Source organism: Enterobacter sp. MGH85, from assembly GCF_001037655.1.
In the GTDB taxonomy this organism is placed as follows: Bacteria; Pseudomonadota; Gammaproteobacteria; order Enterobacterales; family Enterobacteriaceae; genus Enterobacter; species Enterobacter intestinihominis.
Genome location: NZ_KQ089925.1, coordinates 1,770,625 through 2,001,310 on the forward strand (window position 1 = coordinate 1,770,625; position 230,686 = coordinate 2,001,310).

Annotated in this window: 214 protein-coding genes, 4 tRNA genes, 1 other RNA gene and 3 pseudogenes (1 of these 222 cut by a window edge); 135 read left to right on the forward strand and 87 right to left on the reverse strand. The window is 56.1% G+C overall.

Annotation, left to right across the window (positions count from 1 at the left end):
- Positions 1-216: 216 nt before the first annotated feature.
- The 3 genes from SK51_RS08380 to zapA form a co-directional block, all read right to left on the reverse strand.
- Positions 217-813 carry a 5-formyltetrahydrofolate cyclo-ligase gene (locus tag SK51_RS08380; protein ID WP_022649320.1) on the reverse strand — a complete coding sequence of 199 codons (597 nt, stop codon included), beginning with the start codon at positions 811-813 and terminating at the stop codon, positions 217-219.
- 24 nt (positions 814-837) lie between these two features.
- A non-coding RNA gene (gene ssrS / locus SK51_RS24040) (6S RNA) lies at positions 838-1,021 on the reverse strand.
- 41 nt (positions 1,022-1,062) lie between these two features.
- Complete coding sequence (gene zapA / locus SK51_RS08385) at positions 1,063-1,392, reverse strand: cell division protein ZapA (RefSeq protein WP_003860096.1); 330 nt, start codon at positions 1,390-1,392, stop codon at positions 1,063-1,065.
- 167 nt (positions 1,393-1,559) lie between these two features.
- Between zapA and SK51_RS08390 the strand changes: the two genes are divergently transcribed.
- The 8 genes from SK51_RS08390 to SK51_RS08425 all read left to right on the forward strand — a co-directional run bounded on the left by SK51_RS08390 (position 1,560) and on the right by SK51_RS08425 (position 11,593).
- Positions 1,560-2,138: a YecA/YgfB family protein gene (locus SK51_RS08390; RefSeq protein ID WP_003860099.1), complete on the forward strand. Its 579-nt coding sequence runs from the start codon at positions 1,560-1,562 to the stop codon at positions 2,136-2,138.
- A 31-nt stretch (positions 2,139-2,169) separates the two neighbouring features.
- Positions 2,170-3,483 (forward strand): Xaa-Pro aminopeptidase, encoded by a 1,314-nt coding sequence (gene pepP / locus SK51_RS08395; protein WP_100248979.1) that lies wholly within the window; start codon positions 2,170-2,172, stop codon positions 3,481-3,483.
- Complete coding sequence (ubiH, locus tag SK51_RS08400; RefSeq protein ID WP_023306892.1) at positions 3,480-4,658, forward strand: 2-octaprenyl-6-methoxyphenyl hydroxylase; 1,179 nt, start codon at positions 3,480-3,482, stop codon at positions 4,656-4,658. Before pepP ends, ubiH begins: the two co-directional genes overlap by 4 nt.
- Positions 4,659-4,670: 12 nt before the next feature.
- On the forward strand, positions 4,671-5,873 hold the full coding sequence (gene ubiI, locus SK51_RS08405) for an FAD-dependent 2-octaprenylphenol hydroxylase (RefSeq protein ID WP_023306891.1): 1,203 nt from the start codon (positions 4,671-4,673) through the stop codon (positions 5,871-5,873).
- 397 nt (positions 5,874-6,270) lie between these two features.
- Positions 6,271-7,365: a glycine cleavage system aminomethyltransferase GcvT gene (gene gcvT, locus SK51_RS08410; RefSeq protein WP_003860107.1), complete on the forward strand. Its 1,095-nt coding sequence runs from the start codon at positions 6,271-6,273 to the stop codon at positions 7,363-7,365.
- Positions 7,366-7,388: 23 nt separating this feature from the next.
- On the forward strand, positions 7,389-7,778 hold the full coding sequence (gene gcvH / locus SK51_RS08415; RefSeq protein WP_006811885.1) for a glycine cleavage system protein GcvH: 390 nt from the start codon (positions 7,389-7,391) through the stop codon (positions 7,776-7,778).
- Positions 7,779-7,905: 127 nt separating this feature from the next.
- The gene (gcvP, locus tag SK51_RS08420; RefSeq protein ID WP_023306890.1) at positions 7,906-10,779 is read left to right on the forward strand and encodes an aminomethyl-transferring glycine dehydrogenase; all 2,874 of its coding nucleotides are present in this window, start codon (positions 7,906-7,908) and stop codon (positions 10,777-10,779) included.
- Between the two features lie 70 nt (positions 10,780-10,849).
- Complete coding sequence (locus SK51_RS08425) at positions 10,850-11,593, forward strand: SDR family oxidoreductase (protein ID WP_023306889.1); 744 nt, start codon at positions 10,850-10,852, stop codon at positions 11,591-11,593.
- 2 nt (positions 11,594-11,595) lie between these two features.
- Here SK51_RS08425 and SK51_RS08430 read toward each other — a convergent pair whose 3' ends face one another.
- The 6 genes from SK51_RS08430 to SK51_RS08455 form a co-directional block, all read right to left on the reverse strand.
- Positions 11,596-12,096 (reverse strand): protein disulfide oxidoreductase, encoded by a 501-nt coding sequence (locus SK51_RS08430; RefSeq protein WP_032671457.1) that lies wholly within the window; start codon positions 12,094-12,096, stop codon positions 11,596-11,598.
- On the reverse strand, positions 12,086-12,688 hold the full coding sequence (locus SK51_RS08435) for a DsbA family protein (protein WP_022649312.1): 603 nt from the start codon (positions 12,686-12,688) through the stop codon (positions 12,086-12,088). The genes SK51_RS08430 and SK51_RS08435 overlap by 11 nt, the downstream gene beginning before the upstream one ends.
- Before the next feature lies 1 nt (position 12,689).
- Entirely contained in the window at positions 12,690-14,699 is a 2,010-nt protein-coding gene (locus SK51_RS08440; RefSeq protein WP_023306888.1) for a protein-disulfide reductase DsbD family protein, read from the reverse strand.
- A gap of 48 nt (positions 14,700-14,747) precedes the next feature.
- Positions 14,748-15,107: a hypothetical protein gene (locus tag SK51_RS08445; protein WP_022649310.1), complete on the reverse strand. Its 360-nt coding sequence runs from the start codon at positions 15,105-15,107 to the stop codon at positions 14,748-14,750.
- A gap of 124 nt (positions 15,108-15,231) precedes the next feature.
- Positions 15,232-16,665 carry a 6-phospho-beta-glucosidase BglA gene (gene bglA, locus SK51_RS08450; protein ID WP_023306887.1) on the reverse strand — a complete coding sequence of 478 codons (1,434 nt, stop codon included), beginning with the start codon at positions 16,663-16,665 and terminating at the stop codon, positions 15,232-15,234.
- A gap of 116 nt (positions 16,666-16,781) precedes the next feature.
- Positions 16,782-17,513, reverse strand: a complete 732-nt coding sequence (locus SK51_RS08455; RefSeq protein ID WP_022649308.1) for a MurR/RpiR family transcriptional regulator — start codon at positions 17,511-17,513, stop codon at positions 16,782-16,784.
- Between the two features lie 266 nt (positions 17,514-17,779).
- Here SK51_RS08455 and trhA point away from each other — a divergent pair, with 266 nt between their 5' ends.
- Entirely contained in the window at positions 17,780-18,439 is a 660-nt protein-coding gene (gene trhA, locus SK51_RS08465; protein ID WP_022649307.1) for a PAQR family membrane homeostasis protein TrhA, read from the forward strand.
- Between the two features lie 523 nt (positions 18,440-18,962).
- On the opposite strand, the gene ygfZ is transcribed toward trhA, so the two are convergent.
- Complete coding sequence (gene ygfZ / locus SK51_RS08470; protein ID WP_023298542.1) at positions 18,963-19,943, reverse strand: tRNA-modifying protein YgfZ; 981 nt, start codon at positions 19,941-19,943, stop codon at positions 18,963-18,965.
- Between the two features lie 294 nt (positions 19,944-20,237).
- Here ygfZ and sdhE point away from each other — a divergent pair, with 294 nt between their 5' ends.
- Together sdhE and SK51_RS08480 are read left to right on the forward strand one after the other, a co-directional pair.
- Positions 20,238-20,504, forward strand: a complete 267-nt coding sequence (gene sdhE / locus SK51_RS08475) for an FAD assembly factor SdhE (protein WP_003863437.1) — start codon at positions 20,238-20,240, stop codon at positions 20,502-20,504.
- Complete coding sequence (locus tag SK51_RS08480) at positions 20,485-20,895, forward strand: protein YgfX (protein WP_048206645.1); 411 nt, start codon at positions 20,485-20,487, stop codon at positions 20,893-20,895. Before sdhE ends, SK51_RS08480 begins: the two co-directional genes overlap by 20 nt.
- Before the next feature lies 1 nt (position 20,896).
- On the opposite strand, the gene fldB is transcribed toward SK51_RS08480, so the two are convergent.
- On the reverse strand, positions 20,897-21,418 hold the full coding sequence (fldB, locus tag SK51_RS08485; protein WP_023306886.1) for a flavodoxin FldB: 522 nt from the start codon (positions 21,416-21,418) through the stop codon (positions 20,897-20,899).
- Positions 21,419-21,519: 101 nt separating this feature from the next.
- Between fldB and xerD the strand changes: the two genes are divergently transcribed.
- From xerD to lysS, 5 genes are all read left to right on the forward strand, one after another.
- Positions 21,520-22,416, forward strand: a complete 897-nt coding sequence (gene xerD, locus SK51_RS08490) for a site-specific tyrosine recombinase XerD (RefSeq protein ID WP_003863442.1) — start codon at positions 21,520-21,522, stop codon at positions 22,414-22,416.
- Between the two features lie 28 nt (positions 22,417-22,444).
- Positions 22,445-23,158, forward strand: a complete 714-nt coding sequence (gene dsbC / locus SK51_RS08495) for a bifunctional protein-disulfide isomerase/oxidoreductase DsbC (protein ID WP_023306885.1) — start codon at positions 22,445-22,447, stop codon at positions 23,156-23,158.
- A gap of 5 nt (positions 23,159-23,163) precedes the next feature.
- Complete coding sequence (recJ, locus tag SK51_RS08500) at positions 23,164-24,897, forward strand: single-stranded-DNA-specific exonuclease RecJ (protein WP_022649303.1); 1,734 nt, start codon at positions 23,164-23,166, stop codon at positions 24,895-24,897.
- Positions 24,898-24,987: 90 nt separating this feature from the next.
- Positions 24,988-26,086, forward strand: a protein-coding gene (gene prfB, locus SK51_RS08510) for a peptide chain release factor 2 (RefSeq protein WP_096147815.1) whose coding sequence is annotated in 2 segments (ribosomal slippage) — positions 24,988-25,062 and positions 25,064-26,086 — 1,098 coding nt in all. Because the reading frame shifts where the segments join, the coding sequence is not laid out codon by codon here.
- A 9-nt stretch (positions 26,087-26,095) separates the two neighbouring features.
- Positions 26,096-27,613, forward strand: a complete 1,518-nt coding sequence (gene lysS, locus SK51_RS08515) for a lysine--tRNA ligase (protein WP_022649302.1) — start codon at positions 26,096-26,098, stop codon at positions 27,611-27,613.
- Between the two features lie 48 nt (positions 27,614-27,661).
- Here lysS and idi read toward each other — a convergent pair whose 3' ends face one another.
- Positions 27,662-28,204, reverse strand: a complete 543-nt coding sequence (idi, locus tag SK51_RS08520) for an isopentenyl-diphosphate Delta-isomerase (RefSeq protein WP_032676492.1) — start codon at positions 28,202-28,204, stop codon at positions 27,662-27,664.
- A gap of 163 nt (positions 28,205-28,367) precedes the next feature.
- Between idi and actS the strand changes: the two genes are divergently transcribed.
- From actS to SK51_RS08535, 3 genes are all read left to right on the forward strand, one after another.
- Positions 28,368-29,108, forward strand: coding sequence for an amidase activator ActS (gene actS, locus SK51_RS08525; protein ID WP_023306883.1), 741 nt, complete (start codon positions 28,368-28,370; stop codon positions 29,106-29,108).
- Positions 29,109-29,188: 80 nt separating this feature from the next.
- Positions 29,189-29,262, forward strand: a tRNA-Gly gene (locus tag SK51_RS08530).
- A gap of 595 nt (positions 29,263-29,857) precedes the next feature.
- Entirely contained in the window at positions 29,858-30,172 is a 315-nt protein-coding gene (locus SK51_RS08535) for a hypothetical protein (protein ID WP_015673660.1), read from the forward strand.
- On the opposite strand, the gene SK51_RS08540 is transcribed toward SK51_RS08535, so the two are convergent.
- Positions 30,169-30,975 (reverse strand): DUF4225 domain-containing protein, encoded by an 807-nt coding sequence (locus SK51_RS08540; protein ID WP_023306876.1) that lies wholly within the window; start codon positions 30,973-30,975, stop codon positions 30,169-30,171. The two genes, SK51_RS08535 and SK51_RS08540, sit on opposite strands and share 4 nt — an antisense overlap.
- Before the next feature lie 240 nt (positions 30,976-31,215).
- On the opposite strand from SK51_RS08540, the gene SK51_RS08545 reads away from it, so the two are divergent.
- Positions 31,216-31,632: a recombinase family protein gene (locus SK51_RS08545; RefSeq protein WP_223861954.1), complete on the forward strand. Its 417-nt coding sequence runs from the start codon at positions 31,216-31,218 to the stop codon at positions 31,630-31,632.
- A gap of 959 nt (positions 31,633-32,591) precedes the next feature.
- On the forward strand, positions 32,592-32,906 hold the full coding sequence (locus SK51_RS08550; RefSeq protein WP_022649281.1) for a hypothetical protein: 315 nt from the start codon (positions 32,592-32,594) through the stop codon (positions 32,904-32,906).
- Here the strand turns inward: SK51_RS08550 and SK51_RS25845 are convergent.
- Positions 32,903-33,061: pseudogene (locus tag SK51_RS25845) on the reverse strand (DUF4225 domain-containing protein); the annotation flags it as partial. The gene SK51_RS08550 and the pseudogene SK51_RS25845 overlap by 4 nt on opposite strands.
- Positions 33,062-33,078: 17 nt before the next feature.
- On the opposite strand from SK51_RS25845, the pseudogene SK51_RS25765 reads away from it, so the two are divergent.
- A pseudogene (locus SK51_RS25765) lies at positions 33,079-33,306 on the forward strand (hypothetical protein); the annotation flags it as partial.
- Positions 33,245-33,601 carry a putative T6SS immunity periplasmic lipoprotein gene (locus SK51_RS08555; RefSeq protein ID WP_032671447.1) on the forward strand — a complete coding sequence of 119 codons (357 nt, stop codon included), beginning with the start codon at positions 33,245-33,247 and terminating at the stop codon, positions 33,599-33,601. The pseudogene SK51_RS25765 and the gene SK51_RS08555, both read left to right, overlap by 62 nt.
- A 21-nt stretch (positions 33,602-33,622) precedes the next feature.
- Here SK51_RS08555 and SK51_RS08560 read toward each other — a convergent pair whose 3' ends face one another.
- Positions 33,623-34,267, reverse strand: coding sequence for a LysE family translocator (locus SK51_RS08560; protein WP_023306874.1), 645 nt, complete (start codon positions 34,265-34,267; stop codon positions 33,623-33,625).
- Positions 34,268-34,809: 542 nt separating this feature from the next.
- Here SK51_RS08560 and SK51_RS08570 point away from each other — a divergent pair.
- From SK51_RS08570 to SK51_RS08580, 3 genes are all read left to right on the forward strand, one after another.
- On the forward strand, positions 34,810-35,985 hold the full coding sequence (locus tag SK51_RS08570) for an OmpP1/FadL family transporter (RefSeq protein ID WP_023306873.1): 1,176 nt from the start codon (positions 34,810-34,812) through the stop codon (positions 35,983-35,985).
- 63 nt (positions 35,986-36,048) lie between these two features.
- Positions 36,049-36,678 carry a winged helix-turn-helix transcriptional regulator gene (locus tag SK51_RS08575; protein WP_022649277.1) on the forward strand — a complete coding sequence of 210 codons (630 nt, stop codon included), beginning with the start codon at positions 36,049-36,051 and terminating at the stop codon, positions 36,676-36,678.
- A 100-nt stretch (positions 36,679-36,778) separates the two neighbouring features.
- Positions 36,779-37,390 carry an outer membrane beta-barrel protein gene (locus tag SK51_RS08580; protein ID WP_022649276.1) on the forward strand — a complete coding sequence of 204 codons (612 nt, stop codon included), beginning with the start codon at positions 36,779-36,781 and terminating at the stop codon, positions 37,388-37,390.
- Between the two features lie 58 nt (positions 37,391-37,448).
- On the opposite strand, the gene SK51_RS08585 is transcribed toward SK51_RS08580, so the two are convergent.
- On the reverse strand, positions 37,449-37,847 hold the full coding sequence (locus tag SK51_RS08585) for a hypothetical protein (RefSeq protein WP_022649275.1): 399 nt from the start codon (positions 37,845-37,847) through the stop codon (positions 37,449-37,451).
- A 171-nt stretch (positions 37,848-38,018) separates the two neighbouring features.
- Between SK51_RS08585 and SK51_RS08590 the strand changes: the two genes are divergently transcribed.
- Positions 38,019-40,001: an alkyl/aryl-sulfatase gene (locus SK51_RS08590; protein WP_048206646.1), complete on the forward strand. Its 1,983-nt coding sequence runs from the start codon at positions 38,019-38,021 to the stop codon at positions 39,999-40,001.
- A gap of 102 nt (positions 40,002-40,103) precedes the next feature.
- Here SK51_RS08590 and SK51_RS08595 read toward each other — a convergent pair whose 3' ends face one another.
- Together SK51_RS08595 and SK51_RS08600 are read right to left on the reverse strand one after the other, a co-directional pair.
- Entirely contained in the window at positions 40,104-40,988 is an 885-nt protein-coding gene (locus tag SK51_RS08595; RefSeq protein WP_022649272.1) for an SDR family oxidoreductase, read from the reverse strand.
- 61 nt (positions 40,989-41,049) lie between these two features.
- Positions 41,050-41,439, reverse strand: a complete 390-nt coding sequence (locus SK51_RS08600; RefSeq protein ID WP_022649271.1) for a YdeI family stress tolerance OB fold protein — start codon at positions 41,437-41,439, stop codon at positions 41,050-41,052.
- Positions 41,440-41,578: 139 nt separating this feature from the next.
- Here SK51_RS08600 and SK51_RS08605 point away from each other — a divergent pair, with 139 nt between their 5' ends.
- The 4 genes from SK51_RS08605 to SK51_RS08620 are packed head-to-tail and all read left to right on the forward strand — an operon-like array spanning position 41,579 to position 44,075.
- Positions 41,579-42,082: a hypothetical protein gene (locus tag SK51_RS08605; RefSeq protein ID WP_023306871.1), complete on the forward strand. Its 504-nt coding sequence runs from the start codon at positions 41,579-41,581 to the stop codon at positions 42,080-42,082.
- Positions 42,083-42,091: 9 nt separating this feature from the next.
- On the forward strand, positions 42,092-42,538 hold the full coding sequence (locus SK51_RS08610; RefSeq protein WP_022649269.1) for a DUF421 domain-containing protein: 447 nt from the start codon (positions 42,092-42,094) through the stop codon (positions 42,536-42,538).
- Between the two features lie 15 nt (positions 42,539-42,553).
- Positions 42,554-43,072: a 2-oxo-tetronate isomerase gene (locus tag SK51_RS08615; RefSeq protein WP_022649268.1), complete on the forward strand. Its 519-nt coding sequence runs from the start codon at positions 42,554-42,556 to the stop codon at positions 43,070-43,072.
- Between the two features lie 16 nt (positions 43,073-43,088).
- Positions 43,089-44,075 (forward strand): SDR family oxidoreductase, encoded by a 987-nt coding sequence (locus SK51_RS08620; RefSeq protein WP_023306870.1) that lies wholly within the window; start codon positions 43,089-43,091, stop codon positions 44,073-44,075.
- Here the strand turns inward: SK51_RS08620 and SK51_RS08625 are convergent, their stop codons facing one another.
- From SK51_RS08625 to SK51_RS08655, 7 genes are all read right to left on the reverse strand, one after another.
- On the reverse strand, positions 44,076-45,701 hold the full coding sequence (locus tag SK51_RS08625) for an alpha-amylase family protein (RefSeq protein ID WP_023306869.1): 1,626 nt from the start codon (positions 45,699-45,701) through the stop codon (positions 44,076-44,078). It lies immediately after the preceding gene.
- A gap of 8 nt (positions 45,702-45,709) precedes the next feature.
- Positions 45,710-46,720 (reverse strand): cytochrome d ubiquinol oxidase subunit II, encoded by a 1,011-nt coding sequence (gene cydB / locus SK51_RS08630; protein ID WP_022649265.1) that lies wholly within the window; start codon positions 46,718-46,720, stop codon positions 45,710-45,712.
- On the reverse strand, positions 46,720-48,123 hold the full coding sequence (locus SK51_RS08635) for a cytochrome ubiquinol oxidase subunit I (protein ID WP_032676490.1): 1,404 nt from the start codon (positions 48,121-48,123) through the stop codon (positions 46,720-46,722). Before SK51_RS08635 ends, cydB begins: the two co-directional genes overlap by 1 nt.
- 70 nt (positions 48,124-48,193) lie before the next feature.
- Complete coding sequence (locus SK51_RS08640) at positions 48,194-49,066, reverse strand: manganese catalase family protein (RefSeq protein WP_022649263.1); 873 nt, start codon at positions 49,064-49,066, stop codon at positions 48,194-48,196.
- A 17-nt stretch (positions 49,067-49,083) separates the two neighbouring features.
- Positions 49,084-49,590, reverse strand: coding sequence for a ferritin-like domain-containing protein (locus SK51_RS08645; protein ID WP_022649262.1), 507 nt, complete (start codon positions 49,588-49,590; stop codon positions 49,084-49,086).
- A gap of 62 nt (positions 49,591-49,652) precedes the next feature.
- On the reverse strand, positions 49,653-50,150 hold the full coding sequence (locus SK51_RS08650; RefSeq protein WP_003862851.1) for a YciE/YciF ferroxidase family protein: 498 nt from the start codon (positions 50,148-50,150) through the stop codon (positions 49,653-49,655).
- Between the two features lie 90 nt (positions 50,151-50,240).
- Complete coding sequence (locus SK51_RS08655; RefSeq protein WP_022649261.1) at positions 50,241-50,429, reverse strand: con-10 family general stress protein; 189 nt, start codon at positions 50,427-50,429, stop codon at positions 50,241-50,243.
- A gap of 452 nt (positions 50,430-50,881) precedes the next feature.
- Here SK51_RS08655 and yjdI point away from each other — a divergent pair, with 452 nt between their 5' ends.
- Together yjdI and SK51_RS08665 are read left to right on the forward strand one after the other, a co-directional pair.
- Positions 50,882-51,112, forward strand: a complete 231-nt coding sequence (gene yjdI / locus SK51_RS08660) for a 4Fe-4S mono-cluster protein YjdI (protein WP_022649260.1) — start codon at positions 50,882-50,884, stop codon at positions 51,110-51,112.
- A gap of 10 nt (positions 51,113-51,122) precedes the next feature.
- A complete protein-coding gene (locus SK51_RS08665) occupies positions 51,123-51,395 on the forward strand; it encodes a GNAT family N-acetyltransferase (protein WP_023306867.1) in 273 nt (90 codons plus the stop codon).
- Positions 51,396-51,428: 33 nt separating this feature from the next.
- Here the strand turns inward: SK51_RS08665 and SK51_RS08670 are convergent, their stop codons facing one another.
- Together SK51_RS08670 and SK51_RS08675 are read right to left on the reverse strand one after the other, a co-directional pair.
- Positions 51,429-52,658, reverse strand: coding sequence for an amino acid permease (locus SK51_RS08670; RefSeq protein WP_022649259.1), 1,230 nt, complete (start codon positions 52,656-52,658; stop codon positions 51,429-51,431).
- A 116-nt stretch (positions 52,659-52,774) separates the two neighbouring features.
- Positions 52,775-53,239, reverse strand: coding sequence for a multidrug/biocide efflux PACE transporter (locus SK51_RS08675; protein WP_022651793.1), 465 nt, complete (start codon positions 53,237-53,239; stop codon positions 52,775-52,777).
- Positions 53,240-53,340: 101 nt separating this feature from the next.
- On the opposite strand from SK51_RS08675, the gene SK51_RS08680 reads away from it, so the two are divergent.
- The 3 genes from SK51_RS08680 to SK51_RS08690 all read left to right on the forward strand — a co-directional run bounded on the left by SK51_RS08680 (position 53,341) and on the right by SK51_RS08690 (position 56,479).
- The gene (locus SK51_RS08680) at positions 53,341-54,207 is read left to right on the forward strand and encodes a LysR family transcriptional regulator (RefSeq protein ID WP_023298525.1); all 867 of its coding nucleotides are present in this window, start codon (positions 53,341-53,343) and stop codon (positions 54,205-54,207) included.
- A gap of 92 nt (positions 54,208-54,299) precedes the next feature.
- Complete coding sequence (locus tag SK51_RS08685; RefSeq protein WP_022649256.1) at positions 54,300-55,478, forward strand: acetyl-CoA C-acetyltransferase; 1,179 nt, start codon at positions 54,300-54,302, stop codon at positions 55,476-55,478.
- 317 nt (positions 55,479-55,795) lie between these two features.
- Positions 55,796-56,479: an oligogalacturonate-specific porin KdgM family protein gene (locus SK51_RS08690; RefSeq protein WP_023306865.1), complete on the forward strand. Its 684-nt coding sequence runs from the start codon at positions 55,796-55,798 to the stop codon at positions 56,477-56,479.
- 243 nt (positions 56,480-56,722) lie between these two features.
- On the opposite strand, the gene SK51_RS08695 is transcribed toward SK51_RS08690, so the two are convergent.
- Positions 56,723-57,898: an oligogalacturonate lyase family protein gene (locus SK51_RS08695; RefSeq protein ID WP_023298524.1), complete on the reverse strand. Its 1,176-nt coding sequence runs from the start codon at positions 57,896-57,898 to the stop codon at positions 56,723-56,725.
- Between the two features lie 300 nt (positions 57,899-58,198).
- Here SK51_RS08695 and kduI point away from each other — a divergent pair, with 300 nt between their 5' ends.
- The 3 genes from kduI to araE all read left to right on the forward strand — a co-directional run bounded on the left by kduI (position 58,199) and on the right by araE (position 61,588).
- Positions 58,199-59,035, forward strand: coding sequence for a 5-dehydro-4-deoxy-D-glucuronate isomerase (kduI, locus tag SK51_RS08700; RefSeq protein WP_023306864.1), 837 nt, complete (start codon positions 58,199-58,201; stop codon positions 59,033-59,035).
- A gap of 63 nt (positions 59,036-59,098) precedes the next feature.
- Positions 59,099-59,860: a 2-dehydro-3-deoxy-D-gluconate 5-dehydrogenase KduD gene (gene kduD / locus SK51_RS08705; protein WP_003862835.1), complete on the forward strand. Its 762-nt coding sequence runs from the start codon at positions 59,099-59,101 to the stop codon at positions 59,858-59,860.
- A 312-nt stretch (positions 59,861-60,172) separates the two neighbouring features.
- Entirely contained in the window at positions 60,173-61,588 is a 1,416-nt protein-coding gene (gene araE, locus SK51_RS08710) for an arabinose-proton symporter AraE (protein WP_023298523.1), read from the forward strand.
- A gap of 70 nt (positions 61,589-61,658) precedes the next feature.
- On the opposite strand, the gene SK51_RS08715 is transcribed toward araE, so the two are convergent.
- The 4 genes from SK51_RS08715 to SK51_RS08730 are packed head-to-tail and all read right to left on the reverse strand — an operon-like array spanning position 61,659 to position 65,884.
- Positions 61,659-62,945 carry an ABC transporter substrate-binding protein gene (locus SK51_RS08715; RefSeq protein ID WP_023298522.1) on the reverse strand — a complete coding sequence of 429 codons (1,287 nt, stop codon included), beginning with the start codon at positions 62,943-62,945 and terminating at the stop codon, positions 61,659-61,661.
- 13 nt (positions 62,946-62,958) lie between these two features.
- A complete protein-coding gene (locus tag SK51_RS08720; protein WP_048206647.1) occupies positions 62,959-64,086 on the reverse strand; it encodes an ABC transporter ATP-binding protein in 1,128 nt (375 codons plus the stop codon).
- A gap of 12 nt (positions 64,087-64,098) precedes the next feature.
- A complete protein-coding gene (locus tag SK51_RS08725; protein ID WP_022649251.1) occupies positions 64,099-65,001 on the reverse strand; it encodes a carbohydrate ABC transporter permease in 903 nt (300 codons plus the stop codon).
- The gene (locus SK51_RS08730; protein ID WP_003862825.1) at positions 64,994-65,884 is read right to left on the reverse strand and encodes a carbohydrate ABC transporter permease; all 891 of its coding nucleotides are present in this window, start codon (positions 65,882-65,884) and stop codon (positions 64,994-64,996) included. The genes SK51_RS08725 and SK51_RS08730 overlap by 8 nt, the downstream gene beginning before the upstream one ends.
- Positions 65,885-66,427: 543 nt before the next feature.
- Between SK51_RS08730 and wzz(fepE) the strand changes: the two genes are divergently transcribed.
- Positions 66,428-67,564, forward strand: coding sequence for an LPS O-antigen length regulator Wzz(fepE) (gene wzz(fepE), locus SK51_RS08735; RefSeq protein WP_023298520.1), 1,137 nt, complete (start codon positions 66,428-66,430; stop codon positions 67,562-67,564).
- 33 nt (positions 67,565-67,597) lie between these two features.
- On the opposite strand, the gene SK51_RS08740 is transcribed toward wzz(fepE), so the two are convergent.
- Positions 67,598-67,921 carry a cupin domain-containing protein gene (locus SK51_RS08740; RefSeq protein WP_022649249.1) on the reverse strand — a complete coding sequence of 108 codons (324 nt, stop codon included), beginning with the start codon at positions 67,919-67,921 and terminating at the stop codon, positions 67,598-67,600.
- 135 nt (positions 67,922-68,056) lie between these two features.
- Here SK51_RS08740 and SK51_RS08745 point away from each other — a divergent pair, with 135 nt between their 5' ends.
- Positions 68,057-68,749 carry an aspartate/glutamate racemase gene (locus SK51_RS08745; protein WP_023306862.1) on the forward strand — a complete coding sequence of 231 codons (693 nt, stop codon included), beginning with the start codon at positions 68,057-68,059 and terminating at the stop codon, positions 68,747-68,749.
- On the opposite strand, the gene SK51_RS08750 is transcribed toward SK51_RS08745, so the two are convergent.
- On the reverse strand, positions 68,744-69,670 hold the full coding sequence (locus tag SK51_RS08750; RefSeq protein ID WP_022649247.1) for a LysR family transcriptional regulator: 927 nt from the start codon (positions 69,668-69,670) through the stop codon (positions 68,744-68,746). The two genes, SK51_RS08745 and SK51_RS08750, sit on opposite strands and share 6 nt — an antisense overlap.
- Positions 69,671-69,790: 120 nt before the next feature.
- Between SK51_RS08750 and lysA the strand changes: the two genes are divergently transcribed.
- On the forward strand, positions 69,791-71,053 hold the full coding sequence (gene lysA, locus SK51_RS08755; RefSeq protein WP_023306861.1) for a diaminopimelate decarboxylase: 1,263 nt from the start codon (positions 69,791-69,793) through the stop codon (positions 71,051-71,053).
- On the opposite strand, the gene SK51_RS08760 is transcribed toward lysA, so the two are convergent.
- Positions 71,023-72,060: a LacI family DNA-binding transcriptional regulator gene (locus tag SK51_RS08760; protein ID WP_023306860.1), complete on the reverse strand. Its 1,038-nt coding sequence runs from the start codon at positions 72,058-72,060 to the stop codon at positions 71,023-71,025. The genes lysA and SK51_RS08760 overlap by 31 nt on opposite strands.
- A 299-nt stretch (positions 72,061-72,359) precedes the next feature.
- On the opposite strand from SK51_RS08760, the gene SK51_RS08765 reads away from it, so the two are divergent.
- From SK51_RS08765 to SK51_RS08780, 4 genes are all read left to right on the forward strand, one after another.
- Entirely contained in the window at positions 72,360-73,685 is a 1,326-nt protein-coding gene (locus tag SK51_RS08765) for a PTS sugar transporter subunit IIC (RefSeq protein WP_006811828.1), read from the forward strand.
- A 7-nt stretch (positions 73,686-73,692) separates the two neighbouring features.
- Complete coding sequence (locus SK51_RS08770) at positions 73,693-75,120, forward strand: glycoside hydrolase family 1 protein (protein ID WP_023298517.1); 1,428 nt, start codon at positions 73,693-73,695, stop codon at positions 75,118-75,120.
- Between the two features lie 78 nt (positions 75,121-75,198).
- Positions 75,199-75,972 (forward strand): GntR family transcriptional regulator, encoded by a 774-nt coding sequence (locus SK51_RS08775; protein WP_022649243.1) that lies wholly within the window; start codon positions 75,199-75,201, stop codon positions 75,970-75,972.
- Complete coding sequence (locus tag SK51_RS08780) at positions 75,969-76,445, forward strand: GNAT family N-acetyltransferase (RefSeq protein ID WP_023306858.1); 477 nt, start codon at positions 75,969-75,971, stop codon at positions 76,443-76,445. Before SK51_RS08775 ends, SK51_RS08780 begins: the two co-directional genes overlap by 4 nt.
- Here the strand turns inward: SK51_RS08780 and galR are convergent.
- A complete protein-coding gene (gene galR, locus SK51_RS08785; RefSeq protein ID WP_003862806.1) occupies positions 76,400-77,422 on the reverse strand; it encodes an HTH-type transcriptional regulator GalR in 1,023 nt (340 codons plus the stop codon). The two genes, SK51_RS08780 and galR, sit on opposite strands and share 46 nt — an antisense overlap.
- Positions 77,423-78,039: 617 nt before the next feature.
- Here galR and aas point away from each other — a divergent pair.
- Positions 78,040-80,199: a bifunctional acyl-ACP--phospholipid O-acyltransferase/long-chain-fatty-acid--ACP ligase gene (gene aas, locus SK51_RS08790; RefSeq protein ID WP_023306857.1), complete on the forward strand. Its 2,160-nt coding sequence runs from the start codon at positions 78,040-78,042 to the stop codon at positions 80,197-80,199.
- Positions 80,192-81,385, forward strand: a complete 1,194-nt coding sequence (gene lplT / locus SK51_RS08795; RefSeq protein ID WP_022649240.1) for a lysophospholipid transporter LplT — start codon at positions 80,192-80,194, stop codon at positions 81,383-81,385. The genes aas and lplT overlap by 8 nt, the downstream gene beginning before the upstream one ends.
- A 105-nt stretch (positions 81,386-81,490) precedes the next feature.
- Here lplT and SK51_RS08800 read toward each other — a convergent pair whose 3' ends face one another.
- The 3 genes from SK51_RS08800 to mutH form a co-directional block, all read right to left on the reverse strand.
- A complete protein-coding gene (locus tag SK51_RS08800; RefSeq protein ID WP_023306856.1) occupies positions 81,491-82,531 on the reverse strand; it encodes an NADP(H)-dependent aldo-keto reductase in 1,041 nt (346 codons plus the stop codon).
- A 132-nt stretch (positions 82,532-82,663) separates the two neighbouring features.
- Complete coding sequence (locus tag SK51_RS08805) at positions 82,664-82,882, reverse strand: YgdI/YgdR family lipoprotein (RefSeq protein ID WP_003862794.1); 219 nt, start codon at positions 82,880-82,882, stop codon at positions 82,664-82,666.
- Between the two features lie 128 nt (positions 82,883-83,010).
- Entirely contained in the window at positions 83,011-83,703 is a 693-nt protein-coding gene (gene mutH / locus SK51_RS08810) for a DNA mismatch repair endonuclease MutH (RefSeq protein ID WP_023306855.1), read from the reverse strand.
- Positions 83,704-84,387: 684 nt separating this feature from the next.
- Here mutH and rppH point away from each other — a divergent pair.
- From rppH to recD, 12 genes are all read left to right on the forward strand, one after another.
- Positions 84,388-84,918: an RNA pyrophosphohydrolase gene (gene rppH / locus SK51_RS08815; RefSeq protein WP_032622373.1), complete on the forward strand. Its 531-nt coding sequence runs from the start codon at positions 84,388-84,390 to the stop codon at positions 84,916-84,918.
- Between the two features lie 12 nt (positions 84,919-84,930).
- Positions 84,931-87,177, forward strand: a complete 2,247-nt coding sequence (gene ptsP, locus SK51_RS08820; RefSeq protein ID WP_048206649.1) for a phosphoenolpyruvate--protein phosphotransferase — start codon at positions 84,931-84,933, stop codon at positions 87,175-87,177.
- A 227-nt stretch (positions 87,178-87,404) separates the two neighbouring features.
- Complete coding sequence (gene lgt / locus SK51_RS08825) at positions 87,405-88,280, forward strand: prolipoprotein diacylglyceryl transferase (RefSeq protein ID WP_022649236.1); 876 nt, start codon at positions 87,405-87,407, stop codon at positions 88,278-88,280.
- A gap of 6 nt (positions 88,281-88,286) precedes the next feature.
- A complete protein-coding gene (gene thyA, locus SK51_RS08830; RefSeq protein WP_006811817.1) occupies positions 88,287-89,081 on the forward strand; it encodes a thymidylate synthase in 795 nt (264 codons plus the stop codon).
- Positions 89,082-89,265: 184 nt separating this feature from the next.
- Entirely contained in the window at positions 89,266-89,730 is a 465-nt protein-coding gene (locus tag SK51_RS24065) for a prepilin peptidase-dependent protein (RefSeq protein WP_023306853.1), read from the forward strand.
- Complete coding sequence (locus SK51_RS08840) at positions 89,721-90,281, forward strand: prepilin peptidase-dependent protein (protein ID WP_032676486.1); 561 nt, start codon at positions 89,721-89,723, stop codon at positions 90,279-90,281. Before SK51_RS24065 ends, SK51_RS08840 begins: the two co-directional genes overlap by 10 nt.
- The gene (locus tag SK51_RS08845) at positions 90,278-90,676 is read left to right on the forward strand and encodes a DUF2509 family protein (RefSeq protein ID WP_032626037.1); all 399 of its coding nucleotides are present in this window, start codon (positions 90,278-90,280) and stop codon (positions 90,674-90,676) included. The genes SK51_RS08840 and SK51_RS08845 overlap by 4 nt, the downstream gene beginning before the upstream one ends.
- Positions 90,661-90,984, forward strand: coding sequence for a prepilin-type N-terminal cleavage/methylation domain-containing protein (locus tag SK51_RS08850; RefSeq protein WP_023298509.1), 324 nt, complete (start codon positions 90,661-90,663; stop codon positions 90,982-90,984). The genes SK51_RS08845 and SK51_RS08850 overlap by 16 nt, the downstream gene beginning before the upstream one ends.
- 12 nt (positions 90,985-90,996) lie before the next feature.
- Complete coding sequence (recC, locus tag SK51_RS08855) at positions 90,997-94,371, forward strand: exodeoxyribonuclease V subunit gamma (RefSeq protein WP_023306850.1); 3,375 nt, start codon at positions 90,997-90,999, stop codon at positions 94,369-94,371.
- A 139-nt stretch (positions 94,372-94,510) separates the two neighbouring features.
- Positions 94,511-97,393, forward strand: coding sequence for a pitrilysin (gene ptrA, locus SK51_RS08860; RefSeq protein WP_023306849.1), 2,883 nt, complete (start codon positions 94,511-94,513; stop codon positions 97,391-97,393).
- Positions 97,390-100,932 (forward strand): exodeoxyribonuclease V subunit beta, encoded by a 3,543-nt coding sequence (recB, locus tag SK51_RS08865; protein ID WP_032676485.1) that lies wholly within the window; start codon positions 97,390-97,392, stop codon positions 100,930-100,932. Before ptrA ends, recB begins: the two co-directional genes overlap by 4 nt.
- Positions 100,929-102,749, forward strand: a complete 1,821-nt coding sequence (gene recD, locus SK51_RS08870) for an exodeoxyribonuclease V subunit alpha (protein WP_048206650.1) — start codon at positions 100,929-100,931, stop codon at positions 102,747-102,749. The genes recB and recD overlap by 4 nt, the downstream gene beginning before the upstream one ends.
- Positions 102,750-102,782: 33 nt before the next feature.
- On the opposite strand, the gene argA is transcribed toward recD, so the two are convergent.
- On the reverse strand, positions 102,783-104,114 hold the full coding sequence (gene argA / locus SK51_RS08875) for an amino-acid N-acetyltransferase (RefSeq protein ID WP_023306846.1): 1,332 nt from the start codon (positions 104,112-104,114) through the stop codon (positions 102,783-102,785).
- A gap of 227 nt (positions 104,115-104,341) precedes the next feature.
- Here argA and amiC point away from each other — a divergent pair, with 227 nt between their 5' ends.
- Positions 104,342-105,595, forward strand: coding sequence for an N-acetylmuramoyl-L-alanine amidase AmiC (gene amiC, locus SK51_RS08880; RefSeq protein ID WP_048206651.1), 1,254 nt, complete (start codon positions 104,342-104,344; stop codon positions 105,593-105,595).
- Between the two features lie 89 nt (positions 105,596-105,684).
- On the opposite strand, the gene SK51_RS08885 is transcribed toward amiC, so the two are convergent.
- A tRNA-Met gene (locus tag SK51_RS08885) sits at positions 105,685-105,761 on the reverse strand.
- A gap of 208 nt (positions 105,762-105,969) precedes the next feature.
- Here SK51_RS08885 and mltA point away from each other — a divergent pair.
- Together mltA and tcdA are read left to right on the forward strand one after the other, a co-directional pair.
- Complete coding sequence (gene mltA, locus SK51_RS08890; protein WP_022649225.1) at positions 105,970-107,067, forward strand: murein transglycosylase A; 1,098 nt, start codon at positions 105,970-105,972, stop codon at positions 107,065-107,067.
- 75 nt (positions 107,068-107,142) lie between these two features.
- Entirely contained in the window at positions 107,143-107,949 is an 807-nt protein-coding gene (gene tcdA, locus SK51_RS08895; protein WP_006811804.1) for a tRNA cyclic N6-threonylcarbamoyladenosine(37) synthase TcdA, read from the forward strand.
- Here the strand turns inward: tcdA and csdE are convergent.
- Entirely contained in the window at positions 107,940-108,386 is a 447-nt protein-coding gene (csdE, locus tag SK51_RS08900) for a cysteine desulfurase sulfur acceptor subunit CsdE (protein WP_023306844.1), read from the reverse strand. The genes tcdA and csdE overlap by 10 nt on opposite strands.
- The gene (csdA, locus tag SK51_RS08905) at positions 108,386-109,591 is read right to left on the reverse strand and encodes a cysteine desulfurase CsdA (protein ID WP_023306843.1); all 1,206 of its coding nucleotides are present in this window, start codon (positions 109,589-109,591) and stop codon (positions 108,386-108,388) included. Before csdA ends, csdE begins: the two co-directional genes overlap by 1 nt.
- 192 nt (positions 109,592-109,783) lie before the next feature.
- Between csdA and SK51_RS08910 the strand changes: the two genes are divergently transcribed.
- The 5 genes from SK51_RS08910 to SK51_RS08930 all read left to right on the forward strand — a co-directional run bounded on the left by SK51_RS08910 (position 109,784) and on the right by SK51_RS08930 (position 114,073).
- Entirely contained in the window at positions 109,784-110,011 is a 228-nt protein-coding gene (locus tag SK51_RS08910) for a YgdI/YgdR family lipoprotein (protein ID WP_015571738.1), read from the forward strand.
- A gap of 351 nt (positions 110,012-110,362) precedes the next feature.
- On the forward strand, positions 110,363-111,280 hold the full coding sequence (gene gcvA / locus SK51_RS08915) for a glycine cleavage system transcriptional regulator GcvA (protein ID WP_022649222.1): 918 nt from the start codon (positions 110,363-110,365) through the stop codon (positions 111,278-111,280).
- A gap of 39 nt (positions 111,281-111,319) precedes the next feature.
- Complete coding sequence (locus tag SK51_RS08920) at positions 111,320-111,715, forward strand: DUF423 domain-containing protein (protein ID WP_003862756.1); 396 nt, start codon at positions 111,320-111,322, stop codon at positions 111,713-111,715.
- Positions 111,708-112,808 (forward strand): 23S rRNA (cytidine(2498)-2'-O)-methyltransferase RlmM, encoded by a 1,101-nt coding sequence (rlmM, locus tag SK51_RS08925; RefSeq protein WP_022649221.1) that lies wholly within the window; start codon positions 111,708-111,710, stop codon positions 112,806-112,808. The genes SK51_RS08920 and rlmM overlap by 8 nt, the downstream gene beginning before the upstream one ends.
- 107 nt (positions 112,809-112,915) lie before the next feature.
- Positions 112,916-114,073 carry a DDE-type integrase/transposase/recombinase gene (locus SK51_RS08930; RefSeq protein ID WP_023305267.1) on the forward strand — a complete coding sequence of 386 codons (1,158 nt, stop codon included), beginning with the start codon at positions 112,916-112,918 and terminating at the stop codon, positions 114,071-114,073.
- Between the two features lie 90 nt (positions 114,074-114,163).
- On the opposite strand, the gene xni is transcribed toward SK51_RS08930, so the two are convergent.
- The 5 genes from xni to queF form a co-directional block, all read right to left on the reverse strand.
- Positions 114,164-114,919 (reverse strand): flap endonuclease Xni, encoded by a 756-nt coding sequence (xni, locus tag SK51_RS08935; protein ID WP_023306842.1) that lies wholly within the window; start codon positions 114,917-114,919, stop codon positions 114,164-114,166.
- Between the two features lie 112 nt (positions 114,920-115,031).
- A complete protein-coding gene (locus tag SK51_RS08940; RefSeq protein WP_023306841.1) occupies positions 115,032-116,399 on the reverse strand; it encodes an L-serine ammonia-lyase in 1,368 nt (455 codons plus the stop codon).
- Positions 116,400-116,461: 62 nt separating this feature from the next.
- The gene (locus tag SK51_RS08945) at positions 116,462-117,751 is read right to left on the reverse strand and encodes an HAAAP family serine/threonine permease (RefSeq protein WP_022649218.1); all 1,290 of its coding nucleotides are present in this window, start codon (positions 117,749-117,751) and stop codon (positions 116,462-116,464) included.
- 504 nt (positions 117,752-118,255) lie between these two features.
- Positions 118,256-119,620 (reverse strand): nucleotide 5'-monophosphate nucleosidase PpnN, encoded by a 1,365-nt coding sequence (gene ppnN / locus SK51_RS08950; RefSeq protein WP_023298502.1) that lies wholly within the window; start codon positions 119,618-119,620, stop codon positions 118,256-118,258.
- A gap of 116 nt (positions 119,621-119,736) precedes the next feature.
- Positions 119,737-120,579, reverse strand: a complete 843-nt coding sequence (gene queF / locus SK51_RS08955) for an NADPH-dependent 7-cyano-7-deazaguanine reductase QueF (RefSeq protein ID WP_023298501.1) — start codon at positions 120,577-120,579, stop codon at positions 119,737-119,739.
- 69 nt (positions 120,580-120,648) lie between these two features.
- Here queF and syd point away from each other — a divergent pair, with 69 nt between their 5' ends.
- The 8 genes from syd (at position 120,649) to SK51_RS09000 (ending at position 128,983) form a co-directional block, all read left to right on the forward strand.
- Positions 120,649-121,194: a SecY-interacting protein gene (gene syd, locus SK51_RS08960; protein ID WP_022649215.1), complete on the forward strand. Its 546-nt coding sequence runs from the start codon at positions 120,649-120,651 to the stop codon at positions 121,192-121,194.
- Between the two features lie 632 nt (positions 121,195-121,826).
- Positions 121,827-122,156 carry a YqcC family protein gene (locus tag SK51_RS08965; protein ID WP_022649214.1) on the forward strand — a complete coding sequence of 110 codons (330 nt, stop codon included), beginning with the start codon at positions 121,827-121,829 and terminating at the stop codon, positions 122,154-122,156.
- Complete coding sequence (gene truC, locus SK51_RS08970) at positions 122,153-122,887, forward strand: tRNA pseudouridine(65) synthase TruC (RefSeq protein ID WP_023306840.1); 735 nt, start codon at positions 122,153-122,155, stop codon at positions 122,885-122,887. Before SK51_RS08965 ends, truC begins: the two co-directional genes overlap by 4 nt.
- Positions 122,888-122,953: 66 nt before the next feature.
- Positions 122,954-123,403 (forward strand): flavodoxin, encoded by a 450-nt coding sequence (locus SK51_RS08975; protein ID WP_022649212.1) that lies wholly within the window; start codon positions 122,954-122,956, stop codon positions 123,401-123,403.
- 308 nt (positions 123,404-123,711) lie between these two features.
- Positions 123,712-125,067 carry a galactarate/glucarate/glycerate transporter GudP gene (gene gudP, locus SK51_RS08985; protein ID WP_003862734.1) on the forward strand — a complete coding sequence of 452 codons (1,356 nt, stop codon included), beginning with the start codon at positions 123,712-123,714 and terminating at the stop codon, positions 125,065-125,067.
- Positions 125,067-126,407: an enolase C-terminal domain-like protein gene (locus SK51_RS08990; RefSeq protein ID WP_023298498.1), complete on the forward strand. Its 1,341-nt coding sequence runs from the start codon at positions 125,067-125,069 to the stop codon at positions 126,405-126,407. Before gudP ends, SK51_RS08990 begins: the two co-directional genes overlap by 1 nt.
- 15 nt (positions 126,408-126,422) lie before the next feature.
- Complete coding sequence (gudD, locus tag SK51_RS08995; protein WP_023298497.1) at positions 126,423-127,760, forward strand: glucarate dehydratase; 1,338 nt, start codon at positions 126,423-126,425, stop codon at positions 127,758-127,760.
- Positions 127,761-127,837: 77 nt separating this feature from the next.
- The gene (locus SK51_RS09000) at positions 127,838-128,983 is read left to right on the forward strand and encodes a glycerate kinase (RefSeq protein ID WP_022649207.1); all 1,146 of its coding nucleotides are present in this window, start codon (positions 127,838-127,840) and stop codon (positions 128,981-128,983) included.
- A 49-nt stretch (positions 128,984-129,032) separates the two neighbouring features.
- Here the strand turns inward: SK51_RS09000 and barA are convergent, their stop codons facing one another.
- The gene (barA, locus tag SK51_RS09005) at positions 129,033-131,792 is read right to left on the reverse strand and encodes a two-component sensor histidine kinase BarA (RefSeq protein ID WP_048206652.1); all 2,760 of its coding nucleotides are present in this window, start codon (positions 131,790-131,792) and stop codon (positions 129,033-129,035) included.
- Between the two features lie 57 nt (positions 131,793-131,849).
- Here barA and rlmD point away from each other — a divergent pair, with 57 nt between their 5' ends.
- The 5 genes from rlmD to eno all read left to right on the forward strand — a co-directional run bounded on the left by rlmD (position 131,850) and on the right by eno (position 139,531).
- Positions 131,850-133,148: a 23S rRNA (uracil(1939)-C(5))-methyltransferase RlmD gene (gene rlmD / locus SK51_RS09010; RefSeq protein WP_022649205.1), complete on the forward strand. Its 1,299-nt coding sequence runs from the start codon at positions 131,850-131,852 to the stop codon at positions 133,146-133,148.
- 51 nt (positions 133,149-133,199) lie between these two features.
- The gene (relA, locus tag SK51_RS09015; protein WP_022649204.1) at positions 133,200-135,431 is read left to right on the forward strand and encodes a GTP diphosphokinase; all 2,232 of its coding nucleotides are present in this window, start codon (positions 133,200-133,202) and stop codon (positions 135,429-135,431) included.
- Between the two features lie 66 nt (positions 135,432-135,497).
- Entirely contained in the window at positions 135,498-136,289 is a 792-nt protein-coding gene (gene mazG, locus SK51_RS09020) for a nucleoside triphosphate pyrophosphohydrolase (protein ID WP_022649203.1), read from the forward strand.
- Between the two features lie 223 nt (positions 136,290-136,512).
- Positions 136,513-138,150, forward strand: coding sequence for a glutamine hydrolyzing CTP synthase (gene pyrG / locus SK51_RS09025; RefSeq protein WP_022649202.1), 1,638 nt, complete (start codon positions 136,513-136,515; stop codon positions 138,148-138,150).
- A gap of 82 nt (positions 138,151-138,232) precedes the next feature.
- Positions 138,233-139,531, forward strand: coding sequence for a phosphopyruvate hydratase (eno, locus tag SK51_RS09030; RefSeq protein WP_022649201.1), 1,299 nt, complete (start codon positions 138,233-138,235; stop codon positions 139,529-139,531).
- Positions 139,532-139,583: 52 nt separating this feature from the next.
- Here the strand turns inward: eno and SK51_RS09035 are convergent, their stop codons facing one another.
- Positions 139,584-140,408, reverse strand: a complete 825-nt coding sequence (locus SK51_RS09035) for a MurR/RpiR family transcriptional regulator (protein ID WP_015571725.1) — start codon at positions 140,406-140,408, stop codon at positions 139,584-139,586.
- Between the two features lie 166 nt (positions 140,409-140,574).
- Here SK51_RS09035 and SK51_RS09040 point away from each other — a divergent pair, with 166 nt between their 5' ends.
- Genes SK51_RS09040 through queE form a run of 3 tightly spaced genes read left to right on the forward strand, consistent with a single transcriptional unit; the run spans position 140,575 to position 143,567 of the window.
- Positions 140,575-142,134: a maltose/glucose-specific PTS transporter subunit IIC gene (locus tag SK51_RS09040; protein WP_023306839.1), complete on the forward strand. Its 1,560-nt coding sequence runs from the start codon at positions 140,575-140,577 to the stop codon at positions 142,132-142,134.
- The gene (locus SK51_RS09045; RefSeq protein WP_023306838.1) at positions 142,134-142,841 is read left to right on the forward strand and encodes an N-acetylmannosamine-6-phosphate 2-epimerase; all 708 of its coding nucleotides are present in this window, start codon (positions 142,134-142,136) and stop codon (positions 142,839-142,841) included. The genes SK51_RS09040 and SK51_RS09045 overlap by 1 nt, the downstream gene beginning before the upstream one ends.
- Before the next feature lie 54 nt (positions 142,842-142,895).
- Complete coding sequence (gene queE / locus SK51_RS09050) at positions 142,896-143,567, forward strand: 7-carboxy-7-deazaguanine synthase QueE (RefSeq protein ID WP_006811780.1); 672 nt, start codon at positions 142,896-142,898, stop codon at positions 143,565-143,567.
- 17 nt (positions 143,568-143,584) lie between these two features.
- On the opposite strand, the gene SK51_RS09055 is transcribed toward queE, so the two are convergent.
- Together SK51_RS09055 and SK51_RS09060 are read right to left on the reverse strand one after the other, a co-directional pair.
- Positions 143,585-144,982, reverse strand: a complete 1,398-nt coding sequence (locus SK51_RS09055) for an MFS transporter (RefSeq protein WP_023306837.1) — start codon at positions 144,980-144,982, stop codon at positions 143,585-143,587.
- 27 nt (positions 144,983-145,009) lie between these two features.
- On the reverse strand, positions 145,010-146,179 hold the full coding sequence (locus SK51_RS09060; RefSeq protein WP_023306836.1) for a M20 aminoacylase family protein: 1,170 nt from the start codon (positions 146,177-146,179) through the stop codon (positions 145,010-145,012).
- 171 nt (positions 146,180-146,350) lie between these two features.
- Here SK51_RS09060 and SK51_RS09065 point away from each other — a divergent pair, with 171 nt between their 5' ends.
- A complete protein-coding gene (locus tag SK51_RS09065) occupies positions 146,351-148,705 on the forward strand; it encodes a helix-turn-helix domain-containing protein (RefSeq protein WP_048206654.1) in 2,355 nt (784 codons plus the stop codon).
- Here SK51_RS09065 and queD read toward each other — a convergent pair.
- Positions 148,690-149,055: a 6-carboxytetrahydropterin synthase QueD gene (gene queD / locus SK51_RS09070; RefSeq protein ID WP_006811776.1), complete on the reverse strand. Its 366-nt coding sequence runs from the start codon at positions 149,053-149,055 to the stop codon at positions 148,690-148,692. The genes SK51_RS09065 and queD overlap by 16 nt on opposite strands.
- A 303-nt stretch (positions 149,056-149,358) precedes the next feature.
- On the opposite strand from queD, the gene cysJ reads away from it, so the two are divergent.
- From cysJ to cysH, 3 genes are all read left to right on the forward strand, one after another.
- Entirely contained in the window at positions 149,359-151,164 is a 1,806-nt protein-coding gene (cysJ, locus tag SK51_RS09075; protein WP_023306834.1) for an NADPH-dependent assimilatory sulfite reductase flavoprotein subunit, read from the forward strand.
- The gene (cysI, locus tag SK51_RS09080) at positions 151,164-152,876 is read left to right on the forward strand and encodes an assimilatory sulfite reductase (NADPH) hemoprotein subunit (protein WP_023306833.1); all 1,713 of its coding nucleotides are present in this window, start codon (positions 151,164-151,166) and stop codon (positions 152,874-152,876) included. The genes cysJ and cysI overlap by 1 nt, the downstream gene beginning before the upstream one ends.
- Positions 152,877-152,975: 99 nt before the next feature.
- Complete coding sequence (cysH, locus tag SK51_RS09085) at positions 152,976-153,710, forward strand: phosphoadenosine phosphosulfate reductase (protein WP_023298485.1); 735 nt, start codon at positions 152,976-152,978, stop codon at positions 153,708-153,710.
- 93 nt (positions 153,711-153,803) lie between these two features.
- On the opposite strand, the gene SK51_RS09090 is transcribed toward cysH, so the two are convergent.
- A complete protein-coding gene (locus SK51_RS09090) occupies positions 153,804-154,847 on the reverse strand; it encodes an aminopeptidase (RefSeq protein ID WP_023298484.1) in 1,044 nt (347 codons plus the stop codon).
- 237 nt (positions 154,848-155,084) lie between these two features.
- Here SK51_RS09090 and cysG point away from each other — a divergent pair, with 237 nt between their 5' ends.
- The 11 genes from cysG (at position 155,085) to SK51_RS09145 (ending at position 163,793) form a co-directional block, all read left to right on the forward strand.
- Complete coding sequence (gene cysG, locus SK51_RS09095) at positions 155,085-156,443, forward strand: siroheme synthase CysG (RefSeq protein ID WP_023306832.1); 1,359 nt, start codon at positions 155,085-155,087, stop codon at positions 156,441-156,443.
- Positions 156,444-156,452: 9 nt separating this feature from the next.
- A complete protein-coding gene (gene cysD / locus SK51_RS09100; protein ID WP_006811770.1) occupies positions 156,453-157,361 on the forward strand; it encodes a sulfate adenylyltransferase subunit CysD in 909 nt (302 codons plus the stop codon).
- Positions 157,362-157,370: 9 nt separating this feature from the next.
- Positions 157,371-158,795 carry a sulfate adenylyltransferase subunit CysN gene (gene cysN, locus SK51_RS09105; protein WP_023306831.1) on the forward strand — a complete coding sequence of 475 codons (1,425 nt, stop codon included), beginning with the start codon at positions 157,371-157,373 and terminating at the stop codon, positions 158,793-158,795.
- Positions 158,795-159,400: an adenylyl-sulfate kinase gene (gene cysC / locus SK51_RS09110; protein WP_022649188.1), complete on the forward strand. Its 606-nt coding sequence runs from the start codon at positions 158,795-158,797 to the stop codon at positions 159,398-159,400. The genes cysN and cysC overlap by 1 nt, the downstream gene beginning before the upstream one ends.
- A 58-nt stretch (positions 159,401-159,458) precedes the next feature.
- Positions 159,459-159,785 carry a DUF3561 family protein gene (locus tag SK51_RS09115; protein WP_006811767.1) on the forward strand — a complete coding sequence of 109 codons (327 nt, stop codon included), beginning with the start codon at positions 159,459-159,461 and terminating at the stop codon, positions 159,783-159,785.
- Between the two features lie 79 nt (positions 159,786-159,864).
- The gene (ftsB, locus tag SK51_RS09120) at positions 159,865-160,176 is read left to right on the forward strand and encodes a cell division protein FtsB (RefSeq protein ID WP_003862095.1); all 312 of its coding nucleotides are present in this window, start codon (positions 159,865-159,867) and stop codon (positions 160,174-160,176) included.
- A 19-nt stretch (positions 160,177-160,195) separates the two neighbouring features.
- Positions 160,196-160,906, forward strand: a complete 711-nt coding sequence (gene ispD / locus SK51_RS09125) for a 2-C-methyl-D-erythritol 4-phosphate cytidylyltransferase (protein ID WP_000741569.1) — start codon at positions 160,196-160,198, stop codon at positions 160,904-160,906.
- Positions 160,906-161,385, forward strand: coding sequence for a 2-C-methyl-D-erythritol 2,4-cyclodiphosphate synthase (ispF, locus tag SK51_RS09130; protein WP_003862097.1), 480 nt, complete (start codon positions 160,906-160,908; stop codon positions 161,383-161,385). Before ispD ends, ispF begins: the two co-directional genes overlap by 1 nt.
- Positions 161,382-162,431: a tRNA pseudouridine(13) synthase TruD gene (gene truD, locus SK51_RS09135; RefSeq protein WP_023298481.1), complete on the forward strand. Its 1,050-nt coding sequence runs from the start codon at positions 161,382-161,384 to the stop codon at positions 162,429-162,431. The genes ispF and truD overlap by 4 nt, the downstream gene beginning before the upstream one ends.
- Entirely contained in the window at positions 162,412-163,173 is a 762-nt protein-coding gene (surE, locus tag SK51_RS09140) for a 5'/3'-nucleotidase SurE (protein WP_017382816.1), read from the forward strand. Before truD ends, surE begins: the two co-directional genes overlap by 20 nt.
- Entirely contained in the window at positions 163,167-163,793 is a 627-nt protein-coding gene (locus SK51_RS09145; protein WP_022649184.1) for a protein-L-isoaspartate(D-aspartate) O-methyltransferase, read from the forward strand. The genes surE and SK51_RS09145 overlap by 7 nt, the downstream gene beginning before the upstream one ends.
- A 94-nt stretch (positions 163,794-163,887) precedes the next feature.
- Here SK51_RS09145 and SK51_RS25770 read toward each other — a convergent pair whose 3' ends face one another.
- Complete coding sequence (locus SK51_RS25770) at positions 163,888-164,019, reverse strand: peptidase (protein ID WP_306173474.1); 132 nt, start codon at positions 164,017-164,019, stop codon at positions 163,888-163,890.
- On the opposite strand from SK51_RS25770, the gene nlpD reads away from it, so the two are divergent.
- Together nlpD and rpoS are read left to right on the forward strand one after the other, a co-directional pair.
- Positions 163,961-165,034, forward strand: a complete 1,074-nt coding sequence (gene nlpD, locus SK51_RS09150; RefSeq protein ID WP_306307778.1) for a murein hydrolase activator NlpD — start codon at positions 163,961-163,963, stop codon at positions 165,032-165,034. The two genes, SK51_RS25770 and nlpD, sit on opposite strands and share 59 nt — an antisense overlap.
- Before the next feature lie 60 nt (positions 165,035-165,094).
- Entirely contained in the window at positions 165,095-166,087 is a 993-nt protein-coding gene (rpoS, locus tag SK51_RS09155; RefSeq protein ID WP_022649182.1) for an RNA polymerase sigma factor RpoS, read from the forward strand.
- Between the two features lie 50 nt (positions 166,088-166,137).
- Here the strand turns inward: rpoS and SK51_RS09160 are convergent, their stop codons facing one another.
- Entirely contained in the window at positions 166,138-166,515 is a 378-nt protein-coding gene (locus tag SK51_RS09160) for a DUF4440 domain-containing protein (protein ID WP_023306830.1), read from the reverse strand.
- The gene (locus SK51_RS09165) at positions 166,512-167,714 is read right to left on the reverse strand and encodes an MFS transporter (RefSeq protein WP_023306829.1); all 1,203 of its coding nucleotides are present in this window, start codon (positions 167,712-167,714) and stop codon (positions 166,512-166,514) included. Before SK51_RS09165 ends, SK51_RS09160 begins: the two co-directional genes overlap by 4 nt.
- Positions 167,715-167,823: 109 nt before the next feature.
- Between SK51_RS09165 and SK51_RS09170 the strand changes: the two genes are divergently transcribed.
- The gene (locus tag SK51_RS09170; RefSeq protein ID WP_048206655.1) at positions 167,824-168,711 is read left to right on the forward strand and encodes a LysR family transcriptional regulator; all 888 of its coding nucleotides are present in this window, start codon (positions 167,824-167,826) and stop codon (positions 168,709-168,711) included.
- Here SK51_RS09170 and SK51_RS09175 read toward each other — a convergent pair.
- Positions 168,708-169,115, reverse strand: a complete 408-nt coding sequence (locus SK51_RS09175; protein WP_022651767.1) for a MarR family winged helix-turn-helix transcriptional regulator — start codon at positions 169,113-169,115, stop codon at positions 168,708-168,710. The two genes, SK51_RS09170 and SK51_RS09175, sit on opposite strands and share 4 nt — an antisense overlap.
- 174 nt (positions 169,116-169,289) lie before the next feature.
- Here SK51_RS09175 and SK51_RS09180 point away from each other — a divergent pair, with 174 nt between their 5' ends.
- From SK51_RS09180 to SK51_RS09190, 3 genes are read left to right on the forward strand one after another with little or no spacing between them, the layout of a single operon-like run.
- A complete protein-coding gene (locus SK51_RS09180) occupies positions 169,290-169,892 on the forward strand; it encodes a non-oxidative hydroxyarylic acid decarboxylases subunit B (RefSeq protein WP_048206656.1) in 603 nt (200 codons plus the stop codon).
- On the forward strand, positions 169,882-171,306 hold the full coding sequence (locus tag SK51_RS09185; protein ID WP_032676483.1) for a non-oxidative hydroxyarylic acid decarboxylases subunit C: 1,425 nt from the start codon (positions 169,882-169,884) through the stop codon (positions 171,304-171,306). Before SK51_RS09180 ends, SK51_RS09185 begins: the two co-directional genes overlap by 11 nt.
- A gap of 13 nt (positions 171,307-171,319) precedes the next feature.
- Positions 171,320-171,541 (forward strand): non-oxidative hydroxyarylic acid decarboxylases subunit D, encoded by a 222-nt coding sequence (locus SK51_RS09190; protein WP_003862116.1) that lies wholly within the window; start codon positions 171,320-171,322, stop codon positions 171,539-171,541.
- 141 nt (positions 171,542-171,682) lie between these two features.
- Here the strand turns inward: SK51_RS09190 and mutS are convergent, their stop codons facing one another.
- The gene (gene mutS / locus SK51_RS09195; RefSeq protein WP_022649176.1) at positions 171,683-174,244 is read right to left on the reverse strand and encodes a DNA mismatch repair protein MutS; all 2,562 of its coding nucleotides are present in this window, start codon (positions 174,242-174,244) and stop codon (positions 171,683-171,685) included.
- A 113-nt stretch (positions 174,245-174,357) separates the two neighbouring features.
- The gene (locus SK51_RS09200) at positions 174,358-174,588 is read right to left on the reverse strand and encodes a SymE family type I addiction module toxin (protein WP_022649175.1); all 231 of its coding nucleotides are present in this window, start codon (positions 174,586-174,588) and stop codon (positions 174,358-174,360) included.
- Between the two features lie 165 nt (positions 174,589-174,753).
- On the opposite strand from SK51_RS09200, the gene SK51_RS09205 reads away from it, so the two are divergent.
- Positions 174,754-175,098 carry a nitrous oxide-stimulated promoter family protein gene (locus SK51_RS09205; RefSeq protein WP_022649174.1) on the forward strand — a complete coding sequence of 115 codons (345 nt, stop codon included), beginning with the start codon at positions 174,754-174,756 and terminating at the stop codon, positions 175,096-175,098.
- 130 nt (positions 175,099-175,228) lie between these two features.
- Here the strand turns inward: SK51_RS09205 and flhA are convergent, their stop codons facing one another.
- The 6 genes from flhA to hypA all read right to left on the reverse strand — a co-directional run bounded on the left by flhA (position 175,229) and on the right by hypA (position 180,977).
- Entirely contained in the window at positions 175,229-177,301 is a 2,073-nt protein-coding gene (gene flhA / locus SK51_RS09210) for a formate hydrogenlyase transcriptional activator FlhA (RefSeq protein ID WP_023330179.1), read from the reverse strand.
- Positions 177,302-177,364: 63 nt separating this feature from the next.
- A complete protein-coding gene (gene hypE, locus SK51_RS09215) occupies positions 177,365-178,375 on the reverse strand; it encodes a hydrogenase expression/formation protein HypE (RefSeq protein ID WP_048206657.1) in 1,011 nt (336 codons plus the stop codon).
- On the reverse strand, positions 178,372-179,493 hold the full coding sequence (hypD, locus tag SK51_RS09220) for a hydrogenase formation protein HypD (RefSeq protein WP_023306823.1): 1,122 nt from the start codon (positions 179,491-179,493) through the stop codon (positions 178,372-178,374). The genes hypE and hypD overlap by 4 nt, the downstream gene beginning before the upstream one ends.
- Positions 179,494-179,496: 3 nt before the next feature.
- Entirely contained in the window at positions 179,497-179,769 is a 273-nt protein-coding gene (locus tag SK51_RS09225; protein WP_003862132.1) for a HypC/HybG/HupF family hydrogenase formation chaperone, read from the reverse strand.
- Entirely contained in the window at positions 179,760-180,623 is an 864-nt protein-coding gene (gene hypB / locus SK51_RS09230; RefSeq protein ID WP_023306822.1) for a hydrogenase nickel incorporation protein HypB, read from the reverse strand. Before hypB ends, SK51_RS09225 begins: the two co-directional genes overlap by 10 nt.
- A 3-nt stretch (positions 180,624-180,626) precedes the next feature.
- Positions 180,627-180,977 (reverse strand): hydrogenase maturation nickel metallochaperone HypA, encoded by a 351-nt coding sequence (gene hypA, locus SK51_RS09235; RefSeq protein WP_022649168.1) that lies wholly within the window; start codon positions 180,975-180,977, stop codon positions 180,627-180,629.
- A gap of 210 nt (positions 180,978-181,187) precedes the next feature.
- Between hypA and hycA the strand changes: the two genes are divergently transcribed.
- The 9 genes from hycA (at position 181,188) to hycI (ending at position 188,999) form a co-directional block, all read left to right on the forward strand.
- Positions 181,188-181,652, forward strand: a complete 465-nt coding sequence (hycA, locus tag SK51_RS09240) for a formate hydrogenlyase regulator HycA (RefSeq protein ID WP_022649167.1) — start codon at positions 181,188-181,190, stop codon at positions 181,650-181,652.
- Between the two features lie 73 nt (positions 181,653-181,725).
- Positions 181,726-182,334 carry a 4Fe-4S dicluster domain-containing protein gene (locus SK51_RS09245; protein ID WP_022649166.1) on the forward strand — a complete coding sequence of 203 codons (609 nt, stop codon included), beginning with the start codon at positions 181,726-181,728 and terminating at the stop codon, positions 182,332-182,334.
- On the forward strand, positions 182,331-184,145 hold the full coding sequence (hycC, locus tag SK51_RS09250) for a formate hydrogenlyase subunit 3 (RefSeq protein WP_023306821.1): 1,815 nt from the start codon (positions 182,331-182,333) through the stop codon (positions 184,143-184,145). Before SK51_RS09245 ends, hycC begins: the two co-directional genes overlap by 4 nt.
- 1 nt (position 184,146) lies before the next feature.
- Entirely contained in the window at positions 184,147-185,070 is a 924-nt protein-coding gene (locus tag SK51_RS09255) for a respiratory chain complex I subunit 1 family protein (protein WP_022649164.1), read from the forward strand.
- A gap of 15 nt (positions 185,071-185,085) precedes the next feature.
- Positions 185,086-186,795 carry a formate hydrogenlyase subunit HycE gene (hycE, locus tag SK51_RS09260; RefSeq protein ID WP_022649163.1) on the forward strand — a complete coding sequence of 570 codons (1,710 nt, stop codon included), beginning with the start codon at positions 185,086-185,088 and terminating at the stop codon, positions 186,793-186,795.
- Between the two features lie 9 nt (positions 186,796-186,804).
- A complete protein-coding gene (locus SK51_RS09265) occupies positions 186,805-187,347 on the forward strand; it encodes a formate hydrogenlyase complex iron-sulfur subunit (protein WP_003862138.1) in 543 nt (180 codons plus the stop codon).
- Positions 187,347-188,114, forward strand: coding sequence for an NADH-quinone oxidoreductase subunit B family protein (locus SK51_RS09270; protein WP_022649161.1), 768 nt, complete (start codon positions 187,347-187,349; stop codon positions 188,112-188,114). Before SK51_RS09265 ends, SK51_RS09270 begins: the two co-directional genes overlap by 1 nt.
- The gene (locus SK51_RS09275; protein WP_023306820.1) at positions 188,111-188,521 is read left to right on the forward strand and encodes a formate hydrogenlyase maturation HycH family protein; all 411 of its coding nucleotides are present in this window, start codon (positions 188,111-188,113) and stop codon (positions 188,519-188,521) included. Before SK51_RS09270 ends, SK51_RS09275 begins: the two co-directional genes overlap by 4 nt.
- Complete coding sequence (hycI, locus tag SK51_RS09280) at positions 188,514-188,999, forward strand: hydrogenase maturation peptidase HycI (protein WP_022649159.1); 486 nt, start codon at positions 188,514-188,516, stop codon at positions 188,997-188,999. The genes SK51_RS09275 and hycI overlap by 8 nt, the downstream gene beginning before the upstream one ends.
- A gap of 59 nt (positions 189,000-189,058) precedes the next feature.
- On the opposite strand, the gene SK51_RS09285 is transcribed toward hycI, so the two are convergent.
- Positions 189,059-190,483, reverse strand: coding sequence for a 6-phospho-beta-glucosidase (locus tag SK51_RS09285; RefSeq protein WP_023306819.1), 1,425 nt, complete (start codon positions 190,481-190,483; stop codon positions 189,059-189,061).
- Between the two features lie 18 nt (positions 190,484-190,501).
- Positions 190,502-191,953, reverse strand: a complete 1,452-nt coding sequence (gene ascF / locus SK51_RS09290; protein WP_022649157.1) for a PTS cellobiose/arbutin/salicin transporter subunit IIBC — start codon at positions 191,951-191,953, stop codon at positions 190,502-190,504.
- A 214-nt stretch (positions 191,954-192,167) separates the two neighbouring features.
- Between ascF and SK51_RS09295 the strand changes: the two genes are divergently transcribed.
- From SK51_RS09295 to SK51_RS09310, 4 genes are all read left to right on the forward strand, one after another.
- Positions 192,168-193,181: a LacI family DNA-binding transcriptional regulator gene (locus tag SK51_RS09295; protein ID WP_023306818.1), complete on the forward strand. Its 1,014-nt coding sequence runs from the start codon at positions 192,168-192,170 to the stop codon at positions 193,179-193,181.
- Positions 193,182-193,314: 133 nt separating this feature from the next.
- Positions 193,315-193,860 carry an electron transport protein HydN gene (hydN, locus tag SK51_RS09300; RefSeq protein WP_017382793.1) on the forward strand — a complete coding sequence of 182 codons (546 nt, stop codon included), beginning with the start codon at positions 193,315-193,317 and terminating at the stop codon, positions 193,858-193,860.
- A 6-nt stretch (positions 193,861-193,866) separates the two neighbouring features.
- Positions 193,867-196,083: a carbamoyltransferase HypF gene (hypF, locus tag SK51_RS09305; RefSeq protein WP_048206658.1), complete on the forward strand. Its 2,217-nt coding sequence runs from the start codon at positions 193,867-193,869 to the stop codon at positions 196,081-196,083.
- Position 196,084: 1 nt separating this feature from the next.
- Complete coding sequence (locus tag SK51_RS09310; RefSeq protein WP_023306816.1) at positions 196,085-197,107, forward strand: HoxN/HupN/NixA family nickel/cobalt transporter; 1,023 nt, start codon at positions 196,085-196,087, stop codon at positions 197,105-197,107.
- 113 nt (positions 197,108-197,220) lie between these two features.
- Here the strand turns inward: SK51_RS09310 and norW are convergent, their stop codons facing one another.
- Positions 197,221-198,354 carry an NADH:flavorubredoxin reductase NorW gene (gene norW, locus SK51_RS09315; RefSeq protein ID WP_048206659.1) on the reverse strand — a complete coding sequence of 378 codons (1,134 nt, stop codon included), beginning with the start codon at positions 198,352-198,354 and terminating at the stop codon, positions 197,221-197,223.
- On the reverse strand, positions 198,351-199,799 hold the full coding sequence (gene norV, locus SK51_RS09320; protein WP_032676480.1) for an anaerobic nitric oxide reductase flavorubredoxin: 1,449 nt from the start codon (positions 199,797-199,799) through the stop codon (positions 198,351-198,353). The genes norW and norV overlap by 4 nt, the downstream gene beginning before the upstream one ends.
- Before the next feature lie 187 nt (positions 199,800-199,986).
- Here norV and norR point away from each other — a divergent pair, with 187 nt between their 5' ends.
- The gene (norR, locus tag SK51_RS09325) at positions 199,987-201,501 is read left to right on the forward strand and encodes a nitric oxide reductase transcriptional regulator NorR (RefSeq protein WP_023306813.1); all 1,515 of its coding nucleotides are present in this window, start codon (positions 199,987-199,989) and stop codon (positions 201,499-201,501) included.
- Here norR and gutQ read toward each other — a convergent pair.
- The 7 genes from gutQ to srlA form a co-directional block, all read right to left on the reverse strand.
- Positions 201,498-202,463, reverse strand: a complete 966-nt coding sequence (gene gutQ / locus SK51_RS09330) for an arabinose-5-phosphate isomerase GutQ (RefSeq protein WP_023298458.1) — start codon at positions 202,461-202,463, stop codon at positions 201,498-201,500. The two genes, norR and gutQ, sit on opposite strands and share 4 nt — an antisense overlap.
- A complete protein-coding gene (gene srlR, locus SK51_RS09335; RefSeq protein ID WP_023306812.1) occupies positions 202,456-203,229 on the reverse strand; it encodes a glucitol operon DNA-binding transcriptional repressor SrlR in 774 nt (257 codons plus the stop codon). The genes gutQ and srlR overlap by 8 nt, the downstream gene beginning before the upstream one ends.
- A 63-nt stretch (positions 203,230-203,292) precedes the next feature.
- Positions 203,293-203,652 (reverse strand): transcriptional regulator GutM, encoded by a 360-nt coding sequence (gene gutM / locus SK51_RS09340; RefSeq protein WP_023306811.1) that lies wholly within the window; start codon positions 203,650-203,652, stop codon positions 203,293-203,295.
- Positions 203,653-203,743: 91 nt separating this feature from the next.
- Positions 203,744-204,523, reverse strand: a complete 780-nt coding sequence (gene srlD / locus SK51_RS09345; RefSeq protein ID WP_023306810.1) for a sorbitol-6-phosphate dehydrogenase — start codon at positions 204,521-204,523, stop codon at positions 203,744-203,746.
- A 14-nt stretch (positions 204,524-204,537) separates the two neighbouring features.
- Positions 204,538-204,900, reverse strand: coding sequence for a PTS glucitol/sorbitol transporter subunit IIA (gene srlB, locus SK51_RS09350; RefSeq protein ID WP_022649147.1), 363 nt, complete (start codon positions 204,898-204,900; stop codon positions 204,538-204,540).
- A gap of 12 nt (positions 204,901-204,912) precedes the next feature.
- Complete coding sequence (srlE, locus tag SK51_RS09355) at positions 204,913-205,872, reverse strand: PTS glucitol/sorbitol transporter subunit IIB (protein ID WP_023306809.1); 960 nt, start codon at positions 205,870-205,872, stop codon at positions 204,913-204,915.
- Positions 205,869-206,432: a PTS glucitol/sorbitol transporter subunit IIC gene (gene srlA / locus SK51_RS09360; protein ID WP_003862164.1), complete on the reverse strand. Its 564-nt coding sequence runs from the start codon at positions 206,430-206,432 to the stop codon at positions 205,869-205,871. Before srlA ends, srlE begins: the two co-directional genes overlap by 4 nt.
- A gap of 251 nt (positions 206,433-206,683) precedes the next feature.
- Here srlA and mltB point away from each other — a divergent pair, with 251 nt between their 5' ends.
- From mltB to luxS, 15 genes are all read left to right on the forward strand, one after another.
- Positions 206,684-207,784, forward strand: coding sequence for a lytic murein transglycosylase B (gene mltB, locus SK51_RS09365; protein ID WP_022649145.1), 1,101 nt, complete (start codon positions 206,684-206,686; stop codon positions 207,782-207,784).
- A gap of 310 nt (positions 207,785-208,094) precedes the next feature.
- Positions 208,095-208,748 carry a metal ABC transporter ATP-binding protein gene (locus tag SK51_RS09370; protein WP_022649143.1) on the forward strand — a complete coding sequence of 218 codons (654 nt, stop codon included), beginning with the start codon at positions 208,095-208,097 and terminating at the stop codon, positions 208,746-208,748.
- The gene (locus tag SK51_RS09375; RefSeq protein ID WP_022649142.1) at positions 208,745-209,605 is read left to right on the forward strand and encodes a metal ABC transporter permease; all 861 of its coding nucleotides are present in this window, start codon (positions 208,745-208,747) and stop codon (positions 209,603-209,605) included. The genes SK51_RS09370 and SK51_RS09375 overlap by 4 nt, the downstream gene beginning before the upstream one ends.
- A 14-nt stretch (positions 209,606-209,619) precedes the next feature.
- Positions 209,620-210,498: a metal ABC transporter substrate-binding protein gene (locus SK51_RS09380; protein ID WP_023306807.1), complete on the forward strand. Its 879-nt coding sequence runs from the start codon at positions 209,620-209,622 to the stop codon at positions 210,496-210,498.
- Between the two features lie 130 nt (positions 210,499-210,628).
- A complete protein-coding gene (gene pncC / locus SK51_RS09385) occupies positions 210,629-211,126 on the forward strand; it encodes a nicotinamide-nucleotide amidase (RefSeq protein WP_003862172.1) in 498 nt (165 codons plus the stop codon).
- Positions 211,127-211,215: 89 nt separating this feature from the next.
- Positions 211,216-212,274, forward strand: coding sequence for a recombinase RecA (gene recA / locus SK51_RS09390; RefSeq protein ID WP_022649140.1), 1,059 nt, complete (start codon positions 211,216-211,218; stop codon positions 212,272-212,274).
- 68 nt (positions 212,275-212,342) lie between these two features.
- Positions 212,343-212,843 (forward strand): recombination regulator RecX, encoded by a 501-nt coding sequence (gene recX, locus SK51_RS09395; RefSeq protein ID WP_017382782.1) that lies wholly within the window; start codon positions 212,343-212,345, stop codon positions 212,841-212,843.
- Between the two features lie 131 nt (positions 212,844-212,974).
- Complete coding sequence (gene alaS, locus SK51_RS09400) at positions 212,975-215,602, forward strand: alanine--tRNA ligase (protein WP_032676479.1); 2,628 nt, start codon at positions 212,975-212,977, stop codon at positions 215,600-215,602.
- 241 nt (positions 215,603-215,843) lie between these two features.
- The gene (gene csrA, locus SK51_RS09405) at positions 215,844-216,029 is read left to right on the forward strand and encodes a carbon storage regulator CsrA (protein WP_000906486.1); all 186 of its coding nucleotides are present in this window, start codon (positions 215,844-215,846) and stop codon (positions 216,027-216,029) included.
- Positions 216,030-216,371: 342 nt separating this feature from the next.
- A tRNA-Ser gene (locus tag SK51_RS09410) sits at positions 216,372-216,464 on the forward strand.
- Positions 216,465-216,468: 4 nt separating this feature from the next.
- A tRNA-Arg gene (locus tag SK51_RS09415) sits at positions 216,469-216,545 on the forward strand.
- A gap of 126 nt (positions 216,546-216,671) precedes the next feature.
- Positions 216,672-217,238, forward strand: coding sequence for a fructose-1-phosphate/6-phosphogluconate phosphatase (yqaB, locus tag SK51_RS09420; protein WP_023306805.1), 567 nt, complete (start codon positions 216,672-216,674; stop codon positions 217,236-217,238).
- Complete coding sequence (locus SK51_RS09425) at positions 217,235-217,663, forward strand: YqaA family protein (RefSeq protein ID WP_017692791.1); 429 nt, start codon at positions 217,235-217,237, stop codon at positions 217,661-217,663. Before yqaB ends, SK51_RS09425 begins: the two co-directional genes overlap by 4 nt.
- Positions 217,664-217,746: 83 nt before the next feature.
- Positions 217,747-219,291: a glutamate--cysteine ligase gene (gene gshA, locus SK51_RS09430; protein WP_023306804.1), complete on the forward strand. Its 1,545-nt coding sequence runs from the start codon at positions 217,747-217,749 to the stop codon at positions 219,289-219,291.
- Positions 219,292-219,444: 153 nt separating this feature from the next.
- Complete coding sequence (gene luxS / locus SK51_RS09435; RefSeq protein WP_003862180.1) at positions 219,445-219,960, forward strand: S-ribosylhomocysteine lyase; 516 nt, start codon at positions 219,445-219,447, stop codon at positions 219,958-219,960.
- Positions 219,961-220,021: 61 nt separating this feature from the next.
- Here luxS and SK51_RS25580 read toward each other — a convergent pair.
- The 10 genes and pseudogenes from SK51_RS25580 to nrdE all read right to left on the reverse strand — a co-directional run.
- A pseudogene (locus SK51_RS25580) lies at positions 220,022-220,165 on the reverse strand (hypothetical protein); the annotation flags it as partial.
- 229 nt (positions 220,166-220,394) lie between these two features.
- Entirely contained in the window at positions 220,395-221,942 is a 1,548-nt protein-coding gene (emrB, locus tag SK51_RS09445) for a multidrug efflux MFS transporter permease subunit EmrB (protein ID WP_022649134.1), read from the reverse strand.
- 16 nt (positions 221,943-221,958) lie between these two features.
- Positions 221,959-223,131, reverse strand: coding sequence for a multidrug efflux MFS transporter periplasmic adaptor subunit EmrA (gene emrA, locus SK51_RS09450; protein WP_022649133.1), 1,173 nt, complete (start codon positions 223,129-223,131; stop codon positions 221,959-221,961).
- Between the two features lie 128 nt (positions 223,132-223,259).
- Positions 223,260-223,790, reverse strand: coding sequence for a multidrug efflux transporter EmrAB transcriptional repressor EmrR (gene emrR, locus SK51_RS09455; RefSeq protein ID WP_017694792.1), 531 nt, complete (start codon positions 223,788-223,790; stop codon positions 223,260-223,262).
- A 314-nt stretch (positions 223,791-224,104) separates the two neighbouring features.
- On the reverse strand, positions 224,105-225,289 hold the full coding sequence (locus SK51_RS09460) for an MFS transporter (RefSeq protein ID WP_023306803.1): 1,185 nt from the start codon (positions 225,287-225,289) through the stop codon (positions 224,105-224,107).
- Between the two features lie 209 nt (positions 225,290-225,498).
- Positions 225,499-226,494, reverse strand: coding sequence for a glycine betaine/L-proline ABC transporter substrate-binding protein ProX (proX, locus tag SK51_RS25180; protein ID WP_017382774.1), 996 nt, complete (start codon positions 226,492-226,494; stop codon positions 225,499-225,501).
- Between the two features lie 9 nt (positions 226,495-226,503).
- Complete coding sequence (gene proW, locus SK51_RS25185; protein ID WP_022649132.1) at positions 226,504-227,568, reverse strand: glycine betaine/L-proline ABC transporter permease ProW; 1,065 nt, start codon at positions 227,566-227,568, stop codon at positions 226,504-226,506.
- Entirely contained in the window at positions 227,561-228,763 is a 1,203-nt protein-coding gene (gene proV / locus SK51_RS09475) for a glycine betaine/L-proline ABC transporter ATP-binding protein ProV (RefSeq protein WP_022649131.1), read from the reverse strand. The genes proW and proV overlap by 8 nt, the downstream gene beginning before the upstream one ends.
- A 334-nt stretch (positions 228,764-229,097) precedes the next feature.
- Complete coding sequence (gene nrdF / locus SK51_RS09480; RefSeq protein ID WP_022649130.1) at positions 229,098-230,057, reverse strand: class 1b ribonucleoside-diphosphate reductase subunit beta; 960 nt, start codon at positions 230,055-230,057, stop codon at positions 229,098-229,100.
- Positions 230,058-230,066: 9 nt separating this feature from the next.
- A protein-coding gene (gene nrdE, locus SK51_RS09485) for a class 1b ribonucleoside-diphosphate reductase subunit alpha (RefSeq protein ID WP_048206660.1) crosses the window boundary here: on the reverse strand, positions 230,067-230,686 show its 3' portion. Its footprint extends 1,525 nt past the window's final position; only the last 620 of its 2,145 coding nucleotides appear in the window; its start codon lies off the right edge, out of view — the gene reads right to left on this strand; its stop codon occupies positions 230,067-230,069.

Here is a 230,686-nt window from a genome sequence, read left to right on the forward strand (position 1 = left end):
CGACCTACAATGTTCGTGAGGTCTGTGTGTCGGGTGGCGCTTACGCATACCCGACCTACAATGTTCGTGCGGTCTGTGTGTCGGGTGGCGCTTACACTTACCCGACCTACAATGTTCGTGCGGTCTGTGTGTCGGGTGGCGCTCACGCTTACCCGACCTACAATGTTCGAGGATTTATGTAGGCCGGGTAAGGCGTAGCCGCCACCCGGCTTTGTTCTACCAGGTCCAGGTTTTACTGGGCGTCACCACCGCCGGCAACGGCACATCCCATTTCTCCACGGGTAATGCCTCCACGCCCTGGCAATCATGCGCATAGCCCACCGGCTGCAACCCGTACTGCTGCCAGTTTTGTAGCGTTCTGTCGTAAAAGCCACCGCCCATACCTAATCGCTGTCCCTGCTCGTCAAACGCCACCAGCGGCGTAATCAGCACATCCAGTTCAGATAGCGGCAGCACATCGCGCACGTCGAGTTTGGGTTCGGTGATTTTCAGACGATTCACCACCAGCTCGCTGTGCGGATGGTAGTGCAGAAACAGCAGATTGCCCCGGCTAAAGGGATGCAGCACCGGCAGATAAACTTTTTTCCCGGCGCGCCAGAGCTGGTCGATAAGTGGTTGGGTATCCAGCTCACCATCAAACGAAAGAAACAAGGCGACGGTGTTTGCCATCACCACAGGCGGATAGGCCATCATACGGGCGGCGGCCTGCTGGGCAAACTGTGCCTGTTGTTCGGCGCTTAAGGCACGACGACGCTGGCGAATGAGCTGACGGATATCCTGGCGTGAAGCAGAAACTTCAGGGAATTGAGTCATGGTTGTTGGTAGAAGAAGAGAGAGGGAATCTCCGAGATGCCGCCGCAGGCTGTAACCCTTGAACCCTTGGTTCAAGGTGAATGTGTCGTCATAGTTTTAAGGCTTCTCGGACGGACCGAGCATGCTCACCAACCATGGAGCGCCACATTCTTGTGGTATGAAATATCGGCTCAGGGGACTGGCCCGCTTGCAAACATCTCAGAGAAATTTTGTCTTCACAGTTACTCTACCATAGTCAACTGAGAAGTGTTATTCAAACTTTGGTCCCGGTCTTTCAGGACTGCGACCTTGATCAAGCAATGCCTGTTCAATGGTCTGCTGGAGCATTTTAATGCGCTGCTCCATGCTTGCCGCGTAATCGCGGGTCTTCGCTTTTTCCTGAGTCAGTTCATAGCTGATGTTCAACGCGGCGATGAAAACCAGCTGCTCAGTATTTGTGACTCTAGTGCGTTCTTTTAGATCTTGCAACCGCTGATTCAAATCGTCCGCAGCCTGATTCAAAGCATCCCTTTGTTCAGGCGGACAATTCACTCGCAGTGAACGGCCAAAAATCTGGAGATCGACGGGTTGTGCAGACATGCCACCTTCCTGCTGATTGACTGCGCTGCCTTCGCTTACTGCCCCGGGGGCTGCGAAGGGGCGACACTATAGCTACCCTGATGTGAAGATACAAGCCCTTTTCTGGTATCACCAGGGTCCAAAGTGGTAGCATATCATGAATATCCTCCCTTTGATGACGAATGCGTATGTCTATACAGAACGAAATGCCTGGTTACAAGGATTTAAACCAGTTACTGAACCAGCAGGGAGTCGGTCTAACCCCTGCCGAAATGCACGGTCTGATCAGCGGCATACTGTGCGGCGGAAACAGCGACAGCTCATGGCAGCCGCTGATCCACGACCTCACCAACGAAGGGCTGGCGTTTGGCCACGAACTGGCGGAAGCGCTGCGTAAAATGCACGCCGCAACCAGCGATTCCCTGGAAGACGATGGCTTTCTTTTTCAGCTTTATCTGCCTGAAGGCGACGATGTCAGCGTCTTCGATCGCGCTGATGCGCTCGCGGGGTGGGTAAACCACTATCTGCTTGGCCTGGGCGTAACCCAGCCTAAACTGGATAAAGTGACCGGCGAAGCGGGTGAAGCGATCGACGATCTGCGTAACATCGCCCAGCTCGGCTACGATGAAGACGAAGACCAGGAAGAGCTGGAGATGTCTCTCGAAGAGATCATCGAGTACGTGCGCGTGGCGTCTCTGCTGTGCCACGACAACTTTACGCGCTCGCAGCCGACCGCGCCGGAAGTTCGCAAGCCAACATTACACTAAGAAAAATAACGCACAGGAGGGTGTCATGGTTATCTCCAGTCAAGAGTATTCTCGCCGTCGTCAGGCGCTGCTGGCAAAAATGCAGCCGGGAAGCGCTGCCCTGATTTTCGCCGCGCCGGAAGTGACGCGCAGTGCCGACAGCGAATACCCCTATCGCCAGAGCAGCGATTTCTGGTACTTCACCGGGTTTAACGAGCCGGAAGCGGTACTGGTGCTGATTAAAAGCAATGACACCCACAACCACAGCGTGATTTTCAACCGCGTGCGCGATCTGACCGCGGAAATCTGGTTTGGCCGCCGCTTAGGTCAGGAGGCGGCGCCGGGAAAACTGGGCGTGGATCGCGCGCTGGCCTACAGCGAAATCAACCAGCAGCTCTATCAACTGCTCAACGGCCTGGACGTGCTGTACCACGCGCAGGGTGAATACGCGTATGCGGATGAGATTGTTTTCACTGCGCTGGATAAGCTGCGTAAAGGCTCACGTCAGAATTTGTCTGCACCCGCAACCCTGACAGACTGGCGACCGGTGGTGCATGAGATGCGCCTGTTTAAGTCTGAAGAAGAGCTGAATGTGATGCGCCGCGCGGGCGAAATCAGCGCCCTGGCGCATACCCGTGCCATGGAAAAGTGCCGTCCCGGTATGTTCGAGTACCAGCTTGAAGGCGAAATTCACCATGAATTTAACCGTCACGGCGCGCGCTTCCCGTCCTATAACACCATCGTAGGCGGCGGGGAAAACGGCTGCATTCTGCACTACACCGAAAACGAAAGTGAACTGCGCGACGGCGATCTGGTGCTGATTGACGCCGGCTGTGAATATCAGGGTTACGCGGGCGACATCACCCGTACCTTCCCGGTGAACGGTAAATTCACCCCAGCGCAGCGTGAAATCTATGACATCGTGCTTGAGTCTCTGGAGACCGCGCTGACGCTGTTCCGCCCTGGCACCTCCATTCAGGAGGTTACGGGCGAGGTGGTGCGCATCATGATTACCGGGCTGGTGAAGCTTGGTATTCTGAAAGGCGATGTGGACACCCTTATAACCGAAAACGCCCATCGCCCGTACTTTATGCACGGCCTGAGCCACTGGCTGGGGCTGGATGTGCATGACGTGGGGGCATACGGTCCGGAACGTTCGCGCGTGCTGGAGCCTGGCATGGTGCTGACCGTTGAGCCGGGGCTGTACATCGCGCCGGATGCCGACGTGCCGGAACAGTACCGCGGGATCGGCATTCGTATTGAAGATGACATCGTCATCACCGAAACCGGTAACGAAAACCTGACCGCGACCGTGGTGAAAAAAGCCGACGACATCGAGGCGCTGATGGCGGCGGCACGCGGATGAGCGTAATCATTGTTGGCGGAGGCATGACCGGCGCTACTCTGGCGTTGGCTATTTCGCAGTTAACCCAGGGCCAGCTTCCGGTGCATCTGGTTGAGGCGGTCGCGCCGCAGGCGGCCGATCATCCCGGTTTCGACGCCCGCGCTATCGCGCTGGCGCAGGGAACCTGTCAGCAGCTTGCGCGTATTGGGATCTGGCAGGCGATAGCGGATTGCGCGACGGCGATCGGCACCGTTCACGTCAGCGATCGCGGGCACGCCGGGTTTGTGACGCTGGATGCCCACGATTACCGGATCGAGGCGCTGGGGCAGGTTGTCGAGCTGCATGACGTAGGGCTGCGGCTGTTCCGTCTGTTACAGGACGCGCCTGGCGTCACGCTGCACTGTCCGGCGCGCGTCGCCAGCTTTAGCCGCCGTGACGAAGCCGTCAGCGTGACGCTGGACAACGGCACCACGCTGGAGGGGGAACTGCTGGTGGCGGCGGATGGTTCACGCTCCGCGATCGCCACGCAGTGCGGCGTCGAATTGCGCTCTGAACCCTATGGGCAGGTGGCGGTCATCGCTAACGTCTCTACGGCTGGCGCGCATAACGGCAGGGCATTTGAGCGCTTCACGGAGCACGGCCCGCTGGCCATGCTGCCGATGTCGAACGGGCGCTGCTCGCTGGTGTGGTGCCATGCGCAGGACCGGGCCGATGAGGTTCTCTCCTGGTCCGACGAACGTTTTAGTTCCGAGCTGCAAAAAGCCTTCGGCTGGCGGCTTGGGCGTATCACCCAGGCCGGAAAACGCGTGGCCTATCCGCTCGCGCTGACGACCGCATCGCAGACTGTCTCCCATCGCGTCGCCCTGGTCGGCAACGCCGCGCAGACGCTGCACCCCATCGCCGGGCAAGGCTTTAACCTTGGCCTGCGCGACGTGATGAGCCTGGCTGAACTACTGGCGCAGACGTGGAGCGAACAACAGGATTGTGGCGCATACTCAGTGCTGAGCCATTACCAGAAACGACGTCAGGCGGACAAAGCGGCGACCATTGGCGTTACCGACGGTTTAGTCCACCTGTTTGCCAATCGCTGGGCACCGCTGGTTGCGGGTCGCAACCTTGGGCTGATGGCGATGGAACTGTTCATTCCGGCACGTGACGTGCTGGCGCAGCGGACCCTGGGTTGGGTCGCGCGTTAAGGAGTAATCACCGTGCAAAATGTTGATGTCGCCATTGTCGGCGGCGGAATGGTAGGACTGGCGCTGGCCTGTGGTTTACAGGGCAGCGGCCTGCGCGTGGCGGTGCTTGAGCAAAATGCGCCGCAGCCCATGGCGCAGGATGCACCGCCGGAGCTGCGCGTCTCGGCGATCAATGCCGCCAGCGAAAAGCTACTGACGCACCTTGGCGTCTGGTCTGAAATCGTGGCGCTGCGTGCCAGCTGTTACCATGGCATGGAAGTGTGGGATAAAGACAGCTTCGGCCATATCGCGTTTGACGATGAAAGCATGGGCTACAGCCACCTTGGGCACATCGTTGAAAACGCGGTGATCCACCACGCGCTGTGGCAAAAAGCGCAGCAGTGCAGCGACGTCACGCTGATCGCACCGGCGAAACTTCAGCAGGTGGCGTGGGGCGAAAACGACGCGTTTATCACTCTTGAAAGCGGCGACATGCTGACCGCGCGGCTGGTAGTGGGTGCCGACGGCGCCAATTCCTGGCTGCGTAACAAAGCGGATATTCCGCTGACCTTCTGGGATTACCGTCATCACGCCCTGGTTGCCACAATCCGCACCGAAGAGCCGCATGGCGGCGTGGCGCGCCAGATTTTCCACAATGATGGCATTCTGGCCTTCCTGCCGCTTGCCGATCCGCATCTTTGCTCCATCGTCTGGTCTTTAGAGCCGGAGAAAGCGCAGCAGATGCAGGAGGCGACGCCGGACGCCTTTAATCAGGCGCTATGCGTGGCGTTTGATAACCGTCTGGGCCTGTGCACGCTTGAAAGCGAACGCCAGGCGTTTCCGTTAACCGGTCGCTACGCGCGTCAGTTTGCGGCGCACCGTCTGGCGTTGGTGGGGGATGCGGCGCATACGATTCATCCGCTGGCCGGGCAGGGGGTGAACCTCGGCTTTATGGACGCGGCCGAGCTGGTTGAAGAGCTGCGTCGTCTGCATCGGGAAGGTAAAGATATTGGTCAGCATCTGTATCTGCGTCGCTACGAGCGCAGCCGCAAACACAGTGCGGCGATGATGCTGGCGGGTATGCAGGGCTTCCGCGAGCTATTTGCCGGAGCGAACCCGGCGAAAAAACTGCTGCGCGATATCGGCCTCAAACTGGCCGACACCCTTCCCGGCGTCAAACCGCAGCTTCTTCGTCAGGCAATGGGTCTTAACGATCTTCCCGACTGGTTACGTTAATCTCGATCCCCGTCACACTTTATTTTCCCGGCCTTCGCGCCGGGGAAATCTCCTCGTTTGAAATAATCTAATTTCACGTCATTTTTCGCATTAGAAAATCTAATCTTACTATTTTTATGTTACGGAAATTCGGCCCGTTTTTCCGCACGAAATATCACTATCTGCTAAATCCTGTTAGCTCGATGTTAATTTTATGCGGGTTTAATCGCATTTTACCAGTGAATAACTCTGTAAGCTTTTCAGTGATTTTTGGTCATAAGCTAATGTGATGACCCGTTTTACCTTATGGTTAACCGCCGGTTTCGGTGGTAAGTTCAGGTAAAAGAGAACGTTTGCGTCGGCCCTCGATCGCGAGGTCGACACCGGGTTTCACGGTGAATTTTTCAACGAGGAAAAGATGGCTCAACAGACTCCTTTGTACGAACAGCACGTGTTATGCGGCGCCCGCATGGTGGACTTCCACGGCTGGATGATGCCGCTGCACTACGGCTCGCAGATTGATGAGCACCACGCGGTGCGCACCGATGCCGGTATGTTCGACGTGTCTCATATGACGATTGTCGACCTGCGCGGTAGCCGCACCCGGGAGTTTTTGCGTTATCTGCTGGCAAACGACGTCGCCAAACTAAAAACGCCGGGCAAAGCGCTCTATACCGGCATGCTCAATGCCTCTGGCGGCGTGATTGACGACCTCATCGTCTACTACTTCACCGAAGATTTCTTCCGCCTCGTTGTAAACTCCGCCACCCGCGAAAAAGACCTCTCCTGGATTTCCCAACACGCTGAACCTTACGCCATCGACATCACCGTTCGTGACGATCTGTCGCTGATTGCGGTGCAGGGGCCAAACGCCCAGGCGAAAGCCGCGTCTCTGTTCAGCGACGAGCAGCGCAAAGCAACCGAAGGCATGAAGCCGTTCTTCGGCGTGCAGGCGGGGGATCTGTTTATCGCCACCACCGGCTACACCGGTGAAGCGGGCTACGAAATTGCAATGCCAAACGAAAAGGCCGCCGATTTCTGGCGTGCGCTGGTGGAGGCGGGTGTGAAGCCTGCGGGCCTGGGCGCGCGCGATACGCTGCGTCTGGAAGCGGGGATGAACCTCTACGGTCAGGAGATGGACGAAGGCGTCTCACCGCTGGCGGCCAACATGGGCTGGACCATCGCGTGGGAACCGGCTGACCGTGATTTTATTGGCCGTGAAGCGCTGGAGATGCAGCGCGAGAAGGGCACTGAACAGCTGGTTGGCCTGGTGATGAAAGAAAAAGGCGTTCTGCGCGGCGAGCTGCCGGTGCGCTTCACCGATGCCGATGGCAATCATCGCGAAGGCGTGATCACCAGCGGAACGTTCTCCCCGACGCTCGGCTACAGTATTGCACTGGCACGCGTGCCAGCGGGGATTGGCGAAACGGCGGTGGTGCAGATCCGCAACCGCGAAATGCCGGTCAACGTGACCAAACCGATTTTTGTTCGCGCCGGTAAGCCGGTCGCCTAACTATTTTTATCAGGAGAACTTCAATGAGCAATGTGCCAGCAGAACTGAAATACAGCAAAGAACACGAGTGGCTGCGCAAAGAGGCGGACGGCACTTACACCGTTGGGATCACCGAGCACGCGCAGGAACTGCTGGGCGACATGGTGTTTGTTGACCTGCCGGAAGTGGGCGCAACCGTGAGCGCAGGCGACGACTGTGCGGTGGCGGAATCCGTTAAAGCGGCCTCTGACATCTACGCTCCGGTGAGCGGTGAAATTGTTGCCGTGAACGACGCGCTGAGCGACTCCCCGGAGCTGGTGAACAGCGAGCCTTATGAAGGCGGCTGGATCTTTAAGATCAAAGCCAGCGACGAAGCGCAGGTTGCCGCGCTGCTGGATGCGACCGCGTACGAAGCACTACTGGAAGACGAATAACGTTGTGCCGGATGGCGCTGCGCTTATCCGGCCTACAGATCTACGTAGGCCCGGTAAGCGTTAGCGCCACCGGGCAACAGCGTTACAGATAATTACGATTCACTGCACGTTTCAGGAACCATCGCTCATGACACAGACTTTAAGCCAGCTTGAAAACCGTGGCGCCTTCATTGAACGTCACATTGGGCCGGATGCTCAGCAACAGCAGGAGATGCTGAAGACAGTTGGCGCGGATTCATTAAACGCACTGATCGGCCAGATCGTGCCAAAAGACATCCAGCTTGCCACACCGCCGCAGGTAGGCGAGTCCACGACGGAGTTCGCCGCGCTGGCGGAGCTGAAGGCCATCGCCGGCCTTAACAAGCGCTATAAGTCTTACATCGGCATGGGCTACACCAACGTGCAGTTACCGCCGGTGATCCTGCGTAACATGCTGGAAAACCCGGGCTGGTACACCGCTTACACCCCGTATCAGCCAGAAGTCTCCCAGGGCCGTCTGGAAGCGCTGCTGAACTTCCAGCAGGTGACGCTGGATCTGACCGGTATGGATATCGCCTCTGCCTCGCTGCTGGATGAAGCCACTGCCGCCGCTGAAGCGATGGCGATGGCGAAGCGCGTGAGCAAGCTGAAAAACGCCAACCGCTTTTTCGTCGCGGCGGACGTGCATCCCCAGACGCTGGACGTGGTGCGCACCCGTGCGGAAACCTTCGGCTTTGAGGTGATTGTCGACGACGCTGACAAAGTGCTGGATCACCAGGACGTCTTCGGCGTGCTGTTACAGCAGGTGGGCACCACCGGGGAAGTGCATGATTACAGCGCGCTGATCGCCGAGCTCAAATCCCGTAAGGTTATTGTTAGCGTCGCCGCTGATTTTATGGCGCTGGTGCTGCTGACGGCGCCAGGTAAACAGGGCGCGGATATTGTCTTCGGCTCAGCGCAACGCTTCGGCGTGCCGATGGGCTACGGCGGCCCGCACGCGGCGTTCTTTGGCGCGAAAGATGAATTTAAACGTTCCATGCCAGGCCGTATTATCGGCGTATCGAAAGATGCCGCCGGTAACACCGCGCTGCGCATGGCGATGCAGACCCGCGAGCAGCATATCCGCCGCGAGAAAGCGAACTCCAACATCTGTACCTCGCAGGTGCTGCTGGCTAACATTGCCAGCTTATACGCGGTATTCCACGGTCCGGCTGGCCTGAAACGCATTGCCAGCCGCATCCACCGTCTGGCCGATATCCTGGCCTGCGGTCTGCAACAGAAAGGTCTCAGACTGCGTCATGAGCACTACTTCGACACCCTGTGCGTCGAGGTGGCAGACAAAGCGGCCGTGCTGGCGCGCGCCGAGGCAGCACAAATCAACCTGCGCAGCGACATTCACAATGCGGTCGGCATTACGCTGGACGAAAGCACCACCCGTGACGATATCCTGACCCTGTTCAACGTATTGCTGGGTGACGCACAGGGTCTGGACGTTGATACGCTCGACAAAGAGGTTGCGCTCGACAGCCGCTCCATTCAGGAAAGCATGCTGCGCGACGACGCAATCCTGACTCACCCGGTGTTCAACCGCTATCACAGCGAAACCGAGATGATGCGTTACATGCACTCTCTGGAACGTAAAGATCTGGCGCTGAACCAGGCGATGATCCCGCTGGGCTCCTGCACCATGAAGCTGAACGCCGCGGCTGAGATGATCCCAATCACCTGGCCTGAATTCTCCGAGCTGCACCCGTTCTGCCCGGCTGAGCAGGCGGAAGGTTATCACATGATGATCAACCAGCTCTCCGACTGGCTGGTGAAGCTGACCGGGTACGACGCGCTCTGCATGCAGCCGAACTCCGGTGCGCAGGGTGAATACGCCGGTCTGCTGGCGATCCGTCACTATCACGAAAGCCGCAACGAAGGCCACCGCGATATCTGTCTGATCCCAAGCTCTGCCCACGGCACCAACCCGGCCTCTGCCCAGATGGCAGGGATGGAAGTGGTGGTCGTGGCGTGCGACAAAAACGGCAACATCGATCTGGCCGACCTGCGCGCCAAAGCAGAGCAGGCAGGCGACAAACTCTCCTGCATCATGGTGACCTACCCGTCCACCCACGGCGTGTACGAAGAAACGATCCGTGAAGTGTGTGAAGTGGTGCATCAGTTCGGCGGCCAGGTTTACCTCGACGGCGCGAACATGAACGCCCAGGTGGGCATTACCTCTCCGGGCTTTATTGGCGCGGACGTGTCGCACCTCAACCTGCATAAAACGTTCTGCATTCCGCACGGCGGCGGCGGCCCGGGCATGGGCCCAATCGGCGTCAAAGCGCACCTGGCACCGTTTGTGCCAGGCCATAGCGTGGTGCAGATTGAAGGCATGCTGACCCGTCAGGGCGCGGTCTCCGCGGCACCGTTCGGCAGCGCCTCTATCCTGCCAATCAGCTGGATGTACATCCGCATGATGGGCGCGGAAGGGCTCAAGCAGGCCAGCCAGGTGGCGATCCTCAACGCCAACTACATCGCAACACGTCTGAAAGACGCCTATCCGGTGCTCTACACCGGCCGCGATGGTCGCGTGGCGCACGAATGCATCCTCGATATTCGTCCTCTGAAAGAAGAGACGGGCATCAGCGAGCTGGATATTGCCAAGCGCCTGATCGACTACGGCTTCCACGCGCCAACCATGTCCTTCCCGGTTGCAGGAACGCTGATGGTTGAGCCGACCGAGTCTGAAAGCAAGGTGGAGCTGGATCGCTTTATCGACGCGATGCTGGCGATCCGCAGCGAAATCGACCGCGTGAAAGGCGGGGAATGGACGCTGGAAGATAACCCGCTGGTCAACGCGCCGCATACCCAGAACGAACTGGTGGCAAAGTGGAACCACGGTTATACCCGCGAGCTGGCTGTCTTCCCGGCAGGTGTGGCAAACAAATATTGGCCAACCGTGAAACGTCTTGATGATGTTTACGGCGACCGTAACCTGTTCTGCTCCTGCGTACCGATGAGCGAATACCAGTAACGTTGTTCCTGTAGTAACGTAGGCCGGGTAAGGCGAAGCCGCCACCCGGCTTTTTTATTGGGAGAAAAGAATGGCAATTGCATTGGTCACCGGCGCCAGCCGGGGTATTGGTAAAGCCACCGCGCTACAGCTGGCAAGCGAAGGCTACACCGTTGCGGTGAATTTTCATCACAACATCAAAGCCGCGACAGAGGTTATTAATCAGATCGTGGACGCGGGCGGTAAGGCCTTTGCCGTGCGCGCGGATATCAGCGATGAATCGCAGGTGATGGCGATGTTCGACAGCATCGATCGCGAAGGTGAGCCGCTCGCCGCGCTGGTGAACAACGCCGGGATTTTGTTTGAACAATCCTCCATCGAAAACCTCTCCGCTGAACGTATTAACCGCGTGCTGTCCACCAACGTCACTGGCTATTTTCTCTGCTGCCGTGAGGCGGTGAAGCGCATGTCGCATAAACACGGCGGCAAGGGCGGCGCGATTGTGAATGTCTCCTCGGCGGCCTCACGACTGGGCGCTCCGGGGGAGTATGTGGATTATGCTGCCTCCAAAGGGGCCGTGGATTCCCTGACAACCGGCCTCGCGCTGGAGGTGGCGGCGCAGGGCATTCGCGTTAACTGTGTGCGGCCAGGCCTGATTTATACCGATATTCACGCCTCCGGCGGCGAGCCGGGGCGTGTGGATCGGGTGAAGTCGATGTTACCGATGCAGCGTGGCGGTCAGCCGGAGGAGGTCGCCCAGGCCATTACCTGGTTGCTGAGCGACAAAGCCTCCTATGTCACCGGTAGCTTCCTGGAGCTGGCTGGCGGGAAGTAACGCTACGACGCCAGCCACAGCCGCAGGCGCATTCCCCAGCCGCTGGTCCAGCCGGTGGTGATCGACTTCACTTCACCGTGAGAGATCACCACAAGCGTTGGCGTCACCTGAACGTCCCACTGATGCGCCAGTTCTCCGCTGGCGTCGTTGACCGTGGGCATCATCGCCTTCTTCTTTCTCATCCATGTTTCGAGCGTCGCGTTATCGCCCGAGCGCAGCGCAACCGACATCACGTTACCCCCGTCCGCGGCAATCGCCGCCACCGACGGCGTGGTGTAGCGGCAGACGCCGCACCATGTCGCCCAGACGTAGACCAGCAGCGGTCGCTCCTTACTCATGGCGATAAGATCGACGGGCTGACCGTCGAGGGTGTGCAGTGCCGTCGCGGAGAAATTCTGCGGCAGCGCGGGCTGGCGGAAATAGTCCACCGCCAGGCTCACGGCTACGCCAATCAGCAGCCACACGGCCAGCTCGCGCAGCAGGCGAGGAAGCTTACTTGCCACGGGCGTTTGCCAGCTGTTCTTTGACCAGCCCCTCCAGATCGTCATACGGGATTGCGCCCGCCACCATCTGGTCACCGATGATGGTCGCCGGGGTGCCCTGAATATTCAGCACCTGCGCCAGGATCAGGTTCATCTTTACGCTGTCCATGGTTTTATCATCGGTTTTAATGCTGTCCGTCCCGGTCTTCACCTGCGCGGCGGCGATGCTGGCGTCATCGTGATAGCCCTTTTTCATCATCAGCCGCTGGTGTAGTGCCCAGAATTGATCCGGCGCCTGCTGCCACGTTGAGAGCGCCGCTTTCGCGGCATTTACCGAGCTTTGCCCCTTGAACGGCAGCAGTTTGATGATGAGCTGCACGTCGGGATTATCGTGCACGATTTTCTCCAGCATTGGGTCGAACTGCTTGCAATACGGGCAGTTGTAGTCTGTGAAGGAGACGATGGTGAGCTTCGGCGATGTCGCGCCGGTTCGCGGGCTGTTGGGGTCGTTAAACAGCAGTTTTGCCAGCTGGTCGTTGGAAGCGTCATCTGACGGTGCGGCGAAACCGAACGTTGATAACGACAGCAGAAGTAAGGCAACAAAGGCTCTCATGTTATTTTCCTTTTGCATCGGACAGGGTGCTCAGCACCGCTTCGCGGCTTAACAACGCAGGCAGCACGTGGCCCTGCGGTAATCCCGGTCCGTAGATCTGGTTAAACGGCACGGCGGCGCTGCCGCGCGTGGTTAAAAACTGGCTGATGGTATCTGAGGGGCGGCTCCAGTCGCCGCGCAGGGCGACAACGTCCGGGGCGGAGAGCGCGACCTGCACGTCGTCGCGCAGCAGTACGTTGTATTTATTGGCTTTACAGGTCACGCACCAGTCGGCGGTCACGTCGACGAACACCCGTTTGTTCTCCGCCAGCGCGCGGACAATGGCCTGCTCGCTGAGCGGCTGCCAGTGAATACGATCGCGGCGGGAGCCCTCGCCGCCGGAGCCGGAAACAAACGCGACTACCCCGGCCACCAGTACAGCTAATACCCCGGCGCGCAGTGCCGTTTGCCAGCGGTAGCGCCAGGCGGTGACCAGCAGCAGCGCAAGGATCAGTAGCACGCCCAGCGTAATGACGGGCAGGCTGCCAATATGCACCGTCAGCAGGCTCAGCAGCCACAGCGATGAGCCGAGCATCATCATCCCCAGCACTATGCGTACAACGTTCATCCAGCGCCCCGGACGCGGCAACCGCAGGGCCAGCCCCGGCCAGGCCGCCACCAGCAGCCACGGCAGGCTCATACCGATACCCATCGCCAGGAAGATCCCCCACAGCAGGGGAAGCGGTGCCGCCAGCGCGACCGAGACCGCCGTCCCCAGGAACGGCGCGGTGCAGGGTGTCGCCAGCAGCGTGGCAAACGCGCCTTGCCAGAAATGACCCGCAAGCCCGTTGCCGCCGCGCGTGGCGAGGAAGGTGCTGGCGCCGGAAGGGAGACGGATTTCAAACAACCCCAGCAGGCTGGCGCTGAAGAGCACCATTACCAGCGCCATCGCGGCAATAAACCACGGGTTCTGGAACTGGATCCCCCAGCCGAGCGCCTGATTGCCTAAACGTAATACCGTCATCATCAGCGCCAGTGCGAGGAACGAGATCACGATCCCGGCTACCGATGCAAGAAACTGTCGGCGTACCTGACCCCGCGCCTGCCGTTCGGTTTGCATCAGCGTGCCCAGCTTCATGGCCAGCACGGGCAGTACGCAGGGCATGACGTTAAGGATCAGACCGCCAGCAAGCGCCATCAGCAGGACCCAGCCTAACGGGAGCGTCGGCGCGGCGTTCCCCGGCTGAATGCTCAGGCTGGACTCCTGCGCCTGCCCGCTATCGGCCAGAACCAGTGACAGGGTTTTGCCGCTGAGGTTGGGCGCGGCCTCGCCCCAGCTGTCCGTCACGGGCACGGTGGCGACCAGCGAATCACCGCGCACGGTGAGGGCCGGTTTGCCGAAATCAACATCATCCATACCGTCGATAAACAGCGACGGCGCCTGCCAGCCTGCGTCACGCTGCGCCGTTACGGTCAGCTTGCCGGGGGCATAGGTGGCGTTAAGCGTTGAGGTCAACCCGCCGCTGAGCGGAAGGGTGCCCATGGCCCGACTGAAATCGTAATCAAAACCGGCGCCTGCGGATGCGGTCATGTTCAGCGAAAACGGGTAGTCGGTAAGAATACAGACGTTGCTACAGGTGGAGAGCGTCAGCACGCCGCTCAGGATCGTCGGGACGTCGCCCCGCAGAGTGAGGGGAAAGCTGACATCGCCGTGATAGCCCTGCGTGGTGATGCCCGCGACGTCGAAACGCTGCGGCACAGGCCAGCGCCAGATCGCCTCGACGGGCTGATGCCATTTAATCGCGGGTGCGACGCCGCCTTCACCCGGCGAGCGCCAGTAGGTTTTCCAGCCTTTTTGCAGGGTGACGTCCAGCAGCAGGCGGGTTTCGCCAGTGCTTTCAGGTTGCGCACGCAGCCTGACGCTGGCGTGCTGATTATCGGCGGCGCGCAGCCAGCCGCTGTCGGCAGCCTGGCTGAGGGGCAGCCATAGCCAAAGCAGGCAGACCAGCAGTCGCCTGAATACAGTAAACATAAATTTTCTCCGTAAATGATGAATTAACCTGAAGTAACAGGCGAAGGCTCATTCACGGAAGACGCATAATCGCAGATGCACCCTTAACCGGGGCGGGGAGATAACGCGGGGAGGCCACTGCCGTTCGCGGCGCGGTGGACTGGCTGCCAGCAACGCAAGCAGCAGGGTGACGGCAATCAGGGCGCCTTCAAACAAAACAGGCGGGACCGACATCAGCGACTTGGCGCTTAGCTCACACGGGGTTACCGGTGCGTCGGCACTCTCCTGCCCCTGCTGAACAGACTGGCTCGTGGCGGTGACGTTCATGACAAGCGCGTGCATCCCGGCCATCCGCTGGGCGGTACATATCAGTACCACCAGGCAGGCCAGGGCTACAAGCAGGATAGCGTTGCGTTGTCGCTTAATCATGTTCGCCTCAAATATTCAGGATGCCTATATTATCGGGCGAACATATTTTGGCAACGCAAAAGCTGTAAAGAAGTGTCTGGAAGATAAGCAGTTTGCCCTCTCCGCTTGCAGAGAGGGCAAGCCATTACAGCGTTTCGCCGTTGCTGGCAATGACGGTTTTATACCACTCAAAGCTCTTCTTACGGGAGCGGGACATGTCACCGGTGCCGTCGTCGTGCTTGTTGACGTAGATAAAGCCGTAGCGCTTGCTGTACTGGCCGGTGGTGAAGGAGACGCAGTCGATGCAGCCCCACGGAGTGTAGCCCATCAGATCCACGCCGTCGTACGTCACGGCCTTCATCATCTCTTCCACGTGGGCGCGCAGGTAGTCGATGCGGTAGTCATCGTTGATGCTGCCGTCCTCTTCCACCTTGTCGTAGGCGCCGAAACCATTTTCCACGATAAACAGTGGCTTCTGGTAGCGCTCGTACAGTTCACACAGCGAATAACGCAGGCCCACAGGGTCAATCTGCCAGCCCCAGTCGGACGCCTTGACGTGTGGGTTCGGCACGCTGCCCTCGAAGCCGGAAATGGCGTCACCGGTGCCGCCTTCCGCTTTGACCGCGTTGGTCATGTAATAGCTGAAACCTAAGTAATCGCAGGTGCCTTCACGCAGGATCTGCTCGTCGCCTGCTTCCATTTTGATGGAGAAGCCACGGCGTTCCCACTCGTTCAGCACGTAAGACGGGTAGTAGCCGCGCAGCTGTACGTCGGTAAAGACGTAGCGCTCGCGCATGGATTCCTGAGCGAACATCACATCTTCTGGCTTGCAGGAGTATGGATAGAGCGCCACCATCGCCAGCATGCAGCCGACTTTCATCTCCGGGTTAATGCGGCGGGCGGCTTTCACCGCCAGCGCGCTGGCCACGAACTGGTGGTGCAGCACCTGGTACATGGTCTCTTCCGGGTTGTCATGCTCGGTATAGACCACGCCAGAGCAGCAGTAGCCGAACAGCGGCGCACGCCAGTTGCGCTGGTTGTTGATTTCGTTGAAGGTCATCCAGTATTTGACCTTATTTTTGTAGCGCTCAAATACCACTTCCGAGAAGCGTACAAAGAAATCGACTACTTTACGGTTGGTCCATCCGCCGTATTCCTGAACGAGGTGCAGCGGCATTTCAAAGTGGGAGAGGGTGATCACCGGCTCGATGTTGTACTTCAGCAGTTCATCGAACATGTCGTCGTAAAACTTCAGCCCCTCTTCGTTTGGCTGAGTTTCGTCGCCTTTCGGGAAGATGCGCGTCCAGGCGATAGAGGTACGGAAACATTTGAAGCCCATCTCGGCAAACAGCTTGATGTCTTCTTTGTAATGGCCGTAAAAGTCGACGGCTTCGTGGTTCGGGTAATATTTGCCTTCAATCACTTCCTGCGTGATTTCACGCGGAACGCCGTGTGCGCCGCCGGTGAGCACGTCGCAGATGCTTGGCCCTTTGCCGCCTTTGTTCCAGCCGCCTTCAACCTGGTGCGCCGCCACCGCGCCGCCCCATAAAAAATCTTTCGGTAAAGTGAGTTTTTTCATCTTTGCTATTCTCAATTCAGGACTTATTGATTTCGAGTCTAGCAAAGCGGAAATAAATGTCACGATATAACATTTTGCGGAAATTGTAATTTGTCACATCAAAAAAACAGGATGTTTTATTCTGTTAATTTCTTCGCCAGTTTCCGGCCTAATGATTCCAGAATATAGATAACGGGAATTTGGGTGGTTATATCGTAAACGCCGCCTATGCGCGTTTGGGGGACATGCCAGGAGAGATTAAAGTCCGCCAGTTTCGCGAGACGAGAATGTTCGTGGCTGGTGACAGAGAGCACCTTGCAGCGATGCAGGCTGAACTGGCTGGCGAAGCGCAGGATTTCCTCGGTTTCTCCGGAGACGGAAAGTACAATGGCCAGTGCATTTTTAGCCATATCGTTAGTGACCGGGAAATAAGGATCGTCGATATGGTTGCTGAATTTCCCGATATTTGAAAAGAAACGTGCGCCATATTTTGCCAGCGATCCGGACGTGCCTGCGCCAACAAAAATAATTCGTTCAGATGATAAAATAATATCGACGGCTTTATCTAATAACGCATCGAACTCTTCGTTATTTACGCTTTTAAAGAAGCTGATAATTTCACTGGCACCAAAATTCGCCTGCTGGGGCTCGTTCTGCTCCAGATAGAGTTTAAAGCGCACCCGAAATTCCGAGTAGCCTTCGCAGTTGAGCTTTCGGCAGAAGCGCAGGATAGTAGTGGTAGAGACTCCCGCCGCATCCGCCAGCTCGCGGATGGTCATGTACATCACTTTGTCACGGTTCTTAATGACATAGTTGTAGACCATCATTTCCAGATTGTTGAGGCTGGCAATGGCGGAATGGCTGAACATACTCACAATGGCTAAACTCGCTGTCGGACACTATCCCTGAAGCATACCATGATGACGAAGGGCGAGAGACGGATTTATCTCCTTGATTACTCAGGTGTTAATGAAATCATTTACACATGTGCGGTGGATTTATTTTGCATTATACTGATTTGTAAGGATAAATATTGATTACGGATTTATTTTAGCTAACAGGTGTTCACTGGAATCATTCTCAGTTAGCATAGACTGGCGATGAATAATCATCTTTTGTTTTCCCGGAGTTAAGTATGGTGAGTAGACCATTAATCGCACAGGGGTATTCGCTGGCTGAGGAAGTAGCCAACAGTATAAGCCATGGCATTGGCCTGGTGTTTGGGATTGTCGGCTTAGTATTGCTGTTGGTGCAGGCGGTAGATACCAACGCCAGCGCGATGGCCATTACCAGCTACAGCCTGTATGGCGGGAGTATGATCCTGCTTTTCCTTGCCTCAACGCTGTATCACGCTATTCCGCATCAACGGGCGAAGATATGGCTCAAGAAATTTGACCACTGCGCAATCTATCTTCTCATTGCAGGCACTTACACGCCATTTTTGCTGGTGGGGCTCAACTCACCGCTGTCGCGTGGCCTGATGATTGTGATCTGGAGCCTGGCGCTGCTGGGGATCCTGTTCAAGCTGACCATCGCGCACCGGTTCAAAGTGTTGTCGCTGGTCACCTATCTGACAATGGGCTGGCTGTCGCTAATTGTGGTGTATCAGTTAGCCATTAAGCTGGCGGTGGGGGGCGTGACGCTTCTGGCGGTGGGCGGAGTGATCTACTCGCTGGGCGTGATTTTCTACGTCTGCAAGCGTATCCCGTACAACCATGCCATCTGGCACGGCTTTGTGCTGGGCGGCAGCGTGTGCCACTTTCTGGCAATTTATCTGTATGTTGGTCAGGTGTAGTTTTTTTGTAAGGTGCGGTCTGATGCCCTCACCCCGACCCTCTCCCGGTGGGCTGAGGGTTCCCCACAAATTAATGCGAGCACTGAGCAATCCCCTCGCCCCTCCGGGGAGAGGGTTAGGGTGAGGGGAACATACGGCGGTGGTGGTCATTCCGTTCACTTTATGTTCCTTGCTACTCTGTAACGACATGACCGGTGAACGTGCCAGGGTGGCTCAGTCGCCACCACCCTGGCGACCCGGGCTCCCGGCGGTAAATCGCCGCTTCGCGGTGCCCTCGGCTTATTCCTTCCGGCTTATCGGGTACGGGCGGAGGCAACGTCCCTGTAAAGCCGCCCTCTCGGCGCATCCCTGCGCCTCGCCCCGGCCGGAAGGCAAACGCCTCAGCGATTTACAGCCGGACCAGGGCATCGCTGACAGCCCTCAGTCATTTAGAAAGCAACTTTATTGCTTCTGCATAAAAAAATTACTGGGGATCCCTCAGCCCACAGGGAGAGGGAGAATATCAACACCGGGCGATACAGCATCAATCTTCCAGTGAATACGGCAGCGGCTCAATGCTGAGCGTGTTTGCATCGTCCCGCACGCGGAACACGCTGTCGGGCTCCATATCATTATTCATGACAACCTGCACCAGCAGGCGGCCATCATCGAGCTGGACGGCGGCTAACACGGTGCCGGTACGGCGCCAGTTTTCGCCCATCTTCATCTCGAGATCTTCACCCGCTTCCGGCACACGGCTGGCGTGACCAGCCAGCGTCCACAGGGCGCGTTTGTTCGCGCCGCGGAATTTCGCACGCGCCACCATTTCCTGTCCGGTGTAGCAGCCCTTCTTAAAGCTGATACCACCCAGCGCCTGGATGTTTGTCGCCTGCGGGATAAACTGCGCGCTGTTTGCCGCGTCAATAACCGGCAGGCCCGCTTCGATGTTCAGCGCCAGCCACTGCTGGCTGTTGTTGAGCTGTGCTTCACCGCGCAGGGCGTCAGTGACGCGTTCCGCCGTTGCTTCGTCGGTTACCAGCAAGAAGCGCTCCGCAGGGTGTTCGAACCACAGAATGGAGGTTTCTCCCTCGCTGATCAGCTGTTTTCCGGCATCCGGTAGCTCGGCAAACAGGTTTTTCAGCGCTGCACGCGCCTGGAAACCCGCTACCCCCAGCAGAACGTGTTCATCGTCAGGGGCGATGGTGACTTTAGAAAAGACCGCGTATTTTTTCAGCTCTTTAAGCTGGGCGTCACGCAGGCTGCGACGCTCAATGAAGGCGAATCCGTCCTGACGGCGGAACAGACGCAGGTTGCTCCACATTTTGCCTTTTGGATCGCAATGCGCGGCCAGCAGATGCTGGTGCTCAGTCAACTGCGCCACGTCCGCCGTGACCTGGCCTTGCAGGTATTTTTCGCTGTCCGCACCAACCAGTGTCGCCAGTGCCCAGTCATCAAGAGTAATCAGCGTCAGCGGCAGACGCGCAGAGGCGGCGGGCTGGCGAGGAGAAAATGGTGTAAATGCCATAGTGATGTCCTGAATTGCTTAACGCTTTGATAATACCTAATGGTAAAAGAGACTGTATTCAATGCAAGCGCTTTCAGCAGGCCATTCGTGCCATTACGCGGTTATGCGTGGCGCTACGCAAAATAGTGTAATCCGCTGTCTTTATAAGGATTATTCAGGAAGCTTGCTCGAGGTTCGCAATATTCCAGTAAAGAAACGGTCAAAAACACGTTACACTAGCAGGTGTTCCCGAAGAGCAATAATGAATACCGAACGGGATACCGACTGTGCCAAACGTAATGCAGGAAACAGAACATGGATATTAACAACAAGGCCCGTATTCACTGGGCGTGCCGTCGCGGCATGCGTGAACTTGATATCTCCATCATGCCTTTCTTCGAGTATGAGTACGACAGCTTAAGCGATGACGATAAGCGCCTGTTTGTCCGTCTGCTTGAGTCCGACGATCCGGATTTATTCAACTGGCTGATGAATCACGGCAAGCCCGCCGACACCGAGTTGCAACGGATGGTGCAATTAATTCAAACACGGAATCAGGAACGTGGTCCTGTGGCAATCTGATCTTCGCGTCTCGTGGCGCTCACAGTGGATGTCCTTACTGCTCCACGGTCTGGTCGCGGCAATGGTGTTATTGGTGCCGTGGCCGCTAAGCTATACCCCTCTGTGGCTGCTTTTGCTGTCGTTTGTAGTGTTTGACAGCGTGCGCAGCCAGCGTCGAATCAACGCCCGTCAGGGTGAGATTAAGCTGCTGATGGATTCTCGCCTGCGCTGGCAGGGAAAAGAGTGGGAAATGATAGGGACGCCGTGGATGCTCAACACCGGGATGATGCTACGGCTGCGTCGGGTCGAGGACAATCGTCGCCAGCACCTGTGGCTGGCAGCAGACAGTATGGATCCTGCGGAGTGGCGAGATCTGCGCCGGTTGATCGTGCAACAGACGACGCAGGAGTAAATCAGCTGAACTGCTCGGCCATCTCACCCAGAATCTGCTCGCACCAGTTCTGGAGGCGCTCGTCGCTAAGATCGTACTGGTTGGTTTCATCCAGCGCGAGCCCGACAAACAGCTGACCGTCGGCAATAATCGGTTTTTGACTGGTGAACTCATAGCCTTCCGTAGGCCAGTAGCCGATAAAGGTCGCGCCCTTTGGGGCCAGTTTGTCGTGCAGCATGCCGAGTGCGTCAAGGAACCACTCCCCGTAGCCCAACTGGTCGCCCATGCCGTACATCGCAATGATTTTGCCTTCAAAATTGACTGAATCGAGCTGATCCCAGATGGCTTCCCAGTCTTCCTGAATCTCACCAAAGTCCCAGGTAGGGATACCCAGAATCAGCACATCGTACTGCTCCATCAAGGCAACCGCGTCATCTTTCAGGTTATGCAACGTCACCAGTTCCGGGCCAATAATGTCGCGAATTTTCTCCGCCGCCATTTCGGTGTAGCAGGTGCTGGAACCATAGAACAGACCAATATTCATCGCGTAACTATCTCAATTCTTGCTATGACTTTGCGCGTAGTGTACCAGAAACCGATGGCAATCAGGCATAATGGCCAGATTGCAGAACCATAGGGGTTGATGTGGAAAAGGATCTCGCACTCATCGAACAGTTTCTCGACGCGCTGTGGCTGGAGAAAAACCTCGCTGAAAATACGCTTAGCGCCTATCGTCGGGATCTCACTCTGCTGGTCGAGTGGCTGGCGCACCGGGGGCTGACGCTTGAAAGCGCACAAAGCGATGACCTGCAAGGGTTACTGGCTGAGCGGATGGAAGGGGGGTACAAAGCCACCAGCTCCGCACGTCTGCTGAGCGCCATGCGCCGCCTGTTCCAGCACCTTTACCGCGAGAAGATCCGCGCGGATGATCCCAGCGCACTGCTGGCATCGCCTAAACTGCCTCAGCGGCTGCCAAAAGATCTCAGCGAAGCGCAAGTTGAGAGATTATTACAGTCGCCCGCAGTTGACCTTCCGCTGGAGTTACGCGATAAAGCCATGCTTGAACTATTGTATGCCACGGGCTTGCGCGTTTCTGAGCTGGTGGGCCTGACGATGAGCGATATCAGCCTGCGTCAGGGCGTGGTGCGCGTTATCGGTAAAGGGAACAAAGAACGGCTGGTGCCGCTGGGTGAAGAGGCAGTCTACTGGCTGGAGACGTATCTGGAACACGGGCGTCCGTGGCTGCTGAACGGCGTCTCCATAGATGTATTATTCCCGAGCCAGCGCGCGCAGCAGATGACGCGACAAACGTTCTGGCATCGCATTAAACATTACGCCACACTGGCGGGTATTGACAGTGAGAAGCTGTCGCCGCACGTTTTGCGTCACGCCTTCGCGACGCATCTGTTAAACCACGGCGCGGATTTACGCGTGGTGCAGATGTTGCTTGGACACAGCGATCTTTCAACGACGCAAATATACACCCATGTCGCGACGGAACGCCTGCGGCAGCTACACCAACAGCACCACCCTCGCGCGTGAGTGCCGACGAATTGTTACAGGATCATATATGAAAAAGTCTTTAGCGCTGTTCACCCTGCTGGCAGCTTCGGTTTCCGGTTTTGCCCATGCGGATGATGCCGCCATTAAACAGTCTCTGACGAAACTCGGCGTCGCCAGCAGCGAGATCCAGCCAGCGCCGGTGGCTGGCATGAAAACGGTGCTGACCAACAGCGGCGTGCTGTACGTGACCGAAGACGGAAAGCACATCATTCAGGGGCCAATGTACGACGTGAGCGGTGGGCAGCCGGTGAACGTCACCAACCAGCTACTGATGAAAAACCTGAATGCGCTCGAAAAAGAGATGATTGTCTACAAAGCGGCGCAGGAAAAGCACGTCATTACCGTCTTCACCGACATCACCTGCGGCTACTGCCACAAGCTGCATGAAGAGATGAAAGACTACAACGCGCTGGGCATTACCGTGCGTTACCTGGCCTTCCCACGCGCTGGCGTGCAGAGCCAGCCTGAGCAGGATATGAAAGCGATCTGGTGTGCGAAAGACCGCAACAAGGCCTTTGATGACGCGATGAACGGCAAAGGCGTGAAGCCCGCCTCCTGCGATATCGACATCGCTAACCACTACGCGCTTGGCGTACAGTTTGGCGTGAGCGGTACGCCAGCCATTGTGCTGAGCAACGGCTATGTGGTGCCGGGCTACCAGGGTCCAAAAGAGATGAAAGCGTTCCTCGACGAACACCAGAAACAGACGGGTGGTAAATAATTCGCGTGAAAGCCCCGATAAAACTGCGCCGCCGCGATGCGGTTGAAACCGCGGATTTACCAGATACGCTTCCGCTGCTGTTAAAGCGGTTGTACGCCAGCCGTGGCGTGCGTACGGCAAGCGATCTTGAGCGCAGCGTTAAAGGCATGCTGCCCTGGCAAGCGCTGAGTGGCATCGAAAAAGCGACTGAAATGCTCTACGACGCGTTCCGTGACGGGACGCGGATTGTCGTGGTGGGCGATTTCGATGCCGACGGCGCAACCAGTACCGCGCTGAGCGTACTCAGCCTGCGTGCGCTGGGCTGCGATAACGTGGCTTACCTGGTGCCGAACCGGTTTGAAGACGGCTACGGCCTCAGCCCGGAAGTGGTCGATCAGGCCCATGCCCGTGGTGCACAGATGATCATGACCGTGGATAACGGGATCTCTTCTCATGCGGGGGTCGATCATGCCCATGCGCTGGGGATCCCGGTACTGGTCACCGATCACCACCTGCCAGGAGAAACCCTGCCAGACGCCGAAGCCATCATTAACCCGAACCTGCGCGACTGCGATTTCCCGTCGAAATCGCTGGCCGGAGTAGGGGTGGCGTTTTATCTGATGCTGGCGTTACGCACGTTGCTGCGTGATAAGGGCTGGTTCGAATCGCGCGGGATTGCCGTGCCGAACCTCGCGGAGTATCTCGATCTGGTGGCGCTGGGAACCGTGGCGGACGTGGTGCCGCTCGATACCAATAACCGTATTCTCACCTGGCAGGGCTTGAGCCGCATTCGGGCGGGCAAATGCCGTCCGGGGATCAAGGCGCTGCTGGAAATTGCCAACCGCGATCCGCTGAAGCTTGCGGCAAGCGATTTGGGTTTTGCCCTCGGCCCGCGCCTGAACGCGGCGGGGCGGCTGGACGATATGTCGGTTGGCGTTGCGCTGCTCCTGTGCGACAACATCGGCGAAGCGCGCGTGCTGGCCAGTGAGCTGGACGCACTCAACCAGACCCGTAAAGAGATTGAGCAGGGGATGCAGGCCGAAGCGCTGACCCTGTGCGAAAAGCTGGAGCGCAGCGGCGATAACCTGCCGGGTGGGCTGGCGATGTATCACCCCGAATGGCACCAGGGCGTGGTGGGCATTCTGGCGTCGCGCATTAAAGAGCGTTTCCACCGCCCGGTGATCGCGTTCGCCCCCGCCGGGGACGGCACGCTGAAAGGCTCTGGTCGTTCCATTCAGGGGCTGCATATGCGCGATGCGCTGGAGCGTCTCGACACGCTTCATCCGAACCTGATGATTAAGTTCGGCGGCCACGCGATGGCGGCAGGCCTGTCGCTGGAAGAGGCGAAGTTCGACGAGTTCCAGCGTCTGTTTGGCGAACTGGTCACCGAGTGGATCGATCCGTCTCTGTTGCAGGGTGAAGTGGTTTCTGATGGCGAGCTTTCTCCGGCTGAAATGACCATGGAGGTGGCGCAGATGCTGCGCGATGCCGGCCCGTGGGGGCAGATGTTCCCGGAGCCGCTTTTCGACGGACGTTTTCGTTTGCTGCAACAGCGCATCGTGGGCGAACGCCATCTCAAAGTGATGGTGGAACCGGTCGGCGGCGGGCCGCTGCTCGACGGCATCGCCTTTAACGTTGATACCTCCATCTGGCCGGACAACGGCGTGCGCGAGGTTGAGCTGGCCTATAAGCTGGATATTAACGAGTTCCGCGGTAACCGCACCCTTCAGATCATCATCGACAATATCTGGCCAATTTAGCGTCAGTAATCTCTATAAAAAAGGGCGTGGATTCGGTACAATCCCGCTCTTATCACCGCATTTTGACAAGCTCATAAAAGAAAACAGACCATGTTTGAAATTAATCCGGTAAAAAACCGCATTCAGGACCTCACGGAGCGCTCTGACGTTCTTAGGGGGTATCTTTGACTACGATGCCAAGAAAGAGCGTCTCGAAGAAGTAAACGCCGAGCTGGAACAGCCGGACGTCTGGAACGAACCTGAACGCGCGCAGGCGCTGGGTAAAGAACGTTCCTCCCTCGAAGCCATCGTAGATACGCTGGATCAAATGGCGCAGGGTCTGGAAGATGTTTCTGGGCTGCTGGAGCTGGCTGTCGAAGCCGACGACGAAGAAACCTTTAACGAAGCCGTGGCAGAGCTCGACGTGCTGGAAGAGAAGCTGGCGCAGCTGGAATTCCGTCGCATGTTCTCCGGCGAATACGACAGCGCTGACTGCTATCTCGATATTCAGGCAGGCTCTGGCGGTACCGAAGCGCAGGACTGGGCCAGCATGCTGATGCGTATGTATCTGCGCTGGGCAGAAGCGCGCGGTTTCAAAACCGAGATTATCGAAGAGTCCGAAGGTGAAGTGGCGGGTATCAAGTCCGTCACCATTAAGATTATTGGCGATTACGCCTACGGCTGGCTGCGTACTGAAACCGGCGTTCACCGCCTGGTGCGTAAGAGCCCGTTCGATTCCGGTGGCCGTCGCCACACCTCCTTCAGCTCCGCGTTTGTCTACCCGGAAGTGGATGAGGATATCGATATCGACATCAACCCGGCGGACCTGCGTATCGACGTTTACCGCGCATCCGGCGCGGGCGGTCAGCACGTTAACCGTACGGAATCTGCGGTGCGTATTACCCACATTCCAACCGGGCTGGTAACACAGTGCCAGAACGACCGTTCCCAGCATAAGAACAAAGACCAGGCCATGAAGCAGATGAAAGCGAAGCTTTATGAGCTGGAGATGCAGAAGAAAAATGCTGAGAAGCAGGCGATGGAAGACAACAAGTCCGACATCGGCTGGGGCAGCCAGATCCGTTCTTACGTCCTTGATGACTCCCGCATCAAAGACCTGCGTACCGGGGTTGAAACCCGTAACACGCAGGCGGTGCTGGACGGCAGCCTGGATCAATTTATCGAAGCAAGTTTGAAAGCAGGGTTATGAGGAACCAACATGTCTGAACAACAATCACAGGGCGCTGACGCGGTAGTCGATCTTAACAACGAACTGAAAACCCGCCGCGAGAAGCTGGCAGCGCTGCGCGAGCAGGGCGTGCCGTTCCCGAACGATTTTCGTCGTGACCACACCTCAGACCAACTGCACGCAGACTTCGACGGTAAAGAGAACGAAGAGCTTGAAGCGCTGAACGTTGAAGTGTCCGTGGCGGGCCGCATGATGACCCGTCGTATCATGGGTAAAGCCTCCTTCGTGACCTTACAGGACGTTGGCGGCCGCATTCAGCTGTATGTCTCTCGTGACGACCTGCCGGAAGGCATCTACAACGAGCAGTTCAAGAAGTGGGACCTGGGCGACATCCTGGGCGCAAAAGGTAAACTGTTCAAAACCAAGACCGGTGAACTGTCTATCCACTGTACCGAACTGCGTCTGCTGACCAAAGCCCTGCGCCCGCTGCCGGACAAGTTCCACGGTTTGCAGGATCAGGAAGCGCGCTATCGTCAGCGTTACCTGGATCTCATCTCTAACGATGAATCCCGTAAGACCTTCAAAATTCGCTCCCAGATCATGGCCGGTATTCGCCAGTTCATGGTTAACCGCGACTTTATGGAAGTAGAAACCCCGATGATGCAGGTGATCCCAGGCGGTGCCTCTGCCCGTCCGTTCATCACCCATCACAACGCCCTGGACCTGGACATGTACCTGCGTATCGCGCCGGAATTGTACCTGAAGCGTCTGGTGGTCGGTGGTTTCGACCGCGTGTTTGAGATCAACCGTAACTTCCGTAACGAAGGCATCTCCGTACGTCATAACCCAGAGTTCACCATGATGGAACTCTATATGGCGTATGCGGATTACAAAGATCTGATTGAGCTGACCGAATCCCTGTTCCGCACCCTGGCGCAGGATATTCTGGGCACCACGCAGGTCCCTTACGGTGAAGAAGTGTTCGACTTCGGCAAACCGTTCGAAAAACTGACCATGCGCGAAGCGATCAAGAAATACCGTCCGGAAACCAATATGGCGGATCTGGATAACTTCGACTCTGCGAAAGCGATCGCTGAAAGCATCGGTATTAAGGTTGAGAAGAGCTGGGGTCTGGGCCGTATCGTGACCGAGATCTTCGAAGAAGTGGCCGAAGCGCACCTGATTCAGCCGACCTTCATCACCGAATACCCGGCGGAAGTGTCTCCGCTGGCGCGTCGTAATGACGAGAACCCGGAAATCACTGACCGCTTCGAATTCTTCATCGGTGGCCGCGAAATCGGTAACGGCTTTAGCGAGCTGAACGATGCAGAAGATCAGGCGCAGCGTTTCCAGGATCAGGTTAACGCGAAAGCGGCAGGCGACGACGAAGCGATGTTCTTCGACGAAGACTACGTAACCGCGCTGGAGCACGGCCTGCCGCCGACGGCTGGCCTGGGTATTGGTATCGACCGTATGGTGATGCTGTTCACCAACAGCCACACCATCCGCGACGTGATCCTGTTCCCGGCGATGCGTCCGGTGAAATAAGCCGTTAAGACGTAAAAAAAGCCCCGTGCGTTTATCGCCGGGGCTTTTTTATTGCGCCGCAAAAGCGCTGAGTTTTTCGCGCGCAGTGTTCGCTTCCTGCACCATCCACGGACTAAATGCCCACGGTGTGGCGTCCAGCGCGCGGAAGAGCGCGTCCAGCTCCACCCACTGATACTCCATCACTTCGTCGCTATTGATTGCGAGGGTATTCGTTACGCGTGCGGCATAGACCGGGCAGATTTCGTTTTCAACGATCCCTGAAGGGTCGGCTTCACGGTAGCGGAACTCCGGGGCAACGGGAGTGATGTCTATGATTTCGGCGCCGACTTCAAAGCGGCAGCGGCGGATAATCGCCTGCTCTGTCGCTTCGTCGGCCTGTGGATGTCCGCAAACGGAGTTGGTCCACACGCCGGGCCAGGCTTTTTTACTTAAGGCGCGCCGGGTAATCAGACATTCTCCGTTAGCGTTAAACAGCCATGAAGAGAAGGCCAGGTGAAGCGGGGTGTGTGACGTGTGCGCGGCGTACTTCTCCTGAGTGCCAATCACCTTTCCCTGGTCATTTACCAAAATAACGTGTTCTTGAATACTCATTGATGCTCCAGTGCCATAATGCTTAATGGTTCAGCACCATCAGCGGAATTATTATACTGCATTCTTATGCGAACGGTTTGGCCCACAGAGCGGAAAAGGGCATGACCCGCATCAGTTTGGGCTGCTATCATAGTGCGCCATTCACGCTGACCGAGGAGCTGTTTTGTTTGCAGGAAGCCTGACGAGAAACCCGATCATTGCCGTTTTCTGCCTGACGCTGACGCTACTTATAGTAGGATGCTCGGGGAGTAAATCTTCGGATATGGGCAGTTATTCCGGTGCCGTCTATACCGTTAAGCGCGGGGACACGCTCTACCGCATCTCACGTGCCACGGGGACCAGCGTGAAGGAGCTGGCGCGCCTGAATAATATTTCTCCACCCTATACCATTGAGATAGGGCAAAAGCTCAAGGTTAACGGCGGTTCCTCCTCAGGGAATAAGTCCTCAACGCGTAAAACAGCCAAAGTGACGCCATCCTATCAGGTGCCTAAATCATCCTGGCCGCCGGTCGGTCAGCGCTGCTGGATCTGGCCTGCAAGCGGAAAAGTGGTTGCGCCGTACTCGCTCTCGGAAGGGGGCAATAAAGGTATTGATATCGCTGCCGCACGCGGCACGCCGGTTTACGCTTCAGGGGCCGGAAAGGTGGTCTATGTCGGTAACCAGCTTCGTGGATACGGTAACCTGATCATGATTAAGCATGGTGAGGACTACATTACGGCATATGCGCATAACGACACGATGTTGGTGAATAATGGCCAGAACGTGAAGGCGGGGCAGAAGATTGCGACCATGGGCAGTACCGGGACGGATACGGTGAAGCTGCATTTCCAGATCCGCTATAAGGCCACGGCCATCGATCCGCAGCGTTATCTTCCGGCGCAGGGCAGTAAACCGAAGTGCTAAGTGATTATTTAATCGCCACTTAGTGGGGTAAAGGCTTGTATGAAGAGGCGTAAGGTCTATAATGCCTTACGCACCTCAAAGCGGGCGTAGTTCAATGGTAGAACGAGAGCTTCCCAAGCTCTATACGAGGGTTCGATTCCCTTCGCCCGCTCCAGTCTCCTCATAAATCAAGAAGTTATATTTCATCAGTTAGTTACGTTGCTCTGCTTTAGCAGGTACAACTAAAACTACCCACTGTTCTATACCCGTACCTGTCGCGTGATAGGTCTGTGGTACAAGGGAACATATCATCCACGCTGGAGGTGGTTCCAGGTTCTTACCGCGACAGTACAACAACGAACAAAAAGCCGCATACCTGGCATAACTCCCGAACAGATTGAACACACGCATTTAAGCCCGATGTTTGGCCCTATGAGCCACGTAAACAGGTGAATAGGTAATGCCCCGGTAGCTACAGATCCGGCTCTGCCAGCGCTTTGCTCACGCTCCGAAAGGTACACGAGCACCCTGATAAGGTGTGATCCCCCTGACAATCTGATTTGGTCACTGGTGACTTTCGCAAAGCGAAACCAACTAGGTTGGCCTGTTGCAGTCGCTATGCTCCGCTTGTTGCTTCTACCACTAACGGGGCTTTATGGCTTCTATTGTCTGAAATCTGATACATTGCACAAACATCATGTGGATTACTGTAAAGTTCATCATTATGATTATGTGTGCTATTGCCAGTTAAGAAATGCGGAGAGGACAATATGGATGTTACTGATGAGGCTTTGTTGAGTTCTGGCTTTACACCATCGGATTTGAAGAAGATAAAGAACAACGTTGAAAGCTATGGTGGAACGTTGGGGAATGCAATCAGGGACCTGGCTAGGCGATTTATTCTTGCCGTGTGGGTTGTATCCGGTTGCCTTGCTGTATTCATTTTTCTTGTGATGTTCGCATCTGAGCAGAGTGTTTTCTCTGGTGCTATTGGCCTTTCTTGTGGCGCAGCGGTTGCAATTTTTATACAACCGCCTGTACTTGCTTATAAATCTTGGCGATTCTGTAGAGCGAACAAATCTTAATTAGTACTGTTATCAGTAGCCAGAAGATCAAAAATGACTTTCGCTTTGACACCATATCCAGCGATTTTCATCGTTAGCTTAGGCTTGCTCATTGTGTCAACTTTTCGGTAGTAATCACGCGGCAGCCAACGGAATAATCGCCAAGCTCCGGGTTTCCTTGCTAAGCCGAAGATACTATAGACACTCGCCCCTAGAGTCACCGTATTATAAAGAGCTAATCCACTTTTTGGGCTAAACCCCATAAATTGCGCGGTCTCCATTGCGCCATCAGCAAAAATTCCTTCCGATTTGGATTGTTCACCATAGCGAAGATGGCTTGCTTCTTTTGTTATACCGTTAATACCATCAACAAATAAAACTGCTCCTGCAAGAACTCCAACAGGGGTCATAGTGGACATCATAACCATCCCACCAAATAATGCTGCTCCAGATACCACTATATGGATTGCCGAAATCACGTATCCGACGATTTTATTGTTTTCCCTGACAAACTCGACCTTTGCATAAAGTTGGGCGGCTCTGGTTCTTAACAGGCGTTCTTGTTCTTGCAGATTATCTGTTTCGGCACGCAGATTTTTGATGCATGCAATGCATTCTTCATCGGTTTTGGCCCGTCGTGCAGTTTCAAATTCTTTCTCTACGACCTGCCTTATCTCTTCGACAAACTTGATACGTGTTATCCCATCTTGCAAATAGAATGCTGATAGCCGATTTGCAGTTTCGACGAGTTTCCGGGCTTCCAGATTTACCATGGTATCTGACCATGTTCTGTTCCAGCCCCTGTTAAGCAACGCAATATCCATTAAAGACTCCTTTCCAAAATGTGTCTGGTCATTTTACGTGCAATAAGGTCGAAGACAACAGGAAATACTTACACAACCCGCCCCCGTAGGTGTCCCGTCTCTTTATCCTCCCAGTTTACATCCTCCTGCTTAAAATATCCCCGGCTCTATTATAGATCCGCTGAGTGGATCGATTAGCCGCCTAATAATTTCACTGAATCTGCATGAAATATCCTGGTGTTATCACTGCGTTACACTACTTTGCTTGCGTTGCAATTTGCCTCGCTTTATTACAACAGGCGAAACGCTGTCTTCCTGTGCCTTTGCCGTAACACTGCTGACTTGCTGGCAATGGTTGAGCGGTTAACAGAACGGGGTGTAGTTGTTCAGTTCCACAAAGAGGATTTTAAGACCGGGAAGAACTCTCCAGCAGGTAATATGATGCTGACCGTACTGGCAGCAGTCGCACAGATGGAACGTGAAACGATGCTGGAGCGCCAGCGTGAAGGTTACGAAGCAGCAAAAGCCGCAGGCAGGATCACCGGACGGGGCAAAGGTCGCTCTATTGATCGTGAAGCCATTAAAGCAGAACTCGCAGCAGGTAAAACCATTCCTGCAATCGCAGAAAGCCACAACGTCAGCACCAGAACAGTCATGAACATTAAGGCCGAAGCCTGAACAATTCTAAAACATCCCCACTTTGACCTCGCTCCGGCGGGGTTTTTTATTGCCTGAAATCCACACCAGCGCGAGCACCACCACCAATAGCTCCGTATGCTCCACCAGAAGCTCTACAGCTCGTCATCCCCCTCACAATTGTAAACTGACAGACCCATATCACAGCGTCCCGCTGAGAGGCTCTCACAGGCCCAGAAATGGAGGGTTTTTCGTTGTTTTTGTACGAAAATTATTTATCTGTATAGAAGGGCGGATCGGTGATTGTGTTTAGCTGCGCCACAGATGGTAGTTCTGCCTAGGCCGCGCCATTACTGGCTTTGCTGCATGCACCACACCATAACGCCCATAGGTACAGACTTGTGCTTTGTACGTTCAGTGACCACTTCAGCATGATTAACTACGGATTATAGGCTATTTGAGGTGCATTTAATCTATTTTGTTCGCAGGATAGCCAGTGGCAAAGATCATCCACCTAATTTTTACAGAAAACCAGTATAGGATTGCCAATCTTCAGCCAGCGCGGAGAATGGTCGATACTTTCAGATGAAAGCGGGGGGGGGGGTAATCAATACTCGGAGCGGATCAGGTGTCTGGACCGCCTCAGGTGTTGCCGTTGATTGTGCCATTGAAGCATGACGCGGACATATCAAACCATGTCAAAAATTCCGACATAAACCACTGAAGGAAGGTAAGTGGCTTTCCTCTGTCAGAGGGTAGGGAGGTTTTAGCAAAGTTTGTACATGAATCAATACTAAATGTTAATCAACACAAAGTACTTCTGACTTTCGCAAAGCGAAACCAACCATTGTCGTAATGTCCTTGCATCACCCAAATAATAAGAAAGTGGAGATGGAATCTGCCGAAAAGTTTCGGCTGGATTGCTGTAAAGTTCATCATTATGATTGCTTGCATAATCAGCGATTGGAAAAACACTTTTGGGAGATAAGGGACGAGACGATATGAAAGTGACTGATGAGGCTTTGTTACGTTCAGGGTTTACGCAGCCCGAATTGCAGAAGATAAAAAGCAATATTGAAAAATATGGAGGAACGCCTGGAGAGGCCATAAATGACCTCGCTAGACGATTTGTTACCCTGGCGGGAGTGGTGGCTGTGTGTACCTTTACCCTACTGCTACTTTTCGTCTTCAGCTCACCTGATAGAGCAGCTGCATGGGGGCTGGCGATGATCTTTGGGGTTGCCATTATGTCCTTCGCACAGCCGCCGGTAATTTCCTATAAATCCTGGCGTTATCGAAAAAATACAAAGGATTAACGGGTTCCATTTTCTGCTGTTAACAGGTCGAAAATCACTTTTGCTTTAACGCCATAACCGATAATCTTCATTGTTATCTTAAGAGTGCTTATTGTGCTGAAATTGCGATAGTAATCGTGTGAAAACCAGCGGAATAATCTCCAGGCTCCAGTTTTCGAGCAAGTCCTACTTGGCTGCTGAATATACCTACAAGCTGGATAAAGAAAAGCTCACTGATTACTCTCTTGAACAGCAAGCCTCTATTTTAGCTGATTACTGGTTACTGCTGGTTTATGGGATTAGTAAGTGGTCTTATTATCAAAGGCCTGGGCGCATGGGGATGTACAGGGGCGTTAAACATGAAATACAAAATGTTGCTGGGTGTTGTGTTCATCTTAACGGGATACCCTGGGCCTGGTGATCGAATGGTAGATCGTGAATCTTCAACGGCATTAATCAAAGATAATCAAGTTTGTGTGTTGTCACCACTGGAGCCACAGGAACGGATCACTGCTATCCAAATCAACAGTGATAATAGCGACTCTCTTCACAAGATTTTTGATGACAAGCCCGTGTATGTTCAAAAGGGCGGGTGTCTTCCTGTGTTCGGATTTAAGTTTACACCTGGAGAGCGGTATAACTTCGCCTATGACGTCCAATCTGATAAATCAGGGTCACATTTAGTCACTGCTGTATTTTCTTATCCCAAAGAATAAGGGGCTGAACGCCCCATATTCTTAACGGCGTGTAAACGCCAATCTGAGCCCTAATCCAATGAATGTTACACCAACAATTCTATCCAGTATTTTCTGCAACCTTCTGTTTTGCGAAACGGTTCCGGCTGCACTACCTGCAAGTACGGCGAACGTTAAATCAGTCATAAAAGCGATCAATGCGTAGGTCATTCCCAGGAGTAGAAAAGAAGCTGTCTGGTGCTCGCTTCCAGGCGCAACGAATTGAGGGAAAAAGGAGATGAAGAATAACAGTACCTTCGGGTTGGTTAAGGTAGTTATGAAACCTTTAGTAAGTAGACTCGTCAAAGTCGCTTTTGCCTTAACGCGTTCAGCTTCGTTGTGATTCGTGGTTTGCTTTGTCAGCGTTCCCCAAATCATCTTACTACCGAGATACACCAGATAAGCCGCACCGAGAGACTTAATGATGGTGAACATCATCGGAGATGCTGTTATCAACGCGGTTAATCCCACAGCGCTTGCAATTGCATGTGTGCAACTACCTAATGCTACACCAGCGGCAGAGATAATTCCCGCTCGTCTTCCATTAACCACGCTTTGACCTACCACGTAGGCTATATCAGGCCCAGGTGTAACGGAAAGGAGAAATACAGATAGGACGAAAAGCCCAAAATGAGTTATGTCCAGCATAGCCATCTCCAGAAAAAAATTATGTACCTCCATGCTAACACTGAATTTTTATGCGTAAAAGGTGATTTTATATGCTTTTATTCTGCTTTTGCTAAACAACGAATCACTCATGGCATAACACGCTAAGTTGCACATTTCCTGTACCCTGGATACCCTGAGATTAATCCTAATAACTCAAGGGTGAGTATGGCTAGCGGGAAGAGAAAGAATCAAAAGGAATCGCCTGAAGAAGAGTTAGATCGCCTGCTGGATGAGCTTGAACTCACACCGGAGCAACGGGAGTTTATCGAATCCATGCGAGAGGATAAGAGCGATCCCAGTAGTGAGTAACGCTTGTCTTAAGCCGAACGAGTACAAACGGCATTGTAAGAAATTCCTCACCCGGTGCATGCAGAATCACGGTGCCTTTGTTCCGGCTGTCGCTGGAGTGTCATAAATATATTTACGCGCGCGCATAATTTAAAATTAAACCCTCTTTCTTTTTACGTAATCAATCGCCCCTGTTATATCTGTCGGCAAATTTTTTATTTCCCGGATCGCAGATGAAAACACGACTCCTCCTGTGCGCTGGCTTATTAGCTGCCTCCAGTGCCCATGCCAGCGCCCTCTATTTTTATGAAGCTGGTACCGAAGATACCGCGCTTGCCGGAGCAGGGCAGGCGGCTCGTGCGCAGGATGCCTCTACAATTATGACCAACCCGGCTGGCATGACGCGCTTACCGGATCATATTGTCACAGGTGGGTTACAGGTTATGGATGGCTCCATCGACAACCAGCTGGATAACGATGCCCATCAAAGCCCCGGCGATGTGATGAAAACCATCCCGAATGCCAGCGCCTTTTATAGCCAGAAGGTGACCGATAATCTTTATGCCGGGGTCGGGCTTTACGGTAATTACGGCCTGGGGATCGATTACGGCAGCTGGATGGGCGACAGGCTGATTAAAAAGAGTACCATGGTAGCCATGACGCTCAGCCCCTCGCTGGCCTATAAGCTTAACGACCGTCTTTCGATTGGCGCGTCCGCCAACGTTAACTACGGTTACTTCTCGCTGACTCGCAGCGTTAACGATGATGACTACCGGCGACGCGATGAAGACCTGGCCATGAGCTATCGGCTTGGGCTGCTGATGCAGCTAACTGACCAGACCCGAGCCGGTATTACCTGGAACAGCGAAACGGACTACAGCTTCAATATTGACGGCAACGCGCGTCTACAGAACGGCACCTACGACCTGCCGGTGTCAGCACAAATCAGCGCGCCGCAGCAAATTATGCTCAGCCTTGTGCATGACATTAACCCGCAGTGGTCGGTTATGGGCGATCTCGGCTGGCAGGACTGGAGCCAGTTCGGCGCGCCGCAAATCGTCGTCGGGGACCAGCAGCTTAACAACGTCAGCCGCCTGAAGGACACGTGGCACGGTGCGGTGGGCGTGCAGTATCGTCCAACGCCTCAGTGGCGACTGAATGCCGGTGTGGCGTTCGATAGCTCGCCGTATGAAAGCCAGAGCGATGTGGCCTTAACCTTACCTACCGGCGATGAGTGGCGATTTGGTACGGGAGCCCAGTATCAGATCACCCCGGCCAGCAATATTGGTATTGCCGTGTCGTATCTTCATATGCAGTCGTCGCATGTGAAATCGCCGGTGGCGTTTGCCGGAAGTTACGACCATCCTTATCTTTGGTTTGCCAGCGTCAACTACAGCTATCAGTTTTGATCGGCTAACCGCTTAAAATATATGGTCTATAATGGCAGATACTGAATGTCAGAAGGTTGTACCATGCATATTTTACCGCCTGTTCGACCCGAAAAATCCATCGAACGACTGACCGCTATCCTTGAGCCGATAGCGGAGAAAGTGCACGTTGTTCCACGTAAGCGACTCACCTGGTTACGGAAGGGGAAACAGCAGATGTACCTCTTTCTGGAAGGGGAGCTGTCCCTGCTGCGGACATCGGATGGACTGGTGGTCGTGACCGTTTACGAGCCGCATTTGTTTGGTATTGCTGAGATGATCCAGCCTACGCAAGGCCATTTTCTCCGTGCGGAAAGGGAGTCGACCATTTTACGTCTCGATGCGGACAAGGCGGCCGAGTTATTCCGTGCCGAGGGCGTCTGGGAGGATGTCGCAGCGCTGCTCTCATACCATACGGCCTATTTGATATTCCGTGATGCGCAGGTACTCCAGCAGCGTACCTATTCCGTTATTCGTAACCACCTTCAGGAAATGATTTTGCTCCCGGAGGAGACGCGTTTGCGTACCACGATACTGGAATATATTCAGGATCGTACGCTGCTTTCTCGCAGTAGTATACTCAATGTATTATCCGCCCTTAAACAGGGAGAATATATCTCCTTTAAGCGCGGTGGGTATTTGCTTGAAGTCAGACACTTACCTGAATCATTCTAGGGGAAGTTTAAAATTAAACAGAAATGGAATTAACGAGGCTGTTAATTTTCTATATCGTTTGCTTTCTAAGGTTTATCTTTATTAAGTAAACGGTATATTTATGAAAAAGACAGTTCTCGCTTTGATTATGGTTAATGCGTTTACCGCCACTTCCGCGTTCGCCGCCGCTGATGCGGGCACCTGGTATGGCGGAGCGAAATTCGGCTGGTCACACTATTTTGATACCAATATGGGTTCAAAAGCGTTTGATAACAATAATTCCGACCACTTCGATTTTGACCATGATAATGTCGGTGGGGGTGTTTATACGGGTTACCAGATTACCCCATGGCTTGCGGTAGAAGGCGGTTATGATTATTTAGGCAACATGCAGATCAAGGGTCAGCATGGCGCAGGGGCGCAAATGAAGACGCAGGGTCTGCAAATGTCACTGAAGGCCAGCTATGCCTTGACCAATGACTGGGATATCTACGGCCGTGCCGGTGCGATGGGCTATCGCGCTGAATCCGATGTAAGTGGTCACAATCGTTTTGAAACCGGTGTGCGCCCGCTTGCAGCTGTGGGTACTGAATACGCCTTCAATAAAAACTGGGCTGGCCGCCTGGAATATCAGTGGGTAAGCAATGTGGGTAATGCAAACCAGATCGGTGTGAGCAGCGACCTGAGTTCCGTCACCGCAGGGCTTAGCTATCGCTTTGGTCAGTACGACTGATGCATGTGATATGGCGATTAAGAAAAACCCGGCTGCTATGTTGCCGGGTTTTTTGTTATCAGCTGGCGAATAACGGTTCAAGCATAATATGAATATTTTGCAGGCCCGTGACATTATTGTCTTTCAGGTATTGCTGATTAACCATATCTAACTGTTCCAGTTTGGTCAGCGAGGCGTAAACGCGTTGAACAGCGCTGTCCGCAACAAAAATTTCTTTTGCGGTAGTGTCCTGAAGATACTGTGATTTTACGCTGCGCGTTAAGTTATCGATCTGCTGTTTATTTTCCTGATAAAGAGACGCGATATGAGATATCTGTGCCTGCGGCGGTTTTTCCCCCGGTAATACCAGCGGAATTTGCAGATGATTAATCTTTTCAACGTTGTCTGGTGGTGGAGAGCTACATGCTGTTAATGTGCTCAGACTTAATATAGCGAAAAAGAACGGCAGGCTCTTCATCGAATCACTCCGGGGAAATAATTGGACTCAGCATTATCCCTGAAGGCCGCAGCGACGAAAGAATAAACTTATTTATTTATAAACGTTATTTCCATAGGTAAAAGAAAAGCCCGGTGATAGCCTCCTTTCCCCCCATGTACCGCCAGCGTGAATATGACGCCTCGAGGATGTATGAAATTTAAAACTCTCGTTAGTGCGATGGCCGTTGCTGGTCTGCTATTGGCCTCGTTGATCTCATTGCCTGTCCTGGCACAAAAGGAGGTGAAGGAAGCCACTGCCCATACGAAACAAATGAATGATGCACTTTATGGTCAACTGCCCTTCTTTGATAAAACCGATTTCCGAAATGCGCATAAAGGCTTTATTGCCCCGCTGCCACCTGCGGTGATTAAAGGTGAAAAAGGCGCCGTTATCTGGAATCCCCAGAAATACGCTTTTATCAAAGAAGGGCAAAAAGCGCCGGATACCGTCAACCCGAGCCTGTGGCGTCAGGCGCAGCTGAATAATATCGGCGGTCTGTTTGAAGTCACGGAAGGCGTCTACCAGATCCGCAACCTCGATCTGTCGAATATGACAATCATAGAGGGCAAAGAGGGGATCACGGTTATCGATCCGCTGGTGTCTGCGGAAACGGCTAAAGCGGGCATGGATCTTTACGTTAAGCATCGCGGCAAACGTCCGGTTGTTGCCGTTATTTATACCCATAGCCACGTCGATCATTATGGCGGCGTGCGTGGCGTAATTGATGAAGCCGGGGTAATGTCCGGCAAAGTGAAAGTCTATGCGCCAGCCGGTTTTATGGAAGAGGCGGTATCGGAAAATATCATGGCCGGAAACGCCATGAGCCGCCGTGCCAGCTATATCCACGGAAACCTGCTGAAACCCGGTGTGAAGGGGCAGGTGGGGGCAGGTCTGGGGACTACCACCTCAGCCGGAACGGTCACGCTCATCGCGCCCACTCACTCTATTACCGAAGAGGAGCAGAAAGAGGTCATTGACGGTCTCACCTATGACTTTATGCTGACGCCGGAATCGGAAGCACCGTCTGAAATGCTCTGGTATGTGGAAGAGAAAAAGCTGATCGAAGCAGCAGAGAACGTCACTCACACCCTGCACAATACCTACTCGCTGCGCGGGGCTAAAATACACGATCCGCTGGCATGGTCAAAGTACATCAATAACGCCATTGATCGTTGGGATGATAAAGCGGAAATCATTATCGCGCAGCACCACTGGCCCACGTGGGGTAACAAAAAAGTGGTGAAGCTGATGAAAAGCCAGCGTGATATCTACCGCTATATCAACGACCAGACGCTCAGACTGGCGAATAAGGGGCTGACGAGGGATGAAATAGCCGCTAATTTCGCCCTGCCTTACGGGCTGGCTAAATCCTGGGCAGGCCGTGGCTATTACGGCTCGGTAAGCAACAACGTCAAAGCCACCTATGTCTACTATCTTGGCTGGTTCGACGGCAATCCGGCGACGCTCGATGAACTGCCTCCGGTCGAGGCGGCGAAAAAGTATGTCGATTACATGGGCGGAGCCCGCGCGATCCTTGAAAAAGCCCGTGTCGATTATGCCCGGGGGAATTATCGCTGGGTGGCTCAGGTGGTCAGTAAAGTCGTTTTTGCCGATCCGAATAATAAGGCGGCGCGCGAACTGGAAGCCGATGCGTTTGAACAGCTGGGATACCATGCGGAGTCAGGGCCGTGGCGTAACGCCTACCTCACCGGTGCGCAAGAGTTGCGTAACGGCGTGAAGATAAAGCCGACGCCCAAAACCGCCAGCCCGGATGCGGTCCGTGCCATGTCAACTGAGATGATTTTTGACTACTTCGGCGTTCACCTTAACGGCGTCAGAGCGGCGAATGCCAGAGGCATTTTTAACGTTGATTTAGGCCGCGAGGGCGGCAGGTATAAGCTGGAGCTGGAGAATGGCGTGCTAAACCACAGTGCCAATATCCAGGCAGAAGATCCGGATGCAACCATTACGCTCAGCCGCGAAACGCTGAACAAAATCATCCTTAAGGAAACCACGCTGAAAAAGGCGCAACAGGCAGGAGAGGTGACGATCGTCGGCAACGCCGTGAAGGTAGATGAAATGCTGCGCTGCATGGAGAGCTTCAGTTTCTGGTTTCCTGTCGTCACCCCTTAAAAGTAAAAAAGGCTGCTTTCGCAGCCTTTTAGCATTAGCCAACAACAATTTGCCGGGTGGCGGCTTCGCCTTACCCGGCCTACACTCTGCGCTGCTTGAGCGCTAGATGACGCCGTCGCCGCCGTCAGAACACCAGACCTGCCCGGAGGTGTATGAACACTCATCCGAGGCCAGAGTGACATACAGCGGTGCGATCTCCACGGGCTGTCCCGGGCGTCCCAGAGGGGTACTCTCGCCAAAATGTTTCACTTTTTCCTGTGGCTGCCCACCGCTGGGCTGGAGCACGGTCCAGTAAGGTCCGGGCGCTACCGCGTTCACGCGGATCCCTTTCGGACCCAGCTGTTTCGCCAGCGCTTTGGTAAACACAGCGAGACAGGCTTTGGTCTGCGCATAGTCAAGCAGTACGGCGCTCGGTTTTACCGCCTGTACAGATGAGGTATTAATGATGGAAGCGGGAGCTTTCATGTGGCGCAACGCCGCCTTTGTGATCCAGAAAGGCGCATAGACGTTGGTTTTAAAGGTCGCGTCAAAATCTTCCGTGGTCAGTTCTTCCAGCGTCTCACGGTACTGCTGGCGGCCTGCGTTATTCACCAGGATGTCCAGCCCGCCCAGTTTTCCGACGGCCTGTTCCACCAGGTTCTGACAAAAAGTTTCGTCCCGCACATCGCCCGGAAGCGCGACGGCATTCCGTCCTTCCGCTTTAATCAGGGCGATCACTTCCGCAGCGTCTTCTTCCTCTTCCGGCAAATAGTTAATGGCGACATCTGCCCCTTCGCGGGCATAGGCAATGGCTACCGCGCGTCCGATGCCAGAATCGCCACCGGTAATTAGCGCCTTCTTACCGGTAAGCCGGCCATGCCCTTTGTAGCTTGTCTCGCCGTGATCGGGAACAGGGTCCATTTCAGAGGCCAGGCCCGGTGGCGTCTGGGGCTGCTCCGGGAAAGGTGGCGTTGGGTAAGCGTTCGTACGTTGTTCATTATCACTCATAGCTAACTCCTTGTTAGGGGTGAGATTTGATGGATAGTTACAGCGTTAACGCTTCGCTGAATTATTTTTGCAAGTGGCTGACCCGCACTACGGGTGGGGATGATTTTTTATCGAGCGAGCCGCTAATACTGATCATGTTGTCAGGTTCCACGGTTCTGTCATCAAATACGGCTTTCGGGATAATAACGTCGATTTTCCCGGTTTTATCCTGGAATACGTATTTATCGCCGTTGCCATCAATAAGATTGCCACGCAGTGAAATAGAGGCGCCATCATGCATCTCTTTCGCCTGAGTAATGGTCATAATGCGCGCATCATCGGTACCACGATAACCACTGTCCAGGGCGTGCGGCGGTGGCGGCGCTTCACCCTTTTGTAACCCGCCGTTATTATCTGCCCATGCGGAAGGGATAATTAATATTAACAAAGCTGAAATCACTGATAATTTCATCTGATATCCTTCATTTTGGATGTCTTGACTTATTAAGTATTGTTGCTATTCCTTTATGTGGCAAATGTGATAAGTCTTAAAAGCATTTGCGTAGAAAAATCAAAAATTTCGGCAATTAAGCGAAACGGTGACAAAAGCCATGGAACCAAAAAATGAAAAAGTGCCTGGGATAAAAGAGAGTTATCGTTTACTGACGTTTGAGTATGCATTTCGTCAGGTGGGTTTTATTGTACTGTTAGGTATTATCGTGGCCGCATTAGCCGGCCTGTTTTCCAGCGGTGCGGTTAGCGACGTGGAGAGAACAAACGAAGCAAAATCCCTGAACCTGAGCTATGAGCGCTTCGGCCGCCGCCAGACCGAATCGCGGATGACGCTGACGTTTCCGGTGACGTCTGAGGGTAAATATATTCTCAGCCTGACCAGCGAAAGCAGCGACGTATATGAGCCGGGCAGCGTCTGGCCGCAGCCGGACAGCATGTATAGCCGGGGGAATACCCTGTTTCTCGTTTACGACAATCTGAAACAGAGCGATAAGTTCACCGTCCTGCTGTTCATCACGCCGACAAAAGCAGGGAAATGGACAAACAGCATCCGCGTAAACAACGGGCCAGATATCCGCTTCTGGCAGTTTATTTACCCCTAGGAGTCGAATATGGACATGGTTTTTCGTGCCCTGGCAATATACCTGTTTCTGGTGATCGTGTTTAAAGTCGCCGGACGGCGCGCCCTGCTGCAAATGACCAGCTTTGACCTTATTTTGCTCTTAATTATCAGTGAGGCGACACAGCAGGCGCTACTGGGCGAAGATTTTTCCGTCACCGGTGCGATGATTACAATAACAACGCTGGTGGTGGTGGATATTATTTTTGGCCTGATTAAAAAATATTCTTCTTCTGTTGAGAATGTTCTTGATGGCACCCCGGTGATATTGGTAGAGAATGGTATTCCCATTGCGGATAAACTGAAAAAAGTCGATGTATCCTGCGATGATATATTGGTTTCAGCACGGCAGAACCACGGCATAACGGAATTAAAGGATATTAAGTACGCGATCCTTGAGCGTAACGGCCATATTTCAATTATTCCTGAAGAAAATTAACTAAGGGGCACATCCATGAGCAACCTTATTCACGATAATAATACGACCATCAGCGAGCTGACGAAAAAGCTTGCCACGACGCTCACAGAAAGAGGACTGCGTCTAACCACGGCGGAGTCCTGCACCGGCGGTAATCTCGCGGTTGCGCTTTGTGCCGAAGAGAACACGGCGGAATTTTATGACGTTGGCATGGTGGTGTTCAGCGATGCGGCGAAGGAGAGGATCCTCGGCGTGCGGCACGAAACGATTGAGCGCTTCACCGCCGTCAGTGAACAAACGGTTACTGAGATGGCCGCTAAAATTCGCGATATTGCCGAGGCGGATATTGGTGTTGCCATCAGCGGCTATGCGGGACCGGAAGGCGGAGACGATGGCACGGCAGCCGGTACGGTCTGCTTCGGCTGGAATATTCGCGGACAGACGGAAACCCGCACCGTGCTGTTTTCCGGTGAATGTCAGGATGTGGTGGAAAAAGCGGTGCGTTATTCGCTGTCTGAACTGATCGAAATACTCTCCGGGTGGGATAACGTCTGAGACAAGGGGAAAGGCTATGGCTGTTATCGTTATTACCGGCGGTACGGCGGGCGTGGGGAAAGCCACGGCGCTGCACTTTGCTAAAGCGGGCTACGATGTAGGCATTATTGCCCGCGATGAGCAGAGCCTGCGCTCCACAGAAGAGGAGTTGCGCCGTTTCGGGATCAACGCGTGTGCCGTTCAGGCCGACGTGGCGGACAGCAAGGCGGTGACCGATGCTGCTAACGAAATTGAATACCGGCTTGGAGCCATCGATGTGTGGGTGAATAACGCCATGGGCGGGATGCTGGCGCCGTTTCGCACCATGTCCCCGGAGGAGTTTCGCCGCGTCACCGAGGTGACCTATCTGGGCTATGTTAACGGCACCCGCGCCGCGCTGGAGTTAATGACCCCTCGCGATCGTGGAACGATTATTCAGGTTGGCTCCGCGCTGGCCTACCGTTCCATTCCCTTGCAGTCAGCCTACTGTGGGGCGAAGGCCGCGATCCGCGGATTTACCGATGCCGTACGCACCGAGCTGATGCATGAAAACAGCCGGGTGCAGATCGCAATGGTACAGATGCCGGGCCTCAATACGCCGCAGTTCGAGTGGGCGAGGAATAAATTTGCCTGGGCGATGCGCCCGGTCCCCCCCGTTTTTCAGCCGGAAGTGGCCGCCAGCGCTATTTTTAAGGTGGCGCAGAAACCGGTGCGGGAGCTATGGGTGGGCAGCAGCACCGTCCAGTCGATTGTCGGGCAGTTTCTTTTCCCCGGTTTTCTGGACCGGCTGATGGTTAAAAAGGCCTGGGAAGGGCAGATGACCGATACGCTAAATGCGGATGACCGTCTGGACTATCTGGATCAGCCGGTTAACGATCTGCATAAAATCCACGGGCATTTCACCGACGAAGCAAAAGAGCGCGCCACCAGCGTTACCTCCGGCATGCCGGGGAAAGTGCTGCTCGGCTCCCTCGCCGTTACGGGCGCGATCGTGGCGCGTCTGCTGCTCTCGCGGAGACGATAATCAGCGCAGTGCGGTACGATCGGTCCAGAACCAGCGGTAGCCATAGCCGCTGAGGTTAAGCGCGACGGTTTTGCCGCATACCAGCGCGTCGTCGTAGCGTTTGTCCGCCAGGCATGCGGTCCAGGTCGCATGCCGGATCCCTCTGGCGGTAAAATTAACGGGCTTATCGCTGAAGTTAACGAAGGTCAGAATGCTGCGCGTGTCGGTTTCGTAATAGATCCCCAGTACCGCATCGTTGTCGATAGTAATAAGACGAAACGGCGCGACGCCGATCTCAGGAAACTCCGAGCGCGTATTGGCGATATCGATAATGCAGTGCAGGAGGGAGTTGCGGTGCAACAGCGAATCCGCCACGTTGATTTTTTGATAGCGGTACGGACCATGGTCAATCATTGGGGCGATAAAGGTTTCCGGGTCGGCATCTGAGAAACCGCCGCCCTGCGATCCGGCCCACTGCATTGGGGTGCGTACGGCGTAACGCTCCTCCAGATCTAAATCATCGCCCATTCCAATTTCATCCCCGTAGCGCATGACCGGTACGCCCGGCAGCGAAAACAAGACCGCATGGCAAAAGGCCAGCCGCTTTCGATCGCCCTTAAGCATCGGCGCCAGACGGCGGCGGATCCCTCGCTGATACACGCTCATCTCTTCATCAGGGGCGAAGGCATCAATGACGGTCTGCTTCGCTTTTTTGCCTATCCCTTCCAGATCCAGCTCATCATGATTGCGCAGCCAGTTGGCGAAGCAGCAGGAGTCCGGCGGCACAATCATCTTTTTCACCGCGTTGCGCAGCGGTCGTGCGCTCTTCTCTGCAAGGCTGACGTAAAAGTACTTATTGAGCCAGAAATTCAGCACCAGGTTGAGCCGGTCATTCTGACCAAAATAATCTTTGTAGGCGTCGACCTCCACGTCGACTTCGCCGAGCAGGATCGCGTCCGGATTGCGCTGTTCGATAAGACGGCGCAGATGCTCCAGGATCCACAGGCCGCGTTTTTCATCTCCACGCCCGGCCTGTTTTGTCAGGTGCGACGCTGCATCCAGGCGAAAGCCCGACACCCCGAGCTTTAGCCAGAAGATGATGATGTTCTCAACCTCCTTCAGCACCGCCGGGGAGGCCAGATTGAGATCCGGCTCGTGGTGATAAAACATATGCCGGTAGTATTGCCCCGCTGCGTCGTCCCATGTCCAGACGCTCTTTTCCACGCCGGGGAACATCGGTGGCGTATCGTCCTCGTCCGTGTCAGACCAGAGATAATAGTCACGGTAGGGTGACTGCGGGTTGCGGCGGGCTTGCTGAAACCAGGGATGCGCATCCGAGGTGTGCTGGATCAGCAGCTCAATAATGACCTTCATCCCCAGCTCCCGCGCCTGTTCAATAAAGGCGATGATATCGTTGAGCTTGCCGAAGCGGGGATCGACCTGCAAATGGTCGCTTACGTCATAGCCTTCATCGAGAAAAGGGGTGAGGTAAAACGGGGTGATCCAGATAACCGTCGCGCCCATCCGGCGGATGTAGCGCAACTTCGCGGCGATCCCGGCGATGTCGCCACAACCATCGCCGTTAAGATCGTAAAACAGGGCGGTATCAATCTGGTAAATAATGGCGCGTGTATGCCAGCCTGCCATAGCAATCCTTAGTGATAACCTTCGGTATCAGACACTTTGCCCCGGAAGACGTAGTAGCTCCAGGCGGTGTAAACCAGGATCACCGGGATGATTAACAGCGTGCCGATCAGCATAAACAGCTGGCTGGCAGGCGGCGCGGCGGCTTCCCACAGGGTGATGTGCGGCGGAATAATGTGTGGCCACAGGCTGATGCCCAGGCCGCTAAAGCCGAGGAAGATCAGGCCCAGCGTTAACAGGAACGGACGGGCATGGCTGTCGGGATTGCGCGTCAGCCGCCAGATCCACAGGCTGAATACCGCCACCAGAACCGGAACCGGCAGGAACCAGAAGAAGTTAGGCAGTGTAAACCAGCGCTCGGCGACAAACTGCCAGCCGAGCGGGGTCCAGATACTCACCACCGCAATAACGGCGATCAGTGCCAGCAGCACGTGCCGGGTCAGCTCACGCATCCGGTTTTGCAGCGCGCCTTCGCTTTTCATGATCAGCCATGTGGTAGCCAGCAGGGTATAGGCGACAATCAAACCCAGCCCGCAGAACAGGTTAAACGGGGTTAACCAGTCCAGCGAGGAGCCCACAAAGCGTCGCCCTTCCACGTCAAAGCCGTTGATCATCGCGCCGACCACGATCCCTTGGCTGAAGGTTGCCAGCAGGGAACCGCCAGCAAAAGAATAGTCCCAGAATTTGCGGTGGGAAGGGGTCGCCTTAAAGCGAAACTCAAATGCCACGCCGCGGAAAATAAGCCCGATCAGCATGGCCGTGAGCGGGATGGTCAGGGCATCGATAATCACCGCGTAGGCCAGCGGAAACGCGCCGAACAACCCTGCGCCGCCGAGAACCAGCCAGGTTTCATTTCCGTCCCAGACCGGTGCGACGCTGTTCACCATCACGTCGCGTTCTTTGGCATCGCCCACAAAGCTGAACAGCATGCCGATACCAAGATCGAAACCGTCCATGATGATGTACATCAGCGTGGCGAAGACAATAATGGCAAACCAGATGACCGGGATATCGACGCCCATCAGATCTTCTCCTCTTCCGGAACAGACTCGGCGGCGGACAGCGGACGGGCAGGGGTGCCCGACGTATTAGACGTTAGCGTGCCGACAGGCTGCGGCCCTTTCTTTATCAACCGGGCGAGATACACATAACCCACGCCAAATACCGAACAGTAGACCACGATAAAGGCCAGCAGGCTGATGCTCATCTGCAACGTGCTGTGCAGAGACACCGCATCTATCGTGCGCAGATAGCCGTAGACGACCCACGGCTGGCGGCCCACTTCGGTGGTGACCCACCCGGCGAGCAGCGCAAGCAGTCCGGCTGGCCCCATGCAAAGGGCAAACCAGTGGAATGGTCGCGAGTGATAGAGCCGGCGGCGATAGCGCAGCCAGACGCTCAGCACACCAAGCGTAATCATCAGCAGCCCCATGCCGACCATAATGCGGAAAGACCAGAAGACGATGAGCGAGTTCGGGCGGTCCTCTTTCGGGAAATCTTTCAGCGCCGGGACCTGTTTATCCAGGCTGTGCGTCAGGATCAGGCTGCCGAGCGCCGGAATTTCAAGCCCGTATTTGGTGCGCTCCTCCTCCATATCCGGTACGCCGAACAGCAGCAGCGGGGTAGCCTCGCCGGGCGGATTTTCCCAGTGGCCTTCAATCGCGGCGATTTTGGCAGGCTGATGCTCAAGCGTATTCAGGCCGTGCATATCCCCAACGACTGCCTGGATGGGCGCGACCAGCAGCGCCATCCACATGGCCATAGAGAACATTTTGCGAATAGCGGGCGTGTCGTTGCCGCGCAGCAGATGCCATGCCCCGGACGCGCCCACAAACAAGGCGCTGCACAGGAAGGCGGCGATGGACATATGGATCAGACGGTAAGGGAATGAGGAGTTAAAAATAATGGCCAGCCAGTCTTCGGGAATGACCTGACCGTTCTGAATACTGAAGCCCTGCGGGGTGTGCATCCAGCTGTTGGAGGCGAGGATCCAGAAGGTGGACATCAGCGTGCCCAGAGCTACCATGCAGGTGGCAAAGAAGTGCAGGCCGGGGCCGACCTTGTTCCAGCCGAACAACATCACGCCCAGAAATCCGGCTTCGAGGAAGAAGGCGGTTAAGACTTCATAAGTGAGCAGAGGGCCGGTTATGCTGCCTGCGAACTGGGAAAATCCGCTCCAGTTAGTCCCAAACTGGTAAGCCATTACCAGCCCGGAAACCACGCCCATACCAAAGTTAACGGCGAAAATTTTCAGCCAGAAATGGTAAAGCGAGCGCCAGACATCATTTTTTGTGCGAAGCCACATGCCCTCGAGAACCACCAGATAGCTCGCAAGCCCGATGGTGATTGCCGGAAAGAGAATATGGAAAGAGACGGTAAAGGCGAACTGTATCCTGGCCAGATGAAACGCATCAAGCTCGAACATGCTCCGTACCTCTGGAACTGATAGCCCACAAGGCATTGCCAGACAGCCTCAGGCTGCCTGGCAAAACCGGTTACGGTTTTTTCTTACCCGCGCCAAGCTCGGCACCGGTAAGCGGATCGGCTTTAGGATCGGATTTCGTACGTGCGCACATTGCTTTGACCAGCGTAGCCTGCTCTGTTGTGAGCGTTACGCTTGCGCCGCCGTCACCGCCATCGACCGCTGGCTGAGGAGATTCCACGTAGTCGAAATGCTTGTCGCTGTTCCAGCTTCCGCGAACTTCTCCCCCCTCAGACATATTGTAGTACTTGTTGGTGTACTCTTCGATTGGAGGCAATTTACCCGGTGGGAAGTTGTTACGGATCGACTGGAGCGCCTTCTCAAACGAAAGCTGGTGTGCTGCCTCACGCGTCATTAAAAACGCCAGCGCATCTTTAACACCTGGATCGTCCGTTACGTTAATAAGCCGTTCGTAGATAATTTTGGCGCGCGCCTCGGCCGCAATGTTAGAGCGCAGATCCGCGGTGGGTTCGCCAATGGTATCCACGTACGCCGCCGTCCACGGTACGCCTGCGGAGTTAGTGAGCGGAGTACCGCCCCCGTAGAGCAGGGAAGTGATATGACTGTCGTTGCCGTTTTCGGTCATGGACCGGTACAGCTCCGCTTCATTTTCAACGCCTTCCGCCAGTTCACCTTTCGCACCCTTATTAAGCATACCCACCAGGGTGCCGATAATTTCCAGGTGACTTAACTCCTCGGTCGCGATATCCATCAGCATATCTTTACGACCGGGATCGTCGTCGCTCAATCCTTGCGTAAAGTAACGACATGCCGCGGCAAGTTCGCCCTGTGGCCCGCCAAACTGCTCAAGCAGAAGATTAGCCAGACCCGGATTCGGTTCGGCTACGCGTACCGTGTATTGCAGCTGTTTTACGTGTCGAAACATAGTTTCTCCCTCTTCCGTTATTTTTTCGCTTCAACGCCGTCCGCGTCGGAGCGCAGCAGGAACTGTTCCGTCGTCTGTGGAATATGTTGAATCAGCCAGTCCGCCATCTGGCGCTCTTCTTCCAGAATGGATTCAATGGCTGGAATGGAGGCGGTATCGCCCGCTTGTTTGGCCGCGGCCAGCAGAGAGGTGTAGCAGGCAATTTCAAACTGCTCAAAAACGTAGCCGCTGATGGAGCCTTTAACAATTTCGTCGGAAGGGAACATGCCGCCAATGGACTGGCCGAGCGCCGCCATTTTGCTCATGGAATCTTTTATGACCGAACGGGAAATATTATTGCGGTCGAGAATTTCTTCCAGCACGGTAATTTGGTGTTTAGTTTCATTAACGTGTTGTTCAATTCGTGCACGTAAGTCGGGATAATTATCAATACGGCTGGCCATTGATTCCAGCATGGATTCGGCTTGCTTTTCCATCGCATGGGCATCGCGTAGCCAATCATGGTAGTGTTCTACATGATTCATAATTAACTCCTGTGATTTATTTTCTGGTTAATTGTTGGTGCTGATGCTCATCAAATTATTATTTATCCTTTCTGGGCTTTTTGATTAATATTGCCGACAGCCAGATCGGTTAATTTGAGATCGGTTTCTTTTTCTTCTTCCAGCGTTTCTGCAAGAAGTTTAACGGCTTTTTTATAGCCTAATTGTTCAGCCAGGGTGGCCAGGGTGCCATAGCTGGCAATTTCGTAGTGTTCGACTTTCTGTGCGGCGGCAATTAATGCAGCGTCACGCACTTCGTTTTTCTCAGTGCTCTCAATAACTTCGTTGGCTTCTTCAATTAAGCCTTCCATTGCAACGCATTTCATGCGCTTCAGCTTGAGGCCAGATTCCTGCTCAATAATCTGATCGATACGTTCGATCTGTCCCTGCGTCTCCTCAAGGTGAGCCGTGAAGGCAGCGCTCAGCTTCTCGCTTGATGCGGCACGGGCTAACTTGCTTAGCGCGCGGGTCAGCTGCTTCTCAGCGCTGTAGGTATCGGATAACAGGTGAATAAATACATCTTCAACAGTTTTCATATTCATATATTCGCTCCAGTGAAATAAAGGGAAGGTACTGCGAGCCGACAGGCCCGCAGCATGCTCTCGGTATATTTAGAAGAGCTTTAAATAAGATCAGGAGTTATCAGATTTACGGCCCCCGCCGTGACTGTTCTGTCCCCCTTTCTTACCCGCTTCAGATGCGCGTTGCGGATCGTTTTTGAAATTACCGCCGCTATGCTGGCCGCCTTTACGTCCAGCTTCTGATGCTTTTTCACGGTCTTGCGCGAAATTACCGGAACCACCACGATGTTGCTCTGCCATATATCAACCCTCATGTTGCGTTTATGTCAGGTGATACGATAAGTAATTCGTATCAGTTGTCGTTCAGAAATTAACATTAGTCGTTATGTGAGAAGAGTCAAATTTCCTGTCTGGGTTGTTTTGCGCCATTTCCAGAGATGCGGGGAAAATACCGCTTCGTTACGTTTTTTGAAAATTGGAAGTAAATCCATTGCTTAGGGATAAATAACTTGTGTCGTTAGGATTCCGCTTAGCTAATAATCTTAATATGAACGCGGCGGAAATGATTACAAGAATTGACGTAGCGCAAAAATATATCTTGCCGACCTGATTCTTTATAATCGGAATAGTCTTAAGCGAAAAGTAAAATAACGAGCCGAAACAGTGTATCCGATCGTCGTTTTTGACGTGGTCAGGCGGATCGGGTGAGGGTATGCTGCATTTGTCACCACAATAATTACAGAGGCAATGTCATGGATCAGGAGCTACTGGATGCAGGGTACCGGGCCTATACCGGTGAGAAAATCGATGTCTACTTCAACACAGGGATCTGCAAACACTCGGGCAACTGCGTACGCGGCAGCGCGGCGCTGTTCGACCTGAAGCGTAAACCCTGGATCGCACCGGATGAAGTGGATGCAGAAACTGTTGCGCGCGTAATTGATACCTGCCCGAGCGGTGCGCTGAAGTACCGCCTAAAATAAGTGAGGAACCATGAATATTCTTGAAGGCCATAACAATTTTTATGTCAACGACGCCGAAGGCAATCAGGTTGCGGAGATCGTCTTTGTCCCGACCGGCGAGCATCTGAGCATCATCGAGCACACCGATGTGGATCCGAGCCTGAAAGGGCAGGGAGTGGGTAAACAGCTGGTGGCAAAGGTGGTAGAGAAGATGCGCGGGGAGAACCGTAAAATTATCCCGCTGTGTCCGTTTGCGAAGCATGAGTTTGATAATACGCGGGAGTATGACGATATTCGGGCGTAAAACAGATGCCCGGCATTGCGCCGGGCAGCACACTCAACCGACAAACATCACCGACACACACAGCACACCCACAATCAGCGTCAGCAGGTTGCCGATGGAGCGGTACGGTTTTAACGACGGGATCAGGTACGTCGACAGCGTCGGCATGATGAACAGGATCATGGCGATAAGCGGACCGCTGATGGCGTAAATCATGGAGATCGCATTCGGGTTGATGCAGCAGACCGCAAAGGTAATCAGCGACACGCCGAGAATCGAAACCGCGCGGTTAAAGGCGCGACTTTTCTTCACCCCCACCTGATTCAGCGACGATTTCACAATTTCCGTTGCCCCTTCAATCACGCCAAAATAGGTGCCGAGGAACGATTTCGACATCGCTATAATTGCCACGATAATGCCGGAAATGCCCAGCCATGCCGGGGACGAAGGCATCATCGACAGCGCGGACAGGATCGTCACCCCTTCCTCTTTTGCCGCCACGATATAGGACGGTGGAATCGAAAGCAGGCAGCTGAACACAAAGAACAGCACGCTGAGGCAGATGATCAGGTACGCCACTTTCATGATTTTTTTGCATTTACCCATAGCCTCTTCACCGTATTTCTCGCGACGATCTACGGCGAAGGTCGAGATGATCGGGGTATGGCTAAAAGCGAAAACCATCACCGGGATCGATATCCACACCTGGTGCAGCGTATGCTGGTCGAAGGCCATCTGGCTGGTCAGCAGCGACGGCTGCCAGCTGCCCGTCAGATACAGCGAGACAAACAGGAAATAGGCGATCAGCGGAAAGACAAGGAAACCCATCACCTTAATGGTGATGTGCCGCCCCATCAGGAAGATCAGATTCAAAATCAGCACCACGCCAAAACTCACCAGCATCCGCACGCTGGTATCCACCGTCATCCGTTTCGCCAGCTGTTCAGTAAGTGAGTTGGTTATCGCCACCGCGTAAATCAGAACCACCACAAAGAAGGCCACGAAATAGAGCGTGGTAATGAGGTTGCCGATCTTTTTGCCGTAGTAATGGGAAACGGCACCGGTGATCCCTTCGTTGCCTTTCGTCTTCGACGACAGAATAAATTGCGCCAGCGCTTTATGCGGCCAGTAGGTTAAGGGATACGCCACAAGGGCGGTGATCAGCAGGACAATCGCGCCAGCAGAGCCGAGCTGAATGGGCAAGAACAGGGTTCCTGCGCCCACGGCAGTGCCGTAGAGGGCGAAACTCCAGAGAGTCTCTTCTTTTGACCAAATTTTCGACATTAGAGCAACGTATCAACTATAAAACGAACAAAAAGGAGTGCAATTTACCATAATTATGCGTTGAGGTCGCCGTTGCTTCGCTGGGGTTGGGCCGGAGAAGGTCTCCGGCCGGAAGGTCATTCGCTTGCCAGGGCGCGACGTTGCTGGCGGCGCTTGATAATTTTCTCCCGCAGGGTGTCATACGCCCAGTTGTAGAGCATGGTGTACGGCAGGAAGAACAGGAAGAAACCAATCTCCAGCGTGAAGGCCTGGAGCAGCGTCACGCCCAGCACGGCGGCAACGATGGTTACGCCAATCACAATAAAGCCGCATTCAAAACCCAGCGCATGCAGGGCGCGCACTTTTGCCGTGCGCTTCACCCGCTGAACGGGCCAGAAACGGTCGAAGCCAAAGTTATAGATAATGTTCCAGAGCATTGCCGTGGTCGCCAGAATAATAGTGAGACCCCCCATTTCAACCACCGAGCGCTGCATTAGCCACGCGGCCGTAGGGGCGAGGATCGCCGTAGCAATACCTTCAAAACAGACGGCATGGAAGATCCGCTCCGGCAATTTACGTTGGAGTGCATCCTGATGTTGCATATTTACCTCATAAAGACGCCAGTATGGGCGTTGATGCGGCCTATTCTTATCGCTTAAGGTGATATATAAAAGATGGTATCCATCGATAAAGTAGATACATCATGCGTTATTCTCCCGAAGCACTGACCGCGTTTGTTGAAACTGTCGCCGCAGGTTCGTTTTCAGCTGCGGCACGACGGCTGCGTAAAAGCCAGTCCACCATCAGCACCTCCATCGCCAACCTTGAAGCTGACCTTGGCTTTGAGCTGTTTGATCGCTCGGCGCGTCACCCGGTGTTAACCGCCCAGGGTGAACAGGTGCTGGGCTATGTCCAGTCAATCCTCGCCGCCAGCGCGCGCCTTGATGAGCTGGCCGTATCCTTAACAGCGCAAACGGAGGCGCGTTTTACCTTTGTTCTCTCCGATACGCTTAACCCGACCGTGCTGGAAGAGATGATGAGCCAGTTCGACCAGCGTTTTCCGCACACCGAATTTGAGTGCCTGATTGGGGAAGAGGAGGACGTGATCGATCTGCTGCAAAAGGAGCGGGCGCAAATTGGCCTGACGGAAGCACGCGACAGCTACCCGACCGATATTGGCGCGACCCGTCTGCCTATGCAGACGCGGATGGCTATTTACGTTTCTGCCGGACATCCTCTGGCAGGGCAACATGAGACGCAGGCGGACGAGCTGCATGGCTGGCGCGAGCTGCGGCTGAGTACCTATCTTGAACGGGAAGCGCCCCTTGCGCGCGGGCCGGTCTGGTCTGCGCCGAACTACCTGCTGCTGCTAAGCATGGCGGTACAGGGCTTTGGCTGGTGCGCGTTACCCTGCGCGCTGGTCGACGAATTTGCCGCATCGAAATCGCTGGTGCAGCTGAACGTGCCGGGTTGGCCGAGGTCGATTGCCATCGATCTGGTATGGAACAAAAGAACCCCGCCCGGCGTCGCCGGAAGCTGGCTGCGCCAGTACTTGCAGGACGCACGATAATCCTGTGACTAAACTCACTAATTTTAAACATTTGCGTCAATTGTTGATAACAATCCTCTACTATCGTCATGTCATTTTGCACAGAGGTCGTGATGAAAGATGTCGTTATAGTGGGTGCGTTACGTACGGCTATCGGCTGTTTTCAGGGAGCGCTTGCGCGTCACTCTGCGGTTGATCTCGGCAGCGTGGTGGTAAGAGCGCTGGTGGAACGCAGCGGGGTTGCCGCACATGAAATTGATGAGGTGATCCTCGGCCAGGTGCTGACCGCGGGCGCGGGACAAAACCCTGCGCGCCAGGCGGCGCTGAAGGGCGGCCTGCCTAATACCGTTTCGGCGATTACCATCAACGACGTCTGTGGTTCAGGTTTGAAAGCGCTCCACCTTGCGACGCAGGCCATCCAGTGCGGTGAAGCGGACGTGGTCATTGCCGGAGGGCAGGAAAACATGAGCCGCGCCCCGCATGTCCTGACCGACAGCCGGACCGGCGCGCAGCTCGGGAACAGTCAGCTGCTTGACAGCCTTGTTCATGACGGGCTGTGGGACGCCTTCAACGACTACCATATGGGCGTAACGGCGGAAAACCTGGCGCGGGAATACGGCATCAGCCGCGAACTTCAGGATGCGTATGCGCTTAGCTCGCAGCAAAAAGCGCGTGCAGCGATCGACTCCGGCCGTTTTCGCGATGAAATTGTCCCGGTCAGTACCCAACGCCAGAACGGCGAAGCGCTCATCGTTGATACCGACGAGCAGCCGCGCACCGATGCCAGCGCAGAAGGGCTGGCAAAACTCGATCCGGCCTTCGAAACGCTCGGTTCTGTAACGGCAGGTAACGCATCATCCATTAACGACGGTGCGGCGGCGGTGATGATGATGAGTGAAAGCAAAGCCCAGGAGCTGGCGCTGCCGGTGCTGGCGCGCATCAAAGCGTTTGCCAGCGTGGGTGTTGATCCTGCGTTAATGGGGATCGCCCCGGTCTATGCCACGCGCCGCTGTCTTGAGCGGGCGGGCTGGCAGCTGAACGATGTAGATCTGATTGAAGTCAATGAAGCCTTTGCTGCACAGGCGATCTCGGTCGGGAAAATGCTGGAATGGGATCCGCTACGGGTCAACGTCAACGGCGGTGCGATCGCGCTCGGTCATCCTATTGGCGCTTCCGGCTGCCGCATTCTGGTGTCGCTAGTCCACGAAATGAAAAAGCGTAACGCCCGAAAAGGGATCGCAACGCTCTGCATTGGCGGAGGGCAGGGGGTAGCCCTGGCTATCGAACGGTAATTTCCCCCTCTGCGCACAGAAAGCCTCCCTCGGGAGGTTTTTTTATGTCCGCAGAATCCTTTTTTAACACTTCTGCGTTCTTTCTTAAGCCCACAATAATTATTGCGCGGTGAATTATTCGCTTTGTGAAGTTCTTAGTGTGATCTCACGCCTGGAATTTATGCGTTATACGCCTTTTTTGTTGATGAGGTTCACGTCGATCTTTGCCAAAAAAAATGAAACAAATAATTTCGATCCTTGTCACTAAAATAACGGTACATAAAAAATAAACTCAAGTTTCATAAAAACGAAACGTTATTTTAATTGAGGGTTTTTTCATGTTTAAGAAATCTCTGCTCCTTGCTTCCCTTATTAGTGCCTCTTTTGCGGCTAGCGCCGTTACCGTCGATCTGCGTCACGAATATATTGACAGCGGCTCGAATGCCGACCGTGTTGCCGTCTCGCACCGCTTTGACAATGGCTTCGGTTTTTCAGTCGAGGCGAAGTGGAAATCAGGCGGGGACAAGGCAGATCAGCCATTCGCGGATGTGGTGGGGAACGGTCACGAAGATCAGATTAGCTGGCGCTGGAAAGCGACAGACAATATCGCCCTGACGCCTGCGTTTACGATTGAAAGCACAGACAGTCGTACCATTTATAAACCGAATCTGCATGTGCAATATAGTTTCGATAATGGCTTCTACGTGGCCGCGCGTTACCGTTATGAATATACCCGCTACCCGTCAAGCTCAAATAAGGACGATGATAAAGTTAACCGTGGTGATGCGTGGGTCGGTTGGGTATTTGGTGACTGGCGTACCGAGCTGAACTATGTTTACGCGAAAAGCTCTGAAGGCGTGGCCCGAAATAACAATAAAGATTATTCCAATGAATATAACGCCAAGCTCGCCTACAAATGGGATAAAAACTGGGCACCGTATGTTGAGGTGGGCAACGTGGGGGTTAAAGACACTGACGAACGCCAGACCCGTTTCCGTTTAGGCGTGGCGTACTCCTTCTGATAATCCAGTTTCTTCGCTAAAAACCGCCGGATGGCGCTGCGCTTACCCGGCCTACACTTTCCTTCCACTCCGTCGTTTCGTATGCCGGGTGGCGCTGCGCCTACCCGGCATACACTTTCTCTCCAATCAGTCGTTTCGTAGGCCGGGTAAGCGTTAGCGCCACCCGGCAAAAAGCGCCGCAATCACCCAAAAAAAAGCCCTCCGAATCGGAGGGCAAGGCCAGTTACAGAAACACTAACTCATTCAGGCATGCAACATTTCAGGTTGCTCGGGGAGTTTCGCGATATAGAGGGCTGGTTTGCCGTCTTTATCGGAACTGTACAGCACCGCTTTTTCGTCCGGCGTGAAGGACGGATGCGGGTGGGTTACCTGGCGGCTGTTCGCCACCGTAGCCCAGGAAGTGTCATGACGGGCAATGCGGTAATAGGCTTTCTTCGCCACGTCAAAGGCATACAGATAAGGATCGTTATCAATGGTGTAGCCGCCGGTGTCTTTCACATCGACAGGCGTGCCGGAACCGTCGCCAACCAGCATGGTGCCGTCAACGTTGCTCATCAGGTGCGAACAGGCGGGCATGTTCATTACCGCTTCATTCACGCCGGTGTCCGGATTGAAGCGGGAGATGGTACGACCTTGCTGACCTTTCAGGTAAGAGACGTAGATCAGCGCGGACCCGTCCGGCACCCAAAATTCATGCGTGCAGCTTTCCCCTTCCGCGTGCGTTTTCACTTTCCGCACGTTGCTGCCATCTTCGTTGACCAGCCACATGCGGGCGTCAACCAGGTCGTGTGGCCCTTCATGACAGAAGGCCACGGTATTGTCATCGAACGGGCGATAAATCGGATGTCCCAGCCAGATCTTCTCGTCATGGATGGTGGTGCTTTCACCCGTTTTTAGATCAACGCGCAGCAGGCGGCAGTGCGGCCCTTTGTGGAAGAAGTCGTGGAAAATTTTCCAGTCGTTGAGTGGCGTCCAGTCACGTCTGGCAATCTCAATACCTACCAGTTTGGTGCAGTCGCTGTTCGCGACCCAGGTGCCGTAGCCAACCCACTCTTCCGGGACGCGGTACACTTCGCGCTCTGCCAGCGTCTGTAAATCCACCTCAAGCAGGGTGCGATCGTTTTTCACATAGTAGAGGGATTGATCGTCCGGAGAGAGGAACCCGCCAAAGGTGTTATCGCCCGCGCCTTCGGTCAGCTGCACCGCTTCGGCGTTTTTCAGATCCAGCAGGTAATAGTTCCAGTGACCGTCGAACTCCCCGGCGAACAGCAGGTGGCTGCCATCGTTAAAGAAGCACTTCTGGTAAAAGTAGTTGCGATGACAGGTTACTTCCGGTGGGGTCAGGCGGGTAACTTCCACGCCTGTATCCGGATCGCGGCTGACCTCGTAGTTCAGCTTGACCCGCATACCTTTAGCCATAATGCACTCCTTTGAACGCGTAATGTAGGTTGAAAACTAGGTGTTAAATTATCAAAACATCGTTTCATTATGTGTGACTGACAGCGCAAATTCTCAGTTTCTTTAACCAGATTGAGGGGCTTAAAGATTTATCGTGATCGAAACACCATTTCTGGCATAAACATACAGAAAAAATGAAACGTTGTTTTAAATGTAATTGAAAACCCCATGTACAGGGGATAATATGTGTTCATCACGAAAACGGAACATTGTTTCGTTATTCATCTTTGCCTTCGGGCACGATTAATTCTGGAGGTTTACGTGGACGTCAGACAAAGCATCCACAGTGCGCACGCAAAAACGCTGGATACTCAGGGGCTGCGCAGTGAGTTTTTAGTTGAGCAAGTGTTCGAAGCCGACAAGTACACCATGGTCTACAGCCATATTGACCGCATTATTGTGGGCGGGATTATGCCGGTGGCGAAAACCGTCTCCGTGGGCGGTGAAGTGGGCAAACAGCTGGGCGTGAGCTACTTCCTCGAACGCCGTGAACTGGGCGTGATTAACATTGGCGGGCCGGGCACCATAACCGTCGATGGCCAGTGCTACGAAATTGGTCACCGTGACGCGCTGTACGTCGGCAAAGGCGCGAAAGAAGTGGTGTTCGCCAGCATCGATGGCTGCAAACCGGCGAAGTTCTACTACAACTGCGCCCCGGCTCATACGACTTACCCAACCAAAAAAGTCACGCCAGCGGACGTTGCCCCGGTGACCCTTGGTGACAACCTCACCAGCAACCGCCGCACCATCAATAAATACTTCGTACCGGATGTGCTGGAAACTTGCCAGCTCAGCATGGGGCTGACCGAGCTTGCGCCGGGCAACCTGTGGAACACCATGCCGTGCCATACCCACGAGCGCCGCATGGAAGTCTATTTCTACTTCAACATGGATGAAGATGCCTGCGTGTTCCACATGATGGGACAGCCGCAGGAAACTCGCCATATCGTGATGCACAACGAGCAGGCGGTCATTTCGCCAAGCTGGTCCATCCACTCTGGCGTGGGAACGAAAGCTTATACCTTTATCTGGGGTATGGTCGGTGAAAACCAGGTCTTCGATGACATGGACCACGTCGCTGTTAAGGATCTGCGCTAGTCGCAGGCAGTTAAGCACACATCTGCCTGTTGGTGACAGGCGCTGAACGATTAAGGAACAAACATGATTCTGGATGCATTTTCTCTGCAGGGTAAAGTGGCTGTGGTTTCCGGGTGTGACACCGGGCTGGGGCAGGGTATGGCGTTAGGTCTGGCGGAAGCGGGCTGTGATATCGTCGGGATTAACATCGTAGAGCCAACGGAAACCATCGAGCGCGTCACCGCGCTGGGCCGTCGTTTCCTGAGCCTGACCGCGGACCTGCGCAAAATCGATGCGATCCCTGAACTGCTGGATCGCGCGGTGGCGGAGTTCGGGCATATCGATATTCTGGTCAACAATGCGGGCCTGATTCGCCGTGAAGATGCGATTAACTTCAGCGAAACGGACTGGGACGACGTGATGAACCTGAACATCAAGAGCGTGTTCTTTATGTCCCAGGCGGCTGCGAAGCACTTCATCGCGCAGGGGAAAGGCGGCAAGATCATCAATATTGCCTCCATGCTCTCTTTCCAGGGCGGCATCCGCGTACCGTCTTACACCGCATCGAAGAGCGCCGTGATGGGCGTGACCCGTCTGCTGGCGAACGAGTGGGCGCAGCACAATATCAACGTCAACGCGATTGCGCCGGGCTACATGGCCACCAACAATACCCAGCAGCTGCGTGCTGATGAAGAGCGCAGCGCGGCAATTCTGGAACGTATTCCAGCGGGTCGCTGGGGTCTGCCGAGCGATCTGATGGGCCCGGTTGTGTTCCTGGCTTCTCCGGCTTCGGATTACATTAACGGCTATACCGTCGCCGTTGACGGCGGCTGGCTGGCACGTTAATTCAGCCTTAATAAAGAACCTCTGCCCTCGGGTGGAGGTTTTTTTTGCGCCAAAATTGGCTTTATCCATATCCTTAAAGATGAAAAATCCATACTAAAAAGGAATAAATGACGGGTATCACACATTTATTGCTTAAATATTAACTAATTAATAAAAAATAAGGTTAAACCACCCTGATTTGAAATTGTAATGTCCATCACAGAACGGTATGTCGTAGCGAAATAATCCATATCTTCACCAGTTCCGACCTGACACTTTCTTCCGGTATCTCGTAATTTCACTTAACGAATTTCGCTGTTGAGGCAGGAAACTATGACATCTATAAATGACTCTACCCTTATGCCCGCTGCGCTGCGCGATACCCGACGCATGAACCAGTTTGTTTCTGTTGCGGCCGCCGTAGCCGGTCTACTGTTTGGTCTGGATATCGGCGTTATCGCTGGCGCACTGCCCTTTATTACCGACCACTTTACGTTAAGCAACCGCCTGCAAGAGTGGGTGGTGAGCAGCATGATGCTGGGCGCGGCCATCGGCGCGTTGTTTAACGGCTGGCTGTCGTTCCGTCTCGGGCGCAAATACAGCCTGATGGTTGGGGCGATCCTGTTCGTCGCAGGCTCCATCGGCTCCGCGTTTGCGACAAACATAGAAGTGCTGCTGCTTTCACGCGTGTTGCTTGGCGTAGCGGTGGGTATCGCGTCCTACACCGCGCCGCTTTATCTCTCTGAAATGGCAAGTGAGAACGTGCGCGGGAAGATGATCAGTATGTATCAGCTGATGGTGACGCTCGGTATCGTGCTGGCGTTTCTGTCGGATACGTACTTCAGCTACAGCGGCAACTGGCGGGCAATGCTTGGCGTGCTGGCGCTGCCTGCGCTGCTGCTGATTGTGTTAGTCATTTTCCTGCCGAACAGCCCGCGCTGGCTGGCGCAAAAAGGGCGTCACGTGGAGGCGGAAGAGGTGCTGCGCATGTTGCGCGACACGTCTGAAAAAGCGCGTGAAGAGCTGAACGAAATCCGCGAAAGCCTGAAGCTGAAGCAGGGCGGCTGGTCCCTGTTTAAGGCGAACCGCAACGTGCGCCGCGCAGTGTTCCTCGGCATGCTGTTACAGGCGATGCAGCAGTTTACGGGGATGAACATCATTATGTATTACGCCCCGCGCATTTTTAAAATGGCCGGTTTTACCACCACCGAACAGCAGATGATCGCCACGCTGGTGGTGGGGCTGACCTTTATGTTCGCCACCTTTATCGCGGTGTTCACCGTTGATAAGGCCGGACGTAAACCCGCCCTGAAAATTGGCTTTAGCGTGATGGCGCTCGGCACCTTAATCCTTGGCTACTGCCTGATGCAGTTCGATAACGGCACGGCGTCAAGCGGCCTCTCCTGGCTCTCCGTGGGCATGACCATGATGTGTATCGCCGGTTACGCGATGAGCGCCGCGCCGGTGGTGTGGATCCTGTGCTCTGAAATACAGCCGCTGAAATGCCGCGACTTTGGTATCACCTGTTCCACCACCACCAACTGGGTGTCGAACATGATCATTGGCGCGACCTTCCTGACGCTGCTGGATGCGATTGGCGCGGCAGGCACCTTCTGGCTCTATACGGTGCTGAACGTGGCGTTTATCGGTGTGACCTTCTGGCTGATCCCCGAAACCAAGGGCGTGACCCTGGAGCATATTGAACGCAAGCTGATGAGAGGGGAGAAACTACGTAATATCGGCGTGTAATGTAATTGCCCGGTGGCGCTTCGCTTACCGGGCCTACGATACCGTGTAGGCCCGGTAAACGGCTTAGTGTTTACCGCATCGCACGTCTCAAAATACGCTCCGCCTGACGCTGGAAGTCAGCGGCCGTCTCTTCCACGGTTTTCTGGCCGTAGTCGATATACTGCAAAGAAGTACCGAACTGCGCCACAATCTGTGGGTCGTCAAAGTATGGCGAGACGGTGAGTTTCGCCGGCAGCGACTGCGCCAGACGCAGGCCTGCCACGGAAGGATCGTCCTCTTTAATGGTGCCGTCTTCAGTCAGATACTGCACCGCTACTTTGCTCAGCGGTACGCCACGCTCAAGGCCCAGCGTATCGACCCCTTCTTTGCTGTTGAGCAGGAAATTAATCAGCTTCGCCGCCGCTTCCGGGTTTTTGGTCGACTTACCAATCGACAGCATTTGCGCCGGTTTGAAGAACAGGCCCGCGTCGGTGGCGCCCGGCAGCATTGGGTAGCTGCCCAGCTCCAGTTTCGCCGGTGGCTTCAGGTTGTCGGAATATTTGTTGATGGTGGAGTTCCACATATAGGTGCCGCCCCATTCTCCCTGGATCCACGGCTTCATCTCATACATGTTGCTCTTACCAAATGAGGCATAATATTTGGTGTCCGGCATGACGTGGCTGTCGATCAGCTTTTTGTAGGTCTGGAAGAACTCCACCCACTGTTCCTTTGTGTAGCTGAACTTTTTGGTTTTCTCATCCACCGCAGGAATGTTGTACTTCTGGATCATGTACGAATTCAGCAGCGCCAGCGTATCCTGGTGCTCCAGGATCACCGGATAGTATTGCTTACCGAGCTTGCTCTCGAAGGTTTTACCGGCCGCCATCAGCTCGTCCCAGGTTTTCGGGTACGCAATACCCGCTTTTTTCCAGGTTTCGTCATTGAAGTAGAACACCCGCGCCGTCACCGAGATCGGAATGCCGTTCAGCTTGCCATCCACGGTGGTGGTTTGCAGCTCTTTGGGATCGAACTGCGACAGGTCGATCACCTCCTTCAACTTGTTCAGATCGTAGAAGCCGTCACCGGTTTTGGAGAAGATCGGCAGCCAGTTCCAGTTCGTCTGCATTACGTCTGGCTCGGTTCCACCCGCAATCTGGGTGGTCAGACGGGAGAGGTGACCGTCCCAGCCGGTGTATTCCGCTTTCACGTTGATGTCCGGGTTCTGCTTATGGAACTCCTCCAGCGCTTTCAGGGTGACCTGGTGACGGCCGTTGCCGCCCCACCAGGACATCCGTAAATCCACATTCTGCGCCATCGATGGCAAAGCGGTAAGGCCCAGGGTCGCGGAGATAGCTGCGCTTAAAAGCACTTTTTTCATTTTTATCACTCCATCAGAGAGAGAGGTTCTGTTCAGTTTTTGCGTCAAAAATATGACACTTATTCATATCAAACGTGAAATACACCTTACGATGAAGTCCCTTATCAATCATTGGTTTAGCTTCATCGGACGGGATTCTGGCGGTCAGTTCGTAGTCCGCGACCTTCAGGTACACAAAGAATTCGTGGCCCATGTTCTCAACGCGCACCATCTCCCCACTACAGCCGCCGTTCGGGAAGGGCTCATCAGAGAGCGACACAAATTCCGGACGCACGCCGAAGAAGATCTCCTGACCCGCGTAAGCGGCGACTTTCTCCTGCTTCTCCGCGTTCAGCGGCATGCTTTCATCACCAATGGCGATGTGCAGCTGTCCCGCTTTTTCGACCAGCACGCTTTTGCGTATATTCATCTCCGGCGCGCCGATAAAGCCCGCTACGAACATGTTCTTCGGCTTGTGGTAGAGATTGTCCGGCGTATCCACCTGCATGATATGGCCGAGCTTCATCACGCAGATGCGGTCGCCCATGGTCATCGCTTCGGTCTGGTCGTGGGTCACGTAAACGGTGGTGGCCGGTTTTCCGGATTTCTTCAGCTGCTTGTGCAGGTCGGAAATACGGATACGCATTGAGGCGCGCAGTTTGGCGTCGAGGTTTGAAAGCGGCTCATCGAACAGGAACACATCCGGCTTTTTCACAATCGCACGGCCTACCGCCACGCGCTGCGCCTGGCCGCCGGAAAGCTGGCGCGGCAGGCGGTCAAGCAGCTCTTCAAGCTCAAGAATTTTAGCGGCTTCATTCACCTGGGACTCAATCTGATCTTTCGGCAGCTTGCTCAACTTGAGGCCAAAGGCCAGATTCTCGCGCACCGTCATGTGTGGATAGAGGGCGTAGTTCTGGAACACCATCGCAATCCCGCGCTCTTTCGGCGCGAGGTTGTTCACGATGTTGTCGCCGATACGCACCTCGCCGCCGCTGATGGTTTCCAGTCCCGCCAGCATGCGCAGAGTAGTGGATTTGGCGCAGCCGGATGGGCCGACGATCACCATGAATTCCCCTTCGGCGATTTTAAGATCGATAGCGTGTACCGCTTTAAAACCGTTGGAGTAGACCTTTTCCAGCTTGTTGAAAATAACTTCAGCCATGGTATTTCCCTCTTAACCTTTAATTCCGCTGCTGGTGACGCCCTGTACGAAGTAGCGCTGTGCCAGGAAGAAGACAATGATGGATGGCAGAATGGAGATGCTCGCCATTGCCAGAATTTCGTTCCACGGCGCCCCTTCGGTGACGTCGATGGACATTTTCAGCGCCAGTGCAATCGGGTATTTATCCACGCTGTAGACATAAATCAGCGGCCCGATAAAGTCGTTCATGGACCACATGAACTGGAACAGGGCGACGGAGATAATGGCCGGTTTAAGGATCGGCACAACCACGTACCACAGCACCTGAAGGGAGTTACAGCCGTCAATCTGCGCCGCCTCTTCCATGTCACGCGGGACGCCGCGCAGGAACTGGATCAGCATGAAGACGAAGAACCCCTGGGTGGCGAAGGCCAGCGGCAGGTACAGCGGCATATAGCTGTTCAGCATGCCCATTTCACGGAACATCAGGTACTGCGGGATCAGCAGCACGGTGCTGGGTAGCAGCATGGTGGTAATGAGCGTGGCGAACCAGAACTTCTTCCACGGGATCTCGAAGCGGGCAAAGCCATACGCCACGATGGTGGAGGAGATAATGGTCAGGATCACTTTCGGGATCACATACTTAAAGGTGTTCAGCATGTAGTGGCCGAAGTTGTACTCGGTGCCGGTTTTCCAGCCGTTGATGAAGCCGTCCCAGGTGGCATGGGCAGGCCACAGGCTCAGGGTGGTGAAGATCTCGTGGTTCGGTTTGAACGACGCGGAGAACATCCACACCAGCGGGTAAAGCATCAGCAGGCCGACAAACAGCAGGATCGCATAGCGAACGGTGGCATTGATTTTCTCTCTGCGCAGCGTGCGGGCTACTTCGCGTTCGGCGATGCTTCTTGCCGTGGAGAGTTGTTGAATATCAGCCATTTTTGCCTCCTTTATCGGCGGAGTAGAACACCCAGTATTTCGACGACTTAAAGGCGATACCGGCGAAGACGGCCACCACCAGGAACAGGATCCACGCCAGCGCCGCGCCATAACCCATATCGAAATACTTAAACGCGGTGTCGTAGATGTAGAGCGAGAACAGGTAGGTCGAATAGGTCGGCCCGCCGCCGGTGATCACGTACGGCCCGGTAAATTCCTGGAACGCCTGCGTGGTCTGCATGATGAAGTTGAAGAAGATCACCGGCGTAATCAGCGGCACGGTCACCTTCATGAACATCTGCCATTTCGATGCGCCATCGATCATCGCCGCTTCATACTGGGACTGCGGTACGTTTTGCAGCGCGGCCAGGAAGATGACCATCGCGGAACCGAACTGCCAGACGCGCAGCAGGGTAACGGACATTAGTGCCAGTGACGGTTCACCCAGCCAGTTCACCGGGTCAAAACCAAATACGCCGATAAAGCTGTTCAGCAGGCCATCGATCGCAAATAAGGCGCGCCACAATACGGCAATGGCGACGGAACTGCCGAGGATCGACGGAATATAGTAGGCAGTACGGAAAAATCCGATGCCGCGTAATTTAAAGTTCAGGACAAAGGCAATCCCTAATGCGAAGGCGAGCTTTAACGGAATGGTTAAAAATACGTATGCAAAGGTCACGCCCATTGATTTCCAGAAGAGCGTGTCTTCGGTAAACATGTAGCGATAGTTTTCGATGCCGTTAAACACCGGCGGACTCATCAAATCGTAATCCGTAAAGCTGAGGAAAAATGATGAGACGAAGGGGAATGCCGTAAAGAGTATCAACCCGATGATGTAGGGTGATATCCATGCGAGCCCCAGCAGCTTGTTTTCATTCATACATACCTACCTGGCGATCAATGGTTTAAAACGGAATCTGCTTTGTTACATCTTCCCAGGCCCGCATCGCGCGGCATGAGAGCTGAGTTTTAGGGTGCAATATCTGGCGTCGGCTAAATATAAAATTGTTTTTTAACGCTTTTTTGCCTTCCTCTTTGCGCTAAATGCGTTGGGTTTCAAAAGAGCTGAACCGCCGTTCTTGGATACTAAAACATCGTTTTATTTTATATTATTGCGATTTATTTCTGCGTCATTCGCTTAATGATGGAAATGTGATCAGCGTCGAAACGCTGTTTCAATATAGTGAGGGAGGTGGCATTTTTGCCTTTTCACGGACGTTCGTCGGGGCTGCGAGGAGGCGATACGAAGCACAAGTGGAAACGGGAAAAACAATAGTCACGCAGCGTGGCTAACTACCAGATCTGATAGCAGGTCTACAGATGTACCAATTCGGCATTCAGATAATTCTTAAATTCTTGTATGATTTCTCAAACCGGAACCAGTCAGGCAGAATTTCACTGCATCCTTAAAAGAAGAACAGTTATGTCAGCAATGGATTTCAAACAACATACGGATCTCAACTTTCCTCACTATGCTCCCCCGGCGGTCAGCGCTAAAGAAATAGATCTCCTGGGTCTGCTGGACGTCCTGCTGGCAGCAAAAAAACGCATCATTACCATTGTGTTTGCATTTGCACTGGTCGGCCTGGCAATCGCCTTCCTGATACCGCAAAAATGGACCAGTAAAGCGGTCATTACGCCAGCGGAACAGACGCAGTGGAGTTCGCTGCGCCAGATGATGGTGACGCTGCAGGTGCTTGATGTGGACGTTAAAGTTACCCGTGCGGATGTATTTAATCTGTTTATCAAAAAGTTTCAGTCTCAGTCCCTGCTTGAAGAGTACATGAAGAGCTCTCCTTACGTGATGGCTCAGCTCGATGGCGCCGAGGTTGACCCGCTGGAGCTGCACCGCGCGGTGGTCAATATCGCCGAAAAGATGAAGGCTATTGATAACACCCAGGAAAAAAATGCTGATAAAGCACCGTATCTCTCCTGGACGTTAAGCTTCACTGCCCCAACGGCAGAGGACGCGCAGAAAGTGTTGAATGGTTACATTCAGTACATTTCCCGCATCGTCGAGCAGGAGACCATGCAAAACATCCGCGATCAGCTGATCCTGAGAACCAAAACGGTTCAGCAGCAGCTGGAGCTGGATCGGGTTCGACTGACCAATATCCACAATACCAACCTGCAACGCCTTAACTACTCGCTGGAAGTGGCGAACGCGGCAGGGATCAAAAAGCCGGTTTACAGTAACGGACAGGCGGTGAAAGACGATCCGGATTACTCCGTCGCGCTCGGCGCGGACGGGATTGCGCAGAAATTGCAGATTGAAAAAAATCTGAAGGATGTTTCTGAGCTGAACGCCGATTTCCAGAACCGCGAATACTATCTGGCGCAGCTGCAAAAACTCTCCTTCGAAGACGTGAGCCTGGAGCCGTTCAAATACCAGCTCTCTCCTTCTATGCCGGTGAAAAAAGATGGCCCGGGCAAAGCACTGATCGTGCTGCTGGCGGGTATTCTGGGTGGGCTGTTCGCCTGTGGCAGCGTGCTGCTGCGCGAAGCAATGCGCTCCCGCAACCCGCTGCCGGAACAACTTCCTGAGCCGGTTACGGAATAACATGAAAAAAGGCGCTCTGATGAGCGCCTTTTTTTATTTCAGGAAATCCTCGCGTACCGGCGTAAAGGTATCCAGCAAGGTGCCGGGTTTGAGGCAAACGCAGCCGTGCATCACGTGCGGCTTTTTATAGAGAGTGTCGCCCGCCGTCACCACATGCTTTTCCTCGCCAATGGTGAACTCAAATTCCCCCGAGAGAACGTAGGTGAGCTGCTCATGCGGGTGGTTATGCAGCGGGCCAATCGCACCTTGCTCGAAATTCACTTCCACCGCCATCATCCTGCCATCGTGCGCCAGAATACGACGCGTCACGCCGTTGCCCAAATCCTCAAGCGTGGTCTCTTTATGGAAAATAAACATATTTTCGCCCTGTTATGTAATGAAACATTGTTTCATTTAACTTATCTCAGCCGCAGCGAAAAGAAAACGTTTAGCCAAATAACTGGAAAGGCGATCACAAGTTTGCTTCACTGGGTGAAACGTACAGGAGGAAAGATGAAAACGATCGGTCTGTTAGGGGGCATGAGCTGGGAATCAACGATCCCGTACTACCGCCTGATTAATGAAGGCGTCAAACAGCGTCTGGGCGGTCTGCATTCGGCCAGCCTGCTGCTGCACAGCGTGGATTTCCATGAAATAGAAGCCTGCCAGTCGAGCGGGGAGTGGGACAAAGCCGGGCAAATGCTGGCAGACGCCGCACTTGGCCTGGAGCGTGCGGGCGCGCAGGGTATTCTGCTGTGTACCAACACCATGCATAAGGTGGCGTCGCATATTGAAGACCGCTGTTCGCTGCCGTTCTTACATATCGCGGATGCCACCGGGCGTGCCATACGTGCCGCCGGCATGACGCGCGTGGCGCTGCTGGGGACGCGCTACACCATGGAGCAGGATTTTTACCGCGGGCGGCTGAGTAGCCAGTTCGGGATTGAAAGCCTGATCCCGGAGGAGGCAGACCGGGCGCGCATTAACCAGATTATTTTTGATGAACTGTGCCTCGGCACCTTCAGCGAAGCTTCGCGCGCCTGGTACGTCAGCGTGATTGAGAAACTGGCGCAGCAGGGGGCGGAAGGAGTCATCTTCGGCTGTACCGAAATTGGCCTGCTGGTGCCGGCAGACCAAAGCCCGATACCGGTCTTTGATACCGCCGCCATCCATGCCGCGGATGCGGTGGAGTTTATGCTGTCATAAAGGTTTTTGCAGGTCAGGTAAGCGAAGCGCCACCTGACGCGCGTGCGCAATCAGGTGTTCACTAAAGGCATCAACCAGCGCTGAGGCGGGCCGGTGCAGCGGGCGGATCAGGCTTACGGTAAAGGGAACGGAAACGCTAAAACGGCGCAGAACCACGCCGCTGCTGGCGTAGTCCATAGCCGTGAGCGGGTTCACCACCGAAATACCCACGCCCGCGCGCACCATCGCGCAAATTGATGCCGCACTGTGCGTTTCCATCACCATCCGCCGCTTCACCTGATGTTCGGCAAACAGGCCATCCAGAAGCTGCCGGTAGCTGTCGGTCTGCGACAGGCTGATATAGTTCTCACCGTGAAAATCTGCCGGGGTCAGAACTGCTTTGAAAGCAAGCGGGTGGCTGGCAGGCAGCACGCAGACCTCATCCAGCGAGAGCAGCTCCGTGCGTTCCGTTCCCGCTGGCGTGACGAGGGTTTCGGTCAGACCCAGATCGTGGCGCTGGGCCGAAAGCCACTCCTCCAGCAGCGGCGACTCCTGCGGCACGATGGTCAGGCTGACCTCCGGATAGCGGGCCAGAAACGGCTGTAGCAGTACCGGCAGGAATGACTGAGAAAAGACCGGCAGGCAGACGATGGACAGCTCGCCCTGGCGAAACTCCCTCAGGCTCTCCGCCGCGCTCACGATCCTGTCCAGCCCGTACCAGGAGCGCTGAACCTCCTCAAAAAGACGTAAACCCTGCACCGTTGGATGCAACCTGCCGCGGGTGCGTTCAAACAGCTTCAGCCCCAGCACTTTCTCAAAACGCGCCAGCTCGCGGCTGACCGTCGGCTGCGAGGTGTGCAGCATCTGCGCGGCTTCAGTGAGATTGCCGGTGGTCATCACCGCATGAAAAATCTCGATATGGCGTAGGTTAACGGCGGGCATAGGGCACCTGATGGCTGAGCGTGTTCCATATCATTTTTGCATAGACTCACGATAAAACGATATTTTTTATTCTCTTCAGGCTATGGCGTAATGATAAAAAACAGAATACCGGAGACGACCATGCCACGCCCGCTCAACCAGACCGAAACCGATTTAAACGCCGATAACCTGCTGCGCCTGCCTGCCGAATTCGGCTGTCCGGTGTGGGTCTACGATGCGCAGATTGTTCGCGAGAAAATCGCCGCGCTGCATCAGTTTGACGTGGTGCGTTTTGCGCAGAAGGCCTGCTCCAATATTCATATTCTGCGCATGATGCGCGAGCAGGGCGTGAAGGTTGACTCCGTATCGCTGGGTGAAATCGAACGTGCGCTGGCGGCCGGGTTTGATCCAAAGGCCGATAGCGACGCGATCGTCTTCACCGCTGACCTGATAGACGACGCCACGCTGGCGCGCGTGCACGAGCTGCAAATCCCGGTGAATGCCGGTTCGGTGGATATGCTGGAACAGCTTGGGCAGGTTTCCCCGGGCCATCGCGTCTGGCTGCGCATCAACCCGGGCTTTGGTCACGGTCACAGTCAGAAAACCAACACCGGGGGCGAAAACAGCAAGCACGGGATTTGGTATGCCGATATGCCTGCGGCGCTGGAGGTTTTACAACGTTACAACCTTAAGCTGGTGGGTATTCACATGCATATCGGATCCGGCGTGGATTATGGCCATCTTGAGCAGGTCTGTGGCGCGATGGTGCGTCAGGTTATCGATTTTGGTCAGGATCTGGAGGCGATCTCCGCCGGGGGAGGGCTTTCGATCCCTTACCGCGAAGGGGAAGAGGCGATCGACACGGATCACTATTACGGCCTGTGGAGCGCCGCGCGTGACAGCATCGCCGCTCATCTGGGCCATGCGGTGAAGCTGGAGATTGAGCCGGGTCGTTTCCTGGTCGCCGAAGCTGGCGTGCTGGTGGCGCAGGTGCGGAGCGTGAAGGAGATGGGAAGCCGTCACTTTGTGCTGATTGATGCTGGCTTCAACGACCTGATGCGCCCGTCCATGTACGGCAGCTATCATCACATCACCGCGCTTGCCGCCGATGGCCGCGATCTGGTCAACGCCCCGCGCATCGAGACCGTTGTTGCCGGCCCGCTGTGTGAATCCGGTGACGTCTTTACTCAGCAGGAAGGCGGGAAAGTCGAAACCCGTTCGCTGCCAGAGGTAAAACCGGGAGATTATCTGGTGCTGCATGATACCGGTGCGTACGGGGCGTCTATGTCTTCGAACTACAATAGCCGTCCGCTGCTGCCGGAAGTGCTGTTTGATAACGGCGTGGCGCGGCTGATTCGCCGTCGCCAGACCATTCAGGAGCTGCTGGCGTTAGAGCTGGTCTGATTAAACCAGGGCCCTGTTGTCACCGAATCGCGTAACACCAGCGTGCCGGTGAACGGTGGGATCGCTTCAACCGGCTGGTTTTTTGCCAGCCGGATCGCCTGGTCGATCGCCGTCACGATCATGTTGTCGATCGGCAAATACACCGATGACAGGGCAGGCTCCAGCCACTTTGCGCTGGGGGCATCGTCAAAACCAAACAGCGAAATATCCTGCGGGATCTTCAGCCCGGCCTGGTGTAATGCTTTGGAGGCGCCCAGGGCCATGTCATCGTTACAGGCAAACAGGGCGCTGAACGATGTCTTTTCCGCAATCAGCTCCTTGCACAGCTCGTAACCCCGCATCATGCCTGCATCGCCGTATTTAATCCGCCGCTCATCGAGACGAATACCGTGCTTCTCCAGCGCCTTACGGTAGCCCATCAGCCGCGCTTTACCCGTTGGGGTGTGGATCGGGACGGTGATACAGGCGATCTCCCGATGGCCCTGGCTTATCAGGTAATCCACCGCTTTGAAGGCTGCGTCCTGCTGTTCAAAGAAGACGCAGCGATCCGCCGCCTGGCTCACTTCGCGGTTAATGATCACCAGCGGCGTCTGCACGCTGTTGATCAGCTTCAGGATCGTCTTTTCGCTCATGTATCGCGTGTAAAGCACGATGGCGTCGCACTTGCGGTCGGCGAGCATCTGCACCGCCAGTTCTTCCTGTTCAGGGGCATCGTGACCGTCGGTAACAATCAGCTGTTTACCGTGCGTTTCGGTCTGCCGTGACGCCTGCTGTAGCAAACGACCAAAGTAAAAACCGTCGAACGTCGAGACGACCAGACCGATGCTGTTGCTGGTCTGGTTAGCCAGCGAGCGCGCGAGAAAGTTCGGACGATAGCCCAGCTCCTCCATCGCGCGAAATACCTGCTGGCGCGTGCTCTCTTTAACCTGACCTGTGCCGTTCAGCACGCGCGAAACGGTGGCCTTCGACACGCCCGCACGCAGTGAGACATCCAGCATTGTTGCCATTCGAAATTCCTGTTTCCACGTAATGGTTTGCAGTTTAACACAGACCATCCGGCGCATAAGCGACGTGGGAAGGACAAAACCCCATAACGATCACGCTTTTCAGTAACGATCATCGCCCGCGGAATAAATGCCTGCCATTGGTATACCAAAATGGTGATAAATCATAATCTGGAATACCTCTAACGGCGTTGGGAGCTTAATCACAGAACAAATCGCCTGTGGACGCTATTTTTGGCATACCAATAGTATCCGGCTGTACACCTTATTCAATAAAAGCCCTTTTACTGAGGTATTACCCTATGGCATTTCAGGAAAAACTGATCGACGCTCTGGGCAGTTTTGCCACTACCTTCAACAGCTATCGCTATATCCAGGCGATCAAGTCTGCGTTTATTACCTTAATGCCAGTCATCATAGTGGGGGCGTTCTCGGTATTGATCTCCAATATGGTGCTGGATCCGAAAAACGGTCTGGCGAGCTTTCAGTCGCTGTCGTTTCTCGCGGCCTTAAAGCCGATCACCAGCGCGCTCAACTATGCCACGCTGAACTTTCTCAACATCGGCGCGGTGTTTTTAATCGGCATTGAGCTGGGGCGTATTAACGGCATTAAGTCCCTGTTCCCCGGCCTGCTGGCGGTGATCTGCTTTATCTGCGTGACGCCGACCACGGTGGAAATGCTGGTGGACGGTGAGATGCACGTGGTGAAAGATGTGCTGCTGCGCCAGTTCTCAGATACCCGCAGCCTGTTCCTCGGTATGTTTATCGCCATCCTGTCGGTGGAGATCTACTGCTGGCTGGAAAACCGCAAGGGGCTGAAAATCAGGATGCCGGACACGGTGCCGCCGAACGTTGCCGCGTCGTTCTCTGCGCTGATCCCGGCCATTATCACCACCACCGCCATCGCCACCTTTGGCTTCGTGTTTCATCAGGTTACCGGCATGTATCTCTACGACGCGGTATACCAGGTGGTGCAACAGCCGCTGGAGCGCGTGGTGCAAAGCCTGCCGGGGATCCTTCTGCTGATGTTTGTCGCCCAGCTGTTCTGGGTGATTGGTATTCACGGCAACCAGATGATCAAGCCGATCCGCGAGCCGCTGCTGCTGGGGGCAATCACCGTTAACATGAGCGCGTTCGAGCAGGGCAAAGAGGTGCCAAACATCATCACCATGCCGTTCTGGGACGTCTATATGAGCATCGGCGGCTCCGGCCTGACCATCGGCCTGCTGATAGCCGTCATGATTGCCACCAAACGTAAAGAGATGAAGGAGATAGCCAAGCTCTCCATCGGGCCGGGTATTTTTAATATCAATGAGCCGGTGATCTTCGGTATGCCAATCATGCTCAACCCGATCCTGGCTATCCCCTTCATCATCACGCCGCTGGTGACGGGCTCGATTGGCTACTTTGCCACCGTGACCGGATTTGCCGGGAAAGCCGTGGTGATGGTGCCCTGGACCACGCCGCCGCTGATCAACGCCTGGCTGTCAACGGCGGGCTCCATGGGGGCGGTGATCACCCAGTTTATCTGCATCGTGACCGCGGTGATTATCTATCTGCCGTTTGTGAAAATTGCTTCACGCCGCGCAGAGCAGGCCGCACTGCAACAAGCCACCGATAACGCATGAGGATACGATGAGCACAAAACAGATAGCCATACCGCAAGATTTTATTCTGGGCGCGGCGGCATCGGCCTGGCAGACCGAGGGCTGGAGCGGCAAAAAGCCGGGGCAGGATTCGTGGATCGATCTCTGGTACATGAACGATCGTCACGTCTGGCATAACGGCTATGGTCCGGCGGTGGCAACCGACTTTATCAATCGCTTCCGCGAAGATGTAGCGCTGATGAAGCAGGCGGGACTGACGCACTATCGCACTTCGATCAACTGGTCGCGCTTTTTAACCGACTATGAAAATGCGACGGTAGATGAAGAGTACGCCGCGTATTACGACGCGCTGTTCGATGAAATGCACCGTCAGGGCATTGAGCCGATGATCTGCCTGGAACACTACGAATTGCCGGGCGTGCTGCTGGAGACCTACGGCGGCTGGGCGTCAAAGCACGTCGTCGAGCTGTTCGTTCGCTATGCGGAAAAGGTATTTGAGCGCTTTCACGGCAAAGTCACCCGCTGGTTTACCTTCAACGAACCGATTGTGGTCCAGACGCGCGTCTACCTTGACGCGCTGCGCTGGCCCTATGAGCAGAGCACCAGCACCTGGATGCAGTGGAACCACCATAAGGTGCTGGCGACGGCGAAAGTGGTGAAGCTGTTTCGCGAGAAAGGGTATGACGGCACGGTGGGCTGTATTCTTAACCCGGAAGTGACCTATCCGCGCTCCCGCGCGCCGCATGACGTGCGAGCGGCAGAGATGTACGATCTGTTCTACAACCGCGTCTTTCTCGACCCGCTGGTGCACGGGCGCTATCCGCAGGCGCTCTTTACCCTGCTGGCGCAGCATCAGGTGCAGTGGGACTACACGGCTGACGAGCTGGCGCTGATTGCCGACAACACCGTCGATGAGCTGGGCATTAACCTCTATTACCCGCATCGCGTCAAAGCCCCGTCCCGCGCCTGGCACCCGGAGACGCCGTTCCATCCGGCGTACTACTACGAGCCGTTTGAGCTGCCCGGACGGCGAATGAACACCTCCCGCGGCTGGGAGATCTTTCCGCGCATTATTTACGACATGGCGATGCGGATTAAAAACGACTATCGCAACATTGACTGGTTTGTGGCGGAAAGCGGGATGGGCGTGGAGAACGAAGCGCAGTATCGCAATCGTGACGGCGTCATTGACGACACGTACCGCATCGCGTTTATCAGCGAACATCTCTACTACACGCTGCTGGCGCGGGAGGCGGGGGCGAACTGTCACGGTTATATGCTGTGGGCCTTCACCGACAATGTCTCCCCGATGAACGCGTTTAAAAACCGCTACGGGCTGATTGAGATCGACCTTGAAAATCAACGCGCACGGCGGGCAAAGAAATCAGCGTCCTGGTTCCGCCAGCTGCGCGATGAGCGTGTGCTGACGCTCAGGGTAGACGATGAATGGAAGTAAGCCTTCTGGTAAAATAGCGCACAAACTGGCCGGGGGGACGTCCGGCCCGCGCATTAACTGAAAAACACAGGTGAAAACGTGGATAAGGCTGTCATCCTGCCGGAAAAAAAACAGTACCAGGAAATTGGCGAGGATTTACGGGCGCAGATTATCCAGGGGCATTATCCCGTGGGATCGCGTCTGCCGCCGGAGCGCAACATCGCCGAGACGTATGGCGTCAGCCGCACTATCGTGCGCGAGGCGCTGCTGATGCTTGAGCTTCAGGGGACGGTGGATATTCGCCAGGGGTCTGGCGTGTACGTGATGCGCATTCCGGAAGAGCATGAAAACGAGGAAGAGCGTTTTCTGAACAGTGACGTTGGGCCGTTTGAAATTCTCCAGGCGCGTCAACTGCTTGAAAGCAACATCGCTGCCTTTGCCGCAAAAATGGCGACACGGGCGGACATCGACAACCTGCGCCGCATTATCGAGCAAGAGCAACGGGCGATTGCCGTCGACGATCGCAGCCAGGACAACAACAAAATGTTCCACCTGGTGCTGGCTGGGGCCACACAAAACCAGATGCTGCTGGCGACGGTTGAGAGCGTCTGGCATCACATGGACAGCAGTCCGCTGTGGCAGCAGTTCAATGGCCATATCGCCAGCCGCGCCTGGCGCCTGAAGTGGCTCGGAGACAGGCAAACCATTCTCGCTGCGCTCCGCCGCCGCGACGTGATGGGGGCGTGGCAGGCGATGTTCCAGCACCTTGAAAACGTCAAAAAGAGCCTGCTCGAGCTGTCAGACGAAGACGCGCCCGATTTTGACGGCTATCTCTTCGAATCGGTCCCTCTTTTCCAGGGGAAGCTGGTGTGAATATACTGCCGCTTCACGCTGCGCCGCAGTTTACACAGCAGGTGATCGACTGGATCTGGAACGCGTTTGGTGAAGGTATGCCGCGTGCCTTTTTCCAGAGCATTGTCGAGCACAGCCTGACGCCAGGCGAGTTACCGCTCACCTTTATTGCCGTTGAGGATGACCAGCTGCTGGGCACCGTTGGGTTGTGGCGTTGCGATTTAATTTCCCGGCAGGATCTTCATCCCTGGCTGGCTGCGCTGTATGTCGATGAAGCCGCGCGGGGAAACGGGCTGGCGGGAAAACTTCAGCAGCATGTTATCGGCTACGCGCGACGCGCCGGGTATCACGAGCTTCATCTCTGGTCTGCCTGCCGCGACTTCTACGAACGTTACGGCTGGCACTACATCGGTGATGCGCTGGAATACCCGGATAAAACCGTCCATCTCTATCGCTGTTCACTCACGGCTTCCGCGGGCGATACCACCGAGTGACGGCGCACTAAGGTTGGGCTGAACAGGTGGGTAATTTCCGGTGGCGGGCGATGCTCGGCCAGCGCTAACGCCAGTTCTGCCGCCTGCGTTGCCATGGTCACAATCGGGTAGCGCACGGTGGTCAGGCGAGGGCGCACGTAGCGCGACACCAGCACATCATCAAAGCCAATCAGCGAAATTTCTGCCGGGACGTCAATCCCGTTATCATTCAGCACGCCCATCGCGCCGGCGGCCATGGAGTCGTTATAGCTGGCTACGGCGGTGAAATTCCGCCCGCGGCCCAGCAGCTCGGTCATCGCCTGCTCGCCGCCACTCTCATCCGGTTCTCCGTACGCCACAAGACGATCGTTGCACGGCAAACCGGCTTCGCGCAGCGCGTCGTAATAGCCCTGAAGGCGATCTTCCGCATCGGAAATTGGGTGGTTGGAGCACAGATAACCAATTCGGGTATGGCCCTGCTGGATCAGGTGACGGGTTGCGAGCCATGCGCCGTAACGGTCGTCGAGCGCCACACAGCGGGTTTCAAATCCGGGAATAATACGGTTGATAATCACCATCCCCGGCATCTGTTTCATCAGATGGATCAGCTCGGCGTCGGGGATCATTTTGGCATGGACCACCAGCGCCGCACAGCGATGACGGATCAACTGCTCAATGGCCTGGCGTTCTTTCTGTTCATTGTGGTAGCCATTACCAATCAGCAGGAAATTACCGGTGTGATAAGAAACTTGTTCTACGGCTTTGACCATCGCACCGAAAAACGGATCGGATACATCCCCGACCACAAGCCCGATGGTTTCTGTCGACTGTTGGGCAAGGGCGCGTGCGTTGGCGTTAGGGTGATAATTCAGGTTTTCCATGGCGTCCTGCACGGCCTGGCGTGATGCATCACTCGCTTTAGGGGAGTTGTTGATCACGCGGGAGACGGTCGCGACGGAAACACCGGCCAGACGAGCCACATCCTTAATTGTCGCCATTCAATACCTTCTTATAGGGGTAAGCGTTTACACACTAACTAGTGTTGCGGAAAAGCGGCGCGCATTCAAGGGGAGCGGGTGAGCGTCCTCTGCAAACGTGAAGCAGAACATCCCTCGCGGTGTAATCGTTACACGGCCAGTCATGTCTGAATAATGTCAATCTGAACCTTTAGTTACACTTTGCCTCAGGCTGTTGCGATTGTCCGTTGGCAACGATGCGTTGTGAATTGCTAGAGTCGAGATCCCAGAGGTATTGATAGGTGGAATCAACTTCGGTTGATTAACACGATTTACACCAACCTGCGTTTTACGCAGGTTTTTTTTTGCCTGTAAGTTCAACCTGTAACAGCAAAAGAGATTATTCACACCTGGTTGCACTTCGGCTCATTCCCTTGCGTTTTCCTGCTGGCGAAGCCTGTCGCCGGAGGCCACAATCAAGATCCCAGAGGTATTGATTGGTGAGAATTCCTGGTACGTTTTCGTACTCTTCACTTGCACCAACCTGCGCGGATGCGCAGGTTTTTTTTCGCCTCTGTTTTTGCTATCGCTCCCTCACTACTTCTCGTGTAATCTGCCACCATTTATACCTTTCACACTGGCTGGCAAAGGGAGTTGAAATGCTTTTTGGGTTCTTCCGCACACTGTTTCGTGTCCTGTTTCGCATTCGCGTGACTGGCGATACGCAGGCACTCTATGGCGAGCGTGTTCTTATCACACCGAATCACGTCTCTTTTCTTGATGGCGTATTGCTGGCGCTTTTTTTGCCCGTGCGGCCCGTCTTTGCGGTGTACAGCTCCATCAGTGAAAAATGGTACATGCGCTGGCTCAGGCCGCTGATTGATTTTGTCCCGCTCGACCCTACCAAACCGATGATGATTAAACATCTGGTGCGTCTGATTGGGCAGGGGCGTCCGGTGGTTATCTTCCCGGAAGGGCGGATTTCAGTGACGGGCTCCCTGATGAAAATTTACGACGGCGCCGGTTTTGTCGCGGCGAAGTCTCAGGCCACCGTCGTGCCGCTACGCATCGACGGGGCTGAGCTGACCTTTTTCAGCCGTCTGAAAGGGCTGGTGAAGCAGCGTCTGTTCCCGAAAATTACGCTGCATATATTACCGCCGACGTCACTGCCGATGCCCGAGGCGCCGCGCGCGCGCGACCGCCGTAAAATCGCCGGGGAAATGCTGCACCAGATTATGATGGAAGCGCGCATGGCCGTTCGCCCGCGCGAAACGCTGTATGAATCGTTGCTGTCGGCGCAGTATCGCTACGGTGCGAAGAAAAACTGCATCGAAGACATCAACTTTACGCCGGATACCTACCGTAAGCTGTTGACCAAAACGCTGTTTGTCGGGCGTATCCTGGAAAAGTACAGCAAACAGGGCGAAAAGATCGGCCTGATGCTGCCAAACGCGGGTATCAGCGCGGCGGTGATCTTTGGTGCCGTCTCCCGGGGCCGCATTCCGGCGATGATGAACTACACGGCGGGCGTGAAAGGGCTCTCCAGCGCGATTACCGCAGCACAAATCAACACCATCTTTACCTCCCGCCAGTTCCTGGACAAAGGCAAGCTGTGGCACCTGCCGGAACAGCTGACGCAGGTGCGCTGGGTGTTCCTGGAAGATCTGAAAGCAGACGTCACGACCGCCGACAAGCTGTGGATTTTCGCGCACCTGCTGATGCCGCGTCTGGCGCAGGTTAAGCAGCAGCCGGAGGATGATGCCATTATCCTCTTTACCTCCGGCTCTGAAGGCAACCCGAAAGGTGTGGTTCATAGCCACAAAAGCATTCTGGCAAACGTCGAACAGATTAAAACCATCGCTGATTTTACCGCCAACGATCGCTTTATGTCGGCGCTGCCGCTGTTCCACTCATTTGGTTTGACCGTGGGTCTCTTTACGCCGCTGCTGACCGGTGCCGAGGTGTTCCTCTACCCAAGCCCGCTGCACTACCGCATTGTGCCGGAGCTGGTTTATGACCGTAACTGCACGGTGCTGTTCGGGACGTCCACCTTCCTCGGAAACTACGCGCGCTTCGCCAACCCGTATGATTTCTTCCGCGTGCGCTACGTGGTGGCGGGGGCGGAAAAACTCCAGGACAGTACGCGCCAGATCTGGCAGGACAAGTTTGGCCTGCGGATTCTGGAAGGCTATGGCGTGACGGAGTGCGCGCCGGTGGTCTCCATCAACGTTCCGATGGCGGCAAAACCGGGAACGGTTGGCCGTATTCTGCCGGGGCTGGACGCGCGTCTGCTGGCGGTGCCGGGTATTGAAGACGGCGGACGTCTTCAGCTGAAAGGGCCGAACGTCATGAACGGCTATCTGCGTGTGGAAAACCCGGGCGTGCTTGAGGCGCAGACGGCCGAGAACGTCAATGGCGAGGTTGAAACGGGCTGGTACGACACGGGCGATATCGTGCGCTTCGACAATCAGGGCTTCGTGCAGATCCAGGGACGTGCAAAACGCTTCGCCAAGATCGCCGGGGAAATGGTCTCTCTTGAAATGGTCGAGACGCTGGCGACCGCAGTCTCGGCGGAGAAAATGCATGCGACCGTGGTGAAAAGTGATGCCAGTAAAGGCGAGGCGCTGGTGCTCTTTACTACTGACGGTGAACTGAAGCGTGATGCGCTTCTCAGGTATGCGCGCGAACATGGTATCCCCGAGCTGGCGGTCCCCCGCGATATTCGTTACCTCAAACAGTTACCGGTGCTGGGCAGCGGTAAACCCGATTTTGTGACCCTGAAGGGCATGGTTGAAGAGGCAGAACAGCATAATGCGTGAGTCAGTACACACTAACACTTCAATCTGGTCGAAAGGCATGATGGCGGTTATCGCCGCCCAGTTTCTTTCCGCGTTCGGCGATAACGCGTTGCTGTTTGCTACGCTGGCGTTGCTGAAAGCTGAGTTTTATCCCGACTGGAGCCAGCCGATCCTACAGATGGTGTTTGTGGGTGCTTACATTGTATTTGCGCCGTTTGTCGGCCAGGTGGCAGACAGCTTCCCGAAAGGTCGGGTCATGATGTTTGCCAACAGCCTTAAGCTTCTGGGCGCGGCAAGCATCTGCTTTGGTATCAACCCGTTTGTCGGCTACACGCTGGTGGGCATTGGCGCGGCAGCTTACTCCCCGGCGAAGTACGGCATTCTGGGTGAGCTCACCACCGGCGATAAGCTGGTGAAGGCCAACGGCCTGATGGAGTCCTCCACCATTGCGGCTATTCTCCTGGGTTCGGTGGCGGGAGGTGTACTGGCAGACTGGCATGTACTCGCCGCGCTTGGCATCTGTGCCCTGATGTACGGTGGCGCGGTGATCGCCAACCTGTTTATCCCCAAACTGGCCGTGGCGCGTCCGGGACAATCCTGGCGCTTCGGGCCAATGACCGGCAGCTTCTTCAACGCCTGCCGCGTACTGTGGCGTAACGGTGAAACACGCTTCTCGCTGATGGGCACCAGCATGTTCTGGGGGGCCGGCGTTACGCTGCGTTTCCTGCTGGTGCTGTGGGTGCCGGTGGCGCTGGGTATAACAGACAACGCCACGCCGACCTACCTGAATGCCATGGTCGCCGTCGGGATTGTGGTCGGGGCCGGGGCTGCGGCCAAACTGGTAACGCTTGAAACCGTTGCGCGCTGCATGCCTGCAGGGATCCTGATCGGCGTCGGCGTTCTGTTCTTCTCCCTGCAACATGCCATATTGCCAGCCTATGCCCTGTTGTTACTGATCGGCGTATTAGGCGGTTTCTTTGTGGTGCCGCTCAACGCGCTTTTGCAGGAGCGCGGCAAGCAGACCGTCGGGGCTGGCAACGCCATTGCGGTGCAAAACCTTGGCGAAAACATGGCGATGCTGCTGATGCTGGGGATTTACTCGCTGGCGGTAAAAGCAGGTGCGCCGGTTGTGGCAATCGGGGTGGGGTTTGGCGCACTGTTTGCGCTGGCGATTACCGGGCTGTGGGTCTGGCAGCGTCGGCGGTGATATCTTTGCCGGGTGGCGGCTCCGCCTGACCCGGCCTACGTTTCGTGATGTTGGCGGATTTTGTAGGCCCGGTAAGGCAACGCCGCCACCGGGCAAATCGTCAACTTAAGGTGCCGGGTAAGTATAAACCTGATGCACCGCTTCAATCTCCGCTAAGACCTCTTCACTCAGGTTCAGGTGGAAACTCTCAATATTGGTTTTTAACTGATCCATTGTCGTTGCGCCGAGCAGGGTACTTGCCACAAACGGCTGACGACGCACGAAGGCCAGCGCCATCTGCGCCGAATCGAGTCCGTGACGCTTCGCGATATCCACATAGGCCGCCACGGCTTTTTGTGTCTGCTCGCCGCTATAGCGGGTGAAGCGGCTGAAAAGCGTGTTACGCGCGCCAGCCGGTTTCGCGCCGTTCAGGTATTTGCCCGTCAGGGTTCCGAAGCCCAGGCAAGAGTAGGCGAGCAGCTCCACCTCTTCGTACTGCGTCACTTCCGCGAGACCCACTTCATAACTGCGGTTCAGCAGGCTGTACGGATTCTGGATGGTCACGATCCGCGGCAGGTCGTGTTTATCGGCCAGATGCAGATAGCGCATTACGCCAAACGCCGTCTCGTTGGAAACGCCGATGTAGCGGATCTTACCCGCGCGCTGGCATTCCGTAAGCGCCTCCAGTGTTTCCAGCAGGGTGACGGCCGGAGCACTCTCGTTCCAGGTGTAGCCAAGCTTACCGAAGCAGTTCGTCGGACGCTGCGGCCAGTGCACCTGATAAAGATCGAGATAGTCGGTTTGCAGGCGCTTGAGGCTGGCATCCAGCGCAGCACGGATATTCTTGCGATCGAGGATCTGGTTAGGGCGGATCCCGGCATCGTTATTACGGGAAGGGCCGCTAACCTTAGAAGCGATGACCAGCTTTTCGCGATTGCCGCGTTTCGCCAGCCAGTTGCCGACATACGTTTCGGTAAGACCTTGAGTTTCCGGGCGGGGAGGAACTGGGTACATCTCCGCCACGTCAATCAGGTTAATGCCCTGGCTGACGGCGTAATCGAGTTGTGCATGGGCATCGGCTTCGCTGTTTTGTTCACCAAATGTCATGGTGCCTAACCCCAGCTGGCTGATCTCCAGAGCGCTATGGGGGATACGGTGATAATGCATAGCCGGTTTCCTTTTTTAGACATACAGACCGCGTCAGGAACCTCCCGACAAAGGAATATAAACATGGCAGAGGGAAGGCAAAAGGGGAAGGAAAAAATCAAAAAGGCCAGCAAGCTACTGACCTTTATCTGTTTAACGCTCGATGATCTGGGAGACTTCGTCGCGATTAATTTGCATTTGATTGCCTTCGCGATCGCGGTAACTCACCAGACCGGTATCGTCGTCGACTTCGGGTTTGCCATCGGTCAGGATCATACGACCATCTTTCGTTGACATGACATAGTCGCTGCTACAACCCGATACCGCAAACGCTAAACCGACTGCTGAGATAATTACTGCCCATTTTTTCATCGTTCTCATCCTCACCTGGCTCGTATCAAATCATAGTGTAGTAATAACCTGATATTACGACAGGTGAAAGGGGGGAAATCTTAAAAAGGAGGAGATTATGTTAGCCGGAGCGCAAAATTGGTAAAAAACTATGTTTTCAACAGGAAGTGTCGTGCCAGCAGTGCACCGGTGAAATTCTTTTTAAGATAGAAGCCGCGCGGCAGCGTCAGGATCGGTTCGCCCTGTGCACCTACCGCTTCAGTGAGCGCTTTGCTGTTGGCGGCTTTGGGACGGAGTTGCAGCACTTCGCCATGCCGGGCGGTGATCTGCTCAACCTGTCCCAGCACAATCATGTCCATCAGCTCTTCCCAGTCCTGGGAAAGCTGTCTCTCTTCTTCTTCATCCGGGCTCCAGAGCAGCGGGGCGCCAACGCGACGCTCTGCCAGCGGGATCTGCCTGTCACCCTCAACGGGTACCCACAACACCCGCTTCAGCTTATGCCTGACGTGGCTGGTTTCCCATGTCACTCCGCTATTACCCGTTAGCGGCGCAACGCAGACAAAGGTAGTTTCCAGTGGCCGCCCCAGGCTATCAATGGGGATCGTCTTCAGTTCCACCCCCAGCGCCGCAAAATCTTGCTCGGGTTTACTGCCCGCGCTTGCGCCCAGCCAACGTTCAAGCAACACGCCGATCCAGCCTTTATCGCGCTTCAGATCGTTGGGTATCGTCAACCCCGCCATCACGGCCAGCTCGCCCAGTGCATAGCCTGCCAGACGGTGTGCCTGCTGGAGCAACTGGGCTTCACTGACGGGAGGAGAGAGCAGTGGGGCGAGAGAATGCATGCCGACAACCTTTTGGTTAAAAAATGAACTGATATTTTATCCCTTGTGGATAGAGTTTACTTTTTTCTGAGTATATATTCCATGTGGATGATTTATATTATGTTTTTTAGGAATGTATCCCGTCGCGCCATGGCTAAAAAACAGGTTGTGCAATTCTGGTCACTGACAATAAACAGGATCTTACACCATGTTATCCACAGAAAAATGGGATAACTGCGAATAACCGCCACTACTGTTTCAATTTACAGCCTTGACGTGCGATGAAAATCGAATTTTCACACAAATTGTGCCTAACTTATTGGCACAATCTGTGGATAAAACCGACGCTGTTCGATCTTTCATCACCAGGAAGATCTTTGATGTGACGATCGTCACGTTAATCGCCTTTGATACCCTAAATTTACTTTTAACTAGATGAATTTAAATAATTTATATTAAGTTATGAAAATTTTCGATTCGCCGGGCCACAAGGTTGTTCATCGGTAATTCCATACTTCTTCACAACTATATCCACAGAAAAGGTGAATAAAAATGGTCTCAGTCGCCCTCATCTGTTTATAACTCCTCACAAAATTGTGAGTTATTCAAATGTTATTAGGTTGCAGGCCTGTAAGAGAGTGGTTTACCGCCTCCCTGTAGTGTGAAACAATCATTCATATATCAGATTTAGTTTGGGGTAGTCCGGTGATTGATGACGATGGCTACCGCCCAAACGTAGGAATAGTAATTTGTAATCGTCAGGGCCAGGTGATGTGGGCCCGGCGATATGGTCAGCACTCCTGGCAGTTCCCGCAAGGCGGGATCAATCCTGGAGAGTCCCCAGAACAAGCGATGTACCGGGAGCTGTTTGAAGAGGTTGGTTTAAGCCGAAAAGATGTTCGCATCCTGGCTTCGACCCGCAACTGGTTGCGTTACAAGTTACCGAAACGTTTGGTGCGTTGGGACACAAAGCCGGTTTGTATCGGCCAGAAACAGAAGTGGTTTCTTTTGCAGTTGGTGGGCAACGATTCAGATATCAATATGCAAACCAGCAGCACGCCAGAGTTTGATGGCTGGCGCTGGGTAAGCTACTGGTATCCGGTTCGTCAGGTCGTGTCATTCAAGCGCGATGTATACCGTAGGGTGATGAAAGAGTTCGCAAGTGTCGTGATGCAGCTTCAGGAGACGACTCCGAAGCCACAGAGCGCACCTGCCTGGCGACGTAAAAGAGGTTAAGCTACGCAAATCATGCTCACCCGCTTGCGAGAAATAGTTGAAAAGGTCGCCAGTGCGCCTCGCCTCAACGAGGCGATGAATATTCTGGTGACGGACATCTGTCTTGCGATGGAAACCGAGGTCTGTTCGGTCTACCTGGCCGACCATGACCGACGTTGCTACTACCTTATGGCAACCCGCGGTTTAAAAAAACCACGGGGACGTACCGTCACGCTCGCGTTTGATGAAGGTATTGTTGGCCTGGTCGGGCGACTGGCGGAGCCAATCAACCTTGCCGATGCGCAAAAACACCCCAGCTTCAAATATATCCCTTCCGTCAAAGAAGAGCGTTTCCGCGCGTTTCTTGGCGTACCGATTATTCAGCGCCGCCAGCTGCTTGGCGTGCTTGTTGTTCAGCAGCGCGAGCTGCGCCAGTACGATGAAAGCGAGGAGTCCTTCCTCGTCACGCTGGCAACGCAGATGGCGGCGATCCTCTCTCAGTCCCAACTGACAGCCCTTTTTGGTCAGTATCGTCATACGCGTATTCGCGCGCTTCCGGCCTCGCCGGGGGTCGCTATTGCCGAAGGCTGGATGGATGCCACGCTCCCGCTGATGGAGCAGGTCTACGAAGCCTCTACGCTGGATGAGGCGCTTGAGCGCGAACGGCTCACCGCTGCGCTGGAAGAGGCGGCGAATGAGTTTCGTCGCTACAGCAAACGCTTTGCCGCTGGCGCGCAAAAAGAGACGGCGGCCATTTTCGATCTCTACTCACACCTGCTTTCCGATGCGCGTTTGCGTCGTGAGTTATTTGCCGAGGTCGATAAGGGGTCGGTGGCAGAGTGGGCGGTTAAAAAGGTCATTGAAAAATTTGCCGAGCAGTTTGCGGTACTGACTGACGGCTATCTGAAAGAGCGCGCCGGCGATTTACGCGCGCTTGGGCAACGTCTGCTGTTCCACCTCGATGATACTATTCAGGGGGCGAATGCCTGGCCGAACCGGTTTGTGCTGGTGGCCGATGAACTCTCGGCGACGACGCTGGCGGAATTACCGCAGGACAGGCTGGCGGGCGTGGTGGTGCGCGATGGCGCAGCTAACTCTCATGCCGCCATTATGGTGCGTGCGCTCGGTATTCCGACCGTGATGGGGGCGGATATTCAGCCCTCCGTACTGCATCGCCGCACGCTGGTGGTGGACGGATATCGCGGTGAGTTGCTGGTGGATCCTGAGCCGGTTCTCCTTCAGGAGTACCAGCGTCTTATCAGCGAAGAGAATGAATTAAGCAAGCTGGCGGAAGATGACGTCAACCTGCCCGCGCAGCTCAAGAGCGGTGAGCGGGTGAAGGTGATGCTCAACGCGGGGTTAAGCCCCGAGCATGAAGAGAAGCTCGGCAGCCGCATCGATGGCATTGGTCTCTACCGCACCGAAATACCGTTCATGCTGCAAAGCGGCTTCCCGTCAGAAGAGGAGCAGGTTGCGCAGTATCAGGGCATGTTGCAGATGTTTAACGACAAACCCGTCACGTTGCGCACCCTCGACGTCGGCGCGGATAAGCAACTGCCCTATATGCCCATCAGTGAAGAGAATCCCTGCCTCGGCTGGCGTGGGATCCGCATTACCCTCGATCAGCCGGAAATTTTCCTTATCCAGGTTCGTGCGATGCTGCGTGCCAACGCGGCCACGGGGAATCTCAGCATTTTGCTGCCGATGGTCACCAGTATTGACGAGATCGACGAAGCGCGGCGGTTGATTGAACGTGCAGGGCGCGAAGTGGAAGAGATGATCGGCTACGCGATCCCTAAACCCCGTATTGGCGTGATGCTGGAAGTGCCTTCGATGGTCTTTATGTTACCGCAGCTGGCGACCCGCGTTGATTTTATCTCCGTTGGCACCAACGACTTAACGCAATACATTCTGGCGGTCGATCGCAACAATACGCGCGTGGCCAGTATCTACGACAGCCTGCATCCGGCGATGCTTCGTGCCCTGGCGATGATCGCCCGCGAAGCCGAGCAGCATAATATCGACCTGCGCCTGTGCGGTGAAATGGCCGGCGATCCGATGTGCGTGGCGATCCTGATTGGCCTCGGTTTCCGTCACCTGTCAATGAACGGACGTTCCGTTGCGCGTGTGAAATACCTGTTACGTCACATCGAACAAGATGAGGCGCATGAGCTGGCCGCGCGAAGCCTGGAGGCACAGCTGGCAGCCGAAGTGCGCCATCAGGTGGCGGCGTTTATGGAGCGACGCGGCATGGGCGGTTTGATCCGCGGCGGCCGCTGATCCCCACAAAATAATGACTGCTCGGACGTCCCCCTCTCCCTTGAGGAAGAGTATGGGGTGAGGGGGAACAGCGCGCATAAAACCCTATACACATCTTTTACATCTCAGGCGCATCCTCCGCGCCTGCCTTATGCTATGATTCGCAACTTTGGAGCACCTGCCAACGGCGGGAATGCAATTCAGCCGCTGTCCACTTTCAGCGGAATAACAACATCTTGTGGTGACAGATGAACAGTGGTTATCTGCATTTTCCGGAATTCGATCCGGTTATTTTCTCAATAGGACCTGTAGCGCTTCATTGGTACGGACTGATGTACCTGGTGGGCTTCGTCTTTGCCATGTGGCTTGCTGGTCGTCGCGCCAGTCGTCCGGGCAGCGGCTGGACGAAGAACGAAGTGGAAAACCTGCTTTATGCTGGCTTTCTTGGCGTATTCCTGGGCGGGCGCATCGGCTATGTTCTGTTCTACAACTTCCCGGTATTCCTGAACGACCCGCTCTATCTGTTCCGCGTCTGGGACGGCGGCATGTCCTTCCACGGCGGACTGATTGGTGTGATCCTCGTGATGGTGATCTTCGCCAAACGCACCAAACGTAACTTCTTCCAGGTGGCTGATTTTATTGCGCCATTAATCCCGTTTGGGCTGGGTGCAGGGCGTCTGGGCAACTTCATCAACGGTGAACTCTGGGGGCGTGTCGATCCGAGCGTGCCGTTTACCATGCTGTTCCCGGGCTCCCGCGCAGAGGATATCGCGCTGCTGCCTTCGCATCCTGAGTGGCAGTCCATTTTCGATACCTACGGCGTTCTGCCGCGTCATATGTCTCAGCTTTATGAGCTGGCGCTGGAAGGTGTGGTGCTGTTTATCATCCTGAATCTGTATATCCGCAAACCGCGCCCAATGGGGGCAGTATCTGGTCTGTTCCTGATTGGCTACGGCGCGTTTCGTATCATCGTCGAGTTCTTCCGCCAGCCGGATGCACAGTTTACCGGCGAGTGGGTACAGTACATCAGCATGGGGCAGATCCTCTCCATTCCGATGATTGTCGCGGGTGCCATTATGATGATTTGGGCGTATCGTCGTCGTCCACAGCAACAACTTTCCTGAGGAATCATGAAACAGTATCTTGAATTGATGAAAAAAGTGCTCGACGAGGGCACGCCGAAAAACGACCGCACCGGCACCGGTACGCTCTCCATTTTTGGCCACCAGATGCGCTTCAATCTGCAAGAAGGCTTCCCTCTGGTGACGACGAAGCGCTGCCATCTGCGCTCGATCATTCATGAACTGCTCTGGTTCCTGCAAGGCGATACCAACGTTGCTTATCTGCATGAAAACAATGTCTCCATCTGGGACGAGTGGGCAGATGAGAACGGCGACCTGGGGCCGGTTTACGGCAAGCAATGGCGCGCGTGGCCTACCCCGGACGGCCGCCATATCGACCAGATCACGACCGTCATGAACCAGCTGAAAAATGACCCGGACTCGCGCCGTATCATTGTTTCTGCCTGGAACGTGGGTGAACTGGATAAAATGGCGCTGGCGCCTTGCCACGCGTTTTTCCAGTTCTACGTGGCGGACGGCAAACTCTCCTGCCAGCTGTATCAACGCTCCTGCGACGTGTTCCTCGGCCTGCCGTTTAACATCGCCAGCTACGCGCTGTTAGTGCACATGATGGCGCAGCAGTGCGATCTTGAAGTGGGCGATTTTGTCTGGACGGGCGGTGATACCCACCTCTACAGCAATCATATGGAACAGACGCATCTCCAGCTGACGCGCGAACCGCGTGCATTGCCGAAGCTTGTGATCAAACGCAAACCGGACTCGATCTTCGATTACCGTTTTGATGACTTCGAGATTGAAGGCTACGACCCGCATCCTGGCATCAAAGCCCCTGTCGCCATCTGATACGGCGAATCCTGACATAACCGGTGCTCTTTAGCGCCGGTTTTTTTTCGCGCTCGTTTTGTTCTTCGAGCCTGTTTCCAGAGACGATGTAACGCGTTGCAACGGGTGAAAATCTCCGGAAAGCGGCTCGTAATGTTCTGGTTTAACGCTCGCGCCTTTTCTGCCATTCCGCCACACTCCCGCCATGAAAAACGAACATGGCTTTACGCTTATCGAAACCCTTTTCGCCATCTCGCTGGTTGTGATCCTCAGCGCGACGGGTCTTTATGGCTGGGACAGCTGGCAACAGCGGCAGCGGCTCTGGCAGATAGCCTGTCAGGTGCGGGATTACCTGGCGTTCTTGCGAAACGACGCAAATCGTCACAACAGCGAGCACAGGATCGCGCTGCATAAAGACGGTGAAAGGGACTGTCTGGTGAGTTCAGCGGCTGCAGGTTGTGACAGCGGCAGCCCGTACGTGATGAAGCCGATGTGGCCCGGGGTCACAATAAGCGACATAACACCGGGGCTGGGATTTTACGGCTTAAGGGATACCGCATGGGCCGGACATATTCGCGTGCAGAGCCGCGCCGGTGCGTGGTGGGTTATTGTCTCAAATGGCGGACGTATCAGGCTGTGTAATGCCGCAGGAGAAAGTCTATGCCAGTAAAACAAAAAGGGTTCTCCCTTCTGGAGGTCCTGATTGCGATGACGATAAGCAGTATTCTGTTACTCAGCACGTCACGTTTTTTACCGGGGCTACAGCGGGGTGTTTTACTGCAATCCGGGCAACGGGAGCTGGAAGATGAGGTGTGGCAACGCCTGCTTGCGATGGGTAAACAGCTCCAGCGAGCAGGATACTGTGCAGGGCATTGTCAGGGGCAAGGGTTAATTATCGGCAGGCAAGGGCGATGTGCAATTGTGCAATGGGATGCAAACAGCAACGGCCAGTGGGCTAGCACCGCGTCAGAAAATGACAGCACGGGATTCCGGCTTGAGTCCGGAACGCTCGAAACGCTGCGGGGCGCGACATCCTGTGAAGGTAAGGGATTGGATAAGCTCACTGACCCGGATCGGGTCCTGATAGAGCAGTTTATGGTCACTAAAACCGATCGTGCTGGCTTTGCGCCGGTCATCAGTATCGAGCTGCGTGCCCGCCGCAAAGGTGAACTGACTGCACCCTTTTCGGCTCGCCACACCGTAACGGGGTTTAATCTGTGAATCGTCAGCGGGGCATGTCATCGCTGGCGCTGGTCTTGCTATTGCTGGTGCTCGGCACGCTGATCCTCACCGGGTTAAACCAGCAGTTGCAAACCTTTAGTACGTTGGTGAATGGCGAGAGTTTGTCTGTTCGCCAGCAGGCTGCCTTGCAATCTGCACTGGAGTGGGGACGCGTTCAGGACTGGGCTTTACAGCCAGAGGTTCAGTGCAAGCAGACACAAGGTCTGCGGGTCTGTGTAAGGCTGTTTGAGGAGCGTGTTTTGCTTATTGCCGGAAATGACGATCTGTTGCTATGGCGAGGCGGGGATATCGCGGAAGGACAAATACGCTTTTCTGCCCACGGCTGGAGCGACTTCTGCCCCCTTAAGGAAAGTGCGCTATGTCAGTTACCCTGAGCAGACAAAAAGGATTTAGCATGGTTGAGGTTTTGCTGGCAATGATGTTGCTGGTTGTAGTTGTGACGGCGTTATCCGGATATCATCGCGCGCTGGCAGCCCGGTATGCGGCGCTTAGCCAGTATCGCCAGCTATGGCATCATGCGTGGAATCAGTCGCAGATCTCAACATTAACGCTCCCGCCGGGCTGGCAGGTCAGTCGGGGGCAGACAACACAGTCCGGATGTGTCAGCATCACGGTCACACTTATTTCTCCTCTGGGGCGGCAGGGCGCGTTGACGCGTCTGCATTGCCCGGTTAGCCGCTAGTCGGGAGCGTTTATGCTAAGGGTTTACCACTCAAATCGTCTGGATGTGCTGGAAGCACTGATGGAGTATATCGTTGAGCAAGAGCGTCTTGACGATCCGTTTGAGCCAGAAATGGTGCTGGTGCAGAGCACCGGTATGGCGCAGTGGCTACAAATGTCCCTTTCGCAGAAGTTTGGCATTGCGGCGAATATCGATTTTCCGCTGCCCGCGAGCTTTATCTGGGAGATGTTTGTACGCGTCCTGCCGGATATTCCTGAGCAGAGTGCCTTCAACAAACAAAGCATGGCCTGGAAACTGATGACGCTGCTGCCGGACATGCTGGCGCATGATGAGTTCGCCATGCTGCGCCACTATCTGAATGACGACACCGACAAGCGCAAACTTTTTCAGCTGGCCTCACGCACTGCTGACCTCTATGACCAGTATCTGGTTTACCGCGCAGAATGGCTGATTCGCTGGGAAGCGGGAGAATTAGTCGATGGGTTACCGGAAGCGCAAATCTGGCAGGCGCCGCTCTGGAAAGCGCTGGTCGAGCATACCGGGCAGCTCGGTCAGCCTAAATGGCACCGTGCTAACTTGTACGATCGCTTTATCTCAATACTCGAGAACGCTGCAGAACGGCCAGCCCGTTTGCCGTCACGCGTGTTCATTTGCGGTATCTCCGCGTTGCCGCCTGTCTACCTGAACGCGCTAAAAGCGCTCGGTAAGCACATTGATATCCATATCCTCTTTACCAACCCATGTCGGCACTATTGGGGAGATATTCAGGATCCGCGCTGGCTTTCACGGCTGGTCACCCGCCAGCGTAAACGCCTATTTGAGGAACGCGCCGTGCCGCTGTTTAAAGACAGTGAAAACGCGGCGCAGCTTTTCGATGAAGAGGGGATTCAGAACCTGCCGAACCCGCTACTTGCCTCGTGGGGCAAGCTGGGGCGCGACTATATTTATCTGCTTTCAGATATCACCTCCTCGGGAGAGGGGGACGTGGACGCGTTTGCGGATATTACGCCGGACAGCCTGCTGCACAATATTCAGCTTGATATTCTGGATTTAGAAAACCGTGCCTTGGCCGGGATCACTGCCGAGGAGTTTGCGCGAAGCGATAAGAAGCGAAAACTGGATCCTGACGATCGCAGTATCGCGATCCACGTTTGCCACAGCCCACAGCGTGAAGTTGAAATTCTTCATGACCGCCTGTTGGCTATGTTGCAGGGCGACCCAACCCTGACACCCCGCGATATCGTGGTGATGGTGGCGGATATCGACAGCTACAGCCCGTTTATTCAGGCTGTATTTGGCAGCGCAACGGGCGACCGCTATCTTCCCTACGCGATCTCTGACCGCCGTGCTCGTCAGTCACACCCGGCGCTACAGGCCTTTATCAGCCTGCTTTCGCTGCCTGATAGCCGGTTTATCTCTGAGGATGTGCTGGCATTACTGGATGTGCCTGTTCTGGCCGCACGCTTCAGCATTAACGAAGAGGGCTTGCGCTACCTGCGCCAGTGGGTCAACGAATCCGGCGTCCGCTGGGGAATCGACGATGATAACGTCCAGGAGTTTGAGCTGCCCGCGACTGGCCAGCATACCTGGCAGTTTGGCCTGACGCGTATGCTGCTGGGGTATGCGATGGAGAGCATCCACGGCGAATGGAATGACGTGCTGCCGTACGATGAGTCCAGTGGGTTAATTGCGGAACTGGTTGGTCACTTAGCCTCGCTGCTGATGCAGCTCAACCGCTGGCGCCGTGCATTGATGCAGCCCCGTCCACTCGAAGAGTGGCTGCCGATTTGCCGCGAAATGCTAAATGACTTCTTCCTGCCGGACAGCGAAACGGAAGCCGCCATGGCGCTTATCGAGAAGCAGTGGCAGGCCATCGTTGATGAGGGGGTTAATTCGCACTATCACGAGGCGGTTCCCCTTTCGCTTCTGCGTGATGAGCTGACGCAACGTCTCGATCAGGAGCGCATCAGCCAGCGCTTCCTTGCTGGGCCGGTGAATATCTGCACCCTGATGCCGATGCGTTCAATCCCGTTCAAAGTAGTCTGTCTGCTTGGCATGAACGACGGTATTTATCCACGTGCGCTGCCACCCCTGGGCTTTGATCTCATGAGCGCACAGCCGAAGCGGGGCGACCGCAGCCGCCGCGATGATGACCGTTATCTCTTCCTTGAGGCGCTGATGTCTGCGCAAAGCAGGCTTTATATCAGCTATATCGGCCGTTCAATTCAGGACAACAGCGAGCGTTTCCCGTCCGTGCTGCTGCAGGAGCTGGTGGACTACATCGGGCAGAGTCACTATCTGCCGGGCGATGAGGCCTGTAACTGCGACGAGAGCGAACGTCGGGTGAAAGCGCATATTACCTGTCACCATAGCCGTATGCCGTTTGATCCTGTTAATTACGTTCCTGATGAACTGCAAAGCTACGCCCGCGAGTGGCTTCCCGCTGCGAAGAACGCGGGCACACCGCAAACCGATTTCATTCAGGCGCTCGAACCGCGCGCCATAGACACCCTTACGTTTGAGCAGCTGCAGCGCTTTTGGGCCCATCCGGTTCGGGCTTTTTTCCAGCAACGCTTGCAGGTGAACTTCCGCTCGGAAGAGAGCGAAATCCCTGATGCGGAACCGTTTATTCTTGATGGACTGGAGCGTTTTAAGCTTAATTCCCAGCTTTTGAATGCGCTGGTTGACGAAGAAGACGCCAGTAAACTGTTCCGACGTTACAGGGCGTCGGGATTACTGCCGTATGGTGCGTTCGGCGAAATCGTCTGGGATGCCCAGTGTGAGGAGATGCAAGCGCTTGCTGACCGGGTTATCGCGTGTCGGCAACCGGCGAGCAGCATTGAAATTGATCTCGATTGTAACGGTATGCACCTCAGCGGCTGGCTCACGCACGTGCAGTCTGACGGGCTGCTACGCTGGCGCCCATCTATGCTCAGCGTTTCACATGGCCTGCAACTCTGGCTCGAACATCTTGTCTACAGTGCGAGTGGTCACGAAGGCGAAAGCCGGTTGTTTGTACGTAAGGACGGCGAGTGGCGCTTCCCGCCGATGGAGCCTGAGCAGGCGTTGACGTATCTGTCGCTTTATATTGAAGGTTATCGTCAGGGCATGAACAAGCCTCTGCTTTTGCTGCCTGAAAGTGGGGGGGCATGGATAAAAGCCTGTTACGACGCGCAGAATGATGCCATGTTAACGGATGAGGCTTCGCTCCAGAAAGCGCGCAGCAAGTTTTTGCAGGCCTACGAAGGGAACATGATGGTACGTGGCGAGGGCGACGATGTCTGGTATCAACGTTTATGGCGAACGCTGGAGCCAGAATATTTCGACATTATCACGGAAGAGGCGCAACGCTACCTGTTACCGTTGTTCAAATTTAAGCAGTCCTGAGTGCTGTATAAAAATTGCACAGCACGGGGTGTTCATTTATGATGCACCTCTTATCACGGACTGATGTACCCAAAGAAAGAGATGCTGGCGTGTCCAGCACGCACGTTGTTAATGATGTAGCCGTGATAAAGAGGTCGTAATGCCAGGCAGCACCTTGTTCAAAGCGTTTGTTTTGTTTATCGCCCTTTGGGCTCCCGTCACTCAGGCCGATTCCGGTTGGCAACCTGTCCAGGAAACAATCCGTAAGAGCGATAAGGACACCCGTCAGTATCAGGCGATTCGTCTTGATAACGGGATGACCGTGCTGCTGGTTTCCGATCCTCAGGCGGTTAAATCGCTCTCCGCACTGGTTGTGCCGGTCGGATCGCTGGAAGATCCTGATGACCATCCGGGACTGGCGCACTACCTTGAGCACATGACGCTGATGGGGTCTAAAAAATACCCACAGCCTGACAGCCTGTCCGAATTTCTGAAAATGCATGGCGGCAGCCACAACGCCAGCACTGCGCCGTATCGTACCGCGTTTTACCTGGAAGTGGAAAATGATGCGCTTGACGGGGCGGTGGACCGTCTGGCGGATGCCATCGCCGCACCGCTGCTGGATAAAAAATATGCTGACCGGGAACGCAACGCCGTAAACGCCGAACTGACGATGGCGCGCACGCGAGACGGTATGCGCATGGCGCAGGTTAGCGCTGAAACCATCAATCCGGCGCATCCGGGTTCGCGCTTCTCAGGCGGCAACCTTGAAACGCTGAGCGACAAGCCGGGTAGCCCGGTGCTCGATGCGCTGCATGCGTTTCGTGAAAAATACTATTCCGCCAATCTGATGAAAGCGGTTATCTACAGCAATAAACCGTTGCCGACGCTGGCAAACATGGCTGCGCAGACCTATGGCAGGGTGCCAAATAAAAATATCGATCTGCCGCAGATTAACGTGCCGGTTGTCACGGACGCGCAAAAAGGCATTGTTATTCACTATGTGCCGGCCTTGCCGCGCAAGGTGTTACGCGTTGAATTCCGTATTGATAACAACACGGCGCAGTTCCGCAGCAAAACCGACGAGCTGGTGACTTATCTTATCGGTAACCGCAGCCCGGGTACGCTCTCCGACTGGCTGCAAAAGCAGGGGCTGGTGGAAGGTATTCGCGCTGACTCCGATCCCGTCGTAAACGGGAATAGCGGCGTGCTGGCCATCTCCGCGACGCTGACCGATAAAGGGCTGGCTCACCGTGACGACGTCGTTGCGGCCATTTTCAGTTATCTCTCTCTGCTGCGCGACAAAGGCGTCGATAAACGCTACTTCGACGAGCTGGCGCACGTGCTGGATCTCGATTTCCGCTATCCCTCTATTACGCGTGATATGGACTACGTCGAGTGGCTGGCAGATACCATGATCCGCGTGCCGGTGGAACATACGCTGGATGCGGTAAATATTGCCGATCAGTATGACGCCGGGGCGCTCAAAGCGCGTCTGGCGATGATGACTCCGCAGAATGCCCGCGTCTGGTATATCAGCCCGAACGAACCGCATAACAAAATGGCCTACTTCGTTGATGCCCCGTATCAGGTTGAAAAAATCAGCGAACAGACCTTCGCGGGCTGGCAGAAAAAGGCGGGGGAAATTGCGCTGAAGTTACCGGAGCTTAACCCCTACATCCCGGACGATTTCTCGCTGATCAAACCTGCAAAGGCCTATCCGCATCCGGAGCTGATTGTTGATGAGCCGACGCTGCGCGTGGTCTACACCCCAAGCCGCTATTTCGGCGACGAGCCAAAAGCGGATGTCAGCGTAGTGCTGCGTAATCCTAAAGCAATGGACAGCGCCAGAAACCAGGTGCTGTTTGCGCTTAACGATTATCTGGCCGGTATTGCCCTCGATCAGCTCAGCAACCAGGCTGCCGTTGGCGGTATCAGTTTCTCCACCAATGCCAATAACGGTCTGATGGTGAATGCCAACGGCTATACCCAGCGTTTGCCGCAGCTGTTCCAGGCGCTGCTGGACGGTTATTTCAGCTATACGCCTACGGAAGAACAGCTCGAGCAGGCTAAGTCCTGGTATGCCCAGATGATGGATTCTGCCGAGAAGGGTAAAGCCTACGATCAGGCGATTATGCCAGCACAGATGTTGTCCCAAATTCCTTATTTCCAGCGCGAAGATCGCCGCGCGTTATTGCCCTCAGTCACCTTAAAAGAGGTGCTGGCTTACCGTGATTCGCTGAAAACCAATACCCGTCCGGAGTTCCTGGTTGTAGGGAACATGAGCGAAGATCAGGCTAAAAAGCTGGCACAAAACGTGCGTGCGCAACTGGGTTCAAAAGGCGATGAGTGGTGCCGTAACCAGGATGTGCTGGTAGAGAAAAAGCAGAATGCGATCTTCGAAAAAGCGGGAAGCAGCACGGATTCCGCGCTGGCCGCGGTGTTTGTCCCTGTCGGATATGACGAATTTACCAGCTCTGCCCAGAGTGCGGTGCTCGGTCAAATTATTCAGCCGTGGTTTTACAACCAGCTGCGCACCGAAGAGCAGCTGGGTTATGCGGTATTCGCTTTCTCGATGAATGTGGGCCGTCAGTGGGGGTTGGGCTTCCTTCTGCAAAGCAGCGACAAGCAACCCGCTTACCTGTGGCAACGTTATCAGGCATTCTTCCCGCAGGCGGAAGCAAAACTGCGCGCCATGAAGCCGGAAGAGTTTGCCCAGATCCAGCAGGCGGTTATCGCCCAGGTGATGCAACCGCCGCAGACGCTGGGTGAAGAGGCCTCGCAGCTGAGCAAAGATTTTGATCGCGGTAATATGAAATTTGATTCGCGTGATAAAATAGTGGCCGAAATAAAACAGCTGACGCCACAAAAAGTTGCCGATTTCTTCCATCAGGCGGTAGTAAAACCGCAGGGTATGGCCATCCTGTCTCAGGTTTCTGGCAGCCAGAACGGGAAAACGGACTACGTAAAATCAAAAGAGTGGACCGTCTGGAAGAGCGTCAGCGCGCTGCAACAAACTATGCCCTGGAGTAAGAAAGAATGACCTATACCGCTGAGCCGCTTGATCCCCTAAGTTTACCTCTACAGGGTGAGCGACTGATTGAAGCCTCAGCGGGAACGGGAAAAACCTATACCATCGCCGCGCTCTATCTGCGTCTGCTGTTGGGGCTCGGCGGCAACGCCGCTTTTTCGCGCCCGTTAAGCGTGGAAGAGCTGCTGGTGGTAACCTTCACCGAAGCGGCCACTGCCGAGCTGCGTGGCCGTATTCGCAGCAACATTCATGAGCTGCGCATCGCCTGTCTGCGTCAGACGACGGATAACCCCCTCTATGCGAGCCTGCTGGACGAGATTGCGGATAAGCAACAGGCTGCGCAATGGCTGCTGCTGGCCGAACGGCAAATGGATGAAGCGTCCGTCTTCACCATTCACGGTTTTTGTCAGCGCATGCTGAGCCTGAATGCGTTTGAATCCGGCATGCTCTTTGAGCAGCAGCTTATTGAAGATGAATCCGAGCTTCGCTATCAGGCCTGTGCGGATTTCTGGCGTCGTCACTGTTATCCGTTGCAGCGCGACATTGCTGAAGCGGTTCACGCCCTGTGGAAAGGTCCGGAAGAGCTTCTTCGCGCCATCGACCGTTACCTGCAAGGCGAAGCGCCGGTCATTAAATCTCCTCCGCCTGCCGATGAAACGCTGGCCTCGCGCCATGAAAAGATCGTCGCCAAAATTACCGCGCTTAAGCAGAAGTGGAATGAGTCGGTTGGTGAAATTGATGCAATCATCGAAAACTCAGGCATCGACAGACGCAAGTTCAACCGTGGGAACCAGGGGAAGTGGATCGAAAAGATCAGCGCCTGGGCCCAGGAGGAGACGCGGGGTTACCAGCTTCCGGACGCACTGGAAAAATTTTCGCAGCGCTTTTTGACCGAGCGAACCAAAGCCGACGGTATTGTGCCTGAGCATCCCCTGTTTGTGGCGATTGAAGCGCTGCTTGCGGAGCCATTAACGCTCAATGACCTGATGATCACCCGCGCCATGACGGAGATCCGCCAGGCCGTCGCGCGCGAAAAACGTCGCCGGGGCGAGCTGGGGTTTGATGACATGCTGAGCCGCCTGGACGAAGCCCTGTCCAGCGAGAATGGTGAAGCGCTCGCCAGCGCGATCCGTACCCGTTTTCCGGTGGCGATGATTGACGAATTTCAGGACACCGACCCCCAGCAGTACCGCATTTTTCGCCGCATCTGGCGACAGCAGCCCGACACTGCCCTGCTGCTGATAGGCGACCCTAAACAGGCCATTTACGCCTTCCGTGGGGCAGATATCTTCACCTATATGAAAGCCCGTAGTGAGGTGGTCGCGCATTACACGTTAGATACCAACTGGCGCTCCGCTCCGGGGATGGTTGAGAGCGTCAATGCGCTGTTCAGCCGTATGGAGACGGCATTCATGTTCAATGAAATCCCTTTCCTGCCGGTGAAATCCGCCCCAAACAACGCGACGCTGCGCTTTGAAGTCAGCGGTGCGGTGCAACCCGCCATGACCTTCTGGCTGCTTGAGGGGGAAGGCTATGGCGTTGCCGATTATCAGGCGGCGATGGCCCAGCACTGCGCCGCGCAAATCCGTGACTGGCTAAGCGCAGGCGCGCGCGGCGAGGCACTGCTGTGGAAGGGGGAACAGGCATATCCTGTAAAGGCCTCTGATATTACCGTGCTGGTGCGCAGTCGTCAGGAAGCGGCGTTAATCCGTGATGCGCTAACGTTGCTGGATATTCCGTCAGTGTATCTCTCTAACCGCGACAGCGTGTTCGACACGCTGGAAGCCCAGGAAATGCTCTGGTTGCTTCAGGCGGTGCTGGCGCCGGAGCGCGAAAATACGCTTCGAAGCGCGCTGGCCAGTTCTATGCTGGGGTTGAACGCACGGGATATTGATGAACTCAACCATGACGAAAACGCATGGGATGCGGTGGTAGAAGAGTTTGTCCATTACCGTGAACGCTGGCAAAAGCGCGGCGTCATGGCGATGCTGCGCGAGCTGATGACACGGCGTCAGATTGCCGAAAATATGCTGGCGACATCCGGCGGTGAAAGGCGTCTGACCGATATTTTACACATCAGCGAACTGTTACAGGAAGCGGGTACCCAGCTTGAAAGTGAACATGCCCTTGTGCGTTGGCTGGCGCAGCAAATCGCGGATCCAAACAGTAACTCTTCAAGCCAGCAGATGCGTCTTGAGAGCGATAAGCATCTGGTGCAAATCGTCACCATTCACAAATCCAAAGGTCTCGAATATCCGCTGGTCTGGCTGCCTTTCATCGCGAACTACCGGGTTCAGGATCAGGCCTTTTACCATGACCGCGAGACTTTCGATGCGGTGCTCGATCTCAGCAAGGCGGAGACCAGCGTTGAACTGGCAGAAGCGGAGCGTCTGGCGGAGGATTTGCGCCTGCTTTACGTGGCGCTGACCCGTTCTGTCTGGCATTGCAGCCTGGGCGTCGCCCCGGTTTTCCGCCGTCGCGGGGAGAAAACAGGGGAAAGCGATTTCCATTTAAGCGCGTTAGGGCGGCTTATTCAGCGTGGCGAGCCGAAAGATGCGGCGGGGTTGCGCCTCTGCATTGAGTCGCTCTGCGGTGACGATATCGCGCTGCATATCCCGTCTCTGCCAGACAATAGCCGCTGGCAAATGGCGCAAGAGCCCGCGACCGATCTTAATGCGCGCCAGATCACGCGGGTGCTTGCCGACGACTGGCGCGTCACCAGCTATTCTGGCCTGCAACAGCATGGGCGAAGTATTGCGCTGGATCTCATGCCGAAGCTGGACGTGGATGCCGCAGGGGTGGGTGATATTCCGGTTGAACCGACGTTAACTCCGCATCAGTTCCCACGCGGCGCGTCGCCGGGCACCTTTTTGCACAGCCTCTTTGAAGAGCTTGATTTTACTCAGCCTGTCAGTGAGGAGTGGGTGCTGAAGATGTTACAGAGCGGGGGCTATGACGCGCACTGGCAGCCCGTTCTCACTGACTGGATCAACGCCATTTTGCAGGCGCCGCTGACTGAGCAGGGCTTCGCTCTTCGTCAGCTAACGGCCAGAAATAAACAGGTTGAGATGGAGTTTTATCTGCCTGTCGCAGGCCCGCTTAAGGCCGACGCGCTCGATGCGCTTATCCGTCAGTACGATCCGCTCTCAGCCGGTTGCCCGCCGCTGAACTTCCGTCAGGTGCAGGGCATGCTGAAAGGCTTTATCGACCTGGTCTTCCGTCACGAAGGACGGTACTACCTGCTGGATTACAAATCGAACTGGCTGGGCGAGAACAGCGAAGCCTATACCCAGCAGGCGATGGCGGCAGCCATGCAAATGCATCGCTACGATCTGCAATATCAGCTCTACACGCTAGCGCTGCACCGCTATTTGCGCCACCGTATTGCGGATTACCGCTACGACGATCATTTTGGTGGCGTCATCTACCTCTTCTTGCGCGGGGTCGACGCTGCCGATCCGCGCTCCGGGATCTTCAGCACCCGTCCGGATGCGGAATTGATTAATAAAATGGATAACCTGTTTGCAGCAAACACGGAGGAGATGGCATGACGATGCAGGACTTATTGCTGGAATCGGTAGAGCAACGCGTGCTGCGTCAGCTGGATGTGCAGTTTGCCATGATGATTGCCGCTGACCAGCCCGCCGTGATGCTTGCCGCTGCCCTATTGAGTAAAGACGCCGGAGAGGGGCATGTGTGTCTGCCGCTCTCGCGTCTGGTTGTTGACGAGAAAATGCCGCCTGTCCTCCAGTCCTGCTTTGCGCTGCTGGGTGAGAGGGTGGACTGGCAGAAAATTTTGCGCGAATCGTCGGCCATCGGGCCGGGAGAAAACCAGGCGCCGCTGATCCTGACGGGGGAGCGCTTATATCTGAACCGTCTGTGGCGAAACGAACTGACGGTAGCGCGTTTCTTTAGTGAGACCAACGCGCCGCTTCCCTGCGACGAAGCGCAGCTTCGCCAGACACTGGACAGGCTGTTTGACTCCGGTGAGCCTACAGACTGGCAGAAAGTGGCGGCGGCCGTCGCCCTGACGCGGCGGATTTCGGTGATTTCAGGTGGCCCGGGGACCGGGAAAACCACGACCGTCGCAAAGCTGCTGGCAGCCCTGATCCAGCTATCAGGCGAGCAGCGATGTCGTATTCGTCTGGCGGCGCCCACCGGGAAAGCAGCGGCGCGACTGACCGAATCACTGGGCGGTGCGATGCAACAGCTGCCGCTCACTCAGGAGCAGCTTGCGCTTTTCCCGGGTGAAGCGAGTACCCTGCACCGTCTGCTCGGCGCGCAGCCGGGTAGCCAGCGGCTGCGCTACCATGCGGGTAATCCGCTGCATCTGGACGTGCTGGTGGTGGATGAAGCCTCCATGATTGACCTGACCATGATGTCGCGCCTGATCGATGCTCTGCCGCCGCATGCGCGCGTGGTTTTCCTGGGCGATCGCGACCAGCTCGCCTCCGTGGAAGCCGGGGCGGTACTGGGGGATATCTGTACCTACGCCAGCTACGGTTATACCGCCGCGCGGGCGCAGGAGCTTGCCCGCCTGACCGGCTGCTCGCTTGAACCCGATCACTCGCCGGTCGCAGGCGCACTGCGTGACAGCCTGTGCCTGCTGCAAAAAAGCTACCGTTTCGGTAGCGACTCCGGCATCGGCCAGCTGGCTGCGGCGGTCAACCGTGGCGATCGGCATGCCACGCGCACGGTGTTTGACGGCTCTTTCACTGACATTGAAAAGAAATCGCTGCAAAGCGGGGAAGAGTATCAGGCTATGCTTGAGGAGGCTCTCCAGGGATACCAGCGTTTTCAGAGCTGCGTGCAGCAGCGCAGTCAGCCCGGGCAGGTCATTGCCGCATTTGGCGAATACCAGCTTCTGTGCGCATTGCGGGAAGGGCCGTTCGGCGTTGCGGGCCTGAACGACAGGCTGGAGCAGCTGCTTGTGCAGAAACGCAAAATTAACCGTCAGCAGCATTCGCGATGGTATGAAGGCCGGCCAGTGATGATCTCCCGCAACGACAGTACGCTGGGGCTGTTCAACGGGGATATCGGTATTGCGCTCGATCGCGGTAACGGTTTGCGCGTCTGGTTCCAGCTACCGGACGGCAGCGTGAAGTCCGTCCAGCCCAGCCGTCTGCCAGAGCATGAAACGGCATGGGCGATGACGGTACACAAGTCTCAGGGCTCAGAGTTCAACCATGCGGCGCTGATCCTGCCGACACAGCTTTCGCCGGTCGTAACCCGTGAGTTGGTCTACACCGCCGTTACCCGTGCGCGCCAGCGTCTGTCGCTGTATGCGGATGAACGCGTGCTGGGACAGGCGATTGCCACTCGCACCGAGCGCAGAAGCGGATTAAGCGCGATTTTTGAATCTGTCTGAGTAATCACCCTCTCCGACAGGAGAGGGTGATTGTTATCCCAGGTCCGCCATTAACACCTTCGAGCGGCGCTGGTAGTTGTACATCTCTTTCTTACTTTCCGGCAGAGAATCAATATCCACCGGCGTGAAGCCGCGCTCCTGGAACCAGTGAATGCTGCGCGTGGTGAGCACGAACAGCTTGCTCAGACCCATCTGGCGCGCCTGTGCCGCCACGCGTTCAAGCAGCAGTTCCCCCCGCGAGGAGCTACGGTAATCCGGGTGCACGGCAACGCACGCCATTTCGCCAATCTGCTCTTCCGGGAACGGATAAAGCGCCGCACAGGCAATGGTCAGGTTATCTCGCTGGATGATGGTGAACTTGTCGATCTCCATCTCCAGCTGCTCGCGGGAGCGGCGAACCAGAATGCCATGTTGTTCCAGCGGACGGATCAGCTCCAGAATGCCGCCGATGTCATTGATGGTGGCACGGCGGATCTGCTCGGCGCTCTCCATTACGATCTGCGTACCGATCCCGTCCCGGGAGAACAGTTCCTGCAACAGCGCGCCGTCTTCCTGATAGCTAATCAGGTGGCTGCGGCGTACCCCGCTGCGGCACGCTTTGACGGCGCCGCGCAGAAAACGCACGGTACCGGAATAGTAATCGCCTTGTGCTTCCAGCGCTTCGACGCGCGCCTGGGCTTCATTCGGAAAAAGTTCTGGCACAATCACGCCCTCATCGTTCACGACACCCTGTGAGGAGCAAAAGCCGATCATTTTTTCCGCTTTCAGCTTGATGGCCAGCTGGGTGGCAATCTCTTCCGAGGTCAGATTAAAACTTTCACCCGTTACGGAAACGGCAACGGGTCCCATCAGGACGATCGCGCCATTGTCTAACTGGCGGTGAATGGCTTCTTCATCAATGCGCCGGATGCGGCCGCTGTGGCAGTAATCCACGCCATCGTCCACGCCGAGCGGTTGAGCGATGATAAAGTTGCCGCTCACCACGTTGATGTGCGCGCCCTGCAGCGGCGTATTACTCAGGCTCATCGACAGGCGGGCGGTGATATCGAGCTGCAACAGACCCGCCGCCTGTTTGACCAGTTCGAGGGTTTTCGCATCCGTCACGCGGGTATGTTTGTGGTAGATCGGCTCATGGTGATGGGCGGCCAGGTTGGCTTCGATTTGCGGACGTGCGCCATACACCACCACCAGACGGATGCCGAGGCTGTGCAGCAGGCCGATATCATTGACGATACTGGAAAAGTTCTCATGCTCAATGGCTTCGCCGCCAAGCATGATGACAAAGGTTTTCCCCCGATGGGTGTTGATATAGGGAACAGAATGGCGGAATCCCTGGACCAGTTCGGTTCTGCGTTCCTTAACCATGACACAACCCTTAATGAATGTTTATTCGTTATTTATGTATTTTTATTCGATTGTGGCCGCGTGTGCAAGCCAAAATTTTCTGCGACCCACAGAAAATAATAAGTAATCCGTGCGTTAACGTATGATTGTTTACCCTTTTATAGATGACAGTTTATGCGTCATTCGTTAAAGTTTTCGGTCAATTTGGGCGTTTTGTTCATCAATCAGATTTCTTGCTCGGGAGAAGCATGTCGGGATCCAATTCAGCAATAAGCCGCCGCCGCCTGTTAAAAGGGGCCGGGGCGATGTGGTTGCTTAGCGTCAGCCAGGTGGGTCTTGCCGCCACAAGCCAGGTAGTCGCGGTGCGCGTCTGGCCGTCGTCGACCTATACGCGCGTGACGGTCGAGTCCAACCGCGTGCTGAAATACAAACAATTTGCCCTCAGCAATCCTGAACGTGTGGTGGTTGATCTCGAAGGTGTGAATCTCAACTCCGTGCTTAAAGGCATGGCGGCGCAGATCCGTGGCGACGATCCTTTTATCAAATCGGCGCGCGTCGGGCAGTTCGATCCGCAAACCGTGCGCATGGTGTTTGAGCTCAAGCAGAACGTGAAACCGCAGCTCTTTGCCCTTGCGCCTGTTGCCGCCTTTAAGGAGCGCCTGGTAATGGATCTCTATCCGGCGAATGCAACGGATATTCAGGATCCGCTCCTGGCGTTACTTGAAGATTACAACAAAGGCGATCTCCAGCGGCAGGTCCCACCTGCGCAAAGTGGTCCTAAGCCGGGCAGGGCGGGGCGCGATCGTCCGATTGTGATCATGCTCGATCCTGGCCACGGCGGAGAAGATTCCGGCGCCGTTGGGAAATATCACACCCGCGAAAAAGATGTGGTGCTGCAAATTGCCCGTCGTCTGAAGGCGTTAATCGACAAAGAGGGCAATATGCGCGCCTACATGACGCGCAACGAAGATGTCTTTATCCCGCTGAAGGTCCGCGTGGCGAAAGCGCAGAAGCAGCGCGCGGATCTGTTTGTCTCTATTCATGCGGACGCCTTCACCAGCCGCCAGCCGAGCGGATCGTCGGTGTTTGCCCTGTCAACGAAAGGGGCGACCAGTACCGCCGCGAGATACCTGGCGGACACGCAGAACGCCTCGGATTTAATCGGTGGCGTGAGTAAAAGCGGGGATCGTTACGTCGACCATACGCTGTTTGATATGGTGCAGTCGCTGACCATTACCGACAGTCTGAAGTTTGGTAAAGCGGTGCTGGGCAAACTGGGCCGGGTCAACAAGCTGCACAAAAACAGCGTCGAGCAGGCCGGATTTGCGGTACTGAAAGCGCCAGATATTCCGTCCATTCTGGTCGAAACCGCGTTTATCAGTAACGTGCAAGAGGAACGCAAGCTCAAGACGGCTAAATTCCAGCAGAAAGTGGCGGAGTCGATTCTGGCGGGTATTCGGGCCTATTTCTCAGACGGGGAAACGCTGGCGCGGCGGGGATAGGGTATTACGCCGGGTATCTCGCCCGGCACTTTCACAAACGGCAGATACAAAAAAACACCCTTAAGGGTGTTTATTGTTTTAAGAAGTGTTGGTTGCGGGGGCCGGATTTGAACCGACGACCTTCGGGTTATGAGCCCGACGAGCTACCAGGCTGCTCCACCCCGCGTCCGTGGAAGCGCACTATACTCGGATAGGTTTGTGATGCAACCCCTTTTTCGCATAATTCATTATTTTGTATGCAAAATGAACGGGAATAGCCACTTTGGACTATTTTTTGTCCAGAATTTGCCAAAGGGAAGGCGATTGCATTTCATTACCACGGTGGGTTTGTTATCTTCATCACGCGGAATTGGGCAACTAAAAGACGAGATATAATGAAAGGACGTTGGGTGAAGTATCTGATGACAGGCGCAATGGTAGCGATTCTTGCGGCCTGCTCTTCCAAACCGACCGATCGCGGTCAACAGTATAAAGACGGGAAGTTATCCCAGCCTTTCTCTTTAGTTAACCAGCCAGATGCCGTGGGTGCTCCAATCAATGCCGGGGATTTCTCCGAGCAGGTATACCAGATCCGCAAAGCGTCGCCGCGCCTGTATGGCTCACAGAACAACGTTTATAGTGCAGTGCAGGACTGGCTGCGTGCTGGCGGTGATACGCGCAATATGCGCCAGTTTGGTATCGATGCGTGGCAGATGGAAGGGGCAGATAACTACGGTAACGTTCAGTTTACCGGCTACTACACCCCGGTTGTCCAGGCACGACACACGCGTCAGGGCGAATTCCAGTATCCGATTTACCGCATGCCGCCAAAACGCGGTCGTCTCCCGTCCCGCGCTGAAATCTATGCCGGTGCGCTTAGCGAAAATTACGTGCTGGCCTACAGCAACTCGCTGATGGATAACTTCATCATGGACGTGCAGGGCAGCGGCTATATTGATTTTGGCGACGGCTCGCCGCTGAACTTCTTTAGCTATGCCGGGAAAAACGGCCATGCCTATCGCAGCATCGGTAAGGTGCTCATCGACCGTGGTGAAGTGAAACGAGAAGATATGTCGATGCAGGCGATCCGCGAGTGGGGCGAAAAACACAGCGAAGCGGAAGTGCGTGAGCTGCTTGAGCAGAATCCATCGTTTGTCTTCTTCAAACCGCAGAACTTTGCGCCGGTGAAAGGGGCGAGCGCCGTCCCGCTGATTGGCCGCGCTTCTGTGGCATCGGATCGTTCGATTATCCCGGCGGGTACCACGCTGCTGGCGGAAGTTCCTCTCCTCGACAACAACGGCAAATTCAACGGCAAGTATGAATTACGCCTGATGGTGGCGCTGGACGTGGGCGGGGCGATTAAAGGCCAGCACTTCGACATTTATCAGGGCATCGGCCCGGATGCCGGCCACCGTGCAGGCTGGTATAACCACTACGGGCGCGTGTGGGTGCTGAAGACAGCGCCGGGTACCGGGAACGTATTTAGCGGCTGAGTGTGGTATTCTGAGCGCAAGACGGATTACGGTTCAGGGTGAGGAATACCTCACCCTTTTTACATCTGAGGTTTTATGTCTGTGGTAATCAGCGATGCCTGGCGCCAGCGTTTCGGCGGCACGGCACGGTTATACGGTGAAAAAGCCCTGCAACTGTTCGCGGATGCGCATGTCTGCGTGGTGGGCATTGGTGGCGTGGGTTCGTGGGCGGCAGAAGCGCTGGCGAGAACCGGCATTGGCGCAATTACGTTGATTGATATGGATGACGTCTGCGTCACTAACACTAACCGTCAGATCCACGCCCTGCGTGATAACGTCGGTCTGGCGAAGTCCGAGGTGATGGCGGAGCGTATTCGTCTCATCAACCCGGAGTGCCGCGTAACGGTGATTGACGACTTTGTGACGGCAGATAACGTCGCGGAGTACATGAGCAAAGGCTACAGCTATGTGATTGACGCCATCGACAGCGTGCGGCCAAAAGCGGCGCTGATCGCTTACTGTCGTCGTTACAAGGTGCCGCTGGTGACAACGGGCGGCGCGGGTGGACAAATTGATCCGACGCAGATCCAGGTGGCAGATCTGGCGAAAACCATTCAGGATCCACTGGCCGCTAAGCTGCGCGAGCGCTTAAAAAGCGACTTCAATGTGGTGAAGAACAGCAAAGGCAAGCTGGGTGTGGACTGTGTGTTCTCGACAGAAGCGCTGGTTTATCCGCAGGCGGATGGTTCGGTCTGTGCAATGAAAAGCACAGCGGAAGGGCCAAAGCGGATGGATTGTGCCTCAGGGTTTGGAGCGGCCACCATGGTGACCGCCTCCTTCGGCTTTGTGGCGGTCTCTCACGCCCTGAAGAAGATGATGGCGAAGGCGGAACGTCAGGCCTGAGCCTGACGGGCGGCATCCAGCACCGCGTCGTTTAGCGCAATCAGTCCCTGACCGCGCGAGGCGCTAAGCTGCGTGCGAAGTCCCAGCTCATCAAACAGCGCCAGCGGAGAATGCGCCAGCAGCTCTGCGGCGCTTTTCCCTTCGATTGCGGTCAACAGCACCGCCAGCAGACCGCGAACAATGCGTCCCTCGCTGTCGCCGAAGAAATGCAGTTTCTCACCGGATATGCTAAACCCAAGCCAGACGCGGTTCTCGCAGCCAGCTATCTCCTTCGCCTGCGATTTCAGTTCGTCTGACAGCGTGGGCAACTGTTTGCCCAGCAGGATCAACTGACGATATTTATCTTCCCACTGCGTGAGCGGGACGAAGGTCTGTTTTAACGTCTCTTCAGTGATAACGGTGCCGAACGGATGCCCGGCTAAGGCTGAACTTGTCATTAATCCACCAGTAATTCCAGGGCGCGGTCGACGGCGGAAACCAGCGCGTCGACGTCACTTTTTGTGTTGTACGGTGCAAACGAGGCGCGCAGGGTACCGCTCACCCCCATGGCCGCCAGCAGCGGCTGGGCGCAGTGCTGTCCTGCGCGCAGGGCAATGCCGTATCCGGCAAGCAGCGTCACCATGTCGCTATGGTGTACGCCCGCAAAATCAAAGGCGAGCAGGCTGGAGTCCTGGACGCGGAACGAGCGAAACCCGGGGCGTTTCTTAAGCTCTTCTTCTGCCAGCGTCGCCAGGCCCCGGCTCCAGCTTTCAGCCTGAGCCACGTCCGTATCTGCGAGAAATTCGAGCGCTGCGCTCAGACCGATAACCCCTGCCACGTTCGGCGTACCGGCTTCCAGGCGGTAAGGCACATCCTGCGTTTTGAAACCGTCGAAGGTGACTTCGGTAATCATCTTGCCGCCGCCGAGCCACGGCGTCATCCGGGCCAGCAGTTCAGGTTTGCCGTACAGCGCGCCGATACCGGTTGGCCCGTACAATTTATGCCCTGAGAAGGCATAGAAGTCGATATCCAGCGCCTGAACGTTAGCCGGAAAATGCACCACACCCTGCGCACCGTCGACCATTACCACCACGCCGCTGGCATGGGCAATCTCAATGGCGCGCGCCAGATCCGGACAGCCGCCGGTGACGTTGGACATCTGCCCCAGCGCCAGAATACGGCTGCGCGGCGTAATCAGCTCAGGCAGACGCGCCACGTCAGGCAGGAAGTCTGTACCCAACGGGAGTTTTACAACCCGTGCCCCGGTTTGTTTGGCCACCATCAGCCAGGGCACCAGGTTGGCGTGGTGTTCCGCCTCGCTGACGATGATCTCATCCCCGGGCTGCAACAGCGGACGCGCGTAACATTGCGCCACCATGTTAATGGCCTCGGTAGTGCCCCGCGTCCAGACGATGTTCTTACCGCTGTCAGCATTGATCAGGCGCGCGACCTGATCCCGTGCGGCTTCGTATTGCGCCGTTAAGCGCTGCGCGTCGGCATACTGGCTGCGATGCACGTTCCCGGCGCTCAGGCTGTAAAACTGGCGGGTTGCCTCAATCACCGCTTGCGGCTTAAGGGCCGTGGCGGCGCTATCAAGATAAATGCCGGCATCGGCCAGCGCAGGAAACTGTGCGCGAAACTGCGCAGGACTGAAAGCGTTCATGGAATTCCTCATATCGATTCTACGATCGTCGCGCAAATTTATCGGCAGGGCAAGGAAGTTGATATCTATCAGATTTGTCTGCTTATCCTGGCGAGTCTGAAAAAGCAGGTTATGCTAAATAGTGTTAGGCGGATGTTTTAGCCTGTTATAAATCGAGGTTTGAATAGCATTAATTGCTAAAGGAGAATAATCATGAAAAAGACAGCTGCAATCATTTCTGCCTGTGCGTTGACCTTTGCCCTGAGCGCATGTTCTGGTAATAACTACGTAATGCATACCAACGATGGTCGATCTATCGTCTCTGAAGGGAAACCGACAACCGATAATGATACCGGGATGATTTCATACAAAGATGCTAACGGGAACAAACAGCAGATCAATCGCAGTGACGTGAAAGAGATGAAGGAAATCGAGCATTAACAGTTAGATAAGCGAAAAAAAAAGCACCGCAAGTTGGCGGTGCTACATTAATCACTATGGACAGACAGGGTAAATGTACAGGAAGTGAAAAATTGGTAGCGTTGCTACCGTGGTCTGAATCGCAGACCAATTGCAAACACAACAACACAACATCACAACCGTAAGCCAAAAGCCCTTCAGAACACGCATTCCAAAAAAAGCTTTTCGTTCCGGCTCAGGAAGTGCCGCCACTATAGGTATTTGCTGGTAGTTCCTCAACGGACAAATTATAATGGCTCAGATAAAAAAAACTAATAGGTTAAACGTTGTTTCCTATATGTTAAATCTCGTTAACATCTAAGCCAGATAACCATGTCCAAGCGATTGCCACCCCTAAATGCATTACGTGTTTTTGATGCAGCAGCACGCCACCTCAGCTTCACCCGCGCAGCCGATGAGCTTTTTGTGACACAGGCCGCAGTAAGTCATCAAATCAAGTCTCTGGAGGATTTTCTGGGGCTTAAGCTGTTCCGTCGCCGCAACCGTTCGTTGCTGTTGACCGAAGAAGGGCAGAGCTATTTTCAGGATATTAAAGAGATTTTCTCCCAGCTGACGGAAGCCACCCGTAAGCTTCAGGCACGGAGCGCAAAAGGCGCCCTGACTGTGAGTTTATTGCCCAGTTTTGCCATTCAGTGGCTGGTGCCGCGACTCTCAAGCTTTAACTCAACTTATCCGGGAATCGATGTCCGAATCCAGGCGGTGGACCGTCAGGAAGACAAGCTTGCAGACGATGTGGATGTGGCGATTTTTTACGGTCGTGGTAACTGGCCGGGCTTGCGTGTTGAAAAATTATACGCAGAATATCTGCTGCCGGTCTGTTCACCACTGCTGCTGACGGGGGAGAAAGCGCTCAAAACGCCCGCCGATCTGGCGCAACACACGCTTTTGCACGATGCCTCGCGTCGCGACTGGCAAACTTATACCCGCCAGTTAGGTCTTAATCATATAAACGTGCAGCAGGGGCCCATTTTTAGCCACAGCGCGATGGTGTTACAGGCTGCCATTCACGGGCAGGGCGTGGCATTAGCGAATAACGTCATGGCGCAGTCCGAAATTGAGGCAGGCCGTCTGGTTTGCCCATTTAACGATGTACTGGTCAGCAAGAATGCATTTTATCTGGTTTGTCATGACAGTCAGGCAGAACTGGGTAAAATAGCCGCTTTCCGGCAGTGGATACTGGCGAAAGCGGCAAGCGAGCAAGAAAAATTCCGCTTCAGGTATGAACAATAACGTTTGTGTGCCGGGCACGCATTAATTCAGGACTTAAATATGACCAGCCGATTCATGCTGATTTTCGCCGCGGTGAGTGGCTTTATTTTTGTAGCTCTGGGCGCGTTTGGCGCGCATGTCTTAAGCAAGTCTTTGGGCGTTGTGGAGATGGGCTGGATCCAGACCGGCCTTGAATATCAGGCGTTCCACACGCTGGCAATTTTTGGGCTGGCGGTGGCGATGCAGCGCCGTATCAGCATTTGGTTTTACTGGAGCAGCGTCTTTCTGGCGCTGGGTACCGTACTGTTCAGCGGCAGTCTCTACTGTCTGGCGCTGTCGCATTTACGCCTGTGGGCGTTTGTTACACCTGTCGGCGGCGTCAGCTTCCTGGCGGGTTGGGTTTTAATGTTTATCGGAGCTATCCGTCTGAAACGCAAGGGCGTTGTTCATGAATAAGGTTGTTTTATATTGTCGCCCGGGGTTTGAGAAAGAGTGCGCCGCGGAAATCACCGATAAAGCGGCGAAGCGTGAAGTCTTCGGATTCGCTCGCGTCAAAGAGAACGCGGGCTATGTGGTATTTGAATGCTATCAGCCTGATGATGCCGACAAGCTGGCGCGCGAACTGCCGTTCAGCTCGCTGATTTTCGCCCGTCAGATGTTTGTCGCGGGCGAACTGCTGAAAGATCTTCCGCCGGAAGATCGCATCACGCCGATTGTTGGCCTGTTGCAGGGCGTGGTGGAGAAGGGCGGCGATTTGCGCGTGGAAGTGGCTGACACCAATGAAAGCAAAGAGCTGATGAAGTTCTGCCGTAAGTTTACCGTGCCGCTCCGCGCGGCACTGCGTGATGCGGGAGTGCTGACAAACTACGAAACGCCAAAGCGTCCAGTCGTGCATATCTTCTTTATTGCGCCAGGATGTTGCTACACCGGCTACTCGTATACCACCAATAACTCGCCGTTCTTTATGGGGATCCCGCGTCTGCGCTTCCCGTCAGACGCGCCGAGCCGTTCAACCCTGAAGCTGGAAGAGGCGTTCCACGTCTTTATCCCGGCGGACGAGTGGGACGAACGTCTGGCAAACGGCATGTATGCCGTCGATCTTGGCGCGTGCCCGGGCGGCTGGACCTATCAGCTGGTGAAACGCAACATGTGGGTTTCGTCTGTGGATAACGGCCCGATGGCGCAAAGCCTGATGGACACCGGGCAGGTCACCTGGCTGCGTGAAGATGGTTTCCGCTACCGTCCTACCCGTAACAACATCTCCTGGATGGTGTGCGACATGGTAGAAAAACCGGCGAAAGTCGCGGCGCTGATGGCCTCCTGGCTGGTGAACGGCTGGTGTCGTGAGACGATTTTCAACCTCAAGCTGCCGATGAAAAAGCGTTACGAAGAGGTGTCGCAGAACCTGGCTTATATTCAGCAGCAACTGGACGAACACGGGATTAACGCGGAAATCCAGGCGCGTCAGCTGTATCACGACCGTGAAGAAGTGACGGTGCATATCCGTCGCTGGTGGGCGGCCGTGGGTGGGCGTCGCGACGAGCGATAACGTTTGTAACGCCCGGTGGCGCTGCGGTATGAACCGGAAACATGGGTAACACTTTAGACCGGATACATGGGTAACAGTTATAACTGGCATAGAAGAGGAGACTCGCTATGCCCTGGACTGAGACCCGACCTATGCAACGCCTTGATTTTATCCGTGCCTGCCATGCAGGTACGGATTCTTTTTCTGCCCTCTGCCGTCTCTTCGGCATCAGTCGAAAAACCGGTTACAAATGGCTTCAGCGTTTTGACCCCTCTGACCTGTCATCTCTCTCTGACCGGTCGCGTGCTCCGCACTCCCACTCCCGGACAGTTCCTGATGATATCGCCGGGCAGCTTACGGCCCTGAGGCAAAAACACCCTGACTGGGGCCCCAAAAAACTGCGGATGTGGCTGCTCAATCATCACGTCGATTTTACCGTCCCCGCTGCCAGTACTATCGGCGATATCCTCAAGCGTGAAGGCCTGGTTCCGGATAAAAAGCGAAAACGCAGAACCCCGGGCAATCGCCAGCCCCTGACCATCATCAGTGAGAACAATCAGGTCTGGAGCGCTGATTTTAAAGGCAAGTTCAGGCTGCTGAGCCGGAAATACTGTCATCCCTTCACCCTCACCGACAATCACAGCCGGTATCTTCTGAGCTGCCGGGGAGCAGACCGGGAGAGCGAGCCCTTCGTCAGGCAGTGCCTGACGGATGCGTTCCTGGAGTACGGTCTGCCGGAAGTCCTGAGAACGGATAATGGTCAGCCTTTCGCAGGAACAGGTATCGCCGGGTTAAGTCGCCTTGCAGTCTGGCTGATAAAGCTGGGCATCAGACCGGAACGCATCAGAAAGGGGCATCCGGAAGAAAACGGCCGTCATGAGCGAATGCATCGTTCGCTGAAAAGTGCAGTAAAACAGGGCAACATATTTATGACAATGGAAGAACAACAGCGGTGGTTCAGTGGCTACCGGGAAGAGTTTAACTACGAAAGGCCGCATGAAGCCCTGGCGGGTGCAACGCCCGGAACGGTATGGCAACCCTCAGGCCGGCACTGGGATGGCAGGGTTCCTGAATATGCTTATCCGGAAGGAGGTACGGTCTACAGGGTGAAATCAAGGGGGACACTCTATATGGGGAAAAAGGGGACGGTGTTCCTGAGTGAAGCGCTGACTGATGAGTACATCATGCTGGAAGAACAAGATGATGGCCTGGAGGCCATCATCTTTAATGGAATAACGCTTGCGTACTACGACCGAAAAACCCAGAGTGTGCTCCGGATAGACTGAAAAGTGTTACCTATGTTCCCGGTCTGATCTGTTACCTATGTATCCGGTCATACACTGCGCTTACCGGGCCTACAAAATCGTGTAGTTGTTTTAACGTTCTAACCTTAACTGCTGTAAATTCCCGTCCAGCTGTAAATCCGTCTGTAGCGTTGCGATTTCCCGGCAGATAAACGCCATCTCTTTATTCGCCTCCAGCTTCTTGCGCCATTTTTCCGGCACTTCCTCAAGCCTTGCGTAAATCCCTTCCATATTCTGAAACTCCGTCAGCAGCTGTGCGGCACTTTTGGGTCCAATACCGGCGATACCCGGCACTCTGGAGCTGCTGATCCCCGCCAGCCCCCAGTAATCCGGCAATTGCTCAGGCGATACGCCAAACTCGCTGGCAATAAATGGCGCGTCCAGCCAGCGTTTCTGGAAGTAGTCGCGGATGCGGACCGTTGGAGAGAGCAGCTGGCAGTAGCCTTTGTCGGTTGAAACGATAGTCGCCTGATGCCCGGCGCTCGCCACTTTAACCGCCAGCGTTGCGGCTAAATCATCAGCCTCATTACCGTGTGCGCCCCAGCACGGAACGCCGCGCTGTTCAAAGGCCGCGCGTATAACGGGCATTTCGGCGTGCAGATCGTCCGGCATCGGCGCACGCCCGGCTTTGTAGTCCGGCAGGCGCTGGTGCCGCCAGCCGGTATTGCGTGCTTCATCGTCGAATACGGCAACAGCGTGGGTGGGTTCGCTATGGCGAATGAGCTGCTCCAGCGCGTGTAAACAGGTGTCCTTGCAGGGGGTGCCCTGTACCGCGTGAATACGGCGAATCAGGTTAAGTGCATCGACGATAAGCAAATGAACGGCCACAGATAATCTCCCTTCTGTCTAATGGGGGAAGGGTAACACTGAGCGCAGCATGAAACTATGAATGGTGGGGAAAACAGGAAGAAGCCTCGCAAAACGAGGCTTCCTGAGAGGCTTAATCGCAGGTAACGATCTTCATCGCCAGGCCACCGCGGGAGGTTTCGCGGTATTTGGCGTTCATATCTTTACCGGTTTCGTACATGGTTTCGATAACCTTGTCGAGACACACGCGCGGTTCACTGGTGCGGCGCAGCGCCATACGGGCCGCGTTCACCGCTTTCACAGAGGCGATGGCGTTACGCTCGATGCATGGCACCTGGACCTGACCGCCGACCGGATCGCAGGTCAGCCCCAGGTTATGTTCCATGCCGATTTCCGCCGCAATACAAACCTGCGCAGGACTTGCGCCCAGCAATTCGGCCAGACCCGCCGCCGCCATAGAGCAGGCTACGCCCACTTCACCCTGACAGCCCACTTCCGCGCCGGAAATCGAGGCGTTCATCTTGTACAGTGAGCCAATCGCACTGGCGACCAGCATATACCGCGCGAGTGAGTTTGCATTCACTTCACGGATAAACTTGTCGTAATACGCCAGGACCGCCGGAACAATGCCGCACGCCCCGTTGGTTGGCGCGGTGACGACGCGGCCACCCGCGGCGTTCTCTTCGTTCACCGCCAGCGCGAACATGTTGATCCAGTCGACAACGGCCATCGGGTCGGTGGTGGTTTTGTCGGTGCTGACCAGCATGCGGCGCAGCGCAGCCGCACGACGTGGAACACGCAGTTTCCCCGGCAGCACGCCTTCGGTGGTGATCCCGCGCTCAATGCCGCTGCGCATCACTTCCCAGACGTTTGCGAAGTGCTGTTCCAGCTCCTCTTTGCTGTGCAGGGCCAGCTCATTTTTCATCATCAGGCCGGAGAGAGAAAGGCCTGTCTCCTGGCAGTGACGCTGTAAATCGGCCGCGTTTTTGTACGGGTACGGCACCTCAACGGCGGAGCCGTTGGTTTGACCAAAATGGTCTTCGTCGACAATAAACCCGCCGCCGATGGAGTAATACGTCTGGCTGTAAACCGCTTTATCGCCGACCAGCGCGGTAATGCGCATGCCGTTTTCGTGCAGCGACAGGTTATCCGCATGGAAATTCATGCAGTGGTCAACCGGGAATTCAACCTCATGCTCGCCGTTGGCCAGCAGCAAACGACCGTGGGTGTTCACGTCCTGGATAAAGCCAGGAATGGAGTCAATATCAACGGTATCCGGCAGGTTACCCGCCAGCCCCATGATAATGGCAATATCGGTATGGTGGCCTTTACCGGTCAGGGAAAGGGAACCGTATACATCGACAACCACGCGGGAGATGTCGTGCAAAATGCCGCGTGCAATCAAGTCATCCGTGAATTGTTTACCGGCTTTCATTGGTCCGACGGTGTGAGAGCTGGAAGGACCAATACCGATTTTGAAGATATCGAATACGCTAATCATGATGCGTCCATTGCTTCAGTCAGAGGGGAGGAGTGCGCCATCCGCAGACGGCGCAGGAGGTATTAGCTGAACAGCGAGTAGAAAATAGCGGAGATGGCAATCAGACCCATCACAACAACGAACACGTTGCTGATATGGCCGCTGTATTTACGCATCGCTGGCACTTTCTGAATCGCGTACATCGGCATCAGGAACAGAATCATCGCGATAATCGGGCCGCCCAGGGTTTCAATCATGCCCAGAATGCTTGGGTTCAGGGTGGCTACCGCCCAGGTGGTCACCAGCATGAACAGCGCGGTGATTTTGTTCAGACGGTTGATTTCAATGCTCTTGCCTTTACCGCGCAGAGATTTAATCACCATACCGTTGAAGCCTTCACGTGCGCCCAGGTAGTGGCCCAGAAAGGATTTGGTGATGGCGATAATCGCGATGATCGGTGCCATCCACGCAATCAGCGGTGCGTTAAAGTGGTTTGCCAGGTAGGACAGAATAGAGATGTTCTGCTCTTTCGCCGCCGCCAGATCCGCCGGGGAAAGGCTCAGCACGCAGCTGAACACGAAGAACATAACTGTCAGTACCATCATGATGTGTGCGCGAGCCAGGATGCTGGAGCACTTCTTCTCTGCACCATTGCCGTACTCTTCACGCTTCGCCACCGCGAAGGAGGAGATGATTGGCGAGTGGTTGAAGGAGAACACCATTACCGGGATCGCCAGCCACAGGGTCAGTAGCAGGCCGTTACCGGTTGCGGATGCGCTGCTCAGAGACAGAGTTTCCAGCGCAGCGCCGTTCCACTGTGGGATCAGGTACAGCGCCAGCACCATCAGGGCTGCAACAAACGGGAATACCAGCACGCTCATCGCTTTGACAATCATCTGCTCGCCAAAGCGCACGATGGTCATCATACCGACGATCAGGATCAGGGACAGGATCGCACGCGGCGGCGGGGTCATCTGCAGCTGGTGCATCATGAAGCTTTCAACGGTGTTGGTGATAGCAACGCTATACACCAGCAGAATCGGGTAAATCGCGAAGAAGTAGAGCAGGGTAATCAGCTTACCTGCGCCGACGCCGAAGTGTTCTTCAACGACTTCAGTAATGTCTTCGCCCGGGTTTTTACCGGACAGCACGAAGCGGGTCAGGCCGCGGTGTGCAAAGAAGGTCATCGGAAAGGCGATGATGGCCATGATGATCAGCGGGATCAGACCGCCGACACCTGCGTTGATAGGAAGGAACAGTACACCAGCGCCGATTGCCGTGCCGTACAGGCCAAGCATCCACATGGTATCCGTTTTGCGCCAACCGCTTCGGGATTCAATCGAAGCAACGGTGCTGGTTTGAGTGGTTTCCATCTGTATCTCCTGGAGGAAGCAAATTGTCAGGTTTTTAGTCAAATCCGATGAAAAAGTGCCTGACGGTAATATGAAATTCGTTCAGTGACGGTTTTTTAATAATTTTTGCCCGTAACTATTGGCGGGCGGAAAGATACATTCTCGTTATGAATCTATCAGTGATCGCGATCCCAAATGCAATAATCCACTTATGATGTGGGCATATTTAGACCATTTATCTGTTAAAAAAACATCAAAGAGAATTTACGGGCGCGAAGGCTACCATTAACGACATGTTTTCGAAAAGGCTGACCCGCGAGATAGGTGTCTTTCGCTGTAAAGAAATAGGATTTTAGGATTTTCTGGCAGGTAATTTCGATTAAGGCTGATTATTTACGGTTTCAAAAACGAGGTAATCGTTTGCGCGGGCGCCAGATTTGTTAATAACATTGAAGATCGCTATGAATTACATCACTAATAAAAAAGCCGGATGACAATCCGGCTTGAGAGGAGGGAAAGGACGCTTTATTTGATGATTTCGTAACAGGGAATATAGGCAGAACCCGGAAGTTTCATGCGGTGCTGAGCTACAAAGCCCTGCAGCATGTCATCCATGCGGCGCATCATCTCCGGGTCACCGTGGATTTTATACGGCCCGAACTCCTCAATCGCGCGGATCCCCACCTCCTTCACGTTCCCCGCCACGATGCCAGAGAAGGCGCGACGCAGGTCAGCTGCCAGTACTTCCACCGGCTGATCCGGATAGAGTTTGAGGTTCGCCATGTTCTCATGCGACGGCTCGAAGGGGATCTGGAGATCCGGTGCGATACGGATGGACCAGTTAAAGCTGTAGGCATCCCCGGTATCACGACGGTTCTCTTTCACCAGCGGCATCGCTTTTTTCATCTGACGGGCCACTTCTGCGGCATCGTCAATAATAATGCGGTAGTGACGGCGCGCGTCTTCCCCCAGCGTATGCACGATAAACTCGTCCAGCACGCGGAAATAGTCGGCGCTCTCTTTCGGGCCGGTCAGGATCAGCGGCAGAACCTGATTTTTGTTGGCCGGGTTCATCAGGATCCCGAGCAGATAAAGCAGTTCTTCCGCCGTACCTACGCCGCCCGGGAAGATGATAATGCCGTGCGCGATACGGACAAACGCCTCAAGACGTTTTTCGATATCCGGCATAATAATCAGTTCGTTAACCAGCGGGTTAGGCGGCTCAGCGGCGATGATCGACGGCTCGGTCATGCCGATAAAACGGCCTTCTTTATAGCGTTGCTGCGCGTGTCCTACTGCCGCGCCTTTCATCGGCGCTTCCATCGCGCCAGGACCGCAGCCGGTACAGATGTTCAGCTCGCGCAGGCCGAGCTGATTACCCACGCGGCGGGCGTACAGGTATTCGGTTTCGTTAATAGAGTGACCACCCCAGCAGACGACCATGTTCGGCGCTTCGCCAACGTGCAGGGCGCGGGCGTTACGCAGAATGGAGAAAACCAGGTTGGTGATATGAACGGAGCTTTCCAGATCGAGATGCTGGAAACGACCGGCGTTGCTGATCTGTCCGTTAACAAACAGGATGTCGCGCAGCACGGCAAAAAGGTTGGCCTGAAGTGAGCGAATAATACGCCCATCGACAAACGCCTCTTCCGGCGGGTTGATCACTTCCAGCTTCACCCCGCGCTCGCGGCGCAGCACATTGATATCAAAACTTTCGAAGCGGGACAGCAGCTCTTTACTGTTGTCGGTCAGGCTTCCGGAGTTCAGTACAGCAAGTGAACAGTTACGAAACAGTTGATACAGGTCGCTACTGGCGGTGCGTTTAAGCATGTCCACTTCCAGTTGCGACAACATATCCATAGAGCCAAGCGGGCTAATATGTGTAATCAAGTGAGCTCCTTATGGGACGATTATCGTCTTTCCCTGTTGATTACAATAGCCCTGGCTTATGACGTTTCACAACACTTCGGGCGGAATACCGCCCGCATATTGTGAAAATATTTATCTTACTGGCGCACCAGCCGTCCGGTGGCAGGCACAAAATCGGTATTGGTGCGCCATGGGTTAATGTCCAGGCCGCCGCGACGGGTATAGCGGGCATAAACGCTCAGCTTTTCGGGCTGGCAGAAACGCTGTATGTCATTGAAGATGCGTTCCACGCACTGCTCGTGGAATTCGTTGTGATGACGGAATGACACCAGGTAACGAAGCAGCTTTTCCCGGTCAATCTGCGGGCCGCGATACTGGATCTGTACCGAGCCCCAGTCCGGCTGATGGGTGATAAGGCAGTTGGATTTCAGCAGATGGCTGACCAGCGTTTCGTCGACCACTTTTCCGCCCGCTGCGTTTTCCAGATAGTCGGTGCTAAATTCGTAGCTCTCCACATCAATGTCCTGATCGTCGATGCAGGTGCCGTGGAAATGGGCGATGGGCTGACCTTCCAGCTCATGCAGACGGTATAACGAGACGGTTACGTTCCCCTGCGCGCACGCGCTTAAATCACGTTCAAGCGTCTGTTGTACCTCGTCCCAGCTGTTAAATTTGGTCTGGTTAAAGCTGTTGAGATAGAGCTTAAAGCTCTTGGATTCGACCAGGTTTACGCTGGCGTAATCCAGCTCGACATGGCCCACGGCTACCTGCGGCAGACCGCGCGCATTCAGCCAGGAGAGTTCGTACAGCGTCCAGATGTCGCCGCCGACGAACGGCAGCGCGTCGGCATGAAGGCCAAGCGGATCGCGGTTCAGGCTGCGCGGCACACCCTGAAGCAGGCTTGCGTCGTAGGTGTCGCGGTAATCGGTCGATTTACCCAGCGTTAAGCCCGTTAACGCCTGATGATTTTCGTAAGACATGTTTCATAGCCACTTTACAGGTACACTTAGGGGCTGAGTTTATCCTGTCTTACAAGAAGAGAGAAATCGGTGGATATCGAAACTGCAAATGCCCTGACGTCCTTCACGACCCGCTATTGCGATGCCTGGCATGAAAAGCGGGGGACGTGGCCGCAAAGTACTGACTTATATGGCGTGCCGTCACCGTGCATTATCGCTTCGCAGGATGATTACGTTATCTGGCAACCGAAACCGTTCACGGGCGAGCAGAATGTAAATGCGGTTGAACGCGCAATGGACATTGTGATACAACCTGCGCTTCATGCAATTTATACCACGCAGTTTGCCGGGGATATGACTGCATGTTTTGCAGGACAGCCGCTGACGCTGCTGCAAACCTGGAGCGAAGACGATCTTCAACGCGTTCAGGAAAACCTCATTGGTCACCTGGTCACGCAAAAACGCCTTAAGCTCTCCCCGACTCTCTTTATTGCGACGCTCGACAGTGAACTGGACGTCATTTCAGTCTGCAACCTGTCTGGCGAGGTCATTAAAGAGACGCTCGGCACCCGCAATCGCGACGTTCTCGCGCCTTCTCTTGCGGATTTTCTTACCCGACTTGAGCCGCTTCTGTAATCCATGATGCTACTGGACGTGTGAGAGATCTCTTACACGCACTGTGAGACATCGCCGAAACAATTAGCTTTGTCTTAGGGATTTCAGATTAATATTAACTTCCCTTTCAACAGGTTAGCGATTTCCTGAAACGATTATCCCCGTTTCGCCAGGCTTACCTTGCTCACAGGGTGGGTTGTAAGACGAGGCAGAATAGCGGATTCTATCTGTGTCGACAGGATGCCGACGCGAGAAACGAACATCAGGATGATGGCGTTTCTCACCAGGAACACGTCAGGACGACGCCGCAGGAAGGCTTCAGGATGAAGCAAAGTGGATCACGCAGGATGCGTAAGGGACACCTCCAGGAAGGAGAACGTGAGCCGGTCAGGATGGTCGGTGGGTCAGGATGGCCAGGACGTTTCAGGATGAAACCTACACGTCAGGATGATGTGAGCAGGAAGCAAAAGGTAAAGGGATGACCAGGCCTTCGGGCATCAGGAAAAGTTGTCACGGATGAGCAGGGAGCACGTATTGTAGCTGGAATGCTGCGAAACGAACCGGGAGCACTGTTTTTACAGTGCTCCCTTTTTTTATTTCTGTCTTCCGCAATGCTATGCTTCGCGCCATTCCGTTTTTCAGTTGAGGTTACTATGACGCATCACGATAGCGTTCGTGCGCAGTTGCACGCCATCGAAGCCCTTATGCGCCAGCATCAGCTGTGGCAGGAAAGTGCGCCGCAGCCAGACGCGTTCGCCAGCACCCAGCCGTTTTGTCTGGATACGCTGTCTCCATTCGAATGGCTCCAGTGGGTATTAATTCCGCGCATGCACGCGCTGCTGGAAGGGGGACACGCGTTGCCCCAGGCGTTTGCCGTCTCTCCCTATTACGAAATGGCGCTGGAGGCGACTCACCCGGCGCGCGACGTTATGTTGGTTGAGCTGGAAAAGCTGGATACGCTTTTCGCCGGTGACGATGCATGACGCTTGAGATCCTGTATCAGGATGAGTGGCTGGTGGCGGTGAATAAACCGTCCGGCTGGCTGGTACACCGAAGCTGGCTCGATCGCGATGAGAAAGTGGTTGTTATGCAAACCGTGCGCGACCAAATCGGTCAGCACGTCTTTACTGCCCACCGTCTGGATCGGCCAACCTCTGGCGTTCTGCTGATGGGGCTTTCCAGTGAGGCCGGGCGCCTGCTGTCGCAGCAGTTTGAACAGCACCAGATCCAGAAGCGCTACCACGCCATTGTGCGCGGCTGGCTGACGGATTCCGCCACGCTGGATTATCCGCTGGTGGAGGAACTGGATAAAATCGCCGATAAATTTGCCCGCGAAGATAAAGGTCCGCAGCCTGCGGTGACCGACTATCGCGGTATGGCGACCACAGAACTGCCGGTGGCGACCAGCAAATTTCCCACTACGCGATACAGTCTGGTTGAGCTTTTGCCCAAAACCGGGCGCAAGCACCAGCTTCGCCGCCACCTTGCACATCTGCGCCACCCAATTATCGGCGACAGCAAGCACGGCGATCTGCGGCAGAACCGCAGCGCGGCAGAGCACTTTGGCTGTAACCGACTGATGCTGCACGCCAGCGAGCTAAGCCTGACGCATCCGTTTACCGGCGAACCGCTGACTATTCGCGCGGGGCTGGACGAGGTCTGGATGCAGGCGCTGTCTCAGTTTGGCTGGCTGGGACAACTCCCCGAAAATTAAAGGGTTGAGTTTGCCGCAGGCAACGTTCAGGATGAACAGCAAGCGCAATAATTACGGGAGCAAAGCATGGCTGAAGTAGGTATTTTTGTCGGCACGATGTACGGCAACTCGCTGCTGGTTGCGGAGGAAGCAGAAGCAATCCTCGTCAATCAGGGCCATAAAGCAACGGTCTATGAAGACCCGGAGCTGGCAGACTGGGAAAAGTATAAAGATAAATACATTCTGGTGGTGACCTCCACCACCGGGCAGGGCGATCTCCCGGACAGCATCGTCCCGCTTTTCCAGGGCATTAAAGACCAGCTTGGCTATCAGCCAGATGTTCACTATGGCATCATCGCCCTCGGCGATAGCTCTTACGCCAATTTTTGCGGCGGCGGTAAGCAGTTCGACGCGCTGTTGCAGGAACAGCACGCTCAGCGGGTCGGCGAGATGTTACTGATTGATGCTGGCGAGCACCCCGAACCGGAAAGCGAGTCAAATCCCTGGGTTGAACATTGGGCCACGCTCCTGAACTAACCCTGTACTATACGAGCTGTAGGCCGGGTAGGGCGTAGCCGCCACCCGGCAACGAAGCTGCACCATATCCTCAATTCCGTGAAGTATCTTCCACCACTTTGGGCTTATGCCCCAAACCACGTTCCCCACGCCCGTCAATGTTGTGTTCCTGCACGGTGAGAGAACCGGTCACTCCTTCATATACTTTTCCCGTCACTATAAAACGGCTTCGGGCCGTACCAAAACCAAACACAAATCTCTCATTCTGATTACCCTACAGGTGCTGTACAGAATGAACCAGGCGAAAGCTATGTTTCAGGAGTGCAACAATGAGTACATTAAGCCACGCGGCGAGCAGCGCTGAGAAGCGCACCAACGCCCGATACTGGATAGTGGTGATGCTGTTTATCGTCACCTCTTTCAACTACGGCGACCGTGCCACGTTATCCATTGCCGGCTCTGAGATGGCAAAGGACATCGGACTTGATCCGGTGGGTATGGGTTATGTTTTCTCCGCATTTTCATGGGCCTACGTAATCGGCCAAATCCCTGGCGGCTGGCTGCTGGACCGCTTCGGCTCAAAACGGGTCTATTTCTGGTCCATTTTCATCTGGTCGATGTTTACCCTGTTACAGGGCTTCGTGGATATCTTCAGCGGCTTCGGCATTATCATTGCGCTCTTTACCCTCCGCTTCCTGGTGGGTTTAGCGGAAGCGCCATCTTTCCCGGGCAACAGCCGCATTGTGGCCGCCTGGTTCCCGGCGCAGGAGAGGGGAACGGCGGTAGCAATCTTTAACTCGGCGCAATACTTTGCGACGGTTATTTTCGCGCCAATTATGGGCTGGCTGACGCACGAAGTGGGCTGGTCGCACGTCTTCTTCTTCATGGGCGGGCTGGGGATCGTCATCAGCTTTATCTGGCTGAAAGTGATCCACGAACCAAACCAGCACCCGGGCGTGAACAAGAAAGAGCTGGACTACATTGCTGAAGGCGGGGCGCTGATCAACATGGATCAGAAAACCCAGAAAGCAAAAGTCCCGTTCAGCCAGAAATGGGGGCAGATCAAACAGCTCGTCGGCTCACGGATGATGATCGGTATCTATCTCGGCCAGTACTGCATTAACGCCTTAACCTACTTCTTCATCACCTGGTTCCCGGTTTACCTGGTGCAGGCGCGCGGGATGTCGATTCTGAAGGCGGGTTTTGTCGCCTCTGTGCCAGCCATCTGCGGCTTCGTGGGCGGGGTGCTCGGCGGGGTCATCTCCGACTGGCTGATGCGTCGCACCGGTTCGCTGAATATTGCGCGTAAAACGCCAATCGTGCTCGGCATGCTGCTCTCCATGACCATGGTGTTCTGTAACTACGTCAGCGCGGAGTGGATGATTATCGGCTTTATGGCGATGGCCTTCTTCGGTAAAGGCATTGGCGCGCTGGGCTGGGCGGTGATGGCAGATACCGCGCCGAAAGAGATCAGCGGCCTGAGCGGCGGTCTGTTCAACATGTTTGGCAACATTTCCGGCATTGTCACCCCAATCGCTATCGGTTACATCGTCGGCACCACCGGCTCCTTCAATGGTGCGCTGATTTATGTAGGCGTCCATGCGCTGGTGGCGGTACTCAGTTACCTGGTGCTGGTGGGGGACATCAAACGAATCGAACTGAAACCTGTTGGGGAGCGCGGATGATGACAACGCAATCAAGCCCGATTGTGACGGAGATGAAAGTCATCCCGGTGGCGGGTCAGGACAGCATGCTGCTCAACATTGGCGGCGCGCATAACGCCTGGTTCACCCGCAACATCGTGGTGCTGACCGACAGCGCAGGGAATACCGGCGTCGGGGAAGCGCCTGGCGGAGAGGTGATTTACCAGACGCTGGTCGACGCCATCCCGCAGGTGGTTGGGCAGGAGGTCGCCCGCCTGAACAAGGTGGTTCAGCGGGTGCATAAGGGCAACCAGTCGGCTGATTTTGATACCTTCGGCAAAGGCGCCTGGACGTTTGAACTGCGCGTTAACGCGGTGGCGGCGCTGGAGGCGGCTCTCCTTGATTTACTGGGCAAAGCGCTGAATGTGCCGGTCTGCGAACTGCTGGGGCCAGGCAAACAGCGTGATGCGGTAACGGTGCTGGGCTATCTGTTCTACGTTGGCGACCGGACGAAAACCGATCTGCCGTATCTGGAACGCTCGCCGGGCAGCCACGCGTGGTATCACCTGCGTCATCAGGAAGCGCTCTCTGGCGAGGCTGTGGTACGCCTGGCAGAGGCGGCGCAGGATCGCTACGGCTTTAAAGACTTCAAGCTGAAAGGCGGCGTTCTGCCGGGCGAACAGGAGATTGACAGCGTGCGCGCGTTGAAAAAACGCTTCCCGGAGGCACGCATCACCGTCGATCCGAACGGCGCCTGGCGGCTGGATGAAGCTATCGCGCTGTGCAAAGGACTGGGCGACGTGCTGACCTACGCGGAAGATCCGTGCGGCGCCGAGCAGGGCTTTTCTGGCCGCGAGGTGATGGCCGAATTCCGCCGCGCTACCGGGCTGCCGGTTGCGACCAACATGATCGCCACTAACTGGCGCGAAATGGGCCACGCGGTGATGCTGAATGCGGTGGACATACCGCTGGCTGATCCGCACTTCTGGACCCTTTCCGGCGCGGTGCGCGTGGCGCAGCTGTGCGATGACTGGGGGCTCACCTGGGGCTGCCACTCCAATAACCATTTCGACATTTCGCTGGCGATGTTTACCCACGTTGGCGCGGCGGCGCCGGGTAACCCGACCGCCATCGATACGCACTGGATCTGGCAGGAAGGCGAAGCGCGCCTGACCAAAAATCCACTTGAAATCAAAAACGGCACCATTGCCGTACCGGATGCGCCGGGGCTGGGCGTGGAGCTTGACTGGGATCAGATCCACAAGGCGCATGAAGCGTATAAAAAACTGCCGGGCGGCGCGCGCAACGACGCAGGCCCGATGCAGTACCTTATCCCCGGCTGGACATTTGACCGTAAGCGCCCTGTATTTGGACGTCACTGATAAAAGGATCGAACGATGAGCACATTTTCTACCCCTGTAGTCACCTCCATGCAGATCATTCCTGTCGCGGGACATGACAGCATGCTGATGAACCTGAGCGGCGCCCATGCGCCGTTCTTCACCCGTAATATTGTGGTGATCAAGGACAACTCAGGGCATACCGGTGTCGGTGAAATCCCGGGCGGGGAGAAGATCCGTAAAACGCTGGAGGACGCCATTCCGCTGGTGGTGGGTAAAACGCTGGGCGAGTACAAAAATGTGCTGACCAGCGTGCGTACGACCTTTGCCGATCGTGATGCGGGTGGCCGTGGTCTGCAAACGTTTGATCTGCGTACCACTATCCATGTGGTCACGGGTATTGAAGCCGCGATGCTGGATCTGCTAGGCCAGCATCTGGGCGTCAATGTCGCCTCCCTGCTGGGCGACGGCCAACAGCGCAGCGAAGTGGAAATGCTCGGCTACCTGTTCTTTATCGGCAACCGCAAACTCACCCCGCTGCCGTACCAGAGCCAGCCGGACGAAAAATGCGACTGGTATCGTGTGCGTCACGATGAAGCGATGACCCCGGATGCGGTGGTGCGCCTGGCTGAAGCCGCGTATGAAAAATATGGCTTTAATGACTTCAAGCTGAAAGGCGGCGTACTGGCGGGTGAAGAAGAAGCTGAGGCGATTGCCGCGCTGGCGAAGCGCTTCCCGCAGGCGCGCGTCACGCTGGATCCGAACGGTGCCTGGTCCCTTGATGAGGCGATCAAAATCGGTAAGCAGCTCAAAGGCGTGCTGGCCTACGCGGAAGATCCGTGCGGCGCAGAGCAGGGGTTCTCTGGACGTGAAGTGATGGCGGAGTTCCGTCGCGCCACCGGGCTGCCAACCGCCACCAACATGATCGCGACCGACTGGCGCCAGATGGGGCACACGCTCTCGCTGCAATCGGTGGATATTCCGCTGGCAGACCCGCACTTCTGGACGATGCAGGGCTCGGTTCGCGTGGCGCAGATGTGCCATGAGTTCGGCCTGACCTGGGGCTCGCACTCCAACAACCACTTCGACATCTCGCTGGCGATGTTCACCCACGTAGCGGCTGCTGCGCCGGGCAACATTACCGCTATCGACACCCACTGGATCTGGCAGGAGGGCAATCAGCGCCTGACTAAACAGCCGTTTGAGATCAAGGGGGGGATGGTGCAGGTTCCAGCTACGCCGGGGCTGGGCGTTGAACTGGATATGGATCAGGTCATGAAAGCGCACGAGCTTTACCAGAAACACGGGCTGGGCGCACGTGATGATGCGCTGGCGATGCAGTACCTGATCCCAGAGTGGTCATTCGACAATAAACGTCCGTGCATGGTACGATAAGCCAACTGGGACCGCTCCCATGAGTGGTCCCTTACGTGGTGTATGCTTAACGTAACTAACATGCGTAAGGATGGCTTATGAAAATTGTTATCGCTCCGGACTCGTATAAGGAAAGCTTGAGCGCGCTGGAGGTGGCGACAGCGATAGAGGTCGGTTTTCGCGAAATTTTCCCCTCAGCGGAGTACGTCAAATTACCGGTTGCCGATGGCGGCGAAGGGACGGTGGAAGCGATGGTGGCAGCCACCCATGGGCGTCTTGTCCATGTTCCCGTTACCGGGCCTTTGGGAGAACACGTGGAAGGGTTTTTCGGGTTATCCGGAGACGGAAAAAGCGCGTTTATCGAGATGGCGGCCGCGAGCGGTCTGGAGCTTGTTGCTCCTGCAAAGCGTAACCCGTTAATCACCACCTCGTGGGGGACCGGGGAACTGATCCGTCATGCGCTGGATGCGGGCGTTAAGCATATCATTATTGGCATTGGAGGCAGCGCGACCAATGACGGTGGCGCAGGCATGGTGCAGGCGCTGGGCGTAAAACTGCTGGATGCGAAAGCACAGCCCGTTGGGCCGGGCGGCGGCGAACTGGCAAGCCTTGCGCATATCGATCTTAGTGGGCTGGATGAGCGGCTGGCAGACTGTCGAATTGAAGTGGCCTGCGATGTGACCAACCCCCTGATTGGCGAGACTGGCGCTTCTGCGGTATTCGGTCCGCAGAAAGGGGCGACGCCGGAGATGGTCAGGACGCTGGACAACGCGCTTGCGCATTACGCAAACATTATCGCCAGGGATCTGGATATTGACGTCTTAAACCTGGCGGGGGGCGGAGCAGCTGGCGGAATGGGGGCGGCGCTGTATGCATTTTGCGGGGCACAGCTTCGTCGGGGGATTGAGATTGTCACCGATGCCCTGCATCTCGATGAACAGGTCGCGGACGCCGATCTGGTGATCACGGGCGAAGGGCGTATCGACAGCCAGACGATCCACGGCAAAGTGCCCGTTGGCGTGGCGAGAGTCGCGAAACGCTATAACAAACCGGTTATCGGCATTGCCGGCAGCCTGACGGCGGATGTTGGCGTGGTGCACGAGCACGGACTGGATGCGGTATTCAGCGTGATTTACACCATCTGCTCGCTGGAGGATGCGCTGGAAAATGCGCAACAGAATGTACAGATGGCCGCAAGGAATATTGCGGCGGCCATAAAGGTGGGGCAGGGGATGTCGCGTTAACGATCGTGCTCCTGTAGGCCCGGTAAGCGAAGCGCCACCGGGCTTTTTCTTAGCTTCCCAACACCTTCATCGCTTCCCGCGTCACGTTGTCCATCTCGTCCAGCAGCTCCAGAAACTCCGGCTCAAGATCGGATTCTGGCGTACCCGCGCGGAGCTGCTGTTCAAGCAGCTGGCAGAGATTTTTCAACCGCGGCACGCCGCTGTAGCCGCAGCTACCGTGCAGTTTATGGATGGCCTCCAGCAGCCCTTCAGGGTTTTCGCCCACCAGCTGTTCTTCAACCTTGTTACGGATCTCAGGTAGGAAGTCCACCAGCATTTGCAGCATATCGCGGGCCAGATCGGCTTTGCCTGCTGCCTGGCGCAGCGCCAGTTGCCAGTCAAACGTGGCATTCTGGTTAACGCTGATTTCCGGCGATTCAGCTGAAATGGTGTACGTCCCGCCAATGTGCCCCGGTTTGTAGCGCAGCAGCAGGCTGTGCAGCTTCTCTTCATCAATCGGTTTCGCCAGATAATCGTTCATGCCCGCACCCAGCAGTTTCTCTTTTTGTCCCGCCATCGCGTGCGCCGTCACGGCAATCACCGGCGTCTGCTGCTGGTGCGGAAGCTGACGAATTAATTCGCAGGCGCGGATGCCATCCATGCCCGGCATCTGAATATCCATCAGGATCAGGTCAAACTGCATCTGTTTGGCTTGTTCTACGGCTTCGGCGCCGCTGGTACACAGCTCAACGTGCTGAACCTGATCCTCAAGCAGCACGCCAATCAGCTTAAGGTTTGCCGGGTTATCATCCACGGCCATCACCGTCATCGGCAGCTTATGTTCGTCGTTTTCCAGCGGCAGGGACTGATGCGTCAGACGGCAATATTCAGTCAACGCAGGTAACAGCCGTGTGGCGGTGAGGGGTTTCAGCAGACATGCCGCCGCCCCGTCGTTTTTAAGCTCTTCGGCGTTGATTTGGGCGTGGCACGGCAGAGCCAGCAGCAGGTAGTCCGTCATTGAGGCAGCCTTTGCCAGCCGTTCCTGCTGCATGGTCAGTTCTCCGGTAAATGTCACCGGAATCCCCAGCAAAAGAATATCGTAATGATCGTTCGCCAGCGCGGAGAAGGTCGGGCTGTAGACCACCTCCAGCGGCGTGCTGCTTAATACATCCAGCGTACACTGCGCCGCGGCGGCGTTCGGTTCCACATAGGCCAGATGCATCCCTTTCAGGCAGTCGGTGACCGGACCGTCGGTTTGCACGTTCGGATTAAGATCAAGATTGATATGGAACCAGAAGGTCGAGCCCCGGTTAGGCTGGCTGTGGAAGGAGATATCGCCTCCCATCTCTTTCACCAGCTTTTGGGTGATCACCAGACCCAGGCCCGTTCCGCCGTGCCGACGGGAAATGCTCGCATCGGCCTGGCGGAACGCCTGGAACAGACGCGACTGATCGCGCTCCGGAATGCCGATGCCGGTATCCCGGATCTGAACTTCAATCTGGACTTTATTATTACTGAGCGCCCTTTTTTCGACCAGAATGTCGATGTTGCCGCTCTCGGTGAACTTAATCGCGTTGCCCACCAGATTGGTGATGACCTGTTGCAGGCGCAGCGGGTCGCCAATGACGTTATCCGGAACGTCATTTTTGATATTGAGCGTCAGTTCCAGCCCCTTATCATGCGAGGAGTGGGCGAGAAGCGTGACCACGTCATCCAGTGTGCTGCGCAGCGGGAAGGGGATACTCTCCAGAATCAGCTTGCCCGCTTCCAGCTTCGAGAAGTCCAGTACGTCGTTAATAATGGTCAGCAGGTTGTTGGCTGAGCGTTCAATGGTATGCAGGTGGTCACGCTGGGTCGGGTTGAGCTCGCTTTTGAGCGTCAGACGGGTGAAGCCAATCACCCCGTTCAGCGGCGTGCGCAGCTCATGTGACATGTTTGCCAGGAACTCAGACTTAATACGGGCCGCCTCCTGAGCGCGTTTTTTCGCCAGATCCAGCTCCACGTTCTGGATCTCCATCTGCTCCAGCGTTTCGCGCAGGTCAGAGGTGGCCTGGTCAACGTTGTGCTGCATCTCTTCGTGATAAGCCGCCAGCGACATCGCCATTGAGTTGATGCCGTTTTTCAGCATATCCAGCTCGCCGAGCATGAAGCCTTCCACGCGGCTGTCCAGCTGACCCCGGCGGATCCGGTCAACGGTATTCACCATGTTACGGATAGGCCCCGTGACGTCGCGCATCAGCCGCCAGCCGAAGATCAACGCGATGCCGATACAGAACAGCATCATCACGCCGGAGATGAATATTTCTTTGTACTGCTGGAGCCGCACCGACTTGAGATCCAGCTCCAGCGCCACATATCCCAGCATATTATTGCTGGACTTCGCATCGGACTGGGCGGATTCGTCGGGTGAATAGCTTTCTGAGATAATCGGCGTGCGCAGGATCATGATATCGCCGCGCCGCAGGACCGTGAGATGACGCGGGAAAGGGGTACCTTCCGGGATTTTCAGCGACGTGGGATCCAGATGGAAATTCGAGGTGACGAAAAGACGGTTATGCTCATCGTAAACGGAAATGGCGCGCACAATCTCTGAATGACGGCGGTGCAGCACGCTGATTAACTGACCAATGGATTCACGGTTTTGCAGGTTCATTCCGTACTCGCTGGAGACGGCCAGCGGTTCGATAATGCTGGCCCCGGCATCTTCAAGCTGTCTCTGCAAATCGTTATAGCGATGCACCACAAAGAAAATGCTCAGCAGCAAACCGATGAGAACGGTAGGAGCGAGGATCAAAATCATCATGCGCGCGCGCAGGCTGTAGTTGGTCATGGAGTTCCGTTATGGGACAATCAGGCTAATTATGTTTATTTGAGAACAATCTCGGCGATGGCGCAATTCTACTCTGCAAAACGACGCGTGACGACGCGTCAGATCATAACTGTTGAAGCCTCTGACCTCGATCCTTTTGGACAGGGGGTAGCGCGTCACAAGGGTAAGACACTGTTTATCACAGGTTTGCTGCCAGGAGAACGCGCAGATATTACGCTGACGGAAGACAAACGCCAGTATGCGCGCGGCCAGGTCAAGCGCCGTCTTAATGATAGCCCGGAGCGCGTGACGCCTCGCTGCCCCCATTTTGGCGTTTGCGGAGGCTGTCAGCAACAGCATGCCAGCACAGAATTACAGCAAAAAAGTAAAAGCAACGCGCTGGCCCGCCTGCTAAAACATGACGTCAGTGACATCGTTGCTGACCAGCCGTGGGGCTACCGTCGCCGCGCTCGCCTGAGTCTAAGCTACCAGCCAAAAACTGAACGGCTGGAGATGGGGTTTCGCAAAGCCAGCTCCAGCGATATCGTCTCCATCACGCAATGCCCTGTTTTGGTGCCCCAACTTGAGGCGCTGCTCCCGGCCGTGCACCATTGTCTTGCATCGCTGGATGGGGTGCGTTCGCTGGGCCATGTCGAACTGGTGCTGGCCAACGGCGGCCCGCTGATGGTTCTGCGCCACACCGCACCGCTGTCCAGGGCAGATCGCGAAAAACTGGAACGCTTTTCGCATTCTCATGAGCTTGCGCTTTTCCTCGCGCCGCAAAGCGAGATACTTGAGCAGGTTAGCGGAGACGCGCCCTGGTATGCGTCAGACGGGCTACGCTTAACGTTCAGCCCGCGGGATTTTATCCAGGTCAATGACGGCGTGAACCAGCAGATGGTGGCGAACGCGCTGGCGTGGCTTGACGTCCAGCCCACCGATCGGGTGCTCGATCTGTTCTGCGGTATGGGTAACTTTACCCTGCCGCTGGCCCGCAAAGCAGCAAGCGTGGTCGGGGTGGAAGGCGTTGAGGCGCTGGTGGCGAAAGGCCAGGAGAACGCCCAACAGAACGGCTTGCAAAATGTGACATTCTTTCATCAAAATCTTGAGGATGATGTTACTCAGCAACCGTGGGCTAAGCAGGGCTTTGATAAGATCCTGCTCGATCCGGCGCGAGCAGGTGCGCCGGGCGTGATGCAGCATATAATTAAACTCGCGCCTGAACGCGTGGTCTATGTTTCCTGTAACCCGGCGACGCTGGCCCGTGACAGCGAAGCATTATTGAGCGGGGGTTACCAGATTCGGCGTCTGGCAATGCTGGACATGTTCCCGCACACTGGACATCTGGAATCAATGGTGTTGTTCGAGCACATCTAATGAGTTTGGCTTGTCGACTTCGACAGGCCCTTGTCCCTAAAGGAGAGGACGATGGTTGCGGTAAGAAGTGCACATTTAAATAAAGCTGGTGAGTTTGACCCTCAAAAATGGATCGCAAGTCTGGGGATTTCCAGCCAGCAGTCGTGTGAACGCTTAACCGAAACCTGGGCCTATTGTTTACGCACAACGCAGGGGCATCCGGACGCTGAACTGCTGTTGTGGCGCGGCGTGGAGATGGTTGAAATTCTCTCCATGCTTAACATGGATATCGAAACGCTACAGGCCGCACTGCTGTTCCCACTGGCAGATGCTAACGTGGTGACGGAAGACGTGCTGCGTGAAAGCGTCGGCCAGTCCGTCGTGGCGCTCATCCACGGCGTGCGTGATATGGCCGCCATCCGTCAACTGAAAGCCGCGCAAACGGATTCTGTCTCTTCCGAGCAGGTGGATAACGTCCGCCGCATGCTGCTGGCGATGGTGGATGATTTTCGCTGCGTGGTGATCAAGCTGGCCGAACGGGTTGCCCATCTGCGCGAAGTGAAGGATGCGCCGGAAGACGAGCGCGTCCTGGCCGCCAAAGAGTGTACGAATATCTATGCGCCGCTGGCGAACCGTCTGGGTATCGGGCAACTGAAGTGGGAGCTGGAAGATTACTGCTTCCGCTATCTGCATCCGGCGGAATACAAACGCATTGCAAAATTGCTGCACGAACGCCGCATCGACCGCGAACACTATATCGAGGAATTTGTCAGCGGGCTGCGCCAGTCGATGAAAGAGGAGAATGTGCGCGCCGAGGTCTACGGGCGTCCGAAGCACATCTACAGCATCTGGCGCAAAATGCAGAAGAAACATCTCGCCTTTGACGAGCTGTTTGACGTGCGCGCCGTGCGTATCGTGGCGGAGCGTCTCCAGGACTGCTACGCCGCGCTGGGGATAGTACATACTCACTTCCGCCATCTGCCGGATGAGTTCGATGACTACGTCGCGAACCCCAAACCGAATGGCTATCAGTCCATCCACACCGTGGTGCTTGGCCCCGGCGGCAAAACTGTGGAAATTCAGATCCGTACTAAACAGATGCACGAAGACGCCGAACTGGGCGTCGCCGCGCACTGGAAGTACAAAGAAGGCACTTCCGGCGGCGCGCGCTCCGGACACGAGGACCGTATCGCCTGGCTGCGTAAGCTGATTGCGTGGCAGGAAGAGATGGCCGACTCCGGCGAAATGCTCGACGAAGTGCGCAGTCAGGTCTTCGACGATCGCGTCTACGTCTTTACCCCGAAAGGGGATGTGGTTGATCTGCCGGCAGGCTCTACGCCGCTCGATTTCGCCTACCACATTCATAGCGACGTGGGGCACCGTTGCATCGGGGCGAAGATCGGCGGACGTATCGTACCGTTTACCTACCAGCTACAGATGGGTGACCAGATTGAAATCATCACCCAGAAGCAGCCAAACCCAAGCCGCGACTGGCTGAATCCAAACCTCGGTTACGTGACCACCAGCCGCGGGCGCTCTAAAATTCACGCCTGGTTCCGCAAGCAGGATCGTGACAAGAATATCCTTGCCGGTCGTCAGATCCTTGACGACGAGCTGGAGCATATCGGGATAAACCTGAAAGAGGCGGAGAAGTTCCTGCTGCCGCGCTACAACTTCAACGAGCTCGACGAACTGTTAGCGGCGATTGGCGGCGGCGATATCCGCCTGAACCAGATGGTGAACTTCCTGCAAGCGCAGTTCAACAAGCCAAGCGCGGCAGAGCAGGATGCGGCAGCGCTGAAACAGCTCCAGCAGAAAACCTACGCTCCGCAGCAGCGCAGCAAGGACAATGGCCGCGTGGTGGTTGAAGGGGTGGGTAACCTCATGCACCATATTGCCCGCTGCTGCCAGCCGATACCGGGTGACGATATTGTCGGCTTTATCACCCAGGGGCGCGGGATCTCAATTCACCGCTCCGACTGTGATCAGCTTGCTGAGCTGCAATCGCATGCGCCGGAACGTATCGTGGAAGCCGTCTGGGGTGAAAGCTACTCCGCTGGCTACTCGCTGGTGGTGCGCGTCACTGCCAACGACCGCAGTGGCCTGCTGCGCGACATCACCACGATTCTCGCCAACGAGAAGGTCAACGTGCTGGGCGTTGCCAGCCGCAGCGATACCCGCGAGCAGCTTGCCACCATCGATATGACCATCGAAATCTATAACCTGCAGGTGCTGGGCCGGGTGCTCGGTAAACTGAACCAGGTGCCGGATGTGATTGACGCGCGTCGTCTGCACGGCGGCTAAACATCCTCTTCTGTAGGCCGGGTAAGGCAACGCCGCCACCCGGCATTTTGACATCAGGACAGAACTATGACTCAAATCGACCGCCTGCTTGGCATCATGAAACGCCTGCGCGACCCGGAAAACGGCTGCCCGTGGGATAAAGAGCAGACTTTCGCCACCATTGCGCCTTACACGCTGGAAGAGACCTACGAAGTGCTGGACGCGATTTCGCGCGAAGATTTCGACGACCTGCGCGGTGAGCTGGGCGACCTGCTGTTCCAGGTAGTGTTCTACGCACAGATGGCGCAGGAAGAGGGGCGCTTTAACTTTGACGACATCTGCGCCGCTATCAGCGACAAGCTGGAGCGCCGTCATCCGCATATCTTTGGCGATGCCTCCGCAGGCAACAGTGCGGAAGTGCTGGCGCGCTGGGAGCAGATCAAAAGCGCCGAACGCGCTGAAAAATCCCAGCACTCGGCGCTGGACGACATTCCCCTGAACCTTCCTGCGCTGATGCGCGCGCACAAAATTCAAAAGCGCTGCTCGGCGGTAGGGTTTGACTGGACCTCTCTCGGCCCGGTGCTGGAAAAAGTGCACGAAGAGATCGACGAAGTGATGCATGAAGCGCAGCAGGCCGTTGTGGATGAAGCAAAGCTGGAAGAGGAGATGGGCGATCTGCTGTTCGCGACCGTCAACCTTTCTCGCCACCTCGGTGTAAAAGCGGAAACCGCCCTGCAAAAAGCGAACATTAAATTCGAACGTCGCTTCCGCGAAGTTGAGCGGATTGTGGCCTCGCGCGGCCTGGAAATGAGCGGCATTGACCTCGAGGCGATGGAAGAAGTCTGGCAGGAAGTAAAACGCCAGGAACATGATCTCTAACGAAATTTTGCGATCAAGCGCAATTTGTGTGATTTTTTAAATGACAAGCGCTTGATTTGCGTCAAAAACATTTACCCAAAAGGGGCTATTTTCTCACTCCTTATGTTTGTCATGGCCTGGGAAGGAGACGGAGAATGAAAGTTTGTGGCGCTCGTCGTGTTCGGGTATACTACTTTCCCGTCCTGGTTATTCCATCGTTTCACCCTAACTTCTCAGGTTCAGCATGACAACGAACTATATTTTTGTGACCGGCGGGGTCGTATCCTCTCTGGGTAAAGGCATTGCCGCAGCCTCCCTCGCAGCCATTCTTGAAGCCCGTGGCCTCAATGTGACCATGATGAAACTGGATCCGTACATCAACGTCGATCCAGGCACCATGAGCCCAACCCAACACGGGGAAGTGTTCGTTACTGAAGACGGCGCTGAAACCGATCTGGATCTTGGCCACTACGAGCGTTTCATCCGTACCAAAATGACCCGTCGTAACAACTTTACGACTGGCCGTATCTACTCTGACGTTCTGCGTAAAGAGCGCCGTGGTGACTACCTGGGCGCGACCGTGCAGGTCATCCCACACATCACTAACGCCATTAAAGAGCGTGTCCTTGCCGGTGGCGAAGGGCATGACGTTGTGCTGGTTGAAATCGGCGGTACCGTAGGGGATATCGAATCCCTGCCGTTCCTCGAAGCGATTCGTCAGCTGGCGGTAGATATTGGTCGTGAGAACGCGCTGTTCATGCACCTGACGCTGGTGCCTTACATGGCGGCAGCAGGTGAAGTGAAAACCAAACCGACTCAGCACTCTGTTAAAGAGCTGCTCTCCATCGGTATTCAGCCTGATATCCTAGTTTGCCGTTCCGATCGTGCGATTCCGGCGAACGAACGCGCGAAAATTGCATTGTTCTGTAACGTGCCTGAAAAAGCCGTTATTTCAATGAAAGACGTCGATTCCATTTATAAAATCCCGGGCCTGTTGAAATCACAGGGTCTGGACGATTATATTTGTAAACGATTCAGCTTGAACTGTCCGGAAGCTAACCTGTCTGAATGGGAGCAGGTGATTTACGAAGAAGCCAATCCGGGCGGCGAAGTGACTATCGGTATGGTCGGCAAGTATATTGAACTACCGGATGCCTATAAGTCAGTTATCGAGGCGCTGAAGCACGGTGGTCTGAAGAATCGCGTCTCCGTCAACATCAAGCTGATTGATTCGCAGGATGTTGAAACGCGCGGCGTCGAAATTCTCAAAGATCTGGATGCGATTCTCATCCCTGGCGGCTTCGGCTACCGTGGTGTTGAAGGCAAGATCGCCACTGCACGCTATGCGCGTGAAAACAATATTCCATACCTCGGCATCTGCCTGGGTATGCAGGTTGCGCTGATTGAATTTGCGCGCAACGTAGCGGGAATGGAAAACGCGAACTCTACGGAATTTGTGCCAGACTGTAAGTACCCTGTCGTGGCGCTGATTACGGAATGGCGCGACGAAGACGGTAACGTCGAAGTCCGTACCGAGAAGAGCGATCTGGGTGGCACCATGCGTCTTGGCGCACAGGCCTGCCAGCTGTCAGACGATAGCGTGGTTCGCAAGCTGTACGGCGAGCCGGTGATTACCGAGCGCCATCGTCACCGCTATGAAGTCAACAACATGTTGTTGAAACAAATTGAAGCTGCAGGTCTGCGTGTTGCGGGCCGTTCCGGGGATGATCAGTTAGTCGAGATCATCGAAGTGCCAAACCATCCGTGGTTCGTGGCCTGCCAATTCCACCCGGAATTTACTTCAACGCCGCGTGACGGGCATCCGCTGTTTGCAGGCTTCGTGAAAGCCGCCAGCGAGTACCAGAAGCGTCAGGCGAAGTAAAAAAAGTTAGAACGGCAACGCGTACCCCTGGTACGCGTTGTTTGTCTGGAGTTTTAGTTTAACTTGTACTGAGGAAAATCTAATGTCCAAAATCGTTAAAGTCATCGGTCGTGAAATCATCGACTCCCGTGGTAACCCGACCGTTGAAGCCGAAGTTCATCTGGAAGGTGGTTTCGTCGGTATGGCTGCTGCTCCATCAGGCGCATCTACAGGTTCCCGCGAAGCGCTGGAACTGCGTGATGGCGACAAATCCCGTTTCATGGGCAAAGGCGTACTGAAAGCGGTTGGCGCTGTTAACGGTCCTATTGCTCAGGCTATCGTTGGCAAAGATGCCAAAGATCAGGCTGGCATCGACAAGATCATGATCGATCTGGACGGTACTGAAAACAAATCTAACTTCGGTGCGAACGCAATCCTGGCAGTTTCCCTGGCGAACGCCAAAGCAGCAGCTGCTGCTAAAGGTATGCCACTGTTCGAGCACATCGCTGAACTGAACGGCACCCCAGGCAAATACTCCATGCCTGTACCAATGATGAACATCATCAACGGTGGTGAGCACGCAGACAACAACGTTGATATTCAGGAATTCATGATTCAGCCTGTTGGCGCGAAATCCCTGAAAGAAGCGGTGCGTATGGGTTCTGAAGTGTTCCACAACCTGGCTAAAGTTCTGAAAGCTAAAGGTATGAACACTGCTGTTGGTGACGAAGGTGGCTACGCGCCAAACCTGGGTTCTAACGCAGAAGCGCTGGCTGTTATCGCTGAAGCGGTTAAAGCAGCAGGCTACGAGCTGGGCAAAGACATCACCCTGGCGATGGACTGTGCAGCATCTGAATTCTACAAAGACGGTAAATACGTTCTGGCTGGCGAAGGCAACAAAGCGTTCACCTCCGAAGAGTTCACCCATTTCCTGGAAGACCTGACCAAACAGTACCCAATCGTTTCTATCGAAGACGGTCTGGACGAGTCTGACTGGGATGGTTTCGCATACCAGACCAAAGTACTGGGCGACAAAATCCAGCTGGTTGGTGACGATCTGTTCGTAACCAACACCAAGATCCTGAAAGAAGGCATCGAGAAAGGCATCGTTAACTCCATCCTGATCAAATTCAACCAGATTGGTTCTCTGACCGAAACGCTGGCTGCGATCAAAATGGCGAAAGACGCTGGCTACACCGCTGTTATCTCTCACCGTTCTGGCGAAACTGAAGACGCTACCATCGCTGACCTGGCTGTGGGTACCGCTGCTGGCCAGATCAAAACCGGTTCTATGAGCCGTTCTGACCGTGTTGCTAAATACAACCAGCTGATTCGTATCGAAGAAGCGCTGGGCGAAAAAGCACCTTACAACGGTCGTAAAGAGATCAAAGGCCAGGCATAAGCCTGAACTTTCGTTCTTATGAAAAAACCCGCTTCGGCGGGTTTTTTGTTTTCTATAGCAGAAGCGGCAGCGTGGCGCTGGCCGTTTGCTGGCTTACGTCACCGTAATGGCTGTCTACTGCAATAAGGGAAGTGGTAAGCAGTTCAACCAGCAGCATCACGCCAACCTTGGCATTGAGCGCACCCGCGCTCAGCGGTCCCTCGGGCTTGGCTGCAACCAGCTGTAAATCGCTCAGGGAGGCCAGCGGGCTGCGGGGTGTATTGCTGAGCGCCAGTACCTTAACGCCACGCTTGCGGGCGAGTTTCACCACGTGAAGCAGATCCCGTGTAGAGCCAGAACTTGAGATGGCCACCACCAGCGTCTCTTTCGAGAGCGTCGTCGCATTCATGGCGGCGCGATGCATATCGCTAAACAGCTGTGCAGGTTTGCCGAGTCGCAGCAGCTTGTAATGCAAATACTCCCCCAGAATCGCGCTGGCTGCCACCCCGTAAATTTGCACTGATTGCGCCTGATGCAGGGCCAGTGTCGCCTGTTCAAGCTGGGCCCGGTCGAGGAGTTTTGCGGTATCTTGCAGCGCCTGGACAGACTCATCCACCACGTTATCTATCGCATCTCCTGCCTGACGCTCTGGCAAACCCTGCTGAATATCCAGCGCAAGCGCCATTTTAAATTCGTTATATCCCTTACAGCCCAGCGTGCGGCAAAGGCGTGTGACGCTGGCCTCGCTGGTGCCGCTTTCACGCGCCAGCTCGGTGATCGTCAGGTAGAGCACCCTGGCAGGATCGTTGAGAACAAACTCCCCCAGTTTTTGTTGCGTTGGGCTGTACCCGGAAGCCTCCTGGCGTAGCTTCAGCAGCAGGTTTTCATGGTCCGACATGCTAGATCCTTAATGCGTTTCTCTGCCAACTAGTGTGGCGGAAAGCGGGGGAGAGATGCCAGTCATTTCGAAAAAGTATGATCGGCGTCCTGGTTTTTGGTGGTGATTTTCACAATTAAAATTATATGTGGTAAAAATTTTCATCAACAACCAGGGGGATAATAAAATGATGCAAATGTTCAGCGGAGCGTCTTCCGGCGGATGGTTTGAAAAAGCGCAGCGCTTTGGCAAATCCTTTATGTTACCTATCGCCATACTGCCCGCAGCAGGTCTGTTGTTGGGGATCGGCGGGGCGCTATCGAATCCGAATACGCTTACCGCGTATCCATTTTTAGACGTTGGCTGGCTACAGGCCATATTTACCATCATGAGCAGTGCAGGCTCGATTGTGTTTGCAAACCTGTCGGTACTGTTTGCTGTTGGGGTCGCCGTTGGGCTGGCAAAAAATGATAAAGGTACGGCAGGGCTGGCGGCATTACTCGCTTATCTGGTGATGAATGCCACTATCAATGCGCTGCTGATCCTGACCGGAAAACTGGCGCATGAGAACCCGGGCGCCGTAGGGCAGGGCATGACGCTGGGTATTCAGACGCTTGAAACGGGCGTGTTTGGTGGGGTCGTTATTGGGCTTGTGACCTGCGCACTGCATCATCGGTTTAATAAAATCGCGCTTCCGCAATTCCTGGGCTTTTTTGGCGGCTCACGCTTCGTACCCATTATCAGCTCACTGGCGGCGATACTCGTCGGCGCGCTGATGACCGTGGTCTGGCCGCATTTTCAGAAGCTGATCTTTGGCCTTGGCGGTCTGGTGGATGCCACCGGCTATCTGGGAACATTGCTGTACGGCTTCATCCTGCGCATGCTTGGCCCGTTTGGCCTGCACCACATCTTTTATCTGCCGTTCTGGACCACCGCGCTTGGCGGCAGTGAAATTGTTAACGGTCACCTGGTTGAGGGCACGCAGCGGATCTTCTTTGCTCAGCTCGCGGACCCGAACACCCAGCACTTCTATGAGGGCACGTCGCGCTTCATGTCCGGGCGCTTTATTACGATGATGTTTGGCCTGCTGGGCGCCTGCCTGGCGATGTACCACACGGCTAAACCCGAGAACAAGAAGCGCGTAGCCGGGCTGCTGCTGTCAGCGGCGTTAACCTCTTTCCTGACGGGCATTACCGAGCCCATCGAGTTCTCATTCCTGTTTATTGCGCCGGTGCTGTACGTCATTCATGCGCTGTTTGACGGGCTGGCGTTTATGCTCGCGCACATGCTGCATATCACCATCGGGCAAACTTTCTCCGGCGGGTTTATTGATTTCGTGCTGTTCGGCATTTTGCAGGGTGAAGCGAAAACTAACTGGATGTTCGTCCCGCTGGTAGGCGTACCGTGGTTCTTCCTTTACTACTGTACTTTCCGCTATCTGATTAAACGTTTTGATTTTGCCACGCCGGGCCGTGAAAAGGAGGCGTTGGCTGACGAGGCTACCCTGCCGCAAAGCGAGCGCGCCGCAGCGGTGATCGCCGGGCTGGGAGGAAAAGACAATCTGGATGACGTTGACTGCTGCGCCACGCGCCTTCGCGTCACGGTGAAAGACGGTAGCAAAGTCAATGAAGCAGCACTGAAAGCGACCGGCGCGCGCGGCGTTATCGTCCGCGGCAACGGTGTCCAGGTCATCTATGGCCCGCACGTCACCCTTATCAAAAACGAAGTGGAAGAGATCTTATCGTAATGAAAACTGTACTGGATAACCTGAAAGGAAAACTGGTCGTCTCCTGCCAGGCGCTGGAAAATGAACCGCTGCACAGCCCGTTTATTATGTCGCGAATGGCGCTGGCAGCAGCCCAGGGCGGTGCCGCTGCGATCCGCGCCAATAGCGTGGTGGATATCAAGGCTATCAAAGGGCTGGTCTCACTGCCGGTCATCGGCATCATCAAACGGGACTATCCGGATAGCGAGGTGTTTATCACCGCGACGCTCAAAGAAGTGGATGAGCTGATGGCGGTCGCCCCGGACATCGTTGCGCTGGATGCGACCGCCCGGAAACGGCCCGGTGGCGTATCGCTGGACATGCTGATCGCGCAGATCCGCACCCGTTACCCTTCGCTGCTGCTGATGGCGGATATTGCCACCGTGCAGGAGGCCGTGACCGCGCAGGCGCTGGGGTTTGATTGTGTCGGAACCACCCTTTACGGTTATACGGCAGAGACCGCGGGCCATTCGCTACCGGAAAATGACTGCGCGTTTTTGAAAGAGGTGCTGTCTGCCGTCACGATCCCCGTGATTGCCGAAGGTAACGTGGATACCCCCGATCGCGCGGCCAGGTGTCTGGAGTTGGGGGTGCATACGGTTGTCGTCGGCGGGGCGATCACCCGACCGCAGCAAATTACGGAACGGTTTATGGCGGCAATTGGCGCGCAAAGCACCGATGGAGCATGATCATCTGACGGGGATCTGCGATACTTATCGTTTATTCCCTTAACAGAGTTGACTATGCAGTACCCGATTAACGAGATGTTCCAGACCCTGCAAGGCGAGGGTTACTTTACCGGCGTTCCCGCTATCTTTATTCGTTTACAGGGATGCCCGGTTGGCTGCGCCTGGTGTGATACCAAACATACGTGGGATAAGCTCGCAGATCGGGAAGTGTCGCTGTTCAGCATTCTGGCGAAAACCAAAGAGAGCGATAAATGGGGCGCGGGCAGCGCGGAAGATCTGCTTGCCATAATTGGTCGTCAGGGCTGGACGGCGCGGCACGTGGTGATCACCGGTGGGGAACCCTGCATTCACGATCTGATGCCCCTCACCGAACTGCTCGAGAAGAACGGCTATAGCTGTCAGATCGAAACCAGCGGTACCCATGAAGTGCGCTGCTCCCATTCAACGTGGGTAACGGTTTCACCGAAAGTGAATATGCGCGGCGGTTATGACGTACTGTCGCAGGCGCTTGAGCGTGCGGATGAGATCAAACATCCGGTGGGGCGCGTGCGTGACATCGAAGCGCTGGACGAACTGCTGGCGACGCTGACGGACGAAAAGCAGCGCGTGATCGCGCTACAGCCTATCAGCCAGAAAGACGATGCAACCCGTCTGTGCATTGAAACCTGTATCGCCCGCAACTGGCGCCTGTCGATGCAGACGCACAAATATCTGAACATTGCCTGATACTTTTGTGGCCCCGCTTAACGCGGGGCTTTTGTTGTTGGCAGTAATGCCCAGGTCACTACGGCTGACCCAAGACAAATCGCACTGTTGAAAAGCAAGGCATACTGCGCGGCACTGGCCGTTCCCATCGGCAGCCATAGGGCGTACAGCGATGCGGTGACCGCGATCCCCATTGCGCCGCCCAGGGAACTGCCCATCTTATAGATCCCTGAAGCCACCCCCACTTTGTTTTCAGGGGCATTCATTACCGCCGTGTCCGTTGAGGGCGTGGCGTAACATCCGAGCCCCAGCCCGAATAAAATATTGCTCAGAAAGACGGTGACAATGTAGACCTCTTTGCTTAAGAAGGTGCATGAAATCAGCGTAATACCTGTTGCGGTCAGCAGCGGGCCGGTCATCATCGGCAGCCTGGCGCCATAGCGCTGAAGCAGTTTTTCACCCACCCGGATCATCGCCAGTACGGTAACCAGATACCCCAGCGTCATCATGCCGGTCTGTAGCGGTGACAGATGATGGCCTTGCTGCAACCAGATGCTGGCGATCATCATGGTGCCAATGCAGCCGTTGAGCAGGAAATTTGAGAATACCGAGGCGCTATAGGCACGGTTTTTAAACAGGGCGAAATCGATCAACGCCGCATCGCCCTTCCGCCGCCCGGTAACGACAAAGCACATCAGTGCAATCACGGCTCCACACAGTACAAGAAGCGATAAACTGCTGCTCCAGCCCCAGCTGTGTCCTTTGCTGATAAACAGATTGAACAGCACCAGCATAAGGACAAAACTCACCAGGCCGCTGATATCCAGCTTGTGTCGACACGCATCAGGGCTGCGGCTTTCCGGCGTGGCGCGGATAAGTAATAGCGCGACCAGAGCCACCACTATCGACAAAATAAAAATCCAGCGCCAGCCCAGCGTGGTGGCGATTGCGCCTCCCACAAACGAGCTCAGGCCACTCCCGCCCCATGAACCAATAACCCAGAAGCTGATTGCGCGCTGGCGTGCTTTCCCTTCATACCAGGTCTTAATCAGCGCCAGCGTGGCGGGCATGATGCAGGCCGCGGATAGCCCCTGTATCGCTCTTCCCACCAGAAACAGGACGGGCTCCCATGAAATGAACAGCAGACCGCTTCCGATCATGCTCAAAATCAGGCCTGTCATGGTCAGGCGCATGCGCCCAAACTTATCGGCAAACCCACCGCAGGCTACGACAAAACAGCCGCTAAACAACGCGCTCAGGCTGACGGCCAGCGTAAGGGTTTCGAGGGCAATGTCGAGGCTATTCTGCATGGCCGGAACCACGTTGATAACCGACTGGGCAAACAGCCAGAAGGTCAGAACGCTCATGACGATACCCGCCAGCAGCCGATCGTTACCGGCGTAGGCGGATGCGTCTGTCAGGGAAACGGTACTCATAATGCAGCCCTCCCGGGAAGGTGCGAATCAGCGCAGATAGTGTTCGGTCAGTGCGGCCCACAGCGCCGCGCCGGTGAGGAGAATAGTGTCGTTAAAGTCGTAGCCCGGGTTATGCACCATGCAGCGGTCAGGCTCATCGCCAGCGCCAAGGGTGAAATAACAGCCATTGGGATTTTTCTCGAGCATGAACGCAAAGTCCTCGCTGCCCATAAACGCATTCACCTCCGCGACGGAATCCTGACCGAACAGATCGGTGGCGACGTTGCGCACCATCTCATTGGCTTGCGGATTGTTTTTCAGTACCGGGCTGCCATTAATGTGTCGAATGGTAGCCGTGGCATTGAAACTTTCCGCCTGCGCAACGGCGATATCATGGATGCGCTGTAGCACGGTTTGCCGCACGCTTTCATCCAGCGTGCGCACGGTAAGTTTCATCAATACTTTGTCGTTGATGATGTTGGGGGCATGTCCAGCCTGAATGCTGCCTACGGTAACGACGGCAGGCTGAAAAGGGGTGATATTGCGCGAAACAATGGACTGCAAAGCGATAGTGATATGACAGGCAACCAGGGTGGCGTCTACGGTATGTTCTGGCACCGCACCGTGACCCCCCACGCCGTTAACCTCAATATGAAGGGTGTCCGAAGAGGCCATCATGGCGCCATCGCGCAGACCAATTTTTCCGACGGGCTGTGACGGCATATTGTGCAGACCAAAAATGTGGTCGCAGGGGAACAGGTCAAACAAACCGTCCTCTACCATAACGCGTCCGCCATACAGAAGTTCTTCCGCGGGCTGAAAAATAAGGTGCAGCGTGCCGTTAAAATTGCGGGTGCGTGCCAGGTACTCCGCTGCATACAGGAGCGTTGTGGTGTGGCCGTCATGACCGCAGCCGTGGAATTTACCCTCAACGGTACTGCTCCAGGCCTTGCCGCTGTTTTCCTGCATAGGCAGCGCATCCATGTCGGCGCGCAGACCCAGGCGTTTAGGCCCGTTACCCACCTTCAGTGTGCCGACCACACCGGTTTTCGCCAGGCCGCGATGAACCTCATATCCCCATTCCTCAAGCAACGCCGCAACGCGATCGCTCGTATTGTGCTCCTCAAAACCAATTTCAGGATGCTGATGAAAATAGCGACGTAATTCAGTGAACTGGGCCTCTTTGCCGCGCAGAGCTTCGATAATTGGATGTGTCATTTTTGTTATCCTTTTTATGCCAAACGGTGATAATTTCGAGTCTATGACGATCGCACTGCCAGAAAATGCATTTTTTTGTTGTAAAGCGACGGTTTTGTTTTGATTGTTTTTCATACAATTCCGTTATGACAAAAAAGAGCCGGTCATTATTTGTCTTTGATGAGGGGAAAGATGAATCAGCGGGGAGATGAATTTTGGGTGGAGATCCAGGACATTCGCCACTGCGTGGAGGATGAAGGCGATACGCTAACGTTGCTCTGGGTGCTGGAAGGGCGGGCTGAGCTGAATACCGATGTGGGACGTGACATCCTGGAGGCCAATACCCTTGCCATCATCAACCGTCATCGGCGCTGGCAGTTCACGAGCGAAACGGCAAATATCACCCTGCGCGTGTCCCTTTCCGGGCGCTGGGTGGTCCAGCTCTGCAATGATTTTTTTGTCCATGATTACGCTATACCGGCAGAAGCCGGAGGCGTCTGGCCCCAATGCGATGCGCTTCGCGATCTGCTGCGCCAGCTTCTTGTGGTCACCCTCATCAACGACCCACACCGCTACCGGCTGGAGGCGTACCGCTGGCTGAGCGAGATATTGCTGTTGCTGACCAGCCGCTTTCAGCAGCCCGCCCGGTTTTTGTCCCGTGAACTTTTCCCAGCGCACAGCAAACGCATTGCCCGGGTGATAGAGCGGATCAATGCCAGTTATTCTCGCCGTATTACGCTTGCGGAAATCGCCGCGAGTGAATATGTCTCTGAAGCCTGGCTCTCTCGTCTCTTTAGAAAGGAAGTGGGGATCAGTTTCATGCAGTACATCACTACCCTGCGGCTGGAAAAGGCGGCTGACGCGCTCCGTCTGACGAACCGACCGCTGCATCAGATTGCGCTTGAGCAGGGTTTCGCCAGCACGCGTATGATGACCGATCGGTTTCGGCGTGTTCACAATATGTCCCCGGGTGAGTTTCGTAAGGCCCGGCGCCAGCACCCGGAGGCCACACGTGTTCGTACGGACAGGTGTGAGCAGCGCTATCCGGTGGCCATGGATAAGCTGTTTAGCCTGCTCAATGAACCGGTGGCGCGCGGCTGGGGAGCCTCCCCGCTTATCGATCGCCCGCAGCAGGAGCAGACACTGTATCTTGAGCAGCTTAATCCTCTCTCCAGCTCGCTGCGTCGTATGCGGGTGGTCATTACCCTGCGTGAGCTCGACGATTTACTGCGTGAGGACGTTCGTCAGAATCTTGAAGCGATAAATGAGGCCATTCCCATAGAGGGAATTGATATCGCCGAACCTTTTCTCAGCAGCCGTCTGTTTGCCACCGGGTGGGATGACCCCCAGATGGCGGGCTACGCCTGCTGGTACAATCTGCATCAGCTCTTCACCTGGCTGGCAAAAAAGCAATGGACGGTGCTGCTGCACACCGGCGTAATGACCCGTCGCGATCTACTTGCCCGTTTTTTACAACGGTCGGTCAATCATTTTTCGCCCGAGATCACCGCGGGCTGGCACTTTGTCATGCACTGGTCAACACAGGCGAGTGAGGAGACCCGGGAGCAGGTCTGGCTGGCACAGCAAAACGTCATACGCAACTATCTGCCACAGGCAAAGTTTGGTTTATGGCATCGATTTTCACCCGACAGCGCGGGCGTGAGCGACAATACCCTGTTCAGCTCAGCCATCCTGATGCAGGCCGATTTTCTTGCCTGTTCAGCCGATGCCAATGAACTTCTCGATCCTGCGCAGCGGGAGCCAGCCCAACTCTCTTCTACAGAAAATTATCCGGTACAGAAGATCCGCCAGATTATCGCCGCCCTTCGTCTGCGCAAATGTTCGCTTCCCGTCTGGCTTCTCTCCTGGAATACCCTCACCGGGAACACGCGGGCGACAAACGGCTGGTTTTTTCGTGGGGCGCTGCTGATGCAGAGCCTGCTCGGGCTATCGGAGCAGGTCTGGCTAGGGGGATTCTGGCTCAATTCGGGCCTTCAGGGTGAAGCTCGTGCGAACAATACCATCGATACGTCAAGCCTTGCGCTACAGTACAACCATGGTCTCCCACGGCCGGTTTATTGGGTACTCTGGCTCTGGCAACGCCTGCGGGGCGAGGTGCTGGTAAACGACGGGCGTGTTCTGCTCACGCGCCATTACAATGGTTACCAGTTGCTGCTGCGTAATGTGGTGGTTTTTAATCCGCTCCTTTCCAGTGAAGAAGCATTCATCCAGCGTTTTCGCCAGCAGTATCATTTACACCTGAAGGGAATGCGCGGTATTTGGCGAATTAAACGCCATCTTTTCGATCAGCATAACGGCGCGCTCTATCCGTTGCTTGAAGGGGTAGGCAGCGAAAGCGGCCCTGACGAAGAGATGTGGCGCTGGATAGCGCACAAAGCGCGTCCAACGCTTTCCCTGTACGATGAACGCATTGATGACGGCTGGCAACTGACAGAATCACTGGAGAGTAATGCGCTGGTGCTCTATGAGTTTACGCCGCTCGTGCCTCTTGAGGCCGAAACGGAGGAGATTCACTCCCCGCGGTAGACGCAGCCTGCCGTGCAGGTCTCTTTGATCATCACCGCGCTCAGCAGCGGCACAAGCGGTTTCATCTGATCCCAAATCCATTTCGCCAGCACTTCGCTGGTCGGGTTTTCAAGGCCCGGAATATCATTCAGATAGTAGTGATCGAGACGATCGTAGGTCGGCTTAAACGCGGCCTTCAGTTCGGCAAAGTCCATGATCCAGCCCGTATGGGGATCGACTTCACCGGTGATTTCAAGACGCACCATAAACGAGTGTCCATGCAGGCGGCCACATTTGTGCCCGGCAGGAACGTGTGGAAGGTGGTGTGCGGCTTCGAAGGTGAAATCTTTAAACAGTGTGGTGGACATCATAGCTCTCAGGAATGCGGAAAAAACCGCCGCATAGTACCGGAAAGCACAATTTTTATCATTAACTAAAACGGCTCTGAACGGTCACCGCCTCGTATTCATAGTGTTTATCGATTTTTGTTGTTTTATTTCATATGGTTATTTAATCGCTTTTATCGTTAAGAACGATAACTAAAACAGGTTAGTCCATTTGGTTATTAATTATTTCCATCCCTTCTTTAATTGTTATTATCCCCGCCGTTAACCTTATCTTCAGTTTGGATTTATTCGCTTAAAGTCCGCTTTGCTACTGGAACATAACGACGCATGACAACACAGGCCCCACCTTCAAATTTGCTTCCCCTTAACCCGGAGCAACTGGCGCGCCTCCAGGCCGCGACTTCCGATTTTTCACCCACCCAGCTTGCCTGGGTCTCCGGCTATTTCTGGGGAATGCTGAACCAGCAGCCGGGTGCTGTGGCAGGCGTACCGCCAACGGCCGTTGAAATTCCTGCCATCACGCTTATCTCCGCTTCGCAAACGGGTAATGCCCGTCGTGTGGCCGAAGCGCTGCGTGATGACCTGCTCGCCGCGAAGCTGAACGTTAACCTGGTCAACGCCGGGGATTATAAATTCAAACAGATCGCGTCAGAAAAACTGCTGGTGGTGGTGGCGTCAACGCAGGGGGAAGGTGAGCCTGCTGAAGAAGCCGTCGCGCTGCATAAGTTCCTGTTCTCGAAAAAAGCGCCAAAGCTCGAGGGCACCGCCTTTGCCGTCTTCGGCCTCGGTGATACGTCCTATGAATTTTTCTGCCAGTCCGGTAAAGATTTCGACAGCAAGCTGGCGGAGCTGGGCGCAGAGCGCCTGCTGGATCGCGTAGACGCTGACGTGGAATACCAGGCTGCCGCCGCCGAATGGCGGGCGCGCATCGTTGAGGTGCTGAAGGCCCGCGTCCCGAAAGAGACGCCAGCGCAGGCCGCCGTTACCGCAGCCGGCACCGTTAACGAAATCCACACCAGCCCTTACACGAAAGAGGCGCCACTGACGGCGAGCCTGTCGGTAAACCAGAAAATCACGGGCCGTGATTCAGAAAAAGACGTGCGCCATATCGAAATCGATCTCGGTGACTCTGGCCTGCGTTACCAGCCTGGCGATGCGCTGGGCGTCTGGTATCAGAACGATCCGGCGCTGGTGAAAGAGCTGGTCGAGCTGCTGTGGCTGAAAGGCGATGAACCGGTTACCGTGGACGGCAAAACGCTCTCGATCTCCGAGGTGCTCCAGTGGCATTTCGAACTGACGGTGAACACCGCCAACATCGTTGAAAACTACGCCACCTTAACCCGCAGCGAATCGCTCCTTCCGCTGGTCGGGGATAAGGCGAAGTTACAGCAATACGCGGCGACAACGCCGATTGTCGATATGGTGCGTTTCTCTCCGGCACAGCTGGATGCTGACGCGCTGGTCGGCCTGCTGCGTCCGCTGACCCCGCGCCTGTACTCCATCGCCTCCTCGCAGGCGGAAGTGGAAAACGAAGTCCACATCACCGTTGGCGTGGTGCGTTACGACATCGAAGGCCGCGCGCGCGCGGGTGGGGCGTCAGGCTTCCTGGCAGACCGCGTGGAAGAAGAGGGTGAAGTTCGCGTCTTTATCGAGCACAACGACAACTTCCGCCTGCCGGCGAACCCCGAAACGCCGGTGATCATGATTGGCCCAGGCACCGGTATTGCGCCATTCCGCGCCTTTATGCAGCAGCGTGCGGCAGACGACGCGCCGGGTAAAAACTGGCTGTTCTTCGGCAACCCGCACTTTACTGAAGATTTCCTCTACCAGGTTGAGTGGCAGCGCTACGTCAAAGAGGGCGTGCTGACCCGCATCGATCTGGCCTGGTCCCGCGATCAGAAAGAAAAAGTATACGTACAAGACAAACTGCGCGAACAGGGCGCAGAGCTGTGGCGCTGGATCAATGACGGCGCCCACATTTATGTCTGCGGCGACGCCAATCGCATGGCGAAAGACGTTGAGCAGGCACTGCTGGAAGTGATTGCCGAATTCGGCGGTATGGATGCCGAAACGGCGGATGAATTTTTAAGTGAGCTGCGCGTAGAGCGCCGTTATCAGCGAGATGTCTACTAATGAGCGAAAAACATCCTGGCCCACTGGTGGTCGAAGGCAAACTGACTGATGCCGAGCGCATGAAGGTAGAGAGCAACTACCTGCGCGGTACCATTGCCGAAGATTTAAATGACGGCCTGACCGGCGGTTTCAAAGGCGACAACTTCCTGCTGATCCGTTTCCACGGTATGTACCAACAGGACGACCGCGATATCCGCGCCGAGCGTGCCGAACAGAAGCTGGAGCCGCGTCACGCGATGCTGCTGCGCTGTCGTCTGCCGGGCGGGGTAATCACTACGAAACAGTGGCAGGCGATCGACAAGTTTGCCGGTGAAAACACAATCTACGGCAGCATTCGTCTGACCAACCGTCAGACCTTCCAGTTCCACGGCATTCTGAAGAAGAACGTCAAGCCGGTGCACCAGATGCTGCACTCCGTGGGTCTGGACGCGCTGGCGACTGCCAACGACATGAACCGTAACGTGCTCTGCACCTCGAACCCGTACGAATCTGAGCTGCACGCCGAAGCGTACGAGTGGGCGAAAAAAATCTCCGAACATCTGCTGCCACGTACCCGCGCCTATGCGGAGATCTGGCTCGATCAGGAGAAAGTCGCCACCACCGATGAAGAGCCGATCCTCGGTCAGACCTACCTGCCGCGTAAGTTTAAAACCACGGTGGTGATCCCGCCGCAGAACGATATCGACCTGCACGCCAACGACATGAACTTCGTGGCGATTGCCGAAAACGGCAAGCTGGTCGGCTTTAACCTGCTGGTGGGCGGCGGTTTGTCCATTGAGCACGGTAACAAGAAAACTTACGCCCGCACCGCGAGCGAGTTCGGCTTCCTGCCGCTGGAGCACACGCTGGCCGTGGCAGAGGCGGTGGTCACGACCCAGCGCGACTGGGGTAACCGTACCGATCGTAAAAACGCGAAAACCAAATACACCCTGGAGCGCGTAGGCGTCGAGACGTTCAAAGAAGAAGTGGAGCGTCGCGCGGGCATCAAGTTTGAGCCGATCCGCCCTTACGAATTCACCGGTCGCGGCGATCGCATCGGCTGGGTGAAAGGCATCGACAATAACTGGCACCTGACGCTGTTTATCGAAAACGGCCGTATTCTTGATTATCCGGGCCGTCCGCTGAAAACCGGCCTGCTGGAAATCGCAAAGATCCACAAAGGCGAGTTCCGTATTACCGCCAACCAGAACCTGATCGTCGCCAGCGTGCCGGAAAGCGATAAGGCGAGAATTGAAGAGCTGGCCCGCGAGCACGGGTTGATGAATGCGGTGAGCGCGCAGCGTGAAAACTCAATGGCCTGCGTGTCGTTCCCGACCTGTCCGCTGGCGATGGCCGAAGCCGAGCGATTCCTGCCGTCCTTCACTGATAAAGTGGAGGCGATTCTGGAAAAACACGGTATTCCGGACGAGCATATTGTTATGCGCGTGACGGGCTGTCCGAACGGCTGCGGCCGCGCGATGCTGGCCGAACTCGGTCTGGTAGGGAAAGCGCCGGGTCGCTATAACCTGCACCTGGGCGGTAACCGTATCGGGACACGTATTCCGCGTATGTTCCGCGAGAACATCACCGAGCCGGAAATTCTCGATTCCCTCGACGTGCTTATCGGACGCTGGGCGAAAGAGCGCGAAGCGGGTGAAGGCTTCGGCGACTTTACGGTACGTGCGGGCATCATTCGCCCGGTGCTCGATCCCGCAAGGGATTTCTGGGAGTAATCCATCCTTTGCCCGGTGGCGCTTCGCTTACCGGGCCTACGGGTTTTGTAGGCCGGGCAAACGCAGTGCCGCCCGGCGAAACAGGCAAACGAGGTTCTTATGTCCGTACTCGATCTAAACGCCCTTAATGACCTGCCAAAAGTTGAACGCATTCTGGCCCTGGCAGAAACTAACGCCCAACTGGAAAAGCTCGACGCCGAAGGGCGCGTGGCGTGGGCGCTGGAAAACCTGCCGGGAGACTATGTGCTTTCGTCGAGCTTTGGCATTCAGGCGGCGGTCAGTCTGCATCTGGTGAATCAGATCCGTCCGGACATTCCGGTGATCCTCACCGATACCGGCTATCTGTTCCCGGAGACCTATCAGTTTATCGACGAGCTGACGGACAAGCTCAAGCTGAACCTGAAGGTTTATCGCGCAACCGAAAGCGCGGCCTGGCAGGAGGCGCGTTACGGCAAGCTGTGGGAGCAGGGCGTTGAGGGCATCGAGAAATACAATGAGATCAACAAGGTCGAGCCGATGAACCGCGCGCTGAAAGATCTTCATGCGCAGACGTGGTTTGCTGGGCTCCGCCGCGAGCAGTCCGGGAGCCGGGCAACGCTGCCGGTGCTGGCGGTGCAGCGTGGCGTGTTCAAAGTGCTGCCGATCATCGACTGGGATAACCGCACGGTGTACCAGTATCTGCAAAAGCACGGGCTGAAGTACCATCCGCTGTGGGATCAGGGCTACCTGTCGGTAGGCGACACCCATACCACGCGTAAATGGGAACCGGGAATGGCGGAAGAAGAGACGCGATTCTTTGGGCTGAAGCGCGAGTGCGGGCTGCACGAAGGGTAATGTTTTTTCGCCCGGTGGCGGCTACGCCTTACCGGGCCTACGTTTCGTGCCGTTGTAGGCCCGGTAAGCGCAGCGCAACCGGGCTTAATTGCATCAGGCTTTCCCCGCTTTCGCCAGCTCCTTCACCAGCGGCAGCATCACTTTCACGACATCCCGGCTGCGGTGCTCAATCCGCTGCGGCAGCGTTTTATCAATGTGCTGCTGGTTATCCAGCCGCACGTCATGCCAGCTGGTCCCGTTTGGGAACGCCTTCGATTTAGCGCGCTGCTGATAGCCATCTTTTTTGCCCAGCGCCCAGTTAGTCGCCTCGACGTACAGCACCGGAATGCCCGCCTTATCAAACACTTCACCGTCATTACAGCAGCCCGTGCCTTTGGGATAATCGGGGTTACCGCCCGGATTTGTCGCGGCATAGACGCCATGCGTGCGGGCAAGCGCCAGCGCGCGGTCGCGGGTGAGTTTACGTACGCTGCTCGGCGTGCTCTGTCCGCTATTAAAATAGAGCTTATCTCCCACGATCAGATTATCGAGGTTAATCACCAGCAACGTATTTTTCTTCTCCTCAGCGGTCATGCGCTTAAGGAGATTCTCAGCGCCGAGTTTTCCTTCTTCTTCACCGCTGGTCGCAACAAAGCGAATGCTGTATTTCGTCGGAATATTCTTCAGGCGTTCGGCCAGCTCAAGCATGACGCCCAGCCCCGCCGCATTGTCATCCAGTCCCTGAAGCGTCAGGCCGCCGAGGTTATTATCGACATCGGCGTCGCTCATCGGCGTGTAGGTATCAAGGTGCGCCATAATAATAATCTGCTCAGCCGCCTTTCCTTCGTGCGCCGCAATGACCGTGCTGCCGGTTACGTTATGCCAGTTCTGCGTTTTATTGCGTGAGGTATAGATGTAGCGGCTGTGGAAAGCGCGAATGTCGCTCTCATAGCCCATATCCGCAAACTGCTGACGAATATAGTCTGCCGAGAGCATTTCGGCTGGGGTTCCGGTCATGCGGCCCGGAAAGACCGTCGCAATATGCCGCGCCTGCATACTGGCTATTTCACCGTAAGATTGATTTTTTGCCTGAGCCGGAAGGATAAAGCAAACGCCGAGCGCCAGGGCAACGAATCGGTGGCGCATTGCGGAAAACATAGTGAGTCCTTAAAAACAGAGCAAAATTTTAACCCGCATAGTATGAAACTGTGATCGGGTAGACACAATTTGAATTGCGCTTAAATGCCCGAAATTTCGCATGTTAAGCACTTTTTGATATTTGCTTTTTCACGGCGTTATTCCATTGAGTAACTACTCATTCCAATTCGTAATTTCATTCGATCTAAGCCGCCCCCTATAGTCCCTTTATTCCTGGTTGTTAGTGAGTTGTTGCCTGTGGACTATCTCCCCCTTTTTGCCGCCTTGAAAGACCGACCGGTACTGGTTGTCGGGACGGGTGAAATTGCCGATCGCAAAATCGCGTTCCTGCAACGCGCCGGGGCGCAGGTGCAGGTCGTTGCAGAGGCGGATTTTGAAGAGTCTCAGATCGACAGCGTGGTGCTGGTGATTGCGGCAACCGAAGATCGGGCGCTCAATCGCCGAATCTCCGACGCAGCTCAGGACCGTCACCGTCTGGTGAACGTGGTAGACGACCAGCCGCTGTGCTCGTTTATCTTCCCGTCGATTGTTGACCGCTCGCCGCTGCTGGTGGCGATCTCCTCCGGCGGCACCGCGCCGGTGCTGGCGCGCGTACTGCGGGAAAAAATCGAAGCGCTGCTGCCGACCAGCCTCGGGCGCATGGCGGAGAAGGCCAGCTACTGGCGCAACCACCTTAAAACGCGTCTGACCAGCGTGACGGAACGCCGTCGCTTCTGGGAGCGTGTGTTTCGCGGCCGCTTTGCCAGCCTGATGCATGCCGGTAACGAGACGGCGGCGCAACAAATTCTCGAAGACGAACTGGATAACCCCGGCAGTACGGGCGGGGAGATCATTCTGGTGGGCGCCGGGCCGGGCGATGCCGGGCTGCTCACGCTGCGTGGCCTCCAGGTTCTTCAGGATGCGGATGTCGTGTTCTACGACCATCTGGTCACCGACGGTATTCGCGAACTGATCCGCCGTGACGCGGAGCAAATCTGCGTTGGTAAACGTGCCGGCGAGCACTCCGTGCCGCAGCACGACACCAATCAAATGCTGATTGCCGCCGCGAAAGCGGGCAAGACCGTGGTGCGCCTGAAAGGGGGCGACCCGTTTATTTTCGGCCGTGGTGGCGAGGAGTTGCAGGCGGCAGCCGAAGCGGGCGTCCCGTTCCAGGTGGTCCCCGGTATTACGGCGGCGTCTGCCGTCACGGCCTACGCCGGTATTCCGCTGACCCATCGTGATTACGCCCAGAGCGTGACCTTTGTGACCGGGCATTATAAAGCCGACAGCACGCCGTTTGACTGGTCGCATCTCGCCCAGAGCCGACAAACGCTGGCGATTTATATGGGCACGATGAAAGCGGCAGACATCAGCGAACAGCTTATTCAGCACGGTCGCGATGCGACGACGCCGGTAGCAGTGATTTCCCGCGGGACACGCGTCGATCAGCATGTCGCCATCGGCACTTTACAAGACCTTGCAACCCTGGCGAAAGACGCCCCGATGCCCGCCCTGATCGTGGTGGGAGAAGTGGTGCAGTTGCACAGCTCGCTCGCCTGGTTCCAACACACAACCGACACAGAAGGCTTCGGCGCTTCTGTTGTAAATTTGGCTTAAGGAACGGTTATGGACCAAAAACGACTTACTCACCTGCGGCAGCTCGAAGCGGAAAGTATCCACATTATCCGCGAAGTGGCCGCCGAGTTCTCTAACCCGGTGATGATGTACTCCATCGGTAAAGATTCCAGCGTCATGCTGCACCTGGCGCGTAAAGCGTTTTATCCGGGGACGCTGCCGTTCCCGCTGCTGCATGTGGATACCGGCTGGAAATTCCGCGAGATGTACGAGTTTCGTGACCGTACCGCCAAAGCCTACGGCTGCGAGCTGCTGGTGCACAAAAACCCGGAAGGGGTGGCGATGGGCATCAACCCGTTCGTGCACGGCAGCGCCAAGCATACCGATATCATGAAAACCGAAGGGCTGAAGCAGGCGCTGAATAAATACGGTTTTGATGCGGCCTTCGGCGGCGCACGGCGTGACGAAGAGAAATCCCGCGCCAAAGAGCGAATCTACTCTTTCCGCGACCGCTTCCACCGCTGGGACCCGAAAAACCAGCGTCCGGAGCTGTGGCACAACTACAACGGCCAGATAAACAAGGGCGAAAGCATTCGCGTCTTCCCGCTCTCCAACTGGACCGAGCTGGATATCTGGCAGTACATCTATCTGGAAAATATTGAGATCGTTCCGCTGTATCTGGCAGCAGAGCGCCCGGTCCTGGAGCGCGACGGCATGCTGATGATGATCGACGACGATCGCATTGATTTACAGCCGGGTGAAGTGATCAAAAAACAGATGGTCCGTTTCCGTACTCTCGGCTGCTGGCCGTTGACCGGCGCGGTGGAATCCAGTGCGCAGACGCTGCCGGAGATCATCGAGGAGATGCTGGTGTCGACCACCAGTGAGCGACAGGGCCGCGTGATTGACCGCGACCAGGCAGGCTCCATGGAGCTGAAGAAACGTCAGGGTTATTTCTAAGGAGCCGCCATGAATACGACTATTGCCCAACAAATTGCCGATGAAGGCGGCGTAGAAGCTTATCTGCACGCCCAACAGTACAAAAGTCTGTTGCGTTTCCTGACCTGCGGCAGCGTTGATGACGGGAAAAGTACCCTGATTGGTCGTCTGCTGCACGACACGCGACAAATTTACGAAGATCAGCTCTCTTCCCTGCACAATGACAGTAAACGCCACGGCACCCAGGGCGAAAAACTCGACCTGGCGCTGCTGGTGGACGGCTTGCAGGCGGAGCGCGAGCAGGGCATTACCATTGATGTCGCCTATCGCTACTTCTCTACCGAAAAGCGCAAATTTATTATCGCCGACACCCCGGGGCATGAGCAGTACACCCGTAACATGGCGACCGGCGCGTCCACCTGTGACCTGGCGATCCTGCTGATGGACGCCCGTAAAGGCGTGCTGGATCAGACGCGTCGTCACAGCTTTATCTCTACGCTGCTGGGGATCAAACACCTGGTGGTGGCGGTGAACAAAATGGATCTGGTGGACTACAGCGAAGCGCGATTCGACGAGATCCGCCAGAGCTACCTGACCTTTGCTGAACAGCTGCCGGGCAACCTCGATATTCGCTTTGTGCCGCTGTCGGCGCTGGAAGGGGATAACGTCGCCTCTCAGAGCGCGAACATGCCGTGGTACAGCGGCCCGACGCTGCTGGAGGTGCTGGAAACCGTTGAAATTCAGCGCGTGGTTGAGACCCAGCCGATGCGCTTTCCGGTGCAGTACGTAAACCGTCCGAACCTCGATTTCCGCGGCTTCTCCGGCACCCTTGCGTCCGGCTCGGTCAACGTGGGCCAGCGTGTGAAGGTGCTGCCGTCCGGCGTGGAATCGACCATTGCCCGTATCGTCACCTTTGATGGCGATCTGGACGAAGCAGGGGCAGGTGAAGCGGTAACCCTGGTGCTAAAAGACGAGATTGACATCAGCCGCGGCGATCTGCTGGTCGACGCGCAGGAAACGCTGGCGGCGGTGCAGGGCGCATCCGTGGACGTGGTGTGGATGGCGGAACAGCCCCTGACCGCAGGCCAGAGCTATGACATTAAAATTGCCGGCAAGAAAACCCGCGCTCGCGTGGACGGCATTCAGTTCCAGGTGGACATCAACAACCTGACCCACCGTGACGTGAGCGAGCTGCCGCTGAATGGCATCGGTCTGGTGGATCTGACCTTCGACGAGCCGCTGGTGCTGGATCCGTATCAGCAGAATCCGGTGACGGGCGGGCTGATCTTTATCGACCGCCTGACCAACGTCACCGTCGGCGCCGGGATGGTCCGTGAACCAAACACGCAGGCTACCGTGGCCTCTGAGTTCAGCGCGTTTGAACTTGAGCTGAATGCGCTGGTGCGTAAACACTTCCCGCACTGGGGCGCACGCGATTTGCTGGGAGGCAAGTAATGGCTGCCCATGATGAGAACGTCGTCTGGCATCCTCATCCGGTCACCGTCGCCCAGCGCGAACAGCTCCACGGTCACCGTGGGGTTGTGCTGTGGTTTACCGGGCTGTCTGGCTCCGGTAAATCCACGGTGGCAGGCGCGCTGGAAGAGGCGCTGCATCAGCAGGGAGTGAGCACCTACCTGCTGGACGGCGACAACGTGCGTCACGGACTGTGCAGCGATTTAGGGTTCAGCGATGAAGACCGTAAAGAGAACATTCGCCGGGTGGGAGAAGTCGCCAGCCTGATGGCGGATGCCGGGCTGGTGGTGCTGACGGCGTTTATCTCACCGCACCGCGCCGAACGTCAGATGGTGCGTGAGCGCGTGGGCCGGAATCGCTTCATTGAAGTATTTGTGGATACGCCGCTGGCAATCTGCGAAGCGCGCGATCCGAAAGGGCTGTATAAAAAAGCCCGCGCGGGAGAGCTGCGAAACTTCACCGGTATTGACTCGGTTTACGAAGCGCCTGAATCCCCTGAGATTCATCTGGAAGGTCAACAATTGGTAACAAATTTAGTAAGCCAATTATTAGACCTGCTCAGACGGGACGATATTATCAGATCCTGAGACGGTATCGTTCGGGAGCTGTCTTCCCGAGCGATGAGTCACGGTCACAGGATTAGCTATGCGCAACAGTGAAAACTACATGATTACCACCGGGTCGGAACCGTTAACGACCGACGACGAGACGACCTGGTCCTTCCCTGGGGCGATTGTCGGCTTTGTGTCGTGGCTACTGGCGCTGGGTATCCCGTTTTTGATCTACGGTGGAAACACCCTCTTTTTCTTCCTCTATACCTGGCCTTTCTTCCTCGCGCTGATGCCCGTTGCGGTTGTGGTGGGCGTGGCGCTGCACTCCCTTTTCAACGGCAAGCTCCTGTATAGTACGCTCATCACTATCGCCACCGTTGTGGTCATCTTTGGCCTGCTGTTTTTATGGCTGATGGGCTAACTTACGGCATAATTAAAACCCCGCAGTAGAGTCCAGCGGAAAGTTATGGGATGATGATGCCGTTTTTTCAGGGGGCAGGATGGGTAAACTAACGCTGCTGTTGCTGGCTTTGCTGGTCTGGCTGCAATATTCGCTGTGGTTCGGCAAAAACGGACTGCACGACTACAGCCGGGTGAGCGATGACGTCGCGGCACAGCAGGCGACAAACGCCAAACTTAAAGCGCGTAACGATCAACTTTTTGCTGAAATTGATGACCTCAATGGCGGCCAGGAGGCGATTGAGGAGCGCGCACGCAATGAACTTAGTATGACTAAGCCGGGCGAAACGTTTTATCGCCTGGTTCCGGATGCGTCTAAACGCAATCAGGGCTCCGCACAAAACAATCGATAATCAGGCCCAGGATTACGACATGGCAGCAACTTTTTCGGACGTCTGTGCCGTGGTGCCGGCCGCAGGTTTTGGCCGGCGTATGCAGACAGAATGTCCTAAGCAGTATCTCTCAATTGGCGATAAAACGATCCTCGAGCACGCCGTGGCGGCGCTGCTGGCGCATGCCCGGGTGAAACGCGTTGTTATTGCCATCAGCCCCGGCGATGCACGTTTTGCGCAGCTCCCGCTGGCGAATCATCCTCAGATTACCGTCGTTGACGGCGGCGCAGAGCGGGCTGACTCCGTTCTGGCGGGCATTCAGGCTGCCGGGAACGCGCAGTGGGTGCTGGTGCACGATGCCGCGCGTCCCTGTCTGCATCACGACGATCTGTCGCGTCTGCTGGCCCTGAGTGAAACCAGTAAAGTGGGCGGCATTCTGGCCGCCCCGGTGCGTGACACCATGAAGCGTGCCGAACCGGGTAAACCAGCGATTGCCCACACCGTCGAGCGCGTCGATCTATGGCACGCGCTGACGCCACAATTTTTTCCCCGCGAATTACTCCACGACTGCTTAACGCGAGCGCTTAAAGAAGGTGCGACCATTACGGACGAAGCCTCGGCGCTGGAGTATTGCGGTTTCCACCCCACGCTTGTTGAAGGACGCGCTGATAATATAAAAGTGACGCGCCCGGAAGACTTACAGCTCGCGGAATTTTATCTTACCCGTACGACCCCTCAGGAGAAGGCATAATGCGTATTGGACACGGTTTTGATGTACACGCCTTTGGCGGCGTTGGCCCAATTATCATTGGCGGCGTGCGCATTCCTTACGAAAAAGGTCTGCTGGCGCATTCTGATGGCGACGTGGCGCTGCATGCGCTGACCGACGCGCTGCTGGGTGCCGCCGCGCTGGGCGACATTGGCAAACTGTTCCCGGACACCGATCCTGCTTTTAAAGGCGCAGACAGCCGCGAACTGCTGCGCGAAGCCTGGCGTCGTATTCAGGCCAAAGGCTACACCCTCGGCAACGTTGATGTGACGATCATTGCTCAGGCACCAAAGATGCTGCCGCACATCCCTCAGATGCGCGTGTTTATCGCTGAAGATCTGGGTTGCCATATGGACGACGTCAACGTCAAAGCGACCACCACGGAGAAGCTGGGCTTTACCGGTCGTGGCGAAGGCATTGCCTGTGAAGCCGTGGCGCTGCTGGTGAAGGCGGCCAAATGACGGATTTCGACAATCTGACGTATCTGCACGGTAAACCGCAGGGCAAGGGTCTGCTGAAAGCCAACCCTGAAGATTTCGTGGTAGTGGAAGATCTGGGTTTTGAGCCGGACGGCGAAGGCGAGCACATCCTGGTGCGCATTCTGAAAAACGGCTGCAACACCCGCTTCGTGGCGGACGCGCTGGCAAAATTCCTCAATATTCACGCCCGCGAAGTGAGCTTTGCCGGTCAAAAAGATAAACATGCCGTGACCGAACAGTGGCTTTGCGCCCGCGTGCCCGGCAATGCCATGCCCGATTTAAGCAAATTTGAGCTTGAGGGCTGTAAGGTACTGGAGTACGCCCGCCATAAACGCAAATTGCGTCTGGGCGCACTGAAAGGTAATGCCTTTACCCTGGTGTTGCGCGAAGTGACCGAACGCGAGGACGTTGAAAAACGCCTGAAGGCCATTAACGAACGCGGCGTACCAAACTATTTCGGCGCTCAGCGCTTTGGTATCGGTGGTAGCAACCTGCTGGGCGCGCTGCGCTGGGCGCAAAGCGGTGCACCGGTGCGCGATCGTAATAAACGCAGTTTTTGGTTGTCGGCGGCCCGCAGTGCGTTGTTTAATCAGATTGTGAGCGAACGGCTGAAAAAACCGGACGCGAATCAAGTTGTTGTCGGCGATGCGCTACAATTAGCGGGACGCGGAAGCTGGTTTGTGGCAACGGCCGAAGAGATGGCCGATGTCCAGTCGCGCGTGGACGCTAAAACGCTGATGATTACCGCCGCCTTGCCGGGTTCAGGCGACTGGGGAACCCAGGGCGAGGCGCTGGCCGCTGAGCAGTCAGCGGTGGCGGATGCGCCAGAATTACAATCGTTGCTGGTGCGGGAAAAGGTCGAGGCGGCACGTCGTGCGATGCTCCTCTACCCGCAACAGCTGAGCTGGAACTGGTGGGATGACGTAACCGTCGAGTTACGCTTCTGGCTGCCGGCAGGTAGCTTTGCCACCAGTGTTGTCAGGGAACTTATCAACACGTCGGGTGATTATGCGAATATTGCTGAGTAACGATGACGGGATCCATGCGCCAGGTATTCAGACGCTGGCGAAACACCTCCGCGAATTTGCGGATGTGCAGGTCGTGGCTCCCGATCGTAACCGCAGTGGCGCGTCTAACTCATTGACGCTGGAGTCTTCACTTCGCACCTTTACCTTTGAGAATGGCGATATTGCCGTCCAGATGGGGACGCCGACCGACTGCGTGTTTCTGGGCGTGAACGCGCTGATGCGCCCGCGGCCGGACGTTGTGGTCTCCGGCATCAATGCCGGGCCAAATCTTGGCGATGATGTGATTTACTCCGGCACCGTGGCCGCGGCGATGGAAGGGCGTCACCTGGGGTTTCCGGCGCTGGCGGTCTCGTTAAACGGTCACACCCACTATGACACAGCCGCCGCGGTGACCTGCTCCATTCTCCGTGCGCTTGGCCGCGAGCCGCTGCGTACCGGACGTATCCTCAATATTAACGTGCCGGACCTCCCGCTGGACGAGATCAAAGGGATCCGCGTGACGCGCTGTGGCAGTCGCCATCCTGCCGATCAGGTTATTCCCCAGCAGGATCCGCGCGGCAATACCCTGTACTGGATCGGCCCTCCGGGAGATAAATGCGATGCCGGGCCAGACACCGACTTCGCTGCGGTGGATGAAGGGTACGTTTCCGTTACGCCGTTGCACGTAGATTTAACCGCTTATAGCGCGCATGATGTGGTGTCGGACTGGTTAGATCGGGTCGGAGTGAACGCGCAATGGTAAGTAAACGTGTACAAACTCTTCTGGAACAATTACGCGCACAGGGGATCGCCAACGAGCAGGTGCTGAACGCGCTTGCCCAGGTTCCCCGTGAGAAGTTTGTAGATGAGGCGTTTGAACACAAAGCGTGGGAAAACGTGGCGCTGCCCATTGGGCAAGGCCAGACGATTTCGCAGCCCTACATGGTGGCGCGTATGACGGAGCTTCTGGAGCTAACGCCAGAGTCCCGGGTGCTGGAAATTGGCACCGGTTCAGGGTATCAAACCGCGATCCTGGCTCACCTTGTGCACCATGTCTGTTCGGTGGAACGGATTAAAGGGTTGCAGTGGCAGGCGCGCCGTCGCCTGAAACAGCTTGATTTACATAATGTATCGACACGCCACGGCGATGGATGGCAGGGTTGGCAGGCTCGCGCCCCGTTTGACGCCATCATTGTCACGGCAGCGCCACCTGAAATCCCCACTGCGCTTCTTTCGCAGCTGGACGAGGGTGGCATTCTTGTATTGCCCGTCGGCGATGAGCAGCAGCTTTTGAAGCGCGTTCGTCGACGCGGCGGCGAGTTTATTATCGATACCGTGGAAGCCGTGCGCTTTGTGCCCCTGGTTAAGGGCGAACTGGCCTGAGACTCGGATTTTTCCAGGGTTATTAAGGCAAATTCAGCGTATGGTGTGGCGCGATAGATTCGTGCCTTCACGGTTATTTTTAAGTCACTGGTAGTTAACACATTCCTGGGGGATAAATGAGCGCGGGAAGCCCAAAATTCACCATCAGCCGTGTTGCGGCATTATCACTGGTTTCGCTCTGGCTGGCAGGCTGTACAAGTTCAAATAACGCGCCTGCGCCCGTCAGTTCCGTTAATGGAACCAGCGGCTCGGGTAACACGTCCAGCGGAATGTTGATCACCCCTCCGCCTAAAATGGGCACCTCAACGGCGCAGCAAACTCCGCAGATCCAGCCGGTTCAGCGTCCAGTTACGCAGCCTACGCAGATTCAGGCAGTGGAACAGCCTGTTCAGACTGAAAATGGCCGCATAGTGTATAACCGTAAGTATGGGAACATTCCGAAAGGTAGCTATACCGGCGGCAGCACCTATACCGTGAAGCGCGGCGATACGCTGTTCTATATTGCCTGGATCACCGGGAACGATTTCCGCGATCTGGCACAGCGAAACAACGTCCAGGCCCCGTATGCTCTGGAAGTCGGGCAAACGCTTCAGGTTGGCAACGCGACGGGGACACCGCTTACGCCAGGCAACACCGTTTCAGCGGCCGACGTAACTGCGCAAAATAACAGCGTTACTCCTGCACAAAAAACCACCACGGTGGTTGCTTCACAACCTGTAATTACGTATTCTGAGGATTCAGGTGATCAGAGTGCTAACAAAATGTTGCCGAATAATAAAGGTACTGCGACTGTTGTCACAGCACCGACTACGGCACCTGTGGTTAGCTCTACTGTACCGACTGCAAGCAGTCAGAATGCCAGCTCGTCAATCACCACCTGGCGCTGGCCAACTGACGGCAAGATTATCGAGAACTTCGCTACCTCTGAGGGGGGCAACAAAGGGATCGATATCGCAGGCAGTAAAGGACAGGCAATCATCGCGACCGCAGACGGACGCGTTGTCTATGCCGGTAACGCACTGCGCGGTTACGGTAATCTTATTATCATCAAACATAACGATGATTACCTGAGTGCCTACGCCCATAACGACACTATGCTGGTCCGGGAACAACAAGAAGTTAAGGCGGGGCAAAAAATCGCTACCATGGGTAGCACCGGAACCAGTTCTACACGCTTGCATTTTGAAATTCGTTACAAGGGGAAATCCGTAAACCCGCTGCAATATTTACCGCAGCGATAAATTGACGGGGCATGCCAGCCAGGGTGTCTCGTCCAGGGATCACGGGTAGGAGCCACCTTTATGAGTCAGAATACGCTGAAAGTTCATGATTTAAATGAAGACGCGGAATTTGATGAGAACGGATCAGAGGCTTTTGACGAAAAAGCCTTAGTAGAAGAGGAACCCAGTGATAACGATTTGGCTGAAGAAGAGCTGTTATCGCAGGGTGCCACACAGCGTGTGCTGGACGCGACTCAGCTTTACCTTGGGGAGATTGGTTACTCCCCACTGCTAACGGCCGAAGAAGAAGTCTATTTCGCACGTCGTGCTTTGCGTGGTGATGTTGCCTCGCGTCGTCGCATGATCGAAAGTAACCTGCGACTGGTCGTGAAAATTGCCCGCCGTTACGGCAATCGTGGTCTGGCTCTGCTGGATCTGATTGAAGAGGGCAACTTAGGTCTCATCCGCGCAGTTGAGAAGTTTGACCCGGAACGCGGGTTCCGTTTCTCAACCTACGCGACCTGGTGGATTCGTCAGACCATCGAACGGGCTATTATGAACCAGACCCGTACGATTCGACTGCCGATCCACATCGTCAAAGAGTTGAATGTTTATCTGCGTACCGCGCGCGAGTTGTCCCATAAACTGGACCACGAGCCAAGTGCGGAAGAGATCGCAGAGCAACTCGACAAACCGGTTGATGACGTAAGCCGTATGCTGCGTCTCAACGAGCGCATTACCTCGGTTGACACCCCGCTGGGTGGTGACTCCGAAAAAGCGCTGCTGGACATCCTGGCCGATGAAAAAGACAACGGCCCGGAAGACACCACGCAGGACGATGATATGAAACAGAGCATCGTCAAATGGCTGTTCGAACTGAACGCCAAACAGCGTGAAGTGCTGGCACGTCGTTTCGGTTTACTGGGGTATGAAGCTGCGACACTGGAAGATGTCGGCCGTGAGATTGGCCTGACCCGTGAACGTGTTCGTCAGATTCAGGTTGAAGGGCTACGCCGCCTGCGTGAAATCCTGCAAGGGCAAGGTCTGAATATCGAAGCGCTGTTCCGCGAGTAAGCAACCATTCGTCAGAAAAGGCCCGTCGTGAGACGGGCCTTTTTTATGCCTTACGATTGCGCCGTTTCGTGCAGCAAACGCCAGGTGATGTTATCCCCTTCCTGATTAAGCACCGCGGTTGACCAGCGCACGTTGACGGGCTGGCCAGGCCGGGTTTGCGTCTCCCGGTAATGGAGCACCGCGCCGTTGTCCCATGTCTGAAGCGTTGTTAACGCATCAATACCGATCCTGAGCCCGGGTCGGGTTCCCCGCTGCGCATATAAAAATTTGGCCAGAGCGTGATGATCTAAATGGGCGCCACTCGGTGGAACCATCAGAAAATCCGGACGGAAACGGGCGAGCAGGGCGTCCTGTTCGCCTTCGCCTGCACCTAACCAGTTTTCAAGGGCGACGTGGATGTCGAGGATCTCTTGTTCGAAATGGGTCATGGTTGCTCCTGTTGCAGTTGCGCAAGTAACTGCGTGTTATTAAGACGGTAGACGTACAGTACGGGCAGCAGAGTGATAACTGCGGCAAAAATAAACATCCCGTGCCAGGCGGCCAGCGGCGTAAAATAAGCTTGCATGAAGCTCAGCGCCTGCGCCAGCAGCAGGGTACCCGCAAAAAAGCTCAACTGACGATTCAGATTCCATAGCGCACTGGCATCAGGCATATCTTCCCGCCGCGTTGTCAAAAACGCGCTGCTCTGAGCCGTACTGCTGCAAAGGCTTCCCCCCGCACCCATTAACGCAAACGCAACGGCAGGTAACAGCATAGCCGGGCCGACGTTAATTAAAAGCAGAATGCCCACCGCCTGCAAAAGGCAACCGATGACCACCAGCGGCCGCGGGCCGATATGGTTGAAATAGCGTCCTGTCGCGGTGATAGCCAAAAACGATGCCACAGACCACGGCAGCATAAGCATGCCCGTTGCGGTGGGCGTCATATTGGCCTCGCTCTGAAGGTAATACATGCCCGTTACGTTCACGCCAATAAAGATGCCGGGTACGCATACATAGATAAGCATGGATAAGCGCAACAGCGGATCCGTCAGCAAAGACAGGTTTACTATTCTGGTGGTGTTTATCGGTGACGGTTCTGTTTTAAGCCACGCGCAGGCCAAAACAAAGGTGACAATGGCGACGGGCAGGGTGGCATAAAATATCCAGCGCCAGGTGAATGTCTGAACCAGCATGCCGCCCACAGCCGGTGAGCAGGCGGGGGCAAGCAGCGCGACCAGCATCACCGCCGAGGTGAGTCTGGCCCGCTCATGAGGCTTAAACTGTTGCCAGGTCAGCGCCTGACCAACCGGGATCAGTAAACCCCCTCCGGCGCCCTGCACGACGCGCCAGGCAATCAAACGTTCCAGCGAAGATGAGAAACCCGCCGCAACGGAGGCCGCGCTAAAGAGAAGCAGTGAGAGCAGAATAACGCGCTTCGGCCCGACGCGGCGCGTCAGAATACTGCTGAATGGGATGACTAACGTCAGCCCGGCAATGTATCCGTTACTTACCCAGGCAAGCGCGGAAGGTGTGGTATTGAATGCGTGAGCCATCGCCGGAAAGGCGACGCTGGCAATAAACATGTTTATCAAATCAAGGAAAAAGCCGAGCAGAAAGACGACGGCGATTTTGCTGCGATACGTCATGGAAGTTCCTCCGGTGAGGTGGCGTATCGTATCGGCCCACGCGTTAAGGATAAACGCGACAAAGGACGATATACTGTCAACATTATTTTGACAGTTAACCAGGCAAGCGATGCTTAATTTACAGCGTACGGCGATGTTTATCGCCGTAGCGGACATCGGCAGTTTCACCGCCGCGGCGGAGGCGATGGGGCTGACAAAAGCGGTGGTCAGCTTTCATATTCGTCAGCTTGAAGAGGAGCTGGGCGTCACCCTGTTGCTGCGAACCACCCGACGCCTGACGCTGACCGAAGCGGGGAAGCTCTTTCATCAACGAAGCGTGATGCTGTTACGGGATGCAGAGCGATTGCAGGATGATGTTCGCGCCAACCACGCCGGGCTGACGGGAGAACTGCGGATCACCACCACGCCCGAGTATGGCTCGCAGGTGGTGGTGCCTTTGCTGGCTGAGTTTAGCCAGCTGCACCCTGATCTCCGCGTGCGGCATGTCTCGTCCTCTTTGCATGCCGATCTTATCGCCGAGCGCTTCGATGTCGCTATCCGGCTCGGCACGCTTGCAGATTCGCGCTACCACGCCGCGTTGATGACCTCCTTCACCATCCTGCCCGTGGCGACGCCATGCTGGCTGGCAAACCATCCGGTTGACTCGCTGGAGCAGCTGGCGGAAGCGGACTGGATCATTCACGAGCGTTTAACGTCGCCGCTGCGCTGGCAGGTGAGAGGCGTTGATCGGCATCCTGTTTCCTTTGAGATCAGAAAAGCGCCGCGCCTGTATGCAGACAGTGCCCAGGCGTTGATGGCTTTTGCCCTCGCGGGATGTGGCGTGGCGCTGTTGCCGGAGTGGCTGGTGCGTAACGCACTGGATGCAGGGAAGCTGGTCTCGCTGTTACCGGAGTACACGTTTGCTCAGCAGGGCATCTATGCTGTTTATCCCGATGCCCGGCATGTGCCCGCGAAAGTGCGAACATTTATTGATTTTATGCGCGTCAGGGTTACTTAACCCTGCATCATCTTTTTAATGAGCGCTGAAAATTGCTCTCGTTCCGCGCCGTTAAGGCGCCCTAAAAACGCCTCATCCACCTCATTTCCAATCGGTTTACTGCTCTCAAGCAGGGCCTCACCTTCGGCCGTCAGAAAGACAAACCGACGGCGCTTGTCTGCCGGATCGTGCTCGCGCCTGACCAGGCCGCGTGCTTCCATGCGGCTCAGCATTTCTGCCAGCGTCGCTTTGGTGCTCACCGCGACTTCAGTCAGGGCAACCTGCTCAATGCCAGGATTTTCAGCAATTGACCGCATCACCGCATATTGTGGTTTGGTCAGTTCGGGCAATGCGTGTTGCCACTGGGCGGTATGCTGTTGAAAAAGCTGACGTAGCAGGTGAAACGCTTCTTGTCTTAACTCCATGGACACTCCGACGGAAAAATACTCCCTCTATGATAGCCGCTCTCGGGCTGAATTTTAACGCGAGAGTTTTTTTAGCGAATAGTGTGATCGTATGCGAACGATCTTGTCAGCAGCAGGATCGAGGCGTAGTTTAGTTAATATGTTCGTATACGAACAAACTAATTGAGGTGCTGAATGAGATTGATTGTGGGAATGACGGGCGCGACGGGTGCGCCATTAGGCGTGGCGTTGTTGCAGGCGCTGCGGGAAATGCCGGAGGTGGAAACGCATCTGGTGATGTCGAAGTGGGCAAAAACCACGATTGAGCTGGAAACGCCCTTCACTGCGCATGACGTTGCTGCACTGGCGGATGTCGTCCATAGCCCGGCCGATCAGGCTGCCACCATCTCCTCCGGCTCGTTTCGCACCGACGGCATGATCGTCATTCCGTGCAGCATGAAAACGCTGGCGGGTATCCGCGCGGGCTACGCCGAAGGGCTGGTAGGGCGTGCGGCAGACGTGGTGCTGAAAGAGGGACGCAAGCTGGTGCTGGTTCCGCGTGAGACGCCGCTCAGCACCATCTATCTTGAGAACATGCTTGCCCTTTCCCGCATGGGCGTGGCGATGGTGCCACCTATGCCTGCGTACTACAACCACCCGCAAACCGCCGATGACATAACCCAGCATATCGTGACCCGCGTTCTCGACCAGTTTGGTCTGGAGCATAAAAAAGCCCGACGCTGGGAAGGTTTGCAGGCAGCGAAACATTTTTCACAGGAGAATAAAGATGGCATTTGATGATTTGAGAAGCTTCTTGCAGGCGCTCGATGAGCAAGGGCAGCTGCTGAAAATTGAGGAAGAGGTAAACGCTGAGCCGGATTTAGCCGCCGCCGCCAACGCTACCGGACGCATTGGCGATGGTGCGCCTGCGCTGTGGTTCGATAATATTCGCGGCTTCACCGATGCCCGTGTGGTGATGAACACTATCGGCTCGTGGCAAAACCACGCTATTTCGATGGGGCTGCCAGCAAATACCCCGGTGAAAAAACAGATCGACGAGTTTATTCGTCGCTGGGACAAATTCCCCGTCTCGCCAGAGCGTCGTGCAAATCCGGCCTGGGCGCAGAACACGGTGGACGGGGAAGACATCAACCTGTTCGACATTCTGCCGCTGTTCCGCCTGAACGACGGTGACGGAGGCTTTTATCTCGATAAAGCGTGCGTTGTCTCCCGCGATCCGCTCGACCCCGATCACTTCGGCAAACAGAACGTCGGGATCTACCGTATGGAAGTGAAGGGCAAGCGTAAGCTCGGCCTGCAACCGGTGCCGATGCATGATATCGCGCTGCATCTGCATAAGGCAGAAGAGCGCGGCGAAGACCTGCCTATTGCCATTACGCTGGGTAACGATCCGATCATCACCCTGATGGGCGCCACGCCGCTGAAATACGATCAATCCGAGTATGAGATGGCCGGTGCGCTACGCGAAAGCCCGTATCCGATTGCGACGGCTCCACTGACCGGTTTCGATGTGCCGTGGGGGTCGGAAGTGATCCTCGAAGGGGTGATTGAAGGCCGAAAACGTGAGATTGAAGGGCCATTCGGTGAGTTTACCGGACACTACTCCGGCGGGCGCAACATGACGGTCGTGCGCATTGATAAAGTCTCTTACCGAACCAAACCCATTTTCGAATCTCTCTACCTGGGGATGCCTTGGACCGAGATTGATTATCTGATGGGGCCCGCTACCTGCGTGCCGCTCTATCAGCAGCTGAAGGCGGAATTCCCGGAAGTGCAGGCGGTAAACGCCATGTACACCCACGGCCTGCTGGCGATTATCTCCACCAAAAAACGATACGGCGGTTTTGCCCGTGCGGTCGGGCTCCGCGCTATGACCACGCCACACGGTCTGGGTTACGTGAAAATGGTGATTATGGTGGATGAGGACGTCGATCCGTTTAACCTGCCGCAGGTGATGTGGGCGCTGTCATCGAAGGTCAATCCGGCTGGCGATCTGGTGCAGCTACCGAATATGTCTGTGCTGGAGCTTGACCCCGGCTCCAGCCCGGCGGGGATCACTGACAAGCTGATCATTGATGCCACCACCCCAGTCGCTCCGGACAACCGTGGTCACTACAGCCAGCCGGTACAGGATCTCCCTGAAACCAAAGCCTGGGCCGAAAAACTGACCGCGATGCTGGCGGCACGTTAATAAGGAGGAAAAGATGATTTGTCCACGTTGTGCCGATGAACATATTGAGGTGATGGCAACATCACCGGTGAAAGGTGTCTGGACGGTATACCAGTGTCAGCACTGTCTGTATACCTGGCGCGATACCGAACCGCTGCGCCGTACCAGCCGCGAGCATTACCCGGAAGCGTTCCGCATGACGCAGAAGGATATTGATGAGGCACCGCAGGTGCCGACGATCCCGCCGCTGCTGTAATAAAAAGCCCGGAGGCGGCTGTGCTTACCGGGCGTTAATATTGTGCGGTCTTTTGCCCGGTGGCGCTACGCTTACCGGGCCTACGGGTTTTGTAGGCCGGGTAAGGCGAAGCCGCCACCCGGCAAAAAAGACCGCAGAGAACTAAACCAGACTCTTCAACCGATAAATCCACTCCAGCGCCTGACGCGGCGTCAGCGAATCCGGATCGAGATTTTCCAGCGCTTCCACAGCCGGAGAGGTCTCTTCCGGCACCGCCAGCAGTGACATCTGCGTACCATCTATCTGCGTAGCTGCCGCATTCGGTGACAAACTTTCCAGCTCACGCAATTTCTGACGCGCGCGCTTAATCACCTCTTTCGGCACACCCGCCAGCGCGGCGACGGCCAGGCCATAGCTCTTGCTTGCCGCGCCGTCCTGCACCGTGTGCATAAAGGCGATGGTGTCGCCGTGCTCAAGCGCATCAAGGTGGACGTTAGCCACGCCTTCCATTTTCTCTGGCAGCTGTGTCAGTTCGAAATAGTGCGTCGCGAACAGCGTCAGCGCCTTGATTTTATTCGCCAGACTTTCCGCGCACGCCCAGGCCAGGGACAGGCCGTCATAGGTGGAGGTACCGCGTCCTACTTCGTCCATCAACACCAGACTGTTCTCTGTCGCGTTATGCAGAATGTTGGCGGTTTCGGTCATCTCGACCATAAAGGTAGAGCGACCGCTCGCCAGATCGTCAGCCGCACCCACACGGGTGAAGATACGGTCGACAGGGCCAATCTCAACCTTCTGCGCCGGAACGTAGCTGCCAATGTAGGCGAGAAGCGCGATAAGGGCTGTCTGGCGCATATAGGTACTTTTACCGCCCATATTGGGGCCGGTAATGATCAGCATTCTTCGCTGCGGTGACAGATTCAACGGGTTGGCAATAAACGGCTCGTTCAGCACCTGCTCAACCACCGGATGGCGACCTTCGGTAATGCGAATGCCGGGCTTGTCAGTAAAGGTAGGACAGGTGTAGTTCAGCGTTTCGGCGCGCTCGGCCAGGTTTACCAGCACATCCAGCTCGGCCAGCGCAGCGGCGCTCATTTGAAGGTCAGCCAGATGCGGCATCAGGATGTCGAACAGCTCGTCATACAGCTGTTTCTCCAGCGCCAGCGCTTTACCTTTCGACGTGAGCACTTTGTCTTCGTACTCTTTCAGCTCGGGAATAATGTAGCGCTCGGCATTTTTCAGCGTCTGGCGGCGAACGTAGTGAATCGGTGCCAGGTGGCTCTGCCCACGGCTGATCTGGATATAGTAACCGTGTACCGCGTTGTAGCCGACTTTCAGGGTGTCGAGCCCCAGACGTTCACGCTCGCGGATTTCCAGTTTATCCAGATAATCCGTCGCGCCATCGGCCAGCGCACGCCATTCGTCCAGCTCTTCGTTATAACCCGGAGCAATAACCCCGCCATCCCGCACCAGAACAGGCGGCGCATCAATGATGGCGCGTTCCAGCAGTTCGCGAAGCTCGGTAAATTCGCCCATGGTTTCGCGCAGCTTTTGCACTGGCGCGCTGTCGATCTCTCCCAGCTGAGCGCGCAGTTCCGGCAACTGCTGGAAAGCGTGACGCATACGGGCGAGATCGCGTGGACGCGCGGTACGCAATGCCAGGCGCGCCAGGATACGCTCAAGGTCACCCACCTGACGCAGCACCGGCTGCAATTCGGTGTAACGATCCTGCAATGCGGCAATGGTTTGCTGACGGCCAATCAGCGTTTCGGTGTTGCGGATCGGCATATGCAGCCAGCGTTTGAGCATACGGCTGCCCATGGGGGTAACCGTGCTGTCAAGAACCGACGCCAGCGTATTTTCCATGCCGCCAGCGAGGTTCTGCGTGATCTCCAGGTTGCGGCGCGTGGCGGCATCCATGATGATGCTGTCCTGCTGACGCTCCATGGTAATTGAACGGATATGGGGCAGGGCGGTACGCTGCGTATCCTTCACGTACTGCAACAGGCAGCCTGCAGCACATAGCCCGCGCGGGGCATTTTCCACACCAAAGCCAATCAAATCGCGCGTGCCAAATTGCAGGTTCAGCTGCTGGCGCGCGGTATCAATTTCGAACTCCCACAGTGGACGACGACGCAGGCCGCGGCGACCTTCAATCAGCGCCATCTCGGCGAAATCCTCTGCATAAAGCAGTTCTGCCGGATTGGTGCGCTGTAGTTCAGCCGCCATGGTTTCACGGTCAGCCGGTTCACTCAGGCGAAAACGACCGGAGCTGATATCCAGCGTGGCGTAGCCAAACCCTTTACCGTCCTGCCAGATCGCCGCCAGCAGGTTATCCTGGCGCTCCTGAAGCAGGGCTTCATCGCTGATGGTTCCCGGCGTCACGATGCGTACGACCTTGCGCTCAACGGGGCCTTTCGACGTGGCCGGGTCGCCAATTTGTTCGCAGATAGCGACAGATTCGCCCTGGTTCACCAGCTTCGCCAGATAGTTTTCAACCGCGTGATGCGGGATACCCGCCATCGGGATGGGTTCGCCTGCCGACGCGCCACGTTTCGTCAGAGAAATGTCGAGCAGCTGAGACGCACGTTTCGCATCGTCATAAAAAAGCTCGTAAAAATCGCCCATACGGTAAAACAGCAGAATTTCCGGATGCTGTGCCTTCAGCTTCAGGTATTGCTGCATCATCGGCGTATGCGCGTCGAAATTGTCGATTGTGCTCATGGAGTTATGATATCCATTTCTTTGAAAATATTACGCTTTGAGCGGCTCAATGGCCGATTGTTCCTTCTATTGTCGCATGAAAAAAAGGTGCGGCGCAGAAAAAAGTCACGACTTTACGAGGCATCTTCCGCTATTAATTCAATGATGATTTTTCCGTGCTCGACGCCCACCCGAACCTGCGAGTTGGTGGTAAATCCCGCTTGTTCAAGCCAGTCGCCTTTCAGGCTCAGCGCTGCGTGTACGCTGTAGCGTTTTGGAATTTTCGTTTTACGGTCTTCATGACGTTTTCTGAAGTAACCCACTTTTAAGTGCCGATAGGGTTTGGCGATCGCGATCTGTTGCATAAGCTCTCCGGTGAATGCGGTTATTTACACCTGTATAAAATACCAGTAAAACGCAGCGAGGGGAGGGGTAATTCTGGAAGGACGCTTCAGAAAACGGAATGCAATAACTGAAAATGTGCGGATAAAAAGGTATTATAAATACACTTTATTGTTGAGGACGACGTTATGTCCGGTAAACGTATTTCACGAGAAAAAAAGACGATCGCCAGAATGATCGCCCTGTACGAAAACAGGTGTCCGCACGCCATAAAAGAAGAGGGGCACTATTCGGCGCTTAAGGCTTATGCCGATAAGCGGCTGGATAAATGCGTGTTTGGTGAGGAAAAACCTGCCTGCAAACAGTGCCCGGTGCACTGTTATCAGCCCGCCCGACGGGAAGAGATGAAGCAGGTAATGCGCTGGGCAGGGCCACGTATGTTATGGCGTCATCCGATTCTGACCATCCGACATCTGATCGACGATCGTCGTCCGGTTCCGGAATTACCGGAAAAGTATCGGCCTAAAAAATAATCGTCTCAGCGCCGCAGTGGACGACAAATCACGCTCAGGGCTACGGCGCGGCGCAGGCAGACAGAAAAAGAGCACCAAATATCCCTGCGCCAGCGCGGGAGCAATATGTACCCGCTGACGGAATGACGGGTTATTTCAGGCTCTCTTTATCGATTCCCAGACGCTTCATACGCGAGAGCAGGGTAGTACGCTTCAGCCCCAGCCGTTGCGCCGCACCTTTCGGTCCGGCTACCACGCCGTTGGTCTCCTTCAGCACTCGCATAATGAGCTGATATTCATCTTCTCCCTCTTTCGCAAGCTCGCTTGCGGCCACGGTCGTTTCAGAGAGAGTAACCTCTGGCAGGGAGAGCTGGAGCACGTTCCCGCGCGTCAGCAGGACCGCGCGCTCAATGACGTTTTCCAGCTCGCGCACGTTCCCCGGCCACTCCATCGCCGAAAGGGTGCGTAGCGTTTCGGCAGGAATACTGTCGATATTTCGCCCCATCCGGCGGGCAATCTTCGCGGTAAAGGCTTTCACCAGCAGCGGAATATCTTCCGGGCGTTCGCGCAGCGGCGGCAGGCAGATCGGGAAGACGTTCAGACGATAGTAAAGATCGCTGCGAAACTCGCGGTCGGCGACCATTTTTTTCAGATCGCGGTTGGTGGCGGCAATCAGACGCACGTCGGTCTGGATCAGCTTGTTGCTGCCGAGACGCTCGAACTCCTGCTCCTGCAAAACGCGCAGCAGCTTAGGCTGAAGCTCCAGCGGCATATCGCCCACTTCGTCGAGGAACAACGAGCTTTTATCCGCCAGTTCAAAACGGCCCAGCCGCTGGCTGCTGGCGCCGGTAAACGCGCCGCGCTCGTGGCCGAACAGGTCGCTTTCCAGTAAGCCCGCAGGCATCGCCGCGCAGTTCATCTTCACCATCCGGCGGCTGTTGCGGTTGCTCAGGTTGTGGATCGCCCGGGCAATCAGCTCTTTCCCTGTGCCGGTTTCACCGAGGATCAGCACCGTGCTGTCGCTCTGCGCCACCATCTCCACCTGCTTGAGGATGTTGTACATGGCATCGCTGCGTCCGATGATTTCGCCAAACTCGCTGTCCACATTGTTGAGCTGCTCGGTCAGCGCCAGGTTTTCGTCCACCAGCCGTTCTTTCAGACGGTGGATCTCCTGATAGGCGAGGGCGTTATCCAGCGCAATGGAGATACGTTCGGCGATCTGGCGCAGCAGCTTCAGGTTGGCGGTGGTAAATACGGCTTCATCGCACTGCGCCAGTTTAAGCACGCCGAGCATGGTGTTGCCGGACATCAGCGGCAGCAGGCACAGGGTCTGGATCTTGTTGCCCCAGGTGTTAAACAGCATCCGCTCGTAGGGCGCTACCGGATCCTGCTCGCTGAGGTTTAACAGCAGGATCTCTTTGCTTTTAAATACCCGTTCAGACAGGGTTCCCGCTTCGTCCACTTCGCTTTGCTCGTGCGCCGGGTTAGCTTCGTCGAGGTAGTGGGTGGAGTAGATGTTCAGCTTGCCCTTACGGTTGCCGCGCAGCGCAATGCTGATAGCATCGATCCTGAAATAGTGATGGATCTCTTTGGCGACTTCGCTCACCAGTTCGTCCATATCGAGACGCGACAGCACGGCATTGGTGATGGCGACCAGAATGCGGAAATTATCGCGCTCGCGGCTCAACAGGTCGTAATCCACGTTATTGGTGACGCGGCTTTGGATCTGCTCTGCCACGACGGCCACAATCTGCGTGAAGGTATGCAACCGCTCGTACTCCGCCTCGGTCCAGGGCTGGTCGTTATTACGGATAAACTCGCAGCCGCCAAAAATTTGCCCTTCCACCGCCAGCGGCAGCATGCTGTAGTGGCCGAACGGGTGGTAAAGGTTGCTCTCTGCCAGCTTCGGCCAGGCCTGGCGAAACTGGTCAAAATTGCAGTGCAGCGCTTCCGGGCGGGAGAGAATACGTCGCACCGGACCGTGGGCCAGAAACGTTTCATCTTCATATTCGAAGATTTTGCCATTATCACGCGTTGAGAAATAGCTCGCGCGGTGGGTTGCGCTATGCCAGAGCACAATGGCGGCGCTGTCCGCCAGCGCTGATTGCCTGACCAGCCGCGTCAGGGCATCGCTCAGCGCGCCGAGGTCGGGCTGTTGTAAAAGTGTGCGCGTGATGTCAAACAGGCCCTGCTGTCCAAGATCGCTCATCGGTGTATACGGCATTATTGCTTTCCAATAGAAACTGGCAAAAAAGAGACATTCAGCGCTGACCGCTTTTGGCGCGGTCTAGCAAATTCGGGGTAACGGTTCAGCGTGCGGCAGATCCAGCGTGCGCTTCACGCCGTAAAGCCCGGTCAGGCGCACCCCTTTGCGCTCAACCACGTCGCCGATGATGGCCGCGTCTTTCCCTAAGGGATGTGCGCGCAGTTGTTCAAGTACGGCTTCCGCCACCGTACGTTCCACGCCGATCACCAGCTTGCCTTCGTTGGCAAAGTTAAGCGGGTCTAGCCCTAATAGCTCGCACAGCCCGCGTACAGCAGGCTTAACGGGCAGGCCGCGCTCGGTCAGTTCAATTCCACAGCCGCTGCTTGCGGCAAATTCGTGTACGACGGCGTTCACGCCGCCTCGCGTGGCGTCGCGCAGGGCTTTTACACCCGGCATGTCGCGCAGCGTCTGGATCAGCGGCGTGAGTACCGCGCAGTCACTGTGCAGCTCGCCATCCAGCCCTAAGCCTTCGCGCAGGTTGAGGATGGTTGCCCCGTGGCAGCCCAGCGTGCCGCTGACAATCAGCACGTCGCCTGCACAAAGCTGCTGCGCGCCCCAGTGAATGTTGGCGGGGATCGCCCCCATTCCGGCGGTGTTAATGAAGAGCTTATCTGCCGCGCCGCGCTGCACCACCTTGGTATCCCCGGTCACGATGGCGATCCCCGCCTCGCGGGCGGTGTGCGCCATGCTGTTGACCACCGCCGTGAGCGTCTCCATGGGTAAGCCTTCTTCGAGGATAAACCCGCAGGAGAGGTAGCGGGGGATCGCGCCGCTGACGGCCACGTCGTTTGCCGTGCCGCAGACGGCGAGCTTGCCGATATCGCCGCCCGGGAAGAACAGCGGGTCAATCACGTAGCTGTCGGTAGAGAACGCCAGCCTGTCGCCGTGGGCAGTCAGGGCCGCGAGTTCAATACGCGCCTGATCTTCCTGCTCGGCGAGCCAGGGGTTGTTAAAGGCTTCCATGAACAGCCTGTTAATCAACTGCTGCATCGCCTGTCCACCGCTTCCGTGCGCCATTTCCACCGTGTTCATGCTTCACACTCCTGGTTGCGATAGTGATACCACGCGGCGCATGCCCCTTCGGAAGAGACCATCAGCGCGCCAAACGCGGTTTGCGGGTTACAGGCGTTGCCAAATAACGGGCAGTGATGAGGTTTGCATTTGCCGGTGAGTACGTCGCCACAGCGGGCGCGGGGATCGTCGCACACCTTCTGCGGCTGCGGGCGGAAATGCGCTTCGGCGTCGAAGGCGCGATACGTGGGCGTCAGGTGTACGCCGGATTCGGCAATCAACCCCAGTCCGCGCCACTCGCTGTCGCCTTCGACGCTAAACACGTCGGCTATCGCCTGCTGTGCCCGTCTGTTACCTGCATCGGGCACCACGCGGCGATACTGATTTTCCACCACACTCAGGGCCGCTATTTTCTGCTCAACCAGCATGGTCACGCCTTGCAGTAGATCAAGTGGCTCGAAACCAGCCACCACTAACGGACGATTGTACTGTTCAGCGATAAAACCGTAGGCTTCTGTGCCGATCACCATGCTGACGTGTCCTGGTGCCAGGAAGGCGTCGATGCCGTTGTCCGGTGCTTCAAGCAGGCTACGCAGCGTGGGAATAAGCGTGATGTGCTGGCAGAAAAAGTAAAAGTTAGTGGCGTTGCGGGCTTTCGCCTGCTGGAGAGTGATAGCGGTGGCGGGCATGGTGGTTTCAAAACCCAGCCCGAAAAAGACCACCTTACGCTCAGGATTAGCCATCGCCAGCGTCAGGGCATCCATCGGTGAGTAGACGATCCGCACGTCCGCGCCGCGCGCCTTCGCCTGGAGCAGCGAGCCATTTTTTCCCGGTACGCGCATGGCGTCGCCAAAGGTGCAAAAAATCACACCGGGGCGGCTGGCGATGTCGAGACAGCTGTCGATGCGCCCCATGGGCAGCACGCACACCGGGCAGCCGGGGCCGTGGATAAATTCGATGTTCTCCGGCAGCAGCTGGTCGAGGCCAAATTTGAAGATGGCGTGGGTGTGTCCGCCGCACACCTCCATGATCCGCAGCGGTTTTTCTTTCGTGTAGTCCAGCAGGGACGCGCGGGTTTTCAGGCGATCGATAAGCTGCAACACCTGCTCAGGCGCGCGATATTCATCAACGTAACGCATGTGTTATCGTTCCTCACCATACAGCAGGGCACCCACGTCCGGCTCAACGTCGAACATATTCTGTAGCGCGTCCAGCGTGTCGCGGGCTTCTTCCTCATTAATCACGCTCATGGCAAACCCCACGTGGACCAGCACCCACTGGCCGAGACGCGATGCGCCGGTCTCATCGTGGCTGCCCACCAGCGTCAGATCGACATCGCGCAGGATGCCGCAGACCTCCACTTTGGCCTGATTGCCGTCGATCGAATGAATTTGTCCGGGGACGCCTATGCACATCGTTCGCTCTCCAGCCAGTTCAGCCAGGCATCCATCCCGTCGCCGTGCGTGGCGGAAACCAGCAGGATCTCAATGTCCGGGTTCACTTCCCGGGCGTAAGCCAGGCACTTATCCACGTCGAAATTCAGGTACGGCAGCAGGTCGACTTTGTTCAGCAGCATGAGGGAGGCGGCGGCAAACATATGTGGATACTTCAGCGGCTTGTCTTCCCCTTCGGTCACGGAGAGCACCGCCACTTTATGCCGCTCGCCGAGGTCGAAGCTTGCCGGGCAGACCAGGTTGCCGACGTTTTCAATAAACAGGATGCCGTTATCCGCCAGCGGCAGGCGCGGGGCGGCGTCGGCAATCATCTGCGCGTCCAGGTGGCAGCCCTTGCCGGTGTTGACCTGAATCGCGGGCGTACCGGTTTCGCGGATGCGCGCCGCGTCGTTTACCGTTTGCTGATCGCCTTCGATAACGGCGCAGGAGACACGTTTATTCAGTCGTTTGAGGGTTTCGGTCAGCAGGGTGGTTTTACCGGAGCCGGGGCTGGAGACCAGGTTCAGTACCAGCTGTTGACGGGCGGCAAAGCGGGCGCGATTGCGGGCGGCGAGCTGGTTATTTTTGTCCAGCACGTTAATCTCCACCTCCAGCATCTCGCGCTGGCTGATGCCCGGCGCGTGGGTGCCCGCTTCGCCGTGGCCGTAATGCAGGTCGCCCGCGTCTGAACGCTGCGGCGCAAAGGTGATGCCGGTCAGTGCCGCCGCGGGACGTGGGGCAGGGGAAAAGGGCGCGGAGCGAAACGCGGAGTGGGGGCGGTGTTCATCCCCTTCTATATACAGGTTGCCTTCAGCGCAACCGCAGGTACTACACATACATTACTCCTTCTCGATTTCGAGGCGTTGGATCTGCATACCGTCATCCGCCACGATGCGCAGCCCGCTGCTCTGGCACTGCGGACAGCGCTGTACCTTCGATGACAGCAGCGTGACGTACTGCTGACACTGCTCGCACCAGCACTCCGCCTGCTGCTCCTCGATATGCAGTGCGCAACCCTCCGCCAGCGTGCCGCGGCACACCAGCTCAAAACAGAAGGTGAGGGCGCTGGTCTCGACGCAGGAAAACGCCCCGACCTTCAGCCAGACGCCGGTCACGCGCTTCGCATGGTTCTGCACAGCCTGCTGTTCGATAAGTTCCAGTGCCCGCTGGCAGAGGGTGATTTCGTGCATGACGCCTCCTTAATGAATTGCCCCTTTAATGCAATAACAGTGCCAGCTTGATTTGCGTTACGGCGTGACGATGTCAACGCTGTCGAAATGACACGTCGACACCGCAGCGGTGACAGTGCGCATCTCTTTAAAATCCATTTAAATCAATAAATTAAAAACTGGCACGAAATCTGCTTAACAGCCGCTAACTCCATTAACCGGATACCTTTTATGACTATTTGGGAAATTAGCGAAAAAGCGGATTACATCGCGCAACGTCATCAGCAGCTTCAGGATCAGTGGCACCTCTACTGCAACTCTCTGATTCAGGGGATCACCCTGTCAAAAGCCCGTCTGCACCATGCCATGAGCTGCGCGGCGCAGGGGGATATGCGCTTTGTGTTGTTTGGACACTTCACGATTTTTGTCACCCTGGCGGAGAGCTTCAACAGCCACACCATTGAGTATTACGTTGAGACAAAAGAGGGTGAAAAACAGTGTATTGCGAAAGCCCAACTGATGGCCGACGGCATGGTGGACGGTCACGTCAGCACCCGCGATCGCCAGCAGGTGCTGGAGCACTATCTGGAGAAAATCGCGCCGGTTTATAACGGCCTCTACGCTGCCGTTGAGCACGATCAGCCGATCAACCTGAAACAGCTGATCGACGGAAAATCCTCCGCGAACGTGGCCTGAAAAGCGAGTGTCGAGAAGTGTCGATAAGACAGTTTTTTTTCGTCAAAAATGACCATCACCAGAGGATGACCCGGTGAACCGTTTTGTAATTGCTGACTCGACGGTCTGTATTGGCTGTCGAACCTGTGAGGCGGCGTGCTCGGAAACACACCGCCTGCACGGGCTACAGTCCATGCCGCGCCTGCGCGTCATGCGTAATGAGAAAGAGTCTGCCCCGCAGCTCTGTCACCACTGTGAAGACGCGCCATGCGCGGGCGTCTGTCCCGTCAATGCCATCACCCGCGTTGACGGCGCGGTACAGCTGAACGAAAGCCTGTGCGTGAGCTGCAAGCTGTGCGGCATCGCCTGTCCGTTTGGCGCCATTGAGTTTTCCGGCAGCCGTCCGCTGCATATTCCGGCGAATGCCAACACCCCGAAAGCGCCGCCTGCGCCACCGGCTCCGGCACGCGTGAGCACGCTGCTGGACTGGGTGCCGGGCATTCGCGCCGTCGCGGTGAAGTGCGACCTGTGCAGCTTCGATGAACAAGGTCCGGCCTGCGTGCGCACCTGTCCGACCAAAGCGTTAATTCTGGTTAATATTCGCGACATCGCCCGCACCAGCAAACGCAAGCGCGAGTTGACCATCAATACTGACGTCGGCGATCTTTCGCTGCTGCGGGCGCTTAACGAGGGGGCGAAATGAACGCGATAGTTATGATGACCAGCGGCGTGGCCTGGTTTGCCACCGCCGCTGTCCTGGCGCTGCTCCTCTCCTTCCATAAAACGCTGAGCGGCTGGATCGCCGGTATCGGCGGAGCGGTCGGCAGCCTGATGACGCTGGCGGCGGGCGGCGTTGTCCTGATCGACGGCCAATCCGTCGACACCCTCATCCCGCTGATCCACCACGCCGTTGAGCTTACGCCGCTAAATGCCATCTGGCTGGTCACCTTTGGTCTGTGTGGGCTGTTTATCAGCCTGTTTAATATCGACTGGCACCGCCATCAGCACACCAACGCCAACGGCCTGCTGGTTAACCTGTTGATGGCCGCCGCGGTCTGCACTGTTGTCGCCAGCAACCTCGGCGCGCTGGTGGTGATGGCTGAAATCATGGCCTTGTGCGGCGTGTTCCTGACCGGATGCAGCGCCTCCGGCAAGCTGTGGTTTGCGCTCGGACGACTCGGCACGCTGCTGCTGGCGCTGGCCTGCTGGCTGGTGTGGCAGCGTTTCGGCACGCTGGACTTTGCCGTGCTTAACGGCCAGCCGCTGGGGAATGACGTCTGGCTGTTGGGCGTAGTCGGTTTTGGCCTGCTGGCCGGGATTATCCCGCTGCACGGCTGGGTGCCGCAGGCGCATGCCAATGCCTCGGCCCCGGCTGCCGCGCTGTTCTCCACCGTGGTGATGAAGGTCGGTCTGTTCGGCATCCTGACGATAACCCTGACGGGCGGCCAGCCGCCGCTGTGGTGGGGCGTGGCGCTGCTGATTGCGGGAATGATCACCGCATTTGTCGGCGGGCTGTACGCCCTGATGGAGCATAACATCCAGCGCCTGCTGGCGTACCACACCCTGGAGAATATCGGCATCATCCTGCTCGGCATGGGCGCGGGTGTCAGCGGGCTGGCGCTCAACCAGCCGGCGCTGATTGCCGCCGGGTTTATTGGCGGTCTGTATCACCTTATCAACCACAGCCTGTTTAAAAGCACCCTGTTCCTCGGCGCGGGCAGCGTCTGGTTTCGCACCGGGCACCGCGATATTGAAAAGCTCGGCGGGATTGGCAAAAAAATGCCCGTCATTTCGCTGGCGATGCTGGTCGGGCTGATGGCGATGGCCGCGCTGCCGCCGCTGAACGGCTTTGCCGGGGAGTGGGTGATCTATCAGTCCTTCTTCGCGCTCGGCCAGAGCGACGCGTTTATCGCGCGGCTGCTCGGCCCGCTGCTGGCGGTTGGGCTGGCGATTACCGGGGCGCTGGCGGTGATGTGTATGGCGAAGGTTTACGGCGTCACCTTCCTGGGCGCGCCGCGCACCCGCGAAGCGGAAAACGCCTGTTGCGCCCCGGTGCTGATGGCCACCAGCGTGGTCGCGCTGGCGCTGTGCTGTATCGCAGGTGGGGTTGCCGCGCCGTGGCTGCTGCCGCTTCTGGGCCACGCCATTCCGCTGCCGCTGGCTACGGCGCATACCGTCGTGTCCCAGCCGATGATGGCGCTGCTGCTGATTGCCGCGCCGCTCCTGCCGTTCGTGCTGATGCTGTTCTTCAGACGCGACCGTCTCGCCTCCCGCTCGCGCGGCGCGGCGTGGGCCTGCGGCTACGAACACGAGCAGTCGATGGTCATCACCGCCCACGGTTTCGCCATGCCGGTGAAGGAGAACTTCGCCGCCGTGCTGAAGCTGCGCCACTGGCTGAACCCGGTGGGCTGGGTGCCGGGTTGGCAGAGTGCCGCCGTGCCCGTGCTGTTCCGTCGCCTGGCGCTGATCGAGCTGGCGGTGCTGGTGGTGATTGTCATTTCACGAGGAGCCTGACATGAGTTTGTTACTGGCAATACTTCAGGCGCTGGTGCTGTTCGCCGCCGCGCCGCTGCTGTCGGGCATCACGCGCGTGGCGCGCGCCCGGCTACACAACCGTCGCGGGCCTGGCGTGCTCCAGGAGTACCGCGATCTCTTCAAGCTGCTCTCCCGTCAGAGCGTCGCGCCGGATGCCTCAGGTTGGGTGTTCCGCCTGACGCCGTTCGTGATGGTCGGCGTGATGCTGACCATCGCCACCGCGCTGCCGGTAGTGACGGTGGGCTCGCCGCTGCCCGTGCTTGGCGATCTGATTACGCTGATCTACCTCTTCGCCATCGCGCGTTTCTTCTTTGCGATTGCGGGCCTGGACACCGGCAGCCCGTTTACGGGTATCGGCGCCAGTCGTGAGGCGATGCTCGGCGTGCTGGTTGAGCCAATTCTGCTGCTGGGGCTGTGGGTCGCCGCGCAGGTTGCTGGCTCGACCCACATCAGTTTCATCACCGACACCGTTTACCACTGGCCGGTTTCACGTTCGCTCCCGCTGGTGCTGGCGCTCTGCGCCTGCGCGTTCGCCACCTTTATCGAGATGGGCAAGCTGCCGTTCGATCTCGCGGAAGCGGAGCAGGAATTGCAGGAGGGGCCACTCACCGAGTACAGCGGCTACGGCTTTGCGGTGCTGAAGTGGGGCATCAGCCTCAAACAGCTGGTGGTGTTGCAGATGTTCGTCGGCGTTTTCTTCCCGTGGGGGCAGATGACGCACTTCTCTGCGGGCGGCCTGCTGCTGGCCGTTGTGGTGGCTGCGCTCAAGCTGCTTATCGGCGTGCTGGTGATTGCCCTGTTTGAAAACAGCATGGCGCGCCTGCGTTTTGTCGAAACGTCACGCATTACCTGGGCTGGTTTTGGTTTTGCATTTTTAGCGTTCGTCTCCTTGCTGGTGGCGTGATTAAAGAGAGTGTTTATGTCTGAAGAAAAGAAAGGTCAGCAGTATCTCGCCGCGTTGCATCAGGCTTTCCCGGGCGTGGTGCTGGAGGAGTCATGGCAAACCAAAGACCAGGTAACCGTCACCATTAAGGTGAACTACCTGCCGGAAGTGGTGGAGTTTCTTTACTACCAGCAGGGCGGCTGGCTGTCGGTGCTGTTCGGCAACGACGAGCGTCAGCTGTGCGGCAACTATGCGGTGTACTACGTGATGTCGATGGAGCAGGGCGAGAAGTGCTGGCTCACCGTGCGCGTCGAAGTTGACCCGAACAAGCCGGAGTACCCGTCCGTCACGCCGCGCGTACCCGCCGCCGTCTGGGGCGAGCGCGAAGTGCGCGACATGTACGGCCTGGTGCCGGTTGGTCTGCCTGACGAGCGTCGTCTGGTGCTGCCGGACGACTGGCCGGATGAACTCTATCCGCTGCGCAAGGACAGCATGGACTACCGCCAGCGTCCGGCCCCGACAACCGACAGCGAAACCTACGAGTTCATCAACGAGCTGGGCAGCAAGAAGAATAATGTGGTGCCGATCGGCCCGCTGCACGTCACCTCTGACGAACCGGGCCACTTCCGCCTGTTCGTCGACGGCGAAAACATTATCGACGCCGACTACCGCCTGTTCTACGTCCACCGCGGCATGGAGAAGCTGGCGGAGACCCGCATGGGCTACAACGAAGTCACGTTTCTTTCTGACCGCGTGTGCGGCATCTGCGGCTTTGCCCACAGCACCGCCTACACCACCTCGGTGGAGAACGGCATGGGGATCGTGGTGCCGGAACGCGCGCAGATGATCCGCGCCATTCTGCTGGAGGTGGAACGCCTGCACTCACACCTGCTGAACCTCGGCCTGGCCTGCCACTTCGTCGGCTTTGACTCCGGGTTTATGCAGTTCTTCCGCGTGCGTGAGGCATCAATGAAGATGGCGGAGATCCTCACCGGGGCGCGTAAAACCTACGGCCTGAACCTGATCGGCGGGATCCGCCGCGACCTGCTGAAAGACGACATGATCCAGACCCGCCAGCTGGCGCAGCAGATGCGCCGCGACGTGCAGGAGCTGGTGGACATGCTGCTCAGCACGCCAAACATCGAGCAGCGCACCGTCGGGATTGGTCGTCTTGACCCGGAAATCGCCCGCGACTTCAGCAACGTCGGCCCGATGGTGCGCGCCAGCGGCCACGCCCGCGACACCCGCGCCGATCACCCGTTCGTCGGCTACGGCCTGCTGCCGATGACCGTGCACAGCGAGCAGGGCTGCGACGTCATCTCCCGCCTGAAGGTGCGCATCAACGAGGTGTTTACTGCGCTGAACATGATCGACTACGGCCTCGATAACCTGCCGGGCGGCCCGCTGATGGTGGAAGGCTTCACCTACATTCCAAACCGCTTTGCCCTCGGATTCGCCGAAGCGCCGCGCGGGGATGACATTCACTGGAGCATGACCGGCGACAACCAGAAGCTCTACCGCTGGCGCTGCCGTGCGGCGACCTACGCCAACTGGCCAACCCTGCGCTACATGCTGCGCGGTAACACCGTCTCTGACGCGCCGCTGATCATCGGCAGCCTCGACCCGTGCTACTCCTGCACCGACCGCATGACCGTCGTGGACGTGCGCAAGAAGAAAAGCCAGGTGGTGCCCTACAAAGAGCTTGAGCGCTACAGCATCGAGCGTAAGAACTCGCCGCTGAAATAAGGACTCGTCATGTTTACCTTTATCAAAAAAGTGATCAAAACCGGCGCGCAGACCAGCAGTTATCCGCTGGAGCCGATCCCGGTGGATAAAAACTTTCGCGGCAAGCCGGAGCACAACCCGCAGCAGTGCATCGGCTGCGCGGCCTGCGTCAACGCCTGCCCGTCGAATGCCTTAACGGTGGAAACGGACCTGAAAACCGGCGAGCTGGCCTGGCAATTTAACCTCGGGCGCTGCATCTTCTGCGGCCGCTGCGAGGAGGTCTGCCCGACGGTAGCCATTCGCCTGTCTCAGGAGTACGAGCTGGCGGTGTGGAAAAAAGAGGATTTCCTCCAGCAGTCGCGCTTTGCGCTGTGCAACTGCCGCGTCTGCAAGCGTCCGTTCGCCGTGCAAAAAGAGATCGACTACGCCATCGCGCTGCTGAAGCACAACGGCGACGTGCGTGCGGAGCATCACCGTGAAAGCTTCGAAACCTGCCCGGAGTGCAAACGTCAGAAATGCCTGCTGCCGTCTGACCGCATCGATTTAACCCGTCATATGAGAGAGGCCAGCTGATGGAAAACTTACTCGGCCCGCGCGACGCTAACGGCATTCCGGTACCGCTGACGGTGGAGGAGTCCATCGCCAGCATGAAGGCGTCGCTGCTGAAAAAAATCAAACGCTCGGCCTACGTCTATCGCGTGGACTGCGGCGGCTGCAACGGCTGTGAGATCGAAATCTTCGCCACCCTGTCACCGCTGTTTGACGCCGAACGCTTCGGCATCAAAGTGGTGCCGTCCCCGCGCCACGCGGATATCCTGCTGTTCACCGGCGCGGTCACCCGCGCGATGCGCTCGCCTGCGCTGCGCGCCTGGCAGTCTGCGCCGGATCCGAAAATCTGCATCTCCTACGGCGCCTGCGGCAACAGCGGCGGCATCTTCCACGATCTTTACTGCGTCTGGGGCGGCACCGACAAAATCGTGCCGGTGGACGTTTACATTCCGGGCTGCCCGCCGACGCCCGCCGCCACGCTATACGGTTTTGCCATGGCGCTCGGCCTGCTGGAGCAGAAGATCCACGCCCGCGAGCCGGGCGAGCTGGACAACCAGCCAGCCACTCTCCTGCACCCGGATATGGTGCAGCCGCTGCGGGTGAAGATCGACCGCACGGCGCGCAGGCTGGCGGGTTACCGCTATGGCCGTCAGATTGCCGACGATTATCTGCGCCTGCTGAGCCAGGGCGACCATCAGGTGGCGCGCTGGCTGGAGGCCGAGAACGATCCGCGTCTCAATGAGATCGTGGCAAACCTGAACAGTATTGTGGATGAGGCGCGTATCCGATGAGTGAAACGGTGGTGTTCAGCCAGCTGAGCCGTAAGTTTATTGATGAGAACGATGCCACGCCGGATGCGGCGCAGCAGGTGGTCTATTACAGCCTGGCGATTGGGCACCACCTCGGGGTGATCGACTGCCTGGAGGCGGCGTTAAGCTGCCCGTGGCCCGAGTACCTGGCGTGGATCGCCACGCTGGAGGAGGGCAGCACGGCGCGGCGCAAAATGGAGGGCGTGCCTAAGTACGGTGAGATCGTCATCGACGCCAACCATATCACGATGCTCGCCAACGCCTTTGACGCGGCGCTGAGCAGGCAAAACCCGGCGCAGCAGGCGTGGAGCAAAACGCTGCTCGGCATGCTGCACGATATTCATCAGGAGAGCGCCATCTACCTGATGGTGAGGAGATTACGTGACTGACGTTTTACTGTGTGTCGGCAACAGCATGATGGGCGACGACGGCGCGGGCCCGCTGCTGGCGGAGATGTGCGCCGCGAACCCGCCGGGCAACTGGGTGGTGATTGACGGCGGCAGCGCGCCGGAAAACGACGTGGTGGCCATTCGCGAGCTGCGCCCGGACAGGTTGTTAATCGTCGATGCCACCGATATGGGGCTCAACCCCGGCGAGATCCGCCTGATTGACCCGGACGACATCGCCGAGATGTTTATGATGACCACCCACAACATGCCGCTGAACTACCTGGTGGATCAGATTAAAGACGACGTGGGTGAGGTGCTGTTTCTGGGCATTCAGCCGGACATCGTCGGGTTTTATTATCCGATGACGCCGCCGGTGAAAGAGGCGGTGGACGTGGTGTATTCACGGCTTGCAGGGTGGGTTGGGGACGGGGGTTTTCAGCCCCTCACCCCGGCCCTCTCCCCAGAGGGGAGAGGGTGAAAACCGCATCGAGCAGTTTGTAGGCCGGGTAAGGCAACGCCGCCACCCGGCAAAACAGGCTACGCCAGATCCGCCCCGTTACTCGCAATCACCTTCTTATACCACCAGAACGATTTCTTGCGCTTTCGATCCAGCGTGCCGTTCCCGGCGTCGTCGCGGTCGACGTAGACAAACCCGTAGCGCTTGCTCATCTCCCCGGTTGAGGCCGAGACCAGGTCAATGCAGCCCCAGGTGGTGTAGCCCATCAGCGGGACGCCGTCCTCAATCGCGTCACCCATCGCACGGATATGCTCGCGCAGGTAGCTGATGCGGTAGTCGTCGTTGATCTCGCCGTTTTCATCAATGACGTCCTTCGCCCCGAGGCCGTTTTCCACCAGGAACAGCGGCTTCTGGTAGCGGTCATACATCATGTTCATGGTGATGCGCAGCCCGAGCGGGTCGATGCCCCAGCCCCACTCGCTCACCTGAATATGCGGGTTGCGCAGGGACTTCACGATGTTCGCCGCGCTGGTGTTGCCCGCGTTCATATCCGCCGACGCGCAGCGCGAGGCGTAATAACTGAACGAGACAAAGTCGACGGTGTTTTTCAGCAGGTCGTCGTCGCCGGGGTCTTTCACAATCACCACCCCTTTCTCGCGGAACACGCGGGCGGAGTAGGCCGGATAGCTGCCGCGCGCCTGCACGTCGATAAAGAACAGGTTCTCGCGGTCTTTCTCCAGTGCCATCCACACGTCTTCCGGCTTGCAGGAGAAGGGGTAAAAATTGCCGCCCGCCAGCATGCAGCCGACCTGGTTTTCCGGGTTCACCTCGTGGGCGATTTTGGTCGCCAGCGCGCTCGCCACCAGCTCGTGGTGCGCGGCCTGGTATTTCACCTGGTCTTCGTTTTCCCCTTCCTCAAACACCAGCCCCGCGCCGGAGAACGGGCTGTGCAGCATAATGTTGATTTCGTTGAAGGTCAGCCAGTATTTCACCAGCCCGTTAAACGCCTCGAAGCAGGTGCGGGCGTAGCGGGCGAAGAAATCCACCATCTTACGGTTGCGCCAGGAGCCGTACTCCGTCACCAGGTGCATCGGCACGTCGAAATGGCAGAGCGTCACCAGCGGCTCGATGTTGTACTTTTTGCACTCCTCGAACACCGCGCGGTAGAAGGCAATGCCCTCCTGATTTGGCAACGGTTCGTCGCCGTTCGGGTAGAGGCGGCTCCAGGCAATCGAGGTGCGGAACACCGTAAAGCCCATCTCCGCCATCAGGGCAATGTCTTCTTTGTAACGATGGTAAAAATCAATCGCCTCGTGGCTCGGGTAAAATTCGTCGTCACGCAACGAAAACCGTTTTTCCTTGCCGACTTTTACCGCCAGACGGTTTGCGCCGTGGGGGATCATATCGACCGTCGTCAGTCCTTTGCCGCCTTCACGGTAAGCCCCTTCACTCTGGTTGGCGGCAAGCGCGCCGCCCCATAAAAATCCTTGTGGAAAAACAGACATTCTTACCTCGCTTTCAGTTTATGCTTCTGCTGCTTTGTTCTGTACCGGTGCGGTTTGCAGGGCGCGTGCTTTTTCGGCTTCGTCTTCTACCGGGATATCTTCAAACCCTAACAGCAGGGTCAGCACGAACGACAGCACCACCGCCAGACCCATCACACCAAACACCCAGACGATGGTCATCGGGTTGGCCGGGTCGAAGAACTGCACGCTGGTGAACAGCCCCGGCGCCGCCATGGAGTGGCTGGCAAGACCGGCCATGCCGGCCACCGCGCCGCAGATAAAGCCGCTGATCAGGCTCGCAATCAGCGGACGTTTCAGACGTACCGCCACGCCGTACAGGGCCGGTTCAGAGATCCCCGCCATGATGGCGGAGGCCGCAGCCGCCAGCGCCGTCTGGCGCAGCTCCGGGTTTTTGGTTTTCCACGCCACCGCCAGCGACGAACCGCCGAGCGACAGGTTGGCGCCGATTTCCGACGGCATCACCATCCCTTCTTTGCCCGTTTCGGCAATGGTCTGGATGATGGTCGGCGTAAACACGCGGTGCATCCCGGTCATCACCAGCAGCGGCCACAGCGCGCCCATAATGGCAACGGAGAGCCAGCCCAGATAGCCGTGAATGGTGTAGACCAGCGCGGAGATGGCGCTACCGATCCAGATCCCAAGCGGGCCAATCAGTACGATGGCGAGCGGGGCGGCAATCAGCACGATCAGCATCGGCTTGAGGAAGTTTTTGGTCACCGCCGGGGTGATGCGATCCACCCAGCGTTCGATATACGACAGGCACCAGGTCATCACCAGGGCCGGGATAACGGTATAGGTGTATTTCACCGCCGTAACCGGAATTAAGGCAAATTCTACATGCTCGCCCTGCGCCGCTTTCGCCATCAGCTCGATAAAGCTCGGGTGAACCAGTACGCCCGCAATGGCTATCGCCAGGGACATGTTGGTTTTGAACTTCACCGCTGCGGAAGCCGCCACCATCAGCGGCAGGAAGAAGAACGCGCCATCGCCGATAACGGTCAGGATCGTCAGCGTCGGGTCACCTTTGCCCAGCACGCCGGTCATCTCAAGGATCATCGCCAGCAGCTTGACCATCGACCCGCCGATGATCGCCGGGATCAGCGGAGACATGGTGCCGATCAGCGCGTCGAGGATCCCGGCGCCAATCCGGCGCAGCGTAAGCTTCTGTGGACCTTCCGCTACGGCAGGTTGCAGGTTGGCGGGCAGCAGGCTCACCACTTCACGGTATGCCTGGGACACGGTGTTGCCGATGATCACCTGGCACTGATTGTCGTTGCGCACCACGCCGAGCACGCCGCTGATGCTTTTCAGACGCGCGGCGTCGGTAAGGCTTTCGTCTTTCAGAACGAAGCGCAGGCGCGTCATGCAGTGGGTGACGGCGACGATGTTCTCTTTACCGCCCAGCGCGCTAACCACGTCATTTGCCAGCGCAGCGTAATTTTTTGCCATCGGATGTGATCCTGTTATCGTTGTGAGAAGTGTAGGAAACCGGTTTCACATAATCATCATGAGTTTCTTTTAATGAAACAAGACCACTTTTTATGCATTTTTTCGTTTCGTGATGACGATCACTCGTGGCCGTAAAAAGCGTGATAACGCCGCTGCGACAATTTTTCTGCGGTGAAGTACACTGCGGCTCATCGGTTTTGAATGGAATAACACTATGACCACGATGCTGGAAGTGGCGAAGCGGGCAGGCGTGTCGAAAGCGACGGTCTCCCGGGTGCTGTCGGGGAACGGTTACGTCAGCCAGGAGACGAAAGACCGCGTGTTTCAGGCCATCGAAGAGAGCGGGTATCGCCCCAATCTGCTGGCGCGAAACCTGGCGACCAAACGCACCCAGACCCTGGGGCTGGTGGTGACAAACACCCTGTACCATGGGGTCTACTTTAGCGAGCTGCTGTTTAACGCCGCGCGGATGACGGAAGAGAAGGGGCGTCAGCTGATCCTGGCGGACGGCAAGCACAGCGCCGAAGAGGAGCGCGAGGCGATCCAGTATCTGCTCGACATGCGCTGCGACGCGGTAATCATCTACCCGCGTTTCCTGAGCGTGGAAGCGCTGGACCAAATTATTGAGAAATGCGAGCAGCCGATTATGGTGCTCAACCGCCGTTTGCGGAAAAACAGCAGCCACAGCGTCTGGTCCGATCATAAAGCGTCGTGTCAGGACGCAGTATCGCAGTTGATCGCGAAAGGCCACCGGGAGATTGCGTTTATCACCGGTTCGCTGGATTCCCCCACCGGCGTGGAGCGTCTTTCCGGCTACAAGGACGCGCTGGCGCAGCACGGCATTGCCCTGCGTGACGCGCTGATCGCCGAAGGGAAGTGGAGCCCGGCCAGCGGCGCGGCGGCGGTCTCTCAGCTGCTCACCCGCGGCGAAACGTTTACCGCGCTGGTGGCGAGTAACGACGATATGGCGATTGGCGCCATCAGGCAGTTGCACGAGAGCGGCGTCGCCACGCCGGGCGCGGTGTCCGTCATCGGCTTTGACGACGTGGCAATCGCGCCCTATATCGTGCCGTCCCTCTCCAGCGTGCGTATTCCGGTAACGGAGATGATCCAGGAGACTATCAGCCGCCTGATCTTCATGCTCGACGGCGGTGAGTTTAAGCCTCAGCAAACTTTTTCCGGCGAGCTTATCCTGCGCGACTCCGTCATTGACGGCCCGCATCGCTGACGTCGACATCTGTCATCGTCACAAATGACGATGACAGATCCTCTTCTTTTTTATTTCGCTTTAAAATCAATGTATTAAATATTGGCACGGTTTATGAATAGCTTCGCGCATAACAGTTATGCCGGAGAAGCAGATGAACCGTTTTATTATGGCCGATGCCAGCAAATGCATTGGTTGCCGTACCTGTGAAGTGGCGTGCGTGGTGTCCCATCAGGCGGAGCAGGATTGCGCCTCCCTGACCCCCGACACCTTCCTGCCGCGCATCCACGTCATTAAAGGCGTGAATATTTCCACCGCCGCTATCTGTCGCCAGTGCGAAGACGCGCCGTGCGCCAACGTCTGTCCGAACGGGGCGATTAAGCGCGAGAAAGGCTTCGTGCATGTGATGCAGGAGCGCTGCATCGGGTGCAAAACCTGTGTGGTGGCGTGTCCGTATGGCGCGATGGAGGTGGTCGTTCGCCCGGTGGTGCGCAACAGCGGTATCGGGCTCAGCGTGCGCGCGGAGAAAGCCGAAGCCAATAAATGTGACCTCTGCTACCACCGCGACGCCGGTCCGGCGTGTATGGAAGCCTGTCCGACGCATGCGCTGGTCTGCGTCGATCGCGACAAGCTCGAACAGATGAGTGCCGAAAAACGCCGCCGTGCGGCGTTCGACACCTCGTCATCGCTGCTGTTTTAAGCTGCAATGCGCGTTAACGGCGTACAGCTTCGGGTGCGCGGCAAGGTGCAGGGGGTAGGATTTCGTCCCTTCGTCTGGCAGCTTGCACACCAGCTGGGGCTGGCGGGCGACGTGTGCAACGACGGAGAGGGTGTCCTGGTGCGTCTCGCGGGTAGTGGGGGTGACTTTACCGCGAGACTGCGCCAGGACTGCCCACCGCTGGCGCGCATCGATCGCGTTGAAACGCAGCCGTACAGCTGGAATACGCTGCCGGACGAGTTTGTCATCCGCCACAGCGAGAGCGGGGCGATGGATACGCAAATCGTCCCGGATGCCGCCACCTGTCCCGCATGCCTGGCGGAGATGCGCGATCCGCGCGAGCGCCGTTATCGCTACCCGTTTATCAACTGCACCCACTGCGGACCGCGGTTTACCATTATCCGCGCCATGCCCTATGACCGCCCGGCCACGTCAATGGCGCCTTTCCCGCTCTGTGTGCCCTGTGAAACGGAGTACCGCAACCCGGCTGACCGGCGTTTTCACGCTCAGCCGGTGGCCTGCCCGGACTGCGGGCCGCAGCTGGAGTGGCAAGCCGGGGATGCTGCCACCACCCGCGAATCGGCGTTAAGCGCGGCGGTGGAGAGATTGAAAAACGGCGGGATTGTGGCGGTCAAAGTGCTGGGCGGATTTCACCTGGTCTGCGACGCGCTTAACCCACAGGCGATTCGGAAATTGCGGGCACGCAAGCAGCGCCCGACCAAGCCGCTGGCGGTGATGATCCCGCATGCGAACGATCTGCCGGAGGCCATCCAGACGCTGTTACGTTCACCCGCTGCGCCGATTGTGCTGACGCCAAAAGCCTGCCTTCCTGCGTTTCCTGAGGAGATTGCGCCGGGGCTGACTACGGTCGGCGTAATGCTACCTGCGAACCCGCTCCAGCATTTGCTGATGTTGGACTGCCAGCGCCCGCTGGTGATGACCTCCGGCAACCTCAGCGGCCATCCACCCGCCATAAGCAACCAGCAGGCGCTGGAAGAACTCAGTGACATCGCTGACGGCTTCCTGCTGCACAACCGCGATATTCTTCAACGGATGGATGATTCAGTAATGGATCGGGACGGTGCGATGCTGCGTCGCGCACGCGGTTTTGTGCCGGATGCCATCACATTGCCCGCCGGATTCCGCGACATCTCGCCCATGTTATGCACCGGCGCGGAGATGAAAAATACCTTCTGCCTGGTGCGTGGCAACCAGGCGGTGCTGAGCCAGCATTTTGGCGATCTGAGCGACGAGGGCATAGAGGCGCAGTGGCGCAGTGCGCTCTCGACGATGCAGGACATCTACGCCTTCCAGCCAGAGCGCGTGGTGTGCGATGCCCATCCGGGATATCACGCCCGACAGTGGGCCCGGGCGCAGGCGCTGCCCGTTGAGACCGTGCTGCATCATCATGCGCATGCAGCAGCGTGTCTGGCGGAGAATGGCTGGCCGCTCGACGGCGGGGATGTTATTGCCCTGACGCTGGATGGGATCGGCATGGGTGAGAACGGCGCGCTGTGGGGCGGCGAGTGCCTGCGGGTGAACTATCGCGACTGCGAATGGCTGGGCGGTCTGCCAGCCGTTGCGCTGCCGGGGGGCGATCTGGCGGCAAAACAGCCGTGGCGCAATTTGCTCTCCCACTGTCTTGCGTTCGTACCTGACTGGCAGCAGTACCCGGAAACAGAGGCGGTACAGCGTCAAAACTGGCCGCTGCTGGCAACGGCAGTGTCGCGCGGTATCAATGCGCCGCGGGCCTCCTCCTGTGGTCGTCTGTTCGACGCCGTGGCCTGTGCGCTGGGCATTGAAACGCAACGCTATGAGGGCGAAGCAGCGTGCCGGCTGGAGGCGCTGGCCGAACGCTGTGCAGGGGTTGATCATCCGGTGACGCTCAAGACGGATAACCTTGCGCTGTTCTGGCAGCAGTGGCTGGCCTGGCGGGCGGAGCCCGGCGAGCGCGCCTGGGCCTTTCATGATGCGCTGGCAAAAGGGCTGAGCGAACTGGCGGCAACGCATGCCCGCCGACGGTCGCTCTCTACGGTGTGCTTCAGCGGAGGTGTCCTTCACAACCGCCTGCTACGCGCGCGCCTTCGTCATTACCTTTCTGATTTCACGCTTCTTTTTCCTTCGCGCCTGCCCGCAGGCGACGGAGCGATCTCCTTCGGGCAGGCGGTGGTTGCTGCCGCCCGATCATGTTCACAAAGGATTTAAAATGTTACGACTTTTACGCAATGAACCTCGTGCAGCGTGCCTGCTGCTGGCTCTGGTGATGGCTAACCTGCTGGCCTGGGGGCTGGCGTGGCACACCTTTAGCGGCAGTACGGCGCTGATGTCGGCCAGCCTGCTGGCCTGGTGTTACGGACTGCGTCATGCGGTGGATGCCGACCATATCGCCGCGATTGATACCGTGACGCGTAAGATGATGCAGCAGGGCAAGCGCCCGTCCGGCGTGGGCGCATGGTTTTCCCTCGGACACTCCACCATCGTGGTGCTGGCCTCCATTGCCATCGCCGCCACCGCCACGGCGTTTCAGAAAAATATGGAATGGTTCCACGAAACCGGCAGCCTGATTGGCACCGCCGTCTCCGCCACCTTCCTGCTGGCGATGGCGCTGGTGAATATGGTGATCCTGCGCGGCGTCTGGCGCAGTTTTCAGGCACTGAAACACGGCAGGTCCGTGCAGGGCGACATCACGCTGCCTGCCCAGGGTGGCGTCATGAACTGGCTGTTCGGCAAAACCTTCCGCCTCGTCAATAAAAGCTGGCAGATGTATCTGGTGGGCTTCCTGTTTGGCCTCGGCTTTGACACGGCCACCGAAATCGGCGTACTGGGGATCTCCGCCGCCAGCGCCTCCAGCGGGATGTCGGTGTGGTCGATCATGATCTTCCCGGCGCTCTTCGCCAGCGGCATGGCGCTGGTGGATACGCTCGATAACCTGCTTATGGTGGGTGCCTACGGCTGGGCATTCAACAAGCCGCAGCGCAAGCTGTACTACAACATGACCATCACCGGCACTTCGGTGGTGGTGGCGCTGTTTATCGGCGGGCTGGAAGCGCTGGGTCTGCTGATGGACAAGTTCTCCCTCAGCGGCGGCGTGTGGGATCTGATTGGCGCGGTGAACGATAACCTGGGCGACGCCGGGTTTGTGGTGGTCGGGCTGTTTGTCGCCTGCTGGCTGATCTCGATGGCGAATTACCGCTGGCGCGGTTATGACGCGCTGGTGGTGCGGTCCTGAACCACGCAGCCCTGTTTTTGCCCGGCGGCGCTACGCTTGCGCGGGCCTACAAGGTTTACCGTTATGGTGTTAAGTAGGCCGGGTAAGCGGAGCGCCACCCGGCATGACGAGGGTTAAGCAGGTAACGATTTCAGCAGTGCAAAGGCCTCCTTCATTTTGTCTTCGCTGACCACAAAGGCGCGCATCTGACCGACAGTATCGGTGCCGCGCGCCACCATGCCCTGAGGCGAAAGGACAATCTCCCAGTTCAGATCCTGACGCTGCGTTTCACCTGCGAGATGCAGCGGTAGTTCCGGCGTTTTTACCTTCACCAGCATGGCGGGTAATCTCACCGGGGCGTTGCCGCCGAGCAGGTTTTTCGCCAGGAACATGGCGCTCAACTGAATCGGTTGCAGGAACGGCAGCACCTGCCCGTTAATTTCCGCGCAGTCGCCCAGGGCATAAATGTCCGGCTGGGTGGTTTGCAGGTAGCTGTCTACCTTCACGCCGCGATTGATCTCTGCGCCTGCGCGGTGCGCCAGCGCGGTTTCCGGGCGCAGCCCCGTCGCCGCAATAACCACATCCACTTCCACCCTGCGGTTGTGGTCGAGCGTCGCACAAATGCCGGTTTCGGTTTTGCTCAGGCTCTGCAACTGCGATTTCAGCAGCAGATGCACGCCCATGTCGGTCAAACGATGCTGTAAGCGACTGCTTACTTCTGCCGGCATCAGCGCTGACAGAATGCTGGCCGCGTGGTCAACAAGGGTGACGGATTTTCCCGCCCGGCAGAAGTCCATCGCCAGCTCGGTGCCAATCAGCCCGCCGCCGACAATCATCACCCGCATGGCGTCGCGTAACAGGGTCTCGCTGGCCTGATACTCCTGCTGACTGTTGAGCGTGACCATTAACTCGCGGCCCTCAACCGGCGGCACAAACGCAGATGCCCCCGTCGCCAGCACCAGCTTGTCGTACTGCCAGGTTTTATCTTTCGCGTTCACCACGTGGGCGTCGGCGTCGATATCGGTGACCCAGGTGTACGGAAACAGACGCAGATTAAATTGTTCTGCAAACTCCCCCGCCGTCTGGCGGGTGAGATCGTCGGCGCGCTGATTTTGGCTAATGACGTGGCTTAAATCAGGCTTGTTGTACTCATCCATGCTGTCGGCGGCGATCACCGTCAACGGCACGTTAGCATCCTGTTTGCGGATATTTTTCACCAGCTGACGGGCGGCAAAGCCCGAGCCGATAATGATGATGCCGTGGCTCATTTTGCCTCCGTTGCCAGTTCATCAAAGACGTCTTTTCCGAGGGAACATTCCGGGCAGAGGAAGTTGTCCGGCACCTCGCTCCACGGTGTACCCGGCGCGACATCCTGCAACGGTTCGCCCAGCTCAGGATCGTAAATCCACTGGCAGACGCTGCACTGCATGCAGGGGCCGAGGTCGGCAGCGGCAGGAGCGGCTTCTGCTACGGCTTCCGGCGCAGCAGCCGCGGCGGGTGCGGTTTCCGGCAGCGGCGCAAGCGCCCACTGGCGGGCAATGTCGCGACCGTGCTGGCGACAGATTTCCAGCGCGTCGAGATCCGGACGCCATTTCGCCTTCAGGCTCAGGGACATCTCAAAACCGGCATCCTGTAAACGGGTGGAGAGACGGTCTACCGCGCCGCCGCTCCAGCCGTGTGAACCAAAGGCGCTGGCGCGTTTGTTACGGAAGCGCAGGCCGGTCATCTCTTCCACCAGTCCGGCAATTTTCGGCATCATCACGTTATTCATGGTGGAGGTACCCACCAGCACGCCTTTGGAGCGGAAGACGTTGGTCAATACCTCATTCTTATCGCTGCGCGCCACGTTGAAGATTTTCACTGCCACGTTCGGGTCCACTTCGTTGATGCCCTGGGCAATGGCGTCCGCCATCATGCGGGTGTTGTTGGACATGGTGTCGTAGAAGATGGTGATGCGGTCTTCCTGATAGTCCGCCGCCCACTTCAGGTACAGCTCGACGATCTGGGTTGGATTTTCACGCCATACCACGCCGTGGGAGGTGGCAATCATATCCACCGGCAGGTTGAAGCCGAGGATCTCGGTGATTTTTGGCGTGACCAGACGGCTGAACGGCGTCAGGATGTTGGCGTAGTAGCGCTGGCACTGTTCGAACAGCTCGGTCTGATCCACTTCGTCGTTGAACAGACGTTCGTCGCAGTAGTGCTGGCCGAAGGCGTCGTTGCTGAACAGCACCGCGTCACCGGTCATGTAGGTCATCATGCTGTCCGGCCAGTGCAGCATTGGGGTTTCCACGAAGATCAGCTGTTTGCCGTTGCCGATATCCAGCGTGTCGCCGGTTTTTATAGTGTGGAAGTTCCACTCTGGATGGTGGTGGTGGCCGTTGATGGAGTCAATGGCATTGGTGGTGCAGTAGATCGGGGTATCCGGAATGTGGGACATCAGCTCGGTCAGCGCCCCGGCATGATCCTCTTCCGCGTGGTTGATGATGATGTAGTCGATGTCATTCAAATCGATTTCGCTGCGCAGGTTCTGCACGAACTCGCGGCTGAATTTGTGATCGACGGTATCGATCAGGACGTTTTTACCTTCGCGAATGAGGTAGCTGTTGTAGCTGCTGCCGCGCAGCGTTTTGTATTCCGTCCCGTGAAAATCACGTACTTCCCAGTCACGTTGACCCACCCAATGAATGTTATTTTTAACCAGAATAGACATAGCAACCTCAACTTAATACGGCGTTTTCAAATAAGATGACTGTCATATATCAAGTTGCGTGCCAGTTTTTTAACTTATTGAAAATAATGTATTTGTGTTTTGATTCTCCCTAATGGGTAGTCATTTTGACTATCTTAAAAATTGTCAATATGACACTATGTGTTGTCAAAATGACAGTGAGGCAGAGATGAGCTTTTCCGTAGATGTGCTGGCGAAGATCGCCATAGAACTGCAAACCGGTATTGGTCATCAGGACCGCTTTCAGCGGCTGATCTCCACGTTGCGCCACGTGCTGGATTGCGATGCCTCAGCGCTGCTGCGTTACGAAGGGCGGCAGTTTATTCCGCTGGCTATCGACGGTCTGGCGAAGGACGTACTCGGGCGGCGCTTTACCCTGGAGGGCCACCCGCGTCTGGAAACCATCGCCCGTGCGGGTGACGTGGTGCGTTTCCCGGCAGACAGCGATCTGCCCGATCCGTACGACGGCCTGATCCCCGGCCAGGAGAGCCTGAAGGTTCACGCCTGTATCGGCCTGCCGCTGTTTGCCGGGCAGAACCTGATTGGCGCGTTAACCCTCGACGGCATGTCGCCGGATCAGTTCGATACCTTCAGCGACGAAGAGCTACGGCTGATTGCCGCGCTGGCGGCCGGGGCGCTGAACAACGCCCTGCTGATAGAACAGCTGGAGAGCCAGAATATTCTTCCGGGTAGCCCGACGGCGTTTGAGCAGGTGGCGCACACCGAAATGATTGGCCTTTCGCCGGGCATGGCGCAGCTTAAAAAAGAGATTGAGATTGTCGCCGCGTCTGATTTGAACGTGCTGATCTTCGGGGAGACCGGCACCGGTAAAGAGCTGGTGGCGAAAGCGATCCACGAAGCCTCGCCCCGTGCGGTGAACCCGCTGGTGTATCTCAACTGCGCGGCGCTGCCGGAAAGCGTGGCGGAAAGCGAGCTGTTCGGACACGTCAAAGGGGCCTTTACCGGGGCGATCAGCAACCGCAGCGGCAAGTTCGAAATGGCTGATAACGGCACGCTGTTCCTCGATGAAATTGGCGAACTCTCCCTTTCGCTCCAGGCCAAACTGCTGCGGGTGTTGCAGTATGGCGATATTCAACGCGTGGGTGACGATCGCAGCTTACGCGTGGATGTGCGCGTGCTGGCGGCGACGAACCGCGATCTGCGCGAAGAGGTGCTGGCGGGGAATTTCCGCGCCGATCTGTTCCACCGTCTGAGCGTGTTCCCGCTCACGGTGCCGCCGCTGCGCGAGCGGGGCGATGATGTGGTGCTGCTGGCGGGCTTTTTCTGCGAACAGTGTCGGCTCAAAATGGGGCTTTCCCGCGTGGTGCTAAGCCCCGGCGCGAGGACGCACCTGCTGTGCTACGGCTGGCCGGGTAACGTGCGTGAACTGGAACATGCGATTCACCGCGCGGTGGTGCTGGCGCGGGCTACGCGTTCGGGGGATGAAGTGGTGATTCATGCGCGCCATTTCGCGCTGCATGAGGAAACGACGCCGTCCGTGAAGCCGGTGATACCTGAGAGCGTGAACGAAAACCTGCGCGAGGCGACGGATGCGTTCCAGCGTCAGATGATCACCCGCGCCCTGGAGCAGAATAACCGCAGCTGGGCGGCATGCGCGCGGGCGCTGGAGATGGACGTCGCCAACCTTCACAGGCTGGCGAAACGTCTGGGGCTTAAGGGTTAAATAATCCCCGCCTGGTAGAAGTCTTGCAGGTTGATCGCGCCGCACAGCCTGCCGTGCTCGTCCACCACCGGCGCAGCGGTGATTTTGCGCTTCATCAGCACCTCTTTGGCTTCAATGGCGCGGCTGTCGGCATTCAGCGTCAGCCCGCCCCGGGTCATTGCTTCGGATACCCGCGCCTCCAGCTTGCCGCCGCCCACCAGCCAGCGGCGCAGGTCGCCGTCGGTGAAGACGCCCTTCACCTGGCGGTCGTTGTCGCATACCGCAACCAGCCCCAGACCGGTGCGGCTCAGCTCCAGCATGGCGTCCATCACGCTGGTGTCGAGTTTGACCTGAGGAATGGCATCGTCCGTGCGCATCAGGTGGTGAACCTTGTTGAGCAGACGTGCCCCAAGCGCGCCAGCAGGATGGGAACGGGCGAAATCCTCTTCGTTAAAGCCGCGCGCCTGCATCACCGCCATCGCCAGCGCGTCGCCCATCATCAGCGTGTTGACGGTGCTGGAGGTCGGTGCCAGGTGCATCGGGCAGGCTTCGCGCTCAACGGAAATATCCAGCGTTGCTTTCGCGGCCAGCGCCAGCGGCGAACGGGATTTGCCGGTCATCGCTAACAGGGCCACCGATTTTTCTTGCAGGCGAGGGATGATGAGATCCAGCTCTTTGGCTGAACCGGAGTAGGAGATAAACAGCATCACGTCGCGGCTTTCGATCATCCCCAGATCGCCGTGCAGCGCTTCGGCAGGATGCACGAAGAACGCCGGTGTGCCGGTGCTGGCAAGCGTCGCGGCAATCTTCTTGCCGATATGACCAGATTTACCGATACCCGCCACGATCACTTTGCCCTCGCAGTGGATAATGGTGTTGGCTGCACGAACAAAATCCTCACCCAGACGCTCCGGCAGGCGGCTGGCTTCCTGTAGCTCCAGCAGCAGAGTCTGGCGGCCTGCGTTTAACAGAAAATCACTCATTTTTCTCTCCGGTTACGATCACGTCGATGCCCTTCGCTTCCAGCGCTTTTTTAAATGCCGGATCGATAGCTGCGTCGGTAATCAGTTTATCGACGCTTTCAAGGCTACAGACAATGTTGGGGCTTTTACGGCCAAACTTCGACGAGTCCGCCATCAAAATCACTTCCCGCGCGGCGTTGCACATCGCTTTGCTGACGCTGAACACCTCGTTGAAGGTGGTCACGCCCGCGTTGAGGTCGATGCCGTCCGTGCCCATAAACAGCTTATCGAAGCTGAAGTGGTCGAAGGCATTCTCCGCCAGCTGCCCGTGAAACGACGCGGATTTTTTACGGAAGGTGCCACCGGGCATCAGGATGGTCTGCTCGCTGTCGAACTCTGACAGGGCATTGACGATGTGCAGGCTGTTGGTCATCACGGTGATGTTATTAAAGCGGCTGAGCAGCGGGATCATCTGCAGGACGGTACTGCCAGCGTCGAGGATGATGGAATCGCCGTCCTGGATAAATTTGACCGCAGCTTCGGCAATCAGCGCTTTCTGGTGCGTATTAATCAGCGTCTTGTGATCGATAGGCGGGTCGGCTTCGTCTTTATTGAGCACCACGCCGCCGTAGGTACGAATGACGGCGCCGGAGTTTTCGAGCAACACCAGGTCCTTGCGTATTGTCGTGCCGGTGGTGTCAAAGTAGTGGGCCAGATCCTCTACCGAGCACTTTCCCTGCTTTTGCAGATGCTCAAGTATGGCCGCCTGCCGCTGACGTGGTTTCATAGGCGCTTCGTTCCTTACGTTGCGAAATGATAATTCCGCAAGTTTATAACTTTCACAACGAAATTATCCATGTTTCAGATTAAGCGCTAATGATAGTGCATTCTGACAGAGTGAATCATGGGGGAAGATCACATCAGGTTGTAATTCATGCAGCAAAATGCCGTTGATCGCCTGGATTTTCACCGGGCGGGCAAAGACGGTCATGCCGCGCATGATGAGGGAATCGCAGACCTTATTGTTTTCATCCAGCGCAACAGCGACGACAACCCGCGGTTTGAAGCGTCCGCCGGAACGCCCGACACCCACACGGCCTTTCTGGCACAGGGCGTCAAAGGCGCGGTTAAACTGATGGATTTGCCAGCCGCCAAACGCCATCTGGCAGAACCAGGCGAAGGCGGCGAAGGTGATTAATGCGGTTACCATATCGGCTCCTTAATTGCCGGGTGGCGGCTGCGCCTTACCCGGCCTACGGGGGTTGTAGCCCTGGTAAGTGCAGCGCCACCGGGGATTAAACTCAGAACATCACCTGCCCACCGGTGACGTTAATCGACTGCCCGGTGCAGTACGAGGCTTTCGGGCTGGCGTAAAACAGCAGCATGTTCAGCACGTCCTGATAATCACATCCGCGCTTGAGCGGCACTTTGTCGATGTAGTACTGCTCCACTTCTTCAGCTTTGATGCCGAGCTTGGAGGCGTACTGCGGAAGCAGGGACTGGAACATCGGCGATTTCAACAGGTTACCCAGCATCAGCGAGTGAACGGTGATGCCGTATTCGGCCAGATCCAGCGCCAGAGACTGCGTCAGCCCCACGCCGCCAAACTTCGCCGCGCTGTAGCCGGAGTTGTGCTTGCTGCCCACTTTCCCGGATTTCGAGTTGATCTGAATGATGCGCCCCTGAATACCATCGCGGATCATCAGCCGGGAAAACTCACGGGCGCAGAGGAAATAGCCCACCAGATTCACCTGCAACGAGCGGTCAAAATCCCCCAGTTCGAAATCGCTGATAAAGGCCGCTTTCGCGATCCCCGCGCTGTAGACCAGCAGGTCGATACGCCCAAATATCTCATCTACGCCGCGGGCCAGCGCCACCACGCTCTGCTCGCTGGTGGCGTCGGCACCAAATCCGTACGCCATCCCTTCGCCAAACTCGGTGTTGATGGCGTCCGCCACGCGGGCGGCTTTTTCACTCTGAATGTCCACAACCGCCACGCGGTAACCCTCTGCGGCAAGCCCACGGCAGAGGAACTCGCCTAAGGTTTGTCCCCCACCAATGACAACGGCAACCTGACTCATGTGTTTCTCCTTAATTACGCAACAAATTTTAACGTACAGCCTGGTGTGACAGCCTGCGGAACCGGCCCCTCAACGTGAACCGTGCCGGGATACTCCGCCTGCGGTTGCCCGTCAAAACGCAGGGTGATGTGCCCCAGCTCGCGCAGGTTTTGTTCAGCGACGTCGCCGACGGCGGTCACGGCATAGCGCGCCTCGCCCAGCTCAAGCTGGCTCCCGGCCTTCAGCTCGCCGTTTAGCTCGCCGTGGCAGTGGATAAAGCAAAACTCTTCGATATCCGCAGGCGCCCCTTCGCGGAAGGTGATCAGCATCTGGTCGCTCAGCGCATCGGCCGCGCTCTGGCCGATGCGGGTAATGGTGGTCTGGTAAATCACGGTCATGGCAGGAACCTCTTATTGATAAATAAAGCCGGAGACAAACCAGGCAATCAGCACCGTGGGCGCGCCAGTCAGGAAGCGGCTCACCAGCACGGAGGGGACGCCCACGCGCACGGTGTCCTGACGTGCTTCCGCCAGCGACAGCCCGACGGGGATGAAGTCGCACGCCGCCTGAGCGTTAATGGCGAAAAGGGCTGGCAGAGCGAGGTGCGGGGGAATGTTGCCCAGACCAATCTGTACGCCAATCAGCACGCCGATGACCTGGGCAATCACCGCGCCCGGGCCGAGAAACGGCGACAGCAGCGGGAAGGAGCAGATCAGCGCCAGCGTCACCAGGCCGAGCGGGTGGCTGGCGAGCGGGGCGAGGCCGTGGGCAATCCAGTCGCCGAGGCCGGAGGCCATGATGATACCGATCAGCGCCGAGACGAACGCCATAAACGGCAGAATGGTTTTCAGCACCGTGTCGATGGTGTCGCGCCCGGACTGGAACAGCACCGCCACGGCGGACCCCATCCCCATCCCGACCTTCGCCAGCAGGCCATCGCTCTGCTCGGTGATTTTTTTGCTGGTGTCGTACTCGCGCGAGGCCGCTTTTTGCGGCGCGGATGTGCCATTCACCAGCGTGATGTTGTCCTCCTTCACCCCAGAGACATAAATATCCTCAAGGATGTACTGCGCCAGCGGGCCGGATTTCCCGGTGGAGTGAATATTTACCGTCGGAATGCGGCGCTTCGGATAGATGCCGCAGCGCAGCGTGCCGCCGCAGTCGATCACCGCCACGCCGATTTCCGCTTCCGGCGGTTCGCCTTCCTTGAAGCCGTCGACCGCTTCCCAGCCCGTCAGCTCGTGCAGCCTGTCGACGATCGCCGGGCGCGTGCCCGCGGTGATGTACACAATCTTTTTGCCTTCGGTGGCGTCGAACTCCAGCGGGCCGCCCCAGCCGCCCGTGCCTTTCTCAATGCGGATCCGGTTCATGCTGTAGCTCCTGAAAGATGGACTTTCTGTTCAAGCTGGATGCCCATTTTTTTCTCAAAAATGGCGGTGGTGAGATCCGTCACCCAGCCGCGGAAGAAGTTGGTGACCAGACCGACCAGCAGGTAGCTCACCGCCAGCGGGCCGAGCGGCAGGCCAAGCGTGGTAAGGCCGCTGGCGATCCCGAGATAAACGAACAGCTCGCCGGGGTTGATGTGCGGGAACAGGCCGTTCATGGAATGGCAGCTGTAGGAGGCGGCGGCGTAATAGCTCGGCTTGTACTTCTCTGGCATAAAGCGGCCGAGGCTTAAGGTCATCGGGTTGCAGAACACAAAGGTGCCGATGAAGGGCAGGATCAGGTAGCGGGACAGCGGGTTTCCGGCGCAGCGCTGGGCGAAGCGTTCAATACGCTGCTGGCCGATAAAGTTAATCAGCGCGTTCATGATTACCAGCAGGCTGATCAGCAGGGGCAGGATCCCGGTCACCATGCCGGTGAATACCTCGCCGCCTTTCTGAAAAAGCCCGATGAACCACTCGGCGCCGTGGGTGATGGTTTCTATCATTCTTCTCTCCTGTAGGGCGTTTGTTTTTGTCTGTTCGGGGCTAATAATAATCAAATTGAAAGCTTTTAAAGTGTTAATTAGATCTCACAATGAAAGAAAAATGGATTAATTTGAAAGATAATTGGTGGGGCGAATGATTTTCGATGGAAAAAAGCGCGGATTTGCGTTGGGGAGGTGTGTACCGCTTCCTTGAGGTGTTGCGGATGCTTTACCATACTGGGTTCTTACCGAACTCGTTAAATGGATGCCACATGTTCAAGCGTCGTTATGCAGCGCTGTTACCTGCGCTTATTCTCCTGTCCGCCTGTAGTAGCAAACCCAGGACTGAAGCTGTTCAACAAACGGCGGGCGCGCCTTCCGGCGGGTTTCTGCTTGAGCCGCAGCACAATATGATGCAGATGGGCGGCGACTTCGCGAATAACCCTGCGGCCGAACAGTTCATCGATAAAATGGTGAGCAAGCACGGTTTTGATCGCCAGCAGCTGCATGCCATTTTGTCTCAGGCGAAGCGTCTGGACTACGTGCTGCGCCTGATGGACAGGCAGGCGCCGACGGCCCAGGTGCCGACCGGGCCAAACGGGGCGTGGCTGCGCTATCGCAAACAGTTTATTACCCCGGACAACGTGCAAAATGGCGTGGTGTTCTGGAATCAGTATGAAGATGCCCTGAACCGCGCGTGGCAGGTCTATGGCGTGCCGCCGGAGATCATCGTCGGTATTATTGGGGTTGAGACCCGCTGGGGACGCATTATGGGTAAAACCCGCATCCTCGATGCGCTGGCGACGCTCTCCTTCAACTATCCGCGCCGCGCCGAGTATTTCTCCTCTGAACTGGAAACCTTCCTGCTGATGGCGCGAGACGAACAGGACGATCCGTTAGATCTGAAAGGGTCGTTCGCCGGTGCGATGGGCTACGGCCAGTTTATGCCGTCCTCCTATAAGCAGTACGCGGTAGATTTTAACGGGGATGGTCACATCAACCTGTGGGATCCCGAAGACGCCATTGGCAGCGTGGCCAACTACTTCAAAGCGCACGGCTGGACGCCGGGCGGCCAGGTGGCGGTACAGGCGAACGGCGAAGCGTTTGGTCTGGAAAACGGATTTAAAACCAAATACAGCGTGGCGCAGCTGGCAGCGGCAGGCTTAACGCCGTCTCAGCCGCTGGGCAATGTTGACCAGGTGAGCCTGCTGCGCCTGGATGTCGGAACCGGTTATCAGTACTGGTTCGGACTGCCGAACTTCTACACCATTACCCGCTACAACCACAGCACGCACTATGCGATGGCGGTGTGGCAGCTGGGGCTGGCGGTGTCTCAGGCGCGTGTGCCGGCAGCGTCACCGTTTAGCCAGTAAGTTACCCCGACGGGTAGGCCGGGTAAGGCAACGCCGCCACCCGGCATGGCTGCCCGCACGGTGCGGCCTGATGCCCTCACCCTGACCCTCTCCCACGGGAGAGGGAAGTTTGCAGAAACATTTCGCCACATTCCCATTTCACTCCCGCCGTTTACATCTTAATCGTCTTTCATTATTGTTATGTTATAACATAATTTTGAATTGAGATGTCCATGTCCCTGTTTTCTCTCTCATCCCCGGTTCGGCTGCTGCTGGCGCTGGTGCTCATTCTGTTTCTCGGCCTGGCCGTGCGCTGGGCGGTGGCGTTGCCATGATCGTGATGAACGACCTGGTGGCGGGTTACGATCGCCAGCCCGTTACGCGCGCACTGTCCGGCGTGATTGAACGCGGGAGCATGACCGCCATCGTCGGGGCCAACGGCTGCGGCAAATCCACGCTGCTGAAAACGCTCGCTGGCTTTCTTCCGCCCGTCAGCGGTACGTTTCGCTGGCAGGGGAGACGTCCGGTGGTGGGCTGGCTGGCGCAGCGTCACGCGCTGGAGGCGCAATTTCCTCTGACCGTGCAGGACGTGGTGAGCATGGGCTGCTGGCCAGAAATCTCGCTATTTGCCGGTTTTCGTCGGGATACCCGCATGCGCATTGCCGGCGCGCTTGAGCGCGTGGGGCTGGCGTCCATGGCGTTATCCACCATCGATGAACTCTCCGGCGGGCAATTCCAGCGCATGCTGTTTGCCCGCGTTTTAGTGCAGCAGGCACCGCTGGTGATGCTGGACGAACCCTTCACCGGCGTTGATGAAGCGACCTGCAACGTGCTGATGGATCTGATGCTGGAGATGTATATGCAGGGGCAGACCCTGCTGGCGGTACTACATGACAGCGAGCGCGTAGCACGTCACTTCCCGCAGACGTTACGTCTGGACGCTGATAGTCCCCAATGGAAAACCGAGCGGGTGAGGGTGGCATGATCTGGCATACATTCTTCCAGCCGTTTATTGAGTACGGCTTTATGCGCCGTGCACTGGTGGTTTGCCTGGCGCTCTCCGTCAGCACCACGGCGCTGGGGGTATTCCTTCAGCTGCGTCGGATGAGCCTGATGGGGGACGCCCTTTCTCATGCCATTTTGCCGGGTGTCGCGGTGGGCTATCTGCTCAGCGGTATGTCGCTTCTGGCAATGACTGTCGGCGGGTTTATTGCCGGTATCGCCGTTGCGCTGGTGGCCGGGCTGGTCAGCCGCCGCACGCCCCTTAAAGAGGATGCCAGCTTCGCGGGGTTTTACCTGGGTTCCCTGGCGCTGGGCGTCACGCTGGTGTCGCTGCGCGGTTCAAATGTCGATCTGCTTCATCTTCTGTTTGGCTCCATTCTCGCCGTGGATAGCGCGTCAGCCCTGTTCGTGACGGGCGTTTGCATGTTCACGCTCCTCACGCTGGCAATGTTTTATCGTGGGCTGGTCAGCGAAGCGTTCGATACCGCGTGGTTGCAGGTGAACGCGCGCTGGCTGCCCGGGATGTTACACGGTCTGTTTCTGGCGCTGCTGGTGCTCAACCTGGTGGCCGGTTTTCAGGTGCTCGGCACGTTGATGGCCGTCGGGCTGATGATGTTACCCGCCGTGGCGGCACGCTGCTGGGTGCGCACCCTGCCTGGGTTACTTCTAATGGCGGGTATCAGCGGTATTTTTTGCGCCTGGCTGGGCTTAAGCCTTTCCTGGGCAGTGAGTCTGCCCGCCGGGCCCTCCATTGTGCTGACCGCCAGCGCATTGTTCTTTATTTCCGTTTTATTTGGCACGCGCAGCAGGCTGGCGGATAGCCTGCGGGCGCTTTTTTAACGCAAGGGGAAACGATGAAACGTACAGGGTTAGCCGTGGCGCTCGCGCTCGGCATGATGACGCACGGCGTAATGGCGAAAACGCTTAATGTGGTGACCAGCTTTTCCATCCTGGGAGACATCACGCAGCAGGTTGGCGGCGATCGTGTGAAGGTGAAGACGCTGGTGGGGCCGGACGGTGATCCCCATACTTTCGAACCCTCGCCCAAAGACAGCGCGGCGCTGAGTAAAGCCGACGTGGTGGTGGTCAATGGGCTGGGGCTGGAAGGCTGGCTCGATCGTCTGGTGAAAGCCTCCGGATTCAAAGGCCAGCTGGTGGTTGCTTCGGACGGCGTGAAAACGCACACGCTGGAAGAGGACGGTAAAACCGTGACCGATCCGCACGCGTGGAACAGCGCGGCGAACGGCGCGCTGTATGCGCAAAATATTCTCTCAGGGCTGGTGAAGGCCGATCCTGAAGATACGGCGGCGCTTGAAGCTACCGGTAAACCCTATATTGCGCATCTCTCTCAGCTGGACGGTTGGGCTAAAAAGCGTTTCAGCGACATCCCACAGGCGAAGCGCAAAGTGCTGACCAGCCACGACGCTTTCGGCTATTTCAGCCGCGCCTACGGCGTGACGTTTATGGCGCCTCAGGGGCTGTCGTCTGAGAGTGAAGCCAGCGCGGCGCAGGTAGCGGAGATCATCAATCAGATTAAAGCTGACGGTGTGAAAACCTGGTTTATGGAAAACCAGCTTGATCCGCGCCTGGTGAAGCAGATTGCGACCGCCACGGGCGCCCAGCCGGGCGGTGAACTTTACCCGGAAGCGCTGTCCGCGAAGGGCGGCGTGGCGGACACCTACGTCAAGGCGTTTCGCCACAATGTGGATACCCTCGCTAACAGCATGAAATAAGCGTCTCTCTGGCCGATGCGCCCGCATCGGCTTTTTTCTGAAGCCCCCTCGTAAAACCCGACGCGCATCCCCATATTTGATGAGAAAGTGCTATCTTGTGCTGCATGTTTTTCTAAGGCCTGGAGCGAGAATGACTGACCATGAATTGATGCAGCTAAGCGAAGTGGTGGGGCTGGCGCTGAAACAGCGCGGCGCGACTCTCACGACCGCAGAATCCTGCACCGGCGGCTGGGTGGCGAAAGCAATTACCGATATTGCTGGCAGTTCCGCCTGGTTTGAACGCGGCTTTGTGACCTACAGTAACGAGGCTAAAGCGCAGATGATTGGCGTGCGTGAAGCCACGCTTGAGCAGCATGGCGCGGTCAGCGAGCCGGTGGTGATCGAAATGGCGATTGGCGCGCTGAAAGAGGCGCGCGCAGATTACGCTATCTCCATCAGCGGTATCGCGGGGCCGGACGGCGGCAGCGACGTGAAGCCTGTCGGCACCGTCTGGTTTGGCTTTGCCACCTCAAAAGGTGAAGGGATCACCCGCCGGGAATGCTTCAGCGGCGATCGCGAAAGCGTGCGTCGTCAGGCAACGGAATACGCGTTAAAAACGCTCTGGCAACAATTTCTACAAAATACTTGATACTGTATGACTATACAGTATAATTGCCTCAACAGAACAGAAGTCCATGGTGAAGCGCAGTTGCTTCTCCCGGCATGACAGGAGTAATAATGGCTATCGACGAAAACAAACAGAAAGCGTTGGCGGCAGCACTGGGCCAGATCGAAAAGCAATTCGGTAAAGGCTCCATCATGCGCCTGGGTGAAGACCGTTCCATGGACGTGGAAACTATCTCCACTGGTTCGCTTTCTCTTGATATCGCACTGGGCGCTGGCGGTTTGCCGATGGGCCGTATCGTAGAAATCTACGGTCCGGAATCCTCGGGTAAAACCACCCTGACGTTGCAGGTTGTTGCGGCGGCACAGCGCGAAGGTAAAACCTGTGCGTTTATCGATGCCGAGCACGCGCTGGACCCGGTCTATGCCCGTAAACTGGGCGTTGATATCGACAACCTGCTGTGCTCACAGCCGGACACCGGCGAGCAGGCCCTGGAAATTTGTGACGCGCTGGCGCGCTCAGGTGCGGTTGACGTGATCATCGTCGACTCCGTTGCGGCGCTGACGCCAAAAGCGGAAATTGAAGGTGAAATCGGTGACTCTCACATGGGCCTCGCGGCACGTATGATGAGCCAGGCGATGCGTAAGCTGGCGGGTAACCTGAAGCAGTCCAATACGCTGCTGATCTTTATCAACCAGATCCGTATGAAAATTGGTGTAATGTTCGGTAACCCGGAAACCACCACCGGCGGTAACGCTCTGAAATTCTACGCTTCTGTCCGTCTGGATATCCGCCGTATCGGCGCGGTGAAAGAGGGGGATAACGTCGTCGGTAGCGAAACCCGCGTGAAGGTTGTGAAGAACAAAATCGCAGCACCGTTCAAACAGGCTGAATTCCAGATCCTCTACGGCGAAGGTATCAACTTCCTCGGCGAGCTGGTTGACCTGGGCGTGAAAGAGAAGCTGATTGAAAAAGCGGGCGCATGGTACAGCTACAACGGTGACAAGATTGGTCAGGGTAAAGCGAATGCTATCTCCTGGCTGAAAGAGAACCCGGCGGCGGCGAAAGAGATTGAGAAGAAGGTGCGTGAACTCCTGCTGAGCAACCAGGACTCTAAACCTGATTTCGTGGTCGACGGCGCGGATGCTGAAGAAACCAACGAAGACTTTTAATCCTCTCGGATAAAAATGAAGGGCTGCTGATGCGGCCCTTTTTGCATTTCTGAATCGACAGGTTTTTTATGAGTGAACCGACATCACGCCGACCAGCCTACTCACGCTTGCTGGATCGGGCCGTGCGTATTCTTGCCGTGCGTGACCATAGCGAACAGGAGCTGCGGCGGAAACTGTCAGCGCCCGTCATGAGCAAAAACGGTCCGGAAGACATTGATGCCACCGCGGAAGATTATGACCGCGTGGTTGCCTGGTGCTACGAGCATCACTATCTGGATGACGGCCGTTTTGCCGCTCGCTTTCTTGCCAGCCGTGGTCGTAAAGGCTATGGGCCAGCGCGTATCCGCCAGGAGCTGAACCAGAAAGGTGTAGCCCGTGAATCGATTGAAAAAGCCATGCGCGAAAGTGAAATCGACTGGTGCGAACTGGCGCGTGAGCAGGCGGTACGAAAGTACGGTGAGCCGCTGCCGCGTGAATTTTCAGAAAAAGTTAAAATCCAGCGCTTTTTGCTCTACCGCGGCTTCCTGATGGAAGATATTCAGGATATCTGGCGTAATTTTACCGATTGAACGCATGCGGGATTTTACTTCCCACTAAAGAAAACTTATCTTATTCCCACTTTTTCCAGTAGCTGGTCCGTCCAACTGTTTACAGATACAGATCTGCTGCGACATTTCGTTAGCTTGATTTCAGGATAATTATGAGCAAGAGCACCGCTGAGATCCGTCAGGCGTTTCTCGATTTTTTCCATAGTAAGGGACACCAGGTTGTTGCCAGCAGCTCCCTGGTACCGAACAATGACCCGACTCTGCTGTTTACCAACGCCGGGATGAACCAGTTCAAGGATGTGTTCCTTGGTCTCGACAAGCGTAATTATTCCCGCGCCACAACCTCACAGCGTTGCGTGCGTGCGGGCGGTAAACACAACGATCTGGAAAACGTCGGTTACACCGCGCGCCACCACACTTTCTTCGAAATGCTGGGTAACTTCAGCTTCGGCGACTACTTCAAACACGACGCCATTCAATATGCGTGGGAACTGCTGACCGGTGAAAACTGGTTTAATCTGCCGAAAGAGCGTCTGTGGGTGACCGTGTATGAGACCGATGACGAAGCGTTCGACATCTGGGAAAAAGAAGTGGGTATCCCTCGCGAACGTATCATCCGTATCGGTGACAACAAAGGCGCGCCTTACGCGTCTGATAACTTCTGGCAGATGGGTGACACCGGCCCTTGCGGTCCGTGCACCGAGATCTTCTACGATCATGGTGACCACATCTGGGGCGGCCCTCCGGGAAGCGCGGAAGAAGATGGCGATCGCTACATTGAGATCTGGAACATCGTCTTCATGCAGTTCAACCGTCAGGCCGACGGCACCATGGAGCCGCTGCCAAAACCGTCCGTAGATACCGGTATGGGTCTTGAGCGTATCGCGGCCGTTCTGCAACACGTTAACTCCAACTATGAGATTGACCTGTTCAGCACCCTGATCAAAGCCGTTGCCGAAGTGACGGGCGCAACCGATCTGAACAACAAATCACTGCGCGTTATCGCAGACCATATTCGTTCTTGTGCGTTCCTGATTGCTGACGGCGTTATCCCGTCGAATGAAAACCGTGGCTATGTGCTGCGTCGTATCATTCGTCGTGCGATCCGTCATGGCAACATGCTGGGCGCGAAGGACACCTTCTTCTATAAACTCGTTGGGCCACTGATTGGCGTGATGGGCTCTGCCGGTGACGAGCTGAAACGCCAGCAGGCGCAAGTTGAACAGGTTCTGAAAACCGAAGAAGAGCAGTTTGCCCGTACGCTGGAGCGCGGACTGGCGCTGCTGGACGACGAGCTGGCGAAACTCAAGGGCGACACGCTGGATGGCGAAACCGCTTTCCGCCTGTACGACACCTACGGCTTCCCGGTTGACCTGACGGCGGACGTTTGCCGCGAGCGCAACATCAAAGTTGACGAAGCAGGCTTTGAAGCCGCAATGGAAGAGCAGCGTCGTCGTGCGCGTGAATCCAGCGGTTTTGGCGCGGACTACAACGCGATGATCCGCGTTGATAGCGCGTCTGAATTTAAAGGCTACGAAGAGCTGGCTCTGACCAGCAACGTGACCGCGCTGTTTGTTGACGGTAAAGCCGTAGACAGCATTAGCGCAGGTCAGGAAGCGGTTGTTATCCTGGATAAAACACCGTTCTATGCGGAATCCGGCGGCCAGGTTGGCGATAAAGGCGAACTGAAAGGCAATGGCTTCAGCTTCAGCGTAAGCGATACCCAGAAATACGGTCAGGCAATTGGTCACCAGGGCAAACTGGTTTCCGGTTCTCTGAAAGTGGGCGAGGGCGTTCAGGCCAACGTTGACGAAGCTCGCCGCGCGCGCATTCGTCTGAACCACTCGGCAACCCACCTGATGCACGCAGCCCTGCGCGAAGTGCTGGGTACGCACGTTGCACAGAAAGGTTCTCTGGTTAACGACAAAGTGCTGCGTTTCGACTTCTCGCATTTTGAAGCGATGAAGCCGTCTGAAATTCGTGCGGTGGAAGACCTGGTGAATGCCCAGATCCGCCGTAACCTGCCAATCGAAACCCACATCATGGATCTTGAGGCAGCGAAGAAGAAAGGTGCGATGGCGCTGTTTGGCGAGAAATATGACGACCGCGTTCGCGTGCTGAGCATGGGCGACTTCTCTACCGAACTGTGTGGCGGTACTCACGCATCCCGCACCGGTGACATCGGCTTGTTCCGCATCGTTTCCGAGTCGGGTACGGCGGCAGGCGTGCGTCGTATTGAGGCGGTGACCGGGGAAGGTGCAATTGCCAGCCTGCATGCGCAGAGCGACCAGCTGCACGAGATCGCGCAGCTGCTGAAAGGCGATAGCCAGAACCTGGGCGAGAAAGTGCGTGTCGCGCTGGATCGTACCCGTCAGCTGGAAAAAGAACTCCAGCAGCTGAAAGAACAGGCTGCGGCGCAGGAGAGCGCAAACCTCTCCAGCAAAGCGGTAGACATTAAGGGCGTCAAACTGCTGGTCAGCGACCTGGCGGGCGTTGAGCCTAAGATGCTGCGTACCATGGTCGACGATCTGAAGAACCAGCTTGGTTCGACGGTTATCGTGCTGGCAACGGTCGCAGAGGGTAAGGTTTCTCTGATTGCGGGCGTCTCTAAGGATGTGACGGATCGTGTCAAAGCAGGGGAACTGATTGGCATGGTCGCCCAGCAGGTGGGTGGCAAAGGTGGCGGTCGTCCGGACATGGCGCAAGCCGGTGGTACGGATGCGGCGGCACTTCCCGCGGCATTAGCCAGCGTTGAAAGCTGGGTAAGCGCGAAACTGTAATAACTACAAAGCACAAGCAGACGCCATAGCGGTAACGTTATGGCGTCTTGCTCACTGCGCTATCGATAACGATAAAGTCAGGTTGAGTTTGTGTATATCGGCTAAACTTACGTTTAACAGAATGTGATGCCGTGACTGCTTACACTTTACGTGTTTGTCATCGCTTACTTTTTGGCGTTATATGATGGATAATGCCGGGATACAAGAGACCCGACTCTTTTAATCTTTCAAGGAGCAAAGAATGCTGATTCTGACTCGTCGAGTTGGTGAGACCCTCATGATTGGGGATGAGGTCACCGTGACAGTTTTAGGGGTAAAGGGTAACCAGGTACGTATTGGTGTTAACGCTCCTAAAGAAGTATCTGTCCACCGTGAAGAGATCTACCAGCGTATCCAGGCTGAAAAATCCCAGCAGTCCAGTTACTGATATTGTCGCGTCTCGCTGTCGGGCGAGACGCAACCCTCCCGCTATTTTTCCTGCATAAAGTTACCGTTCTATTTCAAACGCTTCGTTTTTGACCACTCTCATAATCTTATCTCATCCAAATGACGCGCTTCTCTCAACACAATTCTGTGAAGATGTCTGCAAAATCCGCTTATAAAACACTCTCTTTGCGGCTTTTACATGCGAATTGCGTGCGAATTGTGCAAACGAAAAAAGCATGTGGAAAATTGTTTGACTTATAAGTCCCAGAAAGTAATATATGCGCCACGCAGCGACGAGAAGCTCTTAACGAGTTACTCGAAGCACTCGAAAGAGGCGTTGTGTGGTGAGGTGGCCGAGAGGCTGAAGGCGCTCCCCTGCTAAGGGAGTATGCGGTCAAAAGCTGCATCCGGGGTTCGAATCCCCGCCTCACCGCCATTTTGCATCCGTAGCTCAGCTGGATAGAGTACTCGGCTACGAACCGAGCGGTCGGAGGTTCGAATCCTCCCGGATGCACCATCTCTTCTTGTGATCCCCTTCGATGTTTAGTTCTTAATCACTCTCATTGTTATCACTTCGCAATCAGCGACAAAAATCCCCTTTTACGATAAAGTAATGCTTTGTTAATCGTTTAGCGAGAGCACGATGTACGCACAGTATGACGGTTTGATCTTCGACATGGACGGCACCCTCCTGGATACCGAACCCACGCATCGTCAGGCCTGGACCGAAGTCCTGGGCCGTTACGGTATGCGCTTCGATTTACAGGCGATGATTGCCCTCAACGGATCGCCCACCTGGCGTATCGCACAGGCCGTGATTGAGCTGAATCAGGCCGATCTCGACCCGCACCAGCTCGCGCGTGAAAAAACCGACGCGGTAAAAGCCATACTGTTAGACACCGTGCAGCCTTTACCACTCATTGACGTTGTCAAGGAGTGGCACGGCCTTCGTCCTATGTCTGTCGGTACGGGCAGCGAGAGCGCGATTGCTGAAGCGCTACTCAAACACCTTGGCCTGCGCCACTATTTTTCTGCCGTCGTTGCCGCCGATCATGTTAAACATCACAAACCCGCACCGGATACCTTCCTGCGCTGTGCAGAATTAATGGGTGTACCACCTGCAAAATGCGTGGTGTTTGAAGATGCTGATTTTGGCATTCAGGCCGCGCGTGATGCCGGAATGGCGGCGGTGGATGTTCGCTTACTGTGAGTGACGCGCTGTCACTCGCTTCATTATTCGCCAGCAGTTTTTTAAGCTCCACCCTCTTACCGGGGAATTCGGAAGTGGTGCTGGTGGCGATGCTGTTGTCCGGCGTGAGTCAGCCCTGGTTGCTGGTCTTAATAGCAACAATGGGTAATAGCCTTGGAGGGCTGACTAACGTTATTCTTGGACGTTTCTTTCCGCTACGCGAAAAATCTCGCTGGCAGGAAAAGGCAGTGGGCTGGCTAAAACGCTATGGCGCTGCCACGCTGTTATTAAGCTGGATGCCTGTAATAGGCGATTTACTGTGTCTGCTGGCGGGATGGATGCGCATCTCCTGGGGACCGGTGCTCTTTTTTTTGTGCCTTGGCAAGGCGTTACGCTATGTTTTACTGGCATGGGTAACACTACAGGGTATGACGTGGTGGCACTAATTGGTGGAATGAATTCGCGACCTTCAATCGTCAACCATTACAATTATGCTGAGTGACAATTTTTTGACAGGCGGGAGGTCAAATTGATCCCGGACGTATCACAGGCGCTGGCCTGGCTGGAAAATCACCCTCAGGCACTGAAGGGGATTCAGCGTGGGCTTGAGCGCGAAACGCTGCGCGTAAATGCGGATGGTAGCTTAGCGACTACGGGACACCCGAAGGCGTTAGGCTCGGCGCTGACACATAAATGGATCACAACCGATTTCGCCGAAGCGCTGCTGGAGTTCATTACGCCAGTAGACGGTGATATTGATCATATGCTGACGATCATGCGCGACGTGCATCGCTTCACCGCCCGCAACCTCGGCGACGAGCGTATGTGGCCGCTCAGCATGCCGTGCTATATCGAGCAGGGGCAGGATATCGAGCTGGCTCAGTACGGCACCTCGAATATCGGACGGCTGAAAACGCTGTATCGCGAAGGACTGAAAAATCGCTACGGCGCACTGATGCAGACGATCTCTGGCGTGCACTACAATTTCTCTCTGCCGATGGCGTTCTGGCAGGCGAAGTGCGGTGAAACGGATAAAGAAGCGATCTCCGCGGGCTACTTCCGCCTGATCCGCAACTACTACCGTTTTGGCTGGGTTATTCCTTATCTGTTCGGCGCGTCCCCGGCCATTTGTTCATCGTTCCTGCAAGGGAAACCGACCACGCTGCCGTTCGAGAAGACCGAGTGTGGCATGTACTATCTGCCGTACGCGACCTCGCTGCGCCTGAGCGACCTTGGCTATACCAATAAGTCGCAAAGCAATCTCGGAATTACGTTTAACGATCTGCACGAATATGTGGCAGGCTTGAAGCGGGCGATAAAAACCCCGTCGGAAGAGTACGAAAAAATCGGCCTCGAAAAAGACGGCAAGCGCCTGCAAATTAACACCAACGTATTGCAGATTGAAAATGAACTGTATGCGCCGATTCGTCCGAAGCGCGTGACGCGCAGCGGTGAAACGCCGTCGGATGCGCTACAGCGCGGCGGGATCGAATACATTGAAGTGCGCTCGCTGGATATCAACCCGTTCTCACCGATTGGCGTTGACGAGCAGCAGGTTCGCTTCCTTGACCTGTTTATGGTCTGGTGCGTACTGGCGGATGCGCCGGAAATGAGTTCCGACGAACTGCTGTGTACTCGTACCAACTGGAATCGCGTAATTCTGGAAGGGCGCAAGCCGGGTCTGACGTTAGGTATTGGCTGTGAAACGGCCCAGTTCCCACTGTCTAAGGTAGGGAAGGATCTGTTCCATGACCTGAAGCGCGTAGCCCAGACGCTGGATAGCGTGTACGGCGGCGAAGCTTACCAGAAGGTCTGCGACGAACTGGTTGAAAGCTTCGATAACCCGGAACTGACATTCTCAGCACGTATTCTGCGTTCTATGATTGAACAGGGAATTGGTGGCACAGGGCGTTCACTCTCAGCGGAGTACCGTGAGATGCTGATGCAGGAGCCGTTAGAGATCCTGAGCGAAGCGGATTTTGTGGCAGAGCGCGATGCGTCCGTTGTGCGTCAGAAAGAGGTCGAAGCGGCGGATACGGAGTCGTTTGAGGCGTTTCTGGCGAAGCAGGCCTGAACCAAAAGAAAAAGGCCACATCGCTGTGGCCAAAATATACATCTCTGAATTCAGGGATGATGATAACAAATGCGCGTCTTTCATATACTCAGACGCGCATTCTGTAGAAGAGTTCAGTTTATTTTAAAAAAAAATCACTATCGGAGGTGACGTATGCCGTTATTAGATAGCTTTACTGTCGACCATACCCGTATGGAAGCACCAGCAGTCCGCGTGGCGAAGACCATGAACACGCCGCACGGCGACACGATCACCGTTTTCGACCTGCGCTTCTGCGTGCCGAATAAAGAAGTGATGCCAGAGAAAGGCATTCACACGCTGGAACACCTTTTCGCCGGATTCATGCGCGACCACCTGAACGGCAACGGCGTGGAGATCATCGATATCTCTCCGATGGGCTGCCGCACCGGTTTCTACATGAGCCTGATTGGTCAGCCTGAAGAGAAACGCGTCGCGGATGCGTGGAAAGCGGCCATGGAAGACGTGCTGAAGGTGAAAGAGCAGAACCAGATCCCAGAGCTGAACGTTTACCAGTGCGGTACTTACCAGATGCACTCTCTGGAAGAAGCTCAGGAGATTGCCCGCCATATCATCGAACGTGATGTTCGTGTAAACAGCAACGACGAGCTGGCCCTGCCAAAAGAAAAACTTCAGGAACTGCACATTTAGTATTGTGCCTGTGGATGCCCGGTGGTGCTTCGCTGACCGGGCCTACAATACTGATGACGACAACCACGGCCAGCTCCGCGCTGGCGACGCCGGTATCGCGATCGTTTTGCGGATGCACGCTGTTACAGACGTCGCTGCGGCGGCTGAAGTAGTGGCAGAAATATTCGATCTGGTCGAGATAGACGTTCGGCGTGCTCACTTCGACGTAAGTCTGTCGAGAGCCAGCGCGTGGCGCGGGTGTGTTCAGCATGGTACGCTCCTGTTGTCTTTTCACTCTCGTGAATCAATTTCAGGCGCGCTGCTTTATCTGAAGTGACAATCGCTGTCGCGTTTTGGACACGGTGCGGTGTTTTGCCGGATGGCGGCTACGCCTTATCCGGCCTACGTTCGTAGGCCCGGTAAGCGTAGCGCCACCGGGCAAACCGTGCACAGGGCTAGTGCGCTCCACCGCCCCCGCTACCGGCACCAAACGGTGGTTTGGCAAACCACACCAGCCCCAGCAGGACGATGAAGATCCCCGCCGATATCCAGAAAATCTCGTTTGCCGAGATAATCAGCCCCTGGTTGGTGATCTGCTGGGCAAGCCAGCCGGACGCCTGCTGCTCCGTCATCCCCATCCCCTCAAGCTGGCTATACATCTGCTGAGCGTTAGGGTTGAACGGGTTCACCGCTTCGGTCAGCTGGGCATGGTGCATCGCTTCCCGGTTGGTCCACAGCGTGGTGGTGATCGATGTCCCGATGGAGCCCGCCAGCGTACGGGTGAAGTTCGACAGGCTCGATGCCGCCGCCATCCGCTCAGGCGGCAAGCCGGAAAGCGTAATGGTGGTCAGTGGCATAAAGAAGCACGCCACAGCAAAGCCCTGAATAAACTGCGGCCACGCGGAGGCGCCAAAGTCCATTCCCGGTTCAAACGTATACGCGCGCCAGTAGAAGCACACGGCGTACATGATGAAGCTGAACGTCACCAGCCTGCGCATGTCGAGCTTATGGGCGAAACGGCCAATAATCGGCGACAGCAGAACCGGAATTAACCCCACCGGCGCGGAGGCCAGCCCCGCCCAGGTTGCGGTATAGCCGTACACCTCCTGCAACAGCTGCGGCAGCAGAACAATCGCGCCGAAGTAGAGCATATAGGCGAGGCTGATACAGAGGCAGCCGATGGTGAAGTTTCGCGATTTAAACAGCGAGAGGTCGACTATCGGATTTTCGTCCGTCAGCTCCCAGACAATCAGGAAGCTGATGGCAACCACGGCGACCACCGTCAGCACGATGATTTCCGTAGAGGCGAACCAGTCCAGCTCTTTGCCGCGGTCGAGCATGATTTGCAGGCTGCCGATGCCGACAACCAGCAGTGCCAGCCCGATGCCGTCGATCCGCCGCTGTTCGGTCCGCGTTTCGCGACCACGCAGAGACTGTAGCGTCATCAGCACCACCAGCGCACCGATGGGTACGTTGATGAAGAAGATCCAGCCCCAGTGATAGTTATCGCTGATATAGCCGCCGAGGATTGGCCCGCAAATTGGGGCGACAATCACCGTCATCGACCACAGCGCGAGCGCGATGGAGCGCTTGGCGGGCGGATAGTTGTTCAGCAGCAAACTCTGCGATAGCGGAATCAACGGCCCGGCGACAATCCCCTGAATGACGCGGAAGAAAATCAGCATCGTCAGGCTGCTGGACATGCCGCAGGCCCAGGAGGCCAGTACGAACAGGATCGTCGACCAGAGGAACAGCTTCACTTCACCGACGCGCTTCGCCAGCCAGCCGGTGATGGGAATAGAGATGGCGTTCGCCACCCCGAATGAGGTAATGACCCAGGTCCCCTGGCTCAGCGATGAGCCAAGGTTCCCGGCGATCGTAGGGATCGCCACGTTTGCGATGGTGGAGTCCAGCACCTGCATGAATGTCGCCAGCGACAGCGCAATGGTCATAATGACCAGCTGCGCCCCCTCAAGCGGTTTTTGCGGCTTTTGCTGTTGCATAACGCTCACCTTCGGCTTAACCGGCGTTTGCCTTCACGATGTCATCGATCAGCTTATTGACCGGATCGAGGCTAATTTCACGGGCGTTACTTTCATAAGCTGGCGTGCTGCGCACCTGGCTTGCGAGGATCTGACCGTCGCGGTTGGCGGTATCGACCGTCACCAGCGTGGAAAGGCCAATTCGCAGCGGATGGTCTGCCAGCTGCTTAGGATCCAGCTCGATACGTACAGGCAAGCGCTGTACCACTTTGATCCAGTTGCCGGTGGCGTTCTGTGCAGGCAGCAGGCTGAAGGCGCTGCCGGTCCCCATGTCCAGACCGACTACTTTACCGGTGTACTTCACGTCATCGCCGTAGATATCGCTGACCACGGTTGCGGTCTGGCCGATACGCATATGCGCCAGCTGGGTCTCTTTGAAGTTCGCGTCCACCCACAGGTTGTTCGCCGGAACGACCGCCATCAGCGGCGTGGTGGTGCTAATTTGCGCACCCGGCTGCACGGAACGACGGGAAACGTAACCGGTCATCGGGCTGACGATTTTGGTACGTTGCAGGGCAAGCCATGCGTTACGCACTTCGGTCGCCGCCTGTTTCACCGCCGGCTGGTTTTCCAGAGAGGTGCCCAGCACCATCGCCTGGTTGGCGTTGTACTGTTGGATCGCCACGTCCAGCTGCGCCTGTGCGCTCGCCACAGCATCGCGGGCGTGCTGCAACTCTTCACGGCCAATCAGGTTGGCGGTGCCGAGAGGAACACGACGCTTGAGGTCGCTCTGCGCCTGGGCCAGGGCCGTTTTCTGCACGTCGATATTGGCCTGAAGCTGTTTGCTGTTGATCATCAGCTGGCGGGTCTGGCGAACGCTGGAGGCCAGCGCCGTCTGTGCTTTTTCAAAAGCCTGTTGGGCGTCGGTCGGGTCGAGCGTGACCAGCACATCCCCTTTTTTCACAAAGTCGGTGTTGTCAGCCCAGACTTTCGTCACGCTGCCTGACACCTGCGCCATGATTTGAACCTGATTCCCTGCCACGTATGCATCGTCTGTCTCTTCAACATGACGCAAGACTAAAAACCAATAGATCCCATATGCCACGGCAATAATAATAAAGAGCAAGGTCAGCAGAATAAGGGCGCTCTTACGTTTGCCCTTCTTGTTGACCGGTTGCTGCGGGGGGGTGTTCTCCGCATTTGCGCTCATTGTTGTTCTCCACGATCTTTTTATTTTCACATCGGCTGAGCCGACCTGTTGTCAGAAAGGCCAGCAGTTTCACGTGCTGGCCTGTCAGTTTTTCTTTTGCAATCTGGAATGTTGAGCGGATCGTCGCGTTAGCGCAGCGCCTCAAGAATGACGCCATCTTCATCCATCTGGTCCAGACGGGTGAGCAGCTTGCGAGTAATGTGCTCAAGCTGGTCGCGCTCGGCGGTGCTGAGGGCAGACCAAAGCTGGTGCAGGCAGTTATGCTGCGGTGGCAGCACTTCGCGCAGGAATTCGTGACCTTTCTCGGTCAGTTGCAGATGCAGGCAGCGGCGATCGTTATCGCTCTCACGGCGCTCTATCCAGCCGCGCTTCTCCAGCTCATCAGCAATACGGGTTGCATTGGTACGGGATGAACCCAGCGCGCAGCTCAGTTCAGACGGCTGAATGCTGTGGTTTTCCTGAGACTCAAGCGTAATCAACGCCATAAACAACGTCTCGTTAATCCCTTGCGCTTTCAGCATCTTGTTACGATTTTCCAGCAGCTTACCCTGCATGTGCATGCACAGGCGGGTCAGCAGGATCTCCTGATACGGGAAGTCCTCATGACGACTGGCGCGGAACTTAAGCATTTGTTCAATGGGCGTAAACGAACTATCCATTTTGGGCATAACCTCATTAATTACAGCCGATATAGTAACGATAGTGACAAATAATGTAAATGAATTATTTGTGCGGTTATATCCGCCAAACGTATGTCACCATCAGAAAGCGCCGGGTAAATCCGTGACCCGGTGAGCACAGAAAGTGTGGGGTGTGTACCCGCGAAAGAGGGGATGTGAGGACTGGGGTCTGAACTATTCATGCCGGTAGTAAATATGTCACCCACAGTAAAATTTCTGGGATAAATGATTACCGTTACCTTAACAGATGCAAGCCCCCTTTACACCCCAGGGGGCCCAAAGCAATGTAAAACTTAGTGAATTGCTTCCTGGCGGTGATAGCCGCGCCACCATACCAGCAGATTTATCGCCGCCACGATGGCGCCGATTGCGCACACGCCCGTCCAGCCCGCATGCTGCCAGGCGGAGGCTGAGATTAGCGAGCCCGCCGCGCCGCCGATAAAGTAGCTGGTCATGTACCCGGCCGTCAGACGGTTACGGGCGTCTGGTTTCACGCGGTAAATCACGGTCTGGTTGGTGATATGTACGCCCTGCACGGTGAGGTCGAGTACCAGAATACCGACAATTAGCGCCAGCACTGAGACGTGTCCGTACCAGATAGCCCCCCAGGAGAGCAGGAGTAAAACCAGCCCTGCGGAGGTGGTCATATGAGATTTACCTTTGTCGGCCAGGCCACCCGCCGGGCGCGCGCCCAGTGCGCCAGCCGCGCCTGCCAGCCCGAACAGGCCAATCACGCCTTCTGAGTAGTTAAACGGCGGCGCGGCGAGCAGAAACGCCATCGACGTCCATAAGATGCTGAAGTTGGCGAAGGTGAGACACCCCAGAACGGCGCGTGTGCGCAGGAGTTTATCCCGGGTGAAGAGGCTGAAAACGGAGGCGAGGAGCTGCGGATAGTTCAGGTGATTCTCCTGCTTCACCTTTGGCAGGCCGCGCCACAGGGCCAGCGCCATGATAACCATCAGCACGCTTGCCACCCAGTAAACGGTGCGCCAGCCGCCGAGGCTCGCCAGCAGCCCGGCAACGGTTCGCGCCAGCAGGATGCCCAGCAGCAGGCCGCTCATAATAGTGCCAACCACTTTGCCGCGTTTTTCCGGGGAAGCCAACGTCGCCGCGAGGGGAACCAGAATTTGTGCCACCACCGAGAACAGCCCCGTCAGCGCGGTACCGATAATCATCATCGTTAACGACTGGCTGCTGGCGGTGATCAACATCCCGCCTGCGGCCAGCAGCGTCATGGAGACGATAAGCATCCGGCGCTCAAACATATCGCCTAATGGCACCAGGAACAGCAGCCCGGCCGCATAGCCGAGCTGCGCAGCGGTGACGATAAAGCCGGCGGAGCTGGCTGAAAGATCGAAAGCACGCGCGATAGTATCAAGCAGAGGTTGCGCGTAATAGTTGCTGGCGACGGCCAGTCCCGTTGCCACGGACATTAAAAGGATGAGTGCGGGGCTAAGCCCTTGAGTTGTTTTTGTCATTTGTTTCAGGAATTGTAAGTTAAGTGATTATTTTTCCGGAAACATAATAACCAATGATTGTGAATGTTGGGGGATTGTTACGTGGTGGATTGTGCGGTTTAGGTTGGGTGCGGTTTGATCCCCTCACCCTATCCCTCTCCCCAAAGGGGAGAGGGGATTTTATACACCCTCTCCCCTTTGGGGAGAGGGCAGGGTGAGGGGTAGTATTTTTACTTCTGCGCCTCAAGCGCCTCTTTCACCCAGCCATCGAACTGCTGCTGGTGGGCTTTGATCCAGCCATCCACGTGGCCTTTGATATCAGCTTCGGATGATTTACCCGCGTGCATCATCGCGTTCTGGGCGTTAATGTCTGCCAGCGGCAGTTTCATTACCGAGAACAGCTTCGCCGCCGCCGGGTTTTTCTCGGCCCAGGCTTTGTTCGCCACGATATGCATGGTATTCACCGGGAAGCCATAGTTCATGCCGTTTGGCAGTTTGGTGTCGATATCTTTCTGCTCGCCCGGCAGGGAGGAGAAGGGCACCTGCAACCACACCACGTCTTTGCCCGGCTTCAGCACGTCGCTCACCCAGTACGGCGTCCAGGTGTAGTAGATCACCGGCTTGCCTTCTTTAAAGCGGGCGATGGTATCGGCCATCATCGCAGAGTAATTGCCGTGGCTCACGTCGACGGTCTTCGCCAGATCGAAGGCTTTGTTCTGGTGGTTAATCACCGCTTCACAGCCCCAGCCCGGCGAGCAGCCCATCATGTCGGCTTTGCCGTCACCGTTGGTATCAAAGAGTTTGGCGATCTTCGGATCTTTCAACTGTTCAATATTGGTGATGTGATACTTATCGGCGGTTTTCTTGTCGATCAAATATCCCTGCGCAGCGCCGGTCACAAAGGTGCCTTCGCGGTAGAATTTCTTGTCACCGCCTGCGGCGGCATACATATCGTCGTGCAGCGGCTGCCAGTTCACGGCGGTAAAGGTGGCATCGCCGGAGGCAATAGAGGTATAGCCCACGTTGTAATCCACTTCACTGGCGGTATTCACCGTATAGCCCAGTTTCTCCAGCGCACGGCTGACAATCTGGGTCTGGAAGGACTCTTCCGAAATGGTGCTCTGCACCGGCTGCACGGTAATGCCTTTGCCCGGCAGGTCAGCGGCAACTGCGCTGGTGGAGACAAGGGTCGCAAACGCTGTGGCAAAAAGTACGTTATGTCGCATCGTTGTTCCTTATTTTGTGAATGGGCGGGTGAGTAACCCGACAGGGCCGGTGGTATACCAGCGACGGTTGCCGCGACTGCGTGAATCACGACCGACAGCCTGGGTCAGGCGGTCAAGAATGATGGCGAGGATCACAATCCCGACACCGCCGACGGTCGCCAGCCCCATATCGAGACGGCCAATGCCGCGCAGTACCATCTGACCTAACCCGCCAACGGCAATCATTGAGGCGATCACCACCATCGACAGCGCCAGCATCAGCGTCTGGTTAACACCTGCCATAATGGTCGGCATCGCCAGCGGAAGCTGAACCTTAAACAGCATCTGACGCGGGCTGGCGCCAAACGAGCGTGATGCCTCTATCAGATCCGCAGGCACCTGGTTAATGCCCAGAATGGTCAGGCGAATAATCGGCGGCAGGGCGAAGATAATGGTCACGACCACCCCCGGTACGTTACCGATGCCGAACAGCATCACGATAGGCACCAGGTAAACGAACGCTGGCGTGGTCTGCATTGCATCCAGCAGCGGGCGGATAATTTTTGCGGCCCGCGGGCTGCGCGCCAGCCAGATCCCCATCGGCAGGCCGATCGCCACGCAGAACAGCAGGGCGGTCAGCACCAGCGCCAGGGTGATCATCGCCTGAGACCACGCGCCAATCGCGCCGATGGCAATCAGGGAGATCAGCGTGGCGATCCCCATACCCGCGCTGCCGAACTGCCATGCGATCAGCGAGAACAGGATAATCGCCACCGGCGCGGGCATGCCCAGCATCAGCTGCTGGAAGCCGTTCAGGATGTAATCCACCGGGATACGGATCCCCTGGAACACCGGACGGAAGTGGGTAACGACCCAGTCGATCCCCTCCGTTACCCAGCTATCCAGCGGGATCAGCGTCTTGTGGAACGGATCCATAATATTGAAATGCTCTGGGGCAGGCGCCGGTGCGCTGTTGAGCCAGTCTGCCGCGCCGCCGCCATCGGCAGGCGCAGGCGTCGACCCCCACGCATCGGCAGATTGCGCCGCGCTGTCCGCTGCTTCAGTGGTGCCCCATGGGTTTGATTGATCAGCCATTGTTTGTCCCCTCGCGATCTAAAGCCTGTAGCAGCATCCGTTTTGAGATGATGCCAACGTACTGTTGTTCTTCACCGACAACCGGCACGGCGCACGGCGCCTGACCCACGTGAGAGAGCAACTCGCTGAGCGGCGTTTCGGCGTCCACGGCAAGCGGAGCGTCAATCAACGCCGCATCGATTCCCTGGTTTTCGCTCAGGGCGGTTTTCAGGGAGTCGATGGAGACAACGCCGACAAATTTATTGCCGCGTTCAACCAGATAACCGTATTCACGGTCTTCGTCCTGCAACAGCTTCAGCGCGGAGCGCGGACCAAAACCTGGCGTTTTTCGAATAATGCCGTTTGGTGTTCGACGGGCAATATCTTTCGCACTGAATACGTGGCTAATATCCACGCCGCGGAAGAAGGTGCGCACATAATCATTCGCCGGATTATTGAGAATTTCATCCGGTGTGCCGACCTGCACCACTTCACCATTTTGCATAATGGCGATACGGTCGCCAATACGCATGGCTTCATCCAGATCGTGAGAAATAAAAACAATGGTGCGCTGATGTTTGGCCTGTAATTTTACCAACTCATCCTGCATCTCGGTGCGAATTAAGGGATCGAGCGCCGAGAAGGCTTCGTCCATTAATAAAATATCCGGATTAATCGCTAATGCGCGCGCTAATCCTACGCGCTGACGCATACCGCCGGAGAGCTCATCCGGATACGCATGAGCATAATTTTCCAGCCCGACCTGACGCAGTGCATCAAGGGCTTTTTCCTGACGTTCCTGAGCGGGCGTGCCGGCTAACTCCATGCCAAAGGCGGTATTATCGAGTACCGTCATGTGCGGCATCAGTGCAAATGACTGAAACACCATCGCAATTTTCTTTCTGCGCACCTCGCGGAGTTCCGCGTCTGATATTCTGGCGATATCAACGCCGTCAATCAGCACCTGTCCGCGGGTGGGTTCAATCAGGCGATTGAGAAGGCGAACCATAGTGGATTTACCCGAACCGGATAATCCCATGATGACAAAAATCTCGCCTTCTTCAATGGCCAGACTGGCGTCTTTAACGCCAAGCGATAGCCCGGTTTTTTCCAGAATTTGCTCTTTCGAAAGGCCTTTCTCAATATATTTGAAAGCACGCTGCGGGTGCTCGCCAAATACTTTATAAAGATTTTTCACTTCTAATTTAATTGCCATGCAATAGAGAGTGTCCTGTTATTTGTTTATGTCGATATGATTACCATGGTAAATAGTTAACTGGCATTACCCTAACATACTCAGAATCTGAGACAACCCTGGACCTGCCTGAGGTCGGAATTTTACCGCAAGCGAAACGGCTGAATTTCCCATGAATAAAGGGCTGAGGGCGCTTTGAATTTTTCTCAATTTTTTTGCTACTGCATGGGAGAATTTCGCCTGAATCGGTGTGATTCAGGCGAATATGAAGGGGAATTTACAGTGTAGTACGTAGTGGAATATTCGGCTGGAAATAATGAAATGTAGAGTTAATTAATGAACGTTAATTCATTCATTAAAAATCCCAGTCCTCGTCTTGCGTCTCCACCGCTTTACCCATCACGTACGACGAGCCGGACCCGGAAAAGAAGTCGTGGTTTTCATCGGCGTTGGGCGACAGCGCCGCGAGGATCGCCGGGTTCACTTCCGCCATTTCCGGTGGGAATAACGCTTCGTAGCCCAGGTTCATCAGCGCCTTGTTGGCGTTGTAGCAGAGGAAGGCTTTTACGTCCTCTTCCCAGCCCGTTCCGGCGTACAGCTCCTCGGTATAGCTCAGCTCGTTGTCATACAGATCCATCAGTAAATCGAGGGCAAAACCTTTGAGTTCCTCGCGTTTTTCCGGGGTGACTTTCTCCAGTCCTTTCTGGTACTTATAGCCGATGTAATACCCGTGTACCGCTTCATCGCGGATGATGAGGCGAATCAAATCGGCGGTATTAGTGAGCTTGCCCCGGCTCGACCAGTACATGGGCAGCCAGAAGCCGGAATAGAAGAGAAAAGATTCCAGGAACACGCTGGCGATCTTCTTCTTCAGCGGCTCGTCGGCCCGGTAATATTCCAGCACCAGATCTGCCTTGCGCTGCAATGACGCGCTCTCTTCGCTCCAGGCGTAGGCCGCGTCCACGTCTCTGGTCTGGCACAGGGTGGAGAAAATCGAGCTGTAAGAGCGGGCATGGACCGCCTCCATAAAGCTGATATTCGACATTACCGCCTCTTCGTGCGGGGTCAGCGCATCACTCATCAGCGCGGGCGCACCCACGGTATTCTGAATGGTGTCCAGCAGCGTCAGGCCGGTAAAGACGCGGATTGTCAGCTGCTGCTCGGCATGGCTCAGGGTTTGCCAGGCCGGAATATCGTTGGAGAGCGGCACCTTTTCCGGCAGCCAGAAGTTGCTGGTCAGGCGGTTCCAGACCTCCAGGTCTTTATCATCCTGAATTTTGTTCCAGTTAACGGCACTTACGCGTGACAGTTTCATCCTTTCTCCTTACAGCGCGCAGGACACGCAGCCTTCAATTTCGGTACCTTCCAGCGCGAGCTGGCGCAGGCGAATGTAGTACAGCGTTTTGATGCCTCTCTTCCAGGCGTAGATCTGCGCTTTATTGATATCCCGCGTGGTGGCGGTGTCCGGGAAGAAGAGCGTCAGCGACAGCCCCTGGTCCACATGTCTGGTCGCCTCGGCGTAGGTATCAATGATCTTTTCCGGGCCGATCTCATAGGCGTCCTGGTACAGAGCCAGATTCTCGTTAGTCATAAACGGGGCAGGGTAGTAGACGCGTCCGGTTTTGCCTTCCTTGCGGATTTCAATCTTCGACACGATCGGATGGATGCTCGCCGTGGCATGATTTATATAGGAAATGGAGCCGGTTGGCGGAACCGCCTGAAGGTTCTGGTTATAGATGCCGTAGTGCATCACATCCTCACGCAGCTGTTGCCACATCTCACGCGTCGGCAGGGTAATGCCGGCGCGGTCGAAAAGCGCGCGTACTTTTTCGGTTTTCGGCTGCCAGTCGCCTTCCAGATACTGGCTGAAATACTCTCCGCTGGCGTAGCGGGACTGCTCAAAGCCTGCGAACCGCTGGTTGCGTTCGCGCGCCAGCAGCATCG

Excerpts from the sequence above, each read along its gene's own strand:
- SK51_RS08610 (WP_022649269.1), top strand. The coding sequence starts at position 42,092 with ATGGACATGGTTTTTCGTGCCCTGGCAATATACCTGTTTCTGGTGATC.
- SK51_RS08990 (WP_023298498.1), top strand. The coding sequence starts at position 125,067 with ATGACAACGCAATCAAGCCCGATTGTGACGGAGATGAAAGTCATCCCG.
- recD (WP_048206650.1), top strand. The coding sequence starts at position 100,929 with ATGACGATGCAGGACTTATTGCTGGAATCGGTAGAGCAACGCGTGCTG.
- barA (WP_048206652.1), bottom strand. The coding sequence starts at position 131,792 with ATGACCAACTACAGCCTGCGCGCGCGCATGATGATTTTGATCCTCGCT.
- csdE (WP_023306844.1), bottom strand. The coding sequence starts at position 108,386 with ATGACAAGTTCAGCCTTAGCCGGGCATCCGTTCGGCACCGTTATCACT.
- SK51_RS08680 (WP_023298525.1), top strand. The coding sequence starts at position 53,341 with ATGCGTTATTCTCCCGAAGCACTGACCGCGTTTGTTGAAACTGTCGCC.
- recA (WP_022649140.1), top strand. The coding sequence starts at position 211,216 with ATGGCTATCGACGAAAACAAACAGAAAGCGTTGGCGGCAGCACTGGGC.
- SK51_RS08580 (WP_022649276.1), top strand. The coding sequence starts at position 36,779 with ATGAAAAAGACAGTTCTCGCTTTGATTATGGTTAATGCGTTTACCGCC.
- bglA (WP_023306887.1), bottom strand. The coding sequence starts at position 16,665 with ATGAAAAAACTCACTTTACCGAAAGATTTTTTATGGGGCGGCGCGGTG.
- SK51_RS08840 (WP_032676486.1), top strand. The coding sequence starts at position 89,721 with ATGCCAGTAAAACAAAAAGGGTTCTCCCTTCTGGAGGTCCTGATTGCG.
- SK51_RS24065 (WP_023306853.1), top strand. The coding sequence starts at position 89,266 with ATGAAAAACGAACATGGCTTTACGCTTATCGAAACCCTTTTCGCCATC.
- truC (WP_023306840.1), top strand. The coding sequence starts at position 122,153 with ATGACGCTTGAGATCCTGTATCAGGATGAGTGGCTGGTGGCGGTGAAT.
- norV (WP_032676480.1), bottom strand. The coding sequence starts at position 199,799 with ATGTCTATTCTGGTTAAAAATAACATTCATTGGGTGGGTCAACGTGAC.
- surE (WP_017382816.1), top strand. The coding sequence starts at position 162,412 with ATGCGAATATTGCTGAGTAACGATGACGGGATCCATGCGCCAGGTATT.
- SK51_RS09460 (WP_023306803.1), bottom strand. The coding sequence starts at position 225,289 with ATGACAAAAACAACTCAAGGGCTTAGCCCCGCACTCATCCTTTTAATG.
- hypF (WP_048206658.1), top strand. The coding sequence starts at position 193,867 with ATGCGCGTTAACGGCGTACAGCTTCGGGTGCGCGGCAAGGTGCAGGGG.
- SK51_RS08730 (WP_003862825.1), bottom strand. The coding sequence starts at position 65,884 with ATGAATGAAAACAAGCTGCTGGGGCTCGCATGGATATCACCCTACATC.
- SK51_RS08750 (WP_022649247.1), bottom strand. The coding sequence starts at position 69,670 with ATGCCCGCCGTTAACCTACGCCATATCGAGATTTTTCATGCGGTGATG.
- mutH (WP_023306855.1), bottom strand. The coding sequence starts at position 83,703 with ATGCATTCTCTCGCCCCACTGCTCTCTCCTCCCGTCAGTGAAGCCCAG.
- SK51_RS08635 (WP_032676490.1), bottom strand. The coding sequence starts at position 48,123 with ATGTTCGAGCTTGATGCGTTTCATCTGGCCAGGATACAGTTCGCCTTT.
- ispF (WP_003862097.1), top strand. The coding sequence starts at position 160,906 with ATGCGTATTGGACACGGTTTTGATGTACACGCCTTTGGCGGCGTTGGC.
- SK51_RS08605 (WP_023306871.1), top strand. The coding sequence starts at position 41,579 with ATGGAACCAAAAAATGAAAAAGTGCCTGGGATAAAAGAGAGTTATCGT.
- SK51_RS09115 (WP_006811767.1), top strand. The coding sequence starts at position 159,459 with ATGCGCAACAGTGAAAACTACATGATTACCACCGGGTCGGAACCGTTA.
- idi (WP_032676492.1), bottom strand. The coding sequence starts at position 28,204 with ATGAGTATTCAAGAACACGTTATTTTGGTAAATGACCAGGGAAAGGTG.
- SK51_RS08535 (WP_015673660.1), top strand. The coding sequence starts at position 29,858 with ATGGATGTTACTGATGAGGCTTTGTTGAGTTCTGGCTTTACACCATCG.
- SK51_RS08570 (WP_023306873.1), top strand. The coding sequence starts at position 34,810 with ATGAAAACACGACTCCTCCTGTGCGCTGGCTTATTAGCTGCCTCCAGT.
- SK51_RS08560 (WP_023306874.1), bottom strand. The coding sequence starts at position 34,267 with ATGCTGGACATAACTCATTTTGGGCTTTTCGTCCTATCTGTATTTCTC.
- recX (WP_017382782.1), top strand. The coding sequence starts at position 212,343 with ATGAGTGAACCGACATCACGCCGACCAGCCTACTCACGCTTGCTGGAT.
- SK51_RS08965 (WP_022649214.1), top strand. The coding sequence starts at position 121,827 with ATGACGCATCACGATAGCGTTCGTGCGCAGTTGCACGCCATCGAAGCC.
- srlD (WP_023306810.1), bottom strand. The coding sequence starts at position 204,523 with ATGAGTCAGGTTGCCGTTGTCATTGGTGGGGGACAAACCTTAGGCGAG.
- hypA (WP_022649168.1), bottom strand. The coding sequence starts at position 180,977 with ATGCACGAAATCACCCTCTGCCAGCGGGCACTGGAACTTATCGAACAG.
- cydB (WP_022649265.1), bottom strand. The coding sequence starts at position 46,720 with ATGGGCGTCGATATCCCGGTCATCTGGTTTGCCATTATTGTCTTCGCC.
- gudP (WP_003862734.1), top strand. The coding sequence starts at position 123,712 with ATGAGTACATTAAGCCACGCGGCGAGCAGCGCTGAGAAGCGCACCAAC.
- SK51_RS09190 (WP_003862116.1), top strand. The coding sequence starts at position 171,320 with ATGATTTGTCCACGTTGTGCCGATGAACATATTGAGGTGATGGCAACA.
- SK51_RS09040 (WP_023306839.1), top strand. The coding sequence starts at position 140,575 with ATGATGCAAATGTTCAGCGGAGCGTCTTCCGGCGGATGGTTTGAAAAA.
- gcvH (WP_006811885.1), top strand. The coding sequence starts at position 7,389 with ATGAGCAATGTGCCAGCAGAACTGAAATACAGCAAAGAACACGAGTGG.
- trhA (WP_022649307.1), top strand. The coding sequence starts at position 17,780 with ATGGTGAGTAGACCATTAATCGCACAGGGGTATTCGCTGGCTGAGGAA.
- SK51_RS09165 (WP_023306829.1), bottom strand. The coding sequence starts at position 167,714 with ATGACGTATCGCAGCAAAATCGCCGTCGTCTTTCTGCTCGGCTTTTTC.
- SK51_RS09180 (WP_048206656.1), top strand. The coding sequence starts at position 169,290 with ATGAGATTGATTGTGGGAATGACGGGCGCGACGGGTGCGCCATTAGGC.
- hypD (WP_023306823.1), bottom strand. The coding sequence starts at position 179,493 with ATGCGTTACGTTGATGAATATCGCGCGCCTGAGCAGGTGTTGCAGCTT.
- gudD (WP_023298497.1), top strand. The coding sequence starts at position 126,423 with ATGAGCACATTTTCTACCCCTGTAGTCACCTCCATGCAGATCATTCCT.
- SK51_RS08625 (WP_023306869.1), bottom strand. The coding sequence starts at position 45,701 with ATGGCAGGCTGGCATACACGCGCCATTATTTACCAGATTGATACCGCC.
- SK51_RS08640 (WP_022649263.1), bottom strand. The coding sequence starts at position 49,066 with ATGTTTCGACACGTAAAACAGCTGCAATACACGGTACGCGTAGCCGAA.
- emrB (WP_022649134.1), bottom strand. The coding sequence starts at position 221,942 with ATGCAACAGCAAAAGCCGCAAAAACCGCTTGAGGGGGCGCAGCTGGTC.
- thyA (WP_006811817.1), top strand. The coding sequence starts at position 88,287 with ATGAAACAGTATCTTGAATTGATGAAAAAAGTGCTCGACGAGGGCACG.
- SK51_RS08770 (WP_023298517.1), top strand. The coding sequence starts at position 73,693 with ATGAGCACAAAACAGATAGCCATACCGCAAGATTTTATTCTGGGCGCG.
- luxS (WP_003862180.1), top strand. The coding sequence starts at position 219,445 with ATGCCGTTATTAGATAGCTTTACTGTCGACCATACCCGTATGGAAGCA.
- SK51_RS09275 (WP_023306820.1), top strand. The coding sequence starts at position 188,111 with ATGAGTGAAACGGTGGTGTTCAGCCAGCTGAGCCGTAAGTTTATTGAT.
- SK51_RS08945 (WP_022649218.1), bottom strand. The coding sequence starts at position 117,751 with ATGGAAACCACTCAAACCAGCACCGTTGCTTCGATTGAATCCCGAAGC.
- SK51_RS08745 (WP_023306862.1), top strand. The coding sequence starts at position 68,057 with ATGAAAACGATCGGTCTGTTAGGGGGCATGAGCTGGGAATCAACGATC.
- SK51_RS09160 (WP_023306830.1), bottom strand. The coding sequence starts at position 166,515 with ATGACCCATTTCGAACAAGAGATCCTCGACATCCACGTCGCCCTTGAA.
- SK51_RS09225 (WP_003862132.1), bottom strand. The coding sequence starts at position 179,769 with ATGTGCATAGGCGTCCCCGGACAAATTCATTCGATCGACGGCAATCAG.
- amiC (WP_048206651.1), top strand. The coding sequence starts at position 104,342 with ATGTCGGGATCCAATTCAGCAATAAGCCGCCGCCGCCTGTTAAAAGGG.
- SK51_RS09055 (WP_023306837.1), bottom strand. The coding sequence starts at position 144,982 with ATGAGTACCGTTTCCCTGACAGACGCATCCGCCTACGCCGGTAACGAT.
- zapA (WP_003860096.1), bottom strand. The coding sequence starts at position 1,392 with ATGTCTGCACAACCCGTCGATCTCCAGATTTTTGGCCGTTCACTGCGA.
- SK51_RS08685 (WP_022649256.1), top strand. The coding sequence starts at position 54,300 with ATGAAAGATGTCGTTATAGTGGGTGCGTTACGTACGGCTATCGGCTGT.
- SK51_RS09035 (WP_015571725.1), bottom strand. The coding sequence starts at position 140,408 with ATGTCGGACCATGAAAACCTGCTGCTGAAGCTACGCCAGGAGGCTTCC.
- ptsP (WP_048206649.1), top strand. The coding sequence starts at position 84,931 with ATGCTCACCCGCTTGCGAGAAATAGTTGAAAAGGTCGCCAGTGCGCCT.
- SK51_RS09170 (WP_048206655.1), top strand. The coding sequence starts at position 167,824 with ATGCTTAATTTACAGCGTACGGCGATGTTTATCGCCGTAGCGGACATC.
- lgt (WP_022649236.1), top strand. The coding sequence starts at position 87,405 with ATGAACAGTGGTTATCTGCATTTTCCGGAATTCGATCCGGTTATTTTC.
- ascF (WP_022649157.1), bottom strand. The coding sequence starts at position 191,953 with ATGGCAAAAAATTACGCTGCGCTGGCAAATGACGTGGTTAGCGCGCTG.
- SK51_RS08670 (WP_022649259.1), bottom strand. The coding sequence starts at position 52,658 with ATGTCGAAAATTTGGTCAAAAGAAGAGACTCTCTGGAGTTTCGCCCTC.
- SK51_RS08800 (WP_023306856.1), bottom strand. The coding sequence starts at position 82,531 with ATGCATTATCACCGTATCCCCCATAGCGCTCTGGAGATCAGCCAGCTG.
- SK51_RS08975 (WP_022649212.1), top strand. The coding sequence starts at position 122,954 with ATGGCTGAAGTAGGTATTTTTGTCGGCACGATGTACGGCAACTCGCTG.
- ftsB (WP_003862095.1), top strand. The coding sequence starts at position 159,865 with ATGGGTAAACTAACGCTGCTGTTGCTGGCTTTGCTGGTCTGGCTGCAA.
- SK51_RS09370 (WP_022649143.1), top strand. The coding sequence starts at position 208,095 with ATGATCGTGATGAACGACCTGGTGGCGGGTTACGATCGCCAGCCCGTT.
- emrA (WP_022649133.1), bottom strand. The coding sequence starts at position 223,131 with ATGAGCGCAAATGCGGAGAACACCCCCCCGCAGCAACCGGTCAACAAG.
- SK51_RS08665 (WP_023306867.1), top strand. The coding sequence starts at position 51,123 with ATGAATATTCTTGAAGGCCATAACAATTTTTATGTCAACGACGCCGAA.
- gcvT (WP_003860107.1), top strand. The coding sequence starts at position 6,271 with ATGGCTCAACAGACTCCTTTGTACGAACAGCACGTGTTATGCGGCGCC.
- rlmD (WP_022649205.1), top strand. The coding sequence starts at position 131,850 with ATGGCGCAATTCTACTCTGCAAAACGACGCGTGACGACGCGTCAGATC.
- SK51_RS08600 (WP_022649271.1), bottom strand. The coding sequence starts at position 41,439 with ATGAAATTATCAGTGATTTCAGCTTTGTTAATATTAATTATCCCTTCC.
- SK51_RS09185 (WP_032676483.1), top strand. The coding sequence starts at position 169,882 with ATGGCATTTGATGATTTGAGAAGCTTCTTGCAGGCGCTCGATGAGCAA.
- queD (WP_006811776.1), bottom strand. The coding sequence starts at position 149,055 with ATGATGTCCACCACACTGTTTAAAGATTTCACCTTCGAAGCCGCACAC.
- norR (WP_023306813.1), top strand. The coding sequence starts at position 199,987 with ATGAGCTTTTCCGTAGATGTGCTGGCGAAGATCGCCATAGAACTGCAA.
- SK51_RS09065 (WP_048206654.1), top strand. The coding sequence starts at position 146,351 with ATGAATCAGCGGGGAGATGAATTTTGGGTGGAGATCCAGGACATTCGC.
- SK51_RS08615 (WP_022649268.1), top strand. The coding sequence starts at position 42,554 with ATGAGCAACCTTATTCACGATAATAATACGACCATCAGCGAGCTGACG.
- sdhE (WP_003863437.1), top strand. The coding sequence starts at position 20,238 with ATGGATATTAACAACAAGGCCCGTATTCACTGGGCGTGCCGTCGCGGC.
- SK51_RS08540 (WP_023306876.1), bottom strand. The coding sequence starts at position 30,975 with ATGGATATTGCGTTGCTTAACAGGGGCTGGAACAGAACATGGTCAGAT.
- SK51_RS09090 (WP_023298484.1), bottom strand. The coding sequence starts at position 154,847 with ATGTTTTCCGCAATGCGCCACCGATTCGTTGCCCTGGCGCTCGGCGTT.
- cysJ (WP_023306834.1), top strand. The coding sequence starts at position 149,359 with ATGACAACACAGGCCCCACCTTCAAATTTGCTTCCCCTTAACCCGGAG.
- truD (WP_023298481.1), top strand. The coding sequence starts at position 161,382 with ATGACGGATTTCGACAATCTGACGTATCTGCACGGTAAACCGCAGGGC.
- ispD (WP_000741569.1), top strand. The coding sequence starts at position 160,196 with ATGGCAGCAACTTTTTCGGACGTCTGTGCCGTGGTGCCGGCCGCAGGT.
- SK51_RS08765 (WP_006811828.1), top strand. The coding sequence starts at position 72,360 with ATGGCATTTCAGGAAAAACTGATCGACGCTCTGGGCAGTTTTGCCACT.
- SK51_RS08805 (WP_003862794.1), bottom strand. The coding sequence starts at position 82,882 with ATGAAAAAATGGGCAGTAATTATCTCAGCAGTCGGTTTAGCGTTTGCG.
- aas (WP_023306857.1), top strand. The coding sequence starts at position 78,040 with ATGCTTTTTGGGTTCTTCCGCACACTGTTTCGTGTCCTGTTTCGCATT.
- SK51_RS09375 (WP_022649142.1), top strand. The coding sequence starts at position 208,745 with ATGATCTGGCATACATTCTTCCAGCCGTTTATTGAGTACGGCTTTATG.
- SK51_RS08575 (WP_022649277.1), top strand. The coding sequence starts at position 36,049 with ATGCATATTTTACCGCCTGTTCGACCCGAAAAATCCATCGAACGACTG.
- SK51_RS08940 (WP_023306841.1), bottom strand. The coding sequence starts at position 116,399 with ATGATTAGCGTATTCGATATCTTCAAAATCGGTATTGGTCCTTCCAGC.
- norW (WP_048206659.1), bottom strand. The coding sequence starts at position 198,354 with ATGAGCCACGGCATCATCATTATCGGCTCGGGCTTTGCCGCCCGTCAG.
- mutS (WP_022649176.1), bottom strand. The coding sequence starts at position 174,244 with ATGAGCACAATCGACAATTTCGACGCGCATACGCCGATGATGCAGCAA.
- SK51_RS08920 (WP_003862756.1), top strand. The coding sequence starts at position 111,320 with ATGACCAGCCGATTCATGCTGATTTTCGCCGCGGTGAGTGGCTTTATT.
- SK51_RS08910 (WP_015571738.1), top strand. The coding sequence starts at position 109,784 with ATGAAAAAGACAGCTGCAATCATTTCTGCCTGTGCGTTGACCTTTGCC.
- SK51_RS08675 (WP_022651793.1), bottom strand. The coding sequence starts at position 53,239 with ATGCAACATCAGGATGCACTCCAACGTAAATTGCCGGAGCGGATCTTC.
- lysA (WP_023306861.1), top strand. The coding sequence starts at position 69,791 with ATGCCACGCCCGCTCAACCAGACCGAAACCGATTTAAACGCCGATAAC.
- fldB (WP_023306886.1), bottom strand. The coding sequence starts at position 21,418 with ATGAATATTGGTCTGTTCTATGGTTCCAGCACCTGCTACACCGAAATG.
- SK51_RS08425 (WP_023306889.1), top strand. The coding sequence starts at position 10,850 with ATGGCAATTGCATTGGTCACCGGCGCCAGCCGGGGTATTGGTAAAGCC.
- SK51_RS08715 (WP_023298522.1), bottom strand. The coding sequence starts at position 62,945 with ATGAAAAAAGTGCTTTTAAGCGCAGCTATCTCCGCGACCCTGGGCCTT.
- cysN (WP_023306831.1), top strand. The coding sequence starts at position 157,371 with ATGAATACGACTATTGCCCAACAAATTGCCGATGAAGGCGGCGTAGAA.
- rlmM (WP_022649221.1), top strand. The coding sequence starts at position 111,708 with ATGAATAAGGTTGTTTTATATTGTCGCCCGGGGTTTGAGAAAGAGTGC.
- csrA (WP_000906486.1), top strand. The coding sequence starts at position 215,844 with ATGCTGATTCTGACTCGTCGAGTTGGTGAGACCCTCATGATTGGGGAT.
- proW (WP_022649132.1), bottom strand. The coding sequence starts at position 227,568 with ATGGCTGATCAATCAAACCCATGGGGCACCACTGAAGCAGCGGACAGC.
- gcvA (WP_022649222.1), top strand. The coding sequence starts at position 110,363 with ATGTCCAAGCGATTGCCACCCCTAAATGCATTACGTGTTTTTGATGCA.
- mltA (WP_022649225.1), top strand. The coding sequence starts at position 105,970 with ATGAAAGGACGTTGGGTGAAGTATCTGATGACAGGCGCAATGGTAGCG.
- lysS (WP_022649302.1), top strand. The coding sequence starts at position 26,096 with ATGTCTGAACAACAATCACAGGGCGCTGACGCGGTAGTCGATCTTAAC.
- lplT (WP_022649240.1), top strand. The coding sequence starts at position 80,192 with ATGCGTGAGTCAGTACACACTAACACTTCAATCTGGTCGAAAGGCATG.
- SK51_RS08740 (WP_022649249.1), bottom strand. The coding sequence starts at position 67,921 with ATGTTTATTTTCCATAAAGAGACCACGCTTGAGGATTTGGGCAACGGC.
- pncC (WP_003862172.1), top strand. The coding sequence starts at position 210,629 with ATGACTGACCATGAATTGATGCAGCTAAGCGAAGTGGTGGGGCTGGCG.
- SK51_RS09045 (WP_023306838.1), top strand. The coding sequence starts at position 142,134 with ATGAAAACTGTACTGGATAACCTGAAAGGAAAACTGGTCGTCTCCTGC.
- SK51_RS08690 (WP_023306865.1), top strand. The coding sequence starts at position 55,796 with ATGTTTAAGAAATCTCTGCTCCTTGCTTCCCTTATTAGTGCCTCTTTT.
- SK51_RS08760 (WP_023306860.1), bottom strand. The coding sequence starts at position 72,060 with ATGGCAACAATGCTGGATGTCTCACTGCGTGCGGGCGTGTCGAAGGCC.
- SK51_RS09175 (WP_022651767.1), bottom strand. The coding sequence starts at position 169,115 with ATGGAGTTAAGACAAGAAGCGTTTCACCTGCTACGTCAGCTTTTTCAA.
- emrR (WP_017694792.1), bottom strand. The coding sequence starts at position 223,790 with ATGGATAGTTCGTTTACGCCCATTGAACAAATGCTTAAGTTCCGCGCC.
- kduD (WP_003862835.1), top strand. The coding sequence starts at position 59,099 with ATGATTCTGGATGCATTTTCTCTGCAGGGTAAAGTGGCTGTGGTTTCC.
- araE (WP_023298523.1), top strand. The coding sequence starts at position 60,173 with ATGACATCTATAAATGACTCTACCCTTATGCCCGCTGCGCTGCGCGAT.
- ptrA (WP_023306849.1), top strand. The coding sequence starts at position 94,511 with ATGCCAGGCAGCACCTTGTTCAAAGCGTTTGTTTTGTTTATCGCCCTT.
- recB (WP_032676485.1), top strand. The coding sequence starts at position 97,390 with ATGACCTATACCGCTGAGCCGCTTGATCCCCTAAGTTTACCTCTACAG.
- SK51_RS08445 (WP_022649310.1), bottom strand. The coding sequence starts at position 15,107 with ATGATTAAGCGACAACGCAACGCTATCCTGCTTGTAGCCCTGGCCTGC.
- ygfZ (WP_023298542.1), bottom strand. The coding sequence starts at position 19,943 with ATGGCATTTACACCATTTTCTCCTCGCCAGCCCGCCGCCTCTGCGCGT.
- csdA (WP_023306843.1), bottom strand. The coding sequence starts at position 109,591 with ATGAACGCTTTCAGTCCTGCGCAGTTTCGCGCACAGTTTCCTGCGCTG.
- SK51_RS08720 (WP_048206647.1), bottom strand. The coding sequence starts at position 64,086 with ATGGCTGAAGTTATTTTCAACAAGCTGGAAAAGGTCTACTCCAACGGT.
- hycA (WP_022649167.1), top strand. The coding sequence starts at position 181,188 with ATGACTATTTGGGAAATTAGCGAAAAAGCGGATTACATCGCGCAACGT.
- SK51_RS08645 (WP_022649262.1), bottom strand. The coding sequence starts at position 49,590 with ATGAATCATGTAGAACACTACCATGATTGGCTACGCGATGCCCATGCG.
- SK51_RS09380 (WP_023306807.1), top strand. The coding sequence starts at position 209,620 with ATGAAACGTACAGGGTTAGCCGTGGCGCTCGCGCTCGGCATGATGACG.
- ubiH (WP_023306892.1), top strand. The coding sequence starts at position 3,480 with ATGAGCGTAATCATTGTTGGCGGAGGCATGACCGGCGCTACTCTGGCG.
- hydN (WP_017382793.1), top strand. The coding sequence starts at position 193,315 with ATGAACCGTTTTATTATGGCCGATGCCAGCAAATGCATTGGTTGCCGT.
- hypE (WP_048206657.1), bottom strand. The coding sequence starts at position 178,375 with ATGAACACGGTGGAAATGGCGCACGGAAGCGGTGGACAGGCGATGCAG.
- SK51_RS08380 (WP_022649320.1), bottom strand. The coding sequence starts at position 813 with ATGACTCAATTCCCTGAAGTTTCTGCTTCACGCCAGGATATCCGTCAG.
- SK51_RS09000 (WP_022649207.1), top strand. The coding sequence starts at position 127,838 with ATGAAAATTGTTATCGCTCCGGACTCGTATAAGGAAAGCTTGAGCGCG.
- srlB (WP_022649147.1), bottom strand. The coding sequence starts at position 204,900 with ATGACCGTGATTTACCAGACCACCATTACCCGCATCGGCCAGAGCGCG.
- srlE (WP_023306809.1), bottom strand. The coding sequence starts at position 205,872 with ATGAACCGGATCCGCATTGAGAAAGGCACGGGCGGCTGGGGCGGCCCG.
- SK51_RS08440 (WP_023306888.1), bottom strand. The coding sequence starts at position 14,699 with ATGTTTACTGTATTCAGGCGACTGCTGGTCTGCCTGCTTTGGCTATGG.
- mltB (WP_022649145.1), top strand. The coding sequence starts at position 206,684 with ATGTTCAAGCGTCGTTATGCAGCGCTGTTACCTGCGCTTATTCTCCTG.
- SK51_RS08455 (WP_022649308.1), bottom strand. The coding sequence starts at position 17,513 with ATGTTCAGCCATTCCGCCATTGCCAGCCTCAACAATCTGGAAATGATG.
- nrdF (WP_022649130.1), bottom strand. The coding sequence starts at position 230,057 with ATGAAACTGTCACGCGTAAGTGCCGTTAACTGGAACAAAATTCAGGAT.
- hycE (WP_022649163.1), top strand. The coding sequence starts at position 185,086 with ATGTCTGAAGAAAAGAAAGGTCAGCAGTATCTCGCCGCGTTGCATCAG.
- rpoS (WP_022649182.1), top strand. The coding sequence starts at position 165,095 with ATGAGTCAGAATACGCTGAAAGTTCATGATTTAAATGAAGACGCGGAA.
- cysI (WP_023306833.1), top strand. The coding sequence starts at position 151,164 with ATGAGCGAAAAACATCCTGGCCCACTGGTGGTCGAAGGCAAACTGACT.
- pyrG (WP_022649202.1), top strand. The coding sequence starts at position 136,513 with ATGACAACGAACTATATTTTTGTGACCGGCGGGGTCGTATCCTCTCTG.
- flhA (WP_023330179.1), bottom strand. The coding sequence starts at position 177,301 with ATGCCGTATACACCGATGAGCGATCTTGGACAGCAGGGCCTGTTTGAC.
- SK51_RS08725 (WP_022649251.1), bottom strand. The coding sequence starts at position 65,001 with ATGGCTGATATTCAACAACTCTCCACGGCAAGAAGCATCGCCGAACGC.
- queF (WP_023298501.1), bottom strand. The coding sequence starts at position 120,579 with ATGTCTTACGAAAATCATCAGGCGTTAACGGGCTTAACGCTGGGTAAA.
- SK51_RS09145 (WP_022649184.1), top strand. The coding sequence starts at position 163,167 with ATGGTAAGTAAACGTGTACAAACTCTTCTGGAACAATTACGCGCACAG.
- SK51_RS09285 (WP_023306819.1), bottom strand. The coding sequence starts at position 190,483 with ATGTCTGTTTTTCCACAAGGATTTTTATGGGGCGGCGCGCTTGCCGCC.
- SK51_RS08590 (WP_048206646.1), top strand. The coding sequence starts at position 38,019 with ATGAAATTTAAAACTCTCGTTAGTGCGATGGCCGTTGCTGGTCTGCTA.
- SK51_RS08585 (WP_022649275.1), bottom strand. The coding sequence starts at position 37,847 with ATGAAGAGCCTGCCGTTCTTTTTCGCTATATTAAGTCTGAGCACATTA.
- SK51_RS08595 (WP_022649272.1), bottom strand. The coding sequence starts at position 40,988 with ATGAGTGATAATGAACAACGTACGAACGCTTACCCAACGCCACCTTTC.
- SK51_RS08695 (WP_023298524.1), bottom strand. The coding sequence starts at position 57,898 with ATGGCTAAAGGTATGCGGGTCAAGCTGAACTACGAGGTCAGCCGCGAT.
- recC (WP_023306850.1), top strand. The coding sequence starts at position 90,997 with ATGCTAAGGGTTTACCACTCAAATCGTCTGGATGTGCTGGAAGCACTG.
- gcvP (WP_023306890.1), top strand. The coding sequence starts at position 7,906 with ATGACACAGACTTTAAGCCAGCTTGAAAACCGTGGCGCCTTCATTGAA.
- SK51_RS08390 (WP_003860099.1), top strand. The coding sequence starts at position 1,560 with ATGTCTATACAGAACGAAATGCCTGGTTACAAGGATTTAAACCAGTTA.
- SK51_RS09255 (WP_022649164.1), top strand. The coding sequence starts at position 184,147 with ATGAGTTTGTTACTGGCAATACTTCAGGCGCTGGTGCTGTTCGCCGCC.
- SK51_RS08850 (WP_023298509.1), top strand. The coding sequence starts at position 90,661 with ATGTCAGTTACCCTGAGCAGACAAAAAGGATTTAGCATGGTTGAGGTT.
- SK51_RS08655 (WP_022649261.1), bottom strand. The coding sequence starts at position 50,429 with ATGGCAGAGCAACATCGTGGTGGTTCCGGTAATTTCGCGCAAGACCGT.
- cysD (WP_006811770.1), top strand. The coding sequence starts at position 156,453 with ATGGACCAAAAACGACTTACTCACCTGCGGCAGCTCGAAGCGGAAAGT.
- yjdI (WP_022649260.1), top strand. The coding sequence starts at position 50,882 with ATGGATCAGGAGCTACTGGATGCAGGGTACCGGGCCTATACCGGTGAG.
- srlA (WP_003862164.1), bottom strand. The coding sequence starts at position 206,432 with ATGATAGAAACCATCACCCACGGCGCCGAGTGGTTCATCGGGCTTTTT.
- proV (WP_022649131.1), bottom strand. The coding sequence starts at position 228,763 with ATGGCAATTAAATTAGAAGTGAAAAATCTTTATAAAGTATTTGGCGAG.
- relA (WP_022649204.1), top strand. The coding sequence starts at position 133,200 with ATGGTTGCGGTAAGAAGTGCACATTTAAATAAAGCTGGTGAGTTTGAC.
- mazG (WP_022649203.1), top strand. The coding sequence starts at position 135,498 with ATGACTCAAATCGACCGCCTGCTTGGCATCATGAAACGCCTGCGCGAC.
- SK51_RS08930 (WP_023305267.1), top strand. The coding sequence starts at position 112,916 with ATGCCCTGGACTGAGACCCGACCTATGCAACGCCTTGATTTTATCCGT.
- eno (WP_022649201.1), top strand. The coding sequence starts at position 138,233 with ATGTCCAAAATCGTTAAAGTCATCGGTCGTGAAATCATCGACTCCCGT.
- tcdA (WP_006811804.1), top strand. The coding sequence starts at position 107,143 with ATGTCTGTGGTAATCAGCGATGCCTGGCGCCAGCGTTTCGGCGGCACG.
- dsbC (WP_023306885.1), top strand. The coding sequence starts at position 22,445 with ATGAAAAAGTCTTTAGCGCTGTTCACCCTGCTGGCAGCTTCGGTTTCC.
- SK51_RS09265 (WP_003862138.1), top strand. The coding sequence starts at position 186,805 with ATGTTTACCTTTATCAAAAAAGTGATCAAAACCGGCGCGCAGACCAGC.
- argA (WP_023306846.1), bottom strand. The coding sequence starts at position 104,114 with ATGGTTAAGGAACGCAGAACCGAACTGGTCCAGGGATTCCGCCATTCT.
- SK51_RS09200 (WP_022649175.1), bottom strand. The coding sequence starts at position 174,588 with ATGCAACAGATCGCGATCGCCAAACCCTATCGGCACTTAAAAGTGGGT.
- SK51_RS09295 (WP_023306818.1), top strand. The coding sequence starts at position 192,168 with ATGACCACGATGCTGGAAGTGGCGAAGCGGGCAGGCGTGTCGAAAGCG.
- SK51_RS08550 (WP_022649281.1), top strand. The coding sequence starts at position 32,592 with ATGAAAGTGACTGATGAGGCTTTGTTACGTTCAGGGTTTACGCAGCCC.
- SK51_RS08620 (WP_023306870.1), top strand. The coding sequence starts at position 43,089 with ATGGCTGTTATCGTTATTACCGGCGGTACGGCGGGCGTGGGGAAAGCC.
- hycC (WP_023306821.1), top strand. The coding sequence starts at position 182,331 with ATGAACGCGATAGTTATGATGACCAGCGGCGTGGCCTGGTTTGCCACC.
- SK51_RS09310 (WP_023306816.1), top strand. The coding sequence starts at position 196,085 with ATGTTACGACTTTTACGCAATGAACCTCGTGCAGCGTGCCTGCTGCTG.
- srlR (WP_023306812.1), bottom strand. The coding sequence starts at position 203,229 with ATGAAACCACGTCAGCGGCAGGCGGCCATACTTGAGCATCTGCAAAAG.
- queE (WP_006811780.1), top strand. The coding sequence starts at position 142,896 with ATGCAGTACCCGATTAACGAGATGTTCCAGACCCTGCAAGGCGAGGGT.
- hypB (WP_023306822.1), bottom strand. The coding sequence starts at position 180,623 with ATGTGTAGTACCTGCGGTTGCGCTGAAGGCAACCTGTATATAGAAGGG.
- gutQ (WP_023298458.1), bottom strand. The coding sequence starts at position 202,463 with ATGAGTGATTTTCTGTTAAACGCAGGCCGCCAGACTCTGCTGCTGGAG.
- cysH (WP_023298485.1), top strand. The coding sequence starts at position 152,976 with ATGTCCGTACTCGATCTAAACGCCCTTAATGACCTGCCAAAAGTTGAA.
- galR (WP_003862806.1), bottom strand. The coding sequence starts at position 77,422 with ATGGCGACAATTAAGGATGTGGCTCGTCTGGCCGGTGTTTCCGTCGCG.
- alaS (WP_032676479.1), top strand. The coding sequence starts at position 212,975 with ATGAGCAAGAGCACCGCTGAGATCCGTCAGGCGTTTCTCGATTTTTTC.
- SK51_RS09270 (WP_022649161.1), top strand. The coding sequence starts at position 187,347 with ATGGAAAACTTACTCGGCCCGCGCGACGCTAACGGCATTCCGGTACCG.
- SK51_RS08650 (WP_003862851.1), bottom strand. The coding sequence starts at position 50,150 with ATGAATATGAAAACTGTTGAAGATGTATTTATTCACCTGTTATCCGAT.
- SK51_RS09060 (WP_023306836.1), bottom strand. The coding sequence starts at position 146,179 with ATGACACATCCAATTATCGAAGCTCTGCGCGGCAAAGAGGCCCAGTTC.
- cysC (WP_022649188.1), top strand. The coding sequence starts at position 158,795 with ATGGCTGCCCATGATGAGAACGTCGTCTGGCATCCTCATCCGGTCACC.
- SK51_RS08435 (WP_022649312.1), bottom strand. The coding sequence starts at position 12,688 with ATGAGAGCCTTTGTTGCCTTACTTCTGCTGTCGTTATCAACGTTCGGT.
- SK51_RS08555 (WP_032671447.1), top strand. The coding sequence starts at position 33,245 with ATGAAATACAAAATGTTGCTGGGTGTTGTGTTCATCTTAACGGGATAC.
- SK51_RS09205 (WP_022649174.1), top strand. The coding sequence starts at position 174,754 with ATGTCCGGTAAACGTATTTCACGAGAAAAAAAGACGATCGCCAGAATG.
- gutM (WP_023306811.1), bottom strand. The coding sequence starts at position 203,652 with ATGGTAACCGCATTAATCACCTTCGCCGCCTTCGCCTGGTTCTGCCAG.
- yqaB (WP_023306805.1), top strand. The coding sequence starts at position 216,672 with ATGTACGCACAGTATGACGGTTTGATCTTCGACATGGACGGCACCCTC.
- proX (WP_017382774.1), bottom strand. The coding sequence starts at position 226,494 with ATGCGACATAACGTACTTTTTGCCACAGCGTTTGCGACCCTTGTCTCC.